The sequence below is a fragment of the Micromonospora sp. WMMC250 genome (genome assembly GCF_027460215.1).
GTDB classification, from domain to species: Bacteria; Actinomycetota; Actinomycetes; order Mycobacteriales; family Micromonosporaceae; genus Micromonospora; species Micromonospora taraxaci.
In genome coordinates this window covers 1-230,686 of sequence record NZ_JAPZBJ010000002.1, presented here as the reverse complement: position 1 = coordinate 230,686, position 230,686 = coordinate 1, and the positions used below count along the sequence as shown (strand labels likewise).

194 protein-coding genes and 9 pseudogenes (1 of these 203 cut by a window edge) are annotated in these 230,686 nt (G+C 69.4%); 103 read left to right on the top strand and 100 right to left on the bottom strand.

Annotated features, from left to right (window positions below; genetic code table 11):
- On the bottom strand, positions 1-374 hold the 5' portion of the coding sequence (locus tag O3438_RS01215) for a YybH family protein (RefSeq protein ID WP_088988852.1). 25 nt of this gene lie to the left of the window's left edge; only the first 374 of its 399 coding nucleotides appear in the window; it begins with the start codon at positions 372-374; its stop codon lies off the left edge, out of view.
- Between the two features lie 280 nt (positions 375-654).
- Here O3438_RS01215 and O3438_RS01210 point away from each other — a divergent pair.
- Positions 655-7,134 (top strand): annotated as a pseudogene (locus O3438_RS01210) (type I polyketide synthase); the annotation flags it as partial.
- Between the two features lie 218 nt (positions 7,135-7,352).
- On the opposite strand, the gene O3438_RS01205 reads toward O3438_RS01210, so the two are convergent.
- Both O3438_RS01205 and O3438_RS01200 read right to left on the bottom strand, forming a co-directional pair.
- A complete protein-coding gene (locus O3438_RS01205; RefSeq protein ID WP_269678122.1) occupies positions 7,353-7,646 on the bottom strand; it encodes a winged helix-turn-helix transcriptional regulator in 294 nt (97 codons plus the stop codon).
- Between the two features lie 153 nt (positions 7,647-7,799).
- Positions 7,800-9,377: an aspartate aminotransferase family protein gene (locus tag O3438_RS01200; RefSeq protein ID WP_269678121.1), complete on the bottom strand. Its 1,578-nt coding sequence runs from the start codon at positions 9,375-9,377 to the stop codon at positions 7,800-7,802.
- A 694-nt stretch (positions 9,378-10,071) separates the two neighbouring features.
- On the opposite strand from O3438_RS01200, the gene O3438_RS01195 reads away from it, so the two are divergent.
- The 4 genes from O3438_RS01195 to O3438_RS01180 all read left to right on the top strand — a co-directional run bounded on the left by O3438_RS01195 (position 10,072) and on the right by O3438_RS01180 (position 16,044).
- The gene (locus O3438_RS01195) at positions 10,072-10,653 is read left to right on the top strand and encodes a hypothetical protein (RefSeq protein WP_269678120.1); all 582 of its coding nucleotides are present in this window, start codon (positions 10,072-10,074) and stop codon (positions 10,651-10,653) included.
- 275 nt (positions 10,654-10,928) lie between these two features.
- Positions 10,929-11,609, top strand: a complete 681-nt coding sequence (locus O3438_RS01190; RefSeq protein WP_197699164.1) for a lytic polysaccharide monooxygenase auxiliary activity family 9 protein — start codon at positions 10,929-10,931, stop codon at positions 11,607-11,609.
- 515 nt (positions 11,610-12,124) lie between these two features.
- Entirely contained in the window at positions 12,125-14,566 is a 2,442-nt protein-coding gene (locus O3438_RS01185) for a non-reducing end alpha-L-arabinofuranosidase family hydrolase (RefSeq protein WP_269678119.1), read from the top strand.
- A gap of 86 nt (positions 14,567-14,652) precedes the next feature.
- Positions 14,653-16,044: a poly(ethylene terephthalate) hydrolase family protein gene (locus tag O3438_RS01180; RefSeq protein ID WP_269678118.1), complete on the top strand. Its 1,392-nt coding sequence runs from the start codon at positions 14,653-14,655 to the stop codon at positions 16,042-16,044.
- Between the two features lie 357 nt (positions 16,045-16,401).
- On the opposite strand, the gene O3438_RS01175 is transcribed toward O3438_RS01180, so the two are convergent.
- From O3438_RS01175 to O3438_RS01155, 5 genes are all read right to left on the bottom strand, one after another.
- Positions 16,402-17,148, bottom strand: a complete 747-nt coding sequence (locus tag O3438_RS01175) for an alpha/beta fold hydrolase (RefSeq protein WP_269678117.1) — start codon at positions 17,146-17,148, stop codon at positions 16,402-16,404.
- A 190-nt stretch (positions 17,149-17,338) separates the two neighbouring features.
- Positions 17,339-18,064, bottom strand: coding sequence for a serine hydrolase (locus O3438_RS01170; protein ID WP_269678116.1), 726 nt, complete (start codon positions 18,062-18,064; stop codon positions 17,339-17,341).
- Positions 18,065-18,272: 208 nt separating this feature from the next.
- Positions 18,273-18,881: a hypothetical protein gene (locus O3438_RS01165; RefSeq protein WP_269678115.1), complete on the bottom strand. Its 609-nt coding sequence runs from the start codon at positions 18,879-18,881 to the stop codon at positions 18,273-18,275.
- Positions 18,882-19,090: 209 nt separating this feature from the next.
- Positions 19,091-19,591, bottom strand: coding sequence for a SigE family RNA polymerase sigma factor (locus tag O3438_RS01160; RefSeq protein WP_269678114.1), 501 nt, complete (start codon positions 19,589-19,591; stop codon positions 19,091-19,093).
- Entirely contained in the window at positions 19,584-20,393 is an 810-nt protein-coding gene (locus O3438_RS01155) for a hypothetical protein (RefSeq protein ID WP_269678113.1), read from the bottom strand. Before O3438_RS01155 ends, O3438_RS01160 begins: the two co-directional genes overlap by 8 nt.
- Before the next feature lie 412 nt (positions 20,394-20,805).
- Between O3438_RS01155 and O3438_RS01150 the strand changes: the two genes are divergently transcribed.
- Positions 20,806-21,273, top strand: a complete 468-nt coding sequence (locus tag O3438_RS01150; protein ID WP_269678112.1) for a hypothetical protein — start codon at positions 20,806-20,808, stop codon at positions 21,271-21,273.
- Here O3438_RS01150 and O3438_RS01145 read toward each other — a convergent pair.
- Entirely contained in the window at positions 21,270-22,259 is a 990-nt protein-coding gene (locus tag O3438_RS01145) for a hypothetical protein (protein WP_269678111.1), read from the bottom strand. The genes O3438_RS01150 and O3438_RS01145 overlap by 4 nt on opposite strands.
- 243 nt (positions 22,260-22,502) lie before the next feature.
- On the opposite strand from O3438_RS01145, the gene O3438_RS01140 reads away from it, so the two are divergent.
- Entirely contained in the window at positions 22,503-22,907 is a 405-nt protein-coding gene (locus O3438_RS01140; RefSeq protein ID WP_269678110.1) for a hypothetical protein, read from the top strand.
- A 68-nt stretch (positions 22,908-22,975) separates the two neighbouring features.
- On the opposite strand, the gene O3438_RS01135 is transcribed toward O3438_RS01140, so the two are convergent.
- The 5 genes from O3438_RS01135 to O3438_RS01115 all read right to left on the bottom strand — a co-directional run bounded on the left by O3438_RS01135 (position 22,976) and on the right by O3438_RS01115 (position 26,278).
- Positions 22,976-23,464 (bottom strand): MarR family transcriptional regulator, encoded by a 489-nt coding sequence (locus tag O3438_RS01135; protein ID WP_269678109.1) that lies wholly within the window; start codon positions 23,462-23,464, stop codon positions 22,976-22,978.
- An 8-nt stretch (positions 23,465-23,472) separates the two neighbouring features.
- Positions 23,473-24,720 carry an FAD-dependent oxidoreductase gene (locus O3438_RS01130; protein ID WP_269678108.1) on the bottom strand — a complete coding sequence of 416 codons (1,248 nt, stop codon included), beginning with the start codon at positions 24,718-24,720 and terminating at the stop codon, positions 23,473-23,475.
- A gap of 74 nt (positions 24,721-24,794) precedes the next feature.
- The gene (locus tag O3438_RS01125; RefSeq protein ID WP_269678107.1) at positions 24,795-25,334 is read right to left on the bottom strand and encodes a TetR/AcrR family transcriptional regulator; all 540 of its coding nucleotides are present in this window, start codon (positions 25,332-25,334) and stop codon (positions 24,795-24,797) included.
- Positions 25,331-25,723, bottom strand: coding sequence for a hypothetical protein (locus O3438_RS01120; protein ID WP_269678106.1), 393 nt, complete (start codon positions 25,721-25,723; stop codon positions 25,331-25,333). The genes O3438_RS01125 and O3438_RS01120 overlap by 4 nt, the downstream gene beginning before the upstream one ends.
- A 120-nt stretch (positions 25,724-25,843) precedes the next feature.
- On the bottom strand, positions 25,844-26,278 hold the full coding sequence (locus tag O3438_RS01115; RefSeq protein ID WP_269678105.1) for an ATP-binding protein: 435 nt from the start codon (positions 26,276-26,278) through the stop codon (positions 25,844-25,846).
- 191 nt (positions 26,279-26,469) lie between these two features.
- Between O3438_RS01115 and O3438_RS01110 the strand changes: the two genes are divergently transcribed.
- The gene (locus tag O3438_RS01110) at positions 26,470-27,708 is read left to right on the top strand and encodes a PP2C family protein-serine/threonine phosphatase (RefSeq protein ID WP_269678104.1); all 1,239 of its coding nucleotides are present in this window, start codon (positions 26,470-26,472) and stop codon (positions 27,706-27,708) included.
- A gap of 47 nt (positions 27,709-27,755) precedes the next feature.
- Here O3438_RS01110 and O3438_RS01105 read toward each other — a convergent pair whose 3' ends face one another.
- Positions 27,756-29,333, bottom strand: a complete 1,578-nt coding sequence (locus O3438_RS01105) for a HEAT repeat domain-containing protein (RefSeq protein WP_269678103.1) — start codon at positions 29,331-29,333, stop codon at positions 27,756-27,758.
- A 238-nt stretch (positions 29,334-29,571) separates the two neighbouring features.
- On the opposite strand from O3438_RS01105, the gene O3438_RS01100 reads away from it, so the two are divergent.
- Positions 29,572-31,578, top strand: a complete 2,007-nt coding sequence (locus tag O3438_RS01100) for a S9 family peptidase (protein ID WP_269678102.1) — start codon at positions 29,572-29,574, stop codon at positions 31,576-31,578.
- 43 nt (positions 31,579-31,621) lie between these two features.
- On the opposite strand, the gene O3438_RS01095 is transcribed toward O3438_RS01100, so the two are convergent.
- The 3 genes from O3438_RS01095 to O3438_RS01085 all read right to left on the bottom strand — a co-directional run bounded on the left by O3438_RS01095 (position 31,622) and on the right by O3438_RS01085 (position 33,866).
- Positions 31,622-32,446, bottom strand: coding sequence for an alpha/beta fold hydrolase (locus O3438_RS01095; protein ID WP_269678101.1), 825 nt, complete (start codon positions 32,444-32,446; stop codon positions 31,622-31,624).
- Positions 32,447-32,465: 19 nt separating this feature from the next.
- Positions 32,466-33,035 (bottom strand): DJ-1/PfpI family protein, encoded by a 570-nt coding sequence (locus tag O3438_RS01090; protein ID WP_269678100.1) that lies wholly within the window; start codon positions 33,033-33,035, stop codon positions 32,466-32,468.
- 87 nt (positions 33,036-33,122) lie between these two features.
- A complete protein-coding gene (locus O3438_RS01085; RefSeq protein ID WP_269678099.1) occupies positions 33,123-33,866 on the bottom strand; it encodes a GntR family transcriptional regulator in 744 nt (247 codons plus the stop codon).
- Between the two features lie 348 nt (positions 33,867-34,214).
- Between O3438_RS01085 and O3438_RS01080 the strand changes: the two genes are divergently transcribed.
- From O3438_RS01080 to O3438_RS01045, 8 genes are all read left to right on the top strand, one after another.
- On the top strand, positions 34,215-35,573 hold the full coding sequence (locus O3438_RS01080; RefSeq protein WP_269678098.1) for an extracellular solute-binding protein: 1,359 nt from the start codon (positions 34,215-34,217) through the stop codon (positions 35,571-35,573).
- Positions 35,574-35,611: 38 nt separating this feature from the next.
- Positions 35,612-36,520, top strand: a complete 909-nt coding sequence (locus O3438_RS01075) for a carbohydrate ABC transporter permease (RefSeq protein WP_269678097.1) — start codon at positions 35,612-35,614, stop codon at positions 36,518-36,520.
- On the top strand, positions 36,520-37,431 hold the full coding sequence (locus O3438_RS01070) for a carbohydrate ABC transporter permease (protein WP_269678096.1): 912 nt from the start codon (positions 36,520-36,522) through the stop codon (positions 37,429-37,431). Before O3438_RS01075 ends, O3438_RS01070 begins: the two co-directional genes overlap by 1 nt.
- The gene (locus O3438_RS01065; RefSeq protein WP_269678095.1) at positions 37,431-38,498 is read left to right on the top strand and encodes an ABC transporter ATP-binding protein; all 1,068 of its coding nucleotides are present in this window, start codon (positions 37,431-37,433) and stop codon (positions 38,496-38,498) included. Before O3438_RS01070 ends, O3438_RS01065 begins: the two co-directional genes overlap by 1 nt.
- The gene (locus tag O3438_RS01060; protein WP_269678094.1) at positions 38,498-39,574 is read left to right on the top strand and encodes an ABC transporter ATP-binding protein; all 1,077 of its coding nucleotides are present in this window, start codon (positions 38,498-38,500) and stop codon (positions 39,572-39,574) included. The genes O3438_RS01065 and O3438_RS01060 overlap by 1 nt, the downstream gene beginning before the upstream one ends.
- Positions 39,575-39,682: 108 nt before the next feature.
- The gene (locus O3438_RS01055) at positions 39,683-41,143 is read left to right on the top strand and encodes an NAD-dependent succinate-semialdehyde dehydrogenase (RefSeq protein WP_269678093.1); all 1,461 of its coding nucleotides are present in this window, start codon (positions 39,683-39,685) and stop codon (positions 41,141-41,143) included.
- Between the two features lie 63 nt (positions 41,144-41,206).
- Positions 41,207-42,430 (top strand): iron-containing alcohol dehydrogenase, encoded by a 1,224-nt coding sequence (locus O3438_RS01050; RefSeq protein ID WP_269678092.1) that lies wholly within the window; start codon positions 41,207-41,209, stop codon positions 42,428-42,430.
- A 100-nt stretch (positions 42,431-42,530) separates the two neighbouring features.
- Positions 42,531-42,929 carry a cupin domain-containing protein gene (locus tag O3438_RS01045; protein WP_269678091.1) on the top strand — a complete coding sequence of 133 codons (399 nt, stop codon included), beginning with the start codon at positions 42,531-42,533 and terminating at the stop codon, positions 42,927-42,929.
- Between the two features lie 52 nt (positions 42,930-42,981).
- On the opposite strand, the gene O3438_RS01040 is transcribed toward O3438_RS01045, so the two are convergent.
- On the bottom strand, positions 42,982-43,920 hold the full coding sequence (locus tag O3438_RS01040; protein ID WP_269678090.1) for a DUF5996 family protein: 939 nt from the start codon (positions 43,918-43,920) through the stop codon (positions 42,982-42,984).
- A gap of 68 nt (positions 43,921-43,988) precedes the next feature.
- Positions 43,989-44,714 carry a flavodoxin family protein gene (locus tag O3438_RS01035; RefSeq protein ID WP_269678089.1) on the bottom strand — a complete coding sequence of 242 codons (726 nt, stop codon included), beginning with the start codon at positions 44,712-44,714 and terminating at the stop codon, positions 43,989-43,991.
- Positions 44,715-45,323: 609 nt separating this feature from the next.
- On the opposite strand from O3438_RS01035, the gene O3438_RS01030 reads away from it, so the two are divergent.
- Positions 45,324-48,230: an immunoglobulin-like domain-containing protein gene (locus tag O3438_RS01030; RefSeq protein WP_269678088.1), complete on the top strand. Its 2,907-nt coding sequence runs from the start codon at positions 45,324-45,326 to the stop codon at positions 48,228-48,230.
- Between the two features lie 187 nt (positions 48,231-48,417).
- On the opposite strand, the gene O3438_RS01025 is transcribed toward O3438_RS01030, so the two are convergent.
- Complete coding sequence (locus tag O3438_RS01025; RefSeq protein ID WP_269678087.1) at positions 48,418-48,864, bottom strand: GNAT family N-acetyltransferase; 447 nt, start codon at positions 48,862-48,864, stop codon at positions 48,418-48,420.
- Positions 48,865-49,306: 442 nt separating this feature from the next.
- On the opposite strand from O3438_RS01025, the gene O3438_RS01020 reads away from it, so the two are divergent.
- The 8 genes from O3438_RS01020 (at position 49,307) to O3438_RS00985 (ending at position 57,327) form a co-directional block, all read left to right on the top strand.
- The gene (locus O3438_RS01020) at positions 49,307-49,819 is read left to right on the top strand and encodes a flavin reductase family protein (protein ID WP_269678086.1); all 513 of its coding nucleotides are present in this window, start codon (positions 49,307-49,309) and stop codon (positions 49,817-49,819) included.
- Positions 49,820-50,884, top strand: a complete 1,065-nt coding sequence (locus tag O3438_RS01015; protein ID WP_269678085.1) for an ABC transporter substrate-binding protein — start codon at positions 49,820-49,822, stop codon at positions 50,882-50,884.
- Complete coding sequence (locus O3438_RS01010) at positions 50,881-51,717, top strand: ABC transporter permease (protein WP_269678084.1); 837 nt, start codon at positions 50,881-50,883, stop codon at positions 51,715-51,717. The genes O3438_RS01015 and O3438_RS01010 overlap by 4 nt, the downstream gene beginning before the upstream one ends.
- Entirely contained in the window at positions 51,693-52,430 is a 738-nt protein-coding gene (locus tag O3438_RS01005; protein WP_269678083.1) for an ABC transporter ATP-binding protein, read from the top strand. The genes O3438_RS01010 and O3438_RS01005 overlap by 25 nt, the downstream gene beginning before the upstream one ends.
- 2 nt (positions 52,431-52,432) lie before the next feature.
- Entirely contained in the window at positions 52,433-53,764 is a 1,332-nt protein-coding gene (locus O3438_RS01000) for an LLM class flavin-dependent oxidoreductase (protein ID WP_269678082.1), read from the top strand.
- Between the two features lie 20 nt (positions 53,765-53,784).
- Entirely contained in the window at positions 53,785-54,849 is a 1,065-nt protein-coding gene (locus O3438_RS00995; RefSeq protein WP_269678081.1) for an aldo/keto reductase, read from the top strand.
- A 62-nt stretch (positions 54,850-54,911) separates the two neighbouring features.
- On the top strand, positions 54,912-56,147 hold the full coding sequence (locus O3438_RS00990; protein WP_269678080.1) for a vanadium-dependent haloperoxidase: 1,236 nt from the start codon (positions 54,912-54,914) through the stop codon (positions 56,145-56,147).
- Positions 56,148-56,208: 61 nt separating this feature from the next.
- Positions 56,209-57,327, top strand: a complete 1,119-nt coding sequence (locus O3438_RS00985) for an LLM class flavin-dependent oxidoreductase (RefSeq protein ID WP_269678079.1) — start codon at positions 56,209-56,211, stop codon at positions 57,325-57,327.
- Positions 57,328-57,347: 20 nt separating this feature from the next.
- Here O3438_RS00985 and O3438_RS00980 read toward each other — a convergent pair whose 3' ends face one another.
- From O3438_RS00980 to O3438_RS00970, 3 genes are all read right to left on the bottom strand, one after another.
- Entirely contained in the window at positions 57,348-57,902 is a 555-nt protein-coding gene (locus tag O3438_RS00980) for an SMI1/KNR4 family protein (protein ID WP_269678078.1), read from the bottom strand.
- 97 nt (positions 57,903-57,999) lie between these two features.
- Positions 58,000-58,773 carry a maleylpyruvate isomerase N-terminal domain-containing protein gene (locus O3438_RS00975; protein WP_269678077.1) on the bottom strand — a complete coding sequence of 258 codons (774 nt, stop codon included), beginning with the start codon at positions 58,771-58,773 and terminating at the stop codon, positions 58,000-58,002.
- Between the two features lie 125 nt (positions 58,774-58,898).
- Entirely contained in the window at positions 58,899-60,206 is a 1,308-nt protein-coding gene (locus O3438_RS00970; RefSeq protein ID WP_269678076.1) for a hypothetical protein, read from the bottom strand.
- A 265-nt stretch (positions 60,207-60,471) separates the two neighbouring features.
- Here O3438_RS00970 and O3438_RS00965 point away from each other — a divergent pair, with 265 nt between their 5' ends.
- Positions 60,472-60,948, top strand: coding sequence for an SRPBCC family protein (locus O3438_RS00965; RefSeq protein WP_269678075.1), 477 nt, complete (start codon positions 60,472-60,474; stop codon positions 60,946-60,948).
- Complete coding sequence (locus O3438_RS00960) at positions 60,945-61,580, top strand: SRPBCC family protein (RefSeq protein WP_269678074.1); 636 nt, start codon at positions 60,945-60,947, stop codon at positions 61,578-61,580. The genes O3438_RS00965 and O3438_RS00960 overlap by 4 nt, the downstream gene beginning before the upstream one ends.
- A 67-nt stretch (positions 61,581-61,647) precedes the next feature.
- On the opposite strand, the gene O3438_RS00955 is transcribed toward O3438_RS00960, so the two are convergent.
- On the bottom strand, positions 61,648-64,365 hold the full coding sequence (locus O3438_RS00955; RefSeq protein WP_269678073.1) for an AAA family ATPase: 2,718 nt from the start codon (positions 64,363-64,365) through the stop codon (positions 61,648-61,650).
- A 40-nt stretch (positions 64,366-64,405) separates the two neighbouring features.
- The gene (locus O3438_RS00950) at positions 64,406-64,873 is read right to left on the bottom strand and encodes a VOC family protein (RefSeq protein ID WP_269678072.1); all 468 of its coding nucleotides are present in this window, start codon (positions 64,871-64,873) and stop codon (positions 64,406-64,408) included.
- A gap of 102 nt (positions 64,874-64,975) precedes the next feature.
- Here O3438_RS00950 and O3438_RS00945 point away from each other — a divergent pair, with 102 nt between their 5' ends.
- Entirely contained in the window at positions 64,976-65,776 is an 801-nt protein-coding gene (locus O3438_RS00945) for a helix-turn-helix transcriptional regulator (protein ID WP_269678071.1), read from the top strand.
- A 47-nt stretch (positions 65,777-65,823) separates the two neighbouring features.
- Here the strand turns inward: O3438_RS00945 and O3438_RS00940 are convergent, their stop codons facing one another.
- The 3 genes from O3438_RS00940 to O3438_RS00930 all read right to left on the bottom strand — a co-directional run bounded on the left by O3438_RS00940 (position 65,824) and on the right by O3438_RS00930 (position 69,687).
- Positions 65,824-67,353 (bottom strand): prenyltransferase/squalene oxidase repeat-containing protein, encoded by a 1,530-nt coding sequence (locus O3438_RS00940; RefSeq protein WP_269678070.1) that lies wholly within the window; start codon positions 67,351-67,353, stop codon positions 65,824-65,826.
- Between the two features lie 79 nt (positions 67,354-67,432).
- Positions 67,433-68,353: a terpene synthase family protein gene (locus O3438_RS00935; protein WP_442929550.1), complete on the bottom strand. Its 921-nt coding sequence runs from the start codon at positions 68,351-68,353 to the stop codon at positions 67,433-67,435.
- A complete protein-coding gene (locus O3438_RS00930; RefSeq protein WP_269683539.1) occupies positions 68,350-69,687 on the bottom strand; it encodes a cytochrome P450 in 1,338 nt (445 codons plus the stop codon). The genes O3438_RS00935 and O3438_RS00930 overlap by 4 nt, the downstream gene beginning before the upstream one ends.
- Before the next feature lie 483 nt (positions 69,688-70,170).
- Here O3438_RS00930 and O3438_RS00925 point away from each other — a divergent pair, with 483 nt between their 5' ends.
- Positions 70,171-71,298 (top strand): hypothetical protein, encoded by a 1,128-nt coding sequence (locus O3438_RS00925; protein ID WP_269678068.1) that lies wholly within the window; start codon positions 70,171-70,173, stop codon positions 71,296-71,298.
- Between the two features lie 353 nt (positions 71,299-71,651).
- Here the strand turns inward: O3438_RS00925 and O3438_RS00920 are convergent, their stop codons facing one another.
- Complete coding sequence (locus O3438_RS00920; protein ID WP_269683538.1) at positions 71,652-72,449, bottom strand: aldo/keto reductase; 798 nt, start codon at positions 72,447-72,449, stop codon at positions 71,652-71,654.
- A 281-nt stretch (positions 72,450-72,730) separates the two neighbouring features.
- On the opposite strand from O3438_RS00920, the gene O3438_RS00915 reads away from it, so the two are divergent.
- The 3 genes from O3438_RS00915 to O3438_RS00905 all read left to right on the top strand — a co-directional run bounded on the left by O3438_RS00915 (position 72,731) and on the right by O3438_RS00905 (position 75,617).
- Positions 72,731-73,312 carry a type 1 glutamine amidotransferase domain-containing protein gene (locus tag O3438_RS00915; RefSeq protein ID WP_269678067.1) on the top strand — a complete coding sequence of 194 codons (582 nt, stop codon included), beginning with the start codon at positions 72,731-72,733 and terminating at the stop codon, positions 73,310-73,312.
- Between the two features lie 327 nt (positions 73,313-73,639).
- Positions 73,640-74,791: a zinc-dependent alcohol dehydrogenase gene (locus O3438_RS00910; protein WP_269678066.1), complete on the top strand. Its 1,152-nt coding sequence runs from the start codon at positions 73,640-73,642 to the stop codon at positions 74,789-74,791.
- A 145-nt stretch (positions 74,792-74,936) separates the two neighbouring features.
- Positions 74,937-75,617 carry a TMEM175 family protein gene (locus O3438_RS00905; RefSeq protein WP_269678065.1) on the top strand — a complete coding sequence of 227 codons (681 nt, stop codon included), beginning with the start codon at positions 74,937-74,939 and terminating at the stop codon, positions 75,615-75,617.
- A 281-nt stretch (positions 75,618-75,898) separates the two neighbouring features.
- On the opposite strand, the gene O3438_RS00900 is transcribed toward O3438_RS00905, so the two are convergent.
- Positions 75,899-77,029: an FUSC family protein gene (locus tag O3438_RS00900; RefSeq protein WP_269678064.1), complete on the bottom strand. Its 1,131-nt coding sequence runs from the start codon at positions 77,027-77,029 to the stop codon at positions 75,899-75,901.
- Positions 77,030-77,861: 832 nt separating this feature from the next.
- Between O3438_RS00900 and O3438_RS00895 the strand changes: the two genes are divergently transcribed.
- Complete coding sequence (locus O3438_RS00895) at positions 77,862-78,818, top strand: AEC family transporter (protein ID WP_269678063.1); 957 nt, start codon at positions 77,862-77,864, stop codon at positions 78,816-78,818.
- A gap of 431 nt (positions 78,819-79,249) precedes the next feature.
- Positions 79,250-80,434, top strand: a complete 1,185-nt coding sequence (locus O3438_RS00885; RefSeq protein ID WP_269678062.1) for a HEAT repeat domain-containing protein — start codon at positions 79,250-79,252, stop codon at positions 80,432-80,434.
- A gap of 106 nt (positions 80,435-80,540) precedes the next feature.
- Here O3438_RS00885 and O3438_RS00880 read toward each other — a convergent pair whose 3' ends face one another.
- On the bottom strand, positions 80,541-81,236 hold the full coding sequence (locus O3438_RS00880) for a suppressor of fused domain protein (RefSeq protein WP_269678061.1): 696 nt from the start codon (positions 81,234-81,236) through the stop codon (positions 80,541-80,543).
- 141 nt (positions 81,237-81,377) lie between these two features.
- On the opposite strand from O3438_RS00880, the pseudogene O3438_RS00875 reads away from it, so the two are divergent.
- Positions 81,378-81,841 (top strand): annotated as a pseudogene (locus tag O3438_RS00875) (cyclic-phosphate processing receiver domain-containing protein).
- A 23-nt stretch (positions 81,842-81,864) separates the two neighbouring features.
- Positions 81,865-82,191 (top strand): annotated as a pseudogene (locus tag O3438_RS00870) (ADP-ribosylation/crystallin J1); the annotation flags it as partial.
- 551 nt (positions 82,192-82,742) lie between these two features.
- Here O3438_RS00870 and O3438_RS00865 read toward each other — a convergent pair.
- Complete coding sequence (locus O3438_RS00865) at positions 82,743-83,390, bottom strand: TetR/AcrR family transcriptional regulator (protein ID WP_269678060.1); 648 nt, start codon at positions 83,388-83,390, stop codon at positions 82,743-82,745.
- Positions 83,391-83,440: 50 nt separating this feature from the next.
- Between O3438_RS00865 and O3438_RS00860 the strand changes: the two genes are divergently transcribed.
- Both O3438_RS00860 and O3438_RS00855 read left to right on the top strand, forming a co-directional pair.
- Positions 83,441-84,370 (top strand): NADP-dependent oxidoreductase, encoded by a 930-nt coding sequence (locus tag O3438_RS00860; RefSeq protein ID WP_269678059.1) that lies wholly within the window; start codon positions 83,441-83,443, stop codon positions 84,368-84,370.
- A 215-nt stretch (positions 84,371-84,585) separates the two neighbouring features.
- Positions 84,586-84,798 carry a helix-turn-helix domain-containing protein gene (locus tag O3438_RS00855; protein ID WP_269678058.1) on the top strand — a complete coding sequence of 71 codons (213 nt, stop codon included), beginning with the start codon at positions 84,586-84,588 and terminating at the stop codon, positions 84,796-84,798.
- A 60-nt stretch (positions 84,799-84,858) separates the two neighbouring features.
- Here the strand turns inward: O3438_RS00855 and O3438_RS00850 are convergent, their stop codons facing one another.
- Positions 84,859-85,446, bottom strand: coding sequence for a hypothetical protein (locus O3438_RS00850; RefSeq protein ID WP_269678057.1), 588 nt, complete (start codon positions 85,444-85,446; stop codon positions 84,859-84,861).
- A gap of 410 nt (positions 85,447-85,856) precedes the next feature.
- On the opposite strand from O3438_RS00850, the gene O3438_RS00845 reads away from it, so the two are divergent.
- Positions 85,857-86,876, top strand: a complete 1,020-nt coding sequence (locus tag O3438_RS00845; protein WP_269678056.1) for an aldo/keto reductase — start codon at positions 85,857-85,859, stop codon at positions 86,874-86,876.
- Between the two features lie 248 nt (positions 86,877-87,124).
- On the opposite strand, the gene O3438_RS00840 is transcribed toward O3438_RS00845, so the two are convergent.
- Genes O3438_RS00840 through O3438_RS00825 form a run of 4 tightly spaced genes read right to left on the bottom strand, consistent with a single transcriptional unit; the run spans position 87,125 to position 91,455 of the window.
- A complete protein-coding gene (locus O3438_RS00840; protein ID WP_269678055.1) occupies positions 87,125-88,873 on the bottom strand; it encodes an ABC transporter ATP-binding protein in 1,749 nt (582 codons plus the stop codon).
- Positions 88,870-89,001 (bottom strand): hypothetical protein, encoded by a 132-nt coding sequence (locus O3438_RS00835; RefSeq protein WP_269678054.1) that lies wholly within the window; start codon positions 88,999-89,001, stop codon positions 88,870-88,872. The genes O3438_RS00840 and O3438_RS00835 overlap by 4 nt, the downstream gene beginning before the upstream one ends.
- A gap of 10 nt (positions 89,002-89,011) precedes the next feature.
- Positions 89,012-90,394 (bottom strand): ABC transporter transmembrane domain-containing protein, encoded by a 1,383-nt coding sequence (locus tag O3438_RS00830; RefSeq protein WP_269678053.1) that lies wholly within the window; start codon positions 90,392-90,394, stop codon positions 89,012-89,014.
- An 11-nt stretch (positions 90,395-90,405) separates the two neighbouring features.
- The gene (locus O3438_RS00825; protein WP_269678052.1) at positions 90,406-91,455 is read right to left on the bottom strand and encodes an ArsR/SmtB family transcription factor; all 1,050 of its coding nucleotides are present in this window, start codon (positions 91,453-91,455) and stop codon (positions 90,406-90,408) included.
- Positions 91,456-91,661: 206 nt separating this feature from the next.
- Here O3438_RS00825 and O3438_RS00820 point away from each other — a divergent pair, with 206 nt between their 5' ends.
- Positions 91,662-92,573, top strand: a complete 912-nt coding sequence (locus O3438_RS00820; RefSeq protein WP_269678051.1) for a LysR family transcriptional regulator — start codon at positions 91,662-91,664, stop codon at positions 92,571-92,573.
- Positions 92,570-93,491, top strand: a pseudogene (locus O3438_RS00815) (serine hydrolase). The gene O3438_RS00820 and the pseudogene O3438_RS00815 overlap by 4 nt, the downstream one beginning before the upstream one ends.
- Here the strand turns inward: O3438_RS00815 and O3438_RS00810 are convergent.
- On the bottom strand, positions 93,488-94,318 hold the full coding sequence (locus tag O3438_RS00810; RefSeq protein WP_269678050.1) for a CPBP family intramembrane glutamic endopeptidase: 831 nt from the start codon (positions 94,316-94,318) through the stop codon (positions 93,488-93,490). The pseudogene O3438_RS00815 and the gene O3438_RS00810 overlap by 4 nt on opposite strands.
- A 257-nt stretch (positions 94,319-94,575) precedes the next feature.
- Positions 94,576-95,481, bottom strand: coding sequence for a class A beta-lactamase (bla, locus tag O3438_RS00805; RefSeq protein WP_269678049.1), 906 nt, complete (start codon positions 95,479-95,481; stop codon positions 94,576-94,578).
- Positions 95,482-95,752: 271 nt separating this feature from the next.
- Here bla and O3438_RS00800 point away from each other — a divergent pair, with 271 nt between their 5' ends.
- A complete protein-coding gene (locus O3438_RS00800; RefSeq protein ID WP_269678048.1) occupies positions 95,753-96,814 on the top strand; it encodes an extracellular catalytic domain type 1 short-chain-length polyhydroxyalkanoate depolymerase in 1,062 nt (353 codons plus the stop codon).
- Positions 96,815-96,824: 10 nt separating this feature from the next.
- On the opposite strand, the gene O3438_RS00795 is transcribed toward O3438_RS00800, so the two are convergent.
- Positions 96,825-97,286, bottom strand: a complete 462-nt coding sequence (locus tag O3438_RS00795; protein ID WP_269678047.1) for a hypothetical protein — start codon at positions 97,284-97,286, stop codon at positions 96,825-96,827.
- Between the two features lie 604 nt (positions 97,287-97,890).
- Entirely contained in the window at positions 97,891-98,265 is a 375-nt protein-coding gene (locus tag O3438_RS00790; protein ID WP_269678046.1) for a hypothetical protein, read from the bottom strand.
- Positions 98,266-98,646: 381 nt separating this feature from the next.
- Here O3438_RS00790 and O3438_RS00785 point away from each other — a divergent pair, with 381 nt between their 5' ends.
- Positions 98,647-99,009, top strand: coding sequence for a hypothetical protein (locus O3438_RS00785; protein ID WP_269678045.1), 363 nt, complete (start codon positions 98,647-98,649; stop codon positions 99,007-99,009).
- 36 nt (positions 99,010-99,045) lie between these two features.
- Here O3438_RS00785 and O3438_RS00780 read toward each other — a convergent pair whose 3' ends face one another.
- Both O3438_RS00780 and O3438_RS00775 read right to left on the bottom strand, forming a co-directional pair.
- The gene (locus O3438_RS00780) at positions 99,046-100,143 is read right to left on the bottom strand and encodes a tartrate dehydrogenase (RefSeq protein ID WP_269678044.1); all 1,098 of its coding nucleotides are present in this window, start codon (positions 100,141-100,143) and stop codon (positions 99,046-99,048) included.
- Positions 100,140-100,829, bottom strand: a complete 690-nt coding sequence (locus O3438_RS00775; protein WP_269678043.1) for a GntR family transcriptional regulator — start codon at positions 100,827-100,829, stop codon at positions 100,140-100,142. The genes O3438_RS00780 and O3438_RS00775 overlap by 4 nt, the downstream gene beginning before the upstream one ends.
- 98 nt (positions 100,830-100,927) lie before the next feature.
- On the opposite strand from O3438_RS00775, the gene O3438_RS00770 reads away from it, so the two are divergent.
- Genes O3438_RS00770 through O3438_RS00750 form a run of 5 tightly spaced genes read left to right on the top strand, consistent with a single transcriptional unit; the run spans position 100,928 to position 106,520 of the window.
- Positions 100,928-102,187 carry an MFS transporter gene (locus O3438_RS00770; RefSeq protein ID WP_269678042.1) on the top strand — a complete coding sequence of 420 codons (1,260 nt, stop codon included), beginning with the start codon at positions 100,928-100,930 and terminating at the stop codon, positions 102,185-102,187.
- Positions 102,187-103,131, top strand: a complete 945-nt coding sequence (locus tag O3438_RS00765) for a phosphoglycerate dehydrogenase (RefSeq protein WP_269678041.1) — start codon at positions 102,187-102,189, stop codon at positions 103,129-103,131. Before O3438_RS00770 ends, O3438_RS00765 begins: the two co-directional genes overlap by 1 nt.
- Positions 103,128-104,792 carry an FAD-binding dehydrogenase gene (locus O3438_RS00760; protein WP_269678040.1) on the top strand — a complete coding sequence of 555 codons (1,665 nt, stop codon included), beginning with the start codon at positions 103,128-103,130 and terminating at the stop codon, positions 104,790-104,792. Before O3438_RS00765 ends, O3438_RS00760 begins: the two co-directional genes overlap by 4 nt.
- A gap of 29 nt (positions 104,793-104,821) precedes the next feature.
- Complete coding sequence (locus O3438_RS00755) at positions 104,822-106,195, top strand: acyclic terpene utilization AtuA family protein (protein WP_269678039.1); 1,374 nt, start codon at positions 104,822-104,824, stop codon at positions 106,193-106,195.
- Positions 106,185-106,520 (top strand): DUF4387 domain-containing protein, encoded by a 336-nt coding sequence (locus O3438_RS00750; protein ID WP_269678038.1) that lies wholly within the window; start codon positions 106,185-106,187, stop codon positions 106,518-106,520. The genes O3438_RS00755 and O3438_RS00750 overlap by 11 nt, the downstream gene beginning before the upstream one ends.
- Before the next feature lie 83 nt (positions 106,521-106,603).
- Here the strand turns inward: O3438_RS00750 and O3438_RS00745 are convergent, their stop codons facing one another.
- From O3438_RS00745 to O3438_RS00735, 3 genes are all read right to left on the bottom strand, one after another.
- On the bottom strand, positions 106,604-106,909 hold the full coding sequence (locus O3438_RS00745; protein ID WP_269678037.1) for an EthD family reductase: 306 nt from the start codon (positions 106,907-106,909) through the stop codon (positions 106,604-106,606).
- A 68-nt stretch (positions 106,910-106,977) separates the two neighbouring features.
- A complete protein-coding gene (locus tag O3438_RS00740; RefSeq protein WP_269678036.1) occupies positions 106,978-108,399 on the bottom strand; it encodes a dihydrolipoyl dehydrogenase family protein in 1,422 nt (473 codons plus the stop codon).
- A 1-nt stretch (position 108,400) separates the two neighbouring features.
- Positions 108,401-108,961, bottom strand: coding sequence for a hypothetical protein (locus O3438_RS00735; protein ID WP_269678035.1), 561 nt, complete (start codon positions 108,959-108,961; stop codon positions 108,401-108,403).
- Between the two features lie 199 nt (positions 108,962-109,160).
- Between O3438_RS00735 and O3438_RS00730 the strand changes: the two genes are divergently transcribed.
- The 3 genes from O3438_RS00730 to O3438_RS00720 all read left to right on the top strand — a co-directional run bounded on the left by O3438_RS00730 (position 109,161) and on the right by O3438_RS00720 (position 111,757).
- The gene (locus O3438_RS00730) at positions 109,161-109,730 is read left to right on the top strand and encodes a TetR/AcrR family transcriptional regulator (RefSeq protein ID WP_269678034.1); all 570 of its coding nucleotides are present in this window, start codon (positions 109,161-109,163) and stop codon (positions 109,728-109,730) included.
- Between the two features lie 84 nt (positions 109,731-109,814).
- Positions 109,815-110,993, top strand: coding sequence for a GDSL-type esterase/lipase family protein (locus tag O3438_RS00725; RefSeq protein ID WP_269678033.1), 1,179 nt, complete (start codon positions 109,815-109,817; stop codon positions 110,991-110,993).
- A 131-nt stretch (positions 110,994-111,124) separates the two neighbouring features.
- Positions 111,125-111,757 carry a hypothetical protein gene (locus tag O3438_RS00720; protein WP_269678032.1) on the top strand — a complete coding sequence of 211 codons (633 nt, stop codon included), beginning with the start codon at positions 111,125-111,127 and terminating at the stop codon, positions 111,755-111,757.
- Here the strand turns inward: O3438_RS00720 and O3438_RS34270 are convergent.
- From O3438_RS34270 to O3438_RS00705, 4 genes and pseudogenes are all read right to left on the bottom strand, one after another.
- A pseudogene (locus O3438_RS34270) lies at positions 111,710-111,904 on the bottom strand (hypothetical protein); the annotation flags it as partial. The gene O3438_RS00720 and the pseudogene O3438_RS34270 sit on opposite strands and share 48 nt — an antisense overlap.
- Before the next feature lie 171 nt (positions 111,905-112,075).
- Entirely contained in the window at positions 112,076-113,221 is a 1,146-nt protein-coding gene (locus O3438_RS00715) for a hypothetical protein (RefSeq protein WP_269678031.1), read from the bottom strand.
- Positions 113,218-113,790: an RNA polymerase sigma factor gene (locus tag O3438_RS00710; RefSeq protein ID WP_269678030.1), complete on the bottom strand. Its 573-nt coding sequence runs from the start codon at positions 113,788-113,790 to the stop codon at positions 113,218-113,220. The genes O3438_RS00715 and O3438_RS00710 overlap by 4 nt, the downstream gene beginning before the upstream one ends.
- Before the next feature lie 324 nt (positions 113,791-114,114).
- Positions 114,115-114,510: a hypothetical protein gene (locus O3438_RS00705; RefSeq protein WP_269678029.1), complete on the bottom strand. Its 396-nt coding sequence runs from the start codon at positions 114,508-114,510 to the stop codon at positions 114,115-114,117.
- Between the two features lie 206 nt (positions 114,511-114,716).
- Here O3438_RS00705 and O3438_RS00700 point away from each other — a divergent pair, with 206 nt between their 5' ends.
- Together O3438_RS00700 and O3438_RS00695 are read left to right on the top strand one after the other, a co-directional pair.
- Positions 114,717-115,982 carry an alpha/beta fold hydrolase gene (locus O3438_RS00700; RefSeq protein WP_269678028.1) on the top strand — a complete coding sequence of 422 codons (1,266 nt, stop codon included), beginning with the start codon at positions 114,717-114,719 and terminating at the stop codon, positions 115,980-115,982.
- Between the two features lie 298 nt (positions 115,983-116,280).
- Positions 116,281-116,427, top strand: a pseudogene (locus tag O3438_RS00695) (carboxymuconolactone decarboxylase family protein); the annotation flags it as partial.
- 212 nt (positions 116,428-116,639) lie between these two features.
- Here O3438_RS00695 and O3438_RS00690 read toward each other — a convergent pair.
- From O3438_RS00690 to O3438_RS00655, 8 genes are all read right to left on the bottom strand, one after another.
- The gene (locus O3438_RS00690; protein WP_269678027.1) at positions 116,640-118,628 is read right to left on the bottom strand and encodes an amino acid adenylation domain-containing protein; all 1,989 of its coding nucleotides are present in this window, start codon (positions 118,626-118,628) and stop codon (positions 116,640-116,642) included.
- Complete coding sequence (locus O3438_RS00685; RefSeq protein ID WP_269678026.1) at positions 118,625-121,507, bottom strand: type I polyketide synthase; 2,883 nt, start codon at positions 121,505-121,507, stop codon at positions 118,625-118,627. Before O3438_RS00685 ends, O3438_RS00690 begins: the two co-directional genes overlap by 4 nt.
- On the bottom strand, positions 121,504-124,938 hold the full coding sequence (locus O3438_RS00680; protein WP_269678025.1) for a non-ribosomal peptide synthetase: 3,435 nt from the start codon (positions 124,936-124,938) through the stop codon (positions 121,504-121,506). Before O3438_RS00680 ends, O3438_RS00685 begins: the two co-directional genes overlap by 4 nt.
- Positions 124,938-125,204: a phosphopantetheine-binding protein gene (locus O3438_RS00675; RefSeq protein WP_269678024.1), complete on the bottom strand. Its 267-nt coding sequence runs from the start codon at positions 125,202-125,204 to the stop codon at positions 124,938-124,940. The genes O3438_RS00680 and O3438_RS00675 overlap by 1 nt, the downstream gene beginning before the upstream one ends.
- The gene (locus tag O3438_RS00670) at positions 125,204-127,459 is read right to left on the bottom strand and encodes a beta-ketoacyl synthase N-terminal-like domain-containing protein (protein WP_269678023.1); all 2,256 of its coding nucleotides are present in this window, start codon (positions 127,457-127,459) and stop codon (positions 125,204-125,206) included. The genes O3438_RS00675 and O3438_RS00670 overlap by 1 nt, the downstream gene beginning before the upstream one ends.
- Positions 127,452-130,679, bottom strand: a complete 3,228-nt coding sequence (locus tag O3438_RS00665; protein WP_269678022.1) for a non-ribosomal peptide synthetase — start codon at positions 130,677-130,679, stop codon at positions 127,452-127,454. Before O3438_RS00665 ends, O3438_RS00670 begins: the two co-directional genes overlap by 8 nt.
- A 165-nt stretch (positions 130,680-130,844) precedes the next feature.
- Positions 130,845-131,684, bottom strand: a complete 840-nt coding sequence (locus O3438_RS00660) for an aminoglycoside phosphotransferase family protein (protein ID WP_269678021.1) — start codon at positions 131,682-131,684, stop codon at positions 130,845-130,847.
- Positions 131,681-132,490, bottom strand: coding sequence for a LuxR C-terminal-related transcriptional regulator (locus O3438_RS00655; RefSeq protein ID WP_269678020.1), 810 nt, complete (start codon positions 132,488-132,490; stop codon positions 131,681-131,683). Before O3438_RS00655 ends, O3438_RS00660 begins: the two co-directional genes overlap by 4 nt.
- Before the next feature lie 388 nt (positions 132,491-132,878).
- Between O3438_RS00655 and O3438_RS00650 the strand changes: the two genes are divergently transcribed.
- Positions 132,879-134,126, top strand: a complete 1,248-nt coding sequence (locus O3438_RS00650) for an MFS transporter (RefSeq protein ID WP_269678019.1) — start codon at positions 132,879-132,881, stop codon at positions 134,124-134,126.
- Positions 134,127-134,156: 30 nt separating this feature from the next.
- Here O3438_RS00650 and O3438_RS00645 read toward each other — a convergent pair whose 3' ends face one another.
- Positions 134,157-134,786, bottom strand: a complete 630-nt coding sequence (locus O3438_RS00645; protein ID WP_269678018.1) for a hypothetical protein — start codon at positions 134,784-134,786, stop codon at positions 134,157-134,159.
- A 142-nt stretch (positions 134,787-134,928) separates the two neighbouring features.
- Between O3438_RS00645 and O3438_RS00640 the strand changes: the two genes are divergently transcribed.
- Entirely contained in the window at positions 134,929-135,165 is a 237-nt protein-coding gene (locus tag O3438_RS00640) for a hypothetical protein (RefSeq protein WP_269678017.1), read from the top strand.
- Positions 135,166-135,333: 168 nt separating this feature from the next.
- On the opposite strand, the gene O3438_RS00635 is transcribed toward O3438_RS00640, so the two are convergent.
- A complete protein-coding gene (locus O3438_RS00635) occupies positions 135,334-136,449 on the bottom strand; it encodes a DUF808 domain-containing protein (RefSeq protein ID WP_269678016.1) in 1,116 nt (371 codons plus the stop codon).
- A gap of 84 nt (positions 136,450-136,533) precedes the next feature.
- Between O3438_RS00635 and O3438_RS00630 the strand changes: the two genes are divergently transcribed.
- On the top strand, positions 136,534-137,121 hold the full coding sequence (locus O3438_RS00630) for a winged helix-turn-helix domain-containing protein (protein WP_269678015.1): 588 nt from the start codon (positions 136,534-136,536) through the stop codon (positions 137,119-137,121).
- Positions 137,118-138,383 (top strand): MFS transporter, encoded by a 1,266-nt coding sequence (locus O3438_RS00625; protein WP_269678014.1) that lies wholly within the window; start codon positions 137,118-137,120, stop codon positions 138,381-138,383. The genes O3438_RS00630 and O3438_RS00625 overlap by 4 nt, the downstream gene beginning before the upstream one ends.
- Positions 138,384-138,575: 192 nt before the next feature.
- On the opposite strand, the gene O3438_RS00620 is transcribed toward O3438_RS00625, so the two are convergent.
- The gene (locus O3438_RS00620) at positions 138,576-139,403 is read right to left on the bottom strand and encodes a hypothetical protein (RefSeq protein WP_269678013.1); all 828 of its coding nucleotides are present in this window, start codon (positions 139,401-139,403) and stop codon (positions 138,576-138,578) included.
- A 40-nt stretch (positions 139,404-139,443) separates the two neighbouring features.
- Here O3438_RS00620 and O3438_RS00615 point away from each other — a divergent pair, with 40 nt between their 5' ends.
- From O3438_RS00615 to O3438_RS00605, 3 genes are all read left to right on the top strand, one after another.
- Positions 139,444-140,070 (top strand): TetR/AcrR family transcriptional regulator, encoded by a 627-nt coding sequence (locus tag O3438_RS00615; RefSeq protein ID WP_269678012.1) that lies wholly within the window; start codon positions 139,444-139,446, stop codon positions 140,068-140,070.
- A gap of 138 nt (positions 140,071-140,208) precedes the next feature.
- Positions 140,209-140,796: a GNAT family N-acetyltransferase gene (locus tag O3438_RS34165; RefSeq protein WP_332367439.1), complete on the top strand. Its 588-nt coding sequence runs from the start codon at positions 140,209-140,211 to the stop codon at positions 140,794-140,796.
- 252 nt (positions 140,797-141,048) lie between these two features.
- Positions 141,049-141,588 carry an RNA 2'-phosphotransferase gene (locus O3438_RS00605; protein WP_269678010.1) on the top strand — a complete coding sequence of 180 codons (540 nt, stop codon included), beginning with the start codon at positions 141,049-141,051 and terminating at the stop codon, positions 141,586-141,588.
- Between the two features lie 310 nt (positions 141,589-141,898).
- On the opposite strand, the gene O3438_RS00600 is transcribed toward O3438_RS00605, so the two are convergent.
- Positions 141,899-142,432, bottom strand: a complete 534-nt coding sequence (locus tag O3438_RS00600) for a MarR family winged helix-turn-helix transcriptional regulator (RefSeq protein ID WP_269678009.1) — start codon at positions 142,430-142,432, stop codon at positions 141,899-141,901.
- Here O3438_RS00600 and O3438_RS00595 point away from each other — a divergent pair.
- Entirely contained in the window at positions 142,431-143,057 is a 627-nt protein-coding gene (locus O3438_RS00595) for a mycothiol-dependent nitroreductase Rv2466c family protein (RefSeq protein ID WP_442929549.1), read from the top strand. The genes O3438_RS00600 and O3438_RS00595 overlap by 2 nt on opposite strands.
- 84 nt (positions 143,058-143,141) lie before the next feature.
- Complete coding sequence (locus tag O3438_RS00590) at positions 143,142-144,707, top strand: chitinase (protein WP_269678008.1); 1,566 nt, start codon at positions 143,142-143,144, stop codon at positions 144,705-144,707.
- Between the two features lie 363 nt (positions 144,708-145,070).
- On the opposite strand, the gene O3438_RS00585 is transcribed toward O3438_RS00590, so the two are convergent.
- The 6 genes from O3438_RS00585 to O3438_RS00560 form a co-directional block, all read right to left on the bottom strand.
- Positions 145,071-146,156 carry an LLM class flavin-dependent oxidoreductase gene (locus O3438_RS00585; protein WP_269678007.1) on the bottom strand — a complete coding sequence of 362 codons (1,086 nt, stop codon included), beginning with the start codon at positions 146,154-146,156 and terminating at the stop codon, positions 145,071-145,073.
- 57 nt (positions 146,157-146,213) lie between these two features.
- A complete protein-coding gene (locus tag O3438_RS00580) occupies positions 146,214-146,927 on the bottom strand; it encodes an SDR family oxidoreductase (protein WP_269678006.1) in 714 nt (237 codons plus the stop codon).
- A gap of 61 nt (positions 146,928-146,988) precedes the next feature.
- On the bottom strand, positions 146,989-148,842 hold the full coding sequence (locus O3438_RS00575) for a Na+/H+ antiporter NhaA (RefSeq protein WP_269678005.1): 1,854 nt from the start codon (positions 148,840-148,842) through the stop codon (positions 146,989-146,991).
- Between the two features lie 83 nt (positions 148,843-148,925).
- The gene (locus O3438_RS00570; protein WP_269678004.1) at positions 148,926-149,528 is read right to left on the bottom strand and encodes a sigma-70 family RNA polymerase sigma factor; all 603 of its coding nucleotides are present in this window, start codon (positions 149,526-149,528) and stop codon (positions 148,926-148,928) included.
- 87 nt (positions 149,529-149,615) lie between these two features.
- A complete protein-coding gene (locus O3438_RS00565) occupies positions 149,616-150,530 on the bottom strand; it encodes an alpha/beta fold hydrolase (RefSeq protein WP_269678003.1) in 915 nt (304 codons plus the stop codon).
- Positions 150,531-150,983: 453 nt separating this feature from the next.
- Positions 150,984-151,787, bottom strand: coding sequence for a hypothetical protein (locus tag O3438_RS00560; RefSeq protein ID WP_269678002.1), 804 nt, complete (start codon positions 151,785-151,787; stop codon positions 150,984-150,986).
- A gap of 78 nt (positions 151,788-151,865) precedes the next feature.
- Between O3438_RS00560 and O3438_RS00555 the strand changes: the two genes are divergently transcribed.
- Positions 151,866-153,416, top strand: a complete 1,551-nt coding sequence (locus tag O3438_RS00555; RefSeq protein WP_269678001.1) for a helix-turn-helix domain-containing protein — start codon at positions 151,866-151,868, stop codon at positions 153,414-153,416.
- Between the two features lie 19 nt (positions 153,417-153,435).
- Here O3438_RS00555 and O3438_RS00550 read toward each other — a convergent pair whose 3' ends face one another.
- Both O3438_RS00550 and aroQ read right to left on the bottom strand, forming a co-directional pair.
- Complete coding sequence (locus O3438_RS00550; protein WP_269678000.1) at positions 153,436-154,905, bottom strand: dihydrolipoyl dehydrogenase family protein; 1,470 nt, start codon at positions 154,903-154,905, stop codon at positions 153,436-153,438.
- 131 nt (positions 154,906-155,036) lie between these two features.
- The gene (aroQ, locus tag O3438_RS00545) at positions 155,037-155,594 is read right to left on the bottom strand and encodes a gamma subclass chorismate mutase AroQ (protein ID WP_269677999.1); all 558 of its coding nucleotides are present in this window, start codon (positions 155,592-155,594) and stop codon (positions 155,037-155,039) included.
- 294 nt (positions 155,595-155,888) lie between these two features.
- Between aroQ and O3438_RS00540 the strand changes: the two genes are divergently transcribed.
- From O3438_RS00540 to O3438_RS00530, 3 genes are all read left to right on the top strand, one after another.
- A complete protein-coding gene (locus tag O3438_RS00540) occupies positions 155,889-156,065 on the top strand; it encodes a hypothetical protein (protein ID WP_269677998.1) in 177 nt (58 codons plus the stop codon).
- Between the two features lie 197 nt (positions 156,066-156,262).
- Complete coding sequence (locus O3438_RS00535; protein ID WP_269677997.1) at positions 156,263-157,177, top strand: carotenoid biosynthesis protein; 915 nt, start codon at positions 156,263-156,265, stop codon at positions 157,175-157,177.
- A gap of 32 nt (positions 157,178-157,209) precedes the next feature.
- Complete coding sequence (locus O3438_RS00530) at positions 157,210-157,911, top strand: alpha/beta hydrolase (protein ID WP_269677996.1); 702 nt, start codon at positions 157,210-157,212, stop codon at positions 157,909-157,911.
- Positions 157,912-158,006: 95 nt separating this feature from the next.
- Here O3438_RS00530 and O3438_RS00525 read toward each other — a convergent pair whose 3' ends face one another.
- Complete coding sequence (locus O3438_RS00525; RefSeq protein WP_269677995.1) at positions 158,007-159,035, bottom strand: alpha/beta fold hydrolase; 1,029 nt, start codon at positions 159,033-159,035, stop codon at positions 158,007-158,009.
- 36 nt (positions 159,036-159,071) lie between these two features.
- Positions 159,072-161,849: a helix-turn-helix transcriptional regulator gene (locus O3438_RS00520; RefSeq protein ID WP_269677994.1), complete on the bottom strand. Its 2,778-nt coding sequence runs from the start codon at positions 161,847-161,849 to the stop codon at positions 159,072-159,074.
- Positions 161,850-162,155: 306 nt separating this feature from the next.
- Between O3438_RS00520 and O3438_RS00515 the strand changes: the two genes are divergently transcribed.
- Complete coding sequence (locus O3438_RS00515) at positions 162,156-162,563, top strand: carboxymuconolactone decarboxylase family protein (protein WP_269677993.1); 408 nt, start codon at positions 162,156-162,158, stop codon at positions 162,561-162,563.
- Between the two features lie 693 nt (positions 162,564-163,256).
- Here the strand turns inward: O3438_RS00515 and O3438_RS00510 are convergent.
- From O3438_RS00510 to O3438_RS00490, 5 genes and pseudogenes are all read right to left on the bottom strand, one after another.
- Positions 163,257-165,728, bottom strand: coding sequence for an ATP-binding protein (locus O3438_RS00510; RefSeq protein ID WP_269677992.1), 2,472 nt, complete (start codon positions 165,726-165,728; stop codon positions 163,257-163,259).
- 95 nt (positions 165,729-165,823) lie between these two features.
- Positions 165,824-166,204 carry a hypothetical protein gene (locus O3438_RS00505; RefSeq protein WP_269677991.1) on the bottom strand — a complete coding sequence of 127 codons (381 nt, stop codon included), beginning with the start codon at positions 166,202-166,204 and terminating at the stop codon, positions 165,824-165,826.
- Positions 166,205-166,378: 174 nt separating this feature from the next.
- Positions 166,379-167,296: a hypothetical protein gene (locus O3438_RS00500; RefSeq protein ID WP_269677990.1), complete on the bottom strand. Its 918-nt coding sequence runs from the start codon at positions 167,294-167,296 to the stop codon at positions 166,379-166,381.
- An 81-nt stretch (positions 167,297-167,377) separates the two neighbouring features.
- Positions 167,378-167,842, bottom strand: coding sequence for a hypothetical protein (locus O3438_RS00495; RefSeq protein WP_269677989.1), 465 nt, complete (start codon positions 167,840-167,842; stop codon positions 167,378-167,380).
- A gap of 1,052 nt (positions 167,843-168,894) precedes the next feature.
- A pseudogene (locus O3438_RS00490) lies at positions 168,895-169,349 on the bottom strand (transposase).
- Positions 169,350-169,422: 73 nt separating this feature from the next.
- On the opposite strand from O3438_RS00490, the gene O3438_RS00485 reads away from it, so the two are divergent.
- Complete coding sequence (locus tag O3438_RS00485; RefSeq protein ID WP_269677988.1) at positions 169,423-169,611, top strand: hypothetical protein; 189 nt, start codon at positions 169,423-169,425, stop codon at positions 169,609-169,611.
- A gap of 284 nt (positions 169,612-169,895) precedes the next feature.
- Here O3438_RS00485 and O3438_RS00475 read toward each other — a convergent pair whose 3' ends face one another.
- The 3 genes from O3438_RS00475 to O3438_RS00465 form a co-directional block, all read right to left on the bottom strand.
- Complete coding sequence (locus O3438_RS00475; protein WP_269677987.1) at positions 169,896-170,222, bottom strand: DUF6355 family natural product biosynthesis protein; 327 nt, start codon at positions 170,220-170,222, stop codon at positions 169,896-169,898.
- A 270-nt stretch (positions 170,223-170,492) separates the two neighbouring features.
- Positions 170,493-171,473, bottom strand: coding sequence for a helix-turn-helix domain-containing protein (locus O3438_RS00470; RefSeq protein ID WP_269677986.1), 981 nt, complete (start codon positions 171,471-171,473; stop codon positions 170,493-170,495).
- A 342-nt stretch (positions 171,474-171,815) separates the two neighbouring features.
- Positions 171,816-173,225 (bottom strand): cellulose binding domain-containing protein, encoded by a 1,410-nt coding sequence (locus tag O3438_RS00465; protein ID WP_269677985.1) that lies wholly within the window; start codon positions 173,223-173,225, stop codon positions 171,816-171,818.
- Between the two features lie 187 nt (positions 173,226-173,412).
- Here O3438_RS00465 and O3438_RS34265 point away from each other — a divergent pair, with 187 nt between their 5' ends.
- The gene (locus tag O3438_RS34265) at positions 173,413-174,108 is read left to right on the top strand and encodes a ThuA domain-containing protein (RefSeq protein WP_442929548.1); all 696 of its coding nucleotides are present in this window, start codon (positions 173,413-173,415) and stop codon (positions 174,106-174,108) included.
- A 38-nt stretch (positions 174,109-174,146) separates the two neighbouring features.
- Here the strand turns inward: O3438_RS34265 and O3438_RS00450 are convergent, their stop codons facing one another.
- On the bottom strand, positions 174,147-176,270 hold the full coding sequence (locus O3438_RS00450; protein ID WP_269677984.1) for an MMPL family transporter: 2,124 nt from the start codon (positions 176,268-176,270) through the stop codon (positions 174,147-174,149).
- Between the two features lie 473 nt (positions 176,271-176,743).
- A complete protein-coding gene (locus O3438_RS00445; protein WP_269677983.1) occupies positions 176,744-179,776 on the bottom strand; it encodes a family 16 glycoside hydrolase in 3,033 nt (1,010 codons plus the stop codon).
- Positions 179,777-179,985: 209 nt separating this feature from the next.
- On the opposite strand from O3438_RS00445, the gene O3438_RS34260 reads away from it, so the two are divergent.
- Positions 179,986-180,489 (top strand): zinc ribbon domain-containing protein, encoded by a 504-nt coding sequence (locus O3438_RS34260; RefSeq protein ID WP_442929547.1) that lies wholly within the window; start codon positions 179,986-179,988, stop codon positions 180,487-180,489.
- Between the two features lie 393 nt (positions 180,490-180,882).
- Here O3438_RS34260 and O3438_RS00440 read toward each other — a convergent pair whose 3' ends face one another.
- Positions 180,883-181,779, bottom strand: coding sequence for an ADP-ribosylglycohydrolase family protein (locus O3438_RS00440; protein WP_269677982.1), 897 nt, complete (start codon positions 181,777-181,779; stop codon positions 180,883-180,885).
- 251 nt (positions 181,780-182,030) lie between these two features.
- Between O3438_RS00440 and O3438_RS34255 the strand changes: the two genes are divergently transcribed.
- The 7 genes and pseudogenes from O3438_RS34255 to O3438_RS00410 all read left to right on the top strand — a co-directional run bounded on the left by O3438_RS34255 (position 182,031) and on the right by O3438_RS00410 (position 187,456).
- Positions 182,031-182,429, top strand: a complete 399-nt coding sequence (locus O3438_RS34255; RefSeq protein ID WP_442929546.1) for an AlbA family DNA-binding domain-containing protein — start codon at positions 182,031-182,033, stop codon at positions 182,427-182,429.
- Entirely contained in the window at positions 182,389-182,691 is a 303-nt protein-coding gene (locus O3438_RS00435; protein WP_269677981.1) for a hypothetical protein, read from the top strand. Before O3438_RS34255 ends, O3438_RS00435 begins: the two co-directional genes overlap by 41 nt.
- A 283-nt stretch (positions 182,692-182,974) precedes the next feature.
- Positions 182,975-183,485, top strand: a pseudogene (locus O3438_RS00430) (DUF998 domain-containing protein).
- A 42-nt stretch (positions 183,486-183,527) separates the two neighbouring features.
- Entirely contained in the window at positions 183,528-183,899 is a 372-nt protein-coding gene (locus O3438_RS00425; RefSeq protein ID WP_269677979.1) for a YciI family protein, read from the top strand.
- Positions 183,900-183,964: 65 nt separating this feature from the next.
- Positions 183,965-185,203 carry an RNA polymerase sigma factor gene (locus O3438_RS00420; protein WP_269677978.1) on the top strand — a complete coding sequence of 413 codons (1,239 nt, stop codon included), beginning with the start codon at positions 183,965-183,967 and terminating at the stop codon, positions 185,201-185,203.
- 409 nt (positions 185,204-185,612) lie between these two features.
- Positions 185,613-186,035 carry an acyl-CoA thioesterase gene (locus tag O3438_RS00415; protein WP_269677977.1) on the top strand — a complete coding sequence of 141 codons (423 nt, stop codon included), beginning with the start codon at positions 185,613-185,615 and terminating at the stop codon, positions 186,033-186,035.
- Between the two features lie 374 nt (positions 186,036-186,409).
- The gene (locus O3438_RS00410) at positions 186,410-187,456 is read left to right on the top strand and encodes a zinc-dependent alcohol dehydrogenase family protein (RefSeq protein ID WP_269677976.1); all 1,047 of its coding nucleotides are present in this window, start codon (positions 186,410-186,412) and stop codon (positions 187,454-187,456) included.
- Between the two features lie 189 nt (positions 187,457-187,645).
- On the opposite strand, the gene O3438_RS00405 is transcribed toward O3438_RS00410, so the two are convergent.
- Positions 187,646-187,837, bottom strand: coding sequence for a hypothetical protein (locus tag O3438_RS00405; protein WP_269677975.1), 192 nt, complete (start codon positions 187,835-187,837; stop codon positions 187,646-187,648).
- Positions 187,838-188,299: 462 nt separating this feature from the next.
- On the opposite strand from O3438_RS00405, the gene O3438_RS00400 reads away from it, so the two are divergent.
- From O3438_RS00400 to O3438_RS00390, 3 genes are all read left to right on the top strand, one after another.
- On the top strand, positions 188,300-189,568 hold the full coding sequence (locus O3438_RS00400; protein ID WP_269677974.1) for a NucA/NucB deoxyribonuclease domain-containing protein: 1,269 nt from the start codon (positions 188,300-188,302) through the stop codon (positions 189,566-189,568).
- Between the two features lie 20 nt (positions 189,569-189,588).
- Positions 189,589-190,179 (top strand): hypothetical protein, encoded by a 591-nt coding sequence (locus tag O3438_RS00395; protein WP_269677970.1) that lies wholly within the window; start codon positions 189,589-189,591, stop codon positions 190,177-190,179.
- 111 nt (positions 190,180-190,290) lie between these two features.
- Entirely contained in the window at positions 190,291-190,425 is a 135-nt protein-coding gene (locus O3438_RS00390) for a hypothetical protein (protein WP_269677969.1), read from the top strand.
- Positions 190,426-190,989: 564 nt separating this feature from the next.
- On the opposite strand, the gene O3438_RS00385 is transcribed toward O3438_RS00390, so the two are convergent.
- Complete coding sequence (locus O3438_RS00385) at positions 190,990-194,559, bottom strand: NACHT and WD repeat domain-containing protein (protein WP_269677968.1); 3,570 nt, start codon at positions 194,557-194,559, stop codon at positions 190,990-190,992.
- Between the two features lie 200 nt (positions 194,560-194,759).
- Positions 194,760-195,017: a hypothetical protein gene (locus tag O3438_RS00380; protein ID WP_269677967.1), complete on the bottom strand. Its 258-nt coding sequence runs from the start codon at positions 195,015-195,017 to the stop codon at positions 194,760-194,762.
- 409 nt (positions 195,018-195,426) lie between these two features.
- Here O3438_RS00380 and O3438_RS00375 point away from each other — a divergent pair, with 409 nt between their 5' ends.
- From O3438_RS00375 to O3438_RS00365, 3 genes are all read left to right on the top strand, one after another.
- Positions 195,427-195,699, top strand: coding sequence for a DUF6244 family protein (locus O3438_RS00375; protein ID WP_269677966.1), 273 nt, complete (start codon positions 195,427-195,429; stop codon positions 195,697-195,699).
- A gap of 140 nt (positions 195,700-195,839) precedes the next feature.
- Entirely contained in the window at positions 195,840-196,196 is a 357-nt protein-coding gene (locus tag O3438_RS00370; protein ID WP_269677965.1) for a DddA-like double-stranded DNA deaminase toxin, read from the top strand.
- Entirely contained in the window at positions 196,193-196,606 is a 414-nt protein-coding gene (locus O3438_RS00365) for an Imm1 family immunity protein (protein WP_269677964.1), read from the top strand. Before O3438_RS00370 ends, O3438_RS00365 begins: the two co-directional genes overlap by 4 nt.
- A gap of 757 nt (positions 196,607-197,363) precedes the next feature.
- Here O3438_RS00365 and O3438_RS00360 read toward each other — a convergent pair.
- On the bottom strand, positions 197,364-197,705 hold the full coding sequence (locus tag O3438_RS00360) for a hypothetical protein (protein ID WP_269677963.1): 342 nt from the start codon (positions 197,703-197,705) through the stop codon (positions 197,364-197,366).
- 223 nt (positions 197,706-197,928) lie between these two features.
- Between O3438_RS00360 and O3438_RS00355 the strand changes: the two genes are divergently transcribed.
- The 5 genes from O3438_RS00355 (at position 197,929) to O3438_RS00335 (ending at position 201,868) form a co-directional block, all read left to right on the top strand.
- Positions 197,929-198,594, top strand: a complete 666-nt coding sequence (locus O3438_RS00355; protein WP_269677962.1) for a hypothetical protein — start codon at positions 197,929-197,931, stop codon at positions 198,592-198,594.
- A gap of 276 nt (positions 198,595-198,870) precedes the next feature.
- Entirely contained in the window at positions 198,871-199,362 is a 492-nt protein-coding gene (locus tag O3438_RS00350; RefSeq protein ID WP_269677961.1) for a hypothetical protein, read from the top strand.
- 242 nt (positions 199,363-199,604) lie between these two features.
- A complete protein-coding gene (locus tag O3438_RS00345) occupies positions 199,605-200,291 on the top strand; it encodes a DUF433 domain-containing protein (RefSeq protein WP_269677960.1) in 687 nt (228 codons plus the stop codon).
- 19 nt (positions 200,292-200,310) lie between these two features.
- Entirely contained in the window at positions 200,311-200,703 is a 393-nt protein-coding gene (locus O3438_RS00340) for a hypothetical protein (RefSeq protein ID WP_269677959.1), read from the top strand.
- 124 nt (positions 200,704-200,827) lie between these two features.
- On the top strand, positions 200,828-201,868 hold the full coding sequence (locus O3438_RS00335) for an ArsO family NAD(P)H-dependent flavin-containing monooxygenase (RefSeq protein WP_269677958.1): 1,041 nt from the start codon (positions 200,828-200,830) through the stop codon (positions 201,866-201,868).
- A 71-nt stretch (positions 201,869-201,939) separates the two neighbouring features.
- On the opposite strand, the gene trxB is transcribed toward O3438_RS00335, so the two are convergent.
- The 7 genes from trxB to O3438_RS00300 form a co-directional block, all read right to left on the bottom strand.
- A complete protein-coding gene (gene trxB / locus O3438_RS00330; RefSeq protein WP_269677957.1) occupies positions 201,940-202,869 on the bottom strand; it encodes a thioredoxin-disulfide reductase in 930 nt (309 codons plus the stop codon).
- 69 nt (positions 202,870-202,938) lie between these two features.
- Positions 202,939-203,346 (bottom strand): arsenate reductase ArsC, encoded by a 408-nt coding sequence (locus O3438_RS00325; protein WP_269677956.1) that lies wholly within the window; start codon positions 203,344-203,346, stop codon positions 202,939-202,941.
- Complete coding sequence (locus O3438_RS00320) at positions 203,346-203,531, bottom strand: hypothetical protein (protein WP_269677955.1); 186 nt, start codon at positions 203,529-203,531, stop codon at positions 203,346-203,348. Before O3438_RS00320 ends, O3438_RS00325 begins: the two co-directional genes overlap by 1 nt.
- Entirely contained in the window at positions 203,528-204,274 is a 747-nt protein-coding gene (locus O3438_RS00315; RefSeq protein WP_269677954.1) for an MIP/aquaporin family protein, read from the bottom strand. The genes O3438_RS00320 and O3438_RS00315 overlap by 4 nt, the downstream gene beginning before the upstream one ends.
- 55 nt (positions 204,275-204,329) lie before the next feature.
- Positions 204,330-204,992, bottom strand: a complete 663-nt coding sequence (locus O3438_RS00310; protein WP_332367438.1) for an arsenate reductase ArsC — start codon at positions 204,990-204,992, stop codon at positions 204,330-204,332.
- Positions 204,985-205,686: an arsenate reductase/protein-tyrosine-phosphatase family protein gene (locus O3438_RS00305; protein ID WP_269677953.1), complete on the bottom strand. Its 702-nt coding sequence runs from the start codon at positions 205,684-205,686 to the stop codon at positions 204,985-204,987. The genes O3438_RS00310 and O3438_RS00305 overlap by 8 nt, the downstream gene beginning before the upstream one ends.
- A 212-nt stretch (positions 205,687-205,898) precedes the next feature.
- Positions 205,899-206,243 (bottom strand): ArsR/SmtB family transcription factor, encoded by a 345-nt coding sequence (locus O3438_RS00300; protein ID WP_269677952.1) that lies wholly within the window; start codon positions 206,241-206,243, stop codon positions 205,899-205,901.
- Between the two features lie 63 nt (positions 206,244-206,306).
- Here O3438_RS00300 and O3438_RS00295 point away from each other — a divergent pair, with 63 nt between their 5' ends.
- Entirely contained in the window at positions 206,307-207,416 is a 1,110-nt protein-coding gene (locus O3438_RS00295) for a flavin-containing monooxygenase (RefSeq protein WP_269677951.1), read from the top strand.
- Here O3438_RS00295 and O3438_RS00290 read toward each other — a convergent pair.
- On the bottom strand, positions 207,388-207,765 hold the full coding sequence (locus tag O3438_RS00290; protein ID WP_269677950.1) for an ArsR/SmtB family transcription factor: 378 nt from the start codon (positions 207,763-207,765) through the stop codon (positions 207,388-207,390). The two genes, O3438_RS00295 and O3438_RS00290, sit on opposite strands and share 29 nt — an antisense overlap.
- An 85-nt stretch (positions 207,766-207,850) precedes the next feature.
- Here O3438_RS00290 and O3438_RS00285 point away from each other — a divergent pair, with 85 nt between their 5' ends.
- The 7 genes from O3438_RS00285 (at position 207,851) to O3438_RS00255 (ending at position 213,106) form a co-directional block, all read left to right on the top strand.
- Positions 207,851-208,000, top strand: a complete 150-nt coding sequence (locus O3438_RS00285) for a hypothetical protein (protein ID WP_269677949.1) — start codon at positions 207,851-207,853, stop codon at positions 207,998-208,000.
- A gap of 21 nt (positions 208,001-208,021) precedes the next feature.
- A complete protein-coding gene (locus O3438_RS00280) occupies positions 208,022-208,282 on the top strand; it encodes a hypothetical protein (protein WP_269677948.1) in 261 nt (86 codons plus the stop codon).
- Positions 208,279-209,532 carry a M28 family metallopeptidase gene (locus O3438_RS00275; protein ID WP_269677947.1) on the top strand — a complete coding sequence of 418 codons (1,254 nt, stop codon included), beginning with the start codon at positions 208,279-208,281 and terminating at the stop codon, positions 209,530-209,532. Before O3438_RS00280 ends, O3438_RS00275 begins: the two co-directional genes overlap by 4 nt.
- Positions 209,533-209,544: 12 nt before the next feature.
- A complete protein-coding gene (locus tag O3438_RS00270) occupies positions 209,545-209,871 on the top strand; it encodes an ArsR/SmtB family transcription factor (RefSeq protein ID WP_269677946.1) in 327 nt (108 codons plus the stop codon).
- Entirely contained in the window at positions 209,871-210,362 is a 492-nt protein-coding gene (locus tag O3438_RS00265; RefSeq protein ID WP_269677945.1) for a GNAT family N-acetyltransferase, read from the top strand. Before O3438_RS00270 ends, O3438_RS00265 begins: the two co-directional genes overlap by 1 nt.
- 75 nt (positions 210,363-210,437) lie before the next feature.
- On the top strand, positions 210,438-211,856 hold the full coding sequence (locus tag O3438_RS00260) for an FAD-dependent oxidoreductase (RefSeq protein ID WP_269677944.1): 1,419 nt from the start codon (positions 210,438-210,440) through the stop codon (positions 211,854-211,856).
- Complete coding sequence (locus tag O3438_RS00255) at positions 211,856-213,106, top strand: MFS transporter (RefSeq protein ID WP_269677943.1); 1,251 nt, start codon at positions 211,856-211,858, stop codon at positions 213,104-213,106. The genes O3438_RS00260 and O3438_RS00255 overlap by 1 nt, the downstream gene beginning before the upstream one ends.
- 150 nt (positions 213,107-213,256) lie before the next feature.
- Here the strand turns inward: O3438_RS00255 and O3438_RS00250 are convergent, their stop codons facing one another.
- The 4 genes and pseudogenes from O3438_RS00250 to O3438_RS00235 all read right to left on the bottom strand — a co-directional run.
- Positions 213,257-214,234, bottom strand: coding sequence for a hypothetical protein (locus tag O3438_RS00250; RefSeq protein ID WP_269677942.1), 978 nt, complete (start codon positions 214,232-214,234; stop codon positions 213,257-213,259).
- Between the two features lie 569 nt (positions 214,235-214,803).
- Complete coding sequence (locus O3438_RS00245) at positions 214,804-215,385, bottom strand: hypothetical protein (protein WP_269677941.1); 582 nt, start codon at positions 215,383-215,385, stop codon at positions 214,804-214,806.
- Positions 215,375-215,710 carry a hypothetical protein gene (locus tag O3438_RS00240; RefSeq protein ID WP_269677940.1) on the bottom strand — a complete coding sequence of 112 codons (336 nt, stop codon included), beginning with the start codon at positions 215,708-215,710 and terminating at the stop codon, positions 215,375-215,377. Before O3438_RS00240 ends, O3438_RS00245 begins: the two co-directional genes overlap by 11 nt.
- A 661-nt stretch (positions 215,711-216,371) precedes the next feature.
- Positions 216,372-216,812, bottom strand: a pseudogene (locus tag O3438_RS00235) (transposase family protein); the annotation flags it as partial.
- Positions 216,813-218,547: 1,735 nt separating this feature from the next.
- Here O3438_RS00235 and O3438_RS00230 point away from each other — a divergent pair.
- The 6 genes from O3438_RS00230 to O3438_RS00205 all read left to right on the top strand — a co-directional run.
- Positions 218,548-219,924, top strand: a complete 1,377-nt coding sequence (locus tag O3438_RS00230) for a cation:proton antiporter (protein WP_269677939.1) — start codon at positions 218,548-218,550, stop codon at positions 219,922-219,924.
- A 506-nt stretch (positions 219,925-220,430) separates the two neighbouring features.
- Positions 220,431-221,570: an acyl-CoA dehydrogenase family protein gene (locus tag O3438_RS00225; protein ID WP_269677938.1), complete on the top strand. Its 1,140-nt coding sequence runs from the start codon at positions 220,431-220,433 to the stop codon at positions 221,568-221,570.
- Positions 221,567-223,051: an amino acid adenylation domain-containing protein gene (locus O3438_RS00220; protein ID WP_269677937.1), complete on the top strand. Its 1,485-nt coding sequence runs from the start codon at positions 221,567-221,569 to the stop codon at positions 223,049-223,051. The genes O3438_RS00225 and O3438_RS00220 overlap by 4 nt, the downstream gene beginning before the upstream one ends.
- 211 nt (positions 223,052-223,262) lie before the next feature.
- On the top strand, positions 223,263-223,547 hold the full coding sequence (locus O3438_RS00215; protein ID WP_269677936.1) for a hypothetical protein: 285 nt from the start codon (positions 223,263-223,265) through the stop codon (positions 223,545-223,547).
- Between the two features lie 8 nt (positions 223,548-223,555).
- Positions 223,556-224,902 carry an NAD(P)/FAD-dependent oxidoreductase gene (locus O3438_RS00210; RefSeq protein WP_269677935.1) on the top strand — a complete coding sequence of 449 codons (1,347 nt, stop codon included), beginning with the start codon at positions 223,556-223,558 and terminating at the stop codon, positions 224,900-224,902.
- 186 nt (positions 224,903-225,088) lie between these two features.
- A partial coding sequence (locus O3438_RS00205; protein ID WP_269677973.1) for a type I polyketide synthase occupies positions 225,089-230,686 on the top strand: 5,598 nt, incomplete at its 3' end.

Here is a 230,686-nt window from a genome sequence, read left to right as displayed (position 1 = left end):
TCGATCGCGTGGCGCCACAGTCCGTCCGCGCCGCGGCGCAGGACATCCAGACCGACTCCCTCGTGGTGCTCCGGCTCGCCGTCGTCGCCGGTCATGTCGATGCTCCAGTCCACCACCATCAGCGCGGTGTCACCGGTGACGTACGCGTGCCGGGTCTTCGCGGTCATGACCGGGCGACGGGTGAGGAACTCCGCCACGTACTCCCGCCGGGCCTGCCCGGTCAACGGCTCGTTCGGTCCCCAGACGGCGACCGCGTCCTCGGTGTACATCCGGTCGAGCAGTTCCGGGTCGCCGGAATTGAACGCCTGGGCGTAATGCTCGACGTGTTTGTTGGCGTCGTCGGTCAACAGGGATTCACCGGAAATGGCCGTCATCGAACTGCCTCGCTTTCTCGCGGCGGGTCGGTCGTCTGGACGTTATCCCCGGCGGCTCCACCACCAACTCACTTGTGAGTAACGGGGACGCGATCGGCTGCCGCGCGAGTTTCGATTACCGACCCGTGACCCGACGTTGGACAGCCGCAACCCACCATTGATGCGCGTCGACCCGTGCCGGAGGCACAACCGACCGACCTGACCCGGCGGCGAGCCGGAGGTCGACCCCCACGCCGGCCCGCAGACCGAGGAGAACCGCGATCCCATGTCCACCGAACAGAAACTCATGGACTACCTCAAATGGACGACGGCCGACCTGCAGAAGACCCGTCAGCGGCTCGCCGACCTTGAGGCGGACCGCACCGAACCGATAGCAATCATCGGTATGGCCTGCCGGTATCCGGGGGGCGTCAGTTCACCGGAAGAGCTGTGGGAAATGGTCACCGAGGGCCGCGACGGCATCACTCCGTGGCCCACCGATCGCGGCTGGGACGTCGATGCCCTCTACGATCCCGAACCCGGCAAGCCGGGGCGGTCGTACACCCGCGAGGGCGGTTTCCTCGACGGCGCGACCCGCTTCGACGCGGCGTTCTTCGGAATCTCACCGCGCGAAGCCGTCGCGATGGACCCGCAGCAGCGGGTGCTGCTGGAGACCTCCTGGGAACTGTTCGAACGGGCCGGGATCGACCCCACCGATCTGAAGGGCAGCCGTACCGGCGTGTTCGTCGGCGCGGCCGGCCAGACCTACCTCGACCTCGACGGCCCGGAGGAGTTGGAGGGTTACCTGACCACCGGGCGACTCAACAGCGTCGCCTCCGGGCGGATCTCGTACTTCTACGGGCTGGAGGGGCCGGCGATCACCCTCGACACCGCGTGTTCGTCGTCGTTGGTCGCCCTGCACCTGGCCGTGCGGTCGTTGCGGGCGGGTGAGTCGACGTTGGCCCTGGCCGGTGGCAGCACCGTCAACGGTCACCCGGGTGGGTTCGTCGACTTCTCCCGCCAGCGCGGGCTCGCCGCCGACGGCCGGTGCCGCTCCTTCGCCGAGTCCGCCGACGGCACCGGCTGGTCGGAGGGGGTGGGGCTGTTGCTGCTGGAGCGGCTCTCCGACGCCCGCCGCAACGGGCGGCGGATTCTCGCCGTGGTGCGTAGCGTGGCGGTGAACCAGGACGGCGCGTCCAACGGTCTCACCGCACCCAACGGCCCCTCCCAGGAACGGGTGATCCGGCAGGCCCTCGCCGAGGCCCACCTCGGCACCTCCGACGTGGATGCCGTCGAGGCCCACGGCACCGGCACCCGGCTGGGTGACCCGATCGAGGCGCACGCCCTGCTGGCCACGTACGGGCAGGGCCGACCGGCCGACCGGCCATTGTGGCTCGGGTCGCTGAAGTCGAACATCGGCCACACCGTCGCCGCAGCCGGGGTCGGCGGAGTCATCAAGATGGTGTTGGCGCTACGACACGCCACGCTGCCGAAGACCCTGCACGTCGACCGCCCGAACCCTCTGGTCGACTGGTCCGCCGGGGCCGTCGAACTGCTCACGACCACCCGCGCCTGGCCGGCCGTCAACCGGCCCCGCCGGGCGGCGGTCTCGTCGTTCGGGGTGAGCGGCACGAACGCGCACGCGATCCTGGAGCAGGCCCCGGAGGAGACCGACCCGGGCACCTCGGCGCCGGTGACCCCCGCCGCGCTGGTGTGGCCGCTGTCCGCGCACGACCCGCAGGGGCTGCGCCGGCTGGCCGACCGGCTGCTCACCCACCTCGAGGCGACCCCCGAGCTGGACGCCACCGACACGGCGTACTCCCTGGCCACCCGGGCCGGCCTGCCGCACCGGGCCGCCGTCGTCGGCGTCGACCGGGACGCCCTGCTCCGTGGCCTGAAGGCGCTCTCCGAGGGGGCCGCCGACGCGCAGGTGGTGACGGGACGCGTCGGCGAGCCCTCGAACGACGTCGTCTTCGTCTTCCCCGGGCAGGGTTCCCAGTGGGTGGGCATGGCCGTTGACCTGCTGGACACCCATCCGGGGTTCGCCGAGCGGATCGACGAGTGCGCCGCCGCCCTCGCGCCGCACGTCGACTGGTCCCTGCTCGACGTGCTGCGCGGTGCGGACGGCGCTCCCGGGCTCGACCGCGTCGACGTCGTGCAACCGGTGTTGTTCGCGGTGATGGTGTCCCTCGCGCGGGTGTGGCAGTCGGTGGGGGTCCGCCCGGCGGCCGTCGTCGGCCACTCGCAGGGGGAGATCGCCGCCGCGTACGTCGCCGGTGCGCTCTCCCTCGACGACGCGGCCCGGGTGGTCGCCCTGCGCAGCCGGGCCATCGTGGCGCTCGCCGGTCAGGGCGGCATGATGTCGGTGGCGCTCGGCGCCGCCGAGGTCACGGCCCGGCTCGCCCCGTGGCAGGGGCGGTTGTCGGTGGCGGCGGTCAACGGGCCGACGTCGGTCGTCGTATCCGGTGACCCGGCGGCCCTGGACGAGTTCCAGGCCGAGCTGGCCGACGCCAAGGTGCGGGCCCGCCGCGTCCCCGTCGACTACGCGTCGCACTCGCCGCACGTCGAGGCGGTGCGGGAGGAGTTGTTGGCGGCCCTGCGCGACGTCACGCCCCGCGCGGGTGACGTGCCGCTGCACTCGACGGTGACCGGGAGCGTGGTCGACCCGACCACCCTGGACGCGGACTACTGGTACCGCAACCTGCGGCAGGTGGTGCGCTTCGAGGAGGTCGTGGCAGCCCTGACCGGCCAGGGCCGCCGGACGTTCATCGAGATCAGCCCGCACCCGGTGCTCACCACGAGCATCCAGGCCGTGCTGGAGCAGCGGATCGGTGGCATCGGGGTCGTGACCGGCACGCTGCGCCGGGACGACGGCAGCTTCAACCGCTTCCTGACCTCCGCCGCCGAGCTGCACGTGCAGGGCGTCGCCGTCGACTGGGCGGGCCTGCTGGCCGGTTCCGGTGCGCGCGGGGTGGACCTGCCCACCTACCCGTTCGCCGGCAACCGCCACTGGCTCGACGGTGGCGGCACCGTCGACGCGGGCGGGCTCGGCCTCGAACCGTCCCGCCACCCCCTGCTGGGCGCGGCGATCACGGTGGCCGGCGACGACACCACCCTCTTCACCGGCCGGGTCTCCCCCGCCACCCACCCGTGGTTGGCCCAGCTCACCACGCACGGCATCCGCACCGTTCCGGCCGCGCTCCTGGTCGAGCTCGCCACGCACGCCGCGGACCGGGTCGGCTGCGCGGTGCTGGACCACCTCACCACCGGGGCGCCCCTGCCCCTCACCGGCGCGGTGCAACTCCAGGTGGTCGTCGACGCCCCGGATCCGGCCGGTCGTCGGGCGCTGCGGGTACACGCCCGCCCGGATGGCGCCCACACCGCCTGGACCGAGTACGCCCACGGCACGCTGAGCGCCGCTCCGGCGTTGCCGATGGAGGCGGAGCGCACGTCGTGGCCCCCCAGCGGGTCGGTGCCGGTCGACCTCACGGCTGGGTACGACGCCCTCGCCCAGCAGGGACTGGCGTACCCGCCGGCCCTGCGGGCGGTGACGGCGGCCTGGACCGATGGGGACACGGCGCACGCCGACGTCCGGCTGCCGGAGCGCTGGGAACGGGAGGCGTCCGGGTACGGGCTGCACCCCGTCCTGCTCGACGCGGTGGCGCACCTCACCGCGCTGGTCGCCGCCACACCGGACGGGGACGGCGCTCCCGTGGCCGTGCACTGGGGTGGGGTCCGGACGTACGCCACCGGGGCCACTGCGGTCCGGGTGGTCTGCACCAGAACCGGCCCGGACACGTTCTCGGCGCGGCTCACCGACCGGAGCGGCGGGCCGGTCGCCGACATCGGGCAGATCGCCATCGGGCTCCTGCCGGCCGTCGTACTGGACCGGGTCCGCCACCGCCGCCAGGACGCCCTCTTCGAGGTCGGCTGGTCGCCGGTCCAGGTGCCGGACGCTCACCTCGCCGACCTGACCGTCCTCGGCGGGACCGGCAGCGTTCCGGATGCCCTCGCTGGCCTGCCGGTTCACTCCGACGTGGCGTCGGTGGCCGCCGCCGGCGCGTCGTCAGCGACGCTGTGGGGCGTCAGCCCCGTGGACGGGGACATGCTGGGCGCGGTCTTCGGCGGCCTGTGCCGGGTGCTGGAGACCGTACAACAGTGGTTGACCGACGATCGCCTCAGCGACAGCCGACTGGTGGTGGTGACCCGTGGTGGCGTCGCCGTCGGCGGCGACGACGCCGCGCCCGACCCGGCGGCGTCGGCCGTCTGGGGTCTGGTCCGCTCGGCGCAGTCCGAGTCGCCCGGGCGTCTCGTCCTGGTCGACGTCGACGGCGCCGCGACGTCCTGGGCCGCGGTGGCAGGGGTCGTCGCCTCGGGTGAGGCCCAGGCCGCCGTGCGCGACGGACGGGTCTCAGTGCCACGACTGCGGCCCGTCAACCCCGGCCCGTCCGCCGCCCCCGCCGCCGCGTCGCCGTGGCCGACGGACGGCACCGTCCTCATCACCGGCGGCACCGGCTCGCTCGGCGCCCTGGTCGCCCGGCACCTCGCCACCGCGCACCGGGTGCCGCACCTCGTCCTGACCAGCCGCCGGGGTATGGCGGCGGAGGGCGCCGCCGACCTGGTCGCCGAGCTGGCCCTGGCCGGCACCGAGGCGCGGGTGGTCGGCTGCGACGTCGCCGACCGGGCGGAACTCGCGGCGCTCCTGCGGGACATTCCCACCCTGCGGGGGGTGGTACACGCCGCCGGCGTGCTCGACGACGGGGTTCTGGCGGCGATGACGCCGCAACGCATCGCCGCGGTGCTGCGGCCCAAGGCCGACGCCGCCTGGCACCTGCACGAACTGACCCGTGACCGGGACCTGCGGGCGTTCGTGTTGTTCTCCTCGCTGGCCGGGGTGATCGGTGGCGCGGGGCAGGCCAACTACGCCGCCGCCAACGCGTTCCTCGACGGCCTCGCGCTGCGACGGGCGGCCCAGGGGCTGCCCGCCACCTCGGTCGCGTGGGGCCTGTGGGCGCAGACCAGCGGCATGACCGGCCAGCTCGACGAGGCAGACCTCGCCCGGATCGCCCGGGCCGGTTTCCGCCCGGTCTCCTCGGCCGACGGTCCGGAGATCCTCGACCTGGCCCTCGATTCGGGGCAGCCCACGCTCGTGGCCACCCCCCTCGACCTGGCCGCCCTGCGCGCCCGCGCCGACCAGGCACCCCTGCTGCTGGCCACGCTGGCCGGCACCTCGCACCGGCGGCGCGCGGGCAACGACGAGAATGCCGGAAGGCCGCTCGCCGACCAGCTCGCCGGCCTGGATCCTGCCCGGCGTCGAGAGGTGGCCCTGGACCTGCTGCGGGCCGAGGTCGCCGCCGTGCTCAACCTCGGCGACCCGAGCGGCATCGATCCCGAACGCGCCTTCCCCGAGTTGGGATTCGACTCGCTCACCTCGGTGGAGCTGCGCAACCGGCTCAACCTGCTCAGCGGCGGTCGGCTGCCCGCCACCGTCGTGTTCGACCATCCCACGCCCGCGGCGCTCAGCGACCATCTGCTCGCGGTTCTGGCCGAGAGCGGGGTCCAGGCCGCGCCGGCGGTGGACTTCGCCGTCGAGGTCGCCCTGCCTGCCGACATCCGCCCCGCCGACGAGGTGGTGCCCGTCGCCGCCGATCCGGCCGAGGTCCTGCTCACCGGGGCAACCGGATTCGTCGGCGCGTTCCTGCTGCGCGACCTGCTGCGTACCACCAGCGCCACGGTGCACTGTCTGGTCCGGGCGGACGACGCCGACGCCGCGGTGAAGCGGCTGCGGGCCAACCTGGAGTGGTACCGGTTGCAGGACGAGGTCGACCTGGGCCGGGTCCGGGTCGTGGTGGGCGACCTCGCCCTACCCACGCTCGGTCTGGACCCGGACGTCTTCGACGACCTGGCCCGCCGGGTGGACGTCGTCCACCACGCCGGTGCGGCGGTGAACTGGTTGCACCCGTATTCGAACCTGCGGGCGGCCAATGTCGACGGCACCGTGGAGATTCTGCGGCTGGCGGCCCGGCACCGCACCGTACCGGTGCACTACGTCTCGACCACGGGCGTGTTCGCCCACCCCGCGCCCGACGGTCGCCCGCTGCGGGTCGACGACCCCACCGGGCCGGTGGCAGAGCTGCCCAGCGGCTACCTACAGAGCAAGTGGGTAGCCGAGCAGCTGGTCGCCGCCGCCGGCGAACGCGGGCTGCCCGTCACCGTGTACCGGGTGGACCTCGTCGCCGGCGACCGGTTCCAGGGCGCCTGCCAGACCCGTGACTTCGTCTGGCTCAGCCTCAAGGGGCTCATCCAGGCCGGCGTGGTGCCGAGCCGGATCACCGGCGAGTTCCACCTCACCCCGGTCGACCATGTCAGCGCCGCCATCAGCCGCCTCGCCACGCTCGACACCGGCGTGGGCGGCATCCACCACCTCTACAACGAGTCGTCGATCAGCCTGGCCCGGTGTGTGGAGCTGCTGCGCTCCCGCGGCTACCGGCTGGAGCCTCGGGAGCCGGCCGACTGGCTGGCCGTCGTGCAGCGCGACCGGGACAACGCGATGCTGGCGCTGCTGGACGCGTTCCAGTTGATGACGGCCGACAGCGACAGCTTCTATCCGCCGATCGACACGACGGCGACCAGCCGGATGCTGACCGGCAGCGGCATCAGCTGCCCACCGGTCACCGACGAACTCTTCGACAGGTACGTGGACTTCTTCCTCCAGACCGGATACTTCCCGCCGCCGCCCGGGGCGGCGGCGGACGACTCCGGTGACGTTCGACGGTCCTGACGAGGGTCCGCGCCCGGCCCGGCGGGAAACCGGTTCAGGACACCGCAACGGCCGAACGGGCGATCACCTCGGCGACGATGCCGAGGTGATCGCCCGTTCGGCACCGCCGCGTCCCAGGTCCGGGCCGGGGCACCGGGCGGTGCGCCTCCCCTCCGGCGGCAAGCCGCCGACCGTGACCGCGGGGACCAGCGCGGTCACGGTCGGCGGGGCAATACGCGCTACTGATCGGTGTCGGCCAGCCGTTCGCCCCACTCGCACAGTGGGCCCAACGCGTCGTTGAGCGACGTCCCGACCGATGTCAGGGAGTACTTGACCTTGACACGGCTGTCGTGCAGGACCTCCCGGCGCACGATGAATCTGGCTTCCAGATCACGCAGGTGCTGCGTGAGCACCTTGTCGCTGATACCGGGCACGAGGCGCTTCAGCTCCCCGAACCGGCGGCTCTCCTCGGCGAGCACCATGATGATCAGCGTCTTCCACTTGCCGTTGATGACGTCAAGCGCGGCGTCCACACCACAGTCATAACGCCTCGTGTTCACTGCTAGAGCTCCTTACTCGACGGCAGTCACCAACCGCCTCACCGGCAGCGTCCCTATCCCTGCGGGCGGGATCGACCCGCGATGAACCGGCTCAGCCGTCCGGTTCCCGGGAAACCCCACGCCGTCTCACGCCGCGCCGACCAACCTGGCCCCGGCGCGCTCGTGCAACAGCTGGCAGGCACCCTCCAGCCCGCTCTCGAGCTGGCTGATCTCGTCGTCGGTCAGCTCGACGGAGGGCTCGAATCGCAACGTGTGCGACGCGCTCGCGGTCGGAAAGACGCGCACGCGATGCTCCCGCAGCAGGTATCCGGCCAGCACGTAGCCGATCAGACCGTCCCGTGCGCTCGATGCGATGATCTCGTCGTCGCAGGTGGACTGGTCCTGGAACTCGAGTCCCAGCATCAGGCCCCGGCCACGACAGTCCTTGACCACGTCCGGGAACGAGGACCGGATGCGTTCGAGCATCGCCCGCAGCCGGTCGCCACGTTCGACCACACGCCTGTACGCCGCGCCGCCGTCGGCTTCCAGCATCTGCACCACTTCGCGCGCGATGTGGCACGAGAACGCGTCCTTGGCGAACGTGGAGCTGTGCAGCAGCTCGAAGTCGGGCTGGTAACGGCTGTCCCGGACCAGCAGCACGGACAGCTTGGACAGGCCACCACCGAGGCTCTTGGCCAGCACGTAGTAGTCGCCCACCAGCCCGATGTGCGATCCGGCGAAGAAGGCTCCCGACCGGCCAACGCCACTCTGGATCTCGTCGAGGATGACCGGGAAACCGCCCGCGTCGGCGGCGGCCCTGATCGCCCTCGCCATCTCCACGCCGACCTCGTGGATGCCCCCCTCGCCCTGGATGGGCTCGACGAAGAAGCCACCGATGACAGGTAGCTCCCGCTCGACGACGTCGACCACCCCGTCGCGCACCACGACGTCGAAGACGAACGTCCGCTCCTCGTCCAGGGCCTTGTCGATCGCGGCGGGCTGGTCGAAGGGCAGGAACCGGGCCTGGGCGGCCAACGCCCGGAAGGGCAGGCGGTACGCCGAGTTGTGGGTGAGCTGAAGGCTGCCGGCGAGCTTGCCGTGGAACGATCCCTCCAGTGTCAGGAACAGCGGCGACCTGGCGAACTTCGGCTCGTTGTGCCGGTGGACCGCCTCGACGAGGCGTTCGCAGCTGTCCGCCGACCGGTCGGTGACCCCGACCGTGTCGTACGCCTGGTCGGCGACCACCGCGGCACCGGCAGCGACCGCCGCGCGGGCCTCCTCGACGTGATTGTGGATCTCCTCGCCGAGTGCCGCCAGCCGGATCGAACGGTCCATCTCGGCATGCTTGAGCGCCGTCTCCACCGCCTCGGCCCCGCTGTTGGCGAAGATCGCCCGGTAGTCCTCGGTGGCGCCGAACTCCCGGCGGTGCACCCGGTTCAGGGCGGTGGCCAGCTCGTTGGCGTACGGGTGGTAGGAGAACTGCGCATGGATGGGTACCTGTGCGTCGAGCAGACTCTTGGCGTACGCCACGAGCTTCGGGTGGTTGTGCCCGAAGATGAGTGAGCCGTACCCGCCGACGAAGTCGACCACGGCGTGTTCCTGGCCGTTGTCGAGGAAGTACAAGGTGTTGGCCTGCCCGCGGACGTAGTTGACGTCCAGACCAAGGCTGCCCAGCAGCTGACGCATGTGCGCCTCGGCGAGTTCCGGTTCGGCTACGGTTCCCATCCTTCTCTCCTTCACGAGCGTGGGCATCGGGTTCGCGTCGGGCAGGCGCGCCACGAGCGGCGGGCGATGTGCGGCGGGTCACCGTCGACCCTTCGTGGGCCGGTCACCACTTCCCACTGATCGCGGCGACCTGACAGTCAGGTCGATCGGCGCGTCTGCACCCTAACGACCTCCTGCTCACTCGCTGTTCATTCCGGATCACCGGGAACCGCGCCCGGGGCGGTGCCGGCGCGGTCGCGTTGGCCGCGTGCAGTTCGACACGGAGGTGCCCGCGCCGGCGAGGGCCTCCGCCCCGGCCGGTGGGCGGCCACGCGCCCACCGACAGCGCCCTCGGCGGGGTCGATCAGGGCGAGGAGGGCCAAGTTGCGCCAACACTGATGCTGGTCGATGTTGCCAGAACGCCTTCAGACGTGTTGGAATGGCTCATATCGCCGCAGCGCGGGGGCAACCGCGCTGGGAACGGCATGCACGGGAGCATCGCAGTGCCGGCAGCGCGCCGCTTGGGCAGGCGCTCGCCTGCCGCACCGCCGGGCCATCTCCACGACGACGGGCGTCCTGCCGGCAGGCATCCCCGCCCGCCGTAAGCATCCCCGGCACGCGTCCCGGCGGCCGACGCGCTCGACGTCCCACCCGCCGGCCGCGTCCGATTCGGCCTGCCAGCGCACCAGAACCGGCGACGAGGTGAGAAGCAGTCATGATTTCCCGAGAGAGTTTCGCGGGGTGGTACCGACACCGCCTGGTGTGGGTGGCCGTGATCCTGTTGGCGACGTCGGCCGGCGCGGCCGTACTGGTCAACCGCTCCGACTCGAAGGCGGAGCCGGCGGATCTGCAGGCGCAGATCGTGGCCCGGATGCGTACGACGCTCGAACGGGTGGACCCGGGGCAGCACAACCATGCCGGGCACGGTGCTCAGCAGGTGGCCGCCGGGGAGGAGAAGCCGCCGGTGATCTGCGGCGTCCGCGTCTACGGCTACGAGCCGGCCGACGTGACCGCGCTCGCCGACGTGCGGACGGTCTACGGCTTCCACCTCTGCGGGGTCGCCGAGCGGAAGCGCCCCTGGGACGTGGCCGTCAAGCTGGCCGGCCCGGTGATCATGGACATGTCCTCCGACCCTCCGGGCATCCAGGTGGTGGAGGCGACCGAGGACGTCAGGTTCATCGACCGGCTGCGGCAGATGTTCCCGCCCAAGTACGCGACGGTGGCGCAGGAGGAGGCTCTGACGGCCGCAGAGATGGCCGACCAGCGTCGCCGGTACGACGCGGCAGCCGGCCTCTGACCACGCCGCGCGGGGCGTCGCTCCCGCAGACGACCGGCCGCCGGACGCGGAGCCGCCCGGCCGCGAGCTGACCATCCGGGCGCCGCGGTGATGCCTGCGCGGGCGATGCCGCAGCCGCGGACCACCATGCACAGACCCGTCATTGATCCGACGATTACGGACAGCTCGATCCACATCCGGCTATAGACAGATCAACATTGATATTTACATTCATTAATGCAACAGTGGCCTTGGGAGCGTTCCCACCCCCCGCACCAACGAACGGAGGATGAACAGTGCGTTCACACCAGTTAGGTCAATCCGGCGGACCGTCCCGGTCCACCATCCGCCGGTCGCTCCAAGCGCTCGTCCTGCTGTTCGCGATGGTGGTCGGCACGCTGCCGTTCACCGGAGCCGCCCAGGCTCACGGCACCATCATCAACCCGGCGAGTCGGGCCTATCAGTGCTGGAAGACCTGGGGTAACCAGCACATGAACCCGGCCATGCAGCAGCAGGACCCGATGTGTTACCAGGCCTTCCAGTCCAACCCCGACACCATGTGGAACTGGATGAGCCAGCTGCGCGACGGCCTCGCCGGCCAGTTCCAGGCCCGCACCCCGAACGGGCAACTGTGCAGCAACGGCCTCTCCCGGAACAACTCCCTCAACCAGCTGGGAGCCTGGAAGGCGACGACCGTCAGCAGCAACTTCACGGTCCAGCTGTACGACCAGGCCAGCCACGGTGCTGACTACTTCCAGGTCTACGTCACCAAGCAGGGCTTCAACCCGGCCACGCAGCAGCTCGGCTGGGGCAACCTCGACCTGGTCGCGACGACCGGGCGGTACGCGCCGGCGCAGAACATCTCGTTCAACGTCTCGGCGTCCGGACGCAGCGGGAACCACATCCTGTTCGTGATCTGGAAGGCGTCCCACATGGACCAGACCTACATGTGGTGCAGCGACATCAGAATCGCCTGATCAGCGACGCGGCAACACTCCGGCCCAGGGCGTTCGGCGCCCTGGGCCGGAGCGCATCCGGCGTCGCGGCGGCGAGCAGGGCCGACGCCTGACCACGTCCCGAGGTCAGGCGTCCCTGTCGTTGCGTGGCCAGAGACCGCAGCACAGCCAGCTGATCGCAACAGGCCCGAAACTACCGGTTGATATCCCTGGAATTTTCTGCCAGCCTGAAGGCCATCGATGAGTGTGAACGTTAACATGATCGTTTTCGCGCTGGAGGTGCCCCACCGACCACCGAACCACCCACCGTCCGGCCGCGCCCGGCGCCCGCCCCCGATTCCCCCCAGGCGACCGGGTCGACTCATCGCAACCCTCTATCCGCTGGTCACGTAGCTCCAGCCAACTCAGCTAAGGCAACCGTCCGACGTCACGTCCAGCCTGTCCGGCCCGACTCGACATCGGAACCGCCAACGCCCAAGAGGCCCCGCCACCCCACCAGCGACAGAGGTCCCCCATCCCAGCACTGGAGGATCACCATGGTTCCCCGGACCCGTCCCGATCGACGTATCCGAATAAGAGCACTCAAACTTTCCGGAATTGCGGCGATAGTTGCGGCCCTGGTCGTATCGCTGCTGCCCAACCTCGCCCAGGCCGCCGAGACCACCCTCGGAGCCGCCGCGGCCCAGTCCGGCCGGTACTTCGGTGCCGCTGTCGCCGCGAACAAGCTCAACGACAGCGCCTACACGACGATCCTGAATCGGGAGTTCAACAGCATCACTCCCGAGAACGAGATGAAGATCGACGCGACCGAGCCGCAGCAGAACAACTTCACCTTCGGCAACGCGGACCGGATCGTGAACCACGCCCTCTCCCGGGGCTGGAAGGTGCGCGGGCACACCCTGGCCTGGTATTCGCAGCAGCCCGGCTGGATGCAGAGCATGGAGGGCTCCGCGCTGCGCAGCGCGATGCTCAACCACGTCAGCCGCGTGGCCGGCTACTACAAGGGCAAGATCTACTCGTGGGACGTGGTGAACGAGGCGTTCGAGGACGGCAACAGCGGCGCCCGTCGTAACTCGAACCTCCAGCGCACCGGCAACGACTGGATCGAGGCGGCGTTCCGTGCCGCCGACGCGGCGGACCCGGACGCGAAGCTCTGCTACAACGACTACAACACCGACAACTGGACCTGGGCCAAGACCCAGGCGGTGTACAACATGGTGCGCGACTTCAAGTCTCGTGGCGTGCCGATCGACTGCGTCGGGTTCCAGTCGCACTTCAACGCCAACTCGCCGTACAACAGCAACTACCGCACGACGCTGTCGAGCTTCGCCGCCCTCGGGGTGGACGTGCAGATCACCGAGTTGGACATCGAGGGCTCGGGCACGACGCAGGCCAACACCTACCGCAGCGTGGTCAACGACTGTCTCGCCGTGGCTCGCTGCAACGGGCTCACGGTCTGGGGTGTGCGGGACTGTGACTCGTGGCGCTCCGGCGGCACCCCGCTGCTCTTCGAGTGCAACGGCAACAAGAAGGCCGCCTACACGGCCACCCTGGACGCGCTGAACAGCGCCACCCCCACCAACCCGCCGACCGACCCACCCACCACCAACCCGCCGACCAACCCGCCAGGCTCGGCCAACGAGATCGTCGGCACCCAGTCCGGCCGGTGCGTCGACGTGCCGAACGCGGCAACCACCAACGGCACCAGGGTGCAGCTCTACGACTGCAACAAGCAGACGAACCAGGCATGGACCTACACCTCGAACAAACAACTCCAGGTGTACGGCAACATGTGCCTCGACGCGGCAGGCTCGGGCAACGGGGCGGCGGTGCAGATCTACAGCTGCCACAGCCAGACCAACCAGCAGTGGAACGTCAACTCCAACGGCACCATCAGCGGCGTGCAGTCCGGACGATGCCTGGACGTCTGGAGCACCGCCAACGGCGCCCAGATCCAGCTCTACGACTGCCACGGCCAGACCAACCAGCAATTCCGGCTCGCCGCCCTGGGCGGCGGCTCCACTCCGACGCCCACGACGCCGCCCACGACGACGCCGCCGCCCACCACCACGTGTGACCTTCCCTCGTCGTACCGCTGGTCGTCGACCGGCGCGCTGGCGCAGCCGAGGTCCGGGTGGGTGTCGCTGAAGGACTTCACCGTCGCGCCGTACAACGGCCAGCAGCTCGTCTACGCCACCACCCACGACACCGGCACCACGTGGGGCTCGATGAACTTCGGCCTCTTCAGCAACTACAACCAGATGGGCTCGGCCAGCCAGAACGCGATGAACTCGGCGACCGTCGCGCCATCGCTGTTCTACTTCGCGCCGCGCAACATCTGGGTGCTGGCCTACCAGTGGGGCGGCACGGCGTTCTCGTACCGGACCTCCAGCGACCCGACCAACCCGAACGGGTGGTCGTCGGCGCAGACGCTGTTCACCGGCAGCATCTCCAACTCCAACACCGGCCCGATCGACCAGGCGGTCATCGGTGACGACCAGAACATGTACCTGTTCTTCGCCGGTGACAACGGTCGGATCTACCGGGCCAGCATGCCGATCGGGAACTTCCCGGGCAGCTTTGGGTCGAACTACACGACGATCATGACCGATTCGACGAACAACCTCTTCGAGGCCGTCCAGGTCTACAAGCTCCAGGGCCTGAACAAGTACCTCATGATCGTCGAGGCCATCGGTGCGAACGGGCGCTACTTCCGGTCGTTCACCGCCAGCAGCCTGGGCGGTACGTGGACGCCGCAGGCCACGTCCGAGAGCAACCCGTTCGCGGGCAAGGCCAACAGCGGTGCCACCTGGACCAACGACATCAGCCACGGTGAACTGCTGCGGACCAACGCCGACCAGACCATGACGGTCGACGCCTGCAACCTGCAACTGCTCTACCAGGGTCGCTCCCCCAGCTCCGGCGGCGACTACGGTCTCCTGCCGTACCGGCCGGGTCTGCTGACGCTGCAACGCTGACGTTCGGACATCACCGGGGGCGGGCGGGCTCGGCACACGACGAGCCCGCCCGCCCCTCGCTCTCCCACCACCAGGAGGTACCGACAATGCGAGGACCCGCAGACCACCCCCCGCCCGGGAGGAACACCCAGGCCGACCGAGTGTCGACCGGCTTGAGGGGCCGACTGTTCAAGCTCGCCGCGGCCGGGATCGCCGCCGCGGTCGGGTTGCTCACGATCACCGTGGCTACCGGGTCGGCGTCCGCCGCCGACAACCCGTACCAGCGCGGCCCGGACCCGACCCGGACCAGCGTCACCGCCGTGAACGGCCCGTTCGCCAACACGTCGGTCAGTGTCCCGACCGGGTATGGCTTCAACGGCGGCCGGATCTACTACCCGACCGACACCAGCCAGGGCACCTTCGGGGCCATCGCGATCTCGCCGGGTTACACGGCGTTGTTCTCCGCCGAGCTGGCCTGGATGGGGCCGTGGCTGGCCTCCCACGGCTTCGTCGTGATCGGCATCGAGACCAACAGCCGCAACGACTTCGACACCGCCCGAGGCACCCAGTTGCTCGCCGCACTGGACTACCTCACCCAGCAGAGCCCGGTACGCGACCGGGTCGACCCCACCCGGTTGGCCGTCGCCGGTCACTCCATGGGCGGTGGTGGCGCGCTGAGCGCTGCCATCCGGCGCTCGTCGCTGAAGGCAGTGGTCGGGATCGCCCCGTACTCGCCGTCGTCGAACCTGGCCAACGACCGGGTGCCCACAATGATCTTCTCCGGGCAGGCGGACACGGTGGTCACCCCGTCGTACGCCACCGGTCTGTACAACAGCCTCCCGTCCACGACCGAGAGCGTCTACCTGGAGGTCGCGGGGGCGGATCACGGATTCATGGTCGGACGATCGAACCCGGTGATGGTCCGCACCATGCTGCCGTTCGTCAAGATGTTCGTCGACAACGACGCCCGGTACAGCCAGTTCCTCTGCCCGCTGCTGGACAACAGTGGTGTGGTCACCTACCGCAGCACGTGCCCGCTGCTGCCCTCGACGCCGACCACGCCACCGCCGACCGATCCGCCGACGCCGACCCCCACCCCGACCGTCCCACCCGGCTCCGCCAACCAGATCGTCGGCGCACAGTCCGGCCGGTGCATCGACGTCCCCAACGCCTCACGCACCAACGGCACCCGGGTCCACCTCTACGACTGCAACAGGCAGACCAACCAGCAGTGGACCTACACCTCGAACAAACAACTCCAGGTGTACGGCAACATGTGCCTCGACGCGGCAGGCTCGGGCAACGGGGCGGCGGTGCAGATCTACAGCTGCCACAGCCAGACCAACCAGCAGTGGAACGTCAACTCCAACGGCACCATCAGCGGCGTGCAGTCCGGACGATGCCTGGACGTCTGGAGCACCGCCAACGGCGCCCAGATCCAGCTCTACGACTGCCACGGCCAGACCAACCAGCAATTCCGGCTGACGCCCATCGCCTGACGACCATGACGCGCTCGCCGAACACCATTGTCGAGCGCGTGCGGGTCGGCACAGTCGAGGACGAGATCACCTGAACAGGCGGACCGACATGGGGCGGGCGGGCTCGGCGTGGACGCCGGGTCCGCCCGCTCGTCCGGCCTGGTCGACGCGTTTCCGGTCGCCGCGCCGAGGCCGTCCTCTCCGCTCAGGGATGCCCGGCCTCCCCACCGACACGGTTCCGCCGGTCGCGGTCGGTGGCGCGTCACCAGCCGCCGTGTCCGTGACGCCGGTCAGCGGCTGGTAGCAGTGAACGCGAACGGCTCCGAGGTAGGGCTGACCCGTCTTGACGGCACAGAAGTCCGGTGTCTCGACCGCGTCCTAGCCGGCGATCGCGCGGGCGGCCGTGTCGATGAAGTCGGCGACCGGGCCCGGTTGGGAGACCGCCACGGCGTGGGACCCGTCGACCTCGACCGTGGTGGACCCGGCGCGGTCGGCCATGAAGCGTTGCAGGTCCGGCGGAATGCCCTTGTCCTGCTTGCTGATCAGGGTCCACGACGGGATGGACTTCCAGGCGGTCTTGGTCACGGATCCCGTCTGGGCGCTCTCCGCGGCGGGCCGCTGCGTGACCGCCATCAGCGCGGCGAGGTCGGGGTCGACGTCGGCGGCGAACACCGCCGGGAACTTGTCCTGTTCGATGTACTGCTCCATGGCCATCGAACCGTCCGGGAGACGGCACGGAACCATCCTGATGGAGGTACCGAGTTCACTCCCGGGATACTTCATGATCAGGTCGAGCACGCTTTCGCCGACGTCCGGGCTGACGCTGGCGACGTAAACGAGAGCCTTCACGTTCGCGGCACCATCCGCAGCCTCGGTTATCACGATCCCGCCATAGGAATGAGCGACCATGACGACCGGACCATCGATGTTGTCCACGACGGAACGAACGTAGGCGGCGTCCCCCTGCACGTCACGCAGCGGGTTGGCGAGGGCCATGGCCGGATAGCCCCGACGCTTGAGATTGGCGATGACCCCGTTCCAGCTCGACGAATCGGCGAACGCCCCATGGACGAACACAACAGTGGGCAGCCCTGCCTTCTGGCCGGGCGAGTCAGCTGCGGTCATTCGGCATCACCTTTCGGAAGTCCTGCCGCTGATGTCCGCAGACGTGCGTATGCGGCGGGAACGTTCGACGGGGTGTCTCACTCGCAGCCCCGTGCCGGCCTGGGATCCGGGCCTCGGAGGGCGGTACAGCACCAATATCCAGCACGGATGAGACCTCTGTCAGCGAAATCCGAAAGCCGCTCGGCGCGCGCTACCCAGAGGCGGAGAGCTGTCCCTGCGACGGATCGTCGCCAGCTGTGGCGGTGCGCAACTCCTTGAGCACGTAGGTGGCGGCCTGCTCGACGACGCGGATGCCCTCTTTCTGACTGACGTGGTGGTCGGAGAGGACGGCGATCAGCCAGTCATGACGAGCCTCGACGATCCGTCCGATGCTGTTGACGAGCCAGCGACCACCGTCGACGTCGGCGGTGTCCCAACCGTTCTTGACGTACACGGAGGCACTGCCCGACTCCCGCGCGGCGGTGACGCCCCATCGCTGCTCGGGGATCACCTTCTTCATGAGGCCCATGACGAAGGTACGGTCCTGCGGGGTCAACGGTCCCGTCGGCGATGTCAACGCGGTCAGCAGACGGAGCTGGTCGGCAGCCGTCGTCGTGGTGAGGCCCCAGTGCGAATTGGTCTTGGTCTCCCGCAGGCCGAGTGCGCGGTTCGCGGCGGTGAGTCCCCGCGAGCCGTCGATCCGCTGCCACAGGGCCACCGCCGCATCGTTGTCACTGGACATGATCATGTCTTCGGCCAACCGCCTGGTGCTGGAACTCAGGGCCTTGCCCGCCGGCTTCTGACGCAGCAGCAGGGCCGCGAGGATGTCGACCTTCACGATGCTGGCCGTCTCGAACCGTTTGGCACCGACCGCCACCGCAGCCGTGCCCTGTCGATCCAGTGCCGCCACCGCCAGGTGACCGTCGTACCGCTCCACGTAGGCCTCGATACGCGTCCGCGCCTCGGCGACCCGGTCGACGGCCGGTGTCCTGGGGACCGGACTCGCTGGAGAAGGACCGTGCGACGGGCCGGCTCCCCCACCGTCGCGAGCGCGTGTGGCACCGAACGCAGCCGTCGCCACACCCGCCAGAGACATGGTGACCGCGGAGACGACCCAACGGCGTGACAGCTGCCGACCTCCCCGCTCAGCCAAGACGGGCCACCGCCTTCGCCGCGATCGAATCCAGCGCAGCCCGGCTCCCCAGCTCGGGCACCCGGACCGTCGAGACCGTCTCGCCTCGTCTCAGCATCACGACATACGTGACGGTGTTCGGCCTGCCGGCACGCTCGATGCGGCCTCGGACGAGGATGCCGGCGTCCCCCAGATAACGTGGGTCGACGACCTCGAAGGAAACGCGCGCCCCCTGCACCAGGTAGCTCGCGCAGCGCTGCAGGACCCGACGAACGTCAGTCACATTCCGCTCGGCCCACCCCGGTTCGTACGTCTCCACCACGTGGTGGGCCAACGACGAGCCGTCCGACGGCCGGTAGTAGCGCTCCGAGCCGGCAAGCCGGTGCGACTTCGCCGCATAGTCGCTGCTCTGATAGGCGGGACAGTCGTTCTGCTCCCACGGCCAGGGCGGCAGACCGGTACGGACGTCGTCCTCGTGCCAGTTCGAACCCAGGTCCCCCGCCCCCAGCAGCACCCCCGGACCGCCCGGCTCAACGCTCGCGGTGTGCCGCTCGTCAGGGCCGACGCCGGGCTCCGACCGTTGACACCCGGTGGCCATCACCACCAACGCCGACAGGACCACCGGTACGACAGCGATCGAACCGCGACTCCGGCCCCGGCACGCTCCGCTGCTCGATACGGACACGGAACCTCCCCAACACAGATAGTTACCACCGCAGATCACGCGTCGGGCGGCGGCTTCCACGCTCGCCGTCATCTCACCGACGCGGCGGGTGCCGTTCGACCCCAGAGCCCTCGGAGCCGTCGCACCCCGGCCCCAGACGGGACCGGTCAATGGCGTTCCTCGGCGAACAACTCGGAACGGGTCTCGCCGAGCAACCGACGCAGGCGGTCGAGGGAACGCATGCTCTGGCTCTTGACGACGGCGGTGGAGACGCCCACCACCTCGGCAGTTGCCTCCACGCTCAGGTCGTCCCAGTAGCGCAGGACGATGATCGCCCGATCCCGTAACGGCAGGGTGGCGACCGCGTCCAGCAACGTCATACGCAGCTCGGCCGGATGCTCCTCGCCCCGATCCGGCGGCGCCGACATCGCCAATTCGCGGCTGGAACGACGCCGCTGCTGGTCGATCATGCAGCGCAACAGCACCTTACGGGCGTACGCGTGGGGGTCGTCGGCCCGGCGGACCCGGCTCCAACTGGCGTACACCTTGGCCAGCGTCGTCTGGGTGAGGTCCTGGGCGAGATGCCAGTCGCGGCACATCAGAAACGCGGCGTCGCGCAGGCGGCCGGCGGCCGCCTGCGCGAACTCCACGAAGTCCTCGTCAGCCATTCGACCGGGCCAGGGACGCGAAGTTCTTGGCACCGCTTCTGACGAGTTCGGACGGCAGTCTCGTCCCCCACGTCGGGTTCGCGGCGATCGCGATCGCCTCGTCCACGGAGAGGGCGGGCGGTGCCGGAACGGTTTTCTTGCCCTCCCAGGACAGACAGGTGGAGATCATCACATCGATCTGGAGGCCGTCGTGGTGGTAGACGGTGACCATCTCGTTCTGCACGCAGTTGTCGGGAATCTCGGTCAGCTCCACCGTCCCCGGCGCCGGGTTGTCACCCAGGCGGTCCTGGTAGATGGAGAGCCGCAGCATGCCCGGCCCTTCGCCTCGGTCGAGGTGAAGCTGGATGTACGGCATGCCGGCACCTGCGCCGCTGCTCTGCAGGTTCGCATACCCGCCGGTCTTCCCCTTGGGCAGAAGCCGGGTCAACAGTTCCAGCGCGCCCTGCGGGGTGGTGGTCAGCAGATCGCCGCCGGGCCCCGCCCCGATCCTCACGGTGTCGATGACCCTGGTCGAGGGAGTCGCCGACACGGGCCCCTGTGGCGCCCCTCTCGGATTGCCTCCGCCGCCGTCCACGAACCCGCCCGAGGCGTCGTCTGACGCGCCGCCCGGAGACGGCGTGGCCGAGTCGACCACGCCATCCAGCGAACCCACGTTCATCCCGCCGGGCTGACCGGCGTCATCCGCACCGACGCCGAGCGGCCCAGCGACCAGACCGATCACGACCAGCATCACCATCGCCGATCCGCCGGCGCCGAACTGCGCCAGGCGGCGCCGGCGGCGCAGTCGGCGGCCCTGCGCCACTGACCGCTCGATCAGGTCACCCAACGGTGGTGCGGGGTGCTGGGCCAGATCGTCCCTGAAACGTCCACGGACGTCACCCATGTCCCGTACCCCTCCTCGGCCGGGTGCCCTGCGTGGCAACCCGTCTCCTACCTGACGGGTTGGCCGGCCAGTTTGGTTACCACCTTTCGACACGAATTTTCAGACGGAGCCCGCCGGCGGACATGGCACTCGCCGTGCGTGCGCGGCCACCTCCGGAGAGTCATATCTCCTTGTCGGAGCACCACTGCGGACGGCTGGGCTCGCAGTAACGGCGCACCTCGTGGAGGCGAACGTGTCGGTCGACCGGCTCGCGTGCCGTACCGGACGTGTTTGGGGTTGTCAGCCATGCTGAAGCCGGAACCCCAGGCCGGCACCACGCGAGGGGGAAATCGTGCGCAAACCAGCCAAGACAGCCGCCCTACTTGTCGGACTCGGCGCCGGTGCCGCCGTCGGTCCGTCCCTCGGACCGGTCGCGGTCTGGTCTGGCGTCACGATCGCCGCGCTCGGGGTCGCGCTCTTCCTGGTGGGCACCCGGCGGCCCGATCTCGTCAGGGACGGCGACATCGACGACGGTGCGGCCACGGCCGTGGAGCGACGACCCCGCATCCGACAGCGATCAACCTTCGCCCATCTCGGCCCTCACGTGGAACAGATCCTCAGGCTCGCCGAGGAACAGGCCAGCACCATCGTCGACGACGCGCGGCTCGAATCCGAGAGGCTCGTGGCCGCCGCCCGACGGGAGGCCGACGCACATCTGAATCGTGGGCGGGAGCAGACAGCCGGGTTCACCGGAGCCCACCAGGACCTGTCGCCGATCCCGCCGACCCAGGCTCCACCTTCGGACGAGGACCCGAGCTAGGACCGCGCGGGTCGCCAGGACGGCCCTGCGATCTCCGGCGGTGTGGTCAGCGACGGAATCATGGCGTGCCAGGTGGCGTGCCAGGTGCGGGGAGGACGTGCCAAGGTGGCGCACACCTCGCCTGCCAACTCCTCCGGGTTGCGGCCACGCCACGGGGTGTCGACGAAGACCTGGTAGTCGCCGCTGAGCTGGAGGGCGACCCGGAACAGCTCCGTGTCGCGGTAATCGTTGCCTACCCAGCTGGGTCGGAGATTGTAGGTGAGCAACAGTTCCCGGTCCATGTCGGTCAGGACACGTCGTCCGACCGACCTTTCGGGCGTCTCCCACGAATGATCTGCGGCCACCCGCGCGACTTCCCCGTCGTACTCGGCGGCCGCGAAGGAGACGCCCCGCGTCATGGGCACCTCGAGCGACCAGTCCCAGTGGACCCGATCGCCGTCACGCATGATGGTGACTTCTGTGGATCCACAGCCGTACACACCGCAATCGCAGCGCGCGATCGGAACGGTGTGTGGCTGGGAGACGGCCACCAAACGATTGGTCGGCACCAGGATCTGGTACGGGTCCATCCCGAGGCCTGCTCCGGCGGCCGTCATCTCCGTACCGTTGACGTAGACCTGCACCTGGAAATCGCCGCCCGCGCGGGGCGTCGGCGACACCTCCAGACGGAGGGAGTCGACTCCGGGCCGGCGGGCGACTCCCCCGCCTGACACAAGGGCGAAACCGGGAGGGACAGTGCCCGGGTACGGGATCTTCAGCTCCTCAAGCGATGTGGTCACGAGTTCGCGGACATCCCAGAAGACGTCGTTCACCGAAGCCCCGGCGAGTTCGCGCAACGTCGGAGAGTCCAGCCCGTCGACCAACGCTTGGCAGGCAGCCTGGATCAGATCCTCAAAGCCACGCCCGGCCTCGGCGTCCCACAGTGCCACAACGTCGTACAGCCGCTGCTCCGCACACCCGCCGCCATCCTCAGTCACGCCGGCCATCATCCACAGCCCTCGGGAGGACCGCACCATGGTTTCCCGTCCAGACGCCGACGGTCCTCATGAGGTGGCACGGCCGGATATCGGCTGGCGCGACCTGTGGCCGTGGGCCATGGTCTCGGGGTGATCGTCATTCAGCGGGTACGTGTGCGGTGGAGCGCGTCCAGCCGCGGCGCTGCACGGGCCAACGCCCGTCGCGGACTCAACCGCCCGATCGAGCTTCCCGCGCCGCCGCCAGGCGATGTCGTGGTTCACGACGTCCTGGCTGACGAGGCCGACAACTACTCGCTCCGCACCGACGTGCTGACCGGCGGCGTGAGCATCGCCCGGAGCATGGGTCTGTGGCTCGCCGTCGAGGGTTCGGCGGTGACCGTGGAGCGTCTGCCCGGCAGGGCGGCGTTTCCCCGCGCGGGAGTGTCGACCCGCCTGTTCACGCTCGCCCACGGACAGGTCGGCCGGTACGAGGCCAATTTCCGGCTCCGCTTCACCGACTGCGCGTGCGACCCCAGCTGGTACTACGAAGACTGGGTGGTCCATGTCAGCAACGGCGATGCTGCTGGCGACCGGTTCCTGCGCGGCGAACCGGACCGCGTTGTCGACCACCGTGTCCGTCTTTACGGTGGCCGTTCCGTGCGCCGACGTAACCGGTAACGAGCGACGGAGCCAGACCCACACGCGTCGGCGGCGCGCTGCTGGCCGACCAACGGCGTGCGGCGCTCTCAGGCCGAGCGCTGTGCGGTGTCCTCGCTGCGGAGGCGGTCCAACTCGGCGAGGTACATCGCCTGGAGGCGCTCATTGTGGCGGACGAGCAGCGTGACCTCCTCGACGCTGTAGCCCTCGATGAGCCGCTCAGCCCGCTCGGCGAACGGCTCGTACGGTCGTTTCAACTCGGCGATCCGCTCCGGCCGCAGGGTGACGATCAACCGCCGTCGGTCCGCCGGGTCGCGCTCGGCCGTCACGTAGCCCGCCTGCTGGAGCCGGCGGAGCATGCTGGTCACCGCCCCGGTGGTGAGGTTGGTCCGTTCGGCGACCTGCCCGGCGGTGGCACATCTGGCGTCCGCCAGGTAGTCCAGGCACTCCAAATCGCTGACGGTGAGGCCCAGCCGCTCCGCGATGGCGTACCGGAACACCATGGACAGCCGCGACGTCTCCCGCCCGGCGCGCATGAGGTCGGCGATCGTGGACGCACGGGCCGGCTCGTGGGGCATGTTCGCAATCATGCCTCCGGCACGGTGACCCGGTGCAGCCGAGGTAACACGCGGGTCAGCACCCAGTGCGGTGCGATCGCGCCCCCGGTCAGGCGGCGCATCAGCCCGGCGGCGGTGTCGACGGCGCGGAACGCGTAGGGCACCATCTCGTCCTGATAGCGGGCGATCGCCTCCTCCACCGGCGTGCCGCTCGTGCGGGCCTGGACCAGCCTGCGGCCGAGCAGGGCGGCGTCGCGGAGTGCCGTGTTGCCACCATGAGCGCCGAACGGCGGCATGACGTGCACGGCGTCGCCCATCATCGTCGCCCGGGGCACCGCCCACCGTCGCGGGCGCCGGCCGGTGGCGAAGAGGTTGAGCACGGTGGCGTCCAGCTCGGCCGTGGCGACCAGCCGCCGGATGACGGGGTGGAAGTCCGCACTCAGCTGGGAGGCGAGTCTCCACAGCGCCAGCAGGTCCCCGCGTACACCGAGGGGCACCTCCTCCTGCCGGAGCAGCAGTCCCCACATGACGTAGTCGTAACCGGTGGGCGCATAGCTGCCCGGGGCCAGGCGCGCGAACGCCTCCGGCGGGCTCTCGCCGAACCGCATGGAGGTGAAGAAGAAGGCGCGGCCTGGTCGGTCGGCGATGGCCAGGACCCCACTGGTACGCAGCGCGTCCGGGATGACGCTCTCGCCGTTGCGCAGCAGGGGCGAGCGACCGTAGATGCCCGCCATCGGGGTGTTCGTCGGGTCCGCGTCCGGCATGAGCTGCGCGCGCAGGGCCGAGCCGACGCCGTCCGCGCCCACGACGACTGTTGCTCCGGCGGCCCCGCCGTCGGAGAACCGCAGCCGCAGCCCTGCCGGCCCGCCGCTCTCCACCGCGACGGCGTCCTTGCCGTAGTGGATGCGCCCGTTCAGCCCGGACTGGAGGATCGACCGCAGGGTCAGGCGGTCGACCTGGCGGGTCGCGTGTGGCTCGTCCTTGAAGGTGATGGTGAACGCGTCCCGCAGTCGGCTGTCGGTGAAGCGAAGGTGCCCGCCGGGCTCGTCGCCGGTGGTCAGCGCCAGGTTGTACAGCTGGCGGGGCAGGCTCTCGCGCAGCGCCTCCAGTCCGTACCGGTCGAGGATGATCCGGTAGCCCTGCCGCCGGACGAAGGGGCCCGGGTCCCGCTCGTAGACGTGTACGTCGATGCCGGCCCGCACCAGGTACTGGGCGAGGCAGAGGCCGGAGAGGCCGGCCCCGGCGATTGCCACTGAGAAGTCCGTCGATACGGCCATGCGATTATCTTAATGACTAAGATGATTTGGGCAAGGCCGCTCGTCTGGCCGCGTCGCACGGTGGCCGGGGCCGCCTACTGAGCGAAGGCGGCGAGGATCAAGCTCGCGTAGCGACGCCACACGGCCGGATCGCGTTCGTCCAGCGCGATCAGTTGGCGGACCACGCCGCACAGCACGACGCGGACGTCGAGGACACCGACGTCCGGCCGGACCGGTCCGGATGCTTTCGCCGCCTCGAGTAGTCGGCCGATCAGGTCGACGAGGTCCGCGGCGGGCAGCAGACGACCCTCGAAGAACACCGCCGCGAGGCCGCGGTCGCGGGCGAGATGGTCGAGCAGGTCCGGCACGTAGTCGAGCAACGCGAGGTAGGCGTCGTCGGCGGCGACGGCGGCCAGCGTACGCGCCCGCAGCGAGCGGAAGCTCTCCTGTGCGACCGCCAGCACCAGGTCGTCCTTGCTCGGGTAGCTCCGGTAGACCGTCGCCCGCCCGACTCCGGCGCGCGCCGCCACCTCGGGCACAGTCACGTCCAGACCGCGCTCGGCGAACAGTTCACGGGCCGCCGCCACCACCCGCTCGTGGTTACGGAGCGCGTCCGCACGCCGGTGCACGCTCACTGCCGGTCTGCTCCGGGCTGAGTCCCCGGGTCCGGGTCGACGTCGAAGCCGCTCTCGTGGACCTGCTGGAACCGACCGTCCTCGGCGAGCGCGGCGAAGTAGTACACCTCCCGGTGGACGACCGTCCCGTCCGTCATGGTCATCCTGTAGCGGTGCCGCTCGGCGTAGTTCAGACCGTCGTACAGCTCGTCGAGCACGGTCACCGCGCCCTCGACGACGGTGCTGCGAATGCCGGCGACCATCTCCGCGAACGCGGCACGGTCGCGCGTTCGACCGTCGGCGATGTGGACAAGATCAGGGGCGTAGTACTTGTCCAGAGCCTCCTCGAGAGTGAGTCGCGGCGCGAACGCCACGTCGCGGATGGCGTCGCTGATGCGTACCGGTGTCATCGGGTTGTCCCTTCGGTTATCCGGACTCCTGAGTCCGGATAGCGCCGACGGTACCGGACTCGGGAGTCCGGAACCAGGTGACGCCCATGACACCCTGGGCTGGGCGGGAGGGGCAGCGGGCTAGCCGTCGTCGCGGGCACGTGCCGCGATGCGGATGGTGGTGCCGTGGGGTCCGCTGCCGACGAACAGGTAGTCGGTCATTTGCCCGACGACCCAGAGGCCCATCCCTCCGGCGCCGGACAGAGGCGGTCGCTCGACGCGCGCAACGTAGTGGGCGGCATCGAACCCCGGACCCTGGTCGGTCACTTCACAGGTGAGCTGGCCGTCCAGGAGCAGGCGTATGGCACCCTTGCCGCCCCCGTGTCGTATCACGTTGATCAACAATTCGTTGACCGCTGTCACCCAGTCCTCGATCTCGTCCTGGTCGAGCCCGCACCGCCGACTGACGGCCTCGACCTCGTTGCGAACGCGGGCGAGGTCGGTGAGGGCGAACGACGTCGAGAGAAGGGGCTTCCCAGCGGTCGGCGCATGGTCGCGAGGTGGGACCGCCACCACTCCCCCTCTCTGGCCGGACGTGAACTCCGGCGACCTGCTGGTCGCGCCTCGGAGTGTGCCCTGCGAGACCTGTGCACCGGACGACGAAGGCATCAATGTGACATGGGAAGGTACCCCACGGTGCGGACGCGACACCGTCGATCTCGTTCCTGGCGCGCCGTCGGCGGCATGCCGGCGTCTAGGCTGCCGGGGTGAGCGGTGCCGAGATGGTGACGAACGAGGAGCGGCTGCGCCGTATCGACGCGATCACGGACGCCGCGTTGTCGGGGCTGGACATCGCCGAGTTGCTCGACGAGCTTCTCGAACGGGTCCGGGACCTGCTCACTGTCGATACCGCCACCATCCTGCTGCTGGAAGGCCACACCGGCGAACTCGTCGCGACGGCGACGAAAGGCCTGGAGGAGGAGGTGCGCCGGGGCTTCCGCGTCCGGGTCGGGCGCGGCTTCGCCGGCCGGGTGGCGGCGACGCGTGCGCCGGTCACGATCTACGACGTCACACCAGACGACGTGGTCAATCCCATCCTGCTCGCCAAGGGCGTACGTGCCCTGCTGGGCGTGCCCATGCTCTCCAACGGAAGCCTCGTCGGCGTGTTGCACGTCGGCTCGTTGACCCTGCGGCGGTTCGGTCCCGACGATGTGCGGCTGCTGCAACTCGTCGCCGATCGTGCCAGCTCGGCAGGTCAGGCCCGAGCGCAGGTCCTCGACAGGCAGGCTGCGCTTGCCCTGCAACGCAGCCTTCTGCCCTCCCGGCTACCCGACATTCCCGGTCTGGACCTGGCCGCCCGGTACGCACCCGGCCACGACCTGGGCATCGGCGGCGACTGGTACGACGTGTTCGTCCTGCCCTCAGGCTGGCTGGGCACCGTCATCGGCGACGTCTCCGGCCACGGCCTGCCGTCCGCCGTCGTCATGGGACGTATCCGCAGCGCGCTACGCGCCTACGCGCTCGACGCCGACGACCCCGCCGAGGCGTTGACGTCCCTCGACCGCAAAATCCACCACTTCGAGGCCGGCACCCTGACCACCGCCGTCTACGCCCTCATCTCACCCGACCGTACGACGGTCCACCTCTCCTGCGCAGGTCACCTGCCGCCGCTCCTGATCGTCCCCGGCCAACCCGCCCAGCTCGTCGACGTGAATGTGGACCGGCCACTCGGTGTGGGCCGCCCGACGACCAGTCGCCGCACCACGGTTCTCGACCTACCGCCCGGCGCGGCGCTCGTCTTCTACACCGACGGGCTCATCGAACGCCGCACCGAACTGATCGACACCGGCATCGACCGCCTCGCCACCGCTGTGCGGTCCGAGCCGGCCGAGGCCCTGTGCGACCACATCATGACCAGCACCGCCCCGGAGCACCCCGATGACGACATCGCTCTGCTGGTCATCCGCCGTACCGCACCGATCGACGAAGCGCCGCCCGACAGCTGACCCGCGAACCGCCTAGGGACGGGTCGACCTGACCGCCGGCGCCGCGCTCACGCGCCGGGACGGGCCTCTGCCAGCCAGGTGGTGAGCATCCGGCTGGAGACCTCACCGAGTGCCGCCGCCGCTCGTGCCGACATCGCCGTCAGCTCGTCATGCTCGACGGCGGTGACCGACAGCTCGGGCGGTGGAGTGCGGCGCCATGTGGTCTGTGCGCCGTCCCGGGCAAGGCGGGTCACGTCGGCCTTCCCACGTTCGGCGAGGCCACGGTCCGGGTCGAGGGTGAGAATCAGGGCGGCGCGCAACTGGACATCGACGCTGCGGCCGCGCAGAAGGCGGTAGCCGGCCCGGCGCAACTCCACCCTGGCGTCGCCGAGCAGCTGCCACAGAAGGCTCGGCGGCAGGGCACCGCTGACGGGCCGCAGCGCGGTGGTCGCCTCTCGGACCACCGCCGGCGAGGGGTCCCGTAACAGCGACAGCACCTCCTGCGCGACGACCGCGTCGAGCAGGCGCAGACCTCGTACCGCCTGCGCACGAATTCTGGCCTGCGAATGGGTCAGCAAGCGCCGCAGCAGCGGGGCATCCGACGCCGAGCCGGTCTCGGCAAGCCCGGCGATCGCACCCGACACTGGTTCAGCGGCACCGGTGGCCTTCCGGTAGTGCTCCCGGGCGTCGATGCCGAGCCGGCGGGCCGCGTCCCGGGCCACCGCCCGAACCAACGGAGCGTCATCGTCCAGGTGCGCGGCGACGTCACTGTCCTGACCGGCCCGGACCAGTCCGGTCAACGCCACCACCCGCACCTCGGCACGTACCGACCGGGCCAGGCGACGCAGAACGTCATGCCGGCGGGTCCACACCGCCTCACGGCAGGCCGCCTCCGCGGCGTAGGCCCGAATCCTGACATCCGAGTCAGACCCGGCGCAGGTCATCAGCTCGGGCAGCGGCAGCCATCCCTGAGCCAGGACGATGTCGAACACGAACCGCCGCTGACGGGCGTCACCCGATCCGAGTAGCCCGCGCCGTACCTCCGCCGGCGCCGACAGCAACGCCGCGCGTACCTGGGTGACAGCGAAGCCACCGCGCAGACGCGCGTCGAGGCGCAACGACATCGGGAGCACCGCCGGCAGATAGCCACCCGGATCGTCGGCGAGCAACAGCGCCAGCCCGGCCCGCGCCCGGTCCCGCACCGGCTTGACCCAGTCACCGGTGCGCAGCACCAGGAAGGGCACCGCCTCCGGGCACGGCCGACCGACCATCGCCGCGACCGCGCGTTCCCGGATCCGCCCGTCACCGTGCATGCTCGCCAGCGCCATCGCGACGGGCCCCGACGTCGCGTCGGAGAATCGCCCCCCGACCCGCCGCGCCGGTGACTCCTGGTACGGGCCGTACCACGGTGCCTGCCGCGCGTGCCGGTCGAGCCGGTCGACCAGACCCGCGACACCGGCCACCAGCGCCAACGCCGATCGCGCCGCCACCTCGTCATCGCCTGCATCGACGTCGACCAGCGCCTCGACCAGATGGTGCAACGCCTCCCATCGCCCCGAGGCGGCGCCGTCCACCGCGACCCGCACCGCTTCGAGCCGCTCCGCCTCTGCGAGCGCCGCCCGCTGAACCCCGCTGCCCCGTATCACCCCGCCATCCTGCCCGAGGCAACACACCTGATCGAGCTCAATTCGGCTCAGCCCCGGACCCCCAGCAACGGCCGGGAACGAACCGGTAAGGCCGTCGCGGCCGGCTGAGTCGTCGGTCGAGAGCACCGCGGGTCGTTCCTGACCCGCCACCCCGACAACCCGGTCACCGAGACCGGTGTCCTGAGCGAGTTCACCCACAACGGGATCTCGTCGCGCCTCCATGACAGGCGCGTCGACCGTGGACATCATCTGCTCGACCCGATCATCGTCGCCGTGCCCTGGGTGCTGGCCGCGGGAGCTGCCTATCTGGCTCTGCGCGGCATCACCGGCCGCCGACAGGGCAGAACGGGGTAGAAGCTCGGATGGCATCTCGGCAGGGCCGGCCGCCATCGACGGTATGGCCGACTTAGTGCGTCGACTGCCTAAGATCCCCGGTGTGCCCGGATACCGCGACTTCCAGTCAGGCCTGAGATTCCTGCCGACACTGGCCATCGCCCCCGACGGTGACTCGATCGCCTACGTGGATGACGCCGACGGCCAGTTCAATCTCGTCACACAGGCACTGTCGACGGGTGACACGCGTCGCCTCACCGCCGGCACCGACACGACAGTCCGTCGGGTGGCGTGGCATCCCGGCGGTGGGTGGCTGCTGTTCCTCGCCGACGACAGTGGGGACGAGAACACGCAACTCCATCGCATCGACGCTGCCGGCGGGGAGCCGGTGCCACTCACCGATGCGCCGGACGTGCAGTATTCGGCCGCCCTTGGTGAACCGTTCTCCCCCGACGGCCGGTTCATCGCGTACTGCGCTAACGACCGGGACCCGGCCGATCAGGACGTGCTGGTGCTCGACCTGTCGACCGATGACGTACGCCGGGTGTACGCCGGCGGCGGCAGGGCCTGCCCCGGGCACTGGTCACCTGACGGGTCCCGGCTCACCGTCGCCGAATGGCGCACCACCAACAGCGACCATCTGGTACATCTCATCACTCTCGACGGTGCCGAACCGCGCTCGTTGACGCCGCACGACGATGTGGCGACCTACTGGTTGGGGCCGTGGCTGAGGGACGGCAGCGGTTTCCTGGTCCTGTCGAATGTCGGTCGGGAGTTCACCGGACTCGCGGTCATGGATGCGGAGACGGGCGCCCTCAGCTGGCTGGACACTCCGGACTGGGACGTGGAGGAGGTCGCTCTCTCCGGCGACGGCCGGGTCCTGGTCTGGAACGTCAACGTCGACGGCTTCTCCCGCCTGCGCGGACGCGACCTCGTCACCGGTGCCGACATCCGCATGCCGGAGCTGCCCTCCGGCGCGGCGACCGGCCTCACCGTGTCCGGCGACGGGCGCTTCGTCGTGCTGCGGCTATCCACGGCAACCCGACCGTGGAACATCCTCTTGATTGATCTTGAGAGCGGGGAGCTCAGGTGGCTCAGCGACGCTCGGCCGGTAACGGCCGATCCCGCCACCTTCCGCGACCCGACGTTGGTCCGTTATCCGGCGCGGGACGGCCGCCAGATCCCCGGTTACCTCTACCGTCCCGAAGGACCGGGGCCAGCAGGTGTCCTGATCTCGATCCACGGTGGTCCGGCCTGGCAGGAGTTGCCGGTCTACATGCATGACGGCTTCTACCAGTACCTCCTGGCACACGGCATCGGCGTCTTCGCTCCCAACGTGCGGGGTTCACTCGGTTACGGCCGCGCCTACTCCGACCTCGTCAACCGGGACTGGGGCGGCGGCGATCTGACCGACCTCGCCGATGCGGTCGCCTACCTGCGAGCACAGGAGTGGATCGACCCGAATCGCATCGGTGTCATGGGCGCCTCCTACGGGGGCTTCGCCGTGTTGTCGTGCCTGAGCCGGCTGTCGGAGTTGAAGTGGGCCGCCGGTGTCGATCTCTACGGACCGAGCAACCTGGTCACCTTGGCCAAGGCCTCACCGCCGACGTGGCGCTCGTTGGTGGCCGCGGTGATCGGTGACCCGGAAGCCGACGCGGATCGACTGATGGCGCGCTCGCCGGTGACACACGCCGACCGGATCGAGGCGCCCTTGATGGTCATCCAGGGTGCCAACGATCCTCGCGTACCCCGGCACGAGAGCGATCAGATCGTCGAGCGACTTCGGTCCCGTGGCGTCGAGGTTCGCTACGAGGTCTTCAATGACGAAGGCCACGGCCTGCTCCGCCGCGACAACCAGGCGAGGGCCTTCGCGGATGCCGGCGAGTTCCTCGTCGAGCACCTCGGCGCCTGAGGCCGCCCGGGCCACGATCACCGACTGCGGGGCTGCCGCGGCATCAGAGGTCTCGGTCCTGACCACCGAGGAAGCGCGACAGCAGTTGCCTGAACTCCTGCGGGTGCTCGGTCGCCGGCACATGCCCGCATCGGTCGAGCACGTGCAGACGGACGTCGGCCAGATGTTCGAGCAAGGGCTGGGCCGTCGTTTCGAGCGGGGTGACTCGATCCTCGGCACCGTGCACGAGCAACACTGGGGCGCTGATCGCGGCCAGCGTCTGCGCCGAGAGGGTGAGGTCGTCGACCCATCGCGCCCTGGGCGGGGGGAACAACGACGCGTACGCGGCGGCCCCCTCCCGCATCGCAGCCGCCCGGGCATCGACGGCCGCGTCGGTCACGAGCGCCTGGTCGAGGACGAGGCGACTCAGCATGTCCCGTGCGCCGAGCGGGCCGGCGGGGGCGGCCCAGATCGCGTCGAGGTCGTCGGACAGCGGCGCCCCGGGCGTGCCCATCGTCGAGACCGCCACGACACGGGTGACCTGCTGGGGGCGCGCGGCCGCCAACGCAAGCGCCACGGCACCGCCCATCGAGTGACCCACCACCGCGTAGTGCTCGACACCGAGAGCGTCCATCAGGCCGGCGGCCTGCTCCGTCCACAGCCGGAGCCCGCCCCGGGAGCCCGCCGGGACCGGCGTGCGGCCGAACCCCGCCTGGTCCGGAGCCACCAGGTGCCAGGTCGCGTCCAGTGCCTGCGCTGTCGTTGCCCAGGCTCCGGACCCGGTCGTGCCGGGTCCGGAGCCGTGCAGCAGCAGCACTGCGGGCCCGGTGCCGCCCTCCAGGACGTGGACGGGGGAACCGTCGACAATGACGGTCCGAAGTGTCGTCACCGGGGCAGGCCAGCTGCGCTCATGCCGATGCGGGGCTGACGGACTTCGAGAAGACCTCCATCATCGCCCTGCCGAACTGCGGCATGTCGGGCCATCCCCGGCAGGAGACGAGGTTGCCGTCGATGACGTCGGGGGCGTCGATGACCGTCGCGCCCGCGTTCTCCATGTCACCGGTGATGGGCGGGAAGCACGCCGTCTTTCGACCCTTCAGCAGCCCGTACACCGCTGGCACCTGCGCGCCGTGGCACACCAGTGCGATGGGGAGGTTGCGCGCGAAGAAGTGCTCGGTGATGCGCCTGACGTCGGCGTCGACCCGGATCCACTCGGGGGCACGTCCCCCGGGGATGATGAGGGCGTCGTAGCGCTCGACGTCGACGTCGGCCCAGGGCACGTCGACCGGCAGCTTCCGGCCGTCCTTCTCCACATAGGCGTCGGAGTTGGGGTCGAACTCGTGGATGACCAGTTGCACGTCACGCATCGTCCGTGACGAGACGTCGACGTCCCAGCCGCCTTCCTGCACGCGGTAGTAGGGATACATGGTGTCGAGTTCCTCGGCGGCGTCGCCGGTCAGGAGCAGCGCTCTGGGCACCTGCTTCTCCTCGCGTCTGGGACGGGTGGTGGGGATCCAATCCGATCTGATCCGATCGCGTTAGCATCGCCCGACCCCGCTCGTCCGTCAAGCCTCCACCGCCATTCCATTCGCATCGGTGACTTCATCGAACAATCGGCGGAAACGATCACCCGATCGCAGGATGTGCCGACGCATCGCGTAGGCGGCGGCGTCGGGGTCACGCGCGGCGATCGCGGCCACGACATCCTCGTGCTCGGCCATGGCCAGGTGGGTGACCTGGGTGTCGTGGTGGAGCCGGAAGAGGTGTACGTGGCTGTGCAGGCGAGCGAGCGCCTCACGGATGACCTGGTTCTCCGCGCTCAGGGCGACGAGATCGTGAAAGGCGGCGTCACGCAGCCCGAAGGCGCCGTAGGCCGCGGGCCCGTTTCCCCCCTCCAGCTCCGCCATCTCCTCCAGCATTCGTCGCAGCCCGGCCACCTGCTCCGATGACGCGCGCTCGGCGGACCTGCGGGCCGCCGCCGGTTCGAGGAGCAGACGGACCTCGAGCATGTCCTCGAAGCGGTGACGGGTGATCTGCGGAGGAATTCGGTAGCCGGCATGGGGCACACGTACGACCAGGCCCTCGGCCTCCATGCGGTTCAGGGCGTCCCGGATGGGCGTCTGCGAGACCCCCAGCTCTCGGGCCAGGACGTCGATCGTCACCCGGGAGCCGGGCTCGATCCGTAGCGACATCAGCTGTCCGAGCAGCGTGTCGTACACCTCGTCGGCGAGCCGGCCGCCAGCTCTTGCGGGCGGCGTCCCGCCCGTCACGGCCCTACGTCCCCGCGCGGTGATCGCTTCGTCGTCCATCGTGACGTGAGGCCCTTTCTTGCGTCTTCGGGAACCTGTTGACATCTGTCACAGCGCTGCGACATGCTGACGCCCCCACTGGATCGTATAGGAAACCTGGACCGAAGATCTTCTCGGTGCCATGAAGACCCGGTACATCACCGCACCCGTGACGCCGGCCGCGGATCACCCCCCGCGACAGCCCGGTAACACGCTTGAACAACCCGGCACCTGCTCGGCGAAGCACCTAGCGAGGCCCTAGAAGTCCGAACCCAGAAAGCAGGCAGGAATATGCGGCGTTTGAAGCGAACAGGACGGACATCCGGCCCCGGCCGGAAGGTGCAGCTGGCGGCGGCGGCCATGCTGCTGATGGCCACGACCGTGGCGGCTTGCGGCGATGGCAAGGACGACGGCGACGCGAAGGCGAGCGCCCCCAAGGCACCGGCGACCATCCCGGAGCTCACCAAGGACCCGCTGACCCTCAGCTTCATCTGGTTCGAGTGGCCCCCCGCGCAAGCGCTGGAGGCCTTCGCCAACGCGGAGTACAAGAAGGAGCGGCCGAACGCGACCATCAAGGTCAACACCGTGCCGAACGCGAACTGGCACGACGCGATGTTCACCCAGTTCGCCGCGCGCAAGACCGACTTCGACATCGCGATCCTGGACTCGCAGCACATCGGCGAGGCGGTGACGAACGGCAACATCCTCGACCTCACCGACTTCGTCAAGAACAACATCGAGGTCAACGCCTACGACCCGTACCTCCTGGCGGCCTACGGTCAGTTCCCCCAGGCGGAGACCGGCAAGCGCGACGAGAACGCCAGCCTGTACGGACTGCCGCTGCTCGGCGACACCTGGACGATGATCTACCGCAAGGACCTGATCGGCGACAAGCCACCGCAGACCTGGGACGAGATGATCTCAGTCGCCGAGAAGTGCCAGGCGGACAACCCCGGCGTCAGCGGGCTGGCGTTCCACCAGGCCAACGGCTCCGACGCCGCGGCCGTCACCTACAACACTGTCAACGGCGTCTACGGCGGCAACCTCTGGGACTCCAAGGCCCGCAAGATCGATGGCGTCCTCAACGACGCCGCAGGCCAGGAGGCGATGGACGTCCTGGTCAACAAGATGAAGCCGCTGACCGCCAAGGGCTCCGGCAACTGGTTCATCGACGAGGTGAACGCCGCGGTCGCGCAGGGCAAGGCGTGCATCGCGTTCAACTGGATCGCCGCGAGCGGCGGCCTGCTCGATCCGAAGCAGTCGACGCTCGGCACCAGCCGGGAGCAGATCCTCGACAAGCTGGGTTTCGCCACCCTGCCGAGCCAGAAGACGAACCTGGTCCCGCTCGGCGGTATGGGGATGCACGTGTCGGCCTACTCCGCGGCGGCAAACCAGGCGGAGGCCCTGAACTTCATGAAGTGGTTCGAGCGGGCTGACATCCAGAAGAAGTGGGCCGCGGCGGGTGGCGTGCCGTCGCGTACCGACGCGATCCAGTCGCCCGAGTTCCTCAACGCCGGGCCGTTCAACAAGGTGTACGCCGACTCGGTGCCACGGATGCGGGACATGTGGAACGTGCCCGAGTACGCACGCCTCGTCGACATCGAGAACACGAACGTCAACGCGGCTCTCAACGGCGCGAAGAAGCCGAAGGACGCGCTCGACGACATCGCCAAGGAGCAGCAGCGCGTGCTCGACTCGAGCAGCCGTAAGGGCGGCGGCGGACTGTGAGTGGCCCCGCACCTCTGAAGACCGACGACCTCGGGCGGGTGGCGTCTGCGACGTCACCCGCACCGGGTCGGTCCCGCCGGCTGAGTGATCGCTGGCTCGCCGTCACCTTCGTCTCCCCCGCGCTCCTGCTGTTGCTCGCCATGTCGGTGTTCCCGCTGCTGTGGGCGTTGTACCTGTCCTTCACCGACTACTCGGCCACCCGCGGAGGGCCCGCCGACTTCATCGGGTTCGGGAACTACACCGCCATCCTGACGTCGGCGCAGGTACACCAGAGGGCTCTGACCACGCTGATCTACGTGGTCGGCGCTGTCGGCCTACAGACCGTGCTCGGCTTCGCCATCGCCTACCTGATCTCACGACGTACGCGCGGGCGAGGACTGCTGACCACTGTGTTCCTCATTCCGATGATGCTGTCGCCGGTCGTGGTCGGGCTGTTCTGGCGATTCATGCTCGACGCGCAGTTCGGCGTGGTCAACAGCATGCTCGGGTCACTCGGCCTGGGGCAGGTGGAGTGGCTCACCCGGCAGCGGACGGCACTGGTCTCCCTGATCGTGGTCGACACCTGGCAGTGGACGCCGTTCATCATGCTCATCGCGCTCGCGGGCCTCAGCGCGGTTCCGAAGTACCTGTACGAGGCTGCCTCGATCGACCGGGCGTCCGAGTGGTTCCGGTTCCGCACCATCACTCTTCCGCTGGTGTGGCCGCTGCTGCTCATTGCCGTGATGTTCCGGGGTATCGAAGCGTTCCGGCTGTTCGACCTCGTCTACATCCTCACCAACGGTGGCCCGGGCGTCTCCACCGAGACGTTGTCGTTCCACGTGTACAAGGTCGCGTTCCTGGGCTTCAACACCGGAACCGCCTCGGCGTACGGGATCCTCATGGTCCTCGTCGTCATCGTCCTCTCGCAGTTGTACCTGCGCTACCTGAACAAGCTCAAGGAGGGCTGATGGCCGTCTCCGTCGACGAGGCCGTGTCCACAGGTCCTGCCCCGGATCACACGCCCTCCACTCGCCGCCGCAGCGGCCGGGGTCGCTCCGTGCTGGAGGTCGCGCTGCTGACCGCGCTGGCCGTCGTGATGCTCTTCCCGGTGCTGTGGATGATCGAGACGTCCATCAAGGACAACCGGGACGTGTACGCCATCCCGGCGAAGTTCTTCGACTTCAAGGTCACCCTGGACCATTACCGGGACGTGTTCGTCGCCTCCGACGGCGGCCGTCAGCCCGTGTCCGTCTCGTTCCTCAACTCCGTCGTGGTCGCCGGGGTCTCCACGCTGCTGGCCACCGTGCTGGGGGTTCCGGCGGCCTGGGCCTACTCACGCCTCGCCGTGAAGGCCAAGAAGGACCAACTGTTCTTCATCCTGTCCACCCGCTTCATGCCGCCCGTCGTGGTCGTGATTCCGATCTTCCTCATGTACCGGGAGGTCGACCTCACCGACACCAAGATCGGCCTGATTCTCATCTACACCGCGTTCAACGTCCCGTTCACGATCTGGATGATGAAGGGGTTCGTCGACGAGGTGCCCGCCGAGTACGAGGATGCCGCCATGCTCGACGGCTGGACCCGATTCCAGGCGTTCCGAAAATTCACCCTTCCCCTGCTCGTGCCCGGCATCGCCGCGACGGCGGTCTTCGCACTCATCTTCTCGTGGAACGAGTTCGTGTTCGCCATCTTCCTCACCTCCAGTGAGAATGTGCAGACAGCTCCACCCGCCATCGCCGGCCTCATCGGCGGCACCACCACCGACTGGGGTCTCGTGGCCGCCGCCTCGGTCGTGTTCGCCCTACCGGTGCTCGTCTTCGCGTACCTGGTGCGCAAACACCTCATCGCCGGTGTGACGCTCGGGGCGGTGCGACGCTGATGGCGGGCATCGAGGTGACCGGCCTGCACAAGCGCTACCCGGACGGCACGGTCGCGGTCGACCACGTCGACCTGTCCATCCAGGACGGCGAGCTGTTCGTGATGCTCGGCCCCTCCGGTTGCGGTAAGACGACCACGCTGCGGGCCATCGCCGGCCTGGAGAGGCAGACGAGCGGCGACATCCGCATCGGCGACACGCTGGTCAACGACCTGCCGCCGGCCGAACGCGACATCGCCATGGTGTTCCAGTTCTACGCTCTCTACCCGCACCTGAAGACCCGCGACAACCTGGCGTTCCCACTGCGGGCCGAGGGACTCCCCAAGGAGGAGGTGCAGGAGCGGGTTGCCGAGGCCGCCCGGCTGATGCGGCTCGGACCACTCCTGGACCGGCGACCGCGCCAGTTGTCCGGCGGGGAGCAGCAGCGCGTCGCGCTCGCTCGCGCCCTGGTGCGGCGGCCGCGCGCATTCCTCATGGACGAGCCTCTCACCAATCTGGACGCGGAGTTGAGGGCGGACATGCGCACGGAGATCAAGCACCTGCAGGGAGAGATGGGGGCGACGATGGTCTACGTCACCCATGACCAGGTCGAGGCGATGTCGCTCGGTCACCGGATCGCCATCCTCAACAAGGGCCGCGTCGAGCAGATCGGCACGCCGCTGGAGGTCTACGACCGTCCGGCGAGTCTGTTCTGCGCCGCCTTCATCGGCTCCCCGCCGATGAACCTGATCGAGGTCGAGGTGGCCGACGGGAAGCTTCGCGGTCAGGGCGGGCTGGTCCTCACGCCGCCGGCGGATCTGCCGCGCGACCGTGACCTGGTTGCCGGCGTCCGACCGGAGGCCCTGGAGGTCACCGCACCGGGGGCGGAACAGTCGGTCCCGGCCCGCGTGGTCTCGGCGGAATGGCTGGGCGACGAGATCATCTACGTGGTCGACCACAACGGCCAGCGCGACGTACGGGTTCGGATGCCACCGACCGTCCGTTTCGACGCTGACGCGACGGTCGGGCTGCGACACACCGGCGGGACCCCGGCCGTCTACGACCTGCGCACGGAAGAACTGGTGGCCTGATGGGAACCGTGGCAGCGAACGGGCTGCGCAAGTCCTTCGGCAAGGTCCAGGCCCTGGACGGGGTGACGCTGGACGTGCCGGACGGTTCGTTCTTCGTGGTGCTCGGGCCCTCCGGGGCGGGCAAGACGACGACCCTACGCGCGATCGCCGGCCTGGAGAAGCTCGACGCCGGGTCGGTGCGCCTGGACGGCAGGGACGCGACCGGTGACGCTCCGGCCGCCCGCGACCTGGCCATGGTCTTCCAGAACTACGCCCTCTACCCGCGGCACACGGTGTACGAGAACATCGCCTCGCCGCTGCGGGCACGCCGCTGTTCCTCGGGCGAGATCGCCACCGCCGTCGAGCGGATGTCGAGCCTGCTGCACATCGAGCGTCTGCTGCAACGTCGTCCCGCACAACTGTCGGGCGGTGAGATGCAGCGGGTCGCCCTGGCCCGGGCGCTGGTCCGCAGCCCGCGCGCGTTCCTCATGGACGAGCCGCTGACGAACCTCGACCTCAAGCTCCGCGTCGAGATGCGCACCGAGCTCACCCGCATCCACCGCAGCCTCGGGGCGACCTTCGTCTACGTGACCAACGACCAGGTCGAGGCCCTGTCCATGGCCGATCAGGTCGCGGTCCTCAAGGACGGAACCGTGCAGCAGGTCGGGACGCCGACCGAGGTGTACGAACGTCCGGCCAACCAGTGGGTCGCCGGATTCGTCGGGAGTCCCCCGATCAGCCTGCTCGCCTGTCGCGCCGAGGGTGATCGTCTGGTCGGTGCGGGAGGCTGGACGCTGCCGCGGCCCCGCTGGACCACGGCTGAGGACGGTCGTGCGCTGCTGCTGGGCGTGCGCGCGGAGGACCTGTCCGTCGAGCAGCGTGGGGACGCGTCGTTGTCGGGCGAGCTCTACGGGCTCGAACCGCTCGGTGACCGCACGGTGGTCGACGTCCGAGTGGGGACGGAGATCCTCAAGGTGAAGGCACGACCCACCGTCACCGGTACGCCCGGCGAGCGGCTGCAGGTCACCGTCGACCTGGACCGTGCGCACCTGTTCGACGCGGACACCGGGCTGTCGCTGTCCGCGGCCGGGCGTTAACGCGCTGGGCGGCGACGACCCGATGCGCCCGCAGGTGGCCCGGAAGGGCGGCCGGTGGGCGGGGCGTCGCCCTGCCCACCATCAAGAAGATCACCAGGAGGCGGCGCAATGAGTGACCCGATGGACGTCCTGGCCCCCGAGCACCGGCGGCTCCGGATCGGCGACGCCTGGCGCGACGCCGCGAGCGGAGCCACTTTCGCGGTCGAGGACCCGGCCACCGGCAAGACCATCGCCGAGGTGGCGGACGCCGACGTCGTCGACGGGCTCGCGGCTCTGGACGCGGCGAGCAAGGCAATGGCGGAGTGGGCTGCCACCCCGCCGCGGAAACGGTCGGAGTTGTTGTACGCGACGTACCGGGCACTGACCGGGCGATCCGAGGAGATCGCCCGGCTGATAACGCTCGAGATGGGCAAGCCGCTCGCCGAGGCTCGGGCGGAGGTGGGCTACGGCGCCGAGTTCTTCCGCTGGTTCGCCGAGGAGGCGGTGCGCGTCGAGGGGCGCTACAGCGCCGCTCCCGCAGGCGGATACCGGATCCTCACCGTGCCGAAGCCGGTCGGACCGTGCGTCTTCGTGACGCCCTGGAACTTTCCGTTGGCCATGGGCGCCCGCAAGATCGCCCCCGCGTTGGCCGCGGGCTGCACGACGATCACCAAGCCGGCGGGCCAGACGCCACTCACCATGCTGTTGCTGGCCCGCATCATGGAGGAGGTCGGTGTCCCCCCGGGCGTCGTCAACGTGGTGACCACCAAGCGTTCCGGCGCTGTGGTCTCCGCACTGCTCGCCGACGCTCGGACCCGCAAGCTCTCGTTCACCGGGTCGACCGAGGTCGGGCGCGTACTGCTCCGACAGGCTGCGGACAACGTGCTGCGTACCTCCATGGAGTTGGGCGGCAACGCGGCGTTGATCGTGTGTGCCGACGCTGACCTGGACGTCGCGCTCGACGGTGCGATGGTGGCCAAGATGCGCAACATCGGGGAGTCCTGCATCGCGGCCAACCGGATCTACGTCGAGGAGCCGGTGCGGGAGGAGTTCACGGCGCGCTTCGCCGAGCGGATGGCCGCGCTGTCGGTGGGCCATGGCCTCGACGACGGCGTGGACGTCGGGGCGTTGATCGACGAGGCCTCGGTCACCACGATCGCCGAGCTGGTCGCCGACGCGGTCGACCGCGGTGCCCGGGTCCTGGTGGGGGGCGAGCGTCCGGAGGGGCCGGGCCACTTCTACCCGCCCACCGTCCTCGTCGACGTACCCGAGGACGCGCGGATGTTGGAGACGGAGATCTTCGGCCCGGTGGCGCCGATCATCTCGTTCACGTCCGACGACGAGGTGATCGCGAAGGCCAACGACACCGAGCACGGCCTGGTCGGATACGTCTTCACCCGGGACCTCCAGCGGGCGCTTCGGTTCACCGAGGGGCTGGAGACGGGGATGGTCGGCATCAACCGTGGTCTCATATCGGACCCGTCAGCCCCGTTCGGAGGCGTGAAGCAGTCCGGGATCGGTAAGGAGGGGTCGCACGAGGGCATCCTCGAGTACCTCGACCTCACCTACGCGGCGATCGACCTGCCGTGACCGGCCTGTTGCCCCGGGCGTCCGCCCAGCACATCACCGCCGACGTTCCGGAGAGGCACTGCCATGCTTGAGACCGTCCGCGGACCACGCCAGCTGATCGTGGGCGAAGGGGTCGCGCAGAACATCCCACGAGTGGTGGCCGAGAGCGGGTCGCGCGTCCTCATCGTGACCGACCAGGTTCTCCTGGGGCAGCCGGGCGTGGCCGACATCGTGGCCGCCGTGCGGGAGAAGGTCGCTGTGGTCGAGGTGTTCTCCGACGCGACCCCGGACGTGCCACTCACCGACGTCGACCTGGCCGTCTCGGCCGCCGCCGCTGTGGACGCCGACGTGATCCTCGCCATCGGGGGTGGCACGGTGATCGACCTCGCCAAAATCGTCGGCGTCATCCGGCGTCACGGTGGGACGCCGCGCGACTACTACGGCGAGTCGAAGGTCCCGGGGCCGACGATTCCGCTCGTCGCGGTCCCGACGACGTCCGGCACCGGCTCCGAGCTCACACCCGTGTCGGTGTTGACCGACCCGGACCGCGAGCTGAAGGTGGGAGTCTCCAGCGTCCACATCGTGCCCGACTTCGCGATCGTCGACCCCGAACTCACGTACACCTGCCCGGCGACCGTCACCGCCCACTCCGGCATCGACGCGTTCTGCCACGCGGTGGAGAGCTACACCGCGCGACCCCGACCCCACGGACCGCGCGATCCGGTGGAGCAGGTCTTCCTCGGCCGCAACCCGATCACCGACCACTACGCGCTCCTGGCCGCGGAGCGGATCGCCCGCAGCCTGCGGCGTGCGGTCAGGGACGGAGGCGACACGGACGCCCGCGCGGACATGTCCTACGGGTCCATGCTCGCCGGGCTCGCCTTCTCCCATGCGGGCAACGCGGCCCCGCACGCACTCCAGTACCCCATCGGCGCAGCCACCCACACGCCGCACGGCCTGGGCGTCGGACTGCTCCTGCCCTACGCGCTGGACGCGGCCAAAGACGCCGTCGGCGACCGGTTGGCAGTGCTTGCCGGGGTGTGCGGTCTCGACGTGGCCGGAGCCTCGGATGCCGAGGCCGCAGACACGTTCCTCACCTGGCTCGACGGGCTCCTCGCCGACATCGGCATCCCTCCCACCCTGGCGGACATCGGCGTGACACGGGGCGACCTTCCGCGTTTCGCGGAGATGGCCAGTGGCGTCACCCGCCTGATCCAGAACCATCCGGGCCCGACCGACACCGCCAGCCTGACCGCGATCCTCGACGCGGCCTGGACCGGAGACCGGGCCCGACACGTGCTGTCCTGACGTCGAGCAGAGGTGGTGACCGACGCGCGGTGACGCCTCGACGCAGCGCGAAGCCCGACGTGGCGTACCTCCGTGGTGTCGGCCACTACAGTGGCCCCTCATGACCGTCCGTCCGCCTCTTGCCGAACAATTCGATCTGCGACCACACCCCGAAGGTGGGTGGTTCCGGGAAACCTATCGGTCCGCTGTCACGTTCGAGCCCGACGGCTACCCGGGCCGCCGTGCCGCCGCGACGGCGATCCTCTTCCTTCTGGAGCCGGGTGACTCGTCGGCCTGGCACACCGTGCGGTCGGACGAGATCTGGTTCTGGCACTCGGGCGGACCGCTGGCGCTGACCGTCGGCAGGGGCAGTCGACCCACGATCCTGAGTGCCGAGTGCCCGCAGGTCCTGGTCCCGGCAGGCGAGTGGCAGTCGGCGAAACCGGCGGGCGACAGGCACGTACTCGTCAGTTGCGTGGTGAGTCCGGGCTTCGATTTCGCCGACTTCACCATGCCGTGAGTGCCTGCCCGGGCGTGCGCTGAGCGCGCCGCGTCCACGAGCATCGGCCTCCTCACGCAGGAGAACGGTGCCACCGGAGGGGGTCGTCCTCCAACGCGGAACGGTCCCAGTTCCCGAGATCGGCGGCGGCCTCGTACGTGGTGCGGAGGAACTCGGCCACCGCGCGGTCGGGGTCCGGTGCGGCACGGGCGGCCTCGTAGGGCAGGAGGAACTGCTGGAACTCGGCGCTGTAGTACGCGCCGTCGGGACCCACCTGTCGCTCGGCGAACCCGTCCGGTGCCGGGTAGGCGTACGAGTAGAAGGCGCCTTCCTCGCCGCCGCCGGGCCAGAATCCGCAGCTGGACAGTTCGCGGGAGTAGCCCTCGACCATGACCCAATCCCCGCAGTTGGGCACGCCCCCGGGGTGTGGCGGGGCCGATCGACCGGAGAAGCGGGTGCAGGCGAGGTCCATCCCGCCCCAGAAGAAGTGCACCGGGCTGACCTTGCCCACGAAATGCGACCGGAACTCGCCGATCACCCGATTCGCCTGCAACAGCTGTCGCCAGAACAGGGCGGCCGCGTCTGCGTCGTAGGAGGCGTGCTCGTGGTCCTCGGCGAACGGGATCGCCGGGTCGACCTCGTTGGGGTACGGCCGGATCGGTGCCTCGATCCCGAGTTCGTCGAGCATGGCCATGACCCGCGAGTAGAACTCGGCGACCGGCATGGGCCGGAGCGCGACGCTCCGCGCGCCGCCGTCGCTGGTGCGTACGTCGAGCCGATGGCCGATGAAGTCGAACTCGAGCTCGAAGACTCCCGTGCCGTACGGGATGGCGGACGTCGTCAACCCGCGCGGGCTCACGTACAGGGGCACCTGCCACCAGTGGTTGAGAAACGGAGCGTGCGCCATGCGGATCTTGCCCACGATCTGGGTCCACATGTGCACCGTGTCGCGGGTGGCGGTCCAGTCCGAGACCCGCAGGCTCGGCCATGTCGTCGTCGTCAGGCTCGTCATCGCAACTCACAATCCTTGGTGCTGTCACCAGCGGGTGACAGACGTCGTTGTCGTGGCCGGTCGCCGCGTCAGCGGTACTCGGGGTTGGCGGCGTCCGGATGAACACCCGCCTCCCACGCCGTGCGCTGGTTGCCGTAGGCCGGGAATCCACCGGTGCGGCGCATCATCGACGCGAGGTGGAGCAGGTTGTAGGTCATGAACGCGGTATTGCGGTTGGTGAAGTCGTTCTCCGGCCCGCCGGAGCCCTCGTCGAGGTATGACGGCCCGGGGCCGACCTCGCCGAGCCAACCCGCGTCCGCCTGCGGCGGGACGGCGAAGCCGATGTGCTGCAAGCTGTAGAGGATGCTCATCGCGCAGTGCTTCAGGCCATCCTCGTTACCGGTGAGCAGGCAGCCCGCGACCCGACCGTAGTAAGCGTACTGGCCCTGCTCGTTGAGCACGCCGGAGTAGCCGTAGAGCCGCTCGATCACCCGACGGGTCACCGAACTGTTGTCGCCGAGCCAGATCGGCCCGGCGATGACCAGGATGTCGGCTGCGAGCACCCGGGGCAGCAGCGCGGGCCACTCGTCGGTGTCCGCTCCGTACTCGGTCATGTCGGGTCGGACGCCGGTGGCGATGTCGTGGTCGACGGCGCGAATCTGGTCCACGGCGACCCCGTTCGCCTCCATGATCGCCACACTGCGATCGACGACCCCCTGGGTGTGGCTACGCGCGGGGGAACGGTTCAGGGTGCAGTTGATGTACATAGCACGCAAACCGGTGAAATCTGGCTTCTCGATCGCCGATGCGGTCATGGGCGGGTCCTTCCTGGTTATCGGTCGCGCCCTCGGCCCGCCGGTCGGCTCAGCGTCCGTCGCACCCTGGCAGGGTCCGACGAAGCACCGTCCAGCTCCCGAGCGCGACGGCGCATCCGTTGGATCACTGTGGCGAGTGTCGTAGGTCGCGACCTGCGCCGAATCGGCTGGCCAACAGGTCGGCCACGGCGGACTGGATCAGCGCCTACGCGCTGAGCGCCCGCGAGACCGCCGCGATCGACGCGGGTGTGACGCGGCAATCGTGCGGTAACGACCCCAGTATTCGGCGCTCACCGTCGCACCAACAGTGACACCACGTCACACGTGACCGTGACACCACGCCACTGGCACCTCGGGCGCGTCCCCGCTGTCGTGAGGGACGCGTGCCCGTCGTGAACCGGACGGGCCGGCCGGTTGGGGGCACCTCGACCACGGGCCTTCGTGGGGCTCGGGCCGCGACGCACCGCGTTGACCCCACAGCACCCCGTAGTTAGCGTTAACACGCCCGTCCAGTTTGGAGTGATGCCCGCCCCGGTCAAGGAGGATCAATTGCGACTGCGACAGCCAAGACCACGTCCCGGGCGAAGTCGAAAGGGTAGAGGTGTCGCAGTGGCACTGGGTGCGCTTCTCTCGATCCCGATCGCGGCACCGCCCTCGTACGCCGCCGAGGAACAGCTCACCGAAGGCCTGGTGCACCACTTCGCCCTCGACGAAACCAGTGGGACGACGTTGGTCAACTCGGGTAGCGCGGGCGCGGCGGCGAACGCCAGGCTCGTGAATCCCGAGAAGGCGTCCTTGACCGGCGAAGGAGTCAGGTTCAACCCCGACTCCTACGAGAGCGCCCTCGACGGCGCGTACGTGGCGCTGCCGAACGACATCACCGCCGGCATGTCCAACCTCACCGTGGACTACGACGTGTGGGTCGACCCGGCGAACGTCGGCGAGCACCAGATGTGGGGTTTCGGCCGTAAGTCCGGCTCGTGTGACGTCGACACCGGCGCCGAGGGCTCCATCTTCGCGTCGAACACCCAGCGATTCCGCGTCGCGGTGGGTCCGACGAACCTCCAACAGAACCGGGTCCGCATGCTCGAGGGAGCGTGGACCCACGTCACCTACACCCAGTCGTTGAACTCGGACGGAGCGAGCTGGACCGGCAGGGTCTACCTCGACGGTGTGCTGCACGCGACGTCGACGAACCTGACCACGGCGCCGTCGGTGAACGCCGCGGGGACCAACTGCAACTTCCTCGGTCGCTCGCAGACATCGGGCCACTACTCGTTCCGCGGAACGATCCGGGACTTCCGGGTGTACGACCGGGCGGTGAGCCTCGACGAGACGCTCGCCCTGGCGGAGAAGACGGTCTCCGACGGCGTTCGCGCCGACGCCGCGGCCCTCGACCTCGGCCGGACCAGTGCTGTCGTACGCGACCTCGTCCTGCCCAAGGTGGGCTCCGTGGCGGGCTCGACCATCACGTGGACGAGTTCGGACCCGTCGGTCGTCGAGGTCAACACCCCGCCGGCCGTCCCCAGCGCGCGCAAGGTCGCGGTGACCGGCCGGATCACCCGGCCCGCACAGGGACAGCCCGACGCGACAGCCACGCTCACGGCGACTGTCCGCAAGGGCGCCCAGCAGGTCGTCACACGGGAGATCCCCGCGGTGGTGAAGGCCGAGTTCGACGATGCGCAGGCTGTCGACCGGGACGCCTTCGACCTGACAGTGGACGGCACCGAAGGCGTACGCGGCAACCTCGACCTCGCCGCCGAGGGCGAGTTCGGGTCCACCATCACCTGGACGTCGACCACCAGCCTCGTCACCCCGACGGGCGAGGTCAGCCGCCCGGCCTTCGGCCGCGCGGACGTCGCCGCCACCCTGACGGCGACCATCACCAAGGGTAAGGCGTCGCAGAAGAAGTCGTTCCCGGTGACCATCACCGCCCTGCCGCGCTCGGAGGAGTACGAGCGGTACTTCATGGGGTACTTCAAGGGGGAGGGAATCGCCGACGGCGAGCAGATCATGTTCGCCACGTCCAACGGAAACACCGCCCTGGACTGGACCGGTCTGACCGGAGGACGGCCGTCACTCATCTCCCAGCTGGGCGACCAGGGGCTTCGTGACCCGCACATCGTCCGCTCCCCCGACGGTGACACGTTCTACATGATCGCCACCGACCTGAACTGGTACGACCAGGGCGGGTACGCCATCAACGACACCCAGTACATCGAGGTGTTCGAGTCGCACGACCTGGTGAACTGGACCCCGCAGCGACACGTGAAGGTCGCGCCCGACAACGCGGGCAACGCCTTCGCGCCGGAGTCGCTGTGGGTCGAGGAGATCGGTGCGTACGTCGTGTTCTGGGCGCAGTCGCTGTGGAACGACCCGGTGAACCGCACGGGTCAGGGCAACGCGCAGATGTGGTACGCCACGACGCGCGACTTCCAGACGTTCTCCGCCCCCAAGGTGTGGCAGGACCCGGCCCCGCTGTCGCGGATCGACACGACCGCGATCCGGGTCGGCGACTACTACTACCGGGTGACCAAGAACGAGGCGGGCAACCAGGGCTCGGACATCTTCTCCGAGAAGCACACCGACTTCCTGGACAGCGACATCGACAACTGGAGGCTTGTCGCGCCGGCTCTGGGGCGTACGACGTGGGTCGCCAACCAGGGGTACGAGGGACCTGTCATCTTCAAGGCCAACCCCGGTGACACCTCCTGCCCCGGCCAGTTCTACCTCTGGGGTGACAGGTACACCAACGGCGGGGGTTACCAGGCGGCGTGCCACGAGAACATCGAGGCTCCGACCTGGAACGCCAAGGCGATCACGATGACCAACGCGGGTGTCGTGCGTCCGCGGCACGGCACGGTGATCCCGCTGACCGTGCGCGAGTGGAACGACATCCGGGGGATCCCGAACAGCGACGTCACGACCACCACCGAGGTGGCTGTCGAGCCGTACGCGGGCGGGGCCCAGACGACCACTGCCACCGTGACGGTCGCGGCAGCCGACGGGTTCGAGACCGGCGGTCAGGTACGGGTCAGCATCGGCTCGTGGTCGACGCTCGCCTATCTGAGCGACGGTGCGGCCACCGTCACGCTGCCGACGGGTCTGCCCGCGGGTGCCCGGACGGTCAAGGCCGAGTACCTCGGCTTCGACTACCTGAAGGCGTCGGAGGGCACGGCGTCGTTCGAGGTGCCCTCCGGACCGGCCGCCGTCAAGGTCAAGGCGAAGGCCACGCCGGCGTCGGTTGTCCGCGGGGACACGTTCAGGTTGACCGTGACGGTCGGGCCGGCCGGCGGGCCGAAGCAGCACGCTCCGACCCCGACCGGCGAGGTCACCGTCACCTTCGGTGGCACCGTGCACGTCGTGCCACTGGCGCACGGTAAGGCGGTCGTCGACCTGCAGACCGCCGATCTGCGGCCTGGGGCCTACCGGGTCCACGTCGCCTACTCCGGCAACCCGACCTACCAGCCCCACGCCGCCGACTACCAGAAGTTGACGGTACGGAAGGCACCGTAGGCATCCGAGGAGACGCCCCGCAGCGGTGGGCGGGCGAGATCGATCTCGCCCGCCCACGGTGTCGGCGGTGCGGCGTCGGCAGCCCCGGCTCGGCCGGCCGATCCGTTCCACGGCCCCGGTGACGGCGGCCGATCCCCCACGCCTGGGACCCGGACCGGCCGAGCCGCCCGGGGCGATTCGACGATCGTCAGGGCAGACTGCGGCGCAGGATGTAGTTGAGGCCGAACTCCGTCTCGGTGGAGCGGACGTCGAGGTAGCCGAGCCGACGGTAGAAGTCGTGCCCGGTGATGCTAGCTCCGGTCTCCATGTGGTCGTAGCCGTCGATTGCCGCCAGCGCCTCGACGTGGCGCATGAGGAGTCGCCCGGTGCCCCGACGGGCGACCCGAGGATGCACGAACATCGTGTAGACCTTGTTGCCGTCGCGGGAGACGGTGCCGACGATCCCGTCCTCCTCTGCGACGAACATCTGTCGTCGGATCGCGAGTTCCGTCACGCGCTGCTCGGTGAAGTGGTCGCACATCCGCTCGACGACCTCGCTCGGATAGTCGCGGCTGTTGACCTCACGCAGGCAGCGTTCGATGAGGTCCGCCACGGCCGGCGCATCGGCGCTGTCGAACGGTCTTATCGTCACCATCGATCCATCCTGCCTGCTGTCGCTCCGCGATACCGGGCGGGGCAGCGGTGATTCGCGGAACGGTCGGCAGCCCGACGATCAGCGCAGGTCGATCCCGGCATCCGGTGACGCGTGCGGCCGACAGGTGCCGCCCCGGACGTCCCAGCGCCTGAAACCCTACTTGACACATAGGGATTGTGGGTTAGCGTCGTATCTGTGACCAGCCAACACACCCTGCTTCAGGGCACCGCAATCGCGGTGTCGCGGGGATGCTGCCGTGGCTGGACCGCCGCCTGCGGCTGCTGCCGCTGAGCCCGCGCTCCCCTCTCTCTCCACTCGCGCCGCCGGCTCGACGATGACCGGCAGCCGACTCCTCGCACCGATCGACGGTTGCTCGCCGCCACCGCGTCCACGCGCACTCGTGGCGGCGCCCACCTGTCTTCGTCAGACCAGGAGGACAGCCATGACAGTCACCGCCGAACCCGTGACTCCGGTCGACCCGCACATGTTCCGCGCCCTTCTGCGCCGGCACGCCGCCGCAGTCGCGGTGATCACCGCCGCGGGCGAGCCACCCGTCGGGTTCACCGTCACGTCGCTGACGTCCGTGTCGCTACGCCCATCGCTGGTGTCGTTCTGCCTGGCCCGATCGTCGTCGAGCTGGCCGACGATCGCCGCGGCGGAGCATGTCGCGGTGCACCTGCTCGGTGCGCACCAGGAGGACGTCGCGCGGACCTTCGCGACGAGCGGCATCGACCGCTTCGCCGCACATCCCGCATGGCGGTACGGGCCGCACCGGGTGCCGCTGCTGGACGAGCCGGTCGCGTGGCTCCTGTGTCGCGTCACCCAACGGGTGCCCGCGGGCGACCACGCCATCGTGATCGCCGAGCCCGTGATCGCCAGTCACGGCGACGGTGCGCCTCTGCTCTACCACATGGGGCGTTACGCCGCCCTGCAACCAGCGACGAAGGAGTTGTAAGTGACCTCACCATCCCTCCTGGACCGTCGGGCGATCCTGTCCGCCGCCCTCGGCGCGGTCACCCTGGGCCTGACCGCCTGCGCCGGCGACGAGACACCCGTCGCGGCGTTGGCCGCCGGCGCGCCGCTGCCGCAGGCCGTCCCGAACGGCACCAAGCTCGTCGTCGGAGACAAGGAGCACCAGAAGGCGATCGAGTTCTCCGGCGAGGCGGACAGATTCAGCTTCGAGGTGGAGTGGGCGAACATCAGCGGCGGCCCGCAGACCCTGGAGGCGTTCCGCGCGAAGGCGCTGGACGTCGGGGCGGTGGCAGACATCCCGCCGATCCACTCGCACTGGACGGGTATCCCCACGAAGATCGTTGCCTCGAAGTTCCGTAAGGACCCACTCGACCACGCCATCTACCGGCTCGGCATCGCGCCCGGCGTCACGGTCGCCTCCCTCGCTGACCTGCGAGGGAAGAAGATCGCGTACAGCCCGGGGCAGGCGCAGGGAGCGCTGGTACTGCGAGTGCTCCACAAGGCCGGCCTCACCAAGAAGGACGTCAAGCTGGTCGAGCTGCCGAGCACCGGCGACGTCTACGCCACCGCGCTCGCCAGCCGCCAGGTGGAGGTCGCGCCGATCGGCGGCGTGCAGATCAAGCGGTACGAGACCAAGTACAGCCGGGACGGCGCCACGACGGTCGCGCACGGGCTGCGCGACGACCCCGGTCACCTCTACGCCCCCGTCACCGTGCTCGGTGATCCGGCGAAGGCGGCCGCGATCCGGGAGTACGCCCAGGCGTGGGCACGGGCCTGGCGGTGGCGCGAGGCCAATCCGGACGAGTGGATCGAGCGGTACTACGTCAAGGACCAGGGCCTGACCGTCGACGACGGCAGATGGCTGGTCCAGAACGGCGGCGTGGCCGACATCCCGGCGAGCTGGACGGAGGCCATCGCCCGGCACCAGGAGACCATCGACCTGCTCGCCAAGGAGACCGGCAACAAGCCCCTCACGGCCGAGGACCTGTACGACCGACGGTACGAGTCGGTCGGCGCGCAGGCACTGACTGCCGGAGGTGCTCAGTGACCGTCTCGGCACCGACCCGACCATCATCGACCCCCGCGGTTGTCGCCGGCCGGCCACGACGTCGGCTCAAGCCGGGCCGCCCCATCCCGTTCGGGTCGGCGGTCGGTCCGATCCTGCTGCTGGTGGTGTGGGCGGCCGGCTCGGCGGCCGGTTGGATCGACAGTCGTACTCTGTCGGCGCCCTGGACCGTGGTGAGTACGGCGGGCGACCTCATCGCCAACGGCCGGTTGCAGGACAACCTGGTCATCTCCGCCCAACGGGCGGGCCTGGGGCTGGCCATCGGCACCGCCATCGGCACGATGCTGGCCGTGCTCGCCGGTCTGAGCCGGTGGGGCGAGGCCGTCCTCGACGGCCCGATCCAGATCAAGCGGGCCATCCCCGCTCTCGCGCTGATCCCGTTGCTCGTCCTCTGGTTCGGCATCGGCGAGCAGATGAAGGTCATCACCATCACGCTGGGCGTGTTCGTTCCCGTCTACATACATACCCACAACGGGCTGCGCACCATCGACAGCCGGTACGTCGAGCTGGGCGAGTCGCTACGGCTGCGGCGTACCGCGTTCATCCGCCGGATTGTGCTGCCCGGCGCGCTACCCGGTTTCCTGCTCGGCATGCGGTTCGCGGTCGTCGGGGCATGGCTGTCCCTGGTGGTCGTCGAGCAGATCAACTCCACCAGCGGCATCGGCTACATGATGGAACTGGCCCGTGAGTACGGCCAGACCGACGTGATCATTGTCGGACTCGTGCTGTACGGCCTGCTCGGGTTGTTGTCCGACGGCGCGGTTCGCCTTGCCCAGAGGAGGGCGCTGTCGTGGCGACGCACGCTGGCGGACTGACCGCATCTCGCGCCGTACGGGTGCACGGTCTGGCGCGAGGGTTCGGGGACCGGGTGGTCCTCGACGGATTCGACCTGGAGATCGGCACCGGCGAGTTCGTGGCGCTGTTGGGGCGCAGCGGCTCGGGCAAGAGCACCCTGCTACGGGCGCTCGCCGGCCTGGACGGCGAGGCCACCGGCTCGGGCCTGGTCGACGTACCGGAGAACTCGTCCGTCGTCTTCCAGGACGCCCGACTTCTGCCCTGGCAGCGCGTGCTGGACAACGTCGTCCTCGGCCTGCGCGGGCCGGACGCCGGCGAGCGCGGCCGGGCGGCGCTCGCCGAGGTGGGTCTTGCCGGACGCGAGCGGGCCTGGCCCAGTGAGCTGTCCGGCGGCGAACAGCAACGCGTGGCACTGGCCCGCGCACTGGTGTCCGAGCCGTACCTGCTGCTCGCCGACGAGCCGTTCGGCGCGCTGGACGCGCTGACCCGACTGCGCATGCACGGCCTGTTGCGCGAGCTGTGCGCCCGGCACCGGCCCACGGTGCTGCTCGTCACCCACGACGTCGACGAGGCCATCACGCTGGCCGACCGCGTACTGCTGCTGGACAGCGGCCGGATCGCCGTCGACCTCGCCATCGACCTGCCCACGCCGAGGTCGTACCGACAGCCGCAGTTCCTCGCGTACCGCGAAACCCTGCTACGGGCGCTCGGCGTCGACCCGACGGAAGGATGACCATGCTGCACCTCAACGCATTCCTCATGGGTGTCGGCCACCACGAGGCGGCCTGGCGGCTGCCGGAGAGCGATCCGTTCGCGCAGACCGACGTCGAACACTTCACGCGCCTGGCCCGCATCGCCGAGCGCGGCAAGCTCGACTCGTTGTTCCTCGCCGACAGCCCGGTGCTCTGGAACAGCATCGGTCGACGGCCGGGCGGCACGCTGGAACCGACAGTGCTGCTCACCGCCCTGGCCGGAGCGACGCGCCACATCGGGCTCATCGCGACGGCGTCGACGACGTACAACGAGCCGTTCAACCTGGCCCGCCGCTTCGCGTCGCTGGACCACATCAGCGGCGGCCGGGCCGGCTGGAACATCGTCACCACCGCCGGCGAGAAGGCGGCCCGGAACTTCAACCTCGACGATCTGCCCGCGCACCGGGACCGGTACGAACGGGCCGCCGAGTTCATCGAGGTGTCCCAGAAGCTCTGGGACAGTTGGGACGACACCGCGCCGCTGGGCGACAAGGACGCCGGACGGTGGGGCGACGACGAGCTGCTCTACCCACCGGAGCACTCGGGGCGGTACTTCAAGGTGGCCGGACCGCTCAACGTCCCCCGCTCACCGCAGGGCTATCCGCTGCTGGTGCAGGCCGGGTCGTCCGAGGACGGCAAGGACCTGGCCGCGCGCTACGCGGAGGCCGTGTTCACCGCGCAGCAGACACTCGGCGAGGCGCAGGCGTTCTACCGCGATCTCAAGCGGCGTGCCGCGCAGGTCGGCCGTGACCCGGACAACATCAAGATCCTTCCGGGCATCGTGCCGGCCATCGGTGCCACCGAGGCCGAGGCCCACGCACTGGAGGAGGAGCTGGACCGGTTGATCAAACCGGAGTACGCCCGGCAGCAGCTCGCCGCGACGTTGCGGGTCGCCCCGGAAGACCTCGACCTGGACAGGGAACTGCCCGCCGACCTGCCGAGCGAGGACGAGATCGAGGGTGCCAAGAGCCGGTACACGCTGATCGTCACCCTGGCCCGGCGCGAACGCCTGACCGTCCGCCAACTCATCGGCAGGCTCGGCGGCGGGCGCGGGCACCGCACCTTCGCCGGCACACCGGAGCAGGTCGCCGACGCCATCGAGCAGTGGTATCGCGAAGGCGCGGCGGACGGCTTCAACATCATGCCTCCCGTGCTCCCGTCCGGGCTGGAGACGTTCGTCGACCACGTCGTGCCGATCCTGCGACGCCGCAACCTGTTCCGCACCGAGTACACCGGGACCACCCTGCGCGAGCACTACGGGTTGGCCCGACCGACCAACCAGTTCACGCGGCAGCTCACCACCGCGTCCCGCTGACCCACCACCAAGGAGAAGTCATGGTCGACCAACGGCCCTTCGGCCGCACCGGCGTCCGCATCAGCTCCCTGACCCTGGGCGCGATGAACTTCGGGCAACGGGGCAACCCGGACCACGAGGACGGCATCCGGATCATCCACCGGGCCCTCGACGAGGGCATCAACGCCATCGACACCGCTGACGTCTACTCCCACGGCGAGTCGGAGGAGATCGTCGGCAAGGCCCTCGCGGGCGGGCGGCGCGACGACGTCTTCCTGGCCACCAAATTCCACGGGCAGGTCGGTGACAACCCGCAGCACCGCGGCAACTCCCGCCGCTGGATCGTCCGATCGGTCGAGAACAGCCTGCGCCGGCTGGGCACCGAGTGGATCGACCTCTACCAGGCACACCGGCCGGAGCCGGACACCGCCTTCGACGAGACCCTGGGCGCGCTCACCGACCTGGTGCGCCAGGGCAAGATCCGCTACATCGGCACGTCCACGTTCGCGCCGTCCGCCATGGTGGAGGGCCAGTGGATCGCGGAACGGCGCGGGCGCGAGCGCGTCGTCAGCGAGCAGCCGCCGTACTCCATCCTGGCCCGCGAGGTCGAGCGGGAGGTGCTACCGGTGGCCCAGCGGTACGGGTTGGCCGTGATCCCGTGGAGCCCACTCGCCGGCGGGTGGCTCTCCGGGCGCTACCACGGCGGGCTCGACGCCCCGATCTCCCGCCGGGCCGACCGGTTGCCGGCCCGGTTCGACCCGACAGTGCCCGCCAACGCCGCCAAGCTGACCGCCGTCGACCAGCTCGCCGCCCTCGCCGACGAGGCCGGGCTGTCCCTCATCCACCTGGCGATCGCCTTCGTCCTGGAACACCCGGCCGTCACCTCGGCGATCATCGGACCGCGCACCCTTGCCCACCTGGAGTCGCAGCTCGGCGCCGCCAAGGTGACGCTCTCCCGCGACGTGCTCGACCGCATCGACGCCATCGTCCCGCCCGGTTCCACCCTGAACCCCGCCGACGCCGGCTACCAGCCGCCGTCGTTGACCGACCCGGCGCGCCGCCGGCGCGGCGGGACGACGCCACACGTCGCCGGACCGGCCCGGTGAGCAGCCGAAGCGCGCCGCCGTCCGTCCGCTCTCACCCTTCCCCCGCGAGGAGTCACCCCACCATGACCCTGTCGAACCGCCGCCGATGGCGCCGCAGCGTGGCGGTCATCGCCGCCGCCGTCCTGGCGGCCGGCCTGCCCGCCGCGCCGGCCTCCGCCACCACCACGACCGACACCGCTCTCGAGTGGTACGACGCCACCGCGACCGCCGTCGCCACCGGCACCCGGCCACAGGTCACCAACAACCGCGCGTGGGCCATCAGCTGGCTCGCCGCCGCCCGCGCCGCCCGCACCGCGCCCGCCGGGAACCCGCGCCACTATCGGGACGCCGCGCTCGCGTCCGCCGTCCACACCGCGCTGAGCACCCTGATACCCGAGGGCGCTGCCGCGCTCGACACGGCACTGCGGACCACACTGGACCGAATCCCCCACGGGCGGGCCAAGGACCGCGGCGTGGCCATCGGCAGCGCCGAAGCACGCGCGCTGCTGGCCCAGCGGGCGAACGACGGGTTCGACCCCGCGTCGGTCAATCCGGCGTATCCGAACCCCGAACCGGGTCCGGGCAACTGGCAGCCCACCCCACCGAGTTTCTCCCCCGCTCAGCAGGCCGGAACCCGCTTCGCCCGGCCGTTCCTGCTCGACCGCCCGGACCGGTACCGGCCCGGTCCACCGCCCGCACTGAACTCGGAGCGCTACCGGGCTGACCTCGCCGAGGTCCGGGCGTTCGGGGCGGTGGACAGCGCCGTACGCACACCGCAGCAGACCGACACGGCGACCTTCTGGCTCGGCTCCTCTCTGACCCTCTACACCGGGATCCTGCGCGCCGCCCTCGCGCAGTCCACCGGATCGGTCGCCGAGCGGGCGAGCCTCGTGGCCATCTTCCACGTCGCGCTCGTCGACACCCAGATCGCCACCTCCGACGCCAAGTACACCCACCTCCGCTGGCGACCGGTCACCGCCATCCAGGCCGACGCCGGCGGTGATCCGACCTGGACGCCGCTGCACACCACGCCCGCGCACCCGGACTACCCGAGCGGGCACAACACCTACTCCGGCGCCGCCGAGCAGGTGCTCACCGCCCTGCTCGGACCGAAGGCCCGCAAGGCGTACAGCATCACCAGCCCGAGCCAGCCCGGCGCCACCCGGACCTACCGCGACTGGCAGCGACCCACCAGGGAGAACGTCGACGCCCGGGTGTGGTCGGGCATCCACACCCGTACCGCGGACGAGGTGGGCGTCCGACTCGGCCGCGACGTGGCCGCGCACACGCTGCGCAACGCACCACGGCTGTTCCGCTGACCACATCCACCGGGGCGGGGCGGCCATCGTCGCTCCGCCCCCGAAGCGGGGAGACCCTCTGATGAACCTCGAGTTCCTCTGGTACATCCCGAACCAGGTCAAGCCGGGTCATCGCGGCGACGACGTCGTCGACGGCCACAACAGCCTGGACACCCTCACCCGGCAGGCACAGGCGCTGGAGGAGCACGGGTGGGGCGGCGCGCTCATCGGGACCGGCTGGGGCCGACCGGACACCTTCACTGTGGCTACCGCCCTCGCCGCCCGGACGACCACGTTCCAGCCCCTGATCGCGGTCCGACCCGGCTACTGGCGGCCTGCCAACTTCGCCTCCGCCGCCGCGACACTCGACCACCTCAGCCAGGGCCGAACGCTGATCAACATCGTCTCGGGCACTGACGACCTGGCCGCATACGGCGACGGGGAGAGCGACCCGGCCCACCGCTACGCCCGCACGAAGGAGTTCCTCCAGATCGTGCGCCGGCTGTGGACCCAGGAGAGCGTCACCTACCAGGGCGAGCACTTCTCCGTCACCGGCTCCACCCTGCCGCTACGACCAGTCGTCCGAGGCGGACGTCACCACCCCCGGCTCTACTTCGGCGGCGCCTCCCCCGCCGCCGAGGAGGTGGCCGCCACCGAGGCCGACGTCCAGCTCTTCTGGGGCGAGCCACTCGACGGCGTGGCCGGTCGTATCGAACGGCTCAGGCAGCTCAGCGACAAGCTGGGACGCGAGCACGCTCCGCTGGAATTCGGGCTGCGGGTCACCACGCTGGTGCGAGAGACCACCGAACAAGCCTGGGCCGATGCCGAGGCCAAGGTCGCCGCCATGGCCAAGGGCAACGGAGCCGCACGCGACCAGACCTGGCGGACCGCCGTCGGTCAGCGACGGCTGCTCGACCTCGCCGCACGTGGAGAGGTCCTCGACGACAACCTCTACACCACGCCCGGCAAGGTCGGTGGCGGCGGAGCGGGCACCACCTGGCTCGTCGGCTGCGCCGAGGACGTGGCGAACTCGCTGCGCAAGTACCAGCGGCTCGGCATCACCCACTTCGTTCTCTCCGACACCCCCTACCTCGCCGAGATCACGCGACAGGGTGACCAGCTTCTGCCGCTGCTGCGCGCCACAGGACAGCCGGACACCGACGTTTCGTCTGTCGACGCGGGCACGGCCGCCGCACGGTGACCAAGACGCTTGGACAGAGATCAGGCAGCGTCGAACCAGGGCTTGCCGGCCGCCCAGTGCCGGACCCACCCGACGAATCCCGACGCCCCGGTGGTGTGGCCGAACTCGGCCCCGAAGGGCATTGCCCCCTCACCGCTGATGTTCCAGATGTGCCCGCGATGCGGTCCCGTCACGACGAGATGCCAGTACATCCCACAACCGTCCGTTCCGAGCACGATCGAGCCATGGTCGAAGACGGCATCGAGCAGCGGCTCGATCTCCTCCGACGGCCGGGAGTCCTCCTCCCACAGCCACGCCTCGGTCAGCGGGAACGGCGCCGCCACGTCGCGCACCGGGCGGTCGTCACCCCAGTCATCGGGCATCTCGGCCACCCCGAGAAGACCGAAGTCCGGTGGCCCGGAGAACGATCCGTCGGTGACCTCCGCGACGAAGGTCCGGTACGGCTCCGGCAGCACGATCCCATGCTCGGCTTCGAAGGCGTGTACGCCTGGCCAGCCCAGAGCCGACTCACCGGCATCGTCCACGAGGAGGACGCCTCGAAGGTCGGCGAGATCCGGGTGAGTGTTCGCGTTCATGACGCGTAGTCGTACCACGATGAATCCGGTGGTGCGCGGTGGCCCGGCCCGGCCGCAGCGCACCGCCCAGCACGTCGGCGCTGATCGGCTCCCCTGGTTACGCGGTCGGGTCCCAGTCTGCGAGCCGCTCCATCGGCTCGGTGTCACCGGTGGTCTTCAGGTCGTCGAGCGAAACTCGCGCGTAGAAGTAGAGAACCAGGTCGCTCGCTGCGCCTCGCATCGCCAGGTCGCCCGGCTCCGCGTCGGCGGCGAGGTCGTCGCAGCGGACGCCGTCGGCGTTGAGGGTCAGACGCCAGGAAGAGCCCTCGGTCGTGTGCAGGTCGATTGTCGCCGGCGTGAACGGCCAGGGGACGGTCGTCGCCGCGACGGTCGTCAGGAACTCGTCGACGCCCTCGACCGCGACGTCCGTCGGCAGCGGCTGCGCGACCCCCTGGGTGAGCTGGACGTCGTAGGTGTGCACGGCGATCTCCTGGATCTGGTGCCGGGCCAGGGCTCCGCTGGTCTGTGGGGCCTGCGAGCGGCCCCACCAGGTCCAGCAGCCGCGGTCCGGGCCGGCCTCGCGCAGCGCGTCGAGCATGAGTTCGGTCGACTCGGCGAGCCAGGCGTCCAGGGCGTCCCGGTCACGGGGCGCGGTCGGGGCGCCCTTCGGGTCCGTCTTGAGCGGCGGCCCAGCGCCCGGGCCCGCCGCGACGATGGCGGCTTGACGGCGGCGACCGTCGCCCAGGTGCTGCGCCAGTTCGCGCAGCGTCCAGTCCGGGCAGGTCGGGACCGGGACGTCAAGGTCGGCAGCGGACGCGATAGCGGCGCGGAACGCGGCCGAGCGGTCTTCGATCAGCCGCAGGACCTCGGGGAACTCCAACGTGTTTGGCACCTCGGCTGTGTATCACCGCGTACCGCCGTCTGAGTAGCGAATTTGTCGGACGGACGGGTCGACGGCCGGGTGGAGCGCCGGCCGTCGACGACGCCGAGTTAGTGCTGTCTTCCGCAGGTGGCGGGTCAGTCCGCCGGCCCGGAGAAGCGCGCCCGGATGTCGCTCGGGTAGGACCCCTTCTGCCAGATGACCGAGAATCGGCCGGTCGGGCTGGACGCCGGTTGTGCGTAGCGGCCGTCGGGGGCGAGGATCTCAGCCGCCCCGAACACGCCGTCCGATCCGATCGTCCTCCCGTGCACTCGGCTGGTCGAGAAGTCCGGGCTCGGCGCCTGCCAGGTGACGAGGCCATCACCGTCGTCGTCCAGAGTGATCTTCGGCCAGTCGCCGGCACCGAGCCTGGTGACCGTGCCGAGGGCTCCGGTGCCGGAGATCGAGCGGGCGAAGACCTGCGTGCCGTCGGAAGTCCACCGGCCCCAGGTCAACACGGCGTCACCGTCGAGGTCACCGGCGAGCTCGTCGAAGAGGCTCAACTCGTGGCCCGCGGGCGACACGTTGATGACGCTGCCCAACGTGTCGGTGTGGCTGTAGTGCCGCACGCGCAGGCGAGGCGGCTCACTTGCCCTCACCCACCGGTAGCTGATCACCGCATCGCCGTCCCGGTCCATGGCCATCGAGACGCTGGCGTACCTGATGTCGGTGCCCTGCCCGGCGATGACGCGCAGGGCGGAGACCCCCTCCGGGCGGACCCGGCGTGCGACGACCCGTTCGTAGCTCTCCGTCCAGGCGACGAGCGCGGTGCCGGCCCGGTCGACGGCCACGACCGGCTGGTCCGCACCCACGCCGAGGGTCAACTCCGGACCGAGCGAGCTGTCCGCGCCGAAATAGCGGGCCTTCGTCGTGTACGCGCCGTCGCGGATCTCCGTCCAGGCGACCAGCGCCAGCCCTGAGGGGTCCACCGCGACGGCCGGACTGACCCCGTGCCACGTCGTGATCATCCGCAGCGGACCCAGTTCACCGGTGGCGGACATGCGGCGGCCCGCCACGAGGCCGTCCTGCGTCCACACCACAGCGGAATCGCCGTCGTCGTCGGATGCGACCTTGGGCCAGGACGCGGACGCACCGAGCGGCGAGAGCGTCTGGACTGGCCCCAGCACACCGTCGACCGACGCGGTCTGGGCCTTCACCTGGTCGTAGCAGCCGCTCGCGTTGTTGTCGCACCCGGCCCAGGCGAGCAGTGAGTCACCCTGCCGGTCGACAGCGACGAAGGGCTGGTCCTGCCCGCTCCAACCAGCCTCCGACACGACCTGGATCGGGGACCACGTGGCCGCCAGCGCGGGTGCCGGAGCGGCGACCAGGACTGCCAACGTGCCGACCACTCCGACGGTGAGCTGTCGCACACACCGTCGGGCCGCCGAAACTCCTGCTCTGCGCACCGTCGCCCCCTCGATCGATGAACATCGTGATCCAGTGCATGATGCCATCGACCCGGCGGCACCGCTCGTCGGAAGCGGGTACGCGAAACCGCCGTCGTTGCGTGCTGCCCTTCTCGGCCCACGCGGCGCGAACTAGGTAAATCTTGCCGATGTGCGGCGGTTGCCGTCTTGGCACGATCGTTTCTGCCGGGTGTGGATCTAGCGGCTCGCGCACGCCCGGCGATCCGATCGTCAGTGACCGCGGAGGGGCTTCACGATGGACAACATGACGGACGCCGACGAGGTCGGCATTGACCTGTCGGCCCAGGTGGTCAGCCGCCACAGCGTCACGGTGACCGCGTCCGCGGACACCGTGTGGCGGATCCTCACGGACATCGACGCGTGGACGACCTGGTTGCCGGAAATCCCGTACGCACGTGTGGAAACACCCGGTCCGCTCGCGCCGGGCTCGGTGTTCCGCTGGTCCGCCGCGGGCATGGAGATCGAGTCGACGATTCTTCGGGTACGGCCGCAGGAGCGCCTCGTCTGGCGGGGATATGGTGACGGGCCGGACGGCGTCCTCGGCGTCCACGTCTGGGCGCTCACTCCGGCCGACGACGGAGTGGAGGTGTCGACCGAGGAGTCCTTCGCCGGCCCGCCTGTCGATGCCGACAGTGCGTCGTTCCAGGAGGGCCTCGACACGACCCTCGCCATGTGGCTGGGCCGCCTCAAGCGCACCGCCGAGGCGGTGAGCGCCTCATGAGGAACCGGATGGTCATCGTCGCGACGGCGGCGGTCGTCGCCGGCCTCGTGGGCGGCGCCGGTGCACCGGCCCGGGCCAAGGCCAGCGGCGGTGGCGGCTCCGACCGCACGGCGGTGCGATGTGCGGGGCAGACCGTCGACACCGCGGCGAAGATTCGCTACCGGACGGAGACGACGATCGACGCCCCGCTACGGACCGTCTGGAGGATCCAGACCGACGTGGAACGCTGGCCGTCGTGGCAGAACCCGGTCCTCTCCAGCAAGCGGCTCGACCGTGGCCCACTGCGTCCCGGTTCGTCGTTCCGATGGACGACGTCGGTACCCGAGACCGCGTTGAATCCCGCCACGACCCTCGTCGTCACGTCCACTGTCCGGCAGCTTCAGCACCAGAGGTGCCTTCGGTGGGACGGCCCGGCGATCGGTGCGGGGTTGCGCATCGACGAGGGTGTTCACGTGTGGACGTTCACCGAGGTCGACGGACGGGTTCTCGTGCGTACCGAGGAGACGTGGCGCGGTGCGCAGGTGGAGCAGGACGTCGCATTCTCCACAGCGGCTCTCCGCGCGGGTCTGGAGACGTGGCTGGCGGAGCTGAAGACGCTGGCCGAACGGGAGTGTGAGACGGACCGGCGCTGATGCCGCTCAACGGCCCCGCCGGTCTCCCACCGGCGGGGCCGTTCGTCGCTCGATCGGCCCGGCCCCGTCAGCGGAGGAGTTCGCGCAGCTGCCGGCGTGAGGTGATGCCCAGTTTGCGGTAGAGGTTCCGCAGGTGGGCGTCGATCGTTCGCGGGCTGACGAACAGCAGCGCGGCGACCTCCTTGCTGCCTGCGCCGGAGGCGACCTTGCGGGCGACGAGCAGTTCCCGTGCGGTCAGCCCCGCGAGCGGATCGGCGTCGTCGGTCAGGGTCGGCTCGCCGATGGCATCCAGTTCGCGGGCGGCGCGGGCGGCGAACCCGCGCGCGCCGATGGTGCGGAGCAGATGGTGTGCGGCGCGCAGTTCCACCCGTGCCTCGGTCCGGCGGCCGACCCGTCGCAGCCACTCCCCGTACAGCAGGCGGGCACGCGCGTAGTGGACCCGCATCCTGCTCCCGGCGAACCGGCTGATCGCCTCGCGGTAGTGGTCCTGCGCGCCGAGCCCCGGGTCCAGCAACGCGCACGCCAACTGGTGCGCACCCGTGGTCCACGCGTTCGGGTTGACCCGTGCGACGTCCCCGATCCACTCAGCCGAATCCTCGGCCTCTTCGGGGCGTCCGACGTACGCGGCGGCTTCGACCAGCTCGTGGTGGAAAGCGGTCACGGCGTACGAGCCGAGCCGATGCTGGTCCCGCACGAGCAGCAATGCGGTCAGCGCTGCCTCGTGGTCGCCGCTGCCGTTACACAGCACGGCGTTGGCGTAGTGCAACGCGGCGGGGTTCACCCCTGCCCAGCCGCGCAGCCTCTCCTGAATCTCCCGGAACCGGTCGGCGTCGCCGCTCCACGCGGCGAGCATCAGGTCGGACCCGACGAGGTTGGAGGTCCCCGCGGCCTCGTCGACCGCGCGCGCCTCGATGATGCAGACGTGCGCGTCGGCGAAGCGACCCACGATCGTCCGGGCGACCGCCTGGAATCGCAGCGCGTGGGGAAGGATCGCGTACGCTCCCTGTGCCCGGGCGAGTTCCACCTGACGGTCGACGATCTCCTCCATGGCGTCGCTGTCGCCGAGGTCGACGCTCAACACACAGGCGCGTTCCATCCACCACGGATCCGCGTCGGGTGTGCAGGCGTGCTCCCGGAAGGCGTCGACGGTGCGGCGCATCAGGGGGATCGCCTCGTCCGCCGGGCGGAGGTTCTGCTCGACCAGCGCCTGCAACAGCAGATCGACCGGACGTGGTGGCTGACGCTGCGGTACCCGTTCCCGGATGTGCAGGGCGAGCCGCCGTAGCCTCCCGGGCTCGTCGACGCTGAACATCAGCGAGGCGAAGGCTTCCAGGTAGGTCTCGCGGACCTCGTCGGGGGCCATGACGTCGGCCGCGTCGAGGAGGGCGATAGTCGCCGGGATACTGCGCGCGACGTGATAGTCGATCGTCGCGCGCAGCAGTCGCGCAGCCCGGCGGTCGGCCAGGTCCGGCTGGAGACGCTCGGCCTCGCCCACGAGTTCCCGGGCCGTGGAAGGCGCGCCCGCACTCAACCGTGCCCGGGCCGCGCCCAACAGGCGGCGTACCTGCCGCGACCGGTCCGGTGTCAGTCGGGCCGCGCGTTCGAGGAACGCTGCCACGGCCGCGAAGCCGCCGCGGCGTTGTGCCCGTCCGGCTGACCGTTCCAGCTCCGCCGCGGTCTCCTCGTCCGGCCCGGTGATCGCGTTCGCCTGGTGCCAGGCGCGGCGGTCGGGATCGGCGTCGACGTCCGTGACGGCGGCGAGCGCCGCGTGTGCCTGCCGTCGCGTGCCGGCCCCGGTCGAGCGGTACACCGCTGAACGCGCCAGCGGATGGTGGAAGTGCACCCGGGGGCCGATCACCAACAGACCGCTGTCCTCGGCCGCGGCCAGATCCGAGGCGTCCAGTCCCTGGATCGCCATGGCGCGCCGCAGCAGAACGAGGTCGCCGGTCGGCTCCGCAGCGGCCAGCGCCAGAACCGAACGCGCGGGTGTCGGCAGCCGCCGGAACCGACTCACGAACCGATGTTCCACCGCGCCGTGCCCGGCGTCGGCGGGTAGTCCGAACGGCCCCGCGTCGCGGGCGAACTCCACCAACGCGAGAGGGTTACCGGCCGCTTCGGCGAGAATCCGTTGCACGATCGCTGCCTCGTGGCCCAACGGTGTCCGGTACCGCAGCAGGGTGAGAGCCTCCGAGTCGGTGAGCCCGCCGAGGGTGAGGGCGGGTAGGCGACCGAGCTCCGAGACCGAGGCGGCGTCTCGGGCGACAAAGACCATGGCGACCCGTTCCGCCGCCACACGTGCCGCGACGAACGCCAGCACCTGCCGCGAGCCGGCGTCGATCCACTGCACGTCGTCGACAGCACAGAACACCGGCCGGCGCCGGCCTACGGCACTGAGCAGGCCCAGGACGGACAGGCCGACCAGCATCGGAGTCGGACTGACCCCCGCGTGCAGCCCGAACACCGTATCGAGCGCGTTCCGCTGCGCCGCGGGGAGTCCGGCGCGGTGGTCGAGCACGGGCGCGCACAGCTGGTGCAGGGCCGAGTAGGGCAGTTCGCTCTCGAACTCGATACCACCGGCGCGCAGCACCTGCCATCCGTCCAGCCGTGATGCGGCCTCACCGATGAGCGTCGACTTGCCGATCCCCGCGTCACCGACAACGAGCATCGCCCTGCCACGGCCCTGACCCGCGGGTGCCGTCACCGAGGCGATCTCACCCAACTCCGTCTCTCGGGCGACGAACGCCCCTGGTCTGGTAGCGAGCCGATGGCGGGTAACGGTGCCCACTCCCCTCCAGCTGTCCGGCCCGACCGATGGTATCCGCAGCCTAGGCGGGCAGCTGGAACAGTTCCAGCTGGATCCCGTCGGGGTCGCGGAGATAGAGGATCTTCGTCCCGGCCAGCGGGCCCGCTTCGACGCCGTCGCCGTCCTGGAGCACGACCGGCTCGGCGTTGACGTGTACGCCCCGATCCACCAACTCGCGGTGCGCCGCGTCGAGGTCGTCGACCTCGAAACACAGGTGCATCACCCCGACGTCGCAGTTGCGCCCGGTGAAGGGCCTCGGCTGCGGGCTGTCGTACTGGATGAGCTCCAGAAGGACGTTGTCGCCGGCCAGCGCGAACGACGCCCGCATCGACGCGTTCTCCACCTCGACAACCGCACCGATCGCCGGGTTCGTCGCCGAGATCGTCACGCCGTTCGGCGCGATGCCGAGGACGTCCTCGTACCATCGCACCGACCGTGCCAGATCACTTACCGGGACTCCGATGTGGTGCATCCTGGTCACTTTGCTCATGATCCCCATCATCAGGCGCGTACCACCACTGTGGAAGGCACAGTTCTTCCGCGTACCGCTGGTACCACCCAGCCCCCGACGCCGATGGCGGATCATGTATTCATGAATGACCTCGGAGCGGCGCTGCGGGCCTGGCGGGATCGCACGGACCCGGCCGTGGTCGGTCTCGCGAGCGGGTCACCTCGCCGCGTCGTCGGATTACGACGCGGCGAGCTGGCAGCACTGGCCGGCATCTCCCCCGAGTACGTGGCACGCCTCGAACAGGGCCGCGCCTCCACACCGTCGGTGCAGGTGTGCGCCTCCCTGGCCCGCGCGTTACGACTCTCCGACGACGAGGAGGCGCACCTGATGCGCCTGGCCGGCTTCGCCGCGGACCCGGACCGGATACCCCACCTGATCCCCAGCAGCCTGCACCGCGTCATCGACCACCTCGGCGATACCCCGGTGGCCGTCTACGACGCCGCCTGGCGGCTGCTGCACTGGAACCGGATGTTCGCGGCCGTCTTCGGCGACCCCACGAGCGCCACCGCCGACGATCGCAACGCCCTGGTCGTCCAGTTCGAATCCCGAAACCCCCGTGTGCGCCAGACCGACACCGAGCGGGCCTACTTCGAGCAGTCGTTGGTGGCCGACCTGCGCGCCACCAGCGCCCGCTATCCCAACGACCCCGACGTGGCGGCACTGGTCTCGCGCATGGAGGGCAACGACAGGTTCTGCCACCTCTGGGCCCTCCGGGCGGTGGCCAATCACGAGAGCGCGCACAAGACCGCAGTACACCCGGACGTGGGCGCCATCCCGCTCGACGCGAACGTCCTGACCACCCAGAACACCGACCTGCGTCTGGTCGTCCTCACTCCTCGGCCCGACACCACCGCTCGCGAGAAGCTGGATCGACTGGGTTGAGAGCCCCGCCCTCGTCGGTGCCCCACCTCGGCGATCGACGGCATCCGTCACGTCGGGCACGTCCGCAGATCGTCGTTGGCCTCGACCCGTAGACGGCTCTCCGTCGCGAGGTGCTGCGCGGCGAGGACAGCAGCACGGACGATCTTCGTGGGGTGATAGAGGTCCTTGTCGTGCCACAGCGCGGGACCCTCCTGCGGGAGCGCGCTCGCCCTGTCCAGATACGACATGCCTCGGCTGAGGGCCGCGTCAGCGGCCGGTAGTTCCCGCCCCGCGACGGCCAGGATCTGCATCGCGTACGCCGTCTCCTCCGACGATCCGTTCCAGCGACCCCAGGATCCGTCGGGCTGCTGTGTAGCTACCACCCAACGCACCGCGCGGGCCAGGGACTCCGCAGCCGCGGAAGGGGCGGCATCGGCCAGCGCCAACGTGCAGCAGACGGTCGCGTAGTAGGGAGAGGCATGCCATCGATCCTGCCAACTGCCGTCCGGTAGCTGGCAGGATCGCAGCGCATCGACCAGGCGCCGGACCGCGGAGCGGCAGCGTGGCGCGGAGTCTGACTGCGTCGCCATGTGCCGGCTCAGGGCGTCCAGGACGTGGGCGTTGGTAGTGACCGAGAAGCCGTCCTCGCCCGGCCAGGTGCAGAATCCGGCATCCGTCTCGAATCTCCACAGGCTTTTCGGATCGGTGGGCACGCCCAGCCACGACAGCGCATACAGAGTGACTGAGGTGGTATCCGCGTCCGGCGGCAGGCCAGGGCCGGCTGGTGTCCCCACCGATGTCAGGTCTGCTGTCAGGCTGTCGACCAGGTCCGGAACCGAGGGTACGGCGATGCCGGCCCGTGCGAGGGAACCGACGACCCACGCACGCTCGAAGACGCCGAGCGGCGTCGCGCAGGGGGCGAGACCGTCGTGTCGCTGAACGACGGACTCCAGGTGTGCGCGTACCCAGCCATGCCCATCGGCCTCTCCCGCCGCACCCAACCAGGCGGCGGTGGCGGCCGGCGACGCGCCGATGACGCCTGGCGGCAGCGGTTGGACACCGACGGCGTCCTGGGCGATGTCACCGACGACCTCCAACGCGTGCAGCAGCTTGTCGGGCACCGGCGCGCCTGCCGCGATGATGCCCCTCACGACGTCGAGTCTCTTGCCAGCCATGCCGGGCGGCAGGGGCAGCCGAGGACCTGCCTGCCAGTGGACCAGACCGCGCGTAATGTCGCGGCACGTCAGGTGCTCGTTGATGGCGTCGGTCAACGCCGGCACGATGAGGTCGATCGCTGGTGTATCCGGGATGGTGCGTGTGGTCGCCAGCCAACTCCTGAGCCACAGCAGCCCACGGTCGACAGCGTCGACCAGCATGTCAGCGGGAGACCTGGTCAGAACGGCGAGGAGAGCCTCCGTGGCGCTCAACGTCGGAACCAGGGCGTACCCCTCTGGTGGGCCCCATCCGCCGTCGAGTCGCTGGGTGCGCAGCAGGTGCCGCACCCGCTCGTCATGGCCGGTCAGCCAGGGAGCCAGACTCACGAGCCGACCGGTTTCGTAGGTGGACGGGGACATCTGCCCGGCTGGTTCTCGCAGCATCGCCTCGACCAGCTCAGCTGCGCCGGTCGAGGCGAGGGTCCGGCCCTCTGGTCCCCGCGCCTGTTCCGGGAAAGCGCCGTCAACGTTCAACGGTGCCCCAATAGTCCGTGCCGCGATAGAAACCACTGGTGAACCCGATTTCCCGGGCCAGGTAACGGGCTTCCTGCGCGCACCTGCTCTCCAGCTCCTGAAGCAGTGCCCGACACTTGTCGACCCGCTCGGCGACGTGCCGGTTGATGTCGTCCCTGTCGACGCCGAGCATGAGGGCGTTGAGGTCGCCTGTCTTGAGATCGCGTTCATAGCTGGCCATGTCGTTGACCAGACGCAGGATTTTCTGTACCTCGCGACTGGCCGCTGTCAGTTCGGGCAGGTGGTCCAGGGTCTCCTCGTCGGCGGTGGCGAGCCAGTGCGACACGTTGACGAAGGACGCGCCGTAGTTGTCGGCGTTGTCGAGGTATTCCACGAACGACGGCAGCTGACGCTCGTCGGCTGCCCTGGCGGCTCGCCACCGCCACTCCACGACCTCAGCGGTGAGCATCCTGTCGACCTCGTCCCGCCACAGCGACTGAGCACCTGCGAAGGCAGGCACGGCGGCCAGGTCGTCGCGAATCTCGGCGAGAAACTGGCCGAGCGCGTCTCCGGCCGCCGGCGTGGCGCCGCCGGCCACCGCGACGCAGGCGGAGGCGATCGTCGTTACGGAGTCCACTGACGTCGCAACAGTGTCGACGATCCAGTCTTCCGCGGTGACCCACAGCGACGCCCGGTTGGCGACGCGAAGCTGCTCGGCCGTGCACCACGGCGCTATGAACGCCGTCGACAGCGCCAGCGCGCCCAGCATGGCGCCGTCAACCGGCGGGCTGGGAAACAGGGTGGGATACACCGACACGCACTGCTGTAGATCTCGATGGCCCCGAGCGGCGAGGACGCAGATACGTCCCTGTTCCGCAGCTGCCGCGAGGCTGTCGGCGACGCTGGTGGTAGGCACAGGCACTCCTCTCATGCGGCGGTGCGAGTTGTGCGGGTCAAGACCATTTCCACGGGACGTGCGGGACGGAGCGAGGCGGCGACCCTCGTGCTGGGGATGGCGGGATCGTTCAGACGGAACCGGAACCGGCTCAGGAAGGTCGCCACGACCAGAACGGCCTCGAGTGCGAACAGGTGCTCGCCCAGACAGCGGTGCCGCCCGCCTCCGAAGGGGTAGTACGCGTACCGGTGGCGACCCTCGTCACGGCCCGGCGCGAAACGCTCCGGGTCGAAGACCTCCGCCGTCTCCCCCCAGAGCGCGGACATCCGGTGCGTGGCGTACGGCGAGAGGATGACGCTCGCCCCCTTCTTGATGCGTACTCCGCCGAGCACGTCCGCCTCGGCCGCGCGACGGGGCAGAATCCAACCGGCCGGGTAGAGCCGGAGGAGTTCGTCCAGCACCATCCGGGTGTAGGTGAGTTCCTGGAGGTTCTCGGCGCGGATCGGACCTTCGCCGATAACATGGTCGACCTCGGCGTAGAGCCGACTGGCGACCTCGGGGTTGTTGGCGAGGACCGGCCACAACCAGGTCAGCACGACGTACGAGGTCTCCGTCGTGACCGCGACCATCGACACCAGGTCGTCGCGCATCTGCTTGAGGCTGAGCGGAGCTCCGTCAGAGGTCCGGGCCCGCGCCAGGGTGGACAACACGTCGTCGCTGTCGCCGGGTCGCTGGAGCGCCTCGTTCAGTACGGGCAGCAGGATGTCGTCGATTGTGCGAACCGCAGCGATGAAGCGTCGGTCGCCGGGCAGGCGGATCCACCACGGCACCCCCGGCGCGAGCAGGCGCGGTCCCATCGCCGTGACGATCACCTCCTGCGCTGCCATGATCCGCAGGGCGGCTTCGATGTCGATTCGATCGGCGAAGAAGACCCGCATGATGGCACTGGAGACGATCCGGGACAGCTCGGAGCCGACATCGATCGGCGTTCCCGCAGCGGCCGCCGCCTCCAGCTCGTCGACCGAGGTGGCGATGGCCTCGGCCATGGTGTCGACCAGAGGGCCAATGCGAGTCGTCCTGAACAGCGGGCCGAGTGTCCGCCTGCTGGCCGCCCAGGTCTCACCCTCCGCGAGGATGCCGTCTCCGACCAGTCTCCGTACTGACCGCCACAGTGCGGTGTCGTCACCTCGTGGGTAGATGTCGGCCTTCTCCTGCAGCACCTGCTGCACGTCGGCCGGGTCGGTGACGAGATAGGCGCTGGAAACTCCCAGTCCAAGGCGGACGACGGCACCGCCGGACCAGTTCGCGATGTCGACGAGCGACTGGTGTGCGTCGCGGATCAGCCGCGGTAGCGCCTTGTAGACAGGAATGGCCATGGCCTTGGCACCTGGCGTCGTTCCCGGCATCGTGAGACCCCTCCCCACCGCACCTGCCGGGCGCTCATGCTCACCCGGATCGATGTCACAGTGGCCGCCAGTGTCCTAGGTGTAACGTGAACGAGCAATGGGTGACGTGAATAGTCACACCACACCTCACGATGATCGACATGCCCTCGATGCCGGTCTCGCCGCAGCCTCCGCCCCCGCCCACCGGTGTCGCCGCGAGGTGGTGCGAGCCTCCGGAGCGCCTCTCATCGAATCCGCTACACCCCGCAGGATGGTCATTTAGGCTGCGTGGGCGGGCCGCCCGGTTCGACGCGGGCGTCGCGTCAGCGCTGTACGGACTGATCGGCGCTTCCCCTCGGCGGCCCGGCTCCACCACTACGTCAGTCGGCAAGGGAGCTGCCGCGACGGCACGTGACGCCCCGGTCTTCGCCGTCGGCGGCCGAGCCCGGCTACCGGTAAGGAGCAGCGGTGACCCACAGCGAACAGCGACGCCAGGAGATCGTCGTGGGCCTGGTGGCAACCCCACCGGACCATCCGGCCCGGGTGGCTGCGAGGCTCGCCACCGAGTTGGCTGCCCGACTCGCCGATGATGTGGGCGCTGACGTGCGGTGGGTCGTCCGGGAGGGATGGGGCGAGGTGGCGCCGCGCCGCGACGGAGGCGTCGAGCTACTGCTCGACGATCTGGCGCAGCGGCGCGCCGACGACCGGTGGGACATCGCGATCTGCCTGACCGACCTGCCACTGCACGCCGAGCGGGTGCCGCTGGTGGCACAGACCTCCGCTCGACGTCGAGTCGCGGTCGTGTCCCTGCCTGCGCTGGGACTGCGCCAGCTGCGAGCGGCCCGCGCTATCGTTCCCGATCTGGTGAGCAGGCTGTTGACGGACACTTCCGACCAGCGGATGCCGAGGGATGGCCAAGCAGCAGCCGAGATGGCATCCCGGGCTCCCGCCATCCACCGGGAGATCGACGGGACCGACGCCGGTGAACGGCGCTACGTGGCGTCGGGGCTGGTCGGACGGGTTCGCCTGTTGAGCGGGATGGTCCGCGCCAACCGCCCGGGGCGTGCCCTCCTGGGTCTGTCCAAGTTGCTGGTCGGCGCGTTCGGCACGGCGGCGTTCGCGCTCACCACGGACACCATCTGGCAGATGGGCGATGCGCTCGGCGGACTCCGGCTCGCCGTGATCATGCTGCTCGGGCTGGCCGCGTTGGTGGCCTGGCTGATCGTCGCGCACGACCTGTGGGAGAAGCCAGACCGTGAGACACCGACCGCGATGGCGCGGCTGTTCAACCTGGGGACGATCCTCACTCTCTCTCTGGCCACGGCGGTGTCCTACGTGGTGTTGTTCCTGGGAACGGTGCTCGTCGAGGCACTGCTGATCGACACGTCCGTGCTGGAGCAGACTCTGCAACGGCCGGTCGATGTCACCGACTATCTGACGCTCGCCTGGATCACCAGCTCGCTGGCCACCGTGGGCGGCGCGATCGGCTCCGGGCTGGAGAACGAGGAAACGGTCCGGGCCGCCGCATACGGCTACCACCCCCAACCCGACGGTTGGCGCGACGAGAAAGGCGGACAGCCCCACAGCGGAGGGTAAGTGGGCGCAGAGCCGAGCCGCGACGGTCAGCTGGTGGGCTGGAAGACGGCCCGTACGCATCCGTCGAGCTTCTGTTTGAACATTTCGTAGCCGCGCGGCGCTTCGTCCAACGGCGGCGACGGCAGGGAGTCGGGCGCCGTTGGTCACTGCCCCGGCCAGCCCCACCGAGCAGGCGCCGGGCAACCATCCCGCCGGCTACCGCGGCCGCCCCACCGATCAGCCACCTCATGTCCGCCCCTGTCACGTGATCTGCTCGTGCGGGTGCCGTCAGTAATCGGCAACCTTCACCGCAAACGCTTTCATAAGGGGCGGAACCCGCAAGGGCGTTTGGGACAACCGCGCGGCCTCCGGCCCTACAACATGTCCAGCGGTTGCGGGCCGGTAGGTGGCGGGAATGCCGCGTCGAGTCCCGCGATGTCTTCCTCGGTCAGGCGCAGGTCGCGTGCTTCCGCGTTCTCCCGCGTGTGTTCCGGGTTGGACGATCGAGGGATGGCCGAGACCATCTCCTGCCTCAGCACCCAGGCCAGCGCGACCTGGGCGGGCGTCGCCCCGTGCCGCGCGGCGACCTCCGCGACCTGGTCGTGGCCGAGCAGTCTGCCCTGCTCAATCGGGGAGTACGCCATCACCGGGATTCGGTGTTCACGCAGCCACGGCAGCAGGTCGTACTCGGGACCACGGCGGGTGAGGTTGTAGAGGATCTGGTTGGTCGCGCAGTCGTTCCCGCCCGCTTCGAACAGCTCGGTCATGTCGGAGAGGTCGAAGTTGCTCACACCCCACTGCCCGATGTCGCCGGCATCGACGAGTTCGGCGAACGCCTCGATCGTCTCCGCGAGTGGATGCGTGCCGCGCCAGTGCAGCAGATAGAGGTCGATGTGGTCGACGCCGAGTCGCTGCAGGCTACGGCGGCAGGCCTGCACGGTTCCCTGCCGGCTGGCATTGGATGGCAGCACCTTGTCGACCAGGAACACGTCATCGCGTCGTCCGACAATGGCCTCGCCGACGAGCTCCTCGGAAGCGCCATCGCCGTACATCTCCGCAGTGTCGATCAAGGTCATACCCAGGTCCAGGCCACCGTGCAGGGCGGCAATCTCGTCCGGTCGCCTCTCGGAGCGCTCACCCAGGTACCAGGTGCCCTGACCAAGCACGGGCATGGTCTGGCCGGACGGCAGTTCGACAGAAGCGGTAGGGAGAGTCATGTCGGCCTTTCCGGGGCCTCGGCGCCAGGGCGTGAGTGCGTTACCCGCATCGACCAGAAAAAGTCTCGTATCACGACCGTGCTCCGCGCTGACCGTGCCGGATCCGGCGAGGAGGCCGATCCGTCCATGCTTGAGCGGAGTTCGGCGACCTGTTTCCCGGTAGTGACACCGGGAAGGCGACCGCGAGCCAACCATGCGCCGCCGACGGGGCGGCGCCACGAAGGGAAGGCCGCCAAATGGCGCAGAGCCAGCAGCCACTGACCGGCAAACGAATCGCCTGCCTCGCCGCCGACGGAGTGGAGGACGTCGAGTACACCCAGTCTCGCGCCGCCGCGGAGCAGGCGGGCGCCGAGGTCCACCTGATCTCGTTGAATTCCGGCCAGATCCAGTCGATGAACCAGGACATCGAACCGGCCAACCACTATCGCGTTGATCGGACGGTGAGTAACGTCGATGCGGCCGACTACGATGCCCTGTTGCTGCCGGGCGGGACGGTCAATCCCGACCGGCTGCGGATGAACCCGCAGGCGATGGACTTCGTCCGGGCGTTCTTTCAACAGCAGAAGCCAGTGGCGGCGATCTGCCACGGTCCGTGGTCGTTGGTCGAGACCGGCATGGTCAGCGGCCGGACCGTCACTTCGTTCCCCAGCCTGCGAACCGACATCCGCAACGCGGGCGGGAACTGGGCGGACCAACAGGTGCAGGTCGACAACGGCCTGGTCACCAGCCGCAACCCCAGCGACCTTCCGGCCTTCTGCGCCAAGATGGTCGAGGTGTTCGCCCAGGGTGAAGACGTTCGCCAGATGGCGACGGCCTGACGCTGTGGGGGTTCAGGATCCGGAGGCTCAGGCCAGGCCTGAGCCCCACAGCGGAGATAACCCGATCCCGATGGCCGAGACTGCCACCCCTGCCGAGCAACGGCTGCTGGACGCACATCGGCGGCGGCCGCGACGCCTCCAGTCGGCGGCGACATCCGGGAAGCGGCGCTCGTGGTACGGCCGCCGGGCAGGGTTCGCCGACAACTCAGCCGTGCCACTGCTGACGGTCGCCACCTTGACGCCGTCCTGAGCAACGGGACAGGGATCGCCTCCATACCGCGACCGATGCGCGGATTGAGGTGGTTTCCGAGGGGTATGCGGGCCTCTATGGGTTGCGTCAAGGTCCGTGACGTACCCGATCCCAAGATCCTCAACGAGCGCGATGCCATCGTACGGATCACTTCCACCGCGATCTGTGGCTCGGACCTGCACCTGGTCGACGGGTACATACCCACGATGCAGGACGGCGACGTCATGGGGCACGAGTTCATGGGCGAGGTGGTCGAGGTCGGCCGGGGCGTCGACCCAGGTCGGCTGCGCGTCGGGGACCGGGTCGTCGTGCCGTTCCCGATCGCCTGCGGCGCGTGCGGCGCCTGCGCCGCCGAGTTGTACTCCTGCTGCGAGAACTCCAACCCCAACCCCGGGATCGCGGAGAAGATGTTCGGCCACCCGGTCGCCGGGATCTTCGGCTACTCGCATCTGACCGGCGGCTTCGCGGGCGGTCAGGCGCAGTACGCGAGGGTGCCGTTCGCCGACGTCGGTCCCTTGAAGATCGAATCCGACCTCACCGACGAGCAGGTGCTGTTCCTGTCCGACATCCTGCCCACCGGCTACATGGGCGCCGAGATGTGCGACATCCAGCCCACCGACGTGGTGGCGGTGTGGGGCGCCGGCCCGGTCGGGCAGTTCGCCATGGACAGCGCCAGGGCGCTCGGCGCGGCAAAGGTCATCGCCATCGACAAGGAGCCGTACCGGCTGCAGATGGCCGAGCGGGCGGGCCACACGCCGGTGAACTTCGAGGAAGTCGATGTGCGGTCCCGGCTGCTCGATCTGACCGGTGGGCGAGGCCCGGACAAGTGCATCGACGCGGTCGGCATGGAGTCGACCCACGGTGCCGCGCACGTACACGCCTACGACCGGATCAAGCAGGCAGTCCGCTCGGAGACTGAGCGCCCGCACGCGCTGCGGCAGGCGATTCTGTCCTGCCGCAGCGGCGGCATCGTCTCCGTCATCGGTGTGTACGGCGGATTCCTCGACAAGTTCCCGGCCGGGGCGTGGATGAATCGGGCGCTGACCCTGCGTACCGGTCAATGCCACGTGCAGCGCTACATGAAACCACTGCTGCAGCGCATCGAACGCGGGGAGATCGACCCGACCCGGGTCATCACCCACACCCTGCCCCTGGACCAGGCAGAACGCGGGTTCGAGATCTTCAAGAACAAGCAGGACAACTGCGAGAAGGTCGTCCTCAAACCCTGACCACCACCCGCATCCGGCCACCCTGGCACACCCGGTGGCCGGATGCGGTGCCCGTCCGCAGGCACCGATCTTCTGTGGACGCCCTGCACTCACAACCCCGGCTCTCCATCTGTTTGCCACAGGCGACCCTGGGTAGGCGCAGTCGGTGAGCGGGCCAGACGCAGACCTCGGCACCCGGTCAGACACCAGCCGCGCGGTGGCGTTCAGCGACGCCATCTTCGCCATCATCATCACGTTGCTGGTCCTGGACCTCCGGGTGCCGGACGTTCCTCCTGGCCGCCTCCTGTCCGGCCTCCTCGAGCAATGGCCCTCGTACGCCGCGTATCTCGCGTCCTACTCATATGTGGCCGTCGTCTGGCTCAACCACAAGGCGGCGTTCAACCGCATCCAGCAGGTCGATCGCGGCCTGCACTGGATGAACCTGTTCGTGCTGTTCAGCACGGCGCTACTGCCTTTTCCAACCGCCGTCGTGTCGGACGCGCTGCAGGAGCACAACAACGCGGACCAGCGGGTGGCCGTCGCCTTCTACGCGCTGATCGGCGCGTTGCTGTGCGCTACCTGGCTGGCGTTCTACCACTACCTGGCGAAGAACCCGGACCTGCTCAAGGACCAGGCCAAAGGCGGCTTCTTTCCCGTCGAGCGGTTCCGAGCCCTCGCCGGGGTCGTCCTGTACGTCCTCGCGGGCTTGGTCGGCTACCTGGTCGCGCCGCTGATCGGCCTGACCATCTTCGTCCTTCTGCCCGTCTTCTACGCCGTCACCAGCGCCGGCCTGTACCAGTCGCCCGTGGCCCGACGTATCACCCACAGTCCTCCGCCGCGACCCTGAGCGCGGACGAACCGTCGTTTCACCCGTTTGGCGGCGGCATGGGGCGTCTCGGCGGCGTGCTGGCCGGCTCTCCGGCCCACGCCCCGCGGCAACGGCGATCGTCAACAGCAGCCAGCCACTGAGGCGGGTCACGACCCGGCCCAGATCGGTGACCTGGTTGGCCGCGACGGCCGGTTCCGAAGGTGTAGGAGAGCAGCGCGTGCCCGAGCGCGATCCGGCGCACACGGTTGCCTCTCGGCACAGCCACCTGTGCCGCCAGGGGCGTCATCACCTCTGCCGTCTCAGGCGCTCTCGCCGTAACGTTCCCTAGTCAGCCGATTGGCCGTCTCCGGATCGAGACCGCTGGCGCGGAGCAGGTCACTCGCCGCTACGCGCGTCTGGGTGATCAGCGTCTGACTGAACCGGCCGGTGGCAACGTCGCCGGCCTTGCGGGCGCTGTGCATGGCCGCCAGGGCCGTCGCCCGCGCCCGCTGCGGTTCACGGCCCGACACGCGTTCGGCCCGAAGGTGCTCGTTGGCGTCGGCGAGTTGCCTGAGTGTCGTGGTCAGCTCAGACGGAACAGACTCGTCGTACTGCAACACGGTCGCCGAGGTACGCGCCAGATCCTGTGCGTCGCCAACCAACCGTTGGGCATGCTCCGCGAAGTGGGCGAACTGTTCCACGTCGTCACGCCTGAGCCATCTCGCCGGCGCCAGACTCACCACCTCCTTCGCCCCGTCGAGCGCCTGCGACAATCGTGCGAGGTCGGGTCCTGAGTCCAGCAGGCGCTGCAGGGACGCGGTCGCCTGCTCAGCGTCACGCTTGTCCAACGCGGTCGCGACGGTCCGTAGCTCCCCGCTGGTCAGCTCGACGATCGGCGTGGCCGCCCGGTTGAGGACGCGCATCGGGTTGACCGGAAACAGGAGCGTGACCACCGCCAGCCCCACCGCCCCACCGATCAGGGCATCCAGGATCCTGGGCCACTCGAGGTTGGGATCCGCCGGCGACAGGGCCGCGATCACGACAGCCGAAGCACCCGCGTGGGCCACTGTCGCGCCGCTGCCACCGGAAAGGATCAGCGCGAACGCGATCGCGATCCCCACCGCCAGACCGATCTGCACCGTTCCTTGGCCCAAGGTGTAGAGCAGAGTATCCCCGATGAGGATTCCGATCACGACGCCAACCAGCGTCTGGACGGTTCGCCGGACCCGCTGGCCGATCGCGGCGACGATAGTTCCGACCGCTGCGGACGGAGCGAAGACCGGTGCTGGGTTGCCCAACACGTCGTGTCCGATGAACCAGGACAACGCCGCGGCCAGCGCCGCCTGCACCGTGATCACCAGGATGACGTCCGTCAGGTGCAGCCGCACCCGCCATCCCCGACGCCCACGCTCGCGAGCCTGCTGCGCCGCCTGCCGCACCTCGGCCGTCACGGCGTCGACACCTGAGGGCGGATCGGGCGAAGGTTCCTGGGCGCCAGGCATGGGGGTAACTACCCGAAGCAGCGACAAACAAGTCAGCGACCAGTGCCGTCTGAGTCGATGGTGGCCCGGCACAGCAGCCGCAACCGACCGGATCGGTTGCGGGGCCCCGTGTAAGACCTGCCTCAGGTCGGGGTCGTAGACCCGAGCCTGTTCCTGGCATCGCGTATCACCGGCCATTCGTCGCTGGGCCTGCCCGTGTCTTCGAACGGCAACTCGGCGATGAAGATGTCCAGCCCCCGCCGTACTCAAGAGCATTCCGGTACCGGGGGCTCCCACTGGAGATCAACCGATCCAGACTCGGACACAACGTGTACAGCGTCCTAGGAGGGTGACTTCGAGGCCTTAGGCGTGGTGGCCGTCGCCAGGGCAAGCCGTCCGCTCGAAGCATGGGTGCCCAGGCACCGGGTATCCACCCGGGCATGGGTAGCCAACAGCGCAACAAGCATGACAGCGGCGGCGAGTCGGCGCGGGGCCGCAGGCACCCGGGCAGCGGCGCACGGGGCAGGCAGGGGGCCACTGTGGAGCACTCGCCGAACCAGCGGCACGAGCGCACCGCGACCGGATCAGCTGGCACCGAGCGCGACCACAGCCGGTCGAAGGCGGCCCGGGAGGGGCGAGTCAACCGCCAAGGTACGGCCTGACCCTCTATCACCCCTCCTCCCCGCGCTCGTGGGGCAGCTCGACGCCTGCCCGACTGCCGGCGGCAGTCGCCACAGCCGGCAGTCCTCCCGGTCCGGACGGGATGCGACGCTGAAGGCGTGGCTTCCCGATCGGCGTACACGTGGACAAGCCCCCGCCCGCCGGTGCCGCCCGGATGAGCATGGTGTCGGCGTTCGTACCGATCTGGATGCTCACCGCGGTCGGCTACGCGGCCTGTCGTTGGGGCCTGCTGGGCGAGGCGGCGGCAGCGGTGCTCGGCCGGTTCGTGTTCCATCTCGCGATGCCGTCGGCCCTGTTCCTGGCTCTGTCCCGAATGCCGCTGTCCGGGTTCGCCGGCCGCCCGCTGCTCGCCTTTGCCATAAGCACCGCAACAGTTGTCGGGGTCGGGTGGGTCGCCGCGAGCTGGCTGTTCGGTCACACGTCCGGCGAACGGCCGATCTGGGGCATGGCTGCCGGTTACGTCAACTCGGCGAACCTCGGCATCCCGATCGCCACGCAGGTGATCGGCAACGTGTCGTTCCTGGCCGAGGTGCTGCTGCTGCAGGTGCTCGTGGTGACGCCCGTGATCCTGATCGCCCTGGACCGGCACAGCGACCCGGCGGGGTGGGTACGGGTCGGCCGTATCGCCTCCCTGCCCGTACGCAACCCGGTGATCCTGGCGTCGCTGCTCGGTGTCGCCTGCTCGGCTACCGGCCTGCATCTGCCGTCGACCGCCAGCGCGTCGCTCACCCTGCTGTCGGGCGCCGCCGTTCCGGCCGCCCTGGTCGCGCTCGGCGCGTCACTGCACCGCACGGGGCCGTCGCGGGTCGAGCCGACCCAGCCGGCCGAACTGGCCGTGCTCACCGCGCTGAAGCTCGTCGCACAGCCGGTCATCGCGTACGCGGCCGGCCTGGCCTTGCACCTGTCCGCGCCGCAGTTGCTCGCCGTGGTGGTGTGCGCGGGCCTGCCGACAGCGCAGAACACGTTCATCTACAGCCAGGAGTACGGCGTCGGCGAGACGGTCGCCAACCGGGCGGTGGTGGCGACCACAACGCTGTCACTGGCCACCCTGGCCGCAGCGGCGGCGCTACTCCGGTAGCGGGGACGCGCATCGACAGACCTGGGTTCTCCCTCGCTGCCGTCATGCGGCTCGCATAGCCCACAAAGGCGCCGTCGCCCACATGTCGGCGTTAGGTTCCGCGTCGTCCCCGACATACGACAGATCCTGGTCGAACGGCCGGCCGAACACCACGCCGAAGTTGAGGATCTCCCCGACCGCTGCGTGTTTCACCAGGCCGAGCAGGTTGGTCGCGGTCCGGGTCGACGGGCGGCGAATGTCCTACTCGCCGAGCCCGTCGAGCTTCCACAGGAGCGCGTCGCGGCCGCCCTTCAGGTACCTGTGCAGGTCGTCCTTCATCGCGGCACTAAGGCACCCCGGCTGGATCTCGCGCTGCCCCGACGATCGGCAGGGCCTCATACCGGTACGACGCGCCCTGCGTGCGCCGGGTGACGGTATGGCATGGTGACTAGATGATCGACAGCCATGAGGCGTTGGAGGCTGTGGTCCGGCACGCCGTGGAGCTCGAGGACGATTACGACGGCATCGCGCCGACCGTCACGGCCCTGACTACGTGCGGGGACACCGCCTTGGTGCCCCGGCTGCGGGAGGCCCTGGACCGGTTCCTCGACGAGGGGAACTTCTACGGACGGGACCTGATAGCCGGCATCTGGGCGGGCATCGACGGTACGGCGGCGCTGCCGGTGCTGCTCCGCGCCTCGGCGCGCGATCTCGGGGACGACCAGGACAGTCTCCAGGCCGAGATCATCGAACTGCTGCACGCAGACCGGGCGACCGGCCGGCGTGTGGTGCGTGACTTCGCCACGAGTGAAAAGCCGGAGTTGCGCCGGGTGGGACTGTGGGCGCTCGGGTTCGTGATCGAAGCACAGGATGTCGAACTGCTGACCCCGGCCATGACCGACGCCGACCCGGAGGTCCGGTCCCTCGCTGTCGGGCTGATCCCTGACCCAGCCGGAAACGACACCGCATTCGAGGCGCTCGTTCTGGCAGTGCGTGACCCCGACGAGCGGGTCCGCGCATCCGCCGCGAGCAGGCTCGGCCACACCGGGCGCAATGACGCGGTCGCACCGCTCGTCGCGCACGCCGCCGATCCGACACCGCGAGTACGGTCCGTGGTCGCCTACGCACTCGGGCGACTCGGCAGTCACCAGGCGACCCCGGCCCTGCGACGGCTCCTCCGCGACCCCGACCGGCACGTTGGTGCGACCGCAGCGGAAGCCCTCGGATCGGTCGGAGGGCCGGCGGCAGTCGACACGCTGCTGGTACTGGCAGCCGATGACGACCCGAAGCTACGGGTCCAAGCCGCCAAAGCGCTGGCGAAGGCGGCGGACTCGGATCCCCGCGTGGCACCGCAACTCACGATGTTGGCACGAGACGGCGAGGCCGAAGTACGAGCGGCCACCCTCAGCGGACTCGCCAGTGCCGAGGGCATGCCAACGGACCGGCGGCGACTCCTGATCGAGCTGGCGGACGACCCGGATCCCGTGGTCCGTCAGCGCGTCGCGGTCGTGGCCCGACACCTCGCGCCCGACGTCGCCCCGGACATCCTCCACCGGTATACCCACGACCCGGATCAGACGCTGCGCCGACTCGCCGCCAAAGCACTGGATGGCCTGGCCACACCCACCGCCCGCTGACCGGGCATCCCTCAGTCAGCGATCCGCTGGCGAGGCCGGTCGTGGACGTCCCGCGAGGCTGTCCACCCACGTCGACGTGCCTCCGACGCCCGCGTTGATCGAGCGGTCAGGCGTACGAGGGTCGACGCGGGTCCAACAATTCGGTGATGCCGCCACGGTCGAGGATTTCGATGAGCGCGTTGGTACCGCGATCGACCTTGACCGCTATCTCCTCCGGATGCAGAGGGATCAGCGCGAGCAACGCGATTCGGGCGTCACCGCCGACGTCGATCGTCCGCGCCTCTGGCGGCACCCGCAGCATCGGCGTGACGACGACTCCGGCGAACGGGGTGTCCGCGGCGTACGGCTGCGCGGGGTCGCCGTTCGGCACGGAATGCCACTCTCCGATCCAGGTACCGTACTCGTGCGGTAGCCGAGCTACCTGCTTGAGGGCCCGCAGCGGCCACCCGGCCTCGTCGTCGAGCCCGGCTAGCTCGGTCAACGGCCAGTCAGCCGGCAGGCTCAGCATCAGTTCCGCGTACGGGCTGATGTCGTGGCCTTCGGGGACTGCCATCGGCAGCTCACTCATCCCCGACGTGATCAGCGTCCGGTACGGGCGTTCCTCGGTCGGGGCCACGACATAGACATGCACACCGACCAGGTGAGAGGCGATCTCGTGGTAGACGAACTCGACCGGGCCGAAGTGTTCCTCGATGTGTCGGTCGATAGCGTCGGCGAAGGCCTGCTGCGGCCCCTGCGCCGGTACGAACCCGTCGTGCAGCGACTGATGGCGAACAACACCTGACCCGCTCGGCTCGTCCATGGCGACGCAGCCTATGCAAGGGTTCATCGAGGACGCGACCGGGGGCACGGTCATCGGGCATCCCACCCGCGCCGCCCCTGGTCGTCGCAAAGGGGCCACTGACACTCGGTGTCGACGCGCACGGTCGTCGCCCGAATCCGGATGTGGGATCCTGGCGGGGCCAGGCATCATCATCGCGTGGATGCCCGCCGAGTGATCGTCATGGTTGATGACCTTCGTTCGTTCGTTGACGGCCGTAGCGCCGAGGTGGCCCGTACCAGTGCCGCCGGAGTTGACCTCCTCGATCGGTACCGGGCGGCCGCTTGGACGAGCTGTGGCTGGACCATGACCTGGGCGGCGACGACACGATCTGGCCGGTCGTTGAGGTCCTGGAACGGGCTGCCTTCGACGAGCGCCCCTTCGACATCGGCGTCATCAACGTCCACTCCGCAAACCCGGCGGGTGCCGCGAGACTCGCGCAGGTGCTCCGACACTGGGGGTATCACGTCCGCGTGGCGTCGAACTCCCCGGACGTCGGCTATGTCGACGGCACGGCGCGGATCGACCGGCACGAACGCCCGCCGGACGGCTGGCACGCTCGGACAGCTCACCGGACCACCCCGTAACCCCGACTGGCGAGGAGCAGACAATCCAAAACTCCGACACGATCACCCTGTGGCGGCCCACCGGGCAGGCCGAACGTGACCTCGTCGCGGAGTCGGGGTGGCGGGCTTGGCCACCGCGCCTGGCGGACCAGCCGATCTTCTACCCCGTCCTGAACCGTTGGTACGCCACGAAGATCGCCCGCGAGTGGAACGTTCCCGCCGAGGGGGTCGGCTACGTGACCCGGTTCGACGTCGATCGGTCGTACCTGGACCGTCATGAGGTTCGCCAGGCCGGTGGCCGCGACGTGCTGGAGTACTGGATTCCCGCCGAGGAGCTGGCCGACTTCAACGCCCACATCGTCGGCGCCATCGTCGAGGAAGCCGAGTACCGCGGCCCGGTGGACGACCAGGAGTTCACCGACGCCGAGAAGGCCCTGGGCCGGCCTCTGCCGGCCGCTTGGCGCACCTACCTCCACGGTGAGTCGTGGTTCCGGCGGGGCTGGATGCCCAGTGGAGCCTACGTATGGCTCAACTCCCCACGCGAGATGCTCGACGTCCACGACGCATGGGACCAGGCCACCGATCAGCATCCCGGCATCGCGATCATCGGCGGCGACGGCTCACGTGAACAGCTCGTACTCGACTTGCGCAGCGACCCCGCACCAGTGCTACTGGCCGACATCACCAGCAGTGGCTGGGAGAACGCGACTCGGCAGGCCGACGATGTCAGCCAGCTCATCGACAGCATCGAAGCAGGCACGTTCGAATTCAGCTTCGAGGATTAGCGGACGTCGCACCACTCCTGGCAGCCGCCACCCGACGATGGTGCATCATGGTTTTCCATGTTCGTGGACCAGCGGCAGTTCCCTTTCCTGGCCGACCTTCGGGCACGGTGGGACGCCATCCGGGATGAATGGCGGGGCTAGCCCGCCTGGCTGCCCCTGGACGCCGATGCCGGGGGCGCCAACCGCACCACGGGCGGGAGCGGCGAGACATCCGGCGAGGCTTGGAACGCCGAGATGGCGAGCGCGGCGAAGCGCCGGGAGGCGGTGACCTGGGTGGTCGGCGAGGTGGCGTGGATACCGCTGTTGGCCATGAGCACGAGGAGGACGTCGTCCAGGACGAAGTCGGGGCGCAGGCGGCCCGCTTCCTTGGCGCGGCGGGACAATTCGTCGATGGCTTTGAGCGCGTATTCGCGGCGCGCCTCGAAATCGACCGCGTGGGGAAAGGTCGAAATGAGAGCTGCGGTGAAGCCTCGATCACGGGCGTGCAGTTCACACATTTTTTCGATCACGAGACAGAAACCGTGCCACGGATCAGGATCGGCCAGGCCCTCGTCGACAACGGCGTGACACGCCTGCATCTGTTCCGCGAATGCCTCGGTGACCAGCATCTCCTTGGTCGGGAATCGGCGGTACAGGGTGGCAGGTGCAACCCCGGCGCGCCGGGCAACCTCCCGCATGGGCACATCCAGACCGTCGACGGCGAAGACCTCGCGGGCGGCCTCGATGATGCGCTCACGGTTGTCCAGGGCGTCGGCGCGAAGAGTGTGAGGCAAACGGTCGGTCACGACTCTCACTTTAGCCAGGCCGACAGCGGAGCGCGTTAGCGTCCGTCGGCATGAGGGCTTTGCAATTTAGGAAGTACGGTCCCGCGAGCGTCCTTGAGGTCTCGGAGGCACCGGAACCGCACGCCGGACCCGGCCAGATACGGGTGGCGGTTCGGGCTTCGGGTGTCAATCCGGCCGACACATACGTCCGCGCCGGCCAATTCCAGGAGTGGATTCCGCTCCGCCTGCCGCACGTGCCCGGTGTCGACGCCGCCGGCGTGGTGGACGAGGTTGGTGAAGGGGTGACCACCGCTCGGGTAGGTGATGAGGTCTTCGGGATAACCGACTACGCCCAGATGGGCGGGGCGAACGCCGAATACGCCGTCCTGGCCGCGTGGGCGCCGAAGCCGGCCGCCCTGACCTGGGAGCAGGCCGGGGGCGCGGCGGGCAACATCGAGACGGCCACCCGAGTCCTCGACCGGCTGGGCGTCACAGACGGCACCACGCTGTTGATCGAGGGCGCGGCCGGCGGGGTCGGTACGACAGCGATCCAGCTCGCTGTCGCTCGCGGCGCGGCCGTCATCGGCACGGCCAGCGAGCGCAACCACGAGTTCGTCGCCTCGCTCGGGGCGATTCCGACCACCTACGGCCCCGGACTGGTCGAGCGGGTCCACACTCTGGTGCCCAGCGGGGTGGATGTCGTACTCGACTGTGCCGGCTCTGGTTCCATACCCGACCTGGTCAGCCTGGTCGCGAGCCCGGACCGGGTGGTGAGCATCGCCGACATCAACGCCACGGCACACGGCGTACACCTGTCGCGCGGCTCTGGCCCCGGCGCGGACACACCGGCTCTCGAAGGAATCGCCGCCGCCGGCAGACTCGCCGAGCGCGGTCGTTTCACAGTGCCGGTTGCTGCCGTGTTCTCCCTGGAAGAGGCGAGCGCCGCCCACGAGTTGAGCGAGTCCCGCCACGCGCGGGGCAAGATCGTGCTGAAGCCGTAGGGCGGCCGACCCAGCGTCTGTCCATCGGACCCGAGCACGCGCGGCCAGGACGAGCGCCGGCACGACGCCGGCGGGCAGGCACCAACACGTCAGGTAGCGGCCCCGGACCCCGGTCAGGGGTCCGGGCCCGCGTAGGTAGCGGCGAACCGCTCCCCGGAGCCGGGCGGCGGATCGACGTCAATGCCCTACGTGCCGTCGACACCTACCGGGGAGAGGTGCCCGGGTACGCGTCGCCGTCGTCGCAGCAGCTCACGCACATGCTCCGACCGGCGACGGCACGGGCGCCGGGCGTCCACGCCCGCACGCTCGACTATCGCCTTCGGCGCGTACACGAACTGATCGGGCTGCGTCCCGCCTCGACCCGCGGTGTGCGGATCCTGACCGCCGCGGTCGCCTGGGCGTTCGCCGACCGGCTGCGGGAGGCATGACGAGGTCGGCCGATCGCCGCTGGCGACGCGGCGGTCGGCCGGCTCATCCGCGCGGCCGGGTCAGCAGGCGACCTGCACGATGGGTGACTGTGTCGTCAGCGTCACCGACGGCGGGTAGTAGCCCCCGGGAGCGGTGTACGTGTGGATGCCCTTGGTGACGTAGTAGTTCGGCACAGCCTGGCAGATCGCGAAGGCGACACCGGTGTACTTCTTGTTCCCGGGGCCGGAGTTCAGGCCTCCCACCGACACCAGGAAGAAGCCGCTACCCGGGACGTACTGGTACAACTCGGCTTGAGCACCGATGTACGGGATTGGCGCGTCACACCACGAATCCGCCTTGCCGTCGAGGCTGCCCGGGATGCCGTTGCCGCCGGTCGACGCATGTGGGTACTGGGCGCGTGCGTTGCAGGTGATGACATCCGTTGCGGCTGCCGTGACCGGCCCACGAGCGGTCGACGTCCGGCTGAACGTCGGAGTCGTCGCTGCGGCCTGCTGCCCGGCCAGAGCCTGTGCCGCTGCGAGCACCGGCTGGGGGATCGTCCCGGTAGCCATGGCAGACCCTGCCGCACCGGCCGGAGAAGCAACGGTGGCCGCGGAGGCCGCCAGCAGTGCGGCGAGCCCGATGCCGAGCATGCGACGTCTGAACATCTTCCCCTCCTACAGATCGTTCCCCGAAGTGGCGGGGAATCGGAAACACGGTGAGGAAACTATTCAGCGGAAGCCGTGCCGGCGTCTTCGTGAAGAATCGCAAACCCACGCCTGATCGACTTGCGCCTTTGTCATGCCACACAACGGGCGGCACCACCTCTGGGATGTGGGCACCCTGCGGCGTACCAGCCCCGTCCATGGCGGCGCCGGGCGTCGGCCCGCCCGCGGACCCCGCCACTCCGCGCCGCTGTCGATCTCAGTCACGTCGCGTTACCTCCGTCACCCCACTTGGCATCCGGAACGTCGTTCCGTATGTTGTTTACCGGAACAGTGCTCCGGTTGGACGACATGCTGAACCGGGCGGACTGCCACCACACCGAGGACCGCTGGACGTCTGAAGGAGAAAAGTCATGCAGTACCGCACCTTGGGTCGCACTGGTGTGCAGGTCAGCACCCTCGTGCTCGGCGCGATGAACTTCGGCAAGATCGGCAACACCACCCAGGAGGAAGCCACCGCCATCGTCGACGGCGCGCTCGATGCGGGGATCAACCTCATCGACACCGCCGACGCCTACAGCGGTGGCCAGTCCGAGGAGATGGTTGGCAAGGCCATCGCCGGCCGCCGCGACGACGTCGTCCTGGCCACCAAGGCGACCCTGCCGATGGGCGACGAGCGCAACCAGCGGGGCGGCTCGCGCCGCTGGCTGGTCACCGCGCTGGAGAACAGCCTGCGCCGCCTCGGCGTCGACCACGTCGACCTCTACCAGATACACCGGTGGGATCCGACGACCAGCGACGACGAGACGCTGTCGGCGCTGACGGACCTGCAGCGCGCGGGCAAGATCCGCTACTTCGGCTCCTCGACCTTCCCGGCCTACCGCATCGTGCAGGCCCAGTGGGCTGCCCGCGAGGGGCGTCTGAGCCGTTACGTGACCGAGCAGCCGAACTACTCGATCCTGCAGCGTGGCATCGAGACCCATGTGCTGCCCGCGACGCAGGAGTACGGCATGGGCGTGCTGGCCTGGAGCCCGCTGGCGTCGGGCTGGCTGTCCGGGGCGATCCGCGCCGACCGGAAGATCAGCACGAACCGCTCGGGCTTCATGCAGCAACGCTTCGACGTCAACATCCCCGCCAACCGCGCCAAGCTCGACGCCGTCGAGCAGCTCGCCACGGTTGCCGACGAGGCCGGCCTCAGCATGATCCAGCTCGCGCTCGGCTTCGTCACCGCCCACCCGGGCGTCACCAGCGCGATCATCGGCCCCCGCACGACGGACCACCTCAGCTCGCAGCTCGCCGCCGCGGACACGGTGCTCCCGGCCGACGTGCTGGACGCGATCGACGCGATCGTGGCTCCCGGCGTCGACCTCGCCGCCCACGAGAAGAACGACACCCCGCCCGCCCTGCTGGAGCCGGCGCTGCGCCGCCGCTGAGCACCCGGCACGTCGATGACCAAGCGGCAGGCGGACGTACGCCCACGCGTCCGCCTGCCGCTGACCCGCCGCACCGCCAGACCTTCCGGGCTCGCGCCCACAGGACGAACCGCCCCATGCCCAGGGCAGCGTGACGAGGACGATGACCGTTGCCGTGGTCGCAACTTCGTTGACGATGAAAGCTGTCGAGATGACCAAGCCGCTGAAGGTCCTCGTCGGACGCCGCCCCGCCTAGGTTGCCGGCGGGGTCAGGTTGCTGACGTCGCCGTACGCGACCATGCCGACCACAGTGCGGTGTAGGCGCCGCCGCGGGCGATGAGGTCGTCATGCGTACCGATCTCGACGATGGTTCCCTCCTCCAGGAGGGCTATGCGATCGCACGCACGGGCCTGGGTCAGCCGGTGCGCGATCACCACGGCCGTGCGGCCCTCGATCAGCGCTGCGGCCGCCCGGTCCAGATCACCGGCACCCGCGCTGCCCGCTTCGGCGGTCGCCTCGTCGAGCACGACCACGGGCGGGTCGCGCAGGAACAGCCGGGCCAGCGCGAGCTGCTGCGCCCGTGCGGGTGGCATCGGGCCGGCTGCCGTGTCCAGCAGGTCGGGTGACGCCCAGTCGCTCGCGCCGACCGCCGCCAAGGCGCTGAGCAGGCGTGCGTCGTCGGCGTCCGGCGCGGCGTAGGTGAGATTGTCGCGCAGGGTGCCCGTAAAGACGTGCGTCTCCTGCGACACCAGGCCGATCCAGTCGCGCAGCACGGCGGGATCCAGGTCGGCGACGCCGACGGCGGTGTCCGGGCCGGTCAGGGTTATCCGGCCGGCGTACGCGGGGAAGGTGCCGGCGATCAGGTTCGCCAGGGTCGTCTTGCCGGCGCCGCTGCCACCGACCAGCGCCAGCGAGGTGCCCGCCGGCACGTCGAGGTCGATGCCGGTCAGCACGTCGGGTACGCCGTCGTACGCGTGCCGCAACCCGCGCACCCTGACCGCGACCGTTCCCGGCGCACTGGGTCCTTCTCGCCGGCCTGCGGGCGGCGGCGGCACCAACAGCACCCCGGCGGTGCGCGCCATCGATGCCTGGGCGCGCTGCACGGCGTCGAAGGAGAGGAGCAGGGTGCCCAGCGGCGTGAACAGGCGGTGGAACAGCAGGGCGGCGGCCGTCACCGCACCGACGGTGACGAGATCGGCGCGGACCAGCCAGTATCCGGTCAGCAGGACGGCAGACAGCCCGATCGCCTCGGCCGCGTTCATGCTCTTGCTGAACCACAGGAAGCTTCGCGCCGCGCGCAGGGACGCGGCCAGGTTGTCCCGCGACGCCGCTGCCAGCCGCTCGGTCTGTAGCGTGGCCATCCGGTACGCGGACACGGTGTCCCGGCCGTGCAGTGACTCCAGCAGCACCCGTCCGCGCTCGGCGGCGAGCGACCGCTCCTGTGCGTAGAGGACAGCTGCCCGAGGCAGGTAGGCACGCAGGCTGAGTGCGTAGACCGGGAAGACCATCAGGAAGGCGAGCGCCAGCCGCCAGTCCAGGGTCAGGAAGCCCGCGACGGACAGCATGACGGTGACCAGTGCGCGCAGAACCTCGGCCACCAACGGGAGCGCGGTGACGAGGTTCTCCAGGTCCTCGGTGACCCGTGACGCCACCTCGCCGCGGCCGGCGTTCTCGAGTACGGCCGGCGGTAGCTCGAGGGTGCGTTGGACCGCCTGGGCCCGCAGGTCCGCCGCAACGTGCGCGCCGAGGCGCTCGGTGGCGCGTAGTGCCAGCGCGGTAGCGGCGGCGCCGGCCAGGCCCACCGCGCCGAGCCCGGCGGCCAGGCCGGTCGCGTGGGGTGCCTCGCCGGCACGGACCGCGTCGACCAGCGAGCCCAGCAGCAGCGGGGCGGCGACCGTAGCGGCGGCGCTCAGCCCGGTCCAGAACAGGGCGGCGACGACCGCGGCTCGATGGGAGCTCAGGACCCGGGCGAGCAGTGTGAGGCTCTGCCGTCCGGTGGCGATCGGCAGCGTCGTCATCGCAGGACCGCCGCGGCGTAGCCGGCGTCGGCGACGAGCCGGTCGTGGGTGGACACGTGCGCGGCCTCGGCGCCGGACAGGAAGGCGACGCGGTCGCACCGGGCGAGCAACGCGGGGGACGTGGTCACGATGACGGTGCTACCGCGAGCGTCGCATCGCGGCCAGTCCCGCGCCAACCCGGTCTTCGGTGACGGCGTCGACTGCGGTGAGCGGGTCGCGCAGAATCAGCATCGACGGCTGGGCTGCCAGGGCACGGGCGAGCGCCAACCGCTGACGCTGTCCGCCGGAGAGGTTGGCGCCGCCGTCGAGCAGCGCCGCGGTCAGGTCGGTGGCCTGTGCCGCGCCGAGGGCACGGCGCAGGGTGGCCGCATCGGTTTCACGGCCGGTGTCGAGGGCCTCGGCCACGGTGCGGCCGAACAGGTGCACCAGGTGCGGCTCCACCAGTGCGTCCGGGTGCGTCGCCGCGAGAGTGGTGATCAGGGCGTCGGCGCAGCCGGGGGCGGTGGCGACGACTCCGAGCAGTTCACCCTCTCGTACGGCAGGACCGCACGGGGCGTCCGTGCGTGCCGGGTCGACGCGGCTCGGCTGCGCGGCGTCGAGCAGGACGGCGATGCGGATGGCGCTGGCCCTGGAGATCGTCAGCTGCTTGATGCCGGCGGCGATACGGTCGACCGGTTCGCCGGCGAACGAGACCATGGCCACGACGGTGACGAAGCCGCCGACGCCGACGCGTCCGGAGAGCGTCATGGCGGCCGCGACCGCGGTGGTGCCGACCAGCACCAGGCCGCTGGCCATCGCGCCGATGCCTTCGGCGGCCGCTGATGCCGTCGCGCTTCGCAGCGCGGTGTCGCGGGAGGTCAGGTTCACCGTGCGGTAGCGGCGGACCGCCTCTCCTACGCCGCCGAAACCGCGCAGCGGTCGCAGGGCCTGGACCAGTTCGGCGGCGAGGGCGGCGGCTGACCCGGCGGAATGCTGCCGATCGGCGATCCTCCGCTCGAGCAAGGGGCTGATCCGGGTGACGGCCAGCCCGAGCGCCGGCACCCCCGCGGCGACGCCGAGGCCGAGCCAGGGGTCGATCGACAGCAGCACGGCCACGGTGACGAGCAGACCGGCTGCTCCCGAGACCAGCAGTACGACCGCCCGCAGCACCTCGGCGGTGGCTTTGGTGTCGGAGACCAGGACCGTCGACAGGTCCCCGGGCAGCCGCTCCGCGCCGGCACCGTCGGTCAGGATGCGGCCGGCGGCGTGGATGCGCAGATGGTGAGCCTCCCGGGTGGTGTCGGAGGTCAGCCGCCAGTAGTTGATGCCACCGCCCGTGGCCAGCACGGCGAACAGGGCCAGCACTCCCCCGACAGCCAGCACGATCGACATCGGCGGGCCACCGTCGACGGCATGGTCGACGGCCAGTCCGATGGCCAGTGGGATCAGGGCCTCACAGATTTGATGACCGGAGGAGGCGGCACAGGCGAGCGCGAGCGAACGTGCCCTGCGGTGCAGGACACCCGCGAGAACGGGATGCATGACTCCGGACGCTAGGAGTCGCCTGCTGCCGCTTCCATCTCCTCGGCAGATGCCGAATCCTCGAACGTGGCCAGGAGTGTGTCGCCCTCCGGTCGGCGCGCGTAGAAGACCTGCCGCCCGAATCGCGTCCGGCTGACGGCGCCGGCTTGCCGCAGGGCACTCAGGTGCTCGGAGACCGTGCCGGACGACAGACCGAGTGCCGCGGCCAGGCTCGTGGTGGTCGTGGGTTCGGTCAGGGCACGCAGCACTGTGGCGCGTCCCGACCCGATCAACCGGGCGAGCCGGTCGCGGTCGAGAGCGGGTGGCGCCGGGTGCTCGGCGAGCGCTGCCGCTCCCCGGGCCTGATAGGTCACCATCAGGACCTCGGGGTGGTCGGTCGAGCAGGTCATCCTGTTCTGCAGAAGCAGCACGGGCACCAGCACCAGCCGCCGCCCGCGGGCATCGAGCACCGACTCGTGCTGCCTCGACAGCGACAGCACGGGCCGCTCCCATCGCGCGGGTCCGCGCAGGCCGCTCAGGAGAGCCTCGGGGCCGGCCACGGCAAGCGTGCGGGCGCGCAGAAGCACCTCCTCGTCGAGTGCGCTCTGCATGGCCGGCCAGTGCACGGCGGTCGTGAGCTCCCAGAACGCGGCGAGGGCGTCGGCGAGCCGACCGAAGGCGCGATCCGGGTCGTCACGGTACGGCGCGAGGAAGGCGGGCAGCTCCTCCGGATAGTGCTTCGCGAACTGTTCCCGCACGACGGCGTGTGGCGTGCGGCGCAGGGCGTCGAGTTGGTCGCTCAGGGTCAGGTTGGCCGCGAACGGCACCGGCGTGAAGACGTCCGGGGTCGGCCGGTTGTGGCTCTCACCGTACAACTGCGCGTAGACCCGCAGCGGAGCCGTCTCGGGGACCGTCCGCAGCACCTCTCGGGCCCGCCCGACCCATGCCGTGTACGGCCACGGCGCGGCCCGGCGGCCCCGCTCGCGATGCACCATCTCCAGGCCGCCGACCAGCTCGGTGATGGGGCTGACAGTGATCCGGGTGCGGTCGATCGAGGAGTCGTCGAACCGGATCCGGATCACGCCGGAAGCCTAGCTGGACGTCGACTCCATCGCTGCTGCCGCGTATCGGTGGAGTGTGATCCCGAAAGGGCCGCGCACCCCGGTCCCCGGCCGCCACAGGCGTTGTCAATGTCGATCGGTCCGGTGGTGGCGCGGGCCGCCGAGGAACGATGCTGTTCTTGATCCCTATGGCCTTGTCCATGCGTTTTGGGTATAAGGTTGGCGGGATGGACATCGTCGCCGCGTGTCGGGCGTTCGTCGCCGTCAGCGGCCATGGCAGCTTCACCTCCGGCGCCGCTGCGTCGCGGATCCCCCAGTCGGTCGCCAGCCGCCGCATCGCCGCCCTGGAGGAGCACTTCGGGGCGAAGCTGTTCGACCGCGCGTCCCGCGCGGTCCGGTTGACCCCGTTCGGGCAGGACATGCTGCCGACGGCGCGACGCCTGGTCGACCTTGCCGACGCCATGGCCGATGACGCCGAGCGGGCTCGGCTGCGGCCCTTGCGGGTCGCCGTACCCGAGACCTGCCCGCCGCACCGCCTCGCCGCGCTGGTGGTCGCGGCCCGACGGCAGCGGGTCCATGTGGAGGTACGGCCGGCCGGCCCGCGGGAGCGCGAACGGCTCTGCCAGACGCTTGAGGTCGGTGCCGGGATCGTGGCGGTGCCAGAGGCGGTGGCAGCCTGGCGGGTACCACTCGGGCTGGCCGCCCGGACTCCCTTCCCGGCGCCAACGGTGTTTTTGGATACGTTGCGCAGCGGCCGGGGCCGTGCGCAGGCACGCCGGCGGATCCTGATCCAGCCCGAGGACGACGTCCCGCACCTGCGCGACCCGCTGACCCGCGCCGGCCAGTCGGCCGGCCTGGCACCGGCCCAGGTCTCCATCGCGCCATCCCTTGTCGACGCCGCCGCGGCGGCTCTCGACTCCCCCGATCTGCTGCTCTGCTCGCGTCAGCAGGCCGAGGACTTCAACCTGCAGTGGTGCCCCCTCGCCGGCCCACAGCTCCAACGGGGCTACGACGTCGCCGCCGGCGTACGCGAGGACCTCGCCCACCTGCGCACCGTCCTGTATGCGGACGTCGCGCGATGCCTGGGCGCGACCGGGGACGACGAACCCGGTGCCCGCTCGACGGGAGATGCGGGATGAGCGCCACCGCCGTCGTGCGCAACGCGCGTGACCTGCTTGACGACGCGGGACTGCACGGTGCCTTCCTCGTCCGCGACCTCGACACCGGTCAGGAGATCGGCTTCGACGCCGACGTCCCGTACCCGTCAGCGTCGCTGGTCAAGGTGCCGCTGGCGGTCGCCGTGCTGGAGCGGGTCGTGCGCGGGGAACTCGATCCCGCGACGCCGGTCGACGTCACGCCCGGTCGCATCACCACCCCCGGTCCGACCGGGCTCAGCCGCTTCCGCCATCCCGCGCGGATCTCGGTGGACGACCTGCTCTACCTGAGCACCTCCGTCAGCGACGGGGTCGCCGCCGACGCCCTGTTCGACCTCGTACCGCCGGCCGAGGTCGCCGCCGAGCTGCGGCGGCTGCGGATCGAGGGCATCACGCTGCGGCAGCGGGTCGGCGATCTCGCCGAGACGCCGGCGGAACGATTCGGCCCCGACGACGTACACCTGGCGCATTCCCTCGCCATCGGCGCGGCGACCCCCGGGCAGGGCCACCCGGTCGCCCAGCTCGACGTCACCCGCGCCAACGCCGGGTCGGCGCGTGCCTTCGTCGACCTGCTGCACGCGCTCTGGCGCCCCTCGACGATCCACGAGAGCACCGCCGCCCGCGTACGGGCTCTGCTGGCGGACAACCTGCACCGGCAGCGACTCGCCCCCGATTTCACCTCTGACGCGTCCCGCTGGTCGTCGAAGACCGGCACCCTGCTGCACCTGCGCCACGAGGTGGGGGTGGTGGATCAATGCCGACGGGCAGTCGTACGCGGTCGCCGCGCTCACCGCCTCCCGGGTGCCCGCCGTCGCACAGCCCGGCAGCGAGGCGACGATGGCCCAGGTCGCCCGAAGCCTGCACGATCACCTGCGGACGGGCACACCGCCCTGGTGGGGTTAGTCCGCGTCAGCGGTGCGGGCTCGTCGCTCGCGCAGCCAGACCAGCAGCACCATGGCGATGTTGACGGCGCCGAGGATCAGCAGGGACGCGTCACCGGAGTCGGTGGACCGGTCGATCGCGTACGGCTCGCCGTCCGCCATCACCGTGTTGACGATTCCGAACAGGACGTTGTTGGCGACGTGGAAGGCGACCGGCGCCTCGATGCCACGACTGATGACGGCCATCACGCCCGTGCTCACGCCGATGAACGTGTAGTAGCCGAACAGCCAGGGGTCGGTCGACCCGTGGACCACGGCGAAACCCAGGCCGGAGACGACGAGCCCGACGACCAGGGCCGGACGCACCGCGCGCACCCAGGACGCGGCTGCGGGCAGCACGGCGCTGCGGAACATCAACTCCTCACCGGCCGACTGCAACGGCGTACTCAGCACGGTGACCGCCAGCACACCGATCGTCGTGCCGGTGACCCCGAAAGCCGTCCAGCCCGGGGAGTCGGGCGCGACAAGCGCCACGACACCGATCCCGACACCCACCAGCAACGCCGCCGCGCCCAGGTAGTACGCCAGGCGGCGGGCGTCGAAGGCTCGGGGAAAGCTGATCAGGCTCCGCCACGGCACCCTGGCGATCCACACCAGGAGGAGGATCGCCAGAACGCCGGCCGCGCCGATGCTGATGTTGACGGCCAACAACTTCAACGGCGTGAAGTCCGCCGACATCGGGTCGTCGCTGCCCTCGACGACGCCCACGACCTGGTAGAGCACCACCTGCAGAAGCAGCATCACCAGCGGCGGGACCAGGATGACCAGGAACGGCTTCCACCAGCTCATCCGCAGGTGGGCGCCGAACGGCCGGGAGCTGTCGACAGCCGGCCCGGACCGTGCCGACGTCGGGAGACGCGAGCCGTTCGTGACAGGGGGTCCTGGGCGTTTCGTCCCTTGCCAGGGTCCGTCGGATCGTGGGGCGCTCATCGGGATGTTCCTTTCCAAGATGCTGGACATCCCATTGCAGCGGGCGCTGGACACGCCGTGCAGTGACACCGTGTCACCACCTCACCGTGACATTCCGAGTACGCGTCCCACCACCGTCACAGCGCGCTGATGGCGACCTCGGCCGCCTGGGCGATCAGGGCATCGTCGTAGTCGGCGTCCTTCTGGTCGCGGGTGGACAGCACCGCCAGGACGATCGGCGCGCGGTCCGGAGGCCAGATCACCGCGATGTCGTTGCGAGTGCCGTAGCCGCCGGCACCGGTCTTGTCCCCCACGACCCAGCCGTCGGGCACACCGGCGCGGATCAGCTCACCGCCGGTGGTGTTGCCCTTCAACCAGCCGTTGAGCACGTCGCGGTCCGCCGGTTCGAGGGCGTCCCCCACGGCGTACGCCCGCAGATCCTCGGCCAGGGCCGCCGCGGTGCTGGTGTCCCGGCGGTCGCCCGGCCTCGCCTCGTTGAGTGCGGTCTCGTAGCGCGCCGGATCGGTGACCTTGTCCCCCACCTGGCGCAGTTCCTTCTCGAACCGCTGCGGCCCGCCGAGCTGGCGCAGGAGCAGATTGCCCGCGGTGTTGTCGCTGTACCGCACGGCCGCGTCGGCGATCGCGCGCAGCGTCATGCCCGTGGCCACGTGCTGCTCCGTGATCGGTGAGTAGGTCACCAGGTCGTCCGCCGAGTACCGCACCACCCGGTCCAGCTCGGCGTCGGTGGTCCCGTCGAGAACCTCGGCAGCGGCCAACGCCTTGAACGTCGAGGTGTACGCGAACCGCTCGTCGGCCCGGTACCGCACCGTCCGACCGGTGCCGGTGTCGATCGCGTAGACCCCCAGTCGCGCGTCGAAGTCCCCCTCCAGTCGCCGGAACTCATGGTCCCGAACGAGGGCGGTGGACGCGGTGACCGTTACCGCAGCGTCCCGCGTGCGCTGTTCAGCGGCATCGGTGGGGCCGCACGCGGCCAGGGACACCGCCGCCATCGCGGCCACCAGACGGTGGGTCGCAGCAGTCATCGTCGCTCCTTCTCAGTGCCGTCGGTCCGGCGCGGGCGGCACCGGTCGGGCAGGACTCGACAGTGGCAGCGATCCGGCATGCGGTCGAAGACGGAACTGACGTTCTTCATGCTGATCTGGCATCGGCGGGCACGATCAGTGACACCACGTCACATCCGGTGATGACACCGTGCCACTGACGGGAAGGTCGCGCCCGCGCTGTCATGGGTGCATGTCCACCCCACCCGGTCGCCAGGGACCTCTCCTTCCCCGTCCTGGACGGAGAGCCCGCGTGACCTCGTCGCCGCCCCCATCGGGCGTCCGCACCGAGCCCCGCCCTCGGCTACGGCGCTGGCTTCGGATCGTCGCCGTCGTCCTCGCCGGCGTCGTGGCCACCGCCAGCCTCGGCGTCGCCGCCCTTCAACTCGGTCTGCCCTGGCAGATGGGCGAGGGCGACCGCAACCACGTCTACGACGGCGACGCCGGGTCGCAGCGCTACCAGGTCCACGTTCCACCCCAGCACGACGGAACGGCCCGGCTGCCGGTCGTCATGGCGATCCACGGCTGCGCGATGACCGGCTACGGGTGGAACTCCATGAAGTCCACGACACAGTTCAACCGCCTGGCCGACCGGGAGGGCTTCATCGTCGTCTACCCCACGCAACTGATCTCCCGAAACGTGATCGCCTGCTGGAACTCCGGCGACCCCCGCGAGCAGCACCGGCACACCGGTGAACCCGCGCTGCTGGCCGGTGTCGCCCGCCAGGTGGTCGAGGAGTACGACGCGGATCCCGCGCGGGTACACGTGGCCGGCGCCTCGTCAGGCGCGGGAACCGCCGTCATCCTCGCCGCGACCTACCCCGACGTCTTCGCCACGGTGACCTCGGTCGCCGGCGGCGAGTACGGACTCAACCAGGTCGACCCGAACGACCCGGGCTCGACGCCACCGCTGGACACGGCACGCCAGGCCTGGGCCCAGATGGGCGATCGCGCCCGCCGGGTGCCGATGCTGGTCATCCAGGGCGAACGGGACGACGTCGTGCCGCCCCTGGTCGCCACCCGCCTCGTCGAACAGTGGACCGCGGTGGGCGACCTCGTCGACGACGGGCTACCCAACGGCAGCCTCCAGCCGACCGAGGAGACCGTGTCCGTGCCGGCGGGCGGGGGTCGGCACGCGTACACGCATTCGACGGTCACGGCGCCGGACGGTTCCTCGATCGTCGAGGCGTACCGCGTCCAGGACATGGGGCACGCGTGGCCGGGCCCCGACGGCGACGGCCGCTACACCGATCACGCCGGCCCCGACGCCAGCGAAATCGTGTGGGAATTCGCCAAGCGCCACCCGATGCGGTGAGCCCCGACCCCTACGGCTGCGGCGCGGGTGCCTCGGGTGGTGCCGTGGGGCGGTCGATGGCGGCCGCGACCGCGGTGCCGATGCGCGTCAACGTCGCCAACTCGTGGGGTTCGAGTTGGTCGATCAGGTATTCCCGGACCGCCGCGACGTGCCCCGGCGCCGCGGCCAGGACCGCCTGGTAGCCGGCCTCGGTCAGCACGTCGTTGGTGCGCCGGCCGGCGCCGGGGATTCGGGCCCGCGTGAGCAGCCCGCGTTTTCCAGCCGCTCGACGACGTGTGACAGGCGGGACAGCGACGAGCTGGTCAGCGACCGGGAGTCGAAACAACCGGCCGACGCGCTGGGCGCCGCAGTGACAGAGCGTTGCCTGGAGCTGGGCCTGCACATCAACGTGGTGCAGCTGCCCGGCATGGGCGGCGTCGGTCTTGCCGCCGCTGGCCTTCTTACGTCGTGCGTGGTCTAGTGCTCTGACCACAGACCTGCGGTGTGTGGGTCAGGCTGCCGCACGTAGGGCCGCCTGGCCCGCCGTCGTTTGGTGTTCGGAACCGTCGTCACGCCGATGAATTCGACTCGCTGTGACCGAAGTGCTCGAAGGGCCGGCCAGCGGGTCTTCATCCTGCCCTCGCGGCCTCAGGCTCAAGCCAACTCAGAGCGGTCGGCGGTCCCTTGTGGACCTTCGCCGAGCTTGGCGACCACCTGGGCGCGGACGAGGCGGCTGAGGACATCAGCATCGAGGGCCACCTCTTCCAAGGGCGTGCTCGAACCGCCACGTTGGTGATGTCCTCGCACCGTGCTCGTCAGCACCCGGTGGCCGGGACGGGGCCTCAGTTCCAATCGTTCACGCACGCACGGGGACTGCTCAGCATCGGCTCGATCCCATCAGCCACCGTTAGTCACGATCGCGTGTGCGACAGAGCCGAGAATCGACCACGCCCACCTGCGCTCCTATTACCCAACGGCGCAGCCATCACTATCGTGCACGACAAACGCATTCCGCACTTGTCATGCAAGCGAACACCCGGAGTGGAGTGGGAATGCGCGGCCCACTGGCGTGACAGGAAGTGGCATTGTTCGTGGACTTACGCGACTCGCTCTGCCTTCGCCACCCATGCCCCGCCGAGCGTGACCGCAAAGGCGAGAACAGCAAGCATCCACGCGAGCCAAGAAGGACCGTCAGGACGTACCACCGTCCACACGACGATCAAGGACCCGATCACCACTACCGCCAGGGCTACCAGGTAACCGATGCCCGCAGCGCTGGCTGGAACAGGCAGACGAGTTCCGGAGGACTTCGCCGCGACACGGCTAGCCACTCCCACGAGGAGGGCTGCAACGACGAGAAAGATGCCTGCGACCTGCTGCGGCAAAAAGGCACTTGCCACGATCGCAGCGCCCGCGATTAACCCGGTTATCCCGTAATACCACCATGGAGCGACAATCTGGCGGTCAGCCATATTCGACGGGGCAAGCGATTCTTGGTTTTCTGCTGAGGCCCGTCCCATAACCGCAAGTCAACACCTGGCCTCATGCGGTGTCAAGCCGACCGAGCGGCGATCGAGTGCTGTCTCGTCGAGGCAGACGAGTGGCGCTCTAACTGTGGAGGGAAGTAAGGGTCACGTGGAGGCTGGCCAATGCCCGCCACGATCCCGGAGAACAGCAGCCATCCGAAGCGCTGGCCTCTCCGCGCTACCCGGCGCTCGCCTACGACGTCGTGGCGGCGCTGGCGGCCACCCCGTCATGAGCGACATCCCTCGAACCAGGGAGCCCGCCGTCGCCGGCGGCGAGAGCGTGCTCGGCGCCGACCGGCTCAGCACCTGGAGTTCATCCAAGCGATCGTGGCCCGGCTGGGAAACAGCTCCTTCCTCATGCGGGGATGGACGCTGACGATCGTGACGGCGCTGCTCGCGCTCCTCACGACCCGATTCCAGCCGTGGCTGGCTGCGGCCGGGCTCGTGCCGCTCACCGCGTTCTGGTTCCTCGACGGCTACTTCCTCTGGCAGGAGCGGCTGTTCCGGGCCCTGTACGACGACGTGATCACGGCGACCTCATCGGTGCCACTCATGTCGATGGACCTGCGGCCCTACACCCAGGTCAGGACCTGGCGGGACGCTACCTTCTCCCGGACGCTCGCGCTGTTCTACGTTCCACTCGGCCTCCTGAACGTGGCCCTGGTCGCCGCAGCCGTCATCGCTCCCTGATACGTCAGCCGCACGTGCCGGCGACCTGCCGCCACCTCATGCGGCGCCGAACGGGCGTTCGCCGACCCTCTCGGCGATCGCCCGGCCCAGCTCCGCCGTTGTGCCGGTGCCGTGCAGGTCGGGGGTCAGAGGCGCCTGTCCGGGCCCGTACGCCAGGACGTCCTCGACCGCGCCGAGCAGGTGGGCGGCGGCCTCCGGGTGGCCGAGGTGCTCCAGCATCATCGAGCCGCACCAGATCTGACCGATCGGGTTGGCGATGCCCTTGCCGGCGATGTCGGGTGCGGAGCCGTGCACGGGCTCGAACAGGCTCGGGTGCTCACGCTCGGGGTTGATGTTGGCGCTCGGGGCGATGCCGAGTGTGCCGGTGCAGGCCGGGCCGAGGTCGGAGAGGATGTCGCCGAACAGGTTGCTGGCCACGACCACGTCGAACCACTCCGGATGGAGCACGAACTGCGCCGCGAGCGCGTCGATGTGGAACTTGTCGAGGCGGACGTCGGGGAACTGTTCGCCCATCGCGGCCACCCGCTCGTCCCAGTACGGCATGGAGATGGAGATGCCGTTGCTCTTGGTGGCGGACGTCAGGTGCCGTTTCGGGCGACGATTGGCCTGCTCGAAGGCGAAGCGCAGGACACGGTCGACGCCGACGCGCGTCATGATCGTCTCCTGGAGGACGGTTTCCCGGTCGGTGCCCTCGAAGATCCGTCCACCCACGCTGGAGTATTCGCCCTCGGTGTTCTCCCGGACGACGACGAAGTCGATGTCGCCGGGGAGCCGGCCCGCCAGAGGGCTGCGGACGCCGGGCATGAGCCGGCAGGGGCGCAGGTTCACGTACTGGTCGAAAACCCGCCGGAACCGCAGGAGGCTGCCCCAGAGCGAGACGTGGTCGGGTACGACCTCCGGCCAGCCCACCGCGCCGAAGTAGATGGCGTCGTAGCCACGCAGCGTCTGTTCCCAGTCGGGCGGCAGCATTTCGCCGTGCCGCTGCCAGTAGTCGGCGCTGGCGAAATCGAAGGTGTCGAAGTCGAGCGTCAGGCCGAAACGACGTGCGGTGGCGTGCAGCGCGTCGAGGCCGGCCGGGACGACCTCCTTGCCGATGCCGTCACCGGGAATGACGGCGATCCGGTGGGTGGTCACGGCGCCTCCCGGAGCGCCGCGAGGCCGCCCTGCGAGTCCTCGAGTGCGATGCGCTCCGCGGCGGCGGAGTCGCCTGCCCGTAGCGCCCGGACCAGCGCGCGGTGGCTGCTGTATCGCTCCAGGCCGAACGTGTCGTCCTCCGCCACCCGTTGCAGAAGCAGCTCGCGGCGCTGCGGGCGGGAGAACACGCGGCTCTGCTCGAGCATCCGGACCAGCACCGGGTTGTGCGCGCAGGCGCTGACCGTGTCGTTGAACTGCTGCATGGTGTCGAGCAGTTCGGTGAGGTGCCGCTCGACCGGACCGCCCTGCGTGGACCGCTCCTTGAGGAGGATCAGCAGGTCGTCGGCGCGGTCGAGAATGGCGTCGAGCGCGTCGAGCTGCTCGGCGGTGGCGTGTCGGGCGGCGAAGCGGGCGACGAGGCCACGCAGGCCGACCTCCACCTCCGCGAGGTCGTCGATGGCGGCGTCGCGGATGGCGGCGACCAGCACGGTACGCGGCCCGATCCGCTCGATCAGCCCGTCGAGTTCCAGCCGGCGCAGGGCCTCGCGGACCGGTGTCGGGCTGACCGCGAGCCGCTCGGCCATCCCGCGCTCGGTGACCTTCTCTCCCGGCGCGAGTTCGCCGCTGGCAATGGCGGTGCGAACTTGTCGGTACGCCTGATCGGCGAGCGTCCCGGCTGTCGTCATGACCGCACTCTAGCGCATGACACAGCAACTTTGTTTGCAACTGTTGACGCGTTTGCTACAGCAATTTACCGTGACCCGGGACACAAGGAGGTGGACGTGTGTCCAACCGGCGGATCACGTTCTTCATAGCCCTCGCACTCTTCGCCCAGGAGTCGACCTGGAACTTCTACGACAATCAGGTGCCCGTCCTGCTGCGCGAGCATGTGGCGAGCGCGGCGCTCGTGGGCGCGCTGATGGGGATGGACAACCTGCTGGGAATCTTCATCCAGCCCTGGATCGGCAACCGGTCCGACAACACCCGGACCCGGTGGGGGCGGCGGATCCCGTACCTCGCGGTGGGCATGCCACTGGCCGCGCTGGTCTTCGTCCTCCTGCCGTGGACCACGTCGCTGGCCACGCTGGTCGTGGTGATGTTCTGTTACGCGCTGATCGCCAACACCACACGACCGCTGGCGGAGTCGTTGGTGCCGGACTTCCTGCCCCCGCAACGGCGCAGCCGGGCGAACGCCGTCGTGAAGATCGCGACCGCACTGACCATCATCGTCGCGTCGCTGATCAGCCTGCTCGTGGTGGACGAGCATCCGAGGGCGGCGTTCGTCATCCCGTCAGTGATCATGCTGGCCGCCACGTTCGTGCTGCTGGCCAACGTGCGCGACAGCCGGTCGCCGGCCTACCAGGCCGCGGTGGCCGAGGAGGCATCCGCCGGTCCCGCCGCGGTCGGCCAACCGCTACGGCAGATCGTCGCCGGCCTGTTCACCGACCAGGACCGCCGCCGGCTCCTGCTGCTGCTGACCGTCCTGCTCTTCGGCGGGGCATGGTTCGCCTCCCGGTCGCTGATCACCCCGTACGGCATGGAGGCGCTGGGCCTGAGCCGCGGCGACGCGGGCGGGCTCACCCTGCCCAGCGGCATCGTCTACGTGGCCGCCGCCTATCCGGCCGCGCTGCTGGCCGAGCGCTTCGGACGGCTGCGGATCATCCTCGTGGGCATCACCGTCTTCGCCGTCGCGCTGGCGGCGGGCGCCGTCGTGCAGACCGCCACCGGCACTGTCGTCGCGTTCTGCGTGGCCTCGGCCGGCGCCGCCGCCTTCACGATCAACGCGGCGGTGGCGCTGTGGAACCTGGCGCCGTCCAGCCGGGTGTTCGGCGCCTACACCGGCCTGTACGCGGTCACCTGGTACCTGGGCGGCTTCGGCGGCCCCGCCCTGATCGGCGCGGTGATCGACCTGGTCGGCTGGGACGGGATGCTGCTCTACATCGCCGTGCTCGCCGTCCTCGCCATGCTCGTCGTCGTACGTCTCGAACGCCTGCAACGTGCGCACCGGGCCAATCGGGCCGTCACCCTCACCGGAAGCGAATGATGTCGACCATCCTCATCACCACCGACTACCTCTCCCCCGGCGACGAGGTGGACGCCTACCTGACCGGGCTCGGGTTCACGACGCGCCACGACCCCATGCGGGGACCACGCCGGCCGGAGCAGCTGATCGCGGCCCTGGCCGGTGTGGAGGGGGCGCTGATCGCCAACGAGCCGATGAGCGCGGAGGTGCTGCGCCAGGCGTCCGACCTGCGCGCCGTCGTGCGTACCGGAGTCGGGTACGACTCCGTCGACGTGGCCGCCGCCGGTCGGCTCGGGATCAGTGTGAGCAACCTGCCCGGAATCAACGCCAACGCGGTGGCCGAGTACACCATGGGGCTGCTGCTCGCCCAGGCCCGGTCCCTGGTGCCGATGGCCGCCGGGGTGGCCGCCGGCGGCTGGCCCCGCACCGACGGCCACGAGCTGCGCGGCAAGACGCTCGGCCTGATCGGGCGGGGCGCGGTGGCCCAGCGGGTGGCTCCGCTGGCCGCCGCCTTCGGCATGACGGTGCTGTGCACCGGCGGCCTGCCCGCGCCGGTCACCCGGGGCACGCTCGACGAGCTGCTGCGCGACGCCGACTTCGTGTCGGTCCACACCGCACTGACCCCGATCACGCGCCATCTCATCGACAGCGCGGTGTTGGCCCGGATGAAGCCGGGCGCGCACCTGATCAACACCGCCCGCGGGCCGCTCGTCGACGAGGCCGCCCTGGTCGAGGCGGTCCGGTCCGGCCGGCTGGCGGGCGCGGCCCTCGACGTGGTGGACGTGGAGCCGCTGCCCGCCGACAGCATCCTGCGCGGCGTGGCCGGCATCACTGTCTACTCGCACATGGCCGGGCAGACTGCCGAGGCCCGGCTGGCCGCGGGGATGGAGGGCGCCAAGGAACTCGTCGCCGCCCTCGACGGCCGGCCCGCCCACTCGCTCACCGAATTGAAGGAGCCGGCATGACCACCAGGACAGCGGACGCGGACGTGATGGTGATCGGCGCAGGCCTCGCCGGACTGGTGGCCACCGCCGAACTCGTCACCGCCGGCCGATCCGTCCTGCTGCTGGACCAGGAGCCCGAGCAGAGCCTCGGCGGTCAGGCGTTCTGGTCGTTCGGCGGGCTGTTCCTGGTCGACTCCCCCGAGCAGCGCCGGATGGGCATCCGCGACTCGACCGAACTCGCCTGGCAGGACTGGCAGGGCAGCGCCGGTTTCGACCGCCCCGAGGACGCGTGGCCACAGCGCTGGGCCGAGGCGTACGTCGACTTCGCCGCCGGCGAGAAACGCGCGTGGCTGCGGGGCCTCGGCGTCAAGATGTTCCCCATCGTCGGCTGGGCCGAACGCGGGGGCTACGACGCCACCGGACACGGCAACTCCGTGCCCCGCTTCCACGTCACCTGGGGTACCGGACCTGGCCTGCTCGAACCCTTTATCGCGATCGTGCGGGAGGCCGCCGGACGCGGCCTCGTCCGGTTCGCCTTCCGGCACCGGGTCGACGCGCTGACCGTCAGCGACGGCGCGGTGGTGGGCGCCACGGGCCGGGTCCTGGAGCCCAGCGACGCCGCCCGCGGCACCGCCAGCTCGCGGGAGGCGATCGGGGACTTCGCCTACACCGCGCAGGCCGTCATCGTCACCTCCGGCGGCATCGGCGGCAACCACGACCTGGTCCGCCGCAACTGGCCGGCACGGCTCGGCACCCCGCCCACCCACATGATCAGCGGCGTTCCCGCCCATGTGGACGGTCGCATGCTGACCATCACGCAGGACGCCGGCGGCGCCGTGATCAACCCCGATCGGATGTGGCACTACGTCGAGGGCATCCAGAACTGGGACCCGATCTGGGACGCGCACGGCATCCGGATCCTGCCCGGGCCGTCCTCCGTCTGGCTCGACGCGCGCGGACGACGGCTGCCGGTGCCGCTCTATCCCGGATTCGACACCCTCGGCACGCTCGCCCACCTGCGTACCACTGGCCACGACCACAGCTGGTTCGTTCTCACCCAGAAGATCATCGAGAAGGAGTTCGCGCTCTCCGGCTCCGAGCAGAACCCGGACCTGACCGGTCGCAGCGTCAAGCAGGTACTCGGCCGTCTGCGTGCCGGCGCGCCGGCACCGGTGGAGGCGTTCAAGCGGCGGGGCGCCGACTTCGTCGTGGCCGACCGGCTGGACGAGCTGGTGAGGGGCATGAACGCGCTCACCGACGAGCCTCTGCTGGACCCGCTCGACATCCAGCGCACGATCGAGGCACGCGACCGGGAACTGGCCAACAGCTTCACCAAGGACATGCAGATCGCCGCCATCCGCAACTTCCGAAACTACCGGGGCGACCGGCTCATGCGGACCGCGGCGCCGCACCGGATCCTCGACCCGAAGGCCGGGCCGCTGATCGCCGTGCGCCTGCATGTGCTCACCCGCAAGACCCTGGGCGGCCTGCACACCGACCTCGACGGTCGGGTGCTGGACGACGCCGGCCAGCCGGTGCCCGGGCTCTACGCCGCCGGCGAGGCCAGCGGGTTCGGTGGTGGCGGCATGCACGGCTACCGCGCGCTGGAAGGCACCTTCCTGGGCGGCTGCCTCTTCTCCGGCCGGCAGGCCGGCCGCGCCGTGGCCACCACCGTCGGATGACCGGCTCGTACCCGCGAAATGAGGAAACCGTGACCCGCGACCGCGTACGCATTCTCGTGCCCTCCGGCATGCTCGGCTCGGGATTCCCGCCCGAGATCGTCGACCGGGGACTGGAACTCGGTGCCGACGTCATCGCCGTGGACGGAGGGTCCACCGACTCCGGCCCGTACTATCTGGGCACCGGAACGGCCAAGACCACCGCCGCGGCCGTGGCCCGCGACCTGCGCCTACTGCTCCGGGCGGCGGCGAAGGCGCGCATTCCGCTGATCGTCGGCTCGTGCGGTACCAGCGGCACCGACTCCGGCGTGGACTGGGTCGCCGGGATCACCCGCGGCATCCTGGCCGACGAAGGGCTGGACCTGCGGGTCGCCACCATCTACAGCGAGCAGCGGGCCGCCGACCTCAAGGACCATCTCGACAAGGGCCGGATCCACCCGCTCCCGCCGGCCGGCGACCTCGCCCCCGCGACGGTGGACAGCTGCGAGCACATCGTCGCGATGATGGGCCATGAGCCGATCGCCGAGGCGCTGGCCGGCGGAGCCGACGTGGTGCTGGCCGGGCGCGCCACCGACACCGCAGTGGCCGCCGCCTTCCCGCTGATGGCCGGCATGCCGGCCGGCCCGACCTGGCACGCCGCCAAGATCATCGAGTGCGGCGCCCAGTGCACCACGAACCCGCGCTCCAGCGGGGTCTTCGCCACCATCGACGCCACCGGCTTCACCATCGAGCCACTCGACCCGGCCGTCGCCTGCACGCCCACCTCGGTCGCGGCGCACATGCTCTACGAGACCGCCGACCCGTTCTCGATGCGGGAACCGGCCGGCACGCTGATGGTCGCCGACGCCACCTACCGGGCCCTGGACGAGCGGCGGGTACGGGTGGAGGGCTCCCGGTTCGAGCCGGCCCCGTACACGAACAAGCTCGAAGGGGCGCGGATCACCGGTTACGAGACGATGTCGTTCACCGCCATCCGCGACCCGCACATCCTCGGCCAGATCACCACCTGGGCACAGCTGCTGCGCCGGGTCACGACGGATCGGGTCGCCCAGACGCTCGGGCTCAGCACCGACGACTACGCCTTCGACATCCGCCTGTACGGCTACGACGCCGTGCTGGAGGCGAAGGACCCGGACACCCGGACACCCCGCGAGGTCGGCGTGATGCTCCTGGTCAGCGCCGCGGATCAGCAGACGGCCACCGCCGTCGCGAAGATCGCCAATCCGCTCATGCTGCACCTGCCCACGCCCGACATGGACTACCTGCCCAGCCTCGCGTTCCCCTACTCCCCCGCCGAGACCGAGCGCGGGGCGGCGTACGAGTTCGTCCTCAACCACGTCGTCGACGTGGACTCGCCCACCAGCCTCTTCCGCATCCACCTCCCGGAGGACAGCGATGTCCGATAACGCCCAGCCCCGCACCGTCGCCGACCTCGCGCTGGAGGTTCGGTCGAAGAACGCCGGCCCGTTCTGGGTGACGATGGAGCTGTTCATGCGCGACACCGCCGGGTACGCCCTGGTAGCCGACCCGGGCTTCCTGGACACGCCGCTGATCGCCCGCCTCTACGGCGTACCGGCTGACGCCATCCGCATCTTCCGGATACCGGCGCTGAACGTCGTCAAGATTTCGTTCCCGCGCCCCGTGGCGCAGGGCAGCCTGCGCGACCGCGACATCCACGCGGGGCAGCACCACGTGCCCCTGGCCATGCTCCCGCTGCCGGAGTCGCACTGAGGCCGGTGCCAACCGGGTCAGCGGGAGCCTCCCGACGGGCGTCGGCGTCGTTTCCGCCTACGCCCGCCGGGAGCTTGCGATCCTCAGGCCTGCTCGATGTCCGAGAACAGCCCCTTGAACGTGACCTGTGTCCCCACGAGGGTGCCGAAGACATCAGCGGCGACGGGGGTCGCAACTGCCGCGGAGGCGTCTTCGTAGCTGTCGAAGTAGAGGTCGAGCGTCCGGTACGCAGGGGTAGCGGTGCCATCCTCCTTCGGCCACACCTTCGCGGACTCGAGTCGCCGCAGCTTCGGGAACTTCGCTGCGGCAGCCTTGACGTCCGCGTAGGCCCGCTCGAAGTCGTCGGGGTTCGCCGGGTTGTCGATGACAATGGTGATCTTGGTGGGCATGGGACTCTCCTCGAAGTGGACAGAGTGTTCGTGTCATATCGGGCAGAACTAACGACGCAGGCCTGAATTCAGCGGCCGTAGGTCTCCAACAGCCGCAGCCACACCTCACTGACGGTCGGGTAGGCCGGAACCGCGTGCCACAGCCGGTCCAGCGGGACCTCGCCGACGATGGCGATGGTCGCGGCGTGGATCAGTTCCGCGACGTCCGGGCCCGCGAGAGCAAAGCCCACGATCACCTTCCGGTCCTCGTCGACGACCATGCGGGCGTGCCCCCGGTAGCCATCGGCGTGCAGGGAAGCTCCGGCGACGGCCCCGAGGTCGTAGTCCACGACCCGGATCCGCAGCCCAGCCGCCTCGGCCGCAGCCGCGGTCAGGCCCACCGACGCGATCTCCGGGTCGGTGAAGACCACCTGCGGCACCGCACGTTCGTCGGCCGTCGCCACGTGCCGGCCCCACCGCTCGTCCTGGACCTCCTCACCCTTCGCCCGGGCCACGATCACGTCGCCGACCGCCCGCGCCTGGTACTTGCCCTGATGGGTCAGCAGCACCCGCCGGTTCACATCGCCCGCCGCATAGAGCCACTCGCCGCCACCGACGACGCGCAGGGTGTCGTCGACCGCCAGCCACGCGCCGGGCGCGAGCCCGACGCGGTCGAGGCCGATGTCCTGAGTGTTGGGTGTACGACCGACCGCGACCAGCACCTCGTCAGCCTCGACCCGCTCGCCGGAGGCGGTCTGGATGTGGACGGCACCGCTGTCGTCGCGGTTGACGGCGACGGCCTCCGCGCCGAGGCGTACGGAAACACCGGCCTCGCGCAACGACTCCGTTACCAGTTCACCGGCGAACGGCTCCGCCGACGGCAACACACCATCGCGGGCCAGCACCGTCACCGCGGACCCCAGGGCGGCGAACGCGGTCGCCATCTCGGCCGCCACCACGCCACCACCGATGATGGCGAGCCGACGGGGAACCGAACTGGCCGAAGCGGCCTCGCGGCTGGACCACGGCGTCGACTCGCGCAGCCCCGGGATATCCGGCAACAGGGCGCTGCTGCCGGTCGCGACGACCACGGCGTGCCGCGCGGTCAGCGTCGTCGTGACACCGTCGACGCCGGTCACCTCGACAACGCGGGCGGAACTGATCCGCCCCTGACCGCGGTGCAGGGCGATGCCAGCCGACTCCAGCCAGGACACCTGACCGTCGTCCTGCCAATGCGACGCGAAGGAGTCCCGCCGGCCCAGCACCGCAGCCGCGTCCAGGTCTCCCGTCACCGCCTCCCGCGCACCCGGCAGGTGACGAGCCGCGCGCAACGCGGACGCGCTGCGCAGCAACGCCTTGGTCGGCATGCAGGCCCAGTACGAGCACTCACCGCCGACCAACTCCCGCTCGACGATCGCGGCGGTCAGCCCGCCCCGCACGACCCGATCGGCCACGTTCTCCCCGACCGGACCGGCACCGATCACGACGACGTCGTACTCGATGGTCGTCATGTCAGTTGCCCTTCGCGGTACGGCCGAGGCGGATAGCCGCGATGAGGAAGAAGATGGCGCCGGGGATGGCGTAGCCGGCGGCGTTGGTCAGCGACGGGTCGGCCGCGGAAGCGCTGGCGATGAAGGACCCACCGGCCAGAACCGAGATGCCGCCACTGATGATCATCGGCCACTGCCCGCCCATCTTCCGACGGGTGACACCCACGACCAACTGCACCAGACCAGCCACCACCGCCCAGGCGCCCCAGACACGCAGGACGGCGGGGATGCCGGACGAGCTGGCGGCACCCACACCGACGGCAGCGAGCAGGCTTACCGCGATGTTCACGTACAGCAGGCTCGGCGAGCCGGTGGTCCGCGTGGAACGGAGGTCGTAGATGGCGGCGCCCACGTCGAACAGCGGGTAGAGCACGAACAGCGCGACCGCGAGCGGACCGATCTCCTTGGCGGTGGCGATCGTCACGCCGGCCCAGACGATGGCGAATGCGAAGCGGACGAAGTACAGCCGCCGCAGCGCGGAGGCCGTCTGGGAAATACCGGGTGAAGCAGCAATGGTGGTCACGGGTGACCCTTTCAGCGGAGGGGCTGGGGAGACCGATCGTTCTGTCTCGTCCAGCATGACAGCCCAGCTCCGCATCGTCAAGACCGAACGTTCTCCCCCCGCCCGCACACACCGCCGCCGGCGGCGGTGAACCTCGCTGCCGGATTTGCCTAATACCTTTAGACAAAAGCATAATGGTTGTAGGCAGGAAGGGGGCGTGATGGACAGACCAGGACTGACGCCGGAGCGTCTGGCCCGAGCGGGGGCGGAACTGGCCGACGAGGTCGGCTTCGACCAGGTCACCGTCTCGGCGCTCGCGCGGCGGTTCGACGTCAAGGTCCCGAGCCTGTACTCGCACCTGAAGAACTCACAGGACCTCAGGACCCGCATCGCGCTGTTCGCGCTGGAGGAACTCGCCGACCGCGTCGCCGATGCCGTCGCCGGTCGGGCCGGCAGGGACGCTCTGGCCGCGTTCGCCGACGCCTACCGCGACTACGCCAGGGAGCACCCCGGCCGCTACACCGCCGCCCGGCTCCGGCTCGATCCGGAAACGGCGGCCGCCAGTGCCGGCGTCCGGCACGCGCAGATGGCCCGCGCGATCTTGCGGGGCTACGGGTTGGACGAGCCCGACGCGACCCACGCGGTCCGGATGCTGGGCAGCGTCTTCCACGGCTACGTCAGCTTGGAACTAGCCGGTGGTTTCGAACACAGCACTCCCCACGCGCTGGAATCCTGGGAATGGATCGTGGATTCGCTCGACGCGGTGTTGCGTACCCACAGCACGCGCTGACCCGACGACGGCCGCACCACCGCCAGCGGTTCGCAGCGCCGAGCGCCGATGGACACCGGCATCTCGATCGAGAGGCTTGAGGCAATGCCCACCGAACACCAGTGGATCACCACCCCGATCACCGCGGGTCTCCTGCGCGGCTTTGTCGATCTGGAATCGACCGCGCGTGGTCTCCTGCCGCATCGGCTGACCGCCCGGGCGCGCCAGCAGATCCCCGACGACCAACTGGCCATGGCCGAGGCCCAGCCCTCCGGCGTGCGGCTGGCTTTCCGTACCCGGGCCACCACCATCGAACTGGACACGCTGCCCACCAAGCGGGTCTACCAAGGCTTCCCGCCCCCACCGGACGGCGTCTACGACCTACTGATCAACGGTCGCCTGGCTGCACAGGCCTCGGTGCCCGAAGGCAACGTCCGGACCGTTACCAACATGTTCACCCAAACCTCTGTGCTGGCCGAAGGGCCGTCCGGCACGGCCCGCTTCGCGGGTCTGCCGGAGGGTGAGAACGACATCGAGATCTGGCTTCCGCACACGGAGATCACCGAGTTGATCGCCCTGCGCACCGACGCGCCCGTCGAGCACACCCCGCCCAGTGAACGCAGGACGTGGTTGCATCACGGCAGTTCCATCAGCCACGGCTCGAACGCGGGTCATCCCACCGCCATCTGGCCTGCCCTGGCCGCGGCCGAGGGCGGCGTGGAGCTGGTCAACCTGGGGTTCGGCGGAAGCGCGCTGCTCGACCCGTTCACCGCCCGCGCCATGCGGGACATCCCTGCGGACCTGATCAGTGTCAAGATCGGCATCAACATCGTCAACAGCGACGTGATGCGTCTACGCGCCTTCACCCCTGCGGTCCACGGCTTCCTCGACACCGTCCGCGAAGGACACCCGACCACACCACTGCTGGTCGTGTCCGCCATCCTGTGCCCGGTTCAGGAGGACACGCCCGGCCCTCTCGTCCCGGACTTCGAGGGCGGGACTCCGCGGTTCAAGGCCACCGGCGATCCGGCCGAGCGCAGCGCCGGGCGGCTGACCCTCAACGTCATCCGCGACGAACTCGCCCGGATCGTCGAACAGCGCTCGGCCGATGACCCGAACCTGCACTACCTCGACGGACGCGACCTGTACGGCGAGGCGGACTACGCCGAACTGCCGCTTCCCGACGAGGTGCACCCCGACCCGGCCGGACATCGCCGTATCGCCGACAACTTCGCGCGGCTCGCGTTCGGCGACGGCGGCCCCTTCGCCACCAGGACCGACTGACCCATTGAGGTACGCCGCGCTGCGGCGGACGAGCCGGTGCTGTTCGGCGTGGTTCGGGCCCGCGTTGTTCGGTGGCTCGCGCATCCCGTCCGCCGGCCATCCCGACTCGCCTGCGGGGCGGGCCAGGCGGCGTGGCGGACGTGGTTGACGGTGAATCTGCCACCGGTCAGAGGTTGCCGCGCTTTGACATCCTCGAACCGATGGACGGGTTCGTCTCACAGCTGCCGGCGTTGCTGGGCGTCGTCGTCGGGGCCTTGGCTACCGGCTTGGCAACCTTCTTGTCCACCAGGAGTCAGTGGAAGCGCGGTCAGGTCGTGCGATGGGACGAACGACGACTAGAGGCATACAGCGAGTTCTCGCAGGTACTCAAGGAGATCCAGACGGTATCGCTGAAGGTTCTAGCCACGGCTGCAGGTGACAGGTACCGCTCGGGGCTGGACAAGGACCGAGCGCTACCTCAACTCGCCGACGCCGACATCAGGCACACCCTCGTATGGGAAAAGCTCCTGTTACTCGGGGACGCCACTACCGTCGCCGCAGCGCAGGAGTGGCGAGAGGCTGTATGGAGGCTCGAGCACCGAGCCCGTGGCGTAGAGGAAGTCCCCGAATCCCTGCCAGAACTCATCCAGCAGGTCAACACGGGACGCGACCGCTTCTACCATGCTGCTCGACGCGGCCTCGGTGTGAGCGGAGGATCAGTAGCTCAATCCGACCGCCTACAGCAACGCGTCAATTCCTCCTTCGAGAGCCACAAGAGCGCCTGACTGCGCACGGGAAGCGCCACGCATGAGCCGTACCGGTTGAGCGCCGAACCTCGCCAAGCGAGCTCGCACGTCTCGCGGGCCGGCTCCTGTGGGAGAGGGCATGCTCGAATCCAGCCATCCGATGGCGACGGCATCCGGGGCGCCCGGGTAGTAGTCATAGGCGCCAGGTCCGCGATGTACGTCACGCGCCGATCATGGCAGTCAGGCACGGGCCGCGCGAACGACGAAACGACGGTGCGGGCCGCCGCTGGGCGGCCCGCACCGTCATCGAACGCCGGGCGCGTTACGCCCGTCCGCCGGACTGCTGGTGCGTGGGACCTACAGGTCGGTCTTCGTCACGCGGGAGGATTCGTACGTCGTGGAGGCCGCGGCAAGACCCGGCACAATGGAGACGTCCTTGACCAGCATGCCGGTCGTGGCGTCGACGGTCAGCACCTCGCTGCCCTCGCCGCCGAACACCTCGGGCCCGGCGGTGATCGTCAGCGTGGCCTTGCCGTGGGTGGTCGAGTCCTTGACGCTGACCGCCGAGATGGTGGACAGCAGACGCAGAACACCGGCCCGGACCTGCGTGTTGCCGTTGCCGGCGGACAGCGCCTGGGTGCTGTACGTCCACAGCGCGTTGTCGAAGTGCCGCTCAACGGCCTGAGGGCTGTACGGCTTCGGCGCGACGTTGCCGCCCTTCTGCTTGATGATCACCTGGGCGTCCGCCTGCTGCTTGTCCCACACCGCCTTCTGCGCCACGGGGTCGAGGCCGACCAGTGGATCCTTGGCTGCCGTGAGCATCTGGGTCCGGCCGTCGGCCGGGCTGCTGTCCGCTGCGGCGACGGCTGCCTTGAGGAGCGGAGCGTAGCCGCCGTCCGTCATCTGGTCCTGGTGACGGGCGATCGCGCGCTTGATGTCCTTCACGCTGTTGCCCGTGTAGATCGCGTGACCGTCGGTGTACAACGTGTAGACGACCTGCATGGTCTTGGTGCCGTGGACCTGCGTCGCCTTCACCAGCCACGCGTCGCCCGCAGCCGGGGTGACCGTCTTGATGGACCCGGCCAGGGTCATCAGCGGCGCGCGCTCGGCCGACCCGTCGACGCTGGTCGAAGCCGAGGGGGCGGCTGACGCATCCCTGGTGGCCTCCATGCCCCCGGTCGCCGACGAGTTGAGCACCACGGCGACGACTGCCGCCGCGGCGGCGACCCCCACCCCGGCGCCAATGCCCCATCGGCGCGCTACACCCATCCCTCGGCGGCGCCGAAGCGCCGGGCTGGAGTCGCGGTCCCGCGTGGTAGTCGTCGTTTCCATTGTTGACGTCGCCTCCATAGTCGTGTCCTCCGCCGATATCGCGCCCGACAGCCGCGCGGTTTCCGGGTCGGCCATAGCCGCCCGCAGCACCGCCCTCGCCCGCTGATACGCCTCCGGGCGTAGTGGTTCAGCGCTGCCCAACGCACCGACCAGATCAAGCTCGTCGGTCATCGGTGTCTCTCCTTCGCGCTGTTGCGGTCCTTCAGAAGCGCGGACACCCCCGGAGCGTCACGCAGTGCCGTCCTGGCCTGGCTCAGCAGCCGCCGCGCGGTGCCGGCCGGTATGCCGAGTGCCCGCGCGGCGTCGGCTGCGGTCAGGTCCTCCCAGGCGACGAGCCTCAGGACCTCCCGCTCTTCGGGTTTGAGCCGCGTCAGGGCCGACCGGAGTACCGCCCGGGCGTCCACGCCGAGGTCCACCGCCGACCACGCATCCCACCCAGTAGCCACGTCCGGCACGTCGGCGACCAGGTCCTCGGCCGGCCGGGACCGCCAGTAGCGCCGCAAGCGATTCAGTGCCACCCCGTACAGCCACGGCCGCGCATCGTTGTACGACCGGTCGTACGATCGCCGCGACTCGAACGCCGCAACCCACACCTCGCCGAGGAGGTCCTCAGCCGCATCCCGCCCGGCCCGGCGTACGAGGTACGAACCGACGGCGGCCTCATGACGCTCGACCACCTCTACGAAGGCGTCGACATCGCCATCCAACGACCGGCCTATCAAATCCGCATCCGAAGCCATGGCCCTCCTCGGCAAAGTCCGCGCTCCACCCTGACATTGCCGATCAGCCGGAAAAGTGTTCAGACCCCGGAGTCCGACGGCAAGGGTCGTCCGTTGGCGACCTCTCAGCGGCATGAGCGGCTGCGGCGCGGTCAGCGTCGGCCCGAGCGTCGTGCCCAAGCCTGGGACGAGGGCGAAGTCGGGAGGTAGCAGCCGACATCGTCGTGATCATGAGAGTGACGACCGACAGCCTCGATCCATCGCGCCGGCGGCGTTGGTGGACCGACGTGGACGGAGTGATGGCGAACAACCCACGGGCTGCCCGCTGAGCCGACGCGGCCGGCTCTACTTGAAGTCGAACGTGTAACTCCAGGCGAGGGCTTGCACAGCCTCTTCTCCGATCTCGGGGTGCGTCTCACGGAACTCGGCGGCAGCCTGCTCTCCCATCGCTGTCAGGTCAGGGGCGACCTTGCTTGCTTCGGACGAGTAGAACCTGTCCTCCAGCCGGCGGACTTCTGCGAGGACGCCGAGGGCGAGCTCAGCTCCGAACTCGGCCACGAGCGCCGCCTCATCACGGTCGGGCCACGCCGTTCGTCCCCATCCGGTCCAGACGACGATGGCGCGGGTAACAGTCTCGCTGTCCAAGGCTTCCTCGATGGGCTTCGATGGTGTCGCCGGTGCCCAAGCGCCACGTTGCGGTGTGGGGAACTGCGCCCTAGCGTGTACGGCATAGACAGACATGATTCGATGGTCGGGGGACGTCAATGCGCGCGATGGCAGCTCTCGTTGTCGCTTGTCTTACCATGGCCATCGCCCCAGCCTCGGCGGCCAGCGGGGCGACCCTCGCGTGGCGGGCCTGCCCAGGTGTTGCTGATACCCGTCTGCGTTGCGCCACAGTCCAGGTGCCGCTCGACCACGCGCGGCCATCCGGCCCGACGATCGACATCATGGTCTCCCGGCTCCCCGCGACCGACCCGGCGCTTCGCCGGGGGGTGCTGTTCACCACGGGCGGCGGGCCGGGTGGCGCCGGTGTCCCGGAGCCGCTGAATCTCGCCGCCACCGTCGACCCGGCGGTGCTCGGGCGGTACGACATCGTCGGGTTCGACATGCGCTTCGTCGAACGCAGCACTCCGATCACCTGTGGCCAGCCGGAGGAGGAGCCGGGCGGCTACTGGGTGCGCACCGCGACCTATCAGTCTCTGAAGGACACCGCCGCCGAGGCCCGCGAATACGCCCGCGCCTGCGCCCGGCACGCAGGCTGGGCGCTGCCGTTCGCCACGACCGCACAGGCCGCCCGTGACATGGACGTCATCCGGGCACGCCTGGGCGAGCGGAAGCTCTCCTTCCTCGGGGGCTCGTACGCGGCGATGCTCGGCGTCGCGTACGGCACGCTCTTCCCGCACCGGGTGGAGCGGTTTGTGCTGGACAGCCCGGTCAACTACGACCTCGCCTGGCGCCCCTATGAACTGAGGCGTCTTCCTGCCTTCGAGGAGAACTACGCCGCCTTCACCGGGTACGTTGCCGACAACAGCGCGGCGTTCGGGCTCGGTGCCACGCCGGCCGCGGTCGCGGAAACCCTGAGCAGGGCTTTCGCTGAGGCGGCGATAGAGCCGATCGTGGCCGGGGATCACGCCTGGACCACCGGCGAGTTGGGCTCCCTGACGGTCATCGCGACGTACTTCGAGCACCTGTGGCCGGTGGTCGCGACCAACCTGGCCGCCATCCTCGCCCGCACCCCGCCACCGATCCCCCTCAATCCGCGACCCGCGCCCCTGCCCGGAACCCCGGGCGTGCCGGCGGACAACCACACCGCGGTCAACATGGCCTTCCGCTGCGGCGACAACGTGTGGCCGCGCGACCTGGCTACCTACCGCGACGACCTGGCTCGCCTTGGCACCCGCTATCCCGTCTTCGGCCCGTCGATCGCCAACCTCAACCCCTGCGCCTTCTGGTCGGTCAGCCAGGACAACACCCCGCCGCTTGCCAGCAACCGGGCGCCGGCGGCGCTCGTCGTCGCCGCACTGCGCGACGCCTCGGTGCCGCTGGCCAACTCGATCGCGACCGCCCGGTCCATCACCGGCTCACGGCTGGTCACCGTCGACAGGCAGACACACGTGCCTCTGCTCAGCGGGCAGGCCAACACCTGCCTGACTGGCATGGTCACCGCGTACCTGGTGCACGGGCACCTGCCGAAGCACAACACGGCCTGCTGAACGATGTCTCGTCACTCGTCGAGGGCTGCGCGGTCGTCCGGGTCGTGGCGCAGTAGGCGTGCCGCGTCCGCCGGTTGCGTCAGCAGGGCCGCGAAATCGCCCTTCAGACGGATGCCGGAAGCCCCTGCCGTCAGCTGTATGACGGCGCAGTTGGTGCCACGGGAATGCCAGGGCCGTCAGTCTGCTCCGCCAGAACCGCAACACGAGACCGGCGCAGACCTCATCAACGTCCGCCGGGACGGTCTCGAACTGGCCGAGGATCAGCACATCACGTAGAACAGAGGCAGGTCCCACGTTCATGATCTTCACCCGCTTCTCCCGGGGGAGGAGACCTGAGGCCGCCGTCAACGGCGCGCTCAACGCGGGCCTGACACCGTCAGAGATCGTCGAGGCGCTGCTGCGGGCGGTGGTCTACTGCGGCGTGCCGCGGGCCGTCAACGCCACGCTCGTCGCCAAGAAGGTCTTCGCAGAGCGCAACCTGCTCCCCGTCCGCCCCACACCAGCCGGCTGGCCCGTCCGTCGTCACGACATGAGCGGGACGCCGCTTGATTGGCCAGCCGGAAAGTTCCTTCCTCGCGGTCCAGGTCGCACCGGCCGTGGAGCAGCGCGTCGGCACATCCCCTCGGACCCGTCGCGGACCCCTCCGCTCCCGACGCGCTACGCCGAGGGTGACCCGACCCGTACCGCCCGGCGAACCCGGGCCGGCGGGGCGGGCAGAGCCCTGCGGTCGACCTTGCCGTTGGCGGTGGCGGGCAACTCGGGCAGCACCACGTGGCGCAGCGGCACCATGTGGTCGGGAAGCTGCTCGGCCAGGAACGCCCGCAGCGCCGCCTCGCTCACGTCGCCGACGTCGGCGTGCCGCTCGGTCACCACGTACGCCACCAGGGTCGGGGCCGTACCCAGGTCGTCGCGGAGCAGCACCACGCTGTTCGCGACGAGCGGGTGACTGTTCAGCACCGACTCGATCTCGCCGAGTTCCACCCGCTGCCCACGGATCTTCACCTGCGTGTCGATGCGCCCGCCGTAGTTCAGGTGCCCCTGCGGTGACCACCAGGCCAGGTCGCCGGTGCGGTAGACCCGCTGGGGACGCCCGGCGACGTGCACGGTGCCGAACCGCTCGGCGGTCAGGTCGGGCCGTCCGGCGTACCCCCGGGCCAGGCAGTCGCCGCCGACCACCAGTTCCCCGGATACGCCCAGTGGGGCGAGCGCACCGTCGTCGTCCAGCACGTATGCCGTGACGTTGGTGATCGGCCTGCCGATCGGGACGGTGGGGTCCGGTTCGGGTCGGCGGCACGGCCAGGCGGTGACGTCGATGGCGGCTTCGGTGGGGCCGTACAGGTTGTCCACCCGCACCGTCGGCAGGGTGGTGGTGAGCTTGTTGACGAGCTTCGGCGGCAGGGCCTCCCCGCTACAGATCACGCGGCGCAGGGCTGTGCACGCGGCGACCCCGGGCTCCTCGACGAACAGGGCGAGCATCGACGGCACGAAGTGCACAGTGGTCACCGCCTCCCGGGCGATGACGGCGGCCATCTCCTGCGGGTCGCGGTGCGCCTGGGCTTCGGCCGTGACCAGCGTCGCGCCGGCCAGGAAGGCCCAGAGCAGTTCCCACACCGACACGTCGAAGGTGTACGGCGTCTTCTGCAGCACGACGTCGCCGGGCCCGATGCGGTACTCCTCCTGCATCCACGCCAGCCGGTTGGCCAGCGACAGATGGGTCATCTGCACACCCTTCGGCGCCCCGGTCGACCCGGAGGTGAAGATGACGTACGACAGCCCGTCCACCACCTCCTCCGGCGCGCGGTAGCCACGCCAGTCGACGGGCGAGGCGGGCAGGTCGGCGCCGGCCAGTGGTCGCACCGGAACGGCCGGGGCTCCGCCGGTGCCGAGCGCGGCCCGTCCGTCCTCGTCGGCGAGCGCCAGCGCGGCGTCGGCGGTGGTGAGCATCAGGTCCAGCCGGGCCCTCGGGTGCGACGGGTCCAGTGGCAGGTACGCCGCTCCGGCCAGCAGGACACCGAGCACCGCGACGACCATCTCCGGGCTCCGCTCGGTGCACAGGGCGACGACCGAGCCGGAGCCCACACCCTCGGCGCGCAGTCGCCCGGCCAGCGCCGCCGCCTCGTCGAGCAGATCCCGGTAGCTGCGGTCGCGTCCCCCGCCGCGCAGCGCGACGGCGTCCGGGGTGCGCTCCGCCTGCCGGCAGATCGCCTCGTGCACGGGTGTCCGGGGGGCCGGGGTCGGCGCGGGGTTGAAGCCGAGCAGCGTGACCCGCTCCCGGGGACCGACCAGCACCGCCTCGCGCACCGGGCGGTCGGGGTGGGCGGTGAGCCATCCGCTCAGGGTGTCCAGTCGTTCCTGGAGGTGGGTGGGATGACAGTAATCGCCGGCGAGCCAGACCGGCACCGCACCCACCGTTCCCGCCGCCCCGCCCGGTGGGCCGGGTGTCACCAGCACCACGTCCACCGGGGACAGCTCGGGTGACGGTGTCGGCGTCTGCGCGCGTACCTCGGTCGGTGTGGTGTCCGGGTGCACGCGCAGCGTGTGGTCGCCGTGCGGGCCGCGCACCGTCACCGACGTCGCGCCGGAGAGGCGGTGGGCGAGCACAGCCGCCACCGCTGCCGCGTGGGCCAGGTCGGCGTGGTCGGTCATGCCGTCACCAGCTCGGCCAGGGCGCGCGGGGTGGGTCGCGCGGACAGTTTCTCCATCGGGATGCGGACGGCGAAGCGGCGCTGCACCTGGTTGACCATGCGGATGAACAGCAGGGACTCACCGCCGACGGTGAAGAAGTCGGTGTCCGGCCCGATGTCGGGCGAGCCGAGCAGCCGACCCCACAGCTCCACGATCTCGTCCACCACCGTGCTCTCGCCGGTAGCCGCGGGAGACGGTGACGGTTCGACGGTGTCCGGGGCCGGGGGTGGTGTCGCCTCCAGCCAGTGCCGGGTACGGGCGAACGGGTACGTCGGCAGCGCCACCCGCCGTGCCGGGGTGTCGCCGCGCACCGCCGCCCAGTCCACAGTCACCCCGGCCGTCCACAGTCCACCGAGCCCGGCGAGGACGTCGGCGGCGTCGGCCCGCGGCGCCGGTCGCGGCTGCACGGCGAACCCGGGCACCCCCCGTCCCTGCGGCGTCTGCCGTGCCATGCCGGTCAGCGCGGTGCCGGGGCCGACCTCGACGAGCACCGGGTCGGGTAGCTCCAGCGCGGTCAGCAGGGCGTCGTGGTAGCGCACCGGGCTGCGCAACTGTGCCGCCCAGTAGCCCTCGGCGCGCGCCTGGCCGGTGTCGAGCAGCGCGCCGTCGACGCTGCTGACGACGGGGACCGTGCGGGGTCGATGGGGCACCCGGTCGGCCTCGACGCCGAGCAGCCGGGCCGCGTCGGCCATCATCCGGGTGTGGAAGGCGCGCTGCGCGGGCAACGCCCGGCAGGGCACGCCGGCCGCGTCCAGGCGTTCGCGGAACGCGGCGAGGGGGGCCGGCGGCCCGGCCACGACGGTGACCTCCGGCGCGTTGCGGGCGGCGATGTCGAGGTCGTCCAGGCCGGTGAGGTGTTCCTCCACGGTGTGCGGCCCGGCCAGCACGACCAACAGGTGACCCTCCGGGGCGTCCTGCATGAGCCGGCCCCGGGTGGCGACCAGGCGCAGCATGTCGTCGTCGGCCAGCTCACCGGCGAGCGCGGCGGCCGGGAACTCACCGACCGAGTGGCCGATCATCGCCGCCGGGCGGACGCCCCACGACAGCAGCAGCCGGCCGAGCGCCACCTCGTACAGGGCCAGGGCCGGCTGGGTGACGTCCGTGCGGTGCACGACACCGTGCGGGTCGTCGTCGACGAGGACGTCCCGCAGGTCCAGCCCGAGGACCGGAGCCAGCAGCTGCGCCCCGTGGTCGAGGTCGGCCCGCACCGACGGGTAGTGGTCGTAGAGGCCCCGCGCCATGGCGGGGAACTCGGCGCCCTGCCCGGGGAACAGGAACACCACCCGGGGGCGGCGGGCCGCCGCGCGCACCCGCGCCCGGCGCAGCCCGGCGAGCGCCGCCGGGACGTCCCGCGCGGCCACCGCCAACCGGTGCGGGAAGTGCCGGCGGTACGTCTGCGCCGTCACCGCGACGTCCCGCACGGACAGGTCGGGGCGCTGCCGCACGTACTCGTGCACCTGCTCGGCGGCCTCGCGGACCGCCTCCGGGGTCCGCGCGGACAGCACGATCAGCTCGGCGGGGCCGTCGGCGGCCGACGGGTCCGGCGGGATCGGGCCGTCGGCCTCCTCCAGCACCACGTGCGCGTTGGTGCCACCCAGACCGAAGGCGCTGACCGCAGCGCGGCGCGGACCACCGGTGGCCTCCCACCGACGGGCGACGGTGTCCACAGTGAATGGTGTCGACCCGTCCAGCAGCTCGGGCCGGGCCTGCTTCAGGCCGGCGAGCGGCGGGATCTGCCGGAAGTGCAGGGCCAGCGCCGCCTTGATGAGACCGGCGACACCGGCGGCGGCGTCGAGGTGCCCGACGTTGGCCTTGACCGAGCCGATCGAACACTGTCGCTCGCCGCGACGGAACACCTCGGTCAGCGCGGCCAGCTCGATGGCGTCGCCGACCTCGGTCGCGGTGCCGTGCGCCTCCAGGTAGCCCACTGTCGCCGGGTCGACGGCGGCGGAGGCGTACGCGCGGTTCAGCACGTCGACCTGCCCGGCGATGCCCGGCGCGGTGTAGCCGACCTTCATCCCACCGTCGTTGTTCACCGCCGACCCCTTGATCACCGCGTACACGGTGTCCCCGTCCCGGCGGGCGTCCGCGACGCGTTTGAGCACCACCAGGGCGACCCCGTTGCCGGGCACGGTGCCGTCGGCCGCGGCGTCGAAGGGCCGACACGTGCCGTCCGGCGACATGATGCCCTTCGTCTCGTAGAGGTACCCGGCCTGCTGCGGCACGGCCACGCAGGCGCCACCGGCGAGCGCCACGTCCGAGTCGCCGCCGCGCAGGCTCTGGCAGGCCAGGTGCACCGCCACCAGTGACGTCGAGCAGGCGGTCTGCACGGTGATGGCGGGCCCGCCCAGGTCCAGCCGGTACGCGATCTTCGCGGCCAGGTGGTCCTTCTCGTTGCCCAGCACGACCGACAGCAGCCCCTGCGACTCGACGACGTCGGGTTGGGCGAACACGTGGTGCAGCGCGTAGTAGTTGAACCCGGCCCCGGCGAAGACGCCGACCCGACCGAACGGTCGCTCGGTGGCGAGCCCCGCCGACTCCAGCGCGGCCCACGCCGTCTGCATCAGCAGCCGGTGCTGCGGGTCCATCGTCTCCGCCTCCCTCGGAGTGATGCCGAAGAAGGCCGCGTCGAACAGGTCCGGGTCGGCCAGGACACCGCGCGCCGGCACGTACGCCGGGTCGTCGAGCCGGTCGGCGGGCACCCCGGCGGCCAGCAGTTCGCCCCGGGTCAGCGCACTGACGGTGGTCTTCCCGGCGACCAGGTTCGACCAGTACTCCCAGACGTCGGCGGCGCCGGGGAACCGACCGGCCAGGCCGACGATCGCGATGTCGTCGTTCATGAGGGTGCGCCTGCTCTCTCGGTCTGCGCGTGCAGATGCCGGGCCAGTGTCTGCACTGTCGGGAAGCGGTAGAGGTCGGTGAGCGGGATGGTCCGGCCGGCCAGCCGCTCCTGGAGCAGCCGGCGCACGATCGCCAGGCGCAGCGACTCACCGCCGACGTCGAAGAACGCCTCGTCGACGTCGAAGTCGTCGGTGCCCAGCGCCTCCACCCAGGCGCCCGTCACCAGCTCCTCGAACTCGGCCAGCGACGCCGAGCGCTGGGCGGGAACCCGGGCCGACGCGGCCGAGGTCTCCGGCGGCCCGGCCGCGGTCTCCGGCGGCCCGGCCGCGGTCTCCGGCGGCGCTGTCGGTTGGGCCAGCGCGCCCAGCGCCCGCAGATCGACCTTGCCGTTGCGGTCCAGCGGGAACTCGGTCACCGTCACCCACTGCTGCGGCCGCGCGTACGGGGCCAGGTCGGGCTCCACCGCGCGGCGCACGGCTGCCACGTCGACGCCGTCCGGGTCGGGCTTGAGCGCCGCGCAGAGGCGTACCCCGCTCGCCGGGTCACCGGTGGGGAAGACCACGGCGTCGCGGACGCCCGGCTGCGCCCGCAACCGGCGCTCGACGTCGACCGGCTCCACCCGGTGTCCGGCGATCTTCACCTGGCGGTCGTTGCGGCCGAGGAAGCGCAGGTGGCCGTCCGTGCCCCAGCGCACCAGGTCCCCGGTGCGGTAACGGCGTTCCCCGTCGTGGCGCACGAAGGAGGCGTCCGTCCTCGTCTGGTCGCCCAGGTACCCGTCGGCCAGGCCGGTGCCGCCGGCCAGCAGTTCGCCGACGGCCCCCGGTGGGACGAGCCGACCCGACGTGTCGACGACGGACAGGTCGGTGCCGTGCACCGGAGCACCGATCGGCAGCGGGTCGGGTGTCGCGTCGGCGTGCTCGACGGAGTACGTGGTGGTGAAGGTGGTGTTCTCGGTGGGGCCGTACCCGTTGGTCAGGCGCAGGCCCCGGCAGGCCCGCAACACCTGGCGCACGTGCGGCGGTGACACCACTCCCCCGCCGGTGAACAGCTGCCGCAACCCGGCGAACGCGTCCGGGCGGTGGTCGGCGACCAGGTGGAACACGCCCGAGGTGAGCCAGGCGTGGGTGACCCCGGCGGCGCTCAGGACGTCGGCCAGCCCGCGTGGCGTCGGGTCCTCCGGCGGGAAGACCACCACCGTGTCGCCGGTGGCCAGGGGCACCAGCAGCTCCAGGGTGGACGCGTCGAACGCCAGCGGGGACAGCCGCAGCATCCGCATACCCGGCCGCTCGGCGAACATCCCCGGGTCGTCGGCCAGTCGCAGCACCGCCCGGTGGGGCACGACGACGCCCTTGGGCACGCCCGTCGAACCGGACGTGAAGGAGACGTACGCGGTGCGCGCCGGGTCGCTCGGCGCCGCCTCGATCGGGTCTGCCCCGACGGGCGTCCGCGGGTCGACGAGCGGGCAGTCGACGACTCCCGGCCAGGGCTCGCCCACACCGAGGCGGGCCCGCGCCGCGACGGTCGCCGCCAGATGGGTACGCCACTCGGCGGTGGCGTGCTGGTCCACGGCCACGTAGTGCGCGCCGAGTCGCAGCACGCCCAGCACCGCTACCGCCTCGGCGGCCGAGCGGGGCACCTCCAGGAGCACCGCGTCGCCGGGACGCACGCCGTGGTCGTGCAGGAGACGGGACTGCTCGACCGCGGCGTCGTGCAGGTCCCGGTAGGTGAGCGTCAGCCCGGTGTGCGCGTCGACGAGCGCGGACCGCTCGCCCGCCGACTCCGCGTACGCCGCGAACCGGTGCCACACGTCGTCGGCGGTGTCGTACGTCCCGCCCGCGCCCAGCTCGCGCAACCGGGCGCGCTGACCCGTCGAGAGCGTGGTGACGTCCCGCACCGTCGCGTCGGGGTCGGCGGCCAGCTCCCGGACCGCCGCCTGGAACGACGCGACCAGTTCCCCGGCGTCGGCGGCGGTCAGCAGCGCTGTCGCGTACTCCAGCGCGAACCGGGGACGATCCGACCACGACTGGAGGTAGAGCAGGGCGTCGAACACCGCGCCGGCGCAGTGGCCCTCGTGCACCCGCCAGGTCCGGTCGCCCACCACCAGCTCGTCGGGCACCAGCTCGTGGTGGGCGGCGAAGCCGAGCTGGGCCAGCGGGTTGCGTCCCGGGTCGGTGCCGGCGCCCAGCGCGGAGACGACGGTCTCGAACGGCACGTCGGCGTCGGCGACCGCCCCGGCCAGGGCGTCGGCGATCCCGCGGACGAACTCCCGGACGGTGCTGTCGTCGGTCGCGGCGCAGCGGACCGGGACGACCCGGGTGCAGAGGCCCACCAGGCGGTCCATGCCCGCCTCGAACCGGCCCGCCGCCGGCACCCCGAGCACCAGGTCGTCCAGACCGGCGCGGCGGGACACTGTCAACGCCCAGGCTGCCAGGGCCACCGACGTGACGGTCACCCCGCACTCCCGGGCCAACCCGGCCGTCGCCTCCGCCGCCGTCTCGTCCAGGTGGAAGCGCAGCCGGGCACCCCGGCCGTCGGCCTCGGCGACCGGCGGCAGGTCGGTGGGGAGCGTCACCGTCCACGGTGCCCCGTCCAGCCGGGCGGTGACCCGGGTCAGGGCGGCCTCCAGCGCGCCGGACGACTCCTGCGCGGCGAGCCGGGTGCCGACCCAGTCCGGCGACGGGGCCGCCTCGGTCGGGCCGTCCCCGGCGTAGAACTCGGCGAACTCCCGCGCGAACAGTCCGACGCTCCAGCCGTCGCTGACCGTGTGGTGCACCAGCATGGTGAGCAGGTCGCGCCGGCCGGTTCGGGTCAGTACGAACACCACGGGTGGCTGGGCGAAGGGGCGCAGCAGACGCGCGGCGGCCGGGCCGTACAGGTCGTGCACGGCGCGTACCGCGTCGTCGTCGGGCAGCGTCTGGTGCAGGAGGCGCGGCTCGTAGGGCGCGGGCAGCACGATCCGGGCCTGGCGGGGGTCGCGCACGAAGCGTGTGCGCAACGCCTCGTGCCGGGTGGCCAGCTCGCGCAGCGCCCACCGGACCCGGGCCGGGTCGAGGGGTCCGTCCGCCTCCACAGTGAACATCAGGTGGTACGGCGCGTCCTGGTCCAGCAGGTGCGCGGCCAGCATGGACCGCTGACCCGGCAGCAGCTCCCGCTCTGCCGGCCGCCGCTCGACGACGGGTGGCGCGGTGTCGACGAAGTCCACGGCGCCGGCGAGGGCGTGGGCCAGCGGCAACGCCGACAGCAGGCGGGCGCTGTCCACGTCCGCCCGCAGCTCGCGTTGGCCCAGCGCGACGAGGGCGATGGCCTGGAGCGAGGTGCCGCCCAGGGCGACGAACGACTCGGTGGCCGCCACCGCGCGGACCTGCTCGGGGGTGCCGCCGAGCACCCGCGCGGCGAGCGGCGCCCAGGCGGTGAGGTCGGGGGCGACCATCACGCGGTCTCCGCCGCGGGCCGCTCCAGCGGCACCTCGCTCGCGACCTTTCGCAGGTCGGCGAGGCGGGGGTTCTCCAGCACGTGGCCGAACATGACAGCGAGGTTGAGTTCCTGGCGGATCAGGGTGCTCAGGCGCAGCGCGCTGAGCGAGTGGCCGCCGAGGTCGAAGAAGTCGTCGTCGTCGTCGACAGTGTCGACGCCGAGCACCTCCATCCACAGCTCTTCGAACCCGGCCACCCAGGTCCGGTCTTGTACGTCGCGCATCAGTGTCGCCTCTCTGTGGTCGGGTCGGCTCCGGGTGCGTCCAGGTAGTGCCGGGTGGCCGCGAAGGGGTAGGTGGGGGCGGGCAGCCGGCGGCGGCCGGTGTCGTGCACGGGGTCCCAGGCATCGGTGAGACCCAGCTGCCACAGCGCGCCGACGGTCGCCAGCAGGCGGGCGTGCCGGTTGGCGGGAAGTGCCGGCTGGTCGGCGTCCAGGTGCGGGGTGACGGTGGTGCCGACCTCGATCCAGAGCACCGGGTCGGGCACGTCGGGGGGCGGCGTCGACGTCGGGGGGCGGAGGGCCGCGGCCCGCCAGAAGGCGCTGTCGTCGGGCCGCCCGTCGACGTGCAGGGGCAGAGCGGCGGGGTGCAGGCGTACACCGGGGTCGTCGGTGTCGCGCAGCAGCGCCAGCGCGTCCGCGAGCGACATCACTCCGGCCACGACGGCGGCGGCCACCGCGCCGACGCCGTCGCCGGCCAGGGCGCGCGGGGTGACACCCCGGCTGCGCAGCGACCGGGTCAGGCCGACGCAGGCCAGCAGCCGGTCGCCGCGTTCCCGGACCGAGTCGTCCAGGTCGTGGCCACGCAGCAGCGCGACGCCCTCGTCGACGGTCCGCCGGTACACCGGGTCGGCGTCGTAGTTGGGTCGGTTGCCGGTCAGCGCACCGGCGCCGGTGAGGTGCAGCGCCACACCGCGCGCTCGAGCCGTCGCGTCGACTTTGCGCAGCTGGGCGACCCCGTCGGTCACGCCGGTCAGGAGGGCGGCCCGCCAGGGCAGCGCGGCGCGGCCGGTCCGCAGTGTGTACGCGAGGTCGGCCAGGTCCCCGGGGGCGGTTCCCGCCGCGAACGCGGTCGCTCGGTCCAGGCTGTCCTGCGCCGCCGCGGCGGTCTTCGCGGAGACCAGGACGAGCTGCGGGACGTGCCGGCGGGGTCGGGCCGGGATGGGCGGGGCTTCCTCCAGCACCACGTGGGCGTTGGTGCCGCCGATACCGAAGGCGCTCACCCCGGCCCGGCGTACGCCGTCGACAGGCGCCCAGGGTCGGGCGGTCGTCGGCAGCTCGAACACCGAGCCGTCCAGTCGGATCGCCGGGTTGGGCGTACGGAGGTGGGCGATCGGGGGGATCGTCCGGTGCGTCAGGGCCAGGACCGTCTTGATCAGGCCGATCACCCCGGCGGCGGTGTCCAGGTGTCCGACGACCGACTTGACGGCGCCCAGCGCGCAGGGCGCCCGGTCGGGCCGGGTGGAGTCGAACACCTGCCGCAGCGCCGCCACCTCGATCGGGTCGCCGAGCGCGGTGCCGGTGCCGTGCGTCTCGACCAGGCCCACGGTGTCCCTGTCGACGGCGGCCACCTCCAATGCCGCCGCGATGACGGCGGCCTGACCGGTCGGGCCGGGCGCGGTGAAGCCGGCCTTGCGGGCGCCGTCGTTGTTGACCGCGGAGCCACGGATCACCGCGTGCACGGTGTCGCCGTCGCGCAGCGCGTCGGTGAGGCGCTTGAGCACCACCACGCCCGCTCCGTCGCCCGGCACCGTCCCGTCGGCGGCGGCGTCGAAGGCGCGGCAGCGACCGTCGGCGGAGAAGATGCCGCCAGGCTCGTGCAGGTGTCCGCGCCGGGTCGGCGGGGCGATGGTGGCCGCGCCGGCCAGTGCCACGTCGGCGTCGTAGGTGAGCAGCGCCTGCGTGGCCTGGTGCACCGCGACGAGCGACGTCGAGCAGGCGGTCTGCACTGTCAGCGCCGGCCCCTGAAGGTTCAGCTTGTAGGCGATCCGGGTGGCGGCGAAGTCCTTGTCGCTGCCGATGATCACGCCCAGGCCACCGGCGGCCTCGACCGCACGTTCGTTGGGCCACACGTTGTCCAGCAGGTAGACGTTGAGCCCGGTGCCGACGTACACCCCGACCCGGTTGCCGTCGGCGGCGACCGGCGGGTGTCCGGCGTGCTCCAGGGCCGCCCAGGCGCACTCCAGCAGGATCCGCTGCTGGGGGTCCATCAGGGCGCTGTCCGACGGTGAGTAGCTGAACAGCCGGTGGTCGAAGCGGTCGGCGTCGGTGAGCACCGCGCGGGCCGGCACGAAGCCCGGCCGTTCCACCAGATCCTTGGGTACGCCCCAACCGACGAGCTGCTCGGGCGTGAAGAAGGTGACCGCGTCGACGCCGTCGTGGACGTGTCGCCAGAACCGGTCCAGGTCGCGTTCGGCGCCGGGGACCCGGATGGCCATGCCGACCACCGCCACCGCGGCGCTGTCGTCCAGCTCAGCCACGGCCGGCTCCCACGCTGCGCCGCCGGTCGGCCAGCAGTGCGCGGCCCTGGCGGCGCTGCGCCGCGTTGGGGTCCGCGACGACGGGCGCGGTGTGCTGGAGCGCCGCCGCGCAGCCGGCGATCGTGCCGCAGCGGAAGAGGTCGGTCACCGAGACGTCCAGGCCCTCCTCGGACATCCGCTGCTGGAGCGCGATCAGCGCGAAACTGTGGCCGCCCAGGTCGAAGAAGTTGTCGTGCAGTCCGACGTCGGGCCGCTGGAGCACCTCGACCCAGCAGGCCCGGATCCGTTCCTCCAACCCGGTGCCGACCACCGCGGCCGGTGGCCGCGACGGCGCGGTGGCCGTCCGTGCCGAGCGGCTGTCGGCCAGCAGTCGGGGAAGGTCCACCTTGCCGTGCGCGGTGAGCGGGATGGTCGCCACGGTCAGGATCCGCGACGGCACCATGTACGCCGGCAGTGTCTCGCGCACGTGCGCCCGCAGGTCGTGCTCGGCGTCCGGGCCGATCCCGTGGACCACGAACGCGACGAGTTCGTCGTCCTCGGCGGCCACGGCGCACGACCGCACCGCGGGGTGGGTGAGCAGGGCGCCCTCCACCTCGGCCAGCTCGACGCGGTAGCCGCGCACCTGCACCTGGGTGTCGTTGCGGCCGAGGTACACCATGCTTCCGTCGAGGCCCCACTTCACCACGTCGCCGGTGCGGTACATGACCCCGCCGCCGTACGGGTCGGGCGGGAACCGCGCCTCGGTCAGCTCCGGGTTGTCCAGGTAGCCGTGCGCCACGAGCGCGCCGCCGCAGTACAGCTCGCCGGGCACGTTGAGACCGGTCGGCCGCAGGTCCTCGTCGAGGACGTAGCAGCGCGCCGACGGCAACGGCACACCGATGGCACCCTCGGGGACCCGGGGCACGTCGGCGGCTGACGCCTGGAAGATCGTGACGTGGATGGTGCCCTCGGTGATGCCGTACATGTTGACGAACACTGTTTGCAGACCCGGCGCGTCCGCGATCAGCGACGCCAGCCGCGACCAGCTCAGCGCCTCCCCGCCGAGGACGACGTAGCGGATGCGGGAGGTCTCGTCTTCCTGGAGTGCCCGCAGGTACGGCGGCAGCAACCGGTAGAGCGCGCCCGGGGTCTGGAACAGCACGGTGACGGCCTCGCGACGCACCAGCCGGGCCAGTCGTTCCCGGTCCACCAGGTCGACCCGGTCGGCGATGACCAGCCGGGCGCCGGTGGTCAGCGCGCCCCACATCTCCCACACCGACGCGTCGAACGAGAACGAGCTGGCCGCCAGCCACACGTCGGCGGCCGTGACGTCCAGGCCCGCCGGGGTCGGGCTGTTCAGGGCGTCCAGGCCGCCGTGCCCGACCAGGACCCCCTTGGGTACGCCGGTCGAGCCGGAGGTGTAGATGACGTACGCCGGGTCGTCCGGCCCGGGGAAGGTCTCGTCGAGCACGGAGGTTCCGTCGAGGGTGTGCGCGTCGGCCAGAGGGGTCCCGCTGTCGCGGGTGAGCGCCGCGGCCGCCTCTGCGGTCTCCGGGTCCACCACGAGCACCGCCATCCCGGCGTTCGCGGCGATCAGTTCGAGGCGCTGACGCGGGTAGTCCGGATCCAGCGGCACGTAGACGCCGCCGAGCTTCCACACGCCCAGGATCGCCGCGACGACCGCCGGTGAACGGCCGAGCAGCAGCCCCACCCGGACACCAGGGCGGACGCCCCGGTCGGCTAGGCCCGCCGCGATCCGTCCGGCCCACCGGTCCAGCTCGGCGTAGGTGATCTCGACGTCCCGGTGACAAATTGCCACCGCGTCCGGGGTCGCCGCCGCGTGGTCGGCGAAGCGACGCAGCACCGACGGGTGCGTGCCCGGCGCCGACGCGAGCGGCGGGTTCACCCCCTCGGTGAGCCGCGCCCGCTCGGCCTCGTCCACCATGGACGGCTCCCGCTCCTCTTCGTCGACGATCGACCGCAGGAACGTCAGGTAGTGCGTGAGCAGCGTGCCGACGGTCTCCGCCGTGAACAGCTCGGTGCTGTACTCGGCGCGCAGGAACGGCACGTCGGTGGAGACGTCCAGGGTCAGGCCCAGGTCGAACTTGGTGACGTCGATCTCGACATCGACCTCGGTCAGCCGTACCCCGGCGAACTCGGGGAACGCGAACGGGAAGTTCTGCACCGTCAGCGAGGTCTGGAACAGTGGCGCGTGGCTGAGCTGCCGCTCCCCCACGGTGGCCCGCACGATCTGCTCGAACGGCACGTCCTGGTTGGCGAAGGCCGCCATGCTGGCCCGCCGGGCCCGGTCCACCAGCTCGGTGAAGCTCGGCCGGCCGGACACGTCGAGCCGGACCGGCAGCGTGTTGACCAGACAGCCGACCAGGCGCTCCTCGGCGTCGTCCATCCGGTTCGCCACTGGAACGCCGACCACCACCTCGTCCTGGCGCGCGTAGCGGGACAGCACCGAGGCGTACGCGGCGAGCGTCACCGCGAACAGCGTCACGCCCCGCGCCCGCCCCCACTCCCCCAGCCGTCGCACCAGTTCCGGCTCGACCGGGCGGCGCAGCACCGCGCCGGTGGTGCCGAGCACGCTCGGGCGGGGGAAGTCGGTGGGCAGCGCCAGTTGTGGCACATCGACCAGCGCCGCGCGCCAGAAGTCGAGGCCGGAGCTGTCCCGCCGCCACTCCTCGTGCTGCCGCTCGGCGTACGCCAGGTAGGACACGGCCGGCTCGTCGTAGGCGGCCACCGACCCGTCGACGGCGGCGTCGTACTCGGCGGCCAGGTCGCGCAGGAGCAGACCCACCGACCACCCGTCGCAGGCGATGTGGTGCACGAGCACCGCGAGGCCGTGCTCGTCCGGGCCCCAGGAGCGCAGGAAGGCCCGTAGCACCGGCCCGTCGGCGAGGTCGAAGGGCTGTCGGGCCTGCTCGGCGACGAGCGTCCGCAGGTGTGCCTCCTGGGTGGCGCGATCGACCCATCCGCCGGCGGTGATGTCGACGTCCACAGTGGGCGTCGACGACACCCGCTGGGTGAGGACACCGTCGACCACCGCGAACGTGGTGCGCAGCGCGTCGTGCCGGGCGACCACCCGGGTCAGGGCCGTGCGAAGGGCCTCGGGCCGCAGCGCACCGCGCAGGTGCACCGCGAAGGCCACCACGTACGCCGGGTTCCCGGGCTGGAGCTGATCAAGGAAGTAGAGGCGTTCCTGGGCGAAGGAAGCACGACCGGTACGAACCATGCACCGATCGTGCGGCCCGGCACGTCCCGCGCGGCAGAGCACGGTTTCCTGCCCCACCAGGAAAAGCTCCCGGTCGCGTCGGCGACACGTCGACGCGGGTCCTCGGGCATGGCGCGGCCCCGGCCCGACGTGGGTTGCCGTCGGACCGGGGCGGTGGTCGGCCGGTCAGTACTCGCCGCGCCCGAAGGCCGCCAGTTCGGCGGAGTGCACGGGATTGCTGACGTAGGTGGCGCCGATCGGGGCCGTCACCCGGCACCAGGCGTCGAGCCGGCCCACGTCGATGCCGGCGGCGCTCGCCAACTCGTCGCGGCGGCGCACCATCTCCGCGCGGTCCAGACCCTCCAGCACGTAGTCCACGGCGTCGAAGCAGGGGTCACCGGCGCACGCCATCGGGTCGATCGCCACCAGGCCCCTGCCTCCGCCGCTGAGCACGTTGCCGAGGTGCAGGTCCCCGTGCAGCAGCACAGTGTCGGTGGGCACCGCGAACAGGTCGTCGCGCAGCCGCTTGGACCCGCTCAGGTCGGCGCCCCGGCGCGTCGCCGAGTTGAACAGCACGTCGATCCAGTCCGTCAGTTGACGGGGAGCGGCAGCCGGGTCACCCGCGCCGTGCAGATCGGTGAGGAAGGCGGCGAACTCCCGCGGTGAGGGCGGCTGCGGCATCTTCTCCACGAGGGTGCCGGGGTGGATCGCTTCGAGCAGGACAGCGCCCTTGGCCGACTCCCGTACCGCCGGCACCCGCCCGCTGGAGGCGAACTGGCGCAGCATGTCCACCTCTTCCCGCACGGCGTAGCTGTCCGGGGAAAGCTTGAGCACCGCGTCGCCGAGCGGGCCCACGCACCGGAACACCACCGAGGAGTTGCCGGACTTGAGCGGGTCACCGAGAGTTAACTCCCACTGCTCGACGAGGTCGTCGAGCCGCTGGCGCAGCGTGCCCACCCAGCGGTGCGCGGCCCGACCGAACCGTGGCTCCAGTCGGTTGGCGATCGCGTCCAGGTCCAGGCTCATCCCGCTCGCCCCCGCACCGACCGCGCGCCGACGTGCGCGGCCGCGCCCGGCGCCATGACACCACGCCTGCCGGCCAGCAGAACGCTGCCACCGGGCACCCTTGGTGAATGGAGGCCGGGCGGCCCGGGGCGCCCCAACCGCGCCCGGCGGGCGACCTCGATCGCCTCGTACCGGTCAGAAACGTTCAATTTGCTGAAGATGATGGAAATATGATTGCTGACCGTTTTCGGGGACAGATTCAGCTTCGCGGCGATCGCCACGTTGCGCATACCCGAGGCAATCAGTTCCAGCACCTCCCGCTCGCGGGCTGTCAGCTCCGGGAAGAGTTGCTGGTTGCGGGGCTCCCGGCTCAGTTGCCCGATGAGCTTGTCGGCCACCCGGGGGCCGAGGATGACCTCGCCCGTCGCGAGGCCCCGGATCGTCCGGACGATGCCGTCGCCCGGGCAACTCTTGAGCACGTAGCCCCGGGCGCCCGCCCACATGGCCGCGAGGATCGCGTGTTCGTCCTCGACCGCGGTGAAGACCAGCACCGCTGTCGAGGGCGACACCCGGTTGATCTCCTGAATCGTCACCCCCGCCTGGAACCCCGGCAGCTCGACGTCGAGAACGAGCACGTCAGGGCGTGTGGCGGTGGCCAGCGCCAACGCCTCCCGCGCGGACGACGCCTCACCTGTCACGGCGACCTCAGCCGACGGCGACAACAGGGCGTGCAGGCCCCTGCGCACCACCGGCTGAGCGTCGGCCAGGACCACCGTCACCGCGTCGGGTTGTGTCTCCGCCGTGACTTCCTCCGGATACCGCCTCATGTTCCGAGTCAGTTCCGAGGCCGAGCCAACGCTGACCATCTATCCACCTCACCCCGTCCGAACGGCCCGCCGTGTCTTAGTCGCGCGGGGAAACGCCGCGGTAGCGCCGACCCCGCGTCGTGATGAACATCTACTCACGGCCAACAGAACAACACAAGAAGTGATCCCAGGAACGGGCTCGGTCAGCCTTTTGACGCATCGGAAAACCGAACCAAACTTTCCGTTTTGGCCCTGACGAAGCCGTCCACAGCGGACCTTTCACGGGCGGACGACGTGCCGCCGGCCCGGGAGTCCACGGGGGAATTTCCCGGCCGAACCGGGACGTCGTCCCGTACGCGCTACACCTGTCGCCCTGTCCGCCGGACACCGCCGTCGCCAGGATTGACCCATGCCCTTGTCACGAGTGACGGACGTTCTCGCCGGCCTGGTGCCGACCGACCCGCTCCGCAGGAAGCTGATCGCGATCCGACTGGCCGAGTCCATCGGCAAGGGAGTCTTCCTCAGCGGCAGCGTCGTCTACTTCACGCTGCGTGTCGGACTCGACGCGCGGCAGGTGGGCTTGGGCCTGTCGGCCGCCGGCCTGTCCGCCTTCCTCTCGTCGGTCCTGTTCGGTGTGATCGCCGACCGGGTGGGCGCCCGCCGCCTGCTCGTCATCCTGTTCGCCGCGCTGGCGGTCGGATTCGGGCTCTACAGCCTCGTCGACAGCGCGACAGCCTTCTTCGCGCTGGTGGTCACCGTCGGCTTCCTCGAGTACGGCACCGGCCCGACCAACGGGGCCCTCATCGGCAACCTCGTGCCCGCCGAGGAGCGGGTGAAGCTCAAGGCCATGATGCGGTCGGTGTTCAACATCGGATTCAGCATCGGTATCGGCGTGGCGGCCGTCGCCGCCCTCAGCCAACGGCTGCTCGTGCTGATCCCCCTCACCACTGCCGCGTTGATGGCCGGCGCCGCGCTGCTCGTCACCCGCCTGCCCGACGTGCCGCCGCGTCCCGCACCGGTGGGCTTCAAGCGTTTCGCCGCAGTCCGCGACCCACGTTTCCTCACGGTGATCGGCGTCTCGACGATCCTCGCCTCACACGTCAGCATCATCCTGGTGACGCTGCCGCTCTGGGCGCTCAACCGCACCGACCTGCCGCACTTCCTGATTCCTCTGCTGCTGATCGTCAACACCGCGTTCGTCATCCTGTTCCAGGTGCGGGCCAGCCGGGGCGCGGACACCGTGCACGGCGCCGGTCGGCTCGCCCGACGCTCCGGCTACTGGCTGGCCGGCGGCTGCGCGGTCCTGGCGGTGACCGCGCTCGACGACAACGTGGTCCTGGCGTCCGTGGCGATCGTCGCCGCCGTGCTGATCCTCTCCGTGGCCGAGGTGATGCAGGCCGCCTCCGGTTGGGGGCTCGCGTTCGGCCTCGCCCCCGAGCACGCCCAGGGCGAGTACCTGGGGGCGTTCGACCTGCACGTGATCACGCAGAACATCATCGGCCCGGCGGTGCTCTCCGGCCTGGTCATCGCCTTCGGCTTCTGGGGATGGCTGGGCATCGCCGTCGCCGCGCTCGTCGCATCGGCGCTGATCATTCCGGCCGCCAACCGCAGCGCTGTCACGCTGGTCCGCGAGACGGCCCCAGCCTCCACGACCTGACGCTCGCCCGTCCGCGCGCGAGCCCTCGCCCTACCGCTGACGGGGCGGACTGGGCGGGTCGTGTTCCGCGGCGAGCACGCGGTACGCCGCGAGGTCTTCGAGGGTGCTTCTAGTCGCTGCGCTGGCGATTGCCGGTCCAGTCTGTACGAACGACGAATCTCGCCGTTCGTGTCCGTGTGCAGCCATAACCTCATCCGCAGTGGTGCGCATGTCCCGAAGTGCAGCCTCAGCCATACCATCGGCCTCCAGTGCAGCCAGCCGAATGTGCTGGCGCTGTAGCTGCAGGTCCAGCCGATGCTTCTGCCACTCCATGACGGAGGTCAATCCCTGTTTGAGGACGGCCATAGCAGCAAGGGAGTAGGCGACCGGGGTGAGCTCTGCTGCCACAGAGACAAGGATCGTTTCTATAGGGCTGGCGAGAGAGACGCGAGCTGCCCGAAATTCGACTCGTCGCGGACCCGCCTGCGAAGGGACCACCGGGCGCACAAGGAATTCTCGGAGCGGCATCGTGGGGTCAACGATGAAGATCGCAGCTTCGCCCAGCGTGAGCAGCGAACGAAGATAGAAAGCGACGTCGGCCAGCGGCGGCGTTTCGCCGAGGTCAGCTACGACCCGGAGGGTCGGCACCTCCGTAGAGGTCCACGAGGTCGCTTGAGTCATGGAGGCATCTAAACATGACCCCGTCAACACGGCCTGCGCCGGAGTTGTGACGCACAGCCCTGCCCGAAATCCGCCTGAGCAGCTAACGGCCGCCGGCGGACTCGCTCCATGGCCGCATCACCGACGCAGGAGGCGCCGCCCGGTGTTCGCGGCGAACTACACCTTCGGCGACCCGCCGCGCCGGGTGGTGCAGCCGACACGCGAGGAAGCGATCCGCCGGGCCGAGCAGATCCTCCGGGCCGCTGGCGTGGAGGCCGACATCGTCCCGCGGCATCCGAAGCGGCAGCCCGGCAGCGTTCTGATCGTGTTCTCCGGCCCGCACCGTACGCCGAAAACCCGACGAGTTCGTGAACGAGATGTACGACAAGTCGCCCGCTGATCCGACCGCCGCGACACAGCGCAGATCCCCGCCGCGAAGCCCGCCCACTGTGCCGCACCCGAACCAGATCCCGCTCATCCACCCACCGCAGCCCTAACAGAGCACTACCAAGCGCGGTTCACCACCAGAACGCCTGACCCCCGTGGTCGAGTTGCGGTGGTTCTGCGGTCAGCCGCGCGGCGCTCGGTCCGCAGGAGCGTCGTGACGCTGAGCTGCACGGCTCGGCGGCACGGGGATGGTGCCGTCAGTAGGAGTCGTGGCCGCCGCAGTGGCCGCCGCAGCCTTGGGTTTGCGGCGGTGGAGCGTGAGAGTCATGACCAGCACGACCAGCGCTCCGACGATCAGCCCGAGGATCGCGCTGGCCACCGTGTTGACGAGCCAGCCGACGAGCCCGCCGAGAACACCCGTGGCGTCGTGGGCGGCGACCTCCACGTGGTGCACGGCCTCGTACAGGAAGTGCAGGTTCAGCTCGTTCGTGCCCAGCAGCAGGATGTGCCCGCCCACCCACAGCATCGCCGCGGTGCCGACCACCGTCAGCACGGTGAGAACCACCGGCATCGCCCTCACCAGACCGCGGCCGAACGTGGCGACGGCGCCGGAACGTTGCGACAGGCGCAGCCCGGCGTCGTCCATCTTCACGATCAGGGCCACCACGCCGTACACCAGGACGGTTATGACGACGGCGACGATAGCCAGGATCGCCAGGCGGGACCAGAACGGCTCATCGACCACCTCGTTGAGGCTGATGACCATGATCTCCGCCGAGAGGATCAGGTCGGTTCGTACCGCACCGGACACCAGTGTCGTCTCGTCCTGCACCGTGTCCCCGCCCGCGCCGTGGGCGTCGTCATGGGCGATCTTGGCCCACACCTTCTCCGCGCCTTCGTAACAGAGGTAGGCGCCGCCGAGCATGAGGATCGGGGTGAGCAGCCAGGGCACGAACTGACTGAGCAGCAGCACCGCCGGCAGGATGATGAGGTACTTGTTGCGCAGCGACCCCAGGGCAATGCGTTTGATGATCGGCAACTCGCGGTCGGCCGCCAGACTCCGCACGTACTGCGGCGTGACGGCAGCATCGTCGACGACGACGCCCGCAGCCTTGGCGCCGGCCTTCGCGGCGGCCGCCCCGACGTCATCGATCGACGCTGCGGCGGCACGGGCCAGCACCGCCACGTCATCCAGCAGGGCTACGAGTCCACCGGCCAAGGGAGGGTCCTTCCAGGGTTGCGCAGAGTTCGAACTGACCCATTCTCGCTCAGGTCCCTGTGCGCGGCACGCCACCACCCGGTCGTATGTCGGGCGAGAGCTTTTGGCCCTGCCGCCGCGGCAACGGTGGCGGGGATCCGGCGTCGTGGATAGATTCGGAACATGTCTTCCACATCTGTCACAGATGTCGAAGGGCTGCGCGCGCTGGCTCATCCCGCGCGGCTCCGGATCCTAGATCTACTCCGCGTCCACGACCGGCTGACCGCCTCGGAATGCGCGGCGCAGCTCGAACTCTCTCCCAAGTCCTGCTCCTACCACTTGCACGTGCTCGCCAAACAGGGCCTGGTGGAGCAGGGCTCTCCACTTGCCGAAGACACCCGGCAGCGACCCTGGCAACGCCGCTTCGACGAGGTACTGATGCCGCTTCTGGGAAAGACCGGCGGCGCGGACTCCGACATCGCCCGCACGGACGCGATCGGCGCGGCGGCCCGGCACGACCTCGGGCTCTTCCTGAGCTTCCTGGCGTCACCGCAGGCAGCAAGCGACGACTGGGCATCGAGTACCACCGTGCACACCCGGACCGCCCTCATGACACCCGCCGAACTCAGAGCCTGGGGCGAGGCGGTCGAGGAAATCACCCGCTGCCACGTGGAGAAGGCGACCCGGACCCGCCGCGACGGACGCGGCCCGGTCCGGCTGGCCGTGCGTGGCTTCCCGCAGACCGCACCAGGGACGGGGACTGCCGAATGACCGGTAACGAGACGACGGGTCTGCGCCGCTACGCAGGAGTGGTCGCGAACCGGCAGATTCTGGCGGCCCTGATCGGCGCACTCGTCGCACGGCTCGCCCAGACGATGTCACCGCTGCTCATTCTTCTGCTGGCCAACCAGCGGTACGGCGGGTTCGCGATTGCGGGCGCGGCCGCCGCCACCTACGGACTCTGCGCGAGTCTGAGCGGTCCGCTGATCGCCCGGCTGGCCGAGCGCTACGGCAACCTCGTCCTACTGATCGCGGGGATCCTGAGCAGCACCGGCCTGTTGGTCATCGTCCTTCCGTGGCAGTCGTGGAACTTCTGGGCCGGTGTCGTGCTGGCCGGTGCGGCGATCCCGCCGCTGAGCGCAACGCTGCGGGCCACGATCGCGACCACCATCGAGGACCCGCAGGAACGCATCGCCGCGTACGGCCTGGACACCGTGGGCACTGAAGTGCTGTTCGTACTGGGGCCTGCCCTCGTCGGGCTGGTCGTGGCCTTGAGCAGCCCGACGGCTGCCCTGGCTGGAACCGCGCTGCTCCCGGTTGCCGGTGCCACCACCCTGCTGATCCAGCAGCGTCGCGTCCCGTCGCCGGAATCGTCGCCGGACGCGCCGGAGGCCGCGGACCGCCGGATGCTGATCCGACTGCTCCCCTGGCTGGGCGTGGCGACGGTCCAGATGGCCGCCATCGGTCTTGTGGAGGTCGCGCTGATCGCGGTCGCGGTCGAGTTCAGCTCCTCGGCCGCCAGCGGGGCAGTGCTCGCGACGTGGGCGGCGGGCAGTGTCGTGGGTGGCGTGTGGTACGGGTCGCGGTCGTGGCACGCGCCAGTGCGCCGGCAGGTGCGGCTGCTGCTGCTCGGCAGCGCTGTCGGGTTCGCCCTGCTGCTCGCCGCCCGGTCCGCTTCGGCCCTTTACCCGCTGGCGTTCCTCGCTGGCGTATTCATCACCCCGGCGGCAGCGGCCCTGCTGACCGATCTGAGCGAGAACCTGACGGGCGGGCATCGGCTGACCGCGTTCGCCTGGCTGGCGTCCGCGAACGGGCTGGCCGGATCCTTGGCCTACGCCGCAGGCGGAGTGCTGGTCACCGGCGCTGGGCCGTGGGCGACGATCGCCGTCGCCGCCGCCCTTCCCGCGCTCGCGGCACTACTGTTCCGAAGCCGTGGTGCAGGTCCTGTTCCACAGAGAACCTCCCAGAGTCAACGACCATTGACTGAACACGATCAGCATCACGTGTCGCTTGAAAACGATCACAGTCGTTAATCGGTAACCGCCAACGGTCATGGCCTCATCCGCGTCGAGGTCCACCACCAGACGACGGTAGGCGCCGTTGGGTCCCGGTGTTTCTTCGTCCAGGCCGGAGACTCGAACCGCCGTCTCGGGGTGCATTCGTCGACTACGCCAAGTCACCGCAGGCGGGGACGGCGGTGCCCGGATCCGCCGATGAGCGGATGCCTATGCCTGTGCGCTCTCCGGCGGTTCGACGCGCTGCTGTGTTGGATGGCGACGCTGACCGTCGGGTAGATCGGCCTGCCAATGGCCTGGTCGAAATGACTCAACGGGACCGGTGCGTCGGTTGTTCGGTATCGGCTGGATGGAAACGGAAGTCGGGCGGATCAGGGTGATGCCGTAGGCGACGACCCACACGACCCAGATTAGCCAGCCGACAAGGCCGAGGAGGCCGACCGTACCGGGGTCGTCGATGGCCAGAGGGCTCAGCACGGCCGAGCCGAACTGGAGTGCGGCGGCAAGCAAACCGATTCCGCTGTGCCAGCGGCGGATCAGGCCGGCGCGTCGCCCGCTGATGGACAGGCCGGTCATGGCCAGTGCCAGGAAGGTGCCGTTGAAGACGAACAGCGCGTTGTGCAGTGCCCAGAGCCCGGCGATCGTGCTGCTGTCCTGCGCGGTCGTTGACGCGAGCGCGAGCCGGGTGGCCATCACGCCGGTGAAGGTGATGTTCTGCATGATCACCCCGGCGAACCCGACCAGGGACCAGGCTGTGCCTTGCTCGAGGTCGGAACGCCACAGCACGGAGACCGCGCCGGCGCCGAACAGGGTGGCCAGCACCCAGGCGATCGGGGCGAGTGCTGACGCGAGGCCGACGGCGTTCTGGTGGGTGGTGAAAAACTGGACGACGTCGTTGGTCTCGGAGCCGGTGTGGGGCAGGCCGGCTGGCACCAGGAAGGCGTTGGTGGAGGCGATCAGGATGGCGAAGCCGAGTCCGGCGAGTCCGGCGATCCGCGAGAACGTCCAGATGCCTCCGACGTCGGCTTTACGCAGCATAGATTCAATATAAGACCCGAAAACCGAAGGAGACAAGCCATTGACCGCCGAGACAGGCAGGCGGAGGTACGAATCACTGCGCCGGGCGGCGCAAGCGGCAGAGACGAGAGGTGAGATCGCCAGCGCCGCTCGTCGACTGTTCGTCTCCCGTGGCTGGGGGGCGACCACGGTACGTGACGTGGCACGGGAGGCGGGGGTCTCGGTGCCGACCGTCTACGCGGTGTACGGAAACAAGACTGGGCTGATCCAGGCCCTGGCCGACGCAGCAGACATCGCCGCAAATCCATCGCAGTCGCTCGCCGAACTGGAAGGGGCCGAGAACGATCCGGTACGGCAGCTCGCGGCGATGGCCGGCTACGACCGGCGGCTCTTCGAGCGTGCCGGTGACATCATCGCGCTCGTACGCGAGGCGGGCCGTACCGAGCCTGCGCTGGCGAACGTCTACCGCGGCGGCCGCCAGCGGGGGGACGAGACCAGGATCCAGGTGTTCTCGTCGTGGCCGGGCGGCGTTCTCCGGCAAGGACTGGACATACGGTCGGCCGTCGATGTCTATGCGGCGATCTGCAACATCGACGTCTACACCACGCTGACCGACGAACGCGGCTGGCAGCCCGATCAAGTCGAGCGCTGGTGGACCGAGGCCCTGGCCCGCGAACTCCTGACCTGAAATGTGACATCTCAACCACGCCTTGACACGACGCCCACCGCCCGGGCTCCCGAAACAGCTCAACCGAGGCGCAACGAATCAACTTCAGTCGCGCGGATCGCGGCCACGTGAGTTAATCCTTTGCCCGTTGTCCCCTCGATGCGGATGATCCGGTTCGTGGGCCTCTCGCGTACCGGACATGTTGATCCAGCAGCACCTCGGCGCGCTGGCCCCGAGGATGCCCGAGCGGTCGCCGACCTTCTCATCCGGTCCCGTCGGGCCGCAGTCGGCGCCATCCCTGCTGCGGTCCACCCGGACGGCGAGGTTCGAGAGTGGATCCGCGCCGTCTTGATTCCTGAGCGAGAAGTATGGCTGATGGAGGACTCGCGCAGCCGGCCACTGGCGGTGCTGGCTCTGGATGATGACTGGGTCGACCAGCTCTATGTCGACCCAGCTCTCACCGGCAGGGGGTTGGGCTCCCACCTCATCGGGTTCGCGAAGTCCCGCCGCCCGGCGGGACTTCAGCTGTGGACGTTCGCAAGAAACACCGGAGCGCAGAGGTTCTACCTTCGCCACGGTTTCACTGTGGCTGAAACGACCGACGGGTCCCGCAACGAGGAGAATGCGCCCGACATCCGCTTTGTTTGGACAGCGCCACCTCATCGGCATGTGTGGACGCCGCACTATCGCCTCCCCGGGGCACCGACGCTGACGCCTTCGCAAGCGCAGAAGAAGTCACCATCCTGAACTGCCCGGCCAGGGAGTTCCCCCTGGGATCGGTGTCTCGGATGACCGCACCGCAGCAAACTCGAGCCAGCTCATCCGCAACTCTTCAGCTCGATCTGCAGAGGACCTACAGGCGTGGCTCAGGCGAGCCGTGGCACCGGCCGGCGGCAGCCGTCCTGGGAGCAGCGGCGCAGGCCCCCCGGAGAGAACTCCGGGTTCGGCGTCGTCGGAAACCCCTCGATTCGAGCGACGGGGATCGACCACAATGCCTCAGTGGAACGCGAGCGCCTGGTGAAGTTGAGCAAACGGATGTCCAAGGCACTCCGGCACGATCCCGACAGGGCCGGCCTGGTGCTCGACCCGGCCGGTTGGACTCCCGTCGACGCTCTGCTCGCCGCCCTACGGATCGAGCGGGCCGAGCTGGACGCGGTCGTCGCCGGCAATGACAAGCAGCGGTTCGCTGTCGAGCCCGGCACCGACGGGGTGCTGCGGATCCGGGCCAACCAGGGCCACTCGGTCCCGGTGGACCTCGGGCTGCCCCCGGTGACCCCACCGGAGCGGCTCTATCACGGCACCAGCGCCAGTGCGCTGGAGTCGATCCGGGCCACCGGCCTGCACCGCGGCGGACGGCACCACGTCCATCTCTCCGCCGACACCGAGACCGCCCACCGGGTCGGCGCCCGACGGGCCGGTCGGGTCTTGATCCTCACCATCGACGCAGCGGCGATGGCCGCCGACGGGCACGTGTTCCACCGCAGCGCCAACGGCGTCTGGCTCACCGACGCGGTCCCTGCCAGCTATCTGCTCGACTGAGCCCTGGCCTGTCCCGCGCCGCTGTTCCGGCGGGGTGCGTACCACCTCGAACGGGATGCGGCACGCGACATCCGGCGTGGCGCCGCCCCTGGGCCGCGGCACCGAAGCGGACACACCCGTTGTCAGGCCTGGAGCGAGCGCAGCATCAGCGACAGGTAGCGCTGGGAATCCGCTGCGGCGTCGGGGCCGGCGGCCAGGACGACGTCGGGGGTTGCCAGCGCCATACGGCAAGCGCAACTTGATCGCGATGATCGTGGCCACGATCGCGCTGTTCGTCACTGCTCTGCTGTTCGGTCCGGGCTGGGGCTCCTCACGACAACACGTGTCGCGTCAACACTGCCAGTAGTCGTTCGAGCGCTTTGCGGTCGCTGTCGGTCAGGTTCCGAAGGATGGCGGCCTCGTTTGCCAGGTGCTCCTCGATGAGTTGGTCGGTCAGCGTCAGTCCGGCCGGGGTCAGGCCCACCACTCTGCCGCGGGCGTCGACCTCGGAGACCGAGCGCGAGACGAGGCCTCGGGCGATGAGCCGGTCCACCCGCTTGGTCACCGCACCGGTGGTGACGAGCATCCGTTCACTCAACTGACCCGCCGTGAGCATGTACGGCTCGCCCTCCCGGCGCAGCGCCGCAAGCATGTCGAACTCGCCGTTACCGAGGCCCGCGGCGGCGAACGGCGGCCGCAGGGACGCGTCGAGCGCCTCGGCCAGGTGCTGGATCCGGCCGATGATCAACAATGGGGTGGGATCGAGGTCGGGTCGTTCGCGATGCCACTGACTGACGATGTCAGCAACCCGGTCTTTGTTCACGCTTGCATCATAGCTTCCATGGAAGATAGATTCATCTTCCATGGAAGGAAATAGCTCTCACGCGCCCGTCCCCATGGTCGTGGCCTACGTCGACCCGTCCTGTCCGTTCGCCTGGATCACCTCGCGGTGGCTCATGGAAGTCGCGCGCATCCGACCCATCACTCTGCGGTTCGAGGTGATGAGCCTCGCGGTCGTCAACGAGCATCGCGACCTGGAGCCCTGGTACCGCGCGTTCAACGATCGGGCCTGGGGCCCGGCGCGGGTGTGCACGGCAGCCGGCGCGCACCATGGGCCAGCCGCCCTCGCACGCCTGTACCCGGCGCTCGGTCGTCGGATCCACGACGAGGGCAACAAGGACTTCGACGCCGTCATCCCGGCGGCACTGGACGAGGCGGGCCTCCCCGCCGACCTGGCCGACGTCGCTCGCCGAAGCGACGTCGACGATCGGATGCGGGCGAGCACCGCCCGCGCGCAGCAGCTCGTGGGTGAGGACCTCGGCACCCCGACGATCGTGGTCGACGACGTGGCCTTCTTCGGCCCTGTACTCTCCTCGATCCCACGCGGGGATGACGCCCTCCGCGTCTTCGACGGCGCACGCCTGCTCGCCGGCTGTCCGGCGTTCTCGGAACTGAAGCGCGCTCGGACCGATGAGCTCAGCTTCGCCTAGCCCCTCTGGACATGTTCAGTTAACAAACCTAATAATTGACCTCCCGTCGATACCCATCGATCGGGTACCCCTCGGGAGGACCGGATGGCGCGCAGATTCCGAACACCGTTCCTGGCGGCCCTCGCGGCCCTGGTCTCCGCCGCCGCGGCGACCCTGACCTTCGCCTATCCAGCCCTGGCCGCCGGCCCGACGGCCGCGTTCACCAAGACCTCCGACTGGGGCGCGGGCTGGGAGGGCCGCTACACCATCACCAACGGTGGGTCGAGCACGATCACCGGTTGGCAGGTTGCCTTCACCCTGCCGACGGGCACCACCCTCGGCTCGTACTGGGACGCCACGGTCAGCACCGTCGGGCAGAGGCACACCTTCACCAACCGCTCGTGGAACGGTGCCCTGGCCCCCGGCGCGTCGGCGTCGTTCGGCTTCCTGGTCACCGGCTCCGGCTCGCCCGTCGACTGCACGCTCAACGGCGTGGCGTGCGCCGGTGGCGCACCCCCCACCACGACACCCCCCACCACGACACCGCCGACGACCCCGCCGCCCACCACGACGCCGCCGACGACCCCGCCGCCCACCACGACGCCGCCGACGACCCCGCCGCCCACCAACCCGCCGCCCACCGGGCTGCCGAAGCACGCCCTGATCGGCTACCTGCACACCAGTTTTGCCAATGGGGCCGGGTACCTGCGGATGGCCGACGTGCCCGACGACTGGGACATCGTCAACCTCGCCTTCGGCGAACCCACCTCCGTCACCTCCGGCGACATCCGCTTCCAACTCTGCCCGGTTGCCGAGTGCCCCACCGTGGAGACCGAAGCCCAGTTCACCGCGGCGATCCGCGCCAAGCAGCAGCAGGGCAAGAAGGTGTTGCTGTCCATCGGCGGTCAGAACGGGCAGGTGCAACTCACCACGACCGCCGCCCGTGACACGTTCGTCCGCTCGGTCTCGGCGATCATCGACCGGTACGGCCTCAACGGCCTGGACATCGACTTCGAGGGCCACTCCCTCTACCTCAACGCCGGCGACACCGACTTCCGCAACCCGACCACCCCGGTCGTGGTCAACCTGATCTCGGCGATCCGCGAGCTCAAGCAGCGCTACGGAAGCGGCTTCGTGCTCACGATGGCCCCGGAGACGTTCTTCGTGCAGCTCGGCTACCAGTTCTACGGCTCGGGCCCATGGGGCGGCCAGGATCCCCGGGCCGGGTCCTACCTGCCGGTGATCCACGCGCTGCGTGACGTCCTCACCGTCCTGCACGTCCAGGACTACAACTCCGGCCCCATTGTCGGGCTCGACGGGCAGTACCACACGATGGGCAGCGCCGACTTCCACATCGCGATGACGGACATGCTGCTGGCCGGCTTCCCCGTGGCCGGGAACACCAACGCGGTCTTCCCCGCACTGCGCGAGGACCAGGTCGCGTTCGGCGCGCCCTCGTCCACCAGCGCCGGCAACGGCTACCTCGCCCCGGGCGGCGTGCAACAAGCGGTGACCTGCCTCGTCCGAGGCCAGAGCTGCGGCGCGTACACCCCTCGCAGCGGAACCAACCCCAACTTCCGAGGGCTGATGACCTGGTCCATCAACTGGGACCGCTTCTACTCCTGGGAATTCCGGCTCAACCACGGCCCGTTCCTGAAGGCGCTGCCCTGACGGCGACGCTGGCTGGAGCGGCCGAACACGCCGCCCGTCGGAGACAGCGTCGCGGCCCGGTCGATCCGGACCGGGCCGCGACGGGGTCCGACCACCTTTCCCACAGTGGCCCAGAGCGGCACACCACCCCGATGTCCAGCTCACCCTCGGTTGGAGGATCGCCGAAGACTCCCAGGGCTGTCTCGCTAACGGTGTTTCCGGCGATCTTGGTTAGTAGGATTCAGCGTCGGGGCGGCGGTCGCTGAAGGTGGTGGCGAAGGCGTTCAGGGCGGGTTCCAGCGCATCGTTCATCGGGTTCGGGGGCCGGTCCCGAGGCACATTCGGTTGGCAACCGCGCTGCCGTGAGTCCAACGGCCCCACGGTTCAGGAAGAGCCTGTGGCAAGTCCGAACTCTTCGGCGACGAGGGCAAAGGAACGTATGCGGTTGACGGTGTCGTAGATCAACGTGGTGAGCATCAATTCGTCGGCCTGGGTTCGCCGCTGCAGCTCTGTCAGTCCTTCGCACACTGTGTCGGGCGCCCCGTGGATCACGTTGCCCAGCCAGCTTTCGACGAACTCCTCTTCCTCCGGCGTGTAAGGGCGGTTCTCCGCCTCGTCCGGGCTGGGAAGGGCGGCCTGCTTCCCCTGCCGTGCAAGCATCATCATCACCGCCCCCGGCCGAGCCAGGCGTTGGGCTTCGGGCGCGGTCGGGGCGCAGGTGACGTTCACGGAGACCATCACGTGTGGCGCGGCCAGGGCAGCGGACGGCCGGAACGTTCTCCGGTACTCGTCGACGGCCCGCAGGGACTGCACGGGATTGATGTGGAAGGCAGCCGCGAATGGCAGGCCGAGGCGTGCGGCCACCTCCGCACCAGTCGTTCCCGAGCCGAGTGTCCAGACGGGAAGGTCGGGTGCCGCCGGCACCACGTGTACGTTGTCGCGCCGGTAGGGGTGGTTCTCCGGGAAGTCGTTCCGGAGGAAGCCCAGAAGCTCCTCGACGTCGTCGCGGAAACTGTCGCCACCCGAGCCCTCGGCGCTACGACGTAGCGCCTGCATGACCGACGGCAGACCGCCGGGACTTCGGCCGACGCCCAGGTCGATGCGCCCGGGGTGGAAGGCGTTCAGGACGCCGAACTGCTCGGCCACGATCAGTGGTGCGTGGTTGGTGAGCATGACTCCTCCCGACCCCAGCCGGATGGAGCGGGTCGCGGCACCGAGGTGGGCGAGGAGAACGGCGGGCGCCGGGCTACTCGAGGCGGGGAAGCTGTGGTGCTCGGCGACCCAGAAGCGCCGGTACCCCCACCGCTCGGCGGCCTGCGCCAGTGTCGTGGTCTGTCGGAGCGCGTCGGCCGGAGGGCTCCCGGTGCCCCTGACGACCAGATCGAGAATCGACAGGGGTACGGAACTCGTCCCATGCCCTCCATTCGGCGCCGCGCCTGTCCGCAGATCGGTGCCGCGTCGTTGTTCCATTGCCACTTCCCTGTTCTCGAACCGAAACGACCGTGGGGGCCTACTGAGGCACCATCGTCAAACCAACGTCTCGCCACCATCGACGGCCAGCGTGGTGCCGGTCGTGAAGGTGCTCGAGAGGGCGTAGAGGACCGCGCGGACGACGTCGTCCGGGTGGCCCACCCGACCGGCCGGGTTGCGGGCCGCCCGACTCGCGAAGAGGTCGGCCTTCTGCTGCTCGCCGAGCGCGTCGTACGCGCCGCTGTCGATGGTGCCCGGCGAGACTGAGTTCACCCGCAGTGGTGCGAGTTCCACGGCCAGGGCTTGGGTGACCGCGTCGACGCCGCCGTTGGTGGCCGCGACCGCCAGCATGCCCGGCACCGGCTTGCGGGCGGTCGCGCCGGAGAAGAAGACGAAGCTGCCGTCCTGCGGCATGCGAGGTGCGAGGTGTTTGGCCAGCAGGATCGGGCCGAGCACCTTGGTCGACAGGGACCGCAGCACGGCGGCGGGCTGTAGGTCGCTCAGACGTCCGCGAGCCCGGGCCGACGCTGTCGACACGACATGGTCGACGCGACCCAACCGTTCGGCGAGCGCCGCCACGCTCGCCTCATCCGTCACGTCGACGGATTCGACGGTCACCTCCTCGCCGTACGCGTCGGCCAGGGCATCGCGGTTGCGGGAGGCGACGACCACTGTGGCGCCGGAGGCGCGTACGGCGGAGACGATCGCGCCGGCGATGCCGCCGCTGCGCCCGATCACCAGCACTGATCGGTTCTCCAGTTCAGTGTGCATAACTCACTTCCTCTTCGGGGATCCAGGCGCACGCCGTCGAGGGCGTGCCTGGTGGAGTTGATCAACGGTGTACGACGGTGGCCTGGGCCCGTGCCTCCTCGATGACGCGATTGAGGGTGGCGAGGTCCTGGGGCCCCTCGTGACGCTGACCGTTGATGAAGAACGTGGGGGTGCCGGCCACGCCGCTGCGGTCGGCCGAATCGACATCCCGCTGAACCCGGGCCTCGTGCCGGTGGCGGACCAGGTCGTCGCGGAACCTGTCGAGGTCGAGGCCGAGTTGCTCGGCGTACCCGGTCAGGTCGTCGGGGGCGAGCCGGTCCTGGCGTTCGAGCAGCAGGGTGTGCATGGGCCAGAACGCGCCCTGATCTCCCGCGGCCTCGGCGGCCTCGGCGGCTGTCTGCGCGTACGGATGGACGTCCGGCAGCGGCAGATGCCGCCACACGTAGCGCACATCGGCGTTCTCGACGAGCAGTTCCTGGGCCGTGGGGCCGACCATCGCGGTCCACGGGCATTCGAAGTCGCCGTACTCGACGACCGTGACGACGGCGGTCGGAGGGCCTTGGATGTGGTCGCGGTCGTCGTTGACCGGCTCCGCCAGGTCGACAAGCCGATCCGCGGTGCCGAGTAACGCCCGCGCCTGTGTCCTGGCCGGAAGGGTCTCGATGACGCGGTAGACGGCAAAGCTCAGCAGAGCCGCGCCGACCGCGGCCGCGAGAGTACCGATCTTTGCCTGGTCGAGCGCGTCGCCGGTGAAGGCCAGGTTCGCGATCAGCAGCGACACGGTGAAGCCGATCCCGGCGATCGTGCCGCTCTCCAGGACCGCGCCCCATCCGACGGGTGGGCGCAGTGAGCCTCCGCTGAGACGTTCCGCCAACCAGGAGGCGACGACGACGGCAGTCGGCTTGCCCAGGACGTAGGCGAGGACGATGCCGATCGTGATCGGCGATCGGAGTGCCTGGCGCACCGAGTCACCGTCGATGACGATTCCTGCGTTGGCCAGGGCGAACAGCGGGACGATTCCGTAGCTGGTCGTGGCGTGCAGGGTATGGCGCATCCGGGAGTTGGCCGACAGCGCGCCGGTCAGGCTCCGAGTGGCCACCGCCGCCAGCTTCGCCGACGGCTGCTCGCGGAAGAGCCGGACCAGTCTGGTCGCCTCCTGAAGCTCGGTGCGGCTGGGCGTGTACGCCGTCGTGGCCAGCCCCGCGGCCAGCCCAGCGACCACCGGGTCGACGCCGGCCGAGAGCAACCCAGCCCAGGTCACCACAGTGCCCAGCGCGAAGCTCCATCCTCGGAGCCGGTGCGGCAGCCGGCGCCCTGCCAGCAGGCCGGCGTAGGCCACCACGGCCACCACCATGCCCGGCACCGCGATGTGCTCGCTGTACGCGAGGGCGATCACGATCAGGGCCACCAGGTCGTCGACGACGAACACGGTCAGGACGAAGGTTCGGATTCGTTCCGGCGCGTGCGCCGCAATCAGGGAGAAGGCTCCCAGCGCGAGCGCGGTGTCGGTGGACATCGCGATGCCCCAGCCCACGGCACCGGCTCCCCCGTGGTTCACGATCAGATAGATGCTGACCGGAATCACCATCCCCGCCGCACCGGCGAGCACCGGGAGGGCCAGGCGTCGCCGCTCTCGCAGATCGCCCAGATCGAACTCGCGGCGCGCTTCGAGGCCGACGACGAGGAAGAACAACGTCATCAACCCGCTGTTGACCCAGGTGCGCAGGTCGAGGTGCGCCGCCCAGGGACCGATCTGGATGGTCATGACCCAGGACCAGAAGCCGTCGTAGTTGAGCGAGGGCAGGTTCGCCCAGACGAGGGCAACGGCGACGGCGGCGACGAGGAGCGTCGCGCCGGCCGATCCGGTACGCGGGAGGCCGCGCCGAGCCGCCGACCCGATGGGTGTCATAACCATCGACGTCGTCGGGTCGGGCTCCATCGTTTGGTGCACCTGCGGCATCGCTTCCTCGTGATTGGTCTGGTCTGGCGTGCCGATCGTCAGGCGGAGAGAACTGCTGACCTCAGGGAGTTCATCGCGTGGAAGGCTCGCGACTTGGCCGTTCCGATCGGCACGGAAAGGAGTTCGGCGGCATCGACTGCGCTGCGGCTCTGCAGGTAGATCTCCACGAACGCTCTGCGGCGCTCGGGACTCAGCTCGCGGAACGCGTCCAGCAGGGACTCGCGGGCCACGACGACGTCCATCGGGTCGGCCGGCGAGGAGTAGTTCTCCAGTTCTCGTTCGCCCAGCGACTCCTGGGGCCGCCGTACGCGCTTGCGCGCCTCGTCCGCCGACACGTGACGGGCGATCGTGAAGAGCCACGACTGGATGTGGTCCTCGTCGACCGGGACGTCGCCGATGTGCCGCCATACCTTCAACATCGTCTCCTGCAACAGGTCTTCGACGATCTGCGGCCGGTAGGCGTTGATTCGTTTGAGGTAGCGGAGCAGGACGCCAGAACGTTCCTCGAAAATCTGCCGCAACTTCTCCCCGTCACGCCGCCGAAGAGAGTTCCGGTCGTCGTGTCGTGGGAGTTGCCCTGACTTTCCGGCGAGGTACGGGCTCTCGTCCGGGCCGTTGAGGCGCGGAGTAGGCATGGCCATCAGTCACTCCTGGACAGCGTGGTCAGGTGAGCGGGTGGTCCGCCGCCCGCGTTCGGGCACGTCGAGGGCGGCCGGCCGTCTTACCCGCTAGCTGGAAACCCCGCCGGGAGCAGCCTTCTCACTCCCGGGCATGGTCACGGACAGCCGGCGGCCGAGGAACTCGCGGATGATCGTGGCTACCGTGTCGCCGGCGCTCTCGAGCAGAAAGTGGCCGCCCTCGAGCAGGTGAATTTCGGCATCGGTGGCATCGGTGGCGAAGGCCCGTGCGCCGTCCGGGCCGAAGATCTCGTCGCCTCGGCCCCAGACCGCGAGCACCGGTACGCCGCTGCTCCGCAGGTATTCGTGCAGACGGGGGTAGAGCGGCGGGTTGGTGGCGTAGTCACGGAACAGGGCAAGCTGGATGTCGTCGTTGCCGGGCCGGCTCAGCAGGGCGTAGTCGTGGTGCCAGGTGTCGGGGCTGATCAGGGTCTCGTCGGGGGTGCCGGTGACGTATTGCCAGCGGGTGACGTCCAGGGTGAGTGCCGCACGGATGGCGGACTCGGTCTCCGGGGTCTGCTCCTTCTGGTAGTTCCAGACCGTCTGCCAGAAGCTCTCGACGAAACCCTCCTCGTACCCGTTGCCGTTCTGCGTGATGATCGCCGTGATCGCGTCGGGGTCGCGCAGGGCCAGTCGGAACCCGACCGGTGCGCCGTAGTCCTGCACGTAGATGGCGTACCGCTCGATGCCGAGCTGCTTGAGCAGGTCGGCGGTGAGGTCGGTCAACGCGTCGAAGGTGTAGTCGAACTCGCCGGCTGCGGGGGCATCCGACAGCCCGAACCCGAGGTGGTCGGGCGCGATGACGTGATAGCGATCGGCCAGCGCCGGGATCAGGTTGCGGAACATGAACGACGACGTCGGGAACCCGTGCAGGAGGACCACGGTCGGCTCGTTGGCCGGGCCGGCCTCCCGGTAGAACAGTTGACGCCCTGCCACTGAGGCGTACCGGTGGTGAACGTTGGGCATGGCTCCTCCTTCGCTGCGGACGCACCGTCAGGACGGTCTGCGACCTGTACGGTTGCGAGCTTGGCTCGGCGAGAAGGGGCTTCGCCTCCGAGTCACCACCGGCCGACCCCCGGGCCTGATCCCGGGGGCTGCCTGTCGAACGTCAGCAGGCGACGGGGCGCGAATAGCATTCGGCCTGAAGTTTCGACCCATCTTGTGCCTTTTCGCACACCTCCCGGGGTGCGGTTGCCAGGTCCGGGGGTGCCACCGGTGGCGGACCCGTGACTCGATCGGGCCGACGACGCGCAGGATTGTCCGATGGATCGCGACCCCGACGCCTTGGGCTTGCCGGCGGGTCCTCGGTTGCCGCTGTTCGGTCATGGCGAGGACGACCGGCTCGGTGACCTTCGACGACGTACCGCAGCCGGTTCCGGCGGTGGGCTACGCATCGTCGGACATCGCGGCACCGGGAGTTCAACAGCCCTGGACCAGATGATCGATCAGGCTGCCAGCTTCCGCGTGCTCCGGGTTCGGGCAGTTGCCGCCGAGCAGGAGATCCCCTTTGCGGCTCTCCACCTGCTCTGTGCTGAGCTGCTCGACCACTGCGCGTTCCTGTCGGCCGCACATCTCGCGACACTGCAGGCCGCGTTCGGCCTGATCGACGAACCCAGGCCCAGCGTCGGCGCGGTCGCCCCCGCTGTGCTCGCGTTGCTCAGCGGCATCGCCGGGGTGCAGCCTGTCTGCGCCGCCGTCGACGACGCCCACTGGCTGGACGCGCCCAGCGCCGAGGTACTGGCCTTCGTCGCCTCTCACTCGGTCGGACGAGCGCTGATGATCGTGATCGCCGGCTCGCACACCCCACGCCTCGACCCATTCGGGCAGGTTCCGGCGCTGCGCCTCCGGCCGATCGGGCACAGTGACCTCCGCGGTCAGCTCAGGGCTGTCGTGCCGGGTCCGGTCGACGACGCCGTGGCCGAGCGCATGCTGGCAGAGTTTGGCGACAACCTGTGCGCACTGGTGGAGTCGCTCCAAGGCCACACGGCGGCGGAACTGGCCGGTGGATTCGCGATCCCCGGCCCCCGTCGCGTCCCTTCGTGCTCGCACGAAGGCCACTGCTCGGCAGTTGTCGGTCACCTCACGCCGGTGTCCCGGCGGCTTCTGCTCGCCGCGGCGGCCGACCCGACCGGTGACGTTCTGCTCTTCGAGCGCATGGCCACCGAGCTGGGCGCCGACCGCGAAGCCCTCGTCGCGGCCCAGCTGGTCGAAGTTGATGATCATGTTGTTTTCGCCTGCCCAGACCTGAGATCGGTCAGCTACCACTCGGCCGCGCCCGCCGAACGGCGACTGACACACCGCATGCTCGCCGAGAACACGACCGGCGATCCGACGCGGCGGCTGTGGCACCTCGGCCTGGCGGCAGGCACCCATGACGACGCTCTCGCCGACGATCTCGAAGCCCACGCCGACCTGTCGCAGCCCCGTGTGGGCACAGCCGCCCGCGCCGCGTTCCTGGAGAGGGCAGCCCTGCTCACCAGCGATTCGGGCGTACGCGCCGACCGCGCGCTCGCGGCGTCGGCCGCGATGTACGACGACGGCGACCTCCCCGGCGCCCAGCGGCTCCTGGCCATCGTGACGCCGGAGTCGCAGGACGCTGTCCGCGCCGCTCGGCGGACCTGGCACCGAACCCGGATCGAGACCGCCCTGCGTCCCGGTGCGGGCTCCGCGCGCCACCTGCTGGAGGCGGCCCGGCGGCTGCGGCCACTCGACCCGGCCGACGCGCGGGAGGCATACCTCGACGCTCTCCTCGCGGCGACTTCCGCGAGCGGACCCGCGGATCGCGCGCTGCTGCTCGTCACGGCGGCCGAGGCCCGCGCCACCGCAGGCGAACACCGTCGCCGTCCAGCCGACCAGCTTCTGTTCGGGCTCGCCACGCGGGTACTCGACGGCTACGCCCGCTCGGTTGCGCCGCTGCGGGCGGCAATCGCGGCCTTCCGGGAGCCGTCTCTCGACCTGCGGGCGGCACGGTGGCTCGGCCTCGCGGGTCTGCTCGCCGCAGAGGTGTGGGACAGCCATGCCTGGCAAGACCTGACTCGGCGCCACACGGCGACCAGACGGGACCCCCGGCTCGACAGCCTGCTCTCGCAGTTCTCCCAGGGGGCTCGCAGTCACGACACCGGGATCGCCGAGCTGGTCGCGGCCGCGGAATTGCACAACGCCGCGGGGCGGTACGACCTGGCCGTCGAGGCGGCCTGCGAGGCGGCACGGTCGGAGCATCCCGGCTTCACGGGCTGGGCGCTGATCGAGCTGGTCGAGGCCGCGGTCCGCGCAGGCGACGAGCATCTGGCCGCAGGAGCCACGGTTCAGCTCGGGCAGCGCACCACTGCGGCCGGAGGCGACTGGGCGCTGGGCGTCCACGCCACCGCTGAGGCGCTGATCGCCAAGGACCAGAAAGCGGAGGCGTCCTACCGGGAGGCCATCGAGCGGCTCGGCCGCGCCGGCCTGCCCGATCGGCTGGCACGAACCGAGCTGCTCTACGGCGAATGGCTGCGTCGGCGTAACCGCCGCACCGAAGCCCGGGCTCAGCTCCGGGCCGCGAGCAGGCACTTCGGCGAGGTCGGCGCCGATGCTTTCGTCCAACGGGCCCGCCGAGAACTGCTCGCGACCGGGGAGAACACGCATCGGCAGCCCGACGGGAGCCGACGTCAGCTGACCCCGCAGGAGACCCAGGTCGCGTCGCTGGCCCAGGCCGGGCTCAGCAATGCCGAGATCGCCGCACAGTTGTTCATCAGCCCTCGTACCGTGGAGTACCACCTGTACAAGGCCTTCCCCAAACTCGGCGTCCGGTCCCGTGCCAAGCTCCAACCACTTCGGGACCTTCGCGGGCAGGCCGGCACCGCGGGATCGTGACCTTGGCGTCGACGAGCGGTCAGGCGTTGTTCCCGTCGCGATACGCCTCCAGCAGCCGCAGCCACACCTCGCTGACCGTCGGGAAGGGGGGCACGGCGTGCCACAGCCGGCTGATGGGTACCTGCCCGGCTACCGCGACCGTGGCCGAGTGAAGCAGTTCGGCGACTCCGAGCCCCACGAAGGTCACGCCGAGGACGCGCTCGGTGGCGCTGTCGACGACCATGCGGGCCTGGCCCTGGTAGTCGTCGGCGAACAGCCGGGCGCCAGCGACGGTGGCCGCCATGTCGACATCGACGACCCGCACCTCATGGCCATTGCGGCGCGCCTGGTCGGCGCTGAGTCCGACCGCCGCAACCTCGGGATCGCTGAAGATGACCTGCGGCAGGGCGTGCACATCCGCCGTCGCCGCGTGCCGTCCCCAGGCCGCGGTGTCCAGAGCTTGACCTGCGGCAACGGATGCGATGGCGTTCCCGACGATGCGGGCCTGGTACTTGCCCTGGTGGGTCAACAACGCGCGGTGGTTGACGTCACCGATCGCGTACAGCCAGTCGCCGTCGACGCCGTGTACTCGGCAGGTGTCGTCCACGTCGAGCCAGGACCCCGGCCTGAGCCCCACCGTCTCGAGACCGATGTCGCCCGTGAGCGGGACGCGGCCGACGGCGACGAGCACCTCGTCCGCCTCCACCTCGGCCCCATCGTCGAGCATCAGCGTCACGGGACCGGTGGCTGACGGCCGACGCATCGACGTCACTGTCACACCATGTCGAACGTTGACCCCCGCCGTCTGCAGAGACGCACCGACCATCTCGCCGGCGAAGGATTCGAGCCGTGGTAGGAGACGCGGCTCCCGCGCCAACAGCGTCACCGCGGACCCGAGACCCTGCCAGGCGGTGGCCATCTCCACGCCGACCGCGCCGCCACCGATGATTGCCAAGCGGGCGGGCACGGTCGAGGTGTCGGTGGCGGTCCGGTTCGTCCAGACCAACGCCTCGGCGATACCCGGCATGTCCGGGATCGCCGCACGGCTGCCGGTGCAGAGCACCACCGCGTGTCGGGCCGTCAGACCAACGATCTGCTGCTCCGAGGTGGCGACGGCGACCCGGCGCGGACCGTCGACACGGCCGTGGCCACGGAACAGCTCGGCCCCGATGTTTTTGACCCACTGCGCCTGCCCGGAGTCGTCCCAGTCAGTGACGAGAAGGTCACGGCGTCGGAAGACACCGGCAGCATCGACGGGCCCGCTGACAGCCTGCCGTGCACCGTCGAGCCGCCGGGCCTCGTCCACCGCCACCACCGGGCGAAGCATCGCCTTGCTCGGGATGCACGCCCAGTAGGAACACTCACCGCCGACGAGTTCCTTCTCGACCATCGCCACAGTGAGACCAGCTGCCGTGGCGCGGGCGGCGACGCTCTGCCCGACAGGGCCACCGCCGATGACGATCACGTCGTAGGTCCTGTCTGCGGAAGCCTCGACTTCGGATTTTCCCATCGTTCTCGCCTTTCGGGATCGCATAGTCAGGTCAGCTTCGATCACTGTCGCCCTCGGCCGCGCCGAGCGAATCCGAATCGGCCCGGGGCCGACCCCGGGCAACACCGGTCAACCACCTGGTGCCGGACGCCTCACCACTCGTGGTGGTCCTGGTGGGAGCCCTCAAATGTCAGGTTCGTGTCTGCGCGTCCCTGGATCCGCCCGACCGCGATGCGCAGGGCCTCTTCGTGCAGGCCGCGCAGTGACTCGCAGAGGGTGCCGTCGACGCGGTGCGCGGCCGTTCGGGCGCACTCGAGTGCCTTCAGTCGCAGAAGCATCTGCTGCGTGATCATGTCGAGTTGCGGACGCACCTCGGAATCCAGATGCGGCCGGCGCCGTGGCCGCAGTTCCGGATGATCACTCCACAGGGCGTGCAGACGGCGCTGGAGCACTTTGTTGGCCTCGATCTGGGCCCGGAAGAAGCGACAGCTGAGCAACGGGTCGAGTCCGATCTCCCGGGAACGCGCGACGACGTCCGCGAGCAGCCGCTCCTCCCGAGCTTCATCGTCGATCGGGGTTGTGCTGCCGTACTTGGCGGCGGCGACCTTGTGGCCGAGCGCGAGGCGTGCCGCGGCGAGTGCCGTGAGCAGCGACTCCTGCTCGTTCACGTCGTCGGCGGAAGTCTGGTTGTTCCAGTCTGACCACTCCATGACCGCTCTCACGTCGGCTTGAGCGCCCGGTTCGACTGCGGGCCTGTGCCTACCGCCACGTTGCACGTCGCCTGCCGCTCCCGCGTCCTTGGGCACCTGGAGGACCGGAGACCGAGGTCACGAGAACTTGTCCAGGCGTTAGCCGTGATGTCAGGCATGGACACGACACTCCGACTGGGGTGGACGCACCAACCTCGGCCGCATGGTCGTCCTGCGCCGATAGGGCGTGTGCAGGGCCCTATCCGACAACGACCTCGCGGTTTGTCGGCGCCCCGATTCGGAAAGGATCTCGTCATGACCATGTGGAGCAGGCTCAAGGAGCGGCGGAACAAGCAGATCCAGCAGCGGCGCCAGGAGGCGTACCTGCGTGCATCCGCAGGAGGTGCCACCCCGGAGGAGGCTCGTAAGGCGGCGGACCGGGCGGAGAACGGCGGGACGAACGCCGCCATCATGGGCGCGATCAACAGTTGACATCCGCGAACACGACGCGCAGCCCGAGCCCGACGGGCTGCGCGTCGTCATGCTGTCTGGGCTCCGCTGATCCGCCCCGGTTTGATACCCCACCACAACCGGAGCGCGACCCGACCTGAACCACGCCACACGAGCCCACGCCTTGTGATCTCCCCCACCGAGAGAACTTCGCCCGCTGCGGTTCGTACCTGTTGGTTGTGAGTGCTCAAATCCAACAGATCGAGGCCGGGGATCGGCGCGAACGCCGGCTGCGCCCCACCCGGACAGTCCTCGTCGTGATGTGGATCGCCGTCGGCGTGGACGCGATCGTGAACCTGATCCCCTTGCCTCTGGCGGGCTCGGTGGTGACCGCGGTGAGCCTGCTGATGGAGCTGACGTTCGCCCTGTCGCACGGCGCTGTGGCCTACCGATGGCGAGGGATTCTGGTCTTCCTCCTGCTGGCGCTGGTGGTCAGCAACGTCATCGAGGACATCGGCGTGCTGAGCGGCGTGCCGTTCGGCCACTATCACTACACCAACGAGCTGGGTGCCAAGCTGATCGAGGTACCCGTGCTGATCGGGCCGGCCTACTTCGCCGTCGGTTACATGGCCTGGCGCATCGCCACCATCCTGTTCCGCCCGGTGCACCGGGGCAGTCCTGTCGTCGCAGTCATCGGCACGCCCCTCGTCGCCTCCTTCACCATGGTGGCCTGGGATCTGGCGTTGGACCCGTCGTCGTCGACCCTGCGGGGGCGCTGGGAGTGGGAGGACGGCGGCGGGTACTTCGGGGTGCCGCTCACGAACTTCCTGGGCTGGAGCCTGACCGTCTACGTCTTCTACCAGCTCTTCGCGCTGTACCTGCGCCGGTGGGGACCCGAGGCCGACTGTCTCGAACGGCGGCGGGGCGGCTACCTGGCGCTACCGGTCGTCGCCTACGTCGTGGTGGCCGGCGATTACGTCGTCACCTGGCTGGCCGGCGGCCACGACGGTGTGCCAGCACACGTCGTGGATGCCACCGGATACCTGTGGCGCTCCGCGGACGTCTACGAAAGCTCGGCTCTTTCCGCCATCTACGGAATGGGCTTCCTGGCCCTGCTGGCCGCTCTGCGGTTGGCCGATCCGCACCGCTCTTAAGCGGTCGCATGTCTACGAGAAGGAGCTTCTCCTTGCTTGACGCTGCCCCTCCCCCGTCCTTCCTGCTCGTCCACGGCGGTTATCACACCGCGTCCGCCTGGCTACCCGTACAAGACATTCTCGACGCCCAGGGATGGAAGTCCGAGGCGATCAGCATGCCCAGCGCGGGCCAGCAGCCCACAGCAGGCCTGTACGAGGATGCCGACGCGCTGGCCGCCAGGCTGCGGGAGATCGAAGGCCCGGTCGTGGTGGTCGGTCACTCCCACGCAGGCCTGACCATCACCCAGCTCGGCGACGACCACCCGAACCTGGTCCGCCTGATCTACGTCACCGCCTTCATGCCGACCGAAGGGGTTTCCGCCGCGACGGCGTTCGGCATTCCGGTGCCTGATGACCCCAGCGGCCTCGCCCCGCGCGAGGCGTACGGAAATCCGCGGGAGACGTTCTACTCGGATCTCTCGGACGTCGACGCGAAGGCCGCCATCGACCAGCTTGTCGACCAGAGCCTGCTGTCCTGTGTGCAGCCGACGACGCGAGCGGCTTGGCGTACGGTTCCCTCGACCTACGTGATCTGCACCGAGGACAAGCAGTTCCCGGTCTCTCTGCAGGAGCAGTACGCGGCGCAGGCGACGGATGTCGTCCGGATCCCGACGGGGCACTCACCGATGCTGTCGAAGCCTGACCAGGTCGCAGACATCCTGATATCTCGTACAGGCGCAGCCGCTGCGAATTAGGAATGCGAGCTGACTGACCGCCCGAACCCCTGTCAAGGATGCCACCGCCGGTCCGGCCGTTCTGCGGCCGGACCGGTCGTGGCCGGAATGGGCTGTCAGAGGGTTGCCAGAAACTGAAGCAGCAGCCGGTTGACCTCTTGCGGGCGTTCCTGCTGAATCCAGTGTCCGCACCCTGGCACGAAGATGGGCTCGGCGAACCGGTCGTGTCGACGGGGAAGGGTCTGCACGTAGTCGCGGAGCCCGCGGAACGCCAGTACCGGGTCCAGCTCACCCGAGATGAACTGCGCGGGCATCGGCAGGCGCAGCCCGTCGAAGGCAGCGGTCAGCTCCCAGTTGCGGTCGAGGTTGCGATACCAGTTGAAAGCTCCGGTGAAACCGCCCTCGAACTGGGCGGCGTAGACCTGCAAGTCCTGTTCGGTCAGCCATCCTGGCAGCGCCGTACTGTGCTCCGGGTCGACCGCGTCCAGTAACCCACCGCCCGGGGGGACCAGCATGTCGCGGGGTGCCTGGTTCGCCGGGTTGTCCCCGCTGACGCCGTAGAAGGTGCGACGTAGGCTCGTCATCGGGTCACCGCCGAACTCTTCATCCGCGACGCCAGGCTCCTCGATGTAGTTCACGTAGAACCGCCCGTGGTGCATCGCGCGCATGGTGGTCAGCTGTCCGCTCTCTCCCCGCAGATAGGGGGGAACACTCAGCCCCACCACACCCCGGACCAGGTCAGGACGCATGAGGGCGAGGCTCCACGCGACAGTGGCACCCCAGTCGTGGCCGACCAGCACGGCATCCTGGGCCTCCAGCTCTCGGATGAGGCCGGTGATGTCGCCTACCAGGTGCATGATCGAATAAGCCTCGACGGTCGGCGGATGTGAGCTGCCGCCATAGCCGCGTTGCTCGGGAGCGACCACCCGGTAGCCGGCTTCGACCAAGGGACGAATCTGGTGTCGCCACGAGTGAGCCGACTCCGGAAAACCGTGCAGCAGTACGACGAGGGGGCCGTCGCCCGCCTCCCATACCCGAAGATTGATACCGTTAGTAGCGACGAAATGACGCTGTGACATGCGGCTCCAGATGTGCTTCGTGGTCGGCGACCCGAGCCGGCCGACCGTTGCCGAGCGCGACCACATGCTCCGCAGCGTCCCAGCGCCGCCACCGTCCCGGGGTCAGCGACGCAATTGACGCCGTGAGGTGATGCCCAACTTGGCGAAAATCTTGCTCAGATGCCACTCGACCGTCCGTGGACTGATGAACAAACGGGTTCCGATCTCCGCGTTCGAAAGCCCTTCGCGGGCCAGCTTGACGATATGGGTCTCCTGCGGCGTCAGCGAGCCGGTGTCGTTGCTCGGCCGCTGACGGATGGTCAATCCCAGTCGATGAGCGGCTGAGGCGGCGAACGCCTCCATGCCCATCGTGGTGAACATGTCGTAGGCCATCCGAAGCTGGTCGCGGCCGTCGTCGCGTCGCCCCAGCTCCCACAACCATTCACCGTAGTAAAGGTGGGCGCGTGCCGTCAGCGGTCGAATCCTCGTACGCTGAAGCCGCTCGATTGCCTCAACGTACGAGTCCTCCGCCCTCGCGTTGCCGGTGAGCATGGCACGGCAGCACGCCTCCATGCCCAGCGCCCAGTCGGTGCCGCATGCCTGCGTCGAGATGGACAGCCGCTCCAACGCGTCAGCCCCGGATTCGGACTGCCCGGTGCGGGCAGCGGCGATGATCAGCTCGACGAGCGGCGCACCGGTCAACACCCCGGGTTCCAGGCTCGACTGGATCGTCAGCTGAGCTGCGCCCAGTGCCTCACCGAACCGGCCCACGCCGTTGTACAGCAGCGCCTGGGCCCAACCGACGATCGCCGGGGCGAGCCCTTCACCGCGGCGGCGGGCGTCGGCGGCGCTGACTGCGGCCAACTCGATGGTCCGCGCCTCGTCGCCCTGCCAGGCAGCGAGCAGCAGAGCCATATAACTCGGCACCGGGATCCCAGTTCCGTCCGCCACGTCGTCAAGTTCCATGATCAACACGGATGCCTCGGACAGGTCGCCGGCGAACAGGTGCATGAGAATGCGTGTCGTCAGCGCCAAGGGCAGGTCGGCCAACGCCCCGCTCTCGCGCGCCAGCCGGACGTAGCTGCCGGTGAGTGCGTCTGCCGCATCGTCCTGGCAGAGGTCAGTGGCGATCGAGCTGGCGAACCACAACCATCGAAGGCCGCCCTCCTTCGCCAGGTCCGAATTCTGGAACGCCTTCAGCGCTTCTCTCATCTTCGGCACTGCGGCCGCGAAGCCCGCGGTATACCGCACCGCCAAGCCGTCCAGGAGAAGGTCCGACGGTCGCGCTGGCTCTGTGGCATCCGGAGCAGCAGCGGCGGCCAGGGCGACATCTCCCAGGGTGCCGCTGCTGCCGGAGTCTGACGCGTACCAGGCCGCCCGCAACGCGTCGAGGTAGGTGCTCCGGGCGAGACCGACGTCCAGCGGCTCGAGCCGCGAAGCCGCCTTGAGGAAGAGGTCTGCCGTTTCGCGGCCCCGGTCGACCGTGAAGGCGATGTCGGCCCGCAGGAGATCCGCGCGGGCCCGGTCGAGGTCGGATGAATGGTCGGCCTCGGCCAGGGCGAGCAGGCGCAGCGCGACGTCTGGAGCACCGCCCACATGTCGGGCCTGCGCCGCCGCCAACAGCCGCGAGGCCCTTCGTGTCGGATCCGGGGTCAGTTCCGCGGCTCGTTCCAGGAACGCTCCGGCAGCCGCGAACCCGCCGCGGGTCTGTGCCCGAGCCGCAGATGTCTGCAACTCGGTCGCTACGTCCTCGTCGGGTCCTGTGGCTGCCTGCGCCCGGTGCCAGGCTCGCCGGTCCGGATCCGTGCTGGGCTCCATGGTGTCGGCGAGCGCCGCATGCGCCTTTCGCCGGTCCGTTTCGCTTGCGGCCCGGTAGACGGCCGAGCGCAACAGTGGGTGCCGAAACCGGACCCCGAACCCGAAGTCCACGAATTCCGCAGCGGGCCATGAGGCAGCGAGATGACTCTCGGCGGGTACGCCCATACGAGTGAGAGCGCCCCACACCAGCACGGGATCCCCGAGCGGCTCGACCGCCGCGACGAGGAGCAACGTTCGCGCGTCCGGAGGCAGAGCACGGATCTGCCGCCGGAAGCTCTCCTCGATACGGCGAGGCAGGGCGCTGTGGTTGAAGATTCCGAAGCCACCGCTCAGCTCGGCGGCGGTGAAGCCACGGGGCAGTTCGGTAAGCGCCAAGGGATTCCCGTGGCATTCGGCGATGATGCGGTCGAGCACCCTCTCGTCGACTCGCCCGTGAAACGTCGAGGCGAGCAACGCCCGCGAATCCTCGTCGGACAGGCCGCTGACGGTCATGACCGGCAAGCCCTTCAGCTCCGGCATGTCGTCAGTGTCGAGGTTGCCGCGCACCGCGAAAATCATGATCAGCGACTCGCTTCTCAGGCGCCTGGCCACGAAGCCGAGGACCTTGGCCGACGCTTTGTCCAACCACTGGGCGTCGTCAACGACGCACACGACCGGCTGTTCGTCGGCAAAGCCAGCAAGAAGGCCAAGCACTCCCAGACCAACCATGAAGAGGTCCGGGGTCTCGCCAGCGCTCAGACCAAACGCGGTGCTCAGCGCGCGGCCCTGCTGAGCGGGCAGCCGCGCAAGGCGATCTAGAACCGGCGCGCAGATCTGATGCAGGCCGGCAAACGCGAGTTCACTTTCGGCCTCCACCCCGGTGGCCTGAACAATCCGGCAGTCTCCGGCCTGGGCCAGGGCGTAATCCAGCAGGGCGGTCTTGCCGATTCCCGCCTCACCGCGAAGTACGAGGGCCCCGCTGACTCCGAGACGCCCACCGGCGAGCAGCTGATCAAGCGCCGCGCGTTCCGCGCTCCTATCCAACAGCACGCTGCGCCGTCTGTGTCTGCTCATGGCCGCATCGCGGCCTTCCTGGGAAAACATCGCCATAAACCCTAGTCGGGGACGTGACCGCTGAGCAGGCGCGGTGCCCAACCCCACCGACAAACCCCAGTTCGGTGACCTGGTTCGTCCTCAGCAGGTTCGCACTGCTGCCGGGGGTCGGTGTCGCCGGCGGGACGGCGCTCCCGATGCCCCACACCCATCCCGTGCCCGGCACTGCCTTGGGAACACCGCCCGCGCCTCGCCCCGCGTCGACTCTCGCGCGGGAGGTGATCCGTTTGTCCGGCACGGTGACGGGTACCCGCCGGTCCAGCCGACAGGACAATCGGGCAAAGGTAGGGCGGGACCATGGCGGGAGACGAGCAGTACGAGCGGGGTCTTGAGGCCCTGCGGCAGGCCGACGGCGGCGCCGGGCAGAGACTCCTGGAAGCCCTCGCCGACGTCTCACCCGAGCTCAGCCGTCGATCCGTCGCCTGGTCCTACGGGGATCTCTATGTCCGGCCCCAACTCGCCCGCCGGGACCGGGAGCTGCTCACCCTCGGCATCCTCACCGGCCTCGGTGATGCCGAGGCCCAGCTGGAGGTCCACGTCAACGGCGCGCTCAACGCGGGCCTGACACCGTCGGAGATCGTCGAGGCGCTGCTGCAGGCGGTGGTCTACTGCGGCGTCCCGCGGGCCGTCAACGCCACCCTCGTCGCCAAGAAGGTCTTCGCAGAGCGCAACCTGCTCCCCGTCCGACCCACCCCAGCCGGCTGACCCATCCGTCGCCACGGCATCAGCGGACGCCACTCGACGGGCAGCCGGACCTGCTCAGGCTGACGCCTTTGGATCTGTCGACGAGGCCACCGAGCGCTCGGGGCTTGCTGGGCGTGGAAGCCACACCTGGTGGCGCACTCACCTCGCCGTCGGTCTGCACCAGACCCTCGTCAACCGCGAAGGGCAGGCCAGCACGTGGCGGAGCATGGGCTTTGCCCGCTACCGATTCGGCCAGCACGCTCAAGCCCTCCCCTGCTACTGGCGAGATGCCTGGCGGCAGACCCTGACCATCCTCGACGATCTTGGTCACGCACGCGTCCCGCCGTCCGCGTCCGGCTCCACAAGCACGCATCGCCCGACCGCCACGCCGTCGCCGCAGGCCTCAGCACCGCGGCGAGGTACGCGTGGATGCCCTTCGAGGCCCCCGTGGCCGTGCCGGTTACGGGATGCGCGCCACGGGCATCCGCCTCGCTCGCTCAGATCGCGAGGGCTCCGCCGCCCACGGGCAGAAGCACACCGTGGCGGGTTACGGGGCCTACGGTGTTCACCCGCACGCTGTCGGCTGCCAACTCCGCGACCCACGACGATGTCAAGGTGGGGCTACGTCCGTTAGATCCCGCCGCACCCCCGTGCTGGTGGACTTTTAGCCGATCGGCGCGGGACGTGTTGCCGACATAGACAGTTAGGGCGTCGTCATCTCGACCGCCTCACCAGGTCAGACTGGTTCAAGAGGTTCCGCGCCCTGCTGAGCGTGGCCATGGCCGTGGCCAGCCAGTAAGGCGAATGAACCTCGGTCCAGATGGCCACCGCCACCTCGGCACGGCGTTGGGCGAGGTCCGGTCTTCCGGCAGACAACTGAGCTTCGGCCAGGCAGTGCAGCGCGGCCGCCTCCCCCCAGCGGTTCGCCGCGGCACGGTAGACCCAGAGGCATTCGGCCAGCACACGCCGGCCCTCGACCTCCTTGCCCTGTTTGACGAGGACGTCACCGAGCCAGCACCGGGCGTGTGTCGCGCTCAACTGGTCGCCCAGCGACAGGCTGATTCGCTCGGCGGTACGGTAGTGCCGTTCGGCGGTGGCGTAGTCGCCGCGCAGCCGACCGATCTGCCCGAGGCAGCGCCACGCCTGCGCCTGCCCCGGCAGGTAACCCATGGCCACGCTGCGCCGCAGGCTCTCGTCGAACACCGCCACCGCTTCGTCGCGGCGTCCCTGCTCCATCAGCGTGACGCCAAGGCCGGTCGTCGCGTAGATCAGGCAGTTGTCATTGCCGGCCACTTCCGCGAGGTGGATGGCCCTGACGAAGTGTTCCTCCGCTTCGGCATACCTGCTCTGCAATCGGTAGAGGTAGGCCAACCCAGCCGAGGTGCTGGCGATGCGCGCCTTGTCGGAGGGTTCAAGCATTTCGATCGCGGCGCGGTAATGGCGTTCCGCTGCCGGGTAGTCGTCCACAATCGTCGACAGCTCACCGAGGTTGCGCCGCAGGCTGGCTCCGACCGGGCCACCAGTCACCGACCCCAACGCGCGGCTGTGCAAGTGCAGCCAGTCGTCGAAGTAGCCCGACAGCTGCATGAATGGCGCAAGGGCCACGATCAGGCCAGCTGCGGGTAGCGGTACGGACGGAAGCATGTCTTCGGCGAGCGTCTTGAGGAAACCGTACTCGTCCCGGAACCAGGCAAGCGGGTCGTCCAGCACCGTGTCACGTGTCTGGTCACTGAACGACCAGGGCGGGGGAGCGAACGGCACCTCGTCAAAGTCCGTATTGATCCGGATGCCGGCGGCGCACGCCAGGCCCAACGCCCCGCCGAGCATCCGCAACTTCGCCCGCTCCGTCTCGACGGGCGTGAGGGTCTGCGCGGCCTTGTCCCGTGCGAACGCGGCGACCAGGTCGTGCATCCGGTAGCGCGGTGCGGCGTTGTCGGTGTAGCGCACAAACAACAGATGCAACTCCGCCAGGTCGTCGAGCAGCTTGGTTGCGTCGGCCGGCGAGGTGTCCACCAAGGCCGCGAGTGCCCACGGGGCGACGTCCACCGTGTTGACCTGTGCCAGATAGGACAGCGTCTCCTGCTGACTTCTGGACAGCGCCGCATACGTCAGCTCGATGCTGGCCCGTACCGCCACATCGCCCACCGTCAGCTCATCAAGCTTTCGATGCTCGTTGGCGAGGGCCCTGGCCAGAGCGCCCAGCGGCATGTCCGGGCGAGCGGCCAAGCGGGCCCCGGCAATCCACACGGCCAGCGGAAGCCGGTCGCAGCGGTTGACGATCTGAAACGCGGAGGGTTGTTCGCGGGCGACCCGCTCCTCACCGATCATGCGTTTGACCATCTCCAGCGCTTCCGGCTCGCTGAGCAACCTCAGCGGCACCCGAAAGCCGTCCAGCCCGGGTAGGACGCTCCGACTGGTGACGATGGTGGCGGTCTTCGGCCCCGAGGCGATGAGAGCCTGGACATCCCGGCCGGCGGCGGCGTTGTCGAGAACGATGAGCACACTTCGCTGGGCGAGCAGGCTGCGGTAGAGGTTGATGCGCTCTTCGAGCGCGGCGGGCACGGAGTGGCTGCTGACGCCGAGGGCGCGGAGGAAGACACCGAGAACGTGCCAGGAGACGCCCGATTGGGGGTGCGGGCCACGCAGATCGGCGAACAGTTGTCCGTCCGGAAAATGCTCGACGGCCAGTTGTGCCAGCCGGACCGCGAGGGTTGTCTTTCCCACCCCGGCCGGGCCGGTGATCACTACCGTACGCGCGCTCTGCCCGTCGGCGCGCAGAATGTGCCCGGCCCGGGTGAGTTCCGTCTTCCGCCCCACGAACGAGGTCGGCCCAGTCGGCAGCAGATACGGTGTGATCAGGTCCGCCCTGGTGGGGGCGGCACCGGCGGCGGTCTCCCCCACGACCTCCAACTGAGCCAGCTGACGGCGCCGGCGTACCCATTCGGCCACCTCGTCCGGCGGCAGTTCACACGCCTCGCCGATGGCGACCACGATGTCCAGGGAGGGCAGTGTCGGTCGAGCGAGCGCCGAAGCCAGGGTGCTCGCGGGCAGGATCCGCCCTCTCTGCCGGGCCAGACGGGTCAGATCCCGGAAGGAGCGCCCCGACCAGGCTTTCAGCTGGCGGAGCGCTGCCACATATTCCTCTGCGGTGGTCGCCGTGCTGGGTACCGGTGCTCGATCTGGCACGGTGAGGAGTGTAACTGTCTCGATTTACGGTCGGATCGTGTTGAGCTCGTTGGTCGGATGGGCCAGAAAGCCCTCGGCGTGTGTCGTCGTCGGAGTCAGACGCCGCAGGCCAACGTGGTCGTCGACGTCTTGGACGCCCCGGTGGCGGCATTGTAGATCGCACCCTTGAACGTGTGGCTGGCCGTACTCGAGCATCGGTGACTTGTGGAGCGGCTCCTGTTGCCACTGAAGCTGGAGTAGTTCAGCAACTGCCAGCTCGCGCCGTTCCAGACGTAGAGCTGCGTCTCCCAGCCGGAGGAGGCGCCGCAACCCGACGTGGTACCCGTGGTGACAGCATTTCCGGAACTCTTGACCGGCGTGGAGATGGTCCAACTGCAGGCCGCCTGGGCGGGCAGGACGGCAGCCAGCGACGCTCCGACGCCCAGCACGCCCGCCCCCGCCATCACGACCCCTCGTTGCCACAGAGTGTGCGTCATGTCGATCCCTTTCACATAGCTAGTCGGTATTCGCGGTTGAAAGAACAGTTGTGCCACCACGGCGTGTGGTGAGCCAATCGTCGACGACAAATTAGATCAAGACATCAAGGTGTACGAAGATGCTTGGATCCGTACCGAAGCCGAGAAAACAGTGATCGGTAGGCAAGACTTGAATTAGTTGATCGGGGACGTGTCCAACACGCGCGCTGCGTTGCGTGCTCGCGCGCGGAGGAGCGCGGACGCCTTTTCGACGTCGGATCCATGCTCCGCGAGCACCTCATTCTCGAACTCGGCGATGAGAAACCTGAGGACGCCGGTCAGGTTGGTCTTGGTGCGGCAGGCGCGGTCGGCGACCGCGACCACGACCTCCTCGCTGGACGGCGGCGTGCTCGGCTGCGCACCGCGGCCGTTCCACAGTGGGTCGGAGGCCGCGGCATCCGGATCGAGGTAGTGGTGGCCGTCCCGGGCCATGCACTCGCTCCACGCCCGCAGCACCGACCGGTAGCGTGCGTCGGCCATGGCTCGGTCCGCAGCCCGGCCCTCAAACCATTCGAAGGCGAGGTGTGGCTCCACGGTGGGGTCGACCGTGGTGAGGACGGGTCGCTCTGCGGTGCCGTTGATCTCACGCTCGGCCGCACCGTCGCAGCCTCCGGCGGGGACGGCCATCGCACCATGCGAGGCGGCCTGGCCGAAGTAGACCGCAGCCTGCTCGGCGGGGATCAGCAGGTGCCTCCTACCCCGTCGGGCGGCGGCGGACATGTCGTCGACGAAACCTGGCGGGCCTACGTAGCCGTACTCGCGTACGTCGTACATTCCCTGCCAGTAGAGCTGCGTCGCGTGCACCGGATATTTCAGCGGCGTCGCCTGGGGCACGTCCAGTCGCAAGCCGAACCCCGCCATGCACTTTTCGATCAGTTCATAGAGCGCGCGCGACACCTGGACGGCACCCTCCGGCGAGAGCTCGTACCTGTCGAACGGCAGGCTCAGATCCACCGCCGCGCCGGGCTCGTGGGATATCTGCGGCACGGATGGCACCTCCGCCTCAGGCGCGGAACAGCCCACCAGCAGGACGGCCGGCAGGGCCAGCGCCACAATCCGTCTCAGCCACGACATCGTCGCTCCCTCGAATCGGGGTGGCCTGCCCCGTACGGAGACGAGGCAGGCCACCAACCACTACTTCCAGGTGGACGCGCCGCCGTAGTAGACGGTGCCGGAGCCTGGGTTACGGCTGTACTTGGCCTGCACGACCGAGGTCTCCGTGTCCCGAACACCGGCGGTGTAGTCAAGAGACCAGCCGTAGCTGCCATCGCGCCGCCCGCACTGGTAGAGGCTGTTGTTCGGGGTGTACCTCCAGATCAGGGCCACCACACCGGTGGATTCGGGGTTGTAGACCTTCGCCCAAGCGAACCATCGTCCGGAGTACTGGCCCTGGTTCACGCGGATGTACGCGCCGCCCGCGTTCGGAATGGTGTACTGGGTGCCCGAGACGGCGCTGATGTTGCTGGCCAGGTTGGGATTGGACAGCCAGTTCCCGCAGAACGTCGGTTCGTCCGCCATCGCCGGCGGCGGTGCCGCGAACGTGGCACCGGCCACCGCGAGAAGTCCGGCCATCACCATTGTCGCGAACCTTCTGCGCATCACTGCTCCCCTTCGTCGCACGCATGAAGGCGGTCGGGCTCCGCCCACCGCCGTGACTGGGGAACAGCTTTGCCGCTGCCTGCGCCCTGGAGTGCGGTCCCGGACGACTCCGGATGGTCTCGGACGATCTCGAACGGAGTCCGCCGACCGGACCCAGTGGGCCGGCCGAAACCGAAAGCCGCCGCCGATTCGAGGAACTGGCTGGCGACATACCCTCCACCGCAGCGTCAGGAAGAGGGTGAGCCTCGACTGCTCACTGCCGGCGAAGGAAAGGGCACAGCGCCAGCGAACCCTCAAGGAGCGGTGGCCTTCGTGGTCGAGAACCTCTTCTCGACCATGAGCGGCGCAGGCGACCAAGCCGACGTGACGAGGAGATCACGGCGTTGGCGAAGAGACTCGGGCAGAGATTCTCTCAGGGCTCTGACCTGCTCGAACAAAACCGAACTGTTCGGGACACGTTCGGCGGTTGACCTGGCCGACGCGACACCATCAAGCTATTGCTGACCCCAGCGTTTTGCCGGCGTCGATTTCCATGAGGGCCATCACGACCCCATCCATGGACCTGCATTGCGCGGTCGGCGCTTGAGCCTCGTCTACGAATTGAGGAGGTTGATCCTATAGTCAACTGCCGCTAATTTACTGAATACGATCTGTATCTATTGGAGCGCAGTCCAGGGAAGGGCAAAAGTAATGCGGCGTAGAATCGCTCAGGTCATGGCGCTAACGGTAACGGCAGTCGGCTTGTCCGTGGTCGGATACTCGACACCAGCGATGGCATTGCCATGTGGCGTCAGCGGGCCTGACGTCGACGACAGCTCCTACGGAAAGTACTTCCTGCGGAGCGTCTCTATCCGCAATGGGCCGGATTGGTCCTGCGACGTTATCGGAACTGCCACGACCGCCAACACCGTCGACTACCATTGCTTCGTAATCGGAGAGACTGGAACCTGGACTTACCTGCGAACGGCGACGAACAGGTACGGCTGGGTCTGGGACGAGTACCTGCAGAACAACGGTTCTCAGGTGCACTGCAGCAACGGCTAGCCCGTGTTTCATAAGGCTCGGAGGTACTGGTTGATGGCGGCGATGGTCAGGGTGGCTTCGTAGCGAACGGCCAGTTTGTCGTAGCGGGTAGCCATGGCGCGGTGTTGCTTGAGCTGGTTGATGCCGCACTCCGCGACATGGCGCCGGCGGTAGGTCTCGGGGTTGAAGGCGGCTGTGGGCGGCCGCCGCGGGAGCCTTTCGCGAGGCGGTGGACGTCTTGGTCGGTCTTGCTCGGGATGCAGGCCTGGATTCCGCGTCGGCGCAGGTAGGCGCGGTTGGCCTTGGACGTGTAGGCCCGGTCTGCGAGGACCTGCTGCCGGCGGGTCCGGGGCCGGCCGGGCCCGGACCGGGTGACACGGATGCGGTCGAGGACCGTGGTGAATTGCGGGCTGTCGCCGCGATGCCCGACCTTCCACCGAACGGTTGAGACCGCCCCATTCGCACCGTTCCGCAGCGCTGCCATCTGCAACCCGGCCTGCCCCGCCCCCACTGCCCTGCTCGGGAACGTAACCGTCACCGCTCCGACCAAACCGGGCGTGCTCACCCTCTACCCCGCCGGCGGGCAGCGACCCACCGCCTCGAACGTCAACTTCGTCGCCGGCGAGACGGCCTCAAATGCCACAGTGGTCGCCGTGGGCTCCGGCATCGACCTCTTCCACAACAGCTCGGGTACGTCGCACGTCATCGTCGACCAGGCCGGCTACTTCATCGCCGCCGCGTCGTGACCCGGCAGCTACTCTCTGCGCCGGCTACGCGCGGTTGTCGGCGTCCAGTGGCGGCCCTACCGTGACGGGGCTGGTCACGGCGGTGGGGTGGGGGCAGGGATCGACGTAGGGCGAGGCTCCCGGTAAGGCAGCAGTCGACCAAGATCCGATGCCCCAACCGGAAGCCTCGCTGTTGTCCTACCCTGCCGCGATTCCCCTGTCCGACCGCACCCTCATTTGCCTCGCTGACCTGATCCGCAACCACCGAACGCAGGTGGAGAATCGCGCAGCGCTTGGCTGGCGGTTCAACAAGTTTGACCCGAGTACCAGGCGTTGGATACGGCGTTGGCGCCGCCGATGTCCCACGTTCCCGGGCCGATGCACCAGGTCCAGTCGTTGCGGGGCCACGTCGCGTCGACGTAGATGATCACATGGGTGCTCCCGCAGTGGTTGTACCAGGCCGTCACCGCGTCTTCGTAGTAGCCGCAAACCTGCGCGGCGACGTCCTCGCTGCCGGGCTTGGCCTGCTCCGAAACCGCGGTGGTTTCGGGTTGGGACAGGCGGGAGCTGGCTCCCGGACTTGCCTGTGCCGCGGTCCCGGACAGGGTGAGTGCGCCGAGGATCGCGGTCACTGCCGAAATCCGAAACGCCGTTCTGTACCACATTTTCACAATGGTCTCCTGTCAGCCGCCGCTGCGGCCTAGATGATGCTGCTGGCTGCATGAAGTGATCGGTGTACCTCCTCGCGCTCCTTCCATCGGGAAAACGCGGATCGATGTAACACGCTCAAGTGAACCTTCTTCCGTAAGCCGGAATCAGATTCAACCCTGACTGAGCGGACTTCCTAAGACAAGAGTGCAGGCCACATCCGCGTCTGTCGTTACTGGTAAGCGCACAAGTCTTTATTCTGCGCGCACTCTCGCGCACTGCTCGCGGAACTGGCGTGGCGAAAGGCCGTAGGCGCTGCGGAACGCCTGACTAAAGTGCGCCGGGCTGGTGAACCCCCACTGGGCGGCGATCGCGTGGATCGGGCGCGCGCCTAGTTGGGGGTTGGCGAGGTCGCGTCGGCACTGCTCCAGGCGACGCTCGCGGACCCAGCCGGCGACCGTGTGCCCTTCCCCGTGGAACAGCTTGTGCAGGTATCGCAACGAGATGTGATGCGCTGCGGCGATCGCGTCCGGTGTCAGGCGTGGATCGCCCAGATTCTCTCGGACGAAGGCGTGGATCTGAGCCATCAACGCTCGCCGTCGGGTGTGGGAGGGCACCGCGCTTTGGACGTCCAGCGCGTTGGCCAGCGCCGCTGTCAACACGTCAATGGTGAGGGTGGACAGCCGGGCGGCGTCCAACGGACTGAGTTCGTCCATGTGCCGGGCAAGGTGCAGCAGGAATTGTGAAGATAACGCGCCGACGCCTTGGGTGCCAGGGATGCGAACTGCGCTCAGGCGCCGCAACTCCCGAGAGGGCAACGGCAGTAACGTGCGCGGGAAGCGCAGGAGCAGCAGCTGACTAACTGGCACGTCCGGGGTGAATTCGGCCAGGTAGGGCCGGGAGGTGTCATACAGTATCAGGTCCGCCACGCCGAAATCTGTGCGCTGGCCGTCTTGCGTGATCATGCCGCCACCGCGCACAAGGCAACCCAGCTTGAACACCTCGGGATCGGCCTGCCGAATGAGCTTGGGAGTGCGGTGGACCGAGTGCGGCATCGTGGTCATTAATGTGGCCTGCACGGGACCGAACTCGCTGATTCCGACCTGAGCCCGAAATCCGGGCTCCCACTGCGATTCGCAGCGTAAATCGTAGGGCACCCAGAGCTTCGAGTTTACCTCGCGCCAGAAGGCGAACCCGTCTTCAACCGGGACCTCGGTGGTGCTGACTACGTCCATGACTCACCTTCGCGCTGTCGCTGCAGGGGTCAGACCACGATAGCCTGGCGTCGATATAGCGGCGTTGCGATGTTATGGTGCGGGCCAGGCATTGAGGGCTTTTCATCGTGATGGGCCTGGTCGCGATGGGTGGCAGGCAGCGTGTGTCGACATAGGACGAGGCTCCCGGTAAGACAGTTCCAGCAAGCTGGTCGGGGCGACCGCCGCAGGTTCACCCACCACGACGGTGACCGCCAACCCCCGATGGCCTGGTCGAATTGACCCTGAGCGCCGTGCCGACTCGCAGACGTGTCGACGGCCAGTGGAAGGACCTTGGTCAGCCCTTAACGGAGGGCCGAGGCGCTAACGGATGGTGAAGGTCAGCGGGTTCGAGATGCCGAGGCCGCCGTGGGAATCGTGGACCCGCACGGTGAAGGTGGACGACGTGCCGGCCGACAGGGCGGTCTGGAACTGGTAGCGCTGTCCGATGTTGGTCGGCGTCACGGCCAGCCGGGTTGCGCCGAGGTAAAGCTCCACCCGGCTGACGAGGTCCCCGGGATCGGTGTCGGCGACGTCGGCGACCAGCGTGACCGTCGTCGGCTCGAGGAAGAAGGTCTGCCCGCCGGGGGTGCTCAACGCCACCGTCGGCGGGTGGTTGGTGCCGGTGGACGCCGGTGTCACCACCGTGACCAGCAACGGCGGTGCAGCGCCAGACAGCGACTGGTCGGTGCCGGCCGAGACGGACAGCACGAAGGTGGTGCTGGTGCCGGGCTCCCCGATCGGTGGTGTCCACAGCGCCTCGTACCGGTCACCGGTCGTCCTCACCCCCCGGGCCACCGTGACACCGTCCACCCGGAACGACACCGAGGTGATGCTGTGTCCGCCTCCCACGGTCGCGGTCGCCGCCAGCGGGACGGTTCCCGGCGTGGTGTACACCGCCCCGGCGGTCGGGCTGAGCCAGGTGACGATCGCCGGGTAGTCAGCGACCGGCGGTGTGGTCGTCCGGGTCGGCGTCACGCTGGGCAGGACGCCGCCGGTGCACGTGACGCCGTTAAGCGTGAACGACGCCGGTATGGGGTTGCTGCCCGACCAGGCGCCAACGAAACCGACGTTCGCGGAGCCATTGGTGCCCAGGGTCGCGTTCCAGCCCAGATTGGTCGCGCTGACCTGCTCGCCCGCCTGGGCCCAGGTGGCGCTCCAGGTTTGCGTGAGCCGCTGGTCGACTGCAGGGAACGCGAACCGCAGCGTCCACCCGTTGACTGGGTCACCCAAGTTGGTGACCGTGATGTCGGCGTGGAAGCCACCGGTCCACTGGCTGGTGACGACGTAGCTCACCCGACACCCGGCCGCCGCGTTCGCCGCACTGGCGTGTGAGATCGCGGCCATCATCGCGACTATGGCAACAGCGATGGCGGCCACAGCAGTCAGCGACTTCCGCATGGCACACCTCATCGTAGATAGCTGAATATCGATGAATATGTCGACTGTCCTGCTGCTCCTCCTTCCTGTCAAGGCACGGACGGCAGTCCTGCCGCCGGCAGGACAACGGACAGCCCGCCCATGGCTGATCGGCAGCGGCCACAGCGCCGAGCAGGCAGAAGAGTGGATAGCGCAGCTTCCCGCCTGGACCGCGACTGAACGCCAGGTCCTGGACGACTTCGCGTCAAAGAACGCAACGAAGTGGGCGGCCACGTCCCGGCAGAAACCGAGCGCCTGGTACGCGACCGCGCGATGTGGACCGGCGAGTGCGCAGATCACCAGACCGACGGTCACCAGTCAGTCCTGAGCCACAGCGCGGGGCACCCTCGCGATGTGGGCGCCGGTGCCGCCCTCCTGCCACAGTGGAAGCTTGCCGACGCCGGCTACCTCGTGACGACGACCTACCGGGCCGATTCCGACACAACTCCTCCATCGCCGTACATCGCATGGCTTCAGACCTCCGGCGACGTTGTCACCGCTATTGTTCTCGACCTTGAGGGGCTGTCGCAAGACGACGCAGTTCCGGCACTCGGAGGCCATTGAACAGGGCACTCCCCTGATCCAGGAGGCGCTATCCGAGGCTGGGATCGACTCAATCGACTCCGAGGACTTCGAGGGCTTCACCGACGAAGGTCTCAAGGAGTACGACGCCCTCGTCATGTTTCAGACCTCCGGTGATCCACGGGACGCGGCGCAGAAGGCGGCACTCGAGCGCTACCAGAAGGCGGGCGGCGGGATCGTCGCCATCCACAACGCCACTGACATGCGTGGCAACTACGCCTGTTGGGACAACCTGATCGGCGCGCTGATGTCCGGTCACGCGGATACCGGCTCCAGTCCTGGATTGCCTGGCACCTTACGGATCGAGGACCAGGTTCACCCTTCCACGAAACACTCGCCGCAGCGGTGGGAGCGTGCGGACGAGTGGTACAACATACTCGGCCAACGTGCGGGGCGAAGCCCATGTCCTCGCCACAAGTACAGCCGGTTGCCGCGGCAACGCCGCCATCACGCCGGAGATTGCCCGCCGCGGCAGCGTCCACGGCTCCGGGCCGGGCAAGCTGCGCTGGGTCGTCTAATGGACCTTCCCGGCTTCACAGCTTCCGACGTCTCCGCAGCTTCTACGAACACCCGGCCGACATCCTTGAAGGCGTGGTCAGCGTCGCCTGCTCGTTGATCTGCCTACGCCAGCTACTCACTCACTGAACTGACGTCTTACAACGCGGGCGTCGCACGACGGCCGGGACGCCACCAGTTCGCCGCGCCGAGGAGAGACATAACAGAGGGCAGCAGCAGTCCACGGACCACGGTGACGTCCAGCAGCACGGCCACAGTCATGCCGACACCGATCTCCTTGACCGCTATCAGTTCGCCGAGGGCGAAGCCGAGGAAGACGATACCCAGCGCCACGGCCGCGGTGGTGACGACCGGACCGGTCGCGGTGATGCCGGCGAGGACCGCCCGGTCGTTGTCGATCCGGCCGTTGGCGGTACGGCGGTCCCACTCCTCCTTGATCCGGGCGAGCAGGAACACCTCGTAGTCCATCGACAGCCCGAAGATGAACACGAAGAGCAGCAACGGTGTGGTGATGTCCAGAGCCCCCCAGGGTTCGAACCCGAGCAGGGCCGAACCCCATCCCCACTGGAACACGGCGACCAGGACGCCGAGGGTCGCCAGCAGCGTCAGGATGTTCATGCAGATGGCCTTGATCGGTACGACGACCGAGCCGGTCAAGGCGACCAGCAGCAGCCCGGTCGCGACGACGATGACGGCCACCGCGATCGGCAGCCGCGCGGCTGTCGACTCCCGCGCGTCGATCAGCTCGGCAGCGGGCCCCCCGACGAGGAGCGGCACCGGCATGTCGAGGGCCCGCAGGTCACGGACCAGGCGTTGGGCCGGTTCACCGCTCGCCGGGCCGGCCGGGCGCAAGTCCACCACAGTGACGTCGGCCGGCAGGTCCGAGCGCAGGTCGAGCTCCTTCTCGCCGGTGAGGTCGCGCAACTGTTGCAGCAACGCCGGCACCGGCGGCTCGGTGGCACCGGCCTCGATGAGCACGGTGACCGGCTGCGCGGCCCAGGTGGCGAAGTCCCGTTCGACGGCCTCGTACGCCAACCGCTCCTCGCTGGCGGCCGGCAGTGACCGTGCGTCGGAGTTGGCGAGCGTGATCTGGAACAACGGAGACGCCAGCAGAAGCAGGCCGGCGGTCACGGTCAACGCCACCGCGGCGGGACGGCGCTGCGAGAACGCCGCCAGCCGCGCCAGCAGGCCCAGCCGACCCGGTGCCGGGCGACGGGAGCTGCCCGCCGAGGACCGTGTCCGGGCGCCTCGCGGCGGCGGGATACGTCGGTGTGCCAGGGCGATCAGCGCGGGGACCAGGGTCAGCCCGATCACCGTGGCCATGCCGACGACCAGCGCTCCACCCAGCGCCATCGCCGCCAGCAGCGGCTCGGCGAAGACGAAAAGACCAGCCAGTGCCGCACCGACGGTGAGACCGGACACGAGAACGGCACGTCCGGCCGTCGCGGTGGTCGCGGCGAGCAGCTCCGCCACCGATGCCTTAGGGGCCGCCTCGCGTTCCTCCCGGAACCGGGCAAGGATCAGCAGGCTGTAGTCGACGGCGAGGCCGAGACCGAGCAGGGTGACGACATTGACCGCGTACTCGCTGACCGGCATCGCCTCGGCGAGCCCGCTCAGCGCCAGCAGCGTTGCGGCAACCGCGGCGAGGGCGCCCGCCAGCGGCAGACTTCCTACGATCAGCCCGCCGAGCACGACGGTGAGAACGCCGCAGAGCACCACCAGCGCGATCGACTCGCCAATGGCGGCGTCCTTGACGGCCTGCTCGCCGAAGGTCCGCTCGGCAAGCAACTCCCCACCGACCAGCACCCTGGGGGCGTCGATGCGGCGCAGTGCGGCGGCCACCTGGTCAGCCACCGCGAGCGCCTCGTCGCCGCTGAGTTGCGGGCGCAGCTCGACGACCACGAGCGAGCTTTGATCATCGGCGGCCACCTGCGAAGATCCTGCGGTGTAGGCATCGGTGACGGACGCAACTCCCGGGATCGCGCGGATGTCGAACATCACCTGAGTGGCACTGTCCACCAGTGCCGTGGCGTTGAAGTCGCGGCCCGCGATGACCGCCACGATCCGCTCCCCCTGCGGGTCGAGTCGGTCGATGCGCGCTTGCGCGACCATGGACTCCGCGTCGGGTCGCAGACTGTCCACCGACTGGGTCCGGTCGTAAACCGCACCTCCGAGCATCGCACCGGCCAGCGTGATCACGCTCCAGCCAGCGAGCACCCACATTCGGTGTTTGGCGGTCCACCGGCCGAGCAGCGCAAGCACCGCAGCCTCCTCGGGCCGCAGCCGACCTAGCCGCTGCCGTAGGCAATACAACATCAACTGCCCTCGTCCCGCAATGGTTCGCAGGTCCTGCTGGTGAGCTGCTGGACGATCGCCACCGCGACGCGATCGACGACTTGCTCCATCAGCTGGACGATCGTTTGGCGCGGTAACCTCGGACGATCGGCGACATCGACGCCGCACTAGATTTGTGCGAGCGTTTCTTCCCCGGCGAGGAGTTACCCCACAAGATCACGGCGCAACTCGCCCGGGCGGGTTCGTACCACAACGGCGGTCGCCGAACCCTGACGACCGGTAACACCCGGGTCCTCGCCGACATGATCCAGCAGGCGGCCGAATGCGACGTCTACCTCATCACCGCCGCCGACCCGTACTCCGACAACGTGGCCCGGTCCGGCGGACACGCAGGACTCTGGTGCCGCCGCACGGAACCGGCGGCGACACCAGAGTGTGCGTCAACTCAGCGGTTCGATCCAGATGTTGCGGAAGCGGGGATTCGCGCCGGGGTCGCCGTGGTCCTGCAAGGCTATGGAGCCAGGCGACGGCCCTTCGGGCTGGCCGTTTCCGGTGGGTCCGCTGACGGCGACGTTGTTGTGGACAACAACGCCGTTCCACACCACCGTGACCCTGGCGTCTTCGAGTTTCGCGCCTGTCGCGCTGAACCGCGCCGCGCGGAACGTAATGTCGAACGTCTGCCATGTGTTGGGCGCGGTGGCCATGTTCCGGTCGGGAGCACGCCTGAGGTAGATGGCTCCGGCCTCGTTGTTGGCCAGTGTCGTGTCACCGTAGGAGTCCAGCACCTGAATCTCGTAGCGTTCCTGGAGGTAGAACCCGCTGTTGCCGCGGGCCTGTCCGGTGACCTCGGGCGGGTAGTCGGGTTGCAGCCACTCGCCGTGCAGCTTGAAGTCGCCGAATTTCGCTTTGGTACGGATGTTTCCGCCAAGCGATTCCATAGATCCGCCGGCCACCGGCCAGGTCGCCGGGCCGCCGTTTGTGTTCTCCCATGCCGCCAGGCCGGTGCCGTCGAACAGGGGGATGCGAGATACCGGAGCGACGACGACGTGGTCGAGGTTGGCGCCGTTGGCGCCCGTCGTGGTCGCACGGATCTTGCTCTGCCCGGCCGGTAGCGTTGTGCTCAGCGATACGGTTCGCCAGGTGTTCCACGCACCCGTCGGCGGGAACGAAAGCGCTGGGCTGACAGTCGTGCCGTTGGCCGCGATGGCCAGAGGCCGGTCGACGGATCCGCCGTTGGCGTAACGGAATTCCAGCGAATAGGTTCCCGCGCTCGGCGCGTCGACTGTCCATTCGGTGTATGCGCCGGTGTTGGCGGTCGCCGCGAAGTCGGCGTAACCGGTTCCGCTGTAACCGGAATGTTCGGACCCTGCGGTCGCACCGCTGAGCGCCGCATGCTCGGCTTCGTAGGGACCACCGGGCAGAGAGTTGAGCGTGTACCAGGCCTCCGTGCTCCACAGGGACTGCCCCGAAGCCGAACTGAACGGCCGTGGCGAGTGCACGTACACCACCCGCCCGGACTTCAAGCCGTTGATCCGCAACGTGACTTTCTTGCCGTCGGCCGAAGGGATGGCCGAAGTGACGCTCAGCGTTTCCATGTCGACCTTTGGGCCGCCATAACTGGAGGTCGGGGTGTAACGCCATTGCCGGACGGCGTACCGCGACGCCAGCGAGCTCAGCGTTGCGGCCGACAACGGCTGGGTGTATTCGAGTTCGAAGCCGCCGGCGACCGCCCGCATCGCCAGGATGTCGAAGGCGTTGCTACTGCTGGGGGTGAGTTTTTGCAGACCGAAGGTGAGCTTGCCCTGCTGACGCCAGTTGCTGCTGGCCTGTCCACCGCCGATGCCGCCCGCGTAGATCGCACCGTCGGGGCCGAGGGTGATCCGGCTGATGCCGGCCTCAAGTCCCTGGGTGAAGCGGAAGACCGCACCCTGATACTCGCCGTTGACCTTCTCCAGATACCCTCGTTGGATCCCGCCATAGGTGACATCACCGAACAGCATCTGGCCGGCGAACAGGCCTTGGGTGAGCATGAGCGGTGTGCTCGGCGAGTTCGCGATCTCGTTGTGCGGCAGCCACAGGACCGGCTGGGTGACCGCGTTCGAGTCGAACGGACCGGCCGGATCGTTGTAGTGGTTGAAGAACCGGCCCGGCTTGAGATGCACCAGCTTGTTGGCCGGTAGCCAGTCGCCCTGGTTGTCGGTGACGAAGATGCCGCCTTCGGGGCCCCAGCCTATGCCATTCGGGGTACGCAATCCGCTTGCCGTGTACTCGACCTGTCCGGTCGCCCTGTTGACTTTGATCGCGGTGCCGCGATTGTTGGCGAGCTGCGGTTTGGTGGAGCGTCCGCCAGGAGTGATCTGGACCGACAGGTTGAGGTAGAAGTAGCCGTCCTTGTACAGGAGGCCGATCGCGAACTCATGGTAGGTCCCGCCGAACGGCCAGGTCGCCACCGTTCGCCTGCTGTCGATGATGTCATCGCCGTTGGCATCGGTCAGCTCGATCAGCCCGTACCGCTCCGAGACGTACAGTTTGCCGTCCACATATTTGATTCCCATGGGGTCCTGCAACCCTGTGGCGATCCTCTTCACCGTCACCTGCGCGGCAGAGGTGGTGCCGGTGACGTTGCCCAGCACATAGACCTCGCCCAGCGGCGTAGTGGTGCCGTAGTCGCCGCCCCACGTGGTGATGGCCAGCCTGTTGTCGGGCAGCCAGTCCATCCCGGTGACTTTTGGCTCGAACCCGCTGGGACGCAGATTGGTCAACGTGTAATTGGGATGCACCGCGTTCAGTGGCAGCCCGTCCCCCGGGTTGTCCACCCCGTCGACGCATTCCTTGGTGCCAGGTGCGGTCACCCGGGTCACTCCGGATTCGGTGCTCAGCGCCGTGGTCGGCACGAGCGAGAACTGTGTGGATCCCGGTGGCCGCCACTCGAGTCTGAGCGCCTGCCCACTGGTGTTATCGAAATGTTCGATGCGCAGCTTGTGATAGCCGGCGGACAGGTCGATGGTGCCGTCTTTCGGCAACGCGCCATGAAGGCCGTCGTGGTCGATGACCGTCGTGAACGTGCTGTCCGCGTCGTCATTGTCGACGACGGTGCTTCTGTCGATGCGCAAGCGGGAGCCATCGTCGCTGGTGAGCCGGAACACGTACGAGCCGGCCGTGGTGATGTTGATGTTCGCGATGACCTGGGTGTGGAACCTGTCGGCGACGCCGAAGTCGGCCTGGGTCGACCAGTCGATCACCGGCATCAGCTTGTCGACGTTGGGAGTCTGTCCGGGCTTGAGCGTGCAGAGTCCGGACCGATCGATTCCGAGGTCGTAGGTGCGCAATGTGACCCCGGGATCCTGCGGTGGGATCGCGGCGTGTGCTTGACCAGGCACCAACAGAAATGGCAGCAATACACTCAGCCCCAGAACGAGGACTGGCGCCCGGCGCCGCCGGCGGGCGACCTCTGGGACGGTTTGAAAGCTCATGACAATCCTTCTCGCGCTCGCATCCGCGCAGCAGCGCACACGCCGGCCCGGATGACAGGGGTGGGATCAGGTAGTTGCCTGACGCAGGTAGGACGCGCGCCGCCGCGTCGTCTTCTCAACGGAGCAGGTTGCTACCGCTTCGGAAACATTCCCCAAGACGGTCCAGGAAAGCGCTTTCCTGTCGGAGTTACTATATATGAGTCATCGGGATGTTTCAATGCCCCGCACGGTCGGCCCCGGGACCCGGTGGTTGCACGTTTCGCCGGCCGGGCAGGGCGTTCAGTGTCGCCCGGGCTGAGCGGGTCCACGAGATCCAACGGTGGACCGCCTGCACCGACTGGATCATCTCCCGCGAAATCGCGCACCCTCCGCTGGTCAGCGAAGAACACTTCGTCGCCATCCAGGCAATCCACCGCGCACCGACCCCTACCGACGGCATCCCCCGCCGCTATGTGTTGGCCGGAGTGATCTGCTGCGGCGTGTGCGGCCGAATCATGGACTCCCACTGGATACACAGCCGACCCGGCTACCGATGCCGCCACGGACACACAAGCACCCGCACCAGGACCTCCGCCCAACCGACGATCCTCTACATCCGGGAAGACCACCTGCTCGACCGCATTCGACACGACCGCGGGCTACATCGTCGCCAGCCTGCACTGCGCAGCCCCCGACCCGGAAACTCGCCAACTACCTACGCACCAACAACGTGATCATTGTGTGACCACCACGCGTGGACCATCGAAGCCGAAACCGCGATCTACCCGCTCACCCCGGCGGGGAGCTTCCTCGCCACCACAGCAAAAATCCCCGCCCAACGGGACGGGGATCGCTCGAAACGCGAAGAAGAATCACGCTTCGTGTGGAAATAATCTGTCCGAGAACCAGTGCCTCAGCATCGATGACGCTCAGCGCAACTCTGACGCTCGCGCAAGCATAACGGCCTCGTGCACGATTGCCGGGAGTGCCAGTCACGTCATCGGCGGTGAGGTACGGCTGGTAGGGCCTTGAGCGGCTTGGTGGCGTTGTCGGTCCGGTCGATGTGGCGGTGGCCGCCTCGCGTCCACCCCGGTTCACCAGCAAGATCTCAAATGGCGGCTGCCGTACTAGCTGTAAATCCAGCTTGGAAGTGGCTCGCGCGTGGTGAGCCACGGCAAAGGGATGCCACCGGGGCCGGCGCCGGTGAAGGCGGCGACGATGCCGCCGACGATGGAGGCGGTAGTGTCCACGTCACCGCCGGCCTCGATGCAAGCCAGGACCGCCGCCGGGTAATCGTGTAGGAAGGTTGCTGCCGCCCACAGCGTGAAGGGCACCGTGTCCTGCGCCAGCACCCGCGCTCCGTTGCCCAGCTCGTAGGCAGCTTCGGCCACACTGGTGCCGAGAAGGGTGATAGCCCGCCGAATGCCTGCACTGACGTGACTGTCGACGAGATGCGCCAGCACCGCTTGCAGGATGGCTTCCGGCTCGGGCCGGCGATCTGTTCGTCGAGCATGGCCTGCTTCGGCGGCGGCTACGGAGACGGCGACCGCGCCAAGTACTGCCTCGGCGTGGGCGTGGGTGACCTCCGCCGAGCGCATCGCGCGCAGCGCCGCGGCCCGAGAGTCGCCGGCGTAATAGGCGCCCAGCGGTGCCACGCGCATGGCCGCGCCGTTGCCCATAGACCCCTGACCATCGAAGGCCGCGCGTGCCGCCTGCCGCCAGTCGGCTCCGTCGCGTATCTGGTGCAGGATGACGACCGCGCCGCCGCCGTATCCGCGGTAGGGCTCGTACCGCTGTGCGAAGGCAGCCGCAAGGCGATCGGGGTCGATGTCGCCACGGGCCCACAACTCGCTGACGATGGAGCAGGCCATCTCTGTGTCATCGGTCCAGGACCACGGCCCACGAGGAGGGCGACCAGCCGTCAGTTCGGTGTAAGAGGTGCCTGGAACGAAGAACTGCGCGCCAAGCGCGTCACCTACTGACAGCCCGTCCAAGCTGTCGCGACAAAGATCAATGGCAATCATGAAGCCCTCATCTTGCCATGTGACCGGTCCAGACGGCAGGAGATAGCCGGGCGGGCGCTACCTTGACTACTCGCGCCTTAGCCCCAAGCGGCAGCCGCAAGCCGACACCCGTGAAACTCCTCCCAGCGGAGGCTGCTGGTCGGCCAGCGGGCTGGCGAATCCCTGGTCGTCGACGGGAGTCGTAGGAGAACCCGGCGAAGCGTAGTCGGGCGGCGAGGCGCTGCCCAGCGGGTCGCCGGTCATGAAGCCGAATGCTGGACAGGTCCAGGGCGGCCACGAGGCGGCTGGTGGGGATCAGCCAGCGGCCGTACGGGACAGGACGGCGAGTTTGTCTACGATGTAATGCAGTCCGTGCAGGCGACGCTGCGGTGGCCGCTGGCGTGATCGAGGCGAACGACTTGGATTGGAAGTCTGAGCTCCCGCCGGCCAGGGGCCTACCGCAGACCGACTTCCCTAAAGACGTCGCGGCGATGGCGAACAGCGGCGGCGTGATCGTGTTCGGGGTGCGCGAGGAACAGAAGGCCGCGACCGCGCGGGCCGACGTAGGTGGACTCGACGAGGCATACGAGCGTTCCCTGCGCAGCGCACGCCGACCCGCACTACGCGGTAATGCTGGCCTGCGACCTGCTGGTTGCCGGCGTCAACGGTGACGCCGTGGTGGCGCTCGCGGCCGAGTCAGCGCGGACACTGCCGGCGCACGACGCGAATCGGCGCCTCGCGGCGGTCACCGACGAACTCGGGCTTCCAGAACCGGACCTGCCAACTGCGGTGACGCTGATCGCCGCCGACACCTGCGAGAGGATCCTCGACCGCAGCATCCCCGCCGAGGTGGGAACCCACCGTCTCTACGCGGTTGGACACGAGCTTTATGGATGTCCGGGCGGAGTCATCGCGCTCGGGCGCGAGTGGTAGGAACGTGTCCTTGCCTCCCCCGATGAACTGGCCGGCCATCCCGTGGTACGGCAAGTGACGGCCGAGGAAGACGACGGCGCGGTGTTCGCCGAGTCGGTGAACTACGTGGCAAGCGAGGCCTACGAGCAGATCACGGGTGACGACGATGCCTTCTACGAGCAGTTGACGCCCGCCAGCAGGCTGCGGTTGACATCGACGAGGCCCGCGAGCCCGACATGGGTGAGGACTTCGACTTCGATGACGATGACGAGAGGCGGCGTCGGCTACCCGGGAGGGCTACGACATCACCCGGCATCCGATCAGCCAACTGTCCACCGGAAGTCTCGGCTGGATCCAGATCGTCACGTTCGTGCTCGCCGGCCTCGGCGGGGTCGCCCTCGCCCTCGGTGTCCGACGCACGCTTCACCGAGGGAACCGGGCGGCGTGTACTGCCAATCTTCGTCGGGATCTTCGGCGCCGGGCTCATCGCGGCCTGGGTGTTCACCATGGATCCTGAGTACGGCTTCCCGGTAGGGACCCCTGACGGGCCGGTCGGCGAGATGTCCTGGCACAGCATCGCGCACTCGGCAGCGGCCGCCATCGCCTTCACCGCGCTGGCCGTCGCCGCCATCGTGCTCACCATCCGGCACGTCCGCCGTCGGGCCACGCTGCCGGCGGTGCTGAACGGCCTCGTCGCGCTCATCCTGCTGACGCCGATGTCGCCGAACCACATGAGCATCCAGATCGCCGTGAACGGCCTGGTCGCCTTCACCTGGACGACGGTCGTCGCCCTCTCCCTGCGCCGTACGAGCTGATCGGCGTAGCGTGATCCGAGCCCCACGAACACGAGGATGATCATGAAGTACCTGCTGCTCAGCTACACGCCAGCCGCCGCCTGGGACGCCGCGACCGCCGACACCCCGTCCGAGGAGGCGCTTGCCGCGTTCGCCGCGTACCAGCGGTTCGAACGGGAGCTGATCGAAACCGGCGAGTTCCTCAGCAGCGAGGGACTCGGTCACCCGGTGGTCAGCACCACGGTCCGCAAGACCCCGACCGGCGTGGTGGCCACCGACGGCCCGTTCGTCGAGCTCAAGGAGGTCCTGGCCAGCTTCGCGGTGATCGACGTGGACAACCAGGAACGCGCCGTCGAGATCGTCTCGCGAATGGTCGAGGTTCTGGGCGAGCCGATGGAGATCCGGCCGATAATGGGCGCGGACTTCGCGGCGTGACCCCTCTGCATCCAGAGTCGCCGGACGGCGGCAGACGCGGAGGGCACACGAACGGCAGCACCCGCGTGACGCCGAACGTCGAGCACCTGCTGCGCACCGAGGCGCCGCAGGTCCTCGGCGCGTTGGTGCGGCGCTTCGGCCACTTCGATATCGCCGAGGACGCGGTACAGGAGGCAATGCTCGTCGCGAGTCGGGCGTGGCCGACGGACGGAGTGCCGGAGAATCCGCGCAGCTGGCTGATCCGGATCGGGTACCGGAGGATGGTCGACCTGCTTCGAACCGATCAGGCCCGACGCCGCCGCGAGCGGCACGCCGGCATGAGCGAGCTGGCGATGCGGGACCCGACCCGCCAGGCGGGTCCTGCGCTGGAGACCGACGACAGCCTCACCCTCCTGTTGCTGTGCTGTCACCCCACGCTGAGCCCTACCTCCCAGGTGGCGCTCACGCTGCGCGCTTGCGGCGGCCTGACAACGGCGGAGATCGCACACGCGCATGGGACGACCGAGAACACCATGGGCGCCCGGATCAGCCGCGCCAAGCAGCAACTGGCCCGCGCTGGTGCCCGGTTCACCCCGCCGACCGACGCCGACCGCGACAGCCGGATGAACGCCGTTATACAGGTGCTCTACCTGATCTTCAACGAGGGCTACACCGCCTCCGCCGGGGACGAACTCACCCGCGTGGACCTGACCCGCGAGGCAATCCGGCTTACCCGCATGCTCCGCGACTCCCTGCCGGACGACCCCGAGGTGACCGGGCTGCTCGCCCTGATGCTGCTCATCGAGTCGCGGCGCGCTGCCCGTACCGACGGGGACGTGTTGGTGCCGCTGGACGAGCAGGACCGGACATGGTGGGATCCCGAGCTGATCCGCGAGGGCATCGGGCTTATCCACAACGTCTGGCGGCGGCGTGAGGTCGGCACGTACCAGCTGCAGGCCGCGATCGCGGCCGTGCACGCCGCCGCCGCGTCGCCGGACCAGACGGACTGGCCCCAGATCGCGGCCCTGTACCTGGGACTGGAACGGCTCAGTCCGACCGCGCCGGTACGGCTCAGCCGGGTGGTCGCAGTCGCGCACGCGTACGGGCCGGGCCGAGGGCTGGCCTTGCTCGACGACCTCAACCGCAGCTACCACCTTGACGAGGACCCGCTGACCCGACAGCGAGAACGCGCGATCCGCGCACATCTGCTCGAGATGACCGGTGACACGGCCGGCGCGGCGGCGTGGTACCGCGAAGCAGCCTCCCTGACCCAGAACCAGGTCGAACAGCGATACCTCCAACGCCGAGCCCACCGCCTCGGCTGACCAATTGTCGGCCGGCGTCCGCACATCGGCATGAGCGGACGTCGCTCGACTGACGACCGGGAGCAAACTGGCCGACCTCTTCGTGTTCGCCGAAGTGGTCGTTCGCGCTGGTTGGGGCGCCACCCGGTAGTTCAGTGTGCCAACTGACCACACCCGCTACCGGACCGGTGGCGCCGGGGGCGTTCGGATCGTCGCCACCAGACCGGCTTTGGAAGGTTCCATCGACCGACACTTCCGCTGCCAGACCACCGACCGTGAAGCAGCCCTGCGGCTCTTGCAGGAGTTCCGAGCCGGCAGCGACAGGTGGAGACGCCGCCACCTGTGGGGACCACTCTGACCAATCCCCCAACTGCCCATGGCGGCGCGGTGAACAGCGGCGGTGTCACAGCGCCCCGCTACGCTCGCGCTCATGGCAAATCCGTTCCGGGTGCGCATCACCGTCCGTGGCTACGAGCTGGACACCCAGGGCCACCTGAACCAGGCCGTCTACCTCCAGTACGGCGAGCACGCCCGGTGGGAGTGCCTGCGCGCCGCCGGCATCTCACAGGAGCGGCTCATCGCCAGCGGGGTGGGGCCGGTCGCCCTGGAGGTCACCGTGCGCTACCTGCGCGAGCTGCGCGGCGCGGACGAGGTGGACGTGTCCTGCGGGTTCCGCTGGGGCGAGGGCAAGACCTTCCAGATCGACCAGGGCTACGCCCGCCCGGACGGCACCCCGGTGGCGACGCTGACCGGGGTGGGTGGCCTGCTCGACCTGTCCGCCCGGCGGCTGGTGGCCAACCCGCGCGAGCGGTTCCGGGAGCTGGCCAGCGACCCGGGGCCGCTCAACCTCTGAACGCAGGTCTCCCCCAGCAGGTCGGGTCGCACGGGCATTACGCCCATCCCGACGTTTCCCCTGCCGCCTTCTTCGTCGGTCACCCACAGCGACGTCGGGTCCGGGCCGGGCAGCGCCACTCCCCCGTGGCGAATTCGCGGTCATCTCGGTCGCCGGCTCGCCGTCCGGCACCATGTGGCCGGGCACCGCCTCGAGCGGCCGGATCACCACCCGGTCCGGACCGACCAGGAAGCTGACCGGCCCCACGCTGCGCAGGGCCGGTACGGCGGTGGTGGTGATCCGGCCATGGGCGAAGTCGATGCGGGCCACCGTGCCCGGTCACCCTCGGTGGGCTGCCGTCGGCCGGTCGTCTGGCACATGTGAGGATGCGGCGCATGCGTGCGGTGATCTTCGACGAGTTCGGTGCCCGACCCGAGGTCCGCGACGTGCCGGACCCGGTGCCGCCGCCCGGGGGTGCCGTCATCCGGGTCGAGGCGACCGGATTGTGCCGCAGCGACTGGCACGGGTGGCAGGGGCACGACCCGGACGTCCGCCTGCCGCACGTGCCTGGCCACGAGTTCGCCGGCGTGGTCACGGCGGTCGGCGACGGTGTACGCGGCTGGCACCTCGGCGACCGGGTCACCGTGCCGTTCGTCTGCGCGTGCGGGCAGTGCCCGGCCTGCTTCTCTGGCGACCAGCAGGTGTGTGAGCGGCAGACGCAGCCCGGCTTCACCCACTGGGGCTCGTTCGCCGAGTACGTGGCGGTGCAACACGCCGACGTCAACCTGGTCCGGCTTCCCGACGAGGTGGGCTACCCGGCCGCGGCGGCGCTCGGCTGCCGGTTCGCCACGGCGTTCCGGGCGGTGGTCGGTCAGGGGCGGGTCGCCGCAGGCGAGTGGGTGGCGGTGCACGGCTGCGGCGGTGTGGGGTTGTCGGCGGTGATGATCGCAGCGGCGAGCGGCGCGCGGGTGGTGGCGGTCGACGTTGCCCCCGGCGCACTCGAGCTGGCCCGCCGTTTCGGGGCCTCGGTGTGTCTGGACGGGGCTGCCCTCACCGGACCCGGCGCGGTGGCCGCAGCCGTTTGTGAGGTGACCGGCGGCGGCGCCCACCTGTCGCTCGACGCCCTGGGCAGCCACGCCACCTGCACTGCCTCGATCGAGAGCCTGCGCCGGCGCGGGCGGCACGTGCAGGTAGGCCTTCTCCCCGCCGCCCAGGGCCGCCCGGCCCTGCCGATGGACCTGGTAATCGCGTACGAGCTGGAACTGCGGGGCAGCCATGGCATGGCCGCGCACGCCTACCCGGAGCTGCTCCGGCTGGTCACCGCCGGCGTGCTGCGACCCGCCGAGCTGGTCACCCGCACCATCGGGCTCGCCGAAGTGCCCGACGCCCTGGCCGCGATGGACCGGGCCGCCCCCGGCGGGATGTGCATCGTCCAGCCCTGACCGGGGCGACGCTCGGTCGGCCAGGGGTACGTCCCAGGTAGGCGTAGGCCGCGGCGTAGCTTGCCGTCGCGGCGACAGGCGGCCTCAACGTCGTGTGTGTAGAGATTGACGAGCGCAACCTCGAATGTACGTGCCACTGTGGAGAGTCAGCCTCGATCACGGCGTCCTGGACGCGACCGGGATGCCGGCTCACGCTGGGTCGTCGCCAACCGATGTGGCCCGGGCGATGAAGAACGTGTGCGCACCGGTTAGAAGCGGCAGGACGAGCACCAGCACCCGGAACAGCGACAGCAGATCGTAGACCGGCACCCGGAGCAGCCGGGCGAGGATGTCGTCGCCCGCGGCCGCCCTCGACGCCGGCGCCGACCCCGCCGTCGTCACGGGTTGGATCGCCCAAACCCAGGCCGAACGCACCCGCGCAGGAGCCGAACTAAGCGCCATCGCGGGTGTCACCCCGCGCCGGATGAGCCGACCTTGATGGTGGCGGCGTCCCCAACCCTCAGTTGTTGGCCTACGCACTACGCGCCCGGCGGCCGTCGCCCCTACCCCTGCACTGGTGTTTCTTACCCGAAAGATCCTGCTGGCCATCGCCGCGGTCGTCGCCCCAACTGGCTGCACCGCCGCGCGGGTCGATCCTCAGCTCAGCCGCCAGCGACAAGCACAACGCCTCCATTGGAGGCCTCCATCTCCACGTCTCGTCCATCAGCTCGCCCAGGACGCGTCATGCATGAGTAGCCAGTCCATGCCCAGGAGTGGCCGTTTGTAGCGACCAGAGCCCTTGATCCAGGACATCGATGTATATAGGTTTGACGATGCTTCGCACCTAATTCCTGGGGAGGATGAATGCGCAAGCCCTTCGCGATCCTAGCGGGCGTCATGATCTTGCTCGTCATGGTGGCGCCGCCAGCCCACGCAAGCGAGCAACCACCGCTGGAGGCCAAACAGCTTCCCAGCGCGGTAGCCCTCGACACTCTCGAGACGCGTCGCATCGCCGATGACTGCGCGACAGTCAGGCCCCGGCTACCCGAGCTTGCCCGCGCTGCGGCAAAGGAGGGCACGACCTCCGTGGCCTGTATCAAGCCCACCGAACCGGGCACCCCCAGGGCGCGGAAAGCGGATCCGACCCTGCTCTTCGAACCGTTCCCCCTCTGGTGCACCGACGTGCCGGGCTCCTGGGTCTACACCCTTGAGACCCGCGAAATGATCTGCGCGGTCCGGGACCTTACCCTCGACGTGATCAACGTGAACACCGGCGCGATCATCGGGCAGATCTACTTCGACGAGTACGCCTTCGAGTACACCTCGTCGACCATCCCCACCTTCGCTTACCAAATCATGATTGACATGTATGGCGGCTGGGGCTCGATCGGCGGCACCCTGGCCCAGGGAACCGCCACGTGCACCGGCGCCTGCACCGTCAACAGTTCCGACTTCCTGCCGCAGGCCGTGACCACCACCAACCAGGTCGAAGGAGAGGCGTTCTTCCGGTCCACCGCCACCACCCGCGGCTCGGTCGGCACCGCCACCGCCACCTGGTCCTACTACTTCGTCAACCCGTCCTGGGTGGCCCCGTCGACTCCGGTAACCGTCACCCCACCGGTGACCCGCTGCGATCACAACCTGCCTGGCAACAACACCGTGGCTGGCTGCATCATTCGAGACATCCCGCCAGCCATGATCTACAGCGTCTCCTCGGCATACGAAGAACTCGCATGGCACATCCTGGCCGCACAGGACTCTGGGCTACCCGGCTCGCACCCCAGCTACGGTCTGTCTCACCCGGCGCCACTCAACCGCCTGGTGAACGCCGCCCAGCAGACCTCGAACTACAACCGCTCCTGCCCGAGCAGCTACCCGCGACCGGCCGGGCTCAGCTGTGACGAGTATCCGTTCCAGTCCAGCCAGCAAGGCGCGGCCACGGGCGGCGGCGGCCCGGGCCGCACCTTCGGCGGATGTCAAGTGCCACTCCCGGCCGGGACGGGACCGTCGGGGTACAGCGCTTGCATGATCGACAACACCCAGAACAGTGAGGGTGGCAGCGCTCTCGGCAGCTTCTACATCGATCAGCGGATATTCAACGCGGACCCGTTCTATGTCTGGATCACCCCGTAGGGGCGGAATATGATCCGGTGGTGAACCAACGAGGTGCGGTGCCGGTCACCGATCACATGTTCCATCTTGTCGATACCGGCACCGTCCTCGGCCCACCACTCACGTATGACAACGGCCTGATCTCGACCCATCCCGGTGGCGTAGTGGTGTTCACCGGCATCAGTTCCGGCTTCGTGCAAGTCACCGTAGATGCCAGGGATGCGCCTCCGGCTACCACCGACATCGTCGGCTGGGACGACATCGTCGAGACCTCGGTACACGCACCCGCCGGCCGGATGGTGGTCTCCGGCGTGATGAACGATGCCCCAGAGCTCCCGGTCCTGACACGGTCAGGACCGGGAAGCTACCGGATCCGGATACACGCCCGCGGCCGCGACATCGCCGTCGATCTGGGTGCACTCGAGCCGGTCGAGGATTACCTGGTGGTGGCATGGCCGGCACAACCAGCAACGGAGACCAGCCTCAAACACACCGACACCTTCGGCGCCGGACTGAGAAGCGCCCCGCGCAGGCCGAGACCCATCCCGCGCACGGAGGAAAGAAAGGCCGCTCGGCATGCCCGGCTGCAGGCAATGGAAGAGAAATTCCGCACGCAGGAAACATCAGACTAGCGCTGACCTTCGGCTTCCTTCTGGCACCCACCCAACTGAAGCTTCACCGGTCGGAGACGACCCGTCCTCCGTCGCAGCGCGTTGAGCAGGTACACCACGACAGCGAGCGGCATGACCAGCCGCGAAACCGCCTACTTCACCATCTGGCTATCCGCCGCCAACCCGCACCCCGCCGACCTGCACGACTGGATCCGCCGACGGATGGTGACAAGTGCGTGCTCGTGGCTTATCGGCCAACCTTCTTGATCATCGCAGCCGGCGCGAACTCCGCATCGACACGAGCAGACGGCGTCCGACTGACAGTCGGGAGCTAACCGTCTGACACCTCCGGGTTCGCCGAAGAGGTCACCGTCCAGGAAGCCCTGCTCACCACGCCGAATGACCCAGGCAGAGATCATCACGCTGGTCGAGGCCCTTGGAAACATCGTCACCGTGCTCCGCGACGCGGACCCCGCCGACAAAGCCGAGATCTACCGCCAGCTGGGCCTACGGCTGACATACCACCCGGAAGCGCAAACGGTGCACGCTGAAACCGATCTCAGCGCGCACCGTGGGCCTATGGGTCGTGTCCGAGGGGGGATTCGAACTCTTGTACGCATCATATGAGCACCATTTCAGGGTGCACATGCTCATAGATTACGGTACGGCCAGGGTTGACTCAAGCCGGCGCGCTCATCACCTTCCGCAACCATGCATAGCAGTTCGGGCGCATCGGTCTCTGCTTGTCTGGCGCCTCGCTCTATCATCGAGTGGCAGGTTTGAACGCGTGGCCATCAAGCTAAAGTCGACCCGCTCGCGTCCCGGCGAGTCTCAGTCGGTCGACGCTGACGGCAGCCCGTATCGCTCGCGTTCTTCGGCAGTCAGCGCTCGCGGTTCTCGGTCTTCGACCGAGCGGTTCGCGTGGTCACCGCATACGTCCCAGCTTAGGATCCTGCCGTCGTTGTAGGTGACAATGAGGGTGTCTTGCCAGGACAGGCTGCTAACAATCCCGTCTGGCGTGTCGAGCACGCCGAGGGACCGCCCGTCTTGGGTGTACCAGATGTAGAGCGTGTCATCGTCGCTGATGGATGCGAGCAGGTTTCCGTCGGGTGACCAGCTAAGTTGACGGACGGCACCTGTGTGGCCGACACAACGCATGCTTATGTCCCGCTGCACCACGTTCCAGATCTCGATCTGGTTGCCGACGGCGGCAGCGAGTCCGGTGGAGTCTTTCGACCAGGCCAGGGCCGCTACCTCGCCTTCCCCGTCGGTTTGCCACTGATGGGCGAGGGTGTAGTTATCTCCTCGCCATAGGCTCACGCTGTGTTCGCTGACGACCGCCGCTATAAGGCCTGAGTCTGGGGACCATGCAAGCGTTCCCCCGCTTTCTTCGCCTCCGTCGAGAACTGCTAGGCGCTGCGCTTTAGTCACGTCCCACACCGAGAGGGCGGGTAGCGTTCTGCCGAAGAAGCAATGCGTATGGACGGCCAGCCGTGAGCCGTCGCCGGACCAGGCTAGTCCGTAAACCCACGGTAATGGCGTCGATGTCGTTGTGTGTTTCGGGATTGGTCGTGGACGAGCACCCCACTGTGCTCGCAGGACACCGGATCGCGCGTCCCACACCGTGACCTGTTCTTGCATGGCGGTGGCGACCAGGTCACCTAGCGGCGAGTACGCGATCGACATGCAGTCGTCGTCTCCGAGCCTCAACGAGAGCGTCGCCTCGTCCGTTTCGATGATCTCCGGCGTCGTTCCCGTCCGCTTTACGGCGGCTCGTTTGTGCTCCGGCGACCATGACACTTCTCGCAGGCTACCGGTGGGCAGGCGGCGAAAGCTTCGGCCGACAACATCCCAGACCTCCACCTTGTGGAATGAGCTTCCCAGGCCGATTCGCTTGCCATCGGAGGACCAAGCGATCGTGCTGATTTGGTGAGGACGTGCCCGCCGCTCGACTGTCCGTCCCGTGGCGACGTCGATCACCGCCACGCGGTGTTGGTGTCGTGTTCGACGCACGGCGTAGGCGATGACATCCTCGACGGGCGACCACGCCATTGCTTCGGCCAAGCCGGGAGGCACGCTTTCGGCGGCTTGGCCGGTATCGGTGTCGTAGATCCACAGAGTGCGGCGTTCCCGTGCGAGGGTCGCAGAGCGGCGCATTGAGAACGCCGGAGCGGCTGAGACCGCGAGGCGAATTCCGTCGGGCGCCCAGCACAACACCGGGTCTGACCACGCTACCTTCTGTCGCAGGACCTCCGACGTCTGCTCGCCGATGCTGATCACGAGCAGCAGATCATCTGAGGCGATGGCCAGCCGGTCACCTTGAGGGGACCATGCCGTGGCGTGAACACTTGTGGCTGGGACGCTCGTAACCAACCCTGGTACGTCATCATCTAAGCGATAGACGTCAACGGCTCGGTAGTCGAACGTTCCCGCGAAGCAGACGTCACCGCCCCACGAGACCGAGTCGAACGATGTCAGGAGACTCCCTCTTCGCCTGCCCAGGTTGCGGCCGTCCGCGACGCGCCACAGCATGACGCCTCGATCGTGCTCGGTCAGGGCATGGGTTCCGGTGGCACTGAGCAGGGTGTGACCGCACGCATCTGAGTCAGTGGCGAAGGCGACCCCGGTAAGGCGGCCGGTGTCGTCCCAGGTGCAGACGCGGCCCATCTTGTCGGCGGTGCGCAGTCCTTGGTTGTCGGGCAGCCAGACCGCGGAGGTGATGCCGGTGGTGTGTCCAATGGAGAGGTGCCTTGTTCGCGGTGTGGCGGTCAGGGCCCATCGCGTCATCGTCGCCGCAGGGGTGGGTGGCAACTCGTGTAGCGCGGTGTGGGCGAGCGTCACGGCTAGTTCGTGGTCCTGTCGACGCACCTGTTGCGCGAACTCCGCAACGCGCTCGGACTGTCGGGCGCGAGCCTGGTGATCGGTCTCTCGAGAGGCGTCGAGTAGCTGGCGGGCTGCGGTGGAGAGAGTCGCCTCGGCTGCCAGCGCCAGGGCATCAGCGAGCGTTTGGCCGCGTAAGAGGTCGTCTGTCTGTGGGTTCGCTTGCCATGCTGCCGCGCGGTGTTCGAGCCGGGTGATGCGGTGCAGGCGCTCCTCATTGGCGCTGATCAGAGCGGCGAGTCGTAGCCACTGGCGGAACAGTGCGTCGTGGGTCAATTCAAGGCAAGTGCCGTCCTCGACATCGGTGATCAGACGGGCTGCCCTGAACTCTTCAAGGATGTGGGCGGCGGTGGTATCGAGGTCGGCTCGGCGGATCATCCGTCGTACGGTTTCCTTGCCTTCCATAGCGATGCCGTGCAGCAGAGCAGAGTCGACGGTGTGTTGGGGGTAGCGCGCGGTGAGGGATTCGTAGATCTGCTCGGCGTGAGCTGCGATGGCACCACCCACCTCCCCGGCCTGTTCGTACTGGGCCACCGTGACGTGTTGGCGGTCGGACTGTAGGTGCAGGCGTTGTAGCAGGTGGCTGAGCAGGGGAAGCGCGTCACCGACCGTGGCGTCGGCGGTCATGCGGTCGATGAGGTCGTCCTCGAACGTGAGTCCAGCAGCCCGGGCAGGCCCCGCGATGGCCTGTCGAATGCGGGCCGGGTCCAGCAGGCCGATGGCCACCGGCCGGGTGATGAAGCCGGCCTGCTGATCGGTGAGCCGGCGGCGGAACTCGGGCCAGATCGCCACCAGTATGCGAAGTTCCGGCAGCACCGTAAGCGTCCGGGTCAGCAGGCTCCACCACTGGGCTCGATCTTGCCCGTCGGTCATCGTGTACAGGTCTTCGGCTTGATCGACAACGAGCAATACGGGGCCGCGTGCGGCGGCGAGGAAGCTTGGCACAACCTGGAGTGGGGCTTCCGGGGAGGCGGCTTCTTCGCGCAACAGTCGCGCCGTCTGCAGCACAGCGGTCGGGCCAGCCGCCAATGCAGCGGCGAGGCTCATGAACGGATCGGCAGCCGGGCGAAGCGGACCCACCACAGTCCACCGCCGTGGTAGTCGAGCGATGACGCCCGCGCGGATCAGCGATGACTTGCCCACTCCCGACGGACCGACGATAGCGACGATCCGCGTCGCTGGCGCCGACCCCGAGCGCTCCAGCCGGTGCAGCACGTCGCTTGCCTCGCGGTCGCGGCCAAAGAACACACCCGCCCGCTCCCCCGTGAACGGCGCGAGGCCAGGGTACGGGCTTTCCGCGCTCCGCCACGTGACCGCCGTCCGGCGGTGCAGGAAGTACCGCCAGCCGAGCCACAGGACAACGCAAAGCGGAAGCCACAGGTAGGCGTAGTCAAGGACAAGCCGCCACGGCCCATGCCAGCTATCCGTGCGCGCCGTCACGATGTTGATAGCCAGACCGACGGCGATCGTGCCCAGCAGGGCACCGGACTCGCGACGGTACTCCCCTGGCGCTCGCCCCACCTGATCATCGCACTACGAGAAGGTGATGCTCGCCAGAGCGTGACGGATAGCCGACAGAGACACCAGCGTGGCCGGGACTGGACTCAGACCCTGACCTGACTAAACCCCGGAGTTCGATCAGCGGCACTGCGACCAATGGTTCACAGTGTGACGTGCTGCTCTCCATGCGGCTGACCGAATCACCCACCGTCGCAGCTTCCTCATGACGTGATGAGGTGCCACGGCTTGCCGAGGGCGACACGACGGAAGGCGTCGATCTCGCGTAGGTGGGCGTCGTGGACGTACGGGACGAGAGCGGCCTTGCTGGCGTGCAGGCAGGCGCGGTATCCAATTTCGTGCAGCGGGTGTCCGTCGGGCGGTGCGGGGCTCTCGGGATCCCAGCCGACGATGGCGCAGATGCTCTGCGCGGTGCGTCGGGCGTGGGGACGGGCGATGGCCCAGGCCGGCTCGGGGTACATACCGCGCAGGCTCCATAGGTCGCTGCGGTCAGGGATGGTGGGAATCTGCTCGTGGTCGGTGGTGGTGCCGGCCAGCTTGTCGAGCCGGTTGCGCAGGCTCTCGCGACGCCCGGCGATCGCGATGTTGTCCGTCAGGGCCGACTCGGTGAGCCACGAGACCGCGTCATTGTGCTCGGACGGGCCGAGCCCGGCAGCGGCGACGGCCTGCGCCGCGGCGGCGTCGAAGTCCTGCCAGAACTCGTGCGAGCCGACGCCACACGGCCACCAGTCGAGATAGGTGTCCTGGTCGGTGATCGGCTGCCGCCCACGCCTCTCGCGCTAGGAGTGCCCGCCTGATCCGCCACGGTGGTCGTCGAGTGGAATCATGGCAGGAACCTGCGCACGTCTATGTTCTGGCACAGTGATTGGGGTGAGTGCGGCAGAGTTGATCAGTCGGCTTCTTCAAGCCAAAGCGCATCTTGACCAGGCTCGGGAACTGATGCGAGCTGCCGGCTCCGAGCTTCACCAAGCACGGGCGTTGATCCGAGCGGCGCTGCAGGGCGCCGCCGATCACAGCACTGCCACGATGGTGGACCGCAGCTCACAGCAGCTCGATGGAGCGGGCATAACGGTCGGTCAGTCAGCGGACAAGGTCGAGGAGATCCTCACGCGGGTGCGTGGGCTCGGCGGTCTGGGAAACTGACCGCGGGTGGCGGCGGAAACCGCCGACCACCCGCACCTGCGGACCCACCGCAGGCAGTCCTTCGGGCGGCCGCAAGTCTGACACGTCGCAGCGAACCGCAGGACAAGACCGAGGCGTTCCTCCTCGCCGACGGGGCGATCATGCGCGATCCTGACTTCTCCGCGGAGCCAGACGGCCGGCTGCGCAGCCGGCAGATCCGGGTGGGCAGGCTTCCCGCCGCCGGAGTGGGACTCAAACCGCCGCTGGCTCAGGCCATCGTGATGGACCACGCCGAGGCGCAGGCCGCCGCCATGCTGCGTCGTGCCGGCAGCCCATCAAGGGCCACGCTCGTGCTCAATCACACCCCCTGCAACGATCCGATCAGACCCCTGGTCTGCGAAAAGATCCTCGCCGCGATCCTGCCGCACGGAACACGCCTGACGGTGTTCCTCACCGACGGCGACCGGACATGGCTCCATAAGCTATACGTCGGAACAGGAGAAGGGATCCGGCGATGAGCATCGACATCACCTGGGGACGCGGCGACGGTGCCGCGTCGGTCAGCACCGTCGCCGACCTCGACGCCACACTGGACACGATCGGCCGCGCCCACGCCGAGCAGCTGCCCTATTGCGTCACCCTCATCGCCCCAGGCGGAGGCGAGTTTCCCGTGATGCTCGACATCTGCGTCGGGCACCCTGAACGGTCGTTCGTCTATCACGTCGCTGCCGACGGCAGCAGCGCTTGGGGATACCAGCCAGACCTCGAACCCGGGCCCACGTTCACCTTCGACTACGCCGGCACACCCACCGACGCGTGGCCCGAACGCACCCGCGTCACCAACACGACCGCGCGGCAAGCGGCACGACAGTTCCTCACCAGCGGCGGGCAACGACCCGATGCGCTGGCCTGGGAAGCCGTCGACTAGCTTCGAGCGTGGACGGCTCACAAGGCAGGTGCCACGACCGAGGTGGCGCTTGATTCGAGGGGCCTCGCCGCGCGCGGTGACCACGGAGCCTCCCACCCGCAGCGCCGCACACGGCCACTGCCCCTTAGTCACCCTAGGTGGGACGGCACACGTTGCCTGCGACCAGCCGTTGTCTATGTGACTGAGGAAGCAGCGGAGGACCTCACCGAGGACGAGCGGCACGGCAATCTCGACGTCGGCCTTGAGTTTCGCGACGCGGAGGCCGGCGGTGGTTACGCGACAGGCAGCGTTACCTCCATGATCTGTTGGACGCGCCTCGATAACCTTCGCACGTGGATCCTGCTATTGCCGCGGCCTGGTCCGGTGTCCTCGTCGCTTTCCTGGCAACCGCGGTCGCCTATTACCAGGCCCGACTGAATCGCCGGGCCATCGCCGCAGCCGAACGACAGGCGGCGGTCGCCGAAGCGGCTCTCCCGCCACCGCCACCGCCGGTTGGTTGGGAGGTACGACCAGCAGGTGCCGATGGGCACTGGGCGATCGTGAACATCGGAACCGAGGTAGCCCACAGCGTCGAGTTCGATCCAGATCGGTCTAAGAGTGTGCTCCGCCTCGACAGTCGAGCGCACCCTGTCCGGCCCGGTGCCTCCATCCCGATCAAATCGGTTGCGACCTGGGGCGCCCCGTCGATCCGTGAGATTTGGTTGCGGTGGGAGGGACACCCTGACTGGACAGCCGTGCCCGTACCGCCTGGATGGCACTAGATCGTCGGTGGTGAATTACTCACGAGGCGGCCGTCGCCCCGTGAGATGGACTGATCGATAATTTCTCGTTTCTGGTGCATGACCTCCTCTCGGGATCGGCCGGTCAGCGACACGATCCGCTGCACTAGGGCGTTGATCAGTACGGCTGTGCCTCCGACGAGCGGGGAAGCGTCGACGGTCGCGGTGTCCGTCGCGTCGTCGAAGGTGGCCGTGACACAGCCCATCTCGCCGAGGCGCGCGACGGCCAGATCCAACACCTCGCCGGCGTCGTCATCCGGCCGCGAACTGTCGAAGGTGGCGACGGCGTCGAGCAAGACGTGAGCGGCGAGCCGGCCCACTCCGGTGTCGCTGTTCGTCCTCGGCCGAGAATGCCATAACTGGCGGTGCTCCTGGATGTTCGACGTACCGTTCAACCGCTGCGGCAGACGGGCACGGGCCGTTCTGGTAGAGGCACCACCTCGCTGCTGACGGCGTCACCACCACGCAGAGACCCTCCGCGCATTGCTGTCGTCGAGCTGACAGCAGCGCAAGAATCGGAGCAGGTCAAGGCAAGATGCCCAGGTGGAGGCCCGATCTCTAAATCGCTACGCGGCCGCTGCCGCCATCGTGCTCAGCAGTGCTGCCGTCATGATCAGTTTGGTTGCCATGGTCGCTGTAACGGCGACCTACACGGCGCCGAGCGACCGAGAGCAGCCCAAGATTACCGACTGGATGCAGGCGTGGGGCAGCATCGCCGCCGTGTTCGCCGGACTGCTGGCCGCTGCTGCTGCGGGCGCGGTGTTGAGGCAAGAACGGAAACGCAATGAGGAAGCGCGCCTGCAGCGCATTGAGGATCGACAGGAGGCTGGGCTCGCCGAAGCGAGCGCCGTCATCTACAGCCGGCTGCTCTTCGATCGCGGAGGACGAGGGCTCAGCGGCGTCCAGCTCGACGTGCAGAACTTCGGCCAGCGAGCGGTGATCGATCTGGACGTGGTGATCATGCTGCGCGACGGCCGCGAGTTAGTGCTTGATCGCGTACCGGTGGTGCCCCCCGGGGGTGTAAGCGTAAAAGTCGAAGACCGGAGGCTGGCCGAGGATCCACCCATCCCGTTCGCACTGGAAGACGGCACCGCGAAGGCGCTCCTGCATTTCGCCGACTTGGAAGGCACCAGGTGGAAGAGGTACGGCAAGGGGAAGCCCTTCCGCCTGCCACGAACGATGGGCGCTACCACCGGGAGCACGACCTGACCCAGCACCGCGGCGCGGCCCGGCAGGATCGCGCATGGCGGGATCATCTCGCGTCTTGGGCGTATCCGCCGCGGCCGGTCGGCCAGGGGCCGTTCTGCCGGCGGCGGCATTCCTCAAGCGGACAGGTGCAGCCGGTGGGCCAACTTGCCGATATGGGCCGTGGATTACGGCGATGGCTGCGGGTCGCTGTCCTCGATGGTCATACCCTCGCGGCGCGTACCTGCCGGGCGGTCACGGTCCGAACCTGGTCGGTTGCCTGCTGTAGATTGCACTGTCGTGCTTCTCCTGGCAGCGAACCCGGAACCCGTCGCGCAGCCCACCTTTTGGGAGAACCTCGTCTGCATCCTGTTCTGCTCGGCGGCTCTCTTTCTGTACGTGTGCTACTACTTCGGCTTCAAGATCGACGCTCAGTGCCTCGTCCTGACCAAGACCACCAGGAAGCCCTGCACCAAGGACGGCAAGATTCTCGTCGGCTGCCGACAACACAAGCGACAAAAGTTGGTGGCGTGGGTTCGCCACCTCGGTGCGGCTGGCTGGCTCGATCCGTGGCTCTACCGGTTGCACATCGTCCCGCCAGCGTTCGCGCCCCCGCCGCTGCAACCAGCGCCGGCAGTTGCTCACAGCGTCGCGCCACTAGTGGTACCCGAGACGCCCAGCAAACGCATGACGTTCGAAGCTCGGATCGCGCTGTGCGCGTTGACCCTCGCCGTCCTCCAGACGATCACAGCCCTCCTCGCCCTCGCCGTCGACCTCGCCTCTGGCACGTGAAGTCGATTCAATTTCCGATAGCTTCCTCGCACTCGCCGAGTGCTCCGCCTTGCCTGAGCGAGGAAGAGCGGTGGCCCGCCAGTTCTGCCAGAGGTTGATCGACGCACGCTCCTGCGCGGGCTCACCCAGTCGCCACTGGCCGCTACTGGGACCGCAGATGGCGCGCGTGCCGCGAAGAGCGCGTCATCCCTACGTTGGTGCGCTCCCCACCCCGCGTATGTAATGCTGCTGACGGCGAATCCATGACGCAAAAAAAGGGGGGAGAAATGGGCGATGTCCGTTTTACGGAAGGAATCCTCAATCTCGCCCAAGCCGGGCGTCACCTTCGGGTCCCGCGACAGACTTTTCACCGGTGGGCGCGTGGCTACCAACGCGGCGGTCCCCTGCTGCACGTCGCCGATGGCCGGCCAGACGTCCTGCCGGTCACGTTCATCGCTTTAGCCGAGGCACACGTGCTGGAGGCGCTGCGCAACGCAGGCGTGCGTCCGCAGAAGATCCGCCCAGCGCTGACCGAACTCCAGCGGCAGTTCGGCCGTGAGTACGTCCTCATCGCACCCGAGCTGGCCACTGACGGCATCGACGTGCTGTGGGACTTCAGCAAAACCCGCTCGGGCGAAGGGCTGATCGTCGGTGGCACCAACCAGCATGTGATCAAGGAGATCGTGGCCGATCACATGGAGTACATCGCCTTCGACCACGATGGGATCCCCGAGCAGCTGACGCTGTCCAACTGGCAGCCAGCCAAGGTGGTCGTCAACATGCGGCGGTCCTTCGGGCAGCCGATTTTCGCTGCGACGGGAACCCGGGTGGCGGACGTCGCCGGCATGATGAAGGCGGGTGAGAGCGCTGAAACAGTCGCGGACGAGTTCGGAATCGACATCCACGACGCCCGAGCCGCCGCACGCGTCCTCCTGGGCCGCGCCGCCTGAGTTCTACATCGACGAGAACATGCACGGCCGGTCGCTGCGCCGGTGCATTACCGACCTCGGCTACCAGGTGCACAGCCCCGCGTCCGTCTTCACCCGGGAACGGTTGGAGCAGGGTGTCAGGGACGAGGACTGGCTGCCGGTGATCGGCGAGAAGGGCTGGGTGGTGTTCGGCCGCGACCAGTACATCCTCAAGCGGGACCTGGAGCTGCAAGCCTTCCTCAAGGCCAAGGTGCACATGTTCCTGTTTCCCGGTGATGCCGCCCGGGACCACATCATCGAGCTGGTGCGGTTGAACCTGGCCCGGATCTGCGCGCTGGCGTCGGCCCGCCAGCCGAACGTCTACTGGCTCAGGCGTGACGGCGTGACGAGCTACGAACAGCGCTTAGCCGAGATTCACCGCCGCCGCCCATAGATGCCGCGTCGCAGGAGGTAGCGGCTTTCGCCGTACGACACCTTCGTCGCTTCTCGGGCGGGGGGACTTTCGCGCCCACTCGGGTCGTGTCGGCATGATGATCTGTAGCGCGAGGAGGTAGGGAGTGTCCGGGTCGTGTGAGGTGGTGGTCGTCGGGGGCGGGCAGGCCGGTCTGGCGGCGGGCTATTACCTGCGCCGCGCTGGCCTGGATCACGTCATCCTCGATGCCCAGTCGCAGCCGGGTGGCGCGTGGCGGCATGGTTGGGACTCGTTGAGGTTGTTCTCCCCGGCGCTGTACAGTCCGCTTCCGGGGTGGGGTATGCCTGGCCAGGACGGTGAGGACTTCCCGAGCGCCGGGCACGTCGTGGACTATCTGCGGGCCTACGAGCAGCGCTACGACCTCGCGGTGCGCCGGCCGGTCCGCGTGCGGGAGGTGCGTCCGACGGGTGCGCACCTGCAGGTGCAGACCAACGCTGGAGTGTGGTCGGCCCGGTACGTCATCTCCGCGACCGGGACGTGGCAGTGCCCGTACCTGCCGGACGTTCCGGGCCGCGAGGAGTTCACTGGCCGGCAGCTGCACACCGTCGATTACGCCTCGCCGGCGGAGTTCCGTGGGCAGCGGGTCGTGATCGTCGGTGGGGGCAATTCCGGGGCGCAGATCCTGGCCGATGTGTCACAGGTCGCCGAGTTCACGTGGGTCACTCGGCGTCCGCCGCGGTTCATGCCAGATGACGTGGACGGTCGGGTGCTGTTCGATGTGGCCGCCCGGAAGGCCTCCGGCGCTGGGGGCGGGGTGAGCGAGTTGGGGGACATCGTGATGGTGCCCAGCGTCCGCGACGCCCGCGAGCGCGGCGTGCTGCACGCCCGTCCGATGATCGCCCGGTTGAGCGCGCACGGCGTGTGCTGGGCCGATGGCAGCGAGCAGCCGTGTGACGCGGTCATCTGGTGCACCGGGTTCCGGCCGGACCTCGCCCACCTCGCGCCGCTGCTGCCCGGGTGGCGCCACGGCACTGCGCCCACCGACGGTACGAGGTCGACGGAGGAGCCCCGCCTCTACCTGCTGGGCTACGGGGACTGGACGGGGTCGGCGTCGGCGACGTTGGTGGGTGCGGGGCGCACGGCCAAGGCCACGGTCGCTGACATCAGCGCCCGACTCGCCGGGTAGCCCGTGGGACGATTCCGCCGCCGGCGCGGCCCGGGTTGCTGACCGGGACGGTTAGCGCGGAGCGGCGCCGGTCAGGGCAGGGCGGCGAGGTAGCGTTCGGCGTCCAGCGCGCTGGCGCAACCGGTGCCGGCGGCGGTGATGGCCTGGCGGTAGGTGTGGTCGACGAGGTCGCCGGCGGCGAACACGCCGGGCAGGTTGGTGCGCGTGCTCGGGGAGTCGACGATGACGTAGCCGTCGTCGTCGAGGGTGACCTGGCCGCGGAACAGGTCGCTGCGGGGGTCGTGGCCGATGGCGACGAACACGCCGGTGACGCCCAGGATGCGGGTATCGGCGGTGTGCACGTCGCGCAGGCGGGCCCCGGCCACGGCGCCGTCCTGGCCGAGGATCTCCTCGACGACGCTGTTCCACGCCACCTGGATCTTGTTATTGCTCAGCGCGCGCTCGGCCATGATCTGGCTGGCGCGGAAGGTGTCGCGGCGGTGGATGATGGTGACGCTGCGGGCGAAGCGGGTGAGGAAGGTGGCTTCTTCCATGGCGGTGTCGCCGCCGCCGACCACGGCGATGTCCTGGTCGCGGAAGAAGAACCCGTCGCAGGTGGCGCAGGCGGACACGCCATGGCCGAGAAGTTCCTGCTCGCCGGGGACGCCGAGGGGCCGCCAGGCAGAGCCGGTGGCCAGGATGACCGCACGGGCCTGGTGGGGTTGCTCGCCGATCCAGACAGTCTTGGTAGGGCCGGTGAGGTCGACGCGGGTGACGTCGTCGGTGATGAACTGGGCGCCGAAGCGGTCGGCCTGCTTGCGCAGGTTGTCCATCAGGTCGGGGCCGGTGATGCCGTCGGGGAAGCCGGGGAAGTTTTCCACCTCGGTGGTGGTCATCAGGGCGCCGCCGGACTGGCTGCCTTCGATGAGCAGGGGTGCGAGGTTGGCGCGGGCGGCGTAGAGGGCGGCGGTGTATCCGGCGGGTCCGGAGCCGATGATGATCAGGGGGTGCGGATCGGACACGAGAGGGCTCCTGCTCAGGGACAGCCGCCCGCCGACGGCGGGGTCGGCGGGCGGGGATGGGTGACAGGGTCAGGCGGCGGTGTGCAGCTCGGCCAGGAGTTGCTCGACCCGGGTCCGGATGTCATCGCGGATCGGGCGGACCGACTCGACGCCCTTCCCGGCCGGGTCTTCAAGCTTCCAGTCCTCGTAGCGCTTACCGGGAAACACGGGGCAGGCGTCGCCGCAGCCCATCGTGACGATGACGTCCGACGACTCCGCCGTGGCGTACTCCAGAAGCTTCGGGGTCTGGTCGGTGATGTCGATGCCCACCTCGCGCATGGCCTCGACGGCGGCGGGGTTGACGGTGTCGGCGGGGGCGGAGCCGGCGGAGCGGACCTCGACGGTGTCACCGGCGAGGTGGCGCAGCCAACCGGCGGCCATCTGGGAGCGACCGGCGTTGTGGACGCAGACGAACAGGACGCTGGGCTTGTCGGACATCAGGTGCCTTTCTGGCAGTGCGGTACGCGGAGCCGGTTGACCGGCGCCTCGTCGAAAAGCGAGGGCCGGGAGCTCTCGGGGTCGCTGTTGCGGTCGAGCAGCCGGTACCGGCCGACGTGACGAGCCGGGTTGAGGAACTCCCGGCGGGGCTTGTCCCCGCCACGGTGCTCGCTAGTGACGGTCATGCGCGGTGATCGAGTGCCGGGTCGCGGTCGTCAGCGGGAACGACCACCTGGTCGGCGGCCCTCCCGGCGTCCGGGTAGAGCGCAGCCAGCAGGCCGATGCCCACGACGAGGCCAACCAGTTGGGCGATGACGAAGCCGGGGACGGAGGCGGGGGCGATGCCGGCGAAGGTGTCGGTGAACGCCCGGCCGATCGTCACCGCCGGGTTGGCGAACGACGTGGACGAGGTGAACCAGTACGCGGCGCCGATGTACGCGCCGACCGCGGCCGGGGCGACGGGGGCGCGGCCGGAGCGGGCCAGGGCAACGACCAGCAGGATCAGGCCGGTGGTGGCGACGACCTCACCGAGCCACAGGTGGCCGGCGGCCCGGTCCTTGGCGGAGAAGTCGACCGCGGTGAGGTCGAACATCAGGTTCGCCAGCACCGACCCGGCGATCGCCCCGGCGACCTGAGCGGCCACGTAGCCGCCCAGGTCCCTACCGGACAGGCCGGTGCCGGCGCGGCGGCCGAGGAACCAGTCGGCGGCGGAGACCACCGGGTTGAAATGGGCGCCGGAGACCGGGCCGAAGATCAGGATCAGCGCGCCGAGGGCGAACGCGGTGGCGATCGAGTTCTCCAGTAACTGCAACCCGACGTCGTCCGGAGAAAGAGTGGTGGCCATGATGCCGGAGCCCACCACGGCGGTGACCAGCAGGGCGGTCCCGAGAAACTCGGCCAGCAGGCGCCGCCAAAGTGCGATGGTCATCAGTTGGTTCTCTCCTAGTGCGCTAACGGTGCGAGCCGATATCGGGCCGGCGGGTCTATCGGGTGGCGGTGACGTTCAGGTCATCGAGCAGGCGGCGGACGCGGCGTTCGATCTCGTCGCGGATCGGCCGGACGTCGGCCAGGCCCTGGTCGGCGGGGTCGTCGAGGTCCCAGTTCTCGTAACGGGTGCCAGGAAAGACCGGGCAGGCGTCACCGCAGCCCATGGTGACCACGACGTCGGCGGCGCGGACCACCTCGTCGGTCCAGGGCTTGGGGAACTCGTCGGTGATGTCGATGCCGCGCTCGGTCATCGCCGCGATCGCGGCGGGGTTGACCTCGATGCCGGGCTCGCTCCCTCCGGACCACGCCACGGCGTTGTCGCCGGCGAGGTGGGTGAAGAAGCCCAACGCCATCTGGGAGCGGCCGGCGTTGTGCGTGCAGAGGAACAGCACCACCGGCCGGCCGTCGCGGTGGTGACCCTCGACCCGGGCGAGGGCGCGCAGGCGCTGGCGGGCGAACCGCTCCGCGAGCAGCGGCAGGTAGTTGGGGATGCTGCCGGCGGTGGCGAACTGGTCGTAGCTGGACTGCAGGAACCGCTCGATCGTCTCGGCGCCGTAGATGCCGGCGAATTCGGCGGCGAGGCGTGTGGCCGCGGTGCGCAGGGCGACCTGCTGGTCGACGGAGATTTCCTGCAGCGGGTGGGGGCTGGTGTCAGTCACGGTGCTCTCCCGGATCCACGGCGGGGGTGATGACGGGGGCGACGCGGTCGACGCGGTCGGCGAGGTCGGCGAACGCGGCCTCGAACGCGTCGTCGGTGTCGGCCCGGACCGGGTCGGGCACCGACCAGTGCAGCCGGGGCCGCACCGGCCCGGTGAGTTCCTCGTGGGCGTTGTCGCAGACGGCGATGACCAGGTCGTCGTCGCGCACGATGTCGGCGACGTGAGAGGTGCCGGTCGGGTTCAGTGCCAGCCCGTGGCGGCGGGCGACGGCGACGGCACGCGGGTGGACCCGCTGGGCGGGTTTCGTTCCCGCGGACGCCGCTGCGGTGTGGGTGCGATCCGACCAGAGGGCGGCGGCCAGTTGCGAGCGGGCGGAATTGCGGGTGCACACGAACACCACGCGCCGCACCCCGGTCAACGGCGCCGGGTTCAGCGCGGTCAGGGCCTCGGGCCGCAACCGCAGGTAGGTGCGACGCCGGTCGCCCTCAGACCGATCCCGAACGACCAAGCCTGCTTCGGTGAGGACCTTGACGTGGTGGGCGATGAGGTTCGTCGGCATCTGAAGGTCCTGGGCGATCTCTCCGGGGGAGGCGTCGCCGAGGGTGAGCGCGTCCACGATCGCCAGGCGCGCCGCGTCGCCGAGCGCGGCGTGGATCCGGGCGCGCCCCTGCAGGGAAGCAAGCTCAGTAATCATTGACTCAATGATTACTGAGCAAGCCCGCGAGTGTCAAGCGGGGGTAAGTGAGAGCTACCTGGCGGTGCGCGGGGTGGCCCGGCCGATAGGGCTGACCAGCGTCAGGCCGGACTCACCTGATGATCCGGGGTGGTGCCGCCCTTCATGGGGCAGCTGGCCGCCGGTGACGGCTGGCCGATTGGCGGGTGTTCGCCTTGTCGGAGTGAATCGGGTCAGCAGCAGGTTTTGAGGTAGGACTGCAGCTCGGCCAGCGCTGCCTGCGCGCCGTCGCGGTCCGCCCGGTAGTAGACCGTCTTGCCGTCGCGCCGCGAGGTCACGACCCGCCCCCGGCGCAGCAGGGTTAACTGCTGCGACGCGGTCGCCTGGCTGATCCCGATGCGCTCGGCAACGTGCCCGACGGACAGCTCGGCGCCTTGGGCGAACAGCATCATGATCCGTTGGCGGGTGGGGCTGCCCAGCGCCTTGAGGAACTCCTGGGTATCCGGCGCCAGTCCGCTCGGGCCTGCGGGAGTCGCCGTCGCGGGCGGGGTCACCTGCGAGGGCGTGGGCTCATCCATGCCTGCCACCTTTCCCCACCACGGTCATATTGTCATTCAACGAAATGACGATACGATGAGGAGGTGACCACCTCTGGAGAATCTGTGATCATCGTCGGTGGCGGCCAGTCCGGCCTCGCCGCCGCTCACGCCGTCCTGGCTGCCGGTCTGCGGCCCGTCGTCCTGGAGGCAGGCGCCGAGCCGGTGGGTTCGTGGCCGGACTACTACGACAGCCTCACCTTGTTCTCCCCGGCCCGCTTCAGCGCGCTGCCTGGCCTGGCGTTCGGCGGGGGTGATCCCGAGCGTTACCCGAGGCGCGACGAGGTCGTCGCCTACCTGCGTCGCTACGCCAGCGGCATCGACGCCGACATCCGCACCGGCGTACGTGTCGCCGCCGTGCGTCAACGCCCCGGCGGCGGCTATCTGGTGCGCACCGACAGCGGCGACGAGATCGCGGCGGCGGGGGTCATCGCGGCCAGCGGCTCGTTCGGAAACCCGCACCTGCCGGCGTTACCTGGTCTCGGCGACTACACCGGCGAGGTGCGCCACGTCGCGCAATACCGGCGGCCCGAGACGTACGCCGGCAAGCGGGTCATCGTGGTCGGCGCCGGCAACTCCGCCATCCAGATCGCCCACGAACTGGCGCCGATCGCCCGGGGCACCCTGGCCACCCGGGCGCCAATCCAGTTCGTGCCGCAACGCATCCGCGGTCGGGACCTGCACCACTGGCTGCATGCCACGAGGGCGGACCGCCTCCCGCGCGCGGTGCTCACCCGCCTGATCCGCCATGCCGCAGTGCTCGACACCGGCGTCTACCGCGACGCCATCATGGGCGGCCTGCTAACCCGCCGGGACATGGTCACCGCCTTCACCCCCGACGGGGTCAGGTGGCCCGATGGTGCGTCCGAGCCGATCGACGCGGTGATCCTCGCGACCGGCTACCGCCCGAACCTCGGATATCTCGCCGCGCTCGGCGCCCTCACGCCTGCCGGTATGCCCGAACACGTCGGTGGAGTCTCCACCACTCACCCCGCGCTGGCCTACCTGGGGCTGGAGTTCCAGCGGTCGTTCTCGTCGAACACCCTGCGCGGCGTTGGTCGTGACGCCACCCACGCCGTCAGGGCCCTGGCCGAGCACCTGCGCAGCGGCGGGCGCTGGGCGCGGCTCACGCGACGGCGGCCGGCTCGACGCTGAGCAGTCCGGCGAGCTGGCGCAGGATGGCCGGCCGGGCCCGGTAGTACACCCAGGTGCCGCGGCGTTCGGCGTCGACGAGGCCGGCCTCGCGCAGCGTCTTGAGGTGGTGCGAGATCGTCGGCCCGGTCAGGTCGAACGCCGGGGTCAGGTCGCAGACGCACGCCTCCCCGCTCTGCGCGGAGGCGATCATCGACATCAGCTGCAGCCGCACCGGGTCGCCGAGCGCCTTGAACGCCGGCGCGAGCACCGCGGCGGTCTGCGCCGGCACCGGGCTCTGCGCCAGCGGCGGGCAGCACGGCGTGTCGGCGGTGAGGTCGATGACGGGAAGCGACGCAGCTTGCTTTGACATGCCTCTAGGTTGACAGGTGTCTAAGCAGCGTGCAACTCTCTGATTCGACAGACGTCAAGACAGGCGTCGTGGAAAGGGAGTCGTCATGTTCGGCACAGCACGACGCACGGCGAAAGCCCAGGCGGGAGCGCGGTTCTGTGACTCCTGTGCGCGGGTGTCCACCGCGGCGCAGCGGGCGCAGAGGCACTTCGACCAGATCCGTGACAACGCCTACGCCCTGATCGGCGCCCGGTAACCCTGATCGAAAGGTTGTGTGATGAGCGAGAACACCCAGATCAGCCCCGCGACGGCCGGCGGGTTCGCCGGTGATCCGGGCGCCGCCCTGGCCGTAACCGGTTCCGGTTCCTGCTGCGGCAGCCCCGCGCAGGCGGTCGGCTCGATCCTCCCGCCCGACGGGCACTCGGCGACGGCGGGACCGTGCTGCGGCACTCGGCAGGCCGCCGAAGCGGCCAGCTCCTGCTGCGGCACCGAGGCGAAGACCGAAGCCGTCACGACGGGTCAGGGGTGCTGCGGATGAGCGCCCCATCGGGATCGGCCGCCCACCTGGACGCGATCCTGCCCCAGGTGTCAGCCGAGCGGATGGCCGCCACGGTCTCCGCTCTCGCCGCGGATGACTTCACCGGCCGGCGGGTCGGCACCGCCGGCGGCGCCGCCGCCCGCGCCTGGCTCGTCGCGCACCTTGCCAACCTCGGCGCGACGGTCGACACCGACGACTTCCCGGTCCGCAACGTGCCCGAGCTGTACGCGGCGCCGACCGTCGTCTGGGGCAAAGGTGACACCTCGACGCGGCTGACCTTCGGCCGCGAGGTCGCGGTCCACTGCGCCTCAGCCGACACTTCTGAGGTCAGGCGCGGCCCGTTGGGTGTGGCCGGCAGCGGCGACCCGGCCGGCCGGTGGCTAGTGGTGCCCACCGGCGGGAACCCTCTCGATGCCGCCCGCGATGCCTCGGGCGCCGCGGGTCTACTGCTGAGCCGGGCCGTCGATGCCGACGGCTGGCAGTACACGGTCCTCGCCGGACCGGACCCGGGACCGCTGCCCATCCTGACCCTCGACGCGGGCACCCACCGCGCCGTCCTGGCCGCCGTCACCGGGAAGGGCTGGTGCAGCGCAAACACCCCGCTACGCCGCCGCGACGTCACCGGCACCAACATCCACGCGAGGTTCCCGGCGGCGCAGGCGGGCGGGATCGAGGTGTTGCTGACCGCTCACTACGACGGCGTCGGCGACCGTCCCGGTCTGCGTCAGCCCGGCGCGTCGGACAACGCCAGCGGCGTCGCGGTAGTCCTGGAAGCCGCCCGAATTCTTGCCGCCGCCCGCCCTGTGGGGGTCGGGGTGGGTGTCGCGCTGCTGGACGCCGAGGAGGTCGGCGCGCTGGGCTCGGCCCACCACAGCCAGCAGCTGCAGGCGGGCGACGTTCGGCCGCTGGTCATCAACGTCGACGGCGCCGGGCTGCTCGACCAGGCCGCCGCGGTCGAGGCCGGCGGGCCGGCCCACGCGCTGCTCGCCCTACTCGATCAGGCCGGGCGGCACACCGGCCTTCCGCTCGCCGCCGGGCCGGTCGCCTCCGACAACCGCCGCTACGCCGCCGCCGGTCTCGCCGCGGTGGGCATCGGCGCCGGCATGGCCGGCTACCACAGCCCCGCCGACACCCCAGACCGCGTCGACCCGCACACGCTCGAAGCGATCGCCCGCCTCGTCGTCGCCACCGTCTGTCTCGCCGCTTCCACGCACGCTACAGTTTCATCGTCGATCGGCGATAAACGATAGAAGGGTGGGGTTGTGGACGAGTTGCTCGACCGGAGCACCGCGCAGCAGTACGCATCGTGGTTCCGGGCCCTCGCGGACCCGACCCGGGTCCAGATCGTCGAGTACCTCGCCCGCCATGCCCGACCGATGAACGTCGGCGAGATCGTCGCCGCGATCGGCCTGGCCCAGTCCACCGTCTCCCAACATTTGAAGATCCTCACCGACGTGCGGTTCGTGCTCGTCGAGGCGGTCGGCACCGCCCGGCACTACCGGATCAACGACGCCTGCGTCGACTGCTTCCCCTCCGCCGCCGACGTCGTCATGGGCCGACCCGCCCCCCACCCGAACGGAGCCTGCTGATGGCCGACATCACTGTTCGCCCCATGACGGCCGGCGACGCCGCACGGGTGCTCGCCATCTACCAGGCCGGCCTCGACGGCGGCGACGCCAGCTTCGAGACCACGGCGCCGACCTGGGCCCAGTTCGACGCCGGCAAACTGCCCGAGCACCGCCTCGTCGCCGCCGACGACACGGTGTTCGGGTGGGTCGCCGTCTCACCCACCTCCGCCCGCGCGGTCTACGCCGGCGTGGTCGAGCATTCCGTCTACGTCGACCCCGCCGCCCGAGGCCGCGGCGTCGCCCGCGCGCTCTTGGAGGCCCTGATCGCCTCCACCGAAGCCGCCGGCGTCTGGACCATCCAATCAGGTGTCTTCGGCGAGAACACCGCCAGCCTCCACCTGCACGAACGCGCCGGCTTCCGGGTCATCGGCGTGCGCGAGCGGGTCGCCCGCCACCACGGCCGGTGGCGCGACGTGATCCTGCTGGAACGCCGCAGCCCCGTCATCACCTGACCCACCCTCCCCTCAGGCGCATGGCCGCCGTCTACCTGTTTGATTCGACAACTCTCGACACAGAGGAGATACCTGATGAGCACCCTGGATGACCTGCCCGTCGTGGTGATCGGCGCCGGCCCGGTCGGCCTGGCCACCGCCGCGCACCTGCACGAGCGTGACCTGCCGTTCCTCGTCCTAGAGGCCGGCGACACCCCCGCCGCCGCAGTGCGGCAGTGGGGACATGTCCGGGTCTTCTCCCCCTGGCGGTACAACATCGACCCCGCCGCCCGCCGGCTCCTCGACGACGCCGCCTGGGTCGCCCCCGACCTGGAGGCCCTGCCCACTGGCGCGGAACTGGCCGGCGACTATCTCCAGCCCCTGGCGGAGTTGCCGCAACTCAAGCCGCACGTGCGCTACGGCGCCCGGGTCGAGGCGATCAGCCGCGTCGGCCTGGACCGGCTGCGCACCGCCGGCCGCGACAGCACGCCGTTCCTGATCCGCCTCGCCGACGGCCAGGAGGTGCTCGCCCGCGCGGTCATCGACGCGTCCGGGACCTGGGGCACTCCGAACGTCCTCGGCGCCTCCGGCCTGCCAGCCCGGGGTGAGGCTGACGTCGCGGCGCACCTCGAGCACGCGCTGCCTGACGTCCTCGGCGCCGACCGGGACCGGTTCGCCGGCCGGCACACCCTCGTCGTCGGCGCCGGTCACTCCGCCGCCAACACCCTGCTCTCCCTCGCCGACCTCGCCGCCGAACATCCAGGCACCGCCGTGACCTGGGCAATCCGCACCACCTCACCGGCGCGCACCTACGGCGGCGGCGACGCTGACGCCCTCCCGGCACGCGGCGCCCTCGGCTCCCGGCTACGCGCGCACGTCGACGCCGGCCGGATCCGCCTGCTCACCGGCTTCGCCGTGCACGCCCTCACCCCCACCGACGGCCGGGTCAGCGTGGTGGTGCGGCACGCCGACGGCAGCGAAGAGTCCATCTCCGTGGACCGGATCGTCGCGGCGACCGGCTTCCGGCCCGACCATACGATCGCCGCCGAGCTGCGCCTCGACCTAGACCCGGTCATGGGCGCCACCCGCGCCCTCGCCCCGCTGATCGACCCCAACGAGCACTCCTGCGGCACCGTGCCCCCACACGGCGTCAACGAGCTCACCCACCCCGAGCCGGGCTACTACGCCGTCGGCATGAAGTCCTACGGGCGGGCGCCGACGTTCCTCATGGCCACCGGCTACGAGCAGGTCCGCTCCGTCGTCGCCGCCCTCGCCGGCGACTGGAGCGCCGCCCACGACGTCCAACTCGACCTGCCCGAAACCGGGGTGTGCAACAGCAACCCGGACGTGTCCGCCAACGCCGACAGCTGCTGCGGGCCAGCCCCGGCCACCCCGAGCTCCGGACGAGGCCTGGCCACCGGCATCGCCGGCGGGCTGCGCGCCGCACCCTTGAGCCTGCTCACCCTCGACGCCGCCCCCGCCGACGCGCAAACCGGCGGCTGCTGCAGCAGCTGATGCCCACCACCATCACGGTGCCCGCCGACGCAGCCGTCGGCGGGCACCACCGGTGGCGGATCGTCGCCGCCCTCGCCGTCACCTCCACCATCGGCTACGGCACCCTCTACTACGCCTACGCCGTCCTGCTCACCCCGATGGCCGCCACCCTCGGCACCTCCACCACCGCGGTCACCAGCGCGCTCACCGCCTCGGTGCTCGCCGGCGCGCTCGCAGCGATCCCCGTCGGCCGGTGGCTGGATCACCACGGCGGACGCGCGCTGATGACCACCGGCTCGATCACCGCCACCGCCCTGCTCGTGGCGTGGTCCCAGGTCCACACCATCGGACAGCTGTACGGAGTGATGATCGGCATCGGGATCACCGGCGCGATGGTCCTCTACGAACCCGCCTTCGCCGTCATCGTCGCCTGGTTCACCCCCGACCGACGCGCCACCGCCCTGCTCGCCGTCACCATCGTCGCCGGATTCGCCAGCACCATCTTCATGCCCCTGACCGGCGTCCTTGCCGCCCACCTCGGCTGGCGCGGCACGTTACTCGTCCTCGCCGCCGTCCACGGCGCGGTAACCGTCCCTTTGCACGGACTCACCATCCGCCGGCCCCCACCGGCAGCAACGACCAAGCCCGCGAGCCCGACCCGGCCAGGACACCCCCAGCGGCGCGCCGTCGCCCGGGCCGCGATGCGCGACGCCCGGTTCTGGATCCTCGCCGCGACCCTGATCGCGCACGGCGCGGCCACCAGCACCATGACCGTGCACCTCATCGGCTACCTCATCAACCGTGGACATCCCGCCACTGTCGCGGCCACCATGACCGGACTGCTCGGCGTCCTGTCCGTCACCGGACGACTCGTCCTCACCGCCGCCCGAAGACGCCTGCGCGTCACCACCATCGTCGCCGCGGTCTTCGCCATCCAAGCCTGCGCCGTGCTCGCCATGCAGCTGCTCGCTGGCACCCGCACTGGCGCGGTCATCACCGTCGTCGGCTTCGGACTCGGCTTTGGTATCACCAGCCTCGCCACCCCCGCCATGCTCACCGACCGGTACGGCACCACCGCCTACGCCACCATCGCCGGACGACTCACCGCACCCGTCACCATCGCCAAAGCCACCGCACCCCTCGCCGCCGCCACCCTCCTGCACACCACCGCCGGATACACACCCCTGCTCACCGCCGTCGCCGGATGCTGCGCCCTCGCCGCCATCGGCATGCTCACCCGCACCACCACGTCACCCACCCCTGTCAGCTAGACGGAGTACGCACGACGCCGGCGCCTTGCCATCTGCCAGAGCGAGGAGGGCGAGCTTCGCCGCCACCGTGCTCAGCCCTAGCCCGATTCGGGGGCGCTTGGCTCCACAAAGCCCGCTCCGTGGCGCAGGTACCGCGGCATTGCGGTACGGCTATGCCTCCCAGCCCTCCTGCCAGGAAGGCAGGACAAGGTGTTTCCCCAACTCGGCGACTCGAAGAGCCACACTGATTACGAACTGGTGGCAGAAGTCGAACTCGCTGGAGCTGGGCGCGTATCTCTGGCTCCGCGAGACCTGGCGTCCAGCGCCGGTGTAGAAGAGCTCGGGTGTGAGTTGTTGAAACCGGTGATACTCCCGGAAGTCGATCCTCAGGGCGATCATCCGCAGGGCGCGCTGCCCTTCGGACGTCACCCGGGTCATCCAATCGATCTGTTCGACTAGTCGCTCCTGTGCTCGGCTAAGTCCCGCGTAGGGCCGTTCCACAGAACGAACGGCTGCCTCGATACCTCCCCGGCTCATAGGGCGGGAGAGTCGGGGACCAAAGGTGAACGCTGGGCCACTGAACCCTTGGGGATAGATGTGTTCATGCACCAACTGGTCGAACGCCTCTACCAACAGCGCCATGGCCTCTGGGCGATCCCCGGCGATGTGGGCATCGACCGCTGCCCTAACCTTCGCTCGCGCTTCAGGTTGGTGGATGAGGTCGGTCATATCGATACCGCTGTACTCGAGACCGAACACCTTGGGCGTGTTGTCCTCGAAGAACGCAGCGACGTCGGCGCGGGCCTGTTCGATGGCTGCGAGCCCCGGCATCTGCCCGACGTGCTTGAACCCGTTACGGAGGCGGTTCAGCCGGTCCATCCCCACCTTGCCGGATAGATCCACACCACCGCTGAGCTTCTTCGGTTGCAACTCCGCCCAGTACTTCATGAACTGAATGTGGTCGGGGAGGTTAGCACCGAGGTGTTCGCCTGCCAGGACCAAGAAGTGCTCCACGGCGTCGTGAAACGACAGGACGCTGGTGAAGGTCATCGGCTCCGGCAGATGCGTCTGGTCAACGCCCTGTTGGTGAAGCAGGCGGATGAACGCGAGCGGTGCCATGGTCTGCGGGTCGATCGTCGGGGGAATCATCGGTTCCTCGATCTGATGCGGTTGACGACCGGAGGGTACGTGCACGGTCTGACACAGCCGGATACCTCCGACCCGTTACCGCAGATGGAAAAGCGCCTACCGGCAACGGCTCCGTCGGGCTTGTACGCCGTCGTCCGCTGAACACAGTGCGGACATGATCCAAGCAGGGACTGACGCGCAGGTCATCGGCTCCAGCGGCAGGCTCGCGTGTGACGCGGGAACGGTGACGCTCGAACTGATCACCTCGGATAGATCGGGGACTTGTCAGGCTGTGCCGGTGGCCATGGAAGCCCTCGCTGTTCGACGGCCAGTGGGTGTGACTGACCAGTGAGGGCTGCCAGAGCGGTGGCGACATCCTGGATGTCGGCTTTGATGTACATGGTGGTAGCGGGTCCGCGGCTGTCGGTGCGTCCGGCGTAGGCGCGGGCCACACCGTAGCCGAAATGCCGCTCCACCCAGGTCAGGGTGGTGTGGCGCAGCCAATGCGTGGAGATCCCCTGGGCGGCGACCCACGGCAACTGCCGGCCGATGCGAGCCCACAGCAGGTCGTAGCGGCGTTAGGTGGCGGGTTAGCGGTTGCGGTAGCGCAGCAGCGCGTCGGTGGGCAGCACCACCTCACGGGCACGGGCGTGCTCTGCAAGACGGGCAGCGAGCGCCGGCGTGATCGGCTGCCACCGTTGCGTGCCACCCTTCTCCGCCAACCGGATCAGGGAGTGCGCGGTGTCGAGGTCGATCAGGCGCAGTGCCAGGGCGCCGCCGCGTCGGCAGGCGGTTTCGGTGGGCAGCCGCAGCAGCAGGGCGTCGAGGATGATGTCGTTGCCGCCGCGGCGGACGGCCCGGTTGATCTCCTCCAGCTCGTGCGGGGTCAGGGCGCGGCGGGTGTTGGGCTGCCGGCGGGGTTTGCGCACCCCGTGGGCGGGGCTGTCCACGGCCGCGAGGTGACCGTCGGCGATGGCCCGGTTGTAGAAGGCACGGGCCGCGGCCATGAAGTGCTCCCCGGCGTGCCGGCCCAGGCGGGATTTGCGCCGGGACCGGGCGCCGGCGGTGGATGGCACGACACGCACATCGGTGCGGGTGAGGTCGGCGGGAGTGAGGCCAAGGTGCTCCAGCAGCGCCCTTGCCGTTGCGACGCGGTCCGGGTCAGCGGCCATCGGAGTTGTTCCTGAGGATCCGCGCGTGCAGGTCCGCCAGCGCCTCGGCGATGGTGTGTGAGGCGTGCACAACAAGCAGATTCCGACCCGGGAGGGCGGCCAGGAGCACCGGTTCACCCGCGGTGATGCCGCAGAGGTAGCGGGCGGCGGCCGGCAGGGGCAGTTCCTCGCGGGTGCCCACGACGTGCGCACCGGCTGGCGTCGGGGTGATGAGGATGGCGGCGTGCACGACGTCGACGTGTAGGGCGAGGCAGGGGAGTCCAGCCCAGAGCGCGCAGCAGCGGGCGAGCGGTGACCCGCCCAGCGGCATCCGGACGGGCCACATCGAACAGCACATCGGTTGTCTGGCCAGCGGGTGACGGCAACGTCGGCAGGGCGCCGATTCCGGCGGTGTGACCGGCAGCGGGACGGGAATGAGCGCCTCGACGATCTGCTCAACGTCGCGGTGTGGGGGGTGCGGTCGGCGGCTCATGACCGCCGCCAGCAGAGTCGCACCGATATCAGCGCAGCAGGAACCGTCCCCCGATGGTCGCTATACGCGTGGGTGCTTGTCTTTGGTGAATGATTCGCGGAGACCGGTTGATCTCTCGCGAATCCCCACAAAAACTGGTGTCCGAGGGGGGAGAATACATATTTAGAGCATCCACGCTTAGCGTGGGTGTTCATGCATTCAACTTACCAGCTCACGGGACTGAGACAAAGCATCCCACCCCAGCTCCTTGATAGGGCGGCCATGACAGTGCTGTGAACTCTCCACAAAAAGTCGAACCAAACTACTGGCTCGATGAACTGCAATCTATTCCCGTCGCCACAATGCCTTCGACCGAGTCGAATAACTCGGTAGTCGTGCGAGCCTGCAGATGACCCTGGGATCACAGTGGCGGCTGCGCCCTGACCAGTGCGATCCGTCGGTCGCAACCTCGCTGGCAGCGCCCTAAGGGCTGTCTCGTAACTGGGTGGAGCGTTGGCTGGGGCTGGGTCTGTGGTCACCAGGTCAGGGCGATGTTGTGGAGGTTGGCGATGCCGGAAGCGGCAGCGGTCAATGTGCGGGCGGCGCGGCGGTAGTCGCGCAGGATCTTCCAGTTCTTCATCCTGGCCAGGGTGTGTTCAACCTGTGCTCGGACGGTGCGGTGCTGGGCATTCAGGTCCTGCTTCCGGGCCGGTAGTGGGCTGCCGTCGCGGTTCTTGCGGTAGGGGATGATCACCTCGGGATTGCCGCGGTAGCCGCCGCCGGCCATGACGGGCCGTCCGGCCAACTTCTGGTCAATGCCGGAGGTGCGGTAGACGATCGTGTCGTTGCGGTTGCCCGGCTGGGGCTCGCCGACGGCGATGACCAGGCGGGTGTAGGCGTCGATGGACACTTGCAGGTTCGTCGAGTACCGGTAGTTCTTGCTCGGCGCCGCGAGGCGGTGGTCCCGAGTCGGCAGGCGTCGGCGCGCCGCCGAGTAGTTGCTCAGCCGTCAGTCCCAGCCGGCCCAACAGCAGCCGCACCGCCTCTAATTCGTTGCTGCCTGCAACCACAGGTGCGTCGTCGGTCATAGTTCCACATTCCTAAGCATATTCGTCCAGACTTCCGAATGCCCGATCGAGCCAACTCATCGTGTTGGTCCGGAACACTCCAGAACGCTGGTCTGCCGCGATCAACAATCGATCCCCCACGACAATGCCTAGCTCGCTCTGAACGAACAGCGGAAGGTGCATATGACCTTGCGGGGTAATTGACCAATTGCCCGCCTTGTCGAGGGTGACGGTAACGGTCTCAACTCCTGTCACGAAATTCACACATTGGGCTGGAAGCCATTGCAGTATTCGAAGCGCGGATCGATCAGCCAGACGGCCGCGCCTATCACAAACACCGAGACAGTAGTAGTTTGACGATCTGTTTAGACGCTTGAAGGGTTTGGAGAGCGGGAGGCCGGGCGGGTCTAACCGAGTGAAGGTATCAACGTCGTCAGATGACTGCGCATCGTTTATCCAACCCAGGTGAAGGCTGGGCTGAATCTTGAGCTAGCCGGGATGCCTCGCCTCGCTCCTTCTATCAGAAAGCTGCCTTCAATGGCTCTCCGGCCACCTTGTCGCGATCGCGTCGTTAGAGCATCGCTACGGCATTGATATCGGCCGACCACTTTGCTTGTCTGCCCATAGGCGCCTTCTTCGGTCCGCCACCAGGGTGACCTGCTGACGCTCGGATCGCTCTGGGAGGTTAGCGCTCAGAGTCTCTGCACACTTTGCGAAACACCAGAAATCTGGCCACCGATGGTTGATTTGGAAGAGTGGTGAATATACGTCGGCGGTGACGCGGGCGCTCGGTTCGGATGGCTCTGCCATGACGAATCACCCCACTTCCACCTGCTCGCGGACACCCCGGCCCCGCGCTGGTCGGCTTGCACCGTTGACCATGCCGCTTGTGGCAGTGCTCGCGGACATCGCCTGGGTATGCCTGGTGGCGCGCGGCACCCTCAACCCCGCTGACGGAGTCCCCACCTGCCGATCGTTCACGGGCCAAGCCGCAGTGCACCACGGTCAGGTCTCGGTCGCTGTGTCGCCCCGCGGTACCAGCCCGCCGTTCGACCCGTGCATCCCGATCGACCGCAGCGAATCATATATCCGGACGATCCGACATCATCGGTCACGCCTGTTGACATTGCCAATTGGCGATGTTCATGATGGCCGGGCGACCGTCGGCGGCGTAAACGAAACATGCCAAGCGTCCACAGCCGTGAAGGTGGACGCTTGACCGGCGGCCGGGGGGGAGGGCCGGACAGTCACGAGGACGGTTCCGGCGGCACGGTTCGCGGCGACTGCCTGCCGCAGCAAGATCACCCACCGCTCCGTCGACGTGCGAAGGTTCTCCGCATCGTGCCGCCCCGACGTGCCCTCCGTGCACCAGGACCGTCGCTGGTCGCCGCCGACATGTGGCCCACCCAGCTAGAAAAAGGAGCGCAGCTGCTGCCCTCCGTCGACCACCGCACTCACCCTGGCTGCACTTCCGCCGCGGCTAAGACCGACCCCCGCCCCGACAGTCCGTCCTCTCGCTCGGCCACACCCTGCACCTGAGGCACTCCGCCATCCGCAAACCGCACCTCTCCGGTGCGGCAGTCCTGGGAGGCTACGTTGGCGCTCGCAGTTCCCGTTGCACCGGTTGCGGCTCATCCGCTGCTGGTGTTCCTCCTCCAGATCAGCCTGCTCCTGTTGCTGGCACTACTGCTCGGAAGGCTCGCCGTGCGGCTCGGCATGCCGGCGGTCGTCGGTGAGCTGTGCACCGGTGTGCTCCTCGGTCCATCCGTGCTCGACCACCTCGCACCGAGCCTCGCCGGCTGGTTGCTGCCCAAGGACCCAAGCCAGTTCCATCTACTCGACGTGGTCGGGCAACTTGGCGTGCTGCTGCTGGTCGGCATCACCGGCACCGAGGTCGACGCTGCCCTGGTACGGCGCCGCGGTAGCACCGCCGCGCGCATCAGCGTGGCGGGATTCATCGTGCCGCTGGGCCTGGGTATCGCGACCGGCTACCTGCTGCCGACCTCACTTCTAGCCGACGACGGAGACCGCACCGTCTTCGCCCTGTTCCTCGGCGTCGCGATGTGCGTCAGCGCTATACCCGTTATCGCGAAGACCCTGATAGACATGAATCTGCTGCACCGCAATATCGGTCAGCTGATCCTGTCCGCAGGCATGGTGGACGACGTCTTCGGGTGGCTGATGCTGTCTGTCGTGTCAGCGATGGCCACCACCGGCCTGCACGCCGGCGAGGTCGGCCTGTCACTGACGTACCTGGCGGCGGTGCTGATCCTGGCAGCGCTGGTAGGCAGGCCCATCGTCCGCGTCGCACTGCGCATGAGCGCCCGATCGTCCGACTCCGGGCCCGTGGTTGCCACCGCCGTAGTGCTCGTGCTGCTGGGTGCCGCTGCTACGCACGCGCTCGGACTCGAAGCCGTGTTCGGGGCCTTCGTCGTCGGCATCCTCATCGGCACCTGTGCCCCGAGTAGCTCGCAGCCCGCCACCACGGCCCTGCGACCGCCCACGGCAGATTCCAGCGGGCGGACAAAGCAATTCACTCTCGCCCGGCTCGCCCCGTTGCGGGCGGTCGTGCTCGGTGTACTCGCACCACTGTTCTTCGCCACAGCGGGGCTACGGATGGACCTGACCGCCCTGGGAGAACCAGTGGTCCTCGCCGCCGCGATCCTCGTCCTTGCCGTCGCGATCCTCGGCAAGTTCGCTGGTGCCTACATCGGCGCACGGGCCAGCCGAATGAACCGGTGGGAGGCCCTGGCACTGGGCGCAGGCATGAACGCCCGTGGTGTCATCGAAGTCATCGTCGCGATGGTCGGGCTCCGCCTCGGCGTCCTGAGCACGGCCGCCTACACCATCATCGTCCTGGTAGCGATCGCGACGTCGCTCATGGCGCCGCCCCTGCTGCGCTACGCCATGCGGCGGGTGGACTACACCTCCGAGGAGCAACTGCGCGAACGCAACCATGACCAGCCCGACGGTGCCGCCTCTACGACTCGATCCAAACTGGCCGAAGGACCCGGCACGTGAGACGCGCTCCTGCGACTGGCCAGGCGACAGGCGAACATCGCGCCCATCGCCGCGCATGCTCTGCTCCGGCGCGCGGGATCGCTGATCGCCCATTAAGGACAAAGCTTCGTGAGCTGGGCAGTTACCGGCGCCACGTGCCCTTTATCGAGCTCATTCGCAGTGTTTGTCACCCTCGCAGGAACCCGCTGGTGCCGGGCTCGGCCGCCTGGATGCTCTTGACGAGCCCGCGCGAAGCCAAGTACGTTTCGATAACGATGACATCGGTCGAGATCATCATCATCCGGATCACCGGATGTTACGGGGATTCGCACGACCACATGTGACGTCGGGAATGGACCGGCTCGCCGTAAAGGCGTCAAGCCGGTCACGCACGAGGCATCGCGCAGACGCGACCTCGTCCCCGCCGATCCAGCAAGCATTCAGAAGTGGACTGTTCAGGAACGCGCTGATCGGCAGCCGACGGCGTTCATGGCGGTTCGATGCAACGGGGGAAGGCGTGACAAGCCTTGGACTTCGACCTGACTGCGCAACAACAAGCACGATATGACGATGTGCTGGCCGCGGTACGTGCCAGGCTCGGGACGGTCCGGGAACAGGCCGGCTCCTATTTCAGCCGCGACGACTGGAAAACCGCAGCCGACATCGGGCTGGTAGGCCTGTGCCTACCCACCGACAGCGGTGGCGGCGGGCTCGGCGCGCTCGATACAGCCCTGTGCCTGGAAGCTTTCGGCCACGGCTGCCCCGACACGGGTTTTGTGTTCAGCATCAGCGCTCACCTGTTGGCGTGTGCCGTTCCTGTACGCGACTTCGGCGACAGCCCGGCAGCCGAGCGTTTACTGGCTGGGCTTGCCAGCGGCGAGCTGGTCGCCGCGAACGCGATGACCGAGGACGCGGCCGGGTCCGACGTTGGGCAGCTTGCCGTCACCGCAGACCGGGTGGGCGACGACTACGTCCTCAATGGGGACAAGTCATTCGCGAGCAACGGGCCCGCCGCGGACGTCTTCATCACCTATGCAGTGACCAACCCATCCGCGGGTTTCCTTGGCATCACGGCCTTCGCGGTACCCGCTGGGACGGCCGGTGTGGAAGTCGGGCCCCCACTGGGAAAGCTAGGGCTCGCATCCTGCCCGGCCTCACGGGTCGCGTTTCGTGAATGCCGGGTGCCGGTGGCGTATCGGCTCGGCAGCGAAGGACAAGGCAGCGTCATCTTCCAGCACTCGATGGCGTGGGAACGTGGGTGCCTGTTCGCCGCATATCTGGGGCTAATGGAGCGGCAACTGCAGCAATGCACCGAGCACGCCCGCAGGCGGCGTCAGTTTGGACGGGCGATCGGCGACTTCCAGGCGATCTCGCATCGCATCATCGGCATGCGGCAACGCCTGGAGAGCAGCCGACTGTTGCTGTACCGGGCCTGCTGGCTGCTGGACGGTGGCCGTGATCACACCACGGCCGTGGCCTTGGCCAAGATAGCGGTCTCCGAGGCTGCCGTCGCCAACAGCATCGACGCAGTGCAAATTTTCGGTGGAGCCGGCTATCTCACCGCCACTGGGGTCGAGCAGCAACTACGCGACAGCATCCCCGCCACCATCTTTTCCGGCACCAACGAGATCCAGCGCGAGATCATCGCCCGAGAGGCGCGGCTGTGAACCTACACCAGCTCGTCATCGACATGGCCGCTGCGGAACCCGACAACCTCGCCGTCACCGACGCCGGGCATGCCGTCACTTACCGCGAACTCGACCAGCACGCCAACACTCTCGCCGCCGTGCTGCGGCACAACGGTGTCGGCCACGGCGACCGGGTGGTGCTATGGGCGGAGAAATCAGTCACCACGGTCGCAGCCATGCAAGCCGTCCTGCGGCTTGGCGCAGCTTATGTTCCCGCTGAGACCAACACACCGATCGCGCGGGTAGCGGCTATGGCTCGAGACTGCGCCGCTTCCGCAGTCCTGACTACGCCGGACTTGTCCGGTCGGATCCGCACCGAACTCGAGCCCAGCACCGTCTGCCTAGATTTTACCGATACAGACTCTCGGGCACGGTCGTTCCATGAACCTGTCGCAGCCGACGACTTGGCGTACATCCTCTACACCTCAGGATCGACCGGCAGGCCCAAAGGCGTGTGCGTCAGCCACCGCAATGCCCGCGCCTTCGTCGATTGGGCGGCCAGTGAACTGCAGCCCCTGCCCGCGGACCGGTTCGCCAACCACGCCCCCTTGACCTTCGACCTTTCCGTGCTCGACCTGTACGCGGCATTCTCCGGCGGCGCGTGCGTATGCCTGATCCCGAGCCACCTGGCTTACGCACCCGCACAACTGGTTCAGCTCTTGCATGACCAACACATCAGCATCTGGTACTCGGTGCCGTCAGCGCTGGCCCTGATGATCCGTGAAGGTGGGCTACTCGACCGGCCCGCGCCGGCGACTTTGCGGGCGGTGTTGTTCGCCGGTGAGCCGTTTGCCATCACCCACGTGCGTCAACTGGCCGGCTGGACCTCGGCCCGGCTACTGAACCTGTACGGGCCGACCGAAACAAACGTGTGCACCTATCACGAACTTGCGGCCGCAGACCTGGACCGCGACCGGCCGGTTCCCATCGGCACCGCCGCCTGCGGAGACCGGGTATGGGCGCAAAACGAGAACGGCAGCGTCGCCGGGCCCGGCGACGAGGGCGAATTACTCGTCGAAGGACCCACCGTGATGCTCGGATACTGGGGCCGGCCACGCCATCAAGGGCCGTACTGCACCGGCGACCTGGTACGTGTGCTGCCTGACGGGGGATTCGACTTCGTGGGCCGGCGCGATCACATGGTGAAGGTACGCGGTCACCGCGTCGAGCTCGGTGACATCGAAGCGGCCCTAACCACCCACCCGGACGTCGCTGAAGCCGTCGCCGTCGTAACTGGAACCGGCGTGGACGCCCGGCTGACAGCATTCGTGCTGCCACACCCCGATCGGCAGCCGGGGACTCTGGCCCTCAGACAGCACTGCGCACAACAGTTGCCGCGCTACATGCTCGTCGACCATGTCCGAACCGTCACGGAACTGCCGCGCACCCGCAACGGCAAGATCGACCGATCGGCGCTGCTGGCCATCGCAGCCCCGTCCCACACAGCCCAGGGCACCTGATGCCGGTTGCGACGGCGCAGACATCCCGGTCCGGCCGTGACCCTCCGCCACCGGCAACATGACGCGCACCGGACGCCTTCCCTGCCACCGCGACCGTCGCGTCCAGGCCGCACCTTCGACCACACGCGGCGGCCGTAGCCACCGCTGGGGACCAAGACCCCGATCATCCGGGCGAATCGCACAACATCGACCTCCTGGGAGGACCCAGCACATGACGCATGACGACATCTCGGCCCAACTCATGGCCTTCATCCGAGAACGGTTCCTGGACGGAGACCAGAAAGGCGAACTGCAGCAGAACACACCACTGCTGGAGTGGGGCGTGCTGAACTCGATGAACACCGCCGTCCTGCTGACGTTCATCCGTGAGGAATTGGGCGCCTCCGTACCCGCCAAGTACGTCAACGCAGAGCACTTCAAAGACGTACGCAGCATCACCGCAATGGTGGTTGACCTTGCGGCCACCCAACAGATGACCAACGTGGGAACGGAGTGAGTGAGCGCATGGAGCCCGAGTTTGACGTCGTGATCATCGGAGGTGGGCCGGCGGGATCCACCGCCGCCGCCTACCTGGCCAAAGCCGGCCTGTCGGTCGCTGTGTTCGAAGGTGAAACCTTTCCCCGCGAGCACGTCGGAGAGTCACTGGTGCCGGCAACGACACGGGTGATGCTGGAGACCGGTGCGATGGCGAAGGTCGACCAGGCGGGTTTCCCGCGCAAGTACGGGGCGGCCTGGACCTCCGCCGACACCCGCACCATCGTCGCCAACGACTTCACCAAGCTCGCGCACGATTTCGGCGCAGCGGAAATTCTGTTCAGCGAGCGTGACCAGCCCGGCGTCGACCGCGACTACACCTACCACGTCGACCGCGGCCGGTTCGACCAGATCCTGCTCGAGCACGCGGAAAGCCTGGGCGCCACAGTGCGGCAAGGCACCCGGGTACTCAACGCCGACTTCGACGACCCGGACGGTGTCACCGTCACTTGCCGCAACGGATCGGACGAGTTCACCACCACCGCGCGGATGCTGGTCGACGCGTCCGGCCGGCAGACCATGCTCGGCCGGCAGATGCGGTTGAAGGTCCCCGACCCGGTGTTCAACCAATACGCGATCCACAGCTGGTTCGAGAACCTGGACCGCAAAGCGCTCACCAGCAACCCCGAAAAGATCGACTACATTTACATCCACTTCCTGCCCATCAAGGACACCTGGGTGTGGCAGATCCCGATCACCGACACGATCACCAGCGTCGGTGTGGTGACGCAGAAGCACCGGTTCGCCTCCGCGAACACCGACCGGGACAAGTTCTTCTGGGACTTCGTATCTAGTCGACCGGAACTCGCCGACGCCCTCAAACAGTCCACCCAGGTGCGCCCGCTGAAGGTCGAAGGCGACTACAGCTACGCGATGCGGCAGATCTGCGGTGACCGGTTCGTGCTCATCGGTGACGCCGCCCGCTTCGTCGACCCGATCTTCTCCAGCGGCGTCAGTGTCGCACTCACCAGCGCCCGATTCGCCAGCCGGGACATCATCGCCGCGTTCGAGGCCGGACAATTTACCCGGGACCGTTTCACGGCCTACGAACAGAAACTGCGCAACGGTGTGCGCAACTGGTACGAGTTCATTTCCGTTTACTACCGGCTCAACATCCTGTTCACCTCGTTCGTCCAGGACCCGCGCTACCGCCTTGACGTCGTCCGACTGTTGCAGGGCGACCTGTACGACGAGTCGGAGCCCGAAGTGCTGCGTGTCATGCGCGAGACCGTGACCGCGGTAGAGAACGACCCCACCCATCTGTGGCACCCCTACCTCGGCACCCTGCGCGCACCCACCGCAGCGCCGGCGTTCTGACCCACCGCCCCGTTCTTCCGGTTCTCGGGCCTGGTGTCGGTCGGCACCGCCCCGCCGTGCACCAGGCCCGAGCCTCCACCCAAGGACACCACGAACCGTCCCGTCACCACCCCGGACCGATGGCGTGGGCCAACGACGTGAGGCGCACCCACCCCGACCGTGCCGACCCGCATCCGGAGGCATCACATGGCCGCCACCTCATCCGCGTTCACCGCCGAGCCCATCGCCGTGGTCGGTGTGGGATGCCGCTACCCGGGCGGTGTGCGCGATCTCGACGCCTTCGGAGCGCAGCTGGCCGCCGGCGCCATCACCGGCCCGGTGCCGCCGCAGCGCTGGGGCCCTGAATTCTGGGACCCCGCCCGCACCCGTGCCGGCACCACCGCCAGCCACGTCGGCGCGTTCATCGACGACATCGACCGGTTCGACCCCGCACACTTCGGGATCGCCCCCCGCGAGGCCGGTTCGCTGGACCCCCAGCAGCGGCTGGTACTGGAGGTCGCCTGGGAGGCTATGTGTGACAGCGGACGGACCCGCGAGCAGTGGGCGGCCACCCGCACGGGCGTGTTCGTCGGCATCCTGGCCAACGACTACGCCCTTCTGCACAGCAAGACACTCGGTATCGCCGGCATCGGCCCCGGATACGCCCCGGGCACCGAGTTCAGCTTCGCAGCCGGCCGGCTAGCACACGCCTTCGATCTGCGCGGCCCGGCCGCCGCAGTGGACACCGCCTGCTCCTCGTCGCTGTTCGCCGTCCACCTGGCCTGCCAAAACCTGCGTGCCGGGGAATGCGACACCGCACTGGCCGGTGGGGTCAACCTGATGCTGGCACCGGAGCTGAGCGTGTTCATGAGCCGGGTGGGGGCGATCTCCCCCACCGGGCGCTGCCGCCCGTTCCACGCCGACGCCGACGGGGTCATCCGCGGTGACGGCTGCGGATTCGTCATCCTCAAACGGTTGAGCGACGCGGTCGCAAACCAGGACCACGTCTACGGTGTCATCCGCGGCTGGGCGGTCAACCAGGACGGGCGCAGCCTCGGCGTGACCGCCCCCAATGCCATGGCCCAGGTCGACCTGCACCAGGCCGCGCTGGCGCACGCGGGGCTGACCGCCGACGACGTCGACTTCGTCGAGGCGCACGGGACCGGCACCCCACTGGGTGACCAGATGGAATTGCTCGCCCTGGGCGAGGCCTACCAGCCGCGCTCAGCGGACACCCGGCCGCTACTGATCGGCTCCAGCAAGGCCGTCTTCGGACACACCGACGCCGCCGCCGGCATCACCGGTCTGCTCAAGGCCTTGTGGATCGTCAACGCCGGGCACGTTCCCGGTCAACCGGACCTCGATCGGATCACCACCGCCGTGGACTGGTCCGGCTCGCGCATCGCCGTGCCCACCGCCGGCACCGACCTACCGGCGCTGAACCGTCCGGTACGGGCCGGGGTCAGCTCTTTCGGGCTCAGCGGCACGAACGTACATGTCATTGTCGAATCGCCGGTCGATGCACCGGCAACCACCGCCGAGCCACCCTCCGCCGGCCCGTACGTGCTGCTGGCTTCCGCGTCGAACAAGGCCGGAGTGCCGCAGCAGCTCGCCGCGCTGCGTGAGCAGGTCTCCACCACCGGCCGGCTCGGTGACCTGCTCGCCTCGGCAGCAACCCGGCGCAGCCACGACAGCCACCGCTACGCTGTGGTCGCCGCCGACCGCGAAAGCCTGACGGCCGCTCTCGACGATTGGGAGCAACACGGCTTCACCGGCACCAGCGAGGCGGCCGACGTGCCGGCACCGGTGCTCGTCTACTCCGGGCAGGGCGGCCAATGGCCGGCCATGGCCGCAGACCTCTACGACCAGGTGCCAGTGGTGCGCGACACGCTGCAGGAGTGTGACGCCCTGATCCGCACCCATGCCTCCTGGTCGCTGGTCGACGAACTGCGCCGCCTGCCCGACTCCCGGCTGGACCGCACCGACATCGCCCAACCGGCCATCTTCGCCGTGCAGGTGGCACTGACCCGCTGGCTGACCGAACGGGGCATCCGGCCCGCCGCGGTGCTGGGGCACAGCGTCGGGGAGGTCGCCGCCGCCCACACCGCCGGCTGCCTGAGCCTCGCCGATGCTGTTCGCCTCATCGTGCACCGCGGCCGGATCCTGCAGGAAACCGCCGGCGCCGGCCGGATGCTCGCCGTGCACGCCGACCCCGCCACCGTCCAGGCCATCCTTGACGACCTCGACGGCGGCGCGGTCATCGGCGCGGTGAACGGCCCCGCAACTGTCATGGTGTCCGGTGGCCACGCCGGCATCGACGCCGCTCAGACCGCCCTGACGACCGCCGGGCTGCGCTCCAAACTGCTTGGCCTGGACTACGCGTTCCACAGTCCGGTGGTGGCGTCGTGCGGGCCGCGACTAGGCCGGGCGCTCACCGATTTACAGCCGGCCGCGCCGTCACTTCGCCTGCTGTCCGCGGTCGACCCGGAGGCCGACAACCCGCACTTGAACGCTGCCTACTGGCAACGCAACCTTACCGACCCTGTCCAGCTGTGGCCGGCCGTCGACCGGCTCCTACGCCAAGACCGGTACTGCCTGGTGGAGGTGGGCCCGCACCCGGTGCTGTCCCGCCCTCTGGCCGAAGCCGTCACCCGCCACCAGCGGCGTGGACCCGTGCTGCACACACTGCGCCGTGACACTCCGGGCGAACGAGCACTGTTGCAGACCCTAGCCCAATTACACGTCGCCGGCCTCCAGGTCGACTGGGAGCAGGTCACCGGCAGACCCCGCCGCTACCACCGGCTGCCGGCACCGTCGTGGGGCGGGGACCGCTACTGGCTGCCCGGGGTGCAACCAGGCCAGCAGAGCGCAGCCGCCACGGTGGCCACGGCGCCGGCAGCAATCCGGCTCAGCATGCTCGACGCTGCTGGCGAGGTCATCGGCGAGATGCTGGCCGCCCCATCGGACCCAACACCGAAGTCGCCGACCGGCGCCACCGCCGACGGCATGCTCGCCCAGGTGACCGCGGCTACACCGACCCCCGCCGCCATCACAGCCGCCCCGGCCCCCGCTGCCATCACGGCCAACCCGACCAGCGCCACACCCGGCGCAGACCTGGCAGACCGGGTCGAAGCAGTGAGTCGCACGGTGCTCGGCCTAAGCCGCGACGACCGCCTGCCGCGCCGCCGCGGACTGTTCGAGCAGGGCATGGACTCACTGACCGCGGTGGAGCTGCGGACCCGGCTGGAGGCCGAATTCGGCCTGCCCCTGCCGGCCACCATCGTGTTCGAGCACCCCACCGTCGACGCACTCGCCGCTCATCTCATCGACGTCGGAGCCGCCACCGACCAGCCCGCCCACCCAGCAGCCGACCCACCGCCCGCGGCGCAGCAGCCGGCGGCCGACGATTCCACCATCACCGCTGACGGCACCGAGCACCCCGAGACCGACGCCGACGCCGACGCCGTGGCAGTCGTCGGCCTGGCCTGCCGGCTGCCGGGAGCCGACACCCCGCAGGAGTTCTGGGAACTGCTGCGTGCGGGCCGCGACGCGATCGGCGAACTGCCGGCAGCACGGCGCGCCGACCCCATCTGGGCCGAGGCGGACACGCAGGTACCCACCCGCGGCGGGTTCCTCGGTGACGTAGCCGGCTTCGACGCCGAGTTCTTCCGCATCTCCCCGCGTGAAGCCCGGTCACTGGACCCGCAACAACGGCTGATGCTCGAGGTCGCCTGGGAGGCACTCGAGGACGCCGGGCACCCCGCCGCCGGGTTGGCCGGCCGGCCGGTCGGGGTGTACCTGGGCTTAAACACCGCCGACTACCAGCAACTACTCACCCGTGACATGCAGCAGGTCGACCACTTCTACGGCACCGGCACCTCCTTCGCCGCCACCGCCGGACGCATCTCCTACGTCCTGGGGCTGCGCGGACCGAGCATCGCGGTCGACACGGCCTGCTCGGCGTCGCTGACCGCCCTGCACCTTGCGTGCCAAGGGCTGCGCAACGGTGACTGCGAGGTCGCCGTCGTCGGCGGCGCCAACGTCATCGTCGCTCCCACCGTGTCCGTGTCCATGTCGGCCGCCGCAGCGCTCGCCCCCGACGGGCGGTGCAAGACCTTCGACGACGCCGCCGACGGATACGGGCGCGGCGAAGGCGCGGTGGCGTTCATCCTCAAACCGCTACACGCCGCCAACCGCGACGGCGACCGCGTCTACGCAGTGGTGCGCGGCACCGCCATCAACCAGGACGGCGCCAGCGGCGGCATGACCGTTCCCAACGCCGCCGCCCAGGTCGCCGTCATCCGGCAAGCGCTCAGCCGGGCCGGGTGGGCGCCGCACGAGGTGGACTACGTCGAAGCCCACGGCACCGGCACCCCGCTCGGCGACCCGATCGAGGTACGCGCCCTGGCCGAAGCCCTCGGCCCGGGCCGCAAGCCCGACACACCACTACTGATCGGATCCGCCAAGGCCAACCTGGGCCACCTCGAGGCAGCCGCCGGCGTCGCCGGTCTCCTCAAGGCCATCCTCGCGCTACACCACGGCCAGATCCCGCCCCACCCCCTGAACCGGCCGTCCACCCGAATCGACTGGGACCACCTTCCCGTCACCATCGCGACCACCAGCCAGGGGTGGCCACACTCGGACAGGCCCGCACGGGCCGGCGTCAGCGCCTTCGGGTTCAGCGGCAGCAACGCCCACGTCCTGATCGAACAGGCGACCGCGTCCACCGCGCAGCCGCCGACACCAGCTCGCCCGGCACCGCCCTACGTATTGCCGATCACCGCCGCCACACCGCAGGCCCTGGCCCGCGCAGCCGAGCTGATGGCCGTCCGCCTGTCCACCAGCGGCGACGACCTGGACGACATCGTATACACCGCCGCGCACCGGCGGTCCTGGCTCGAGCACCGGCTCGCCGCCGTCGGCAACACCGCCGCCGACCTGGCCGGTGCCCTGCACCAGGCGGCCCGCGGCGAGCCGCCAGCACACGTACGCATCGGGCATACCCCGGACGGCCACGCCCGCACCGTCGCGTTCTGGTACGGGCCCGAGCTTCCCCCGCGCCAGACCCGGCAGCAGCTGGCCGCTGCACCGGACTACAGCCGGGCGCTGGCCACCTGCGCCACCGCCCTGGCAGCCTTGACCGCAAGCACGCCCGACCTGCACGCCGACCCGCCCATCGAACTGCACGCCGCCTACCTGTTCTGTCACCAGGTGGCCGCGACCATGCTGTGGGCAGCCGTCGGAGTCGCGCCTCACGGCGTCGTCGGGCACGGCGCCGGGCAGATGGCGGCCGCCTGGGCAGCCGGTCAGCTGGGCATAGACGACGCGTTGCGGATGCTGCTGCAGCCCGGCGCCGACGTCGCGCTGCACGACGCACGTATCCCGCTGCTGTGCGCCGACACCGCCGAGCCGGCCGCCACCACCGGCCAACTCACCGCCCGCGCCACCGCCCACCCGGCAGGCAGCACCGAAGGCTGCGCCCAACGGATCAGCGCAGCACATCTCGACACCGTCGTCGACGCCGGCTTCGGACCGGCACCACTACCTGTCGACGCCCAGTGCGAAGTACGCGCCGACGACCCGCTGTACCACCTCGCGCTGACCGCGGCCGAGCTGGTCGTCAACGGTGCAGTCGTCACCGGAGGCGGCCTACCCCGCCGGCCGGTCAGCCTGCCCGGCTACCCGTGGCAACGCCGCCACCACTGGTACCGCGCCACGGCAACGGAAACCGGCCGGCCGCTGCTGCCGTCGGTGATCACGGCGGCGACTGCGCAGGCAGTGCGGCGGCGCGCCGACCAGCTGCGG

What these genes read in the sequence shown, in the direction of transcription:
- O3438_RS00300 (WP_269677952.1), bottom strand. Translation starts at nt 206,243, where the DNA reads ATGGATGAGCCCACGCCCTCGCAGGTGACCCCGCCCGCGACGGCGACT.
- O3438_RS00625 (WP_269678014.1), top strand. Translation starts at nt 137,118, where the DNA reads ATGACCGGTAACGAGACGACGGGTCTGCGCCGCTACGCAGGAGTGGTC.
- O3438_RS01025 (WP_269678087.1), bottom strand. Translation starts at nt 48,864, where the DNA reads ATGGTGACGATAAGACCGTTCGACAGCGCCGATGCGCCGGCCGTGGCG.
- O3438_RS01185 (WP_269678119.1), top strand. Translation starts at nt 12,125, where the DNA reads ATGGTTCCCCGGACCCGTCCCGATCGACGTATCCGAATAAGAGCACTC.
- O3438_RS00985 (WP_269678079.1), top strand. Translation starts at nt 56,209, where the DNA reads ATGAACCTCGAGTTCCTCTGGTACATCCCGAACCAGGTCAAGCCGGGT.
- O3438_RS00850 (WP_269678057.1), bottom strand. Translation starts at nt 85,446, where the DNA reads ATGTTCAGACGTCGCATGCTCGGCATCGGGCTCGCCGCACTGCTGGCG.
- O3438_RS01175 (WP_269678117.1), bottom strand. Translation starts at nt 17,148, where the DNA reads ATGACCGCAGCTGACTCGCCCGGCCAGAAGGCAGGGCTGCCCACTGTT.
- O3438_RS00275 (WP_269677947.1), top strand. Translation starts at nt 208,279, where the DNA reads ATGAGCGCCCCATCGGGATCGGCCGCCCACCTGGACGCGATCCTGCCC.
- O3438_RS01130 (WP_269678108.1), bottom strand. Translation starts at nt 24,720, where the DNA reads ATGGCCGTATCGACGGACTTCTCAGTGGCAATCGCCGGGGCCGGCCTC.
- O3438_RS00965 (WP_269678075.1), top strand. Translation starts at nt 60,472, where the DNA reads ATGACGGACGCCGACGAGGTCGGCATTGACCTGTCGGCCCAGGTGGTC.
- O3438_RS00250 (WP_269677942.1), bottom strand. Translation starts at nt 214,234, where the DNA reads ATGATTCCCCCGACGATCGACCCGCAGACCATGGCACCGCTCGCGTTC.
- O3438_RS00880 (WP_269678061.1), bottom strand. Translation starts at nt 81,236, where the DNA reads ATGGACGAGCCGAGCGGGTCAGGTGTTGTTCGCCATCAGTCGCTGCAC.
- O3438_RS01195 (WP_269678120.1), top strand. Translation starts at nt 10,072, where the DNA reads ATGATTTCCCGAGAGAGTTTCGCGGGGTGGTACCGACACCGCCTGGTG.
- O3438_RS00595 (WP_442929549.1), top strand. Translation starts at nt 142,431, where the DNA reads ATGGAAGGAAATAGCTCTCACGCGCCCGTCCCCATGGTCGTGGCCTAC.
- O3438_RS00445 (WP_269677983.1), bottom strand. Translation starts at nt 179,776, where the DNA reads ATGAGCTTTCAAACCGTCCCAGAGGTCGCCCGCCGGCGGCGCCGGGCG.
- O3438_RS00265 (WP_269677945.1), top strand. Translation starts at nt 209,871, where the DNA reads ATGGCCGACATCACTGTTCGCCCCATGACGGCCGGCGACGCCGCACGG.
- O3438_RS00260 (WP_269677944.1), top strand. Translation starts at nt 210,438, where the DNA reads ATGAGCACCCTGGATGACCTGCCCGTCGTGGTGATCGGCGCCGGCCCG.
- O3438_RS01050 (WP_269678092.1), top strand. Translation starts at nt 41,207, where the DNA reads ATGCTTGAGACCGTCCGCGGACCACGCCAGCTGATCGTGGGCGAAGGG.
- O3438_RS00945 (WP_269678071.1), top strand. Translation starts at nt 64,976, where the DNA reads ATGAATGACCTCGGAGCGGCGCTGCGGGCCTGGCGGGATCGCACGGAC.
- O3438_RS00540 (WP_269677998.1), top strand. Translation starts at nt 155,889, where the DNA reads ATGACCATGTGGAGCAGGCTCAAGGAGCGGCGGAACAAGCAGATCCAG.
- O3438_RS00775 (WP_269678043.1), bottom strand. Translation starts at nt 100,829, where the DNA reads ATGACGACAGCCGGGACGCTCGCCGATCAGGCGTACCGACAAGTTCGC.
- O3438_RS00580 (WP_269678006.1), bottom strand. Translation starts at nt 146,927, where the DNA reads ATGCACACTGAACTGGAGAACCGATCAGTGCTGGTGATCGGGCGCAGC.
- O3438_RS01000 (WP_269678082.1), top strand. Translation starts at nt 52,433, where the DNA reads ATGCTGCACCTCAACGCATTCCTCATGGGTGTCGGCCACCACGAGGCG.
- O3438_RS34260 (WP_442929547.1), top strand. Translation starts at nt 179,986, where the DNA reads ATGTTTCAATGCCCCGCACGGTCGGCCCCGGGACCCGGTGGTTGCACG.
- O3438_RS00240 (WP_269677940.1), bottom strand. Translation starts at nt 215,710, where the DNA reads ATGTGGCCCGTCCGGATGCCGCTGGGCGGGTCACCGCTCGCCCGCTGC.
- O3438_RS00505 (WP_269677991.1), bottom strand. Translation starts at nt 166,204, where the DNA reads ATGACGCACACTCTGTGGCAACGAGGGGTCGTGATGGCGGGGGCGGGC.
- O3438_RS00885 (WP_269678062.1), top strand. Translation starts at nt 79,250, where the DNA reads ATGATCGACAGCCATGAGGCGTTGGAGGCTGTGGTCCGGCACGCCGTG.
- bla (WP_269678049.1), bottom strand. Translation starts at nt 95,481, where the DNA reads ATGACTGCTGCGACCCACCGTCTGGTGGCCGCGATGGCGGCGGTGTCC.
- O3438_RS00675 (WP_269678024.1), bottom strand. Translation starts at nt 125,204, where the DNA reads ATGCGCGACGTACAAGACCGGACCTGGGTGGCCGGGTTCGAAGAGCTG.
- O3438_RS00660 (WP_269678021.1), bottom strand. Translation starts at nt 131,684, where the DNA reads ATGAGCCTGGACCTGGACGCGATCGCCAACCGACTGGAGCCACGGTTC.
- O3438_RS00645 (WP_269678018.1), bottom strand. Translation starts at nt 134,786, where the DNA reads ATGACTCAAGCGACCTCGTGGACCTCTACGGAGGTGCCGACCCTCCGG.
- O3438_RS00995 (WP_269678081.1), top strand. Translation starts at nt 53,785, where the DNA reads ATGGTCGACCAACGGCCCTTCGGCCGCACCGGCGTCCGCATCAGCTCC.
- O3438_RS00745 (WP_269678037.1), bottom strand. Translation starts at nt 106,909, where the DNA reads ATGCCCACCAAGATCACCATTGTCATCGACAACCCGGCGAACCCCGAC.
- O3438_RS00560 (WP_269678002.1), bottom strand. Translation starts at nt 151,787, where the DNA reads ATGATCATCAACTTCGACCAGCTGGGCCGCGACGAGGGCTTCGCGGTC.
- O3438_RS00710 (WP_269678030.1), bottom strand. Translation starts at nt 113,790, where the DNA reads ATGGCTTCGGATGCGGATTTGATAGGCCGGTCGTTGGATGGCGATGTC.
- O3438_RS00740 (WP_269678036.1), bottom strand. Translation starts at nt 108,399, where the DNA reads ATGACGACCATCGAGTACGACGTCGTCGTGATCGGTGCCGGTCCGGTC.
- O3438_RS00980 (WP_269678078.1), bottom strand. Translation starts at nt 57,902, where the DNA reads ATGAACGCGAACACTCACCCGGATCTCGCCGACCTTCGAGGCGTCCTC.
- O3438_RS00495 (WP_269677989.1), bottom strand. Translation starts at nt 167,842, where the DNA reads ATGCGCAGAAGGTTCGCGACAATGGTGATGGCCGGACTTCTCGCGGTG.
- O3438_RS00680 (WP_269678025.1), bottom strand. Translation starts at nt 124,938, where the DNA reads ATGGTCGCCCCCGACCTCACCGCCTGGGCGCCGCTCGCCGCGCGGGTG.
- O3438_RS00840 (WP_269678055.1), bottom strand. Translation starts at nt 88,873, where the DNA reads ATGACGACGCTGCCGATCGCCACCGGACGGCAGAGCCTCACACTGCTC.
- O3438_RS00940 (WP_269678070.1), bottom strand. Translation starts at nt 67,353, where the DNA reads ATGCTGCGAGAACCAGCCGGGCAGATGTCCCCGTCCACCTACGAAACC.
- O3438_RS00810 (WP_269678050.1), bottom strand. Translation starts at nt 94,318, where the DNA reads ATGAGCTGGTGGAAGCCGTTCCTGGTCATCCTGGTCCCGCCGCTGGTG.
- O3438_RS00990 (WP_269678080.1), top strand. Translation starts at nt 54,912, where the DNA reads ATGACCCTGTCGAACCGCCGCCGATGGCGCCGCAGCGTGGCGGTCATC.
- O3438_RS00555 (WP_269678001.1), top strand. Translation starts at nt 151,866, where the DNA reads ATGCTCGCCGAGAACACGACCGGCGATCCGACGCGGCGGCTGTGGCAC.
- O3438_RS00290 (WP_269677950.1), bottom strand. Translation starts at nt 207,765, where the DNA reads ATGTCAAAGCAAGCTGCGTCGCTTCCCGTCATCGACCTCACCGCCGAC.
- O3438_RS00390 (WP_269677969.1), top strand. Translation starts at nt 190,291, where the DNA reads ATGACCAGCCGCGAAACCGCCTACTTCACCATCTGGCTATCCGCCGCC.
- O3438_RS00215 (WP_269677936.1), top strand. Translation starts at nt 223,263, where the DNA reads ATGACGCATGACGACATCTCGGCCCAACTCATGGCCTTCATCCGAGAA.
- O3438_RS00630 (WP_269678015.1), top strand. Translation starts at nt 136,534, where the DNA reads ATGTCTTCCACATCTGTCACAGATGTCGAAGGGCTGCGCGCGCTGGCT.
- O3438_RS00830 (WP_269678053.1), bottom strand. Translation starts at nt 90,394, where the DNA reads ATGCATCCCGTTCTCGCGGGTGTCCTGCACCGCAGGGCACGTTCGCTC.
- O3438_RS00705 (WP_269678029.1), bottom strand. Translation starts at nt 114,510, where the DNA reads ATGTCTGTCTATGCCGTACACGCTAGGGCGCAGTTCCCCACACCGCAA.
- O3438_RS00665 (WP_269678022.1), bottom strand. Translation starts at nt 130,679, where the DNA reads ATGGTTCGTACCGGTCGTGCTTCCTTCGCCCAGGAACGCCTCTACTTC.
- O3438_RS00935 (WP_442929550.1), bottom strand. Translation starts at nt 68,353, where the DNA reads ATGAGAGGAGTGCCTGTGCCTACCACCAGCGTCGCCGACAGCCTCGCG.
- O3438_RS01120 (WP_269678106.1), bottom strand. Translation starts at nt 25,723, where the DNA reads ATGACACCGGTACGCATCAGCGACGCCATCCGCGACGTGGCGTTCGCG.
- O3438_RS00715 (WP_269678031.1), bottom strand. Translation starts at nt 113,221, where the DNA reads ATGACCGACGAGCTTGATCTGGTCGGTGCGTTGGGCAGCGCTGAACCA.
- O3438_RS01180 (WP_269678118.1), top strand. Translation starts at nt 14,653, where the DNA reads ATGCGAGGACCCGCAGACCACCCCCCGCCCGGGAGGAACACCCAGGCC.
- O3438_RS00370 (WP_269677965.1), top strand. Translation starts at nt 195,840, where the DNA reads ATGCGCGATCCTGACTTCTCCGCGGAGCCAGACGGCCGGCTGCGCAGC.
- O3438_RS00440 (WP_269677982.1), bottom strand. Translation starts at nt 181,779, where the DNA reads ATGATTGCCATTGATCTTTGTCGCGACAGCTTGGACGGGCTGTCAGTA.
- O3438_RS00520 (WP_269677994.1), bottom strand. Translation starts at nt 161,849, where the DNA reads ATGTTTTCCCAGGAAGGCCGCGATGCGGCCATGAGCAGACACAGACGG.
- O3438_RS00760 (WP_269678040.1), top strand. Translation starts at nt 103,128, where the DNA reads ATGACCACCAGGACAGCGGACGCGGACGTGATGGTGATCGGCGCAGGC.
- O3438_RS00685 (WP_269678026.1), bottom strand. Translation starts at nt 121,507, where the DNA reads ATGAACGACGACATCGCGATCGTCGGCCTGGCCGGTCGGTTCCCCGGC.
- O3438_RS00920 (WP_269683538.1), bottom strand. Translation starts at nt 72,449, where the DNA reads ATGCCCGTGCTTGGTCAGGGCACCTGGTACCTGGGTGAGCGCTCCGAG.
- O3438_RS00590 (WP_269678008.1), top strand. Translation starts at nt 143,142, where the DNA reads ATGGCGCGCAGATTCCGAACACCGTTCCTGGCGGCCCTCGCGGCCCTG.
- O3438_RS00600 (WP_269678009.1), bottom strand. Translation starts at nt 142,432, where the DNA reads ATGGAAGATGAATCTATCTTCCATGGAAGCTATGATGCAAGCGTGAAC.
- O3438_RS00470 (WP_269677986.1), bottom strand. Translation starts at nt 171,473, where the DNA reads ATGGACGTAGTCAGCACCACCGAGGTCCCGGTTGAAGACGGGTTCGCC.
- O3438_RS00575 (WP_269678005.1), bottom strand. Translation starts at nt 148,842, where the DNA reads ATGGTTATGACACCCATCGGGTCGGCGGCTCGGCGCGGCCTCCCGCGT.
- O3438_RS00585 (WP_269678007.1), bottom strand. Translation starts at nt 146,156, where the DNA reads ATGGAACAACGACGCGGCACCGATCTGCGGACAGGCGCGGCGCCGAAT.
- O3438_RS00790 (WP_269678046.1), bottom strand. Translation starts at nt 98,265, where the DNA reads ATGGCTGACCGCCAGATTGTCGCTCCATGGTGGTATTACGGGATAACC.
- O3438_RS00820 (WP_269678051.1), top strand. Translation starts at nt 91,662, where the DNA reads ATGGACATCGTCGCCGCGTGTCGGGCGTTCGTCGCCGTCAGCGGCCAT.
- O3438_RS00750 (WP_269678038.1), top strand. Translation starts at nt 106,185, where the DNA reads ATGTCCGATAACGCCCAGCCCCGCACCGTCGCCGACCTCGCGCTGGAG.
- O3438_RS00210 (WP_269677935.1), top strand. Translation starts at nt 223,556, where the DNA reads ATGGAGCCCGAGTTTGACGTCGTGATCATCGGAGGTGGGCCGGCGGGA.
- O3438_RS00315 (WP_269677954.1), bottom strand. Translation starts at nt 204,274, where the DNA reads ATGACCATCGCACTTTGGCGGCGCCTGCTGGCCGAGTTTCTCGGGACC.
- O3438_RS00910 (WP_269678066.1), top strand. Translation starts at nt 73,640, where the DNA reads ATGGGTTGCGTCAAGGTCCGTGACGTACCCGATCCCAAGATCCTCAAC.
- O3438_RS01045 (WP_269678091.1), top strand. Translation starts at nt 42,531, where the DNA reads ATGACCGTCCGTCCGCCTCTTGCCGAACAATTCGATCTGCGACCACAC.
- O3438_RS01145 (WP_269678111.1), bottom strand. Translation starts at nt 22,259, where the DNA reads ATGGCCGGCGTGACTGAGGATGGCGGCGGGTGTGCGGAGCAGCGGCTG.
- O3438_RS00690 (WP_269678027.1), bottom strand. Translation starts at nt 118,628, where the DNA reads ATGACCGACCACGCCGACCTGGCCCACGCGGCAGCGGTGGCGGCTGTG.
- O3438_RS00765 (WP_269678041.1), top strand. Translation starts at nt 102,187, where the DNA reads ATGTCGACCATCCTCATCACCACCGACTACCTCTCCCCCGGCGACGAG.
- O3438_RS00345 (WP_269677960.1), top strand. Translation starts at nt 199,605, where the DNA reads ATGACGCAAAAAAAGGGGGGAGAAATGGGCGATGTCCGTTTTACGGAA.
- O3438_RS01160 (WP_269678114.1), bottom strand. Translation starts at nt 19,591, where the DNA reads ATGGCTGACGAGGACTTCGTGGAGTTCGCGCAGGCGGCCGCCGGCCGC.
- O3438_RS00410 (WP_269677976.1), top strand. Translation starts at nt 186,410, where the DNA reads ATGCGTGCGGTGATCTTCGACGAGTTCGGTGCCCGACCCGAGGTCCGC.
- O3438_RS01200 (WP_269678121.1), bottom strand. Translation starts at nt 9,377, where the DNA reads ATGGGAACCGTAGCCGAACCGGAACTCGCCGAGGCGCACATGCGTCAG.
- O3438_RS00525 (WP_269677995.1), bottom strand. Translation starts at nt 159,035, where the DNA reads ATGTGGTCGCGCTCGGCAACGGTCGGCCGGCTCGGGTCGCCGACCACG.
- O3438_RS00245 (WP_269677941.1), bottom strand. Translation starts at nt 215,385, where the DNA reads ATGGCCGCTGACCCGGACCGCGTCGCAACGGCAAGGGCGCTGCTGGAG.
- O3438_RS00255 (WP_269677943.1), top strand. Translation starts at nt 211,856, where the DNA reads ATGCCCACCACCATCACGGTGCCCGCCGACGCAGCCGTCGGCGGGCAC.
- O3438_RS00620 (WP_269678013.1), bottom strand. Translation starts at nt 139,403, where the DNA reads ATGCTGCGTAAAGCCGACGTCGGAGGCATCTGGACGTTCTCGCGGATC.
- O3438_RS00325 (WP_269677956.1), bottom strand. Translation starts at nt 203,346, where the DNA reads ATGTCCGACAAGCCCAGCGTCCTGTTCGTCTGCGTCCACAACGCCGGT.
- O3438_RS00845 (WP_269678056.1), top strand. Translation starts at nt 85,857, where the DNA reads ATGCAGTACCGCACCTTGGGTCGCACTGGTGTGCAGGTCAGCACCCTC.
- O3438_RS00650 (WP_269678019.1), top strand. Translation starts at nt 132,879, where the DNA reads ATGCCCTTGTCACGAGTGACGGACGTTCTCGCCGGCCTGGTGCCGACC.
- O3438_RS01055 (WP_269678093.1), top strand. Translation starts at nt 39,683, where the DNA reads ATGAGTGACCCGATGGACGTCCTGGCCCCCGAGCACCGGCGGCTCCGG.
- O3438_RS00280 (WP_269677948.1), top strand. Translation starts at nt 208,022, where the DNA reads ATGAGCGAGAACACCCAGATCAGCCCCGCGACGGCCGGCGGGTTCGCC.
- O3438_RS00305 (WP_269677953.1), bottom strand. Translation starts at nt 205,686, where the DNA reads ATGATTACTGAGCTTGCTTCCCTGCAGGGGCGCGCCCGGATCCACGCC.
- aroQ (WP_269677999.1), bottom strand. Translation starts at nt 155,594, where the DNA reads ATGGAGTGGTCAGACTGGAACAACCAGACTTCCGCCGACGACGTGAAC.
- O3438_RS00570 (WP_269678004.1), bottom strand. Translation starts at nt 149,528, where the DNA reads ATGGCCATGCCTACTCCGCGCCTCAACGGCCCGGACGAGAGCCCGTAC.
- O3438_RS00425 (WP_269677979.1), top strand. Translation starts at nt 183,528, where the DNA reads ATGAAGTACCTGCTGCTCAGCTACACGCCAGCCGCCGCCTGGGACGCC.
- O3438_RS00950 (WP_269678072.1), bottom strand. Translation starts at nt 64,873, where the DNA reads ATGAGCAAAGTGACCAGGATGCACCACATCGGAGTCCCGGTAAGTGAT.
- O3438_RS00730 (WP_269678034.1), top strand. Translation starts at nt 109,161, where the DNA reads ATGGACAGACCAGGACTGACGCCGGAGCGTCTGGCCCGAGCGGGGGCG.
- O3438_RS01080 (WP_269678098.1), top strand. Translation starts at nt 34,215, where the DNA reads ATGGCCACGACCGTGGCGGCTTGCGGCGATGGCAAGGACGACGGCGAC.
- O3438_RS00700 (WP_269678028.1), top strand. Translation starts at nt 114,717, where the DNA reads ATGGTCTCCCGGCTCCCCGCGACCGACCCGGCGCTTCGCCGGGGGGTG.
- O3438_RS00365 (WP_269677964.1), top strand. Translation starts at nt 196,193, where the DNA reads ATGAGCATCGACATCACCTGGGGACGCGGCGACGGTGCCGCGTCGGTC.
- O3438_RS00320 (WP_269677955.1), bottom strand. Translation starts at nt 203,531, where the DNA reads ATGACCGTCACTAGCGAGCACCGTGGCGGGGACAAGCCCCGCCGGGAG.
- O3438_RS00565 (WP_269678003.1), bottom strand. Translation starts at nt 150,530, where the DNA reads ATGCCCAACGTTCACCACCGGTACGCCTCAGTGGCAGGGCGTCAACTG.
- O3438_RS01065 (WP_269678095.1), top strand. Translation starts at nt 37,431, where the DNA reads ATGGCGGGCATCGAGGTGACCGGCCTGCACAAGCGCTACCCGGACGGC.
- O3438_RS00380 (WP_269677967.1), bottom strand. Translation starts at nt 195,017, where the DNA reads ATGTACCCCGAGCCGGCCTGGGCCATCGCCCGTCCCCACGCCCGACGC.
- O3438_RS00960 (WP_269678074.1), top strand. Translation starts at nt 60,945, where the DNA reads ATGAGGAACCGGATGGTCATCGTCGCGACGGCGGCGGTCGTCGCCGGC.
- O3438_RS01135 (WP_269678109.1), bottom strand. Translation starts at nt 23,464, where the DNA reads ATGCCCCACGAGCCGGCCCGTGCGTCCACGATCGCCGACCTCATGCGC.
- O3438_RS00435 (WP_269677981.1), top strand. Translation starts at nt 182,389, where the DNA reads ATGCTGGCCTGCGACCTGCTGGTTGCCGGCGTCAACGGTGACGCCGTG.
- O3438_RS01060 (WP_269678094.1), top strand. Translation starts at nt 38,498, where the DNA reads ATGGGAACCGTGGCAGCGAACGGGCTGCGCAAGTCCTTCGGCAAGGTC.
- O3438_RS01035 (WP_269678089.1), bottom strand. Translation starts at nt 44,714, where the DNA reads ATGACCGCATCGGCGATCGAGAAGCCAGATTTCACCGGTTTGCGTGCT.
- O3438_RS01085 (WP_269678099.1), bottom strand. Translation starts at nt 33,866, where the DNA reads ATGGACGACGAAGCGATCACCGCGCGGGGACGTAGGGCCGTGACGGGC.
- O3438_RS01020 (WP_269678086.1), top strand. Translation starts at nt 49,307, where the DNA reads ATGACAGTCACCGCCGAACCCGTGACTCCGGTCGACCCGCACATGTTC.
- O3438_RS00915 (WP_269678067.1), top strand. Translation starts at nt 72,731, where the DNA reads ATGGCGCAGAGCCAGCAGCCACTGACCGGCAAACGAATCGCCTGCCTC.
- O3438_RS34255 (WP_442929546.1), top strand. Translation starts at nt 182,031, where the DNA reads ATGCTGGACAGGTCCAGGGCGGCCACGAGGCGGCTGGTGGGGATCAGC.
- O3438_RS01040 (WP_269678090.1), bottom strand. Translation starts at nt 43,920, where the DNA reads ATGACGAGCCTGACGACGACGACATGGCCGAGCCTGCGGGTCTCGGAC.
- O3438_RS00655 (WP_269678020.1), bottom strand. Translation starts at nt 132,490, where the DNA reads ATGAGGCGGTATCCGGAGGAAGTCACGGCGGAGACACAACCCGACGCG.
- O3438_RS00285 (WP_269677949.1), top strand. Translation starts at nt 207,851, where the DNA reads ATGTTCGGCACAGCACGACGCACGGCGAAAGCCCAGGCGGGAGCGCGG.
- O3438_RS00415 (WP_269677977.1), top strand. Translation starts at nt 185,613, where the DNA reads ATGGCAAATCCGTTCCGGGTGCGCATCACCGTCCGTGGCTACGAGCTG.
- O3438_RS00515 (WP_269677993.1), top strand. Translation starts at nt 162,156, where the DNA reads ATGGCGGGAGACGAGCAGTACGAGCGGGGTCTTGAGGCCCTGCGGCAG.
- O3438_RS01070 (WP_269678096.1), top strand. Translation starts at nt 36,520, where the DNA reads ATGGCCGTCTCCGTCGACGAGGCCGTGTCCACAGGTCCTGCCCCGGAT.
- O3438_RS00860 (WP_269678059.1), top strand. Translation starts at nt 83,441, where the DNA reads ATGAGGGCTTTGCAATTTAGGAAGTACGGTCCCGCGAGCGTCCTTGAG.
- O3438_RS00550 (WP_269678000.1), bottom strand. Translation starts at nt 154,905, where the DNA reads ATGGGAAAATCCGAAGTCGAGGCTTCCGCAGACAGGACCTACGACGTG.
- O3438_RS00725 (WP_269678033.1), top strand. Translation starts at nt 109,815, where the DNA reads ATGCCCACCGAACACCAGTGGATCACCACCCCGATCACCGCGGGTCTC.
- O3438_RS00400 (WP_269677974.1), top strand. Translation starts at nt 188,300, where the DNA reads ATGCGCAAGCCCTTCGCGATCCTAGCGGGCGTCATGATCTTGCTCGTC.
- O3438_RS00340 (WP_269677959.1), top strand. Translation starts at nt 200,311, where the DNA reads ATGCACGGCCGGTCGCTGCGCCGGTGCATTACCGACCTCGGCTACCAG.
- O3438_RS34165 (WP_332367439.1), top strand. Translation starts at nt 140,209, where the DNA reads ATGCGGATGATCCGGTTCGTGGGCCTCTCGCGTACCGGACATGTTGAT.